This is a genomic window from Lysobacter sp. A286 (genome assembly GCF_054052105.1).
Genome location: NZ_JBSVRJ010000001.1, coordinates 1,825,043 through 2,051,252, shown reverse-complemented (window position 1 = coordinate 2,051,252; position 226,210 = coordinate 1,825,043). Strand labels below are relative to the sequence as shown.

At 64.8% G+C, this 226,210-nt stretch carries 213 protein-coding genes, 3 tRNA genes, 1 pseudogene and 3 riboswitches (2 of these 220 cut by a window edge); of the genes and pseudogenes, 91 read left to right on the top strand and 126 right to left on the bottom strand.

Going from position 1 to position 226,210, the window contains the following annotated elements; all coding sequences use genetic code 11:
- Together ACW7G0_RS09485 and ACW7G0_RS09480 are read left to right on the top strand one after the other, a co-directional pair.
- On the top strand, positions 1–537 hold the 3' portion of the coding sequence (locus tag ACW7G0_RS09485) for a response regulator transcription factor (protein ID WP_456989297.1). It extends 147 nt beyond the left edge of the window; only the last 537 of its 684 coding nucleotides appear in the window; its start codon lies beyond the left edge, outside the window; the stop codon is at positions 535–537.
- Complete coding sequence (locus ACW7G0_RS09480; RefSeq protein ID WP_456989296.1) at positions 524–1,930, top strand: sensor histidine kinase; 1,407 nt, start codon at positions 524–526, stop codon at positions 1,928–1,930. The genes ACW7G0_RS09485 and ACW7G0_RS09480 overlap by 14 nt, the downstream gene beginning before the upstream one ends.
- Before the next feature lie 7 nt (positions 1,931–1,937).
- Here ACW7G0_RS09480 and ACW7G0_RS09475 read toward each other — a convergent pair whose 3' ends face one another.
- The 15 genes from ACW7G0_RS09475 to ACW7G0_RS09405 form a co-directional block, all read right to left on the bottom strand.
- Positions 1,938–2,867 (bottom strand): branched-chain amino acid transaminase, encoded by a 930-nt coding sequence (locus ACW7G0_RS09475; protein WP_456989295.1) that lies wholly within the window; start codon positions 2,865–2,867, stop codon positions 1,938–1,940.
- Between the two features lie 101 nt (positions 2,868–2,968).
- A complete protein-coding gene (locus tag ACW7G0_RS09470; RefSeq protein ID WP_456989294.1) occupies positions 2,969–3,607 on the bottom strand; it encodes a hypothetical protein in 639 nt (212 codons plus the stop codon).
- Positions 3,608–3,651: 44 nt separating this feature from the next.
- Positions 3,652–4,293, bottom strand: coding sequence for a hypothetical protein (locus ACW7G0_RS09465; protein WP_456989293.1), 642 nt, complete (start codon positions 4,291–4,293; stop codon positions 3,652–3,654).
- A 106-nt stretch (positions 4,294–4,399) separates the two neighbouring features.
- A complete protein-coding gene (gene metF / locus ACW7G0_RS09460; RefSeq protein ID WP_456989292.1) occupies positions 4,400–5,224 on the bottom strand; it encodes a methylenetetrahydrofolate reductase [NAD(P)H] in 825 nt (274 codons plus the stop codon).
- A gap of 143 nt (positions 5,225–5,367) precedes the next feature.
- The gene (ahcY, locus tag ACW7G0_RS09455; protein ID WP_456989291.1) at positions 5,368–6,813 is read right to left on the bottom strand and encodes an adenosylhomocysteinase; all 1,446 of its coding nucleotides are present in this window, start codon (positions 6,811–6,813) and stop codon (positions 5,368–5,370) included.
- A gap of 57 nt (positions 6,814–6,870) precedes the next feature.
- A riboswitch (S-adenosyl-L-homocysteine riboswitch) is annotated at positions 6,871–6,975 on the bottom strand.
- 34 nt (positions 6,976–7,009) lie between these two features.
- Positions 7,010–8,629 carry an SDR family NAD(P)-dependent oxidoreductase gene (locus tag ACW7G0_RS09450; RefSeq protein WP_456989290.1) on the bottom strand — a complete coding sequence of 540 codons (1,620 nt, stop codon included), beginning with the start codon at positions 8,627–8,629 and terminating at the stop codon, positions 7,010–7,012.
- A gap of 180 nt (positions 8,630–8,809) precedes the next feature.
- Positions 8,810–10,048, bottom strand: a complete 1,239-nt coding sequence (gene metK, locus ACW7G0_RS09445) for a methionine adenosyltransferase (protein WP_456989289.1) — start codon at positions 10,046–10,048, stop codon at positions 8,810–8,812.
- A gap of 145 nt (positions 10,049–10,193) precedes the next feature.
- Complete coding sequence (gene dusB / locus ACW7G0_RS09440; RefSeq protein ID WP_456989288.1) at positions 10,194–11,192, bottom strand: tRNA dihydrouridine synthase DusB; 999 nt, start codon at positions 11,190–11,192, stop codon at positions 10,194–10,196.
- Positions 11,193–11,287: 95 nt separating this feature from the next.
- The gene (locus tag ACW7G0_RS09435; protein ID WP_456989287.1) at positions 11,288–11,980 is read right to left on the bottom strand and encodes an RNA polymerase sigma factor; all 693 of its coding nucleotides are present in this window, start codon (positions 11,978–11,980) and stop codon (positions 11,288–11,290) included.
- Between the two features lie 121 nt (positions 11,981–12,101).
- Complete coding sequence (locus ACW7G0_RS09430) at positions 12,102–12,518, bottom strand: DUF2231 domain-containing protein (protein ID WP_456989286.1); 417 nt, start codon at positions 12,516–12,518, stop codon at positions 12,102–12,104.
- Between the two features lie 3 nt (positions 12,519–12,521).
- Complete coding sequence (locus ACW7G0_RS09425) at positions 12,522–12,860, bottom strand: hypothetical protein (RefSeq protein ID WP_456989285.1); 339 nt, start codon at positions 12,858–12,860, stop codon at positions 12,522–12,524.
- Between the two features lie 186 nt (positions 12,861–13,046).
- On the bottom strand, positions 13,047–14,006 hold the full coding sequence (locus ACW7G0_RS09420; protein ID WP_456989284.1) for a ribokinase: 960 nt from the start codon (positions 14,004–14,006) through the stop codon (positions 13,047–13,049).
- Between the two features lie 13 nt (positions 14,007–14,019).
- Positions 14,020–15,294, bottom strand: coding sequence for a nucleoside permease (locus ACW7G0_RS09415; RefSeq protein WP_456989283.1), 1,275 nt, complete (start codon positions 15,292–15,294; stop codon positions 14,020–14,022).
- 123 nt (positions 15,295–15,417) lie between these two features.
- On the bottom strand, positions 15,418–16,554 hold the full coding sequence (locus tag ACW7G0_RS09410) for a diguanylate cyclase domain-containing protein (RefSeq protein ID WP_456989282.1): 1,137 nt from the start codon (positions 16,552–16,554) through the stop codon (positions 15,418–15,420).
- A 61-nt stretch (positions 16,555–16,615) separates the two neighbouring features.
- Positions 16,616–17,194, bottom strand: a complete 579-nt coding sequence (locus ACW7G0_RS09405) for a TMEM165/GDT1 family protein (RefSeq protein WP_456989281.1) — start codon at positions 17,192–17,194, stop codon at positions 16,616–16,618.
- A gap of 71 nt (positions 17,195–17,265) precedes the next feature.
- Positions 17,266–17,432: riboswitch (yybP-ykoY riboswitch) on the bottom strand.
- Between the two features lie 129 nt (positions 17,433–17,561).
- On the opposite strand from ACW7G0_RS09405, the gene ACW7G0_RS09400 reads away from it, so the two are divergent.
- The 5 genes from ACW7G0_RS09400 (at position 17,562) to gcvH (ending at position 21,847) form a co-directional block, all read left to right on the top strand.
- Entirely contained in the window at positions 17,562–18,533 is a 972-nt protein-coding gene (locus ACW7G0_RS09400; protein ID WP_456989280.1) for a potassium channel beta subunit family protein, read from the top strand.
- Between the two features lie 116 nt (positions 18,534–18,649).
- A complete protein-coding gene (locus ACW7G0_RS09395; protein ID WP_456989279.1) occupies positions 18,650–19,606 on the top strand; it encodes an SPFH domain-containing protein in 957 nt (318 codons plus the stop codon).
- A gap of 3 nt (positions 19,607–19,609) precedes the next feature.
- On the top strand, positions 19,610–20,047 hold the full coding sequence (locus ACW7G0_RS09390) for an NfeD family protein (RefSeq protein ID WP_456989278.1): 438 nt from the start codon (positions 19,610–19,612) through the stop codon (positions 20,045–20,047).
- Between the two features lie 168 nt (positions 20,048–20,215).
- Complete coding sequence (gene gcvT / locus ACW7G0_RS09385) at positions 20,216–21,352, top strand: glycine cleavage system aminomethyltransferase GcvT (RefSeq protein ID WP_456989277.1); 1,137 nt, start codon at positions 20,216–20,218, stop codon at positions 21,350–21,352.
- A 99-nt stretch (positions 21,353–21,451) separates the two neighbouring features.
- Entirely contained in the window at positions 21,452–21,847 is a 396-nt protein-coding gene (gene gcvH, locus ACW7G0_RS09380) for a glycine cleavage system protein GcvH (RefSeq protein WP_456960863.1), read from the top strand.
- Between the two features lie 86 nt (positions 21,848–21,933).
- Here the strand turns inward: gcvH and ACW7G0_RS09375 are convergent, their stop codons facing one another.
- Positions 21,934–22,236 (bottom strand): hypothetical protein, encoded by a 303-nt coding sequence (locus ACW7G0_RS09375; protein ID WP_456989276.1) that lies wholly within the window; start codon positions 22,234–22,236, stop codon positions 21,934–21,936.
- A 409-nt stretch (positions 22,237–22,645) separates the two neighbouring features.
- On the opposite strand from ACW7G0_RS09375, the gene ACW7G0_RS09370 reads away from it, so the two are divergent.
- Positions 22,646–23,335, top strand: coding sequence for a hypothetical protein (locus ACW7G0_RS09370; RefSeq protein ID WP_456989275.1), 690 nt, complete (start codon positions 22,646–22,648; stop codon positions 23,333–23,335).
- A gap of 102 nt (positions 23,336–23,437) precedes the next feature.
- On the opposite strand, the gene ACW7G0_RS09365 is transcribed toward ACW7G0_RS09370, so the two are convergent.
- Positions 23,438–24,889 carry a serine hydrolase domain-containing protein gene (locus ACW7G0_RS09365; RefSeq protein WP_456989274.1) on the bottom strand — a complete coding sequence of 484 codons (1,452 nt, stop codon included), beginning with the start codon at positions 24,887–24,889 and terminating at the stop codon, positions 23,438–23,440.
- A gap of 70 nt (positions 24,890–24,959) precedes the next feature.
- Between ACW7G0_RS09365 and ACW7G0_RS09360 the strand changes: the two genes are divergently transcribed.
- From ACW7G0_RS09360 to ACW7G0_RS09350, 3 genes are read left to right on the top strand one after another with little or no spacing between them, the layout of a single operon-like run.
- Positions 24,960–25,553, top strand: a complete 594-nt coding sequence (locus ACW7G0_RS09360; RefSeq protein ID WP_456989273.1) for a LemA family protein — start codon at positions 24,960–24,962, stop codon at positions 25,551–25,553.
- 33 nt (positions 25,554–25,586) lie between these two features.
- A complete protein-coding gene (locus tag ACW7G0_RS09355; protein ID WP_456989272.1) occupies positions 25,587–27,497 on the top strand; it encodes a M48 family metallopeptidase in 1,911 nt (636 codons plus the stop codon).
- Positions 27,494–28,843: an NTP/NDP exchange transporter gene (locus ACW7G0_RS09350; RefSeq protein WP_456989271.1), complete on the top strand. Its 1,350-nt coding sequence runs from the start codon at positions 27,494–27,496 to the stop codon at positions 28,841–28,843. The genes ACW7G0_RS09355 and ACW7G0_RS09350 overlap by 4 nt, the downstream gene beginning before the upstream one ends.
- A 36-nt stretch (positions 28,844–28,879) precedes the next feature.
- Here ACW7G0_RS09350 and ACW7G0_RS09345 read toward each other — a convergent pair whose 3' ends face one another.
- Complete coding sequence (locus ACW7G0_RS09345) at positions 28,880–29,266, bottom strand: hypothetical protein (protein WP_456989270.1); 387 nt, start codon at positions 29,264–29,266, stop codon at positions 28,880–28,882.
- Positions 29,267–29,372: 106 nt separating this feature from the next.
- Entirely contained in the window at positions 29,373–31,841 is a 2,469-nt protein-coding gene (locus ACW7G0_RS09340) for an acyl-CoA dehydrogenase (protein WP_456989269.1), read from the bottom strand.
- Between the two features lie 223 nt (positions 31,842–32,064).
- Between ACW7G0_RS09340 and ACW7G0_RS09335 the strand changes: the two genes are divergently transcribed.
- Together ACW7G0_RS09335 and ACW7G0_RS09330 are read left to right on the top strand one after the other, a co-directional pair.
- On the top strand, positions 32,065–32,682 hold the full coding sequence (locus ACW7G0_RS09335) for a TetR/AcrR family transcriptional regulator (protein ID WP_456989268.1): 618 nt from the start codon (positions 32,065–32,067) through the stop codon (positions 32,680–32,682).
- A gap of 27 nt (positions 32,683–32,709) precedes the next feature.
- Positions 32,710–34,617 (top strand): phosphoenolpyruvate carboxykinase (GTP), encoded by a 1,908-nt coding sequence (locus tag ACW7G0_RS09330; protein WP_456989267.1) that lies wholly within the window; start codon positions 32,710–32,712, stop codon positions 34,615–34,617.
- A gap of 51 nt (positions 34,618–34,668) precedes the next feature.
- On the opposite strand, the gene ACW7G0_RS09325 is transcribed toward ACW7G0_RS09330, so the two are convergent.
- The 4 genes from ACW7G0_RS09325 to hslO form a co-directional block, all read right to left on the bottom strand.
- Positions 34,669–35,976, bottom strand: coding sequence for an aspartyl/asparaginyl beta-hydroxylase domain-containing protein (locus tag ACW7G0_RS09325; RefSeq protein ID WP_456989266.1), 1,308 nt, complete (start codon positions 35,974–35,976; stop codon positions 34,669–34,671).
- Between the two features lie 112 nt (positions 35,977–36,088).
- Positions 36,089–38,980, bottom strand: a complete 2,892-nt coding sequence (locus ACW7G0_RS09320; protein ID WP_456989265.1) for a TonB-dependent receptor domain-containing protein — start codon at positions 38,978–38,980, stop codon at positions 36,089–36,091.
- A 340-nt stretch (positions 38,981–39,320) separates the two neighbouring features.
- Positions 39,321–40,136 carry an XOO1806 family protein gene (locus ACW7G0_RS09315; RefSeq protein WP_456962916.1) on the bottom strand — a complete coding sequence of 272 codons (816 nt, stop codon included), beginning with the start codon at positions 40,134–40,136 and terminating at the stop codon, positions 39,321–39,323.
- 142 nt (positions 40,137–40,278) lie between these two features.
- Positions 40,279–41,202 carry an Hsp33 family molecular chaperone HslO gene (gene hslO / locus ACW7G0_RS09310; protein WP_456989503.1) on the bottom strand — a complete coding sequence of 308 codons (924 nt, stop codon included), beginning with the start codon at positions 41,200–41,202 and terminating at the stop codon, positions 40,279–40,281.
- A 120-nt stretch (positions 41,203–41,322) separates the two neighbouring features.
- Here hslO and mtgA point away from each other — a divergent pair, with 120 nt between their 5' ends.
- The 3 genes from mtgA to ACW7G0_RS09295 are packed head-to-tail and all read left to right on the top strand — an operon-like array spanning position 41,323 to position 43,570.
- Positions 41,323–42,093 (top strand): monofunctional biosynthetic peptidoglycan transglycosylase, encoded by a 771-nt coding sequence (gene mtgA / locus ACW7G0_RS09305; RefSeq protein ID WP_456989264.1) that lies wholly within the window; start codon positions 41,323–41,325, stop codon positions 42,091–42,093.
- Positions 42,094–42,138: 45 nt separating this feature from the next.
- Positions 42,139–43,182 carry a glycosyltransferase family 2 protein gene (locus tag ACW7G0_RS09300; RefSeq protein WP_456989263.1) on the top strand — a complete coding sequence of 348 codons (1,044 nt, stop codon included), beginning with the start codon at positions 42,139–42,141 and terminating at the stop codon, positions 43,180–43,182.
- Entirely contained in the window at positions 43,142–43,570 is a 429-nt protein-coding gene (locus ACW7G0_RS09295; protein WP_456989262.1) for a CBS domain-containing protein, read from the top strand. The genes ACW7G0_RS09300 and ACW7G0_RS09295 overlap by 41 nt, the downstream gene beginning before the upstream one ends.
- Before the next feature lie 33 nt (positions 43,571–43,603).
- On the opposite strand, the gene ACW7G0_RS09290 is transcribed toward ACW7G0_RS09295, so the two are convergent.
- Together ACW7G0_RS09290 and ACW7G0_RS09285 are read right to left on the bottom strand one after the other, a co-directional pair.
- Positions 43,604–45,613, bottom strand: coding sequence for an AsmA family protein (locus ACW7G0_RS09290; RefSeq protein ID WP_456989261.1), 2,010 nt, complete (start codon positions 45,611–45,613; stop codon positions 43,604–43,606).
- 86 nt (positions 45,614–45,699) lie between these two features.
- Positions 45,700–47,304, bottom strand: a complete 1,605-nt coding sequence (locus ACW7G0_RS09285; protein ID WP_456960877.1) for a peptide chain release factor 3 — start codon at positions 47,302–47,304, stop codon at positions 45,700–45,702.
- 240 nt (positions 47,305–47,544) lie between these two features.
- Here ACW7G0_RS09285 and ACW7G0_RS09280 point away from each other — a divergent pair, with 240 nt between their 5' ends.
- From ACW7G0_RS09280 to ACW7G0_RS09270, 3 genes are all read left to right on the top strand, one after another.
- Positions 47,545–48,345 carry a hypothetical protein gene (locus tag ACW7G0_RS09280; RefSeq protein ID WP_456989260.1) on the top strand — a complete coding sequence of 267 codons (801 nt, stop codon included), beginning with the start codon at positions 47,545–47,547 and terminating at the stop codon, positions 48,343–48,345.
- Between the two features lie 78 nt (positions 48,346–48,423).
- Entirely contained in the window at positions 48,424–49,167 is a 744-nt protein-coding gene (locus ACW7G0_RS09275; protein WP_456989259.1) for an MHYT domain-containing protein, read from the top strand.
- Positions 49,168–49,333: 166 nt separating this feature from the next.
- The gene (locus ACW7G0_RS09270) at positions 49,334–50,467 is read left to right on the top strand and encodes an HDOD domain-containing protein (protein WP_456989258.1); all 1,134 of its coding nucleotides are present in this window, start codon (positions 49,334–49,336) and stop codon (positions 50,465–50,467) included.
- Between the two features lie 37 nt (positions 50,468–50,504).
- Here the strand turns inward: ACW7G0_RS09270 and ACW7G0_RS09265 are convergent, their stop codons facing one another.
- Both ACW7G0_RS09265 and ACW7G0_RS09260 read right to left on the bottom strand, forming a co-directional pair.
- Entirely contained in the window at positions 50,505–51,416 is a 912-nt protein-coding gene (locus tag ACW7G0_RS09265; protein WP_456989257.1) for a peptidoglycan DD-metalloendopeptidase family protein, read from the bottom strand.
- Positions 51,413–52,504 (bottom strand): 6-bladed beta-propeller, encoded by a 1,092-nt coding sequence (locus tag ACW7G0_RS09260; protein ID WP_456989256.1) that lies wholly within the window; start codon positions 52,502–52,504, stop codon positions 51,413–51,415. The genes ACW7G0_RS09265 and ACW7G0_RS09260 overlap by 4 nt, the downstream gene beginning before the upstream one ends.
- A 150-nt stretch (positions 52,505–52,654) precedes the next feature.
- A riboswitch (SAM riboswitch) is annotated at positions 52,655–52,779 on the top strand.
- Positions 52,780–52,850: 71 nt separating this feature from the next.
- Between ACW7G0_RS09260 and metX the strand changes: the two are divergent.
- The 3 genes and pseudogenes from metX to ACW7G0_RS09245 form a co-directional block, all read left to right on the top strand.
- Positions 52,851–53,891, top strand: a pseudogene (gene metX, locus ACW7G0_RS09255) (homoserine O-succinyltransferase MetX); the annotation flags it as partial.
- Positions 53,892–53,968: 77 nt separating this feature from the next.
- Positions 53,969–55,192, top strand: coding sequence for an O-succinylhomoserine (thiol)-lyase (locus ACW7G0_RS09250; RefSeq protein ID WP_456989255.1), 1,224 nt, complete (start codon positions 53,969–53,971; stop codon positions 55,190–55,192).
- The gene (locus ACW7G0_RS09245; protein WP_456989254.1) at positions 55,189–56,370 is read left to right on the top strand and encodes a homoserine dehydrogenase; all 1,182 of its coding nucleotides are present in this window, start codon (positions 55,189–55,191) and stop codon (positions 56,368–56,370) included. The genes ACW7G0_RS09250 and ACW7G0_RS09245 overlap by 4 nt, the downstream gene beginning before the upstream one ends.
- A 56-nt stretch (positions 56,371–56,426) precedes the next feature.
- Here the strand turns inward: ACW7G0_RS09245 and ACW7G0_RS09240 are convergent, their stop codons facing one another.
- Positions 56,427–57,809, bottom strand: a complete 1,383-nt coding sequence (locus ACW7G0_RS09240) for an L-serine ammonia-lyase (RefSeq protein ID WP_456989253.1) — start codon at positions 57,807–57,809, stop codon at positions 56,427–56,429.
- A gap of 103 nt (positions 57,810–57,912) precedes the next feature.
- Between ACW7G0_RS09240 and ACW7G0_RS09235 the strand changes: the two genes are divergently transcribed.
- Positions 57,913–58,134 carry a glutaredoxin family protein gene (locus tag ACW7G0_RS09235; protein WP_456989502.1) on the top strand — a complete coding sequence of 74 codons (222 nt, stop codon included), beginning with the start codon at positions 57,913–57,915 and terminating at the stop codon, positions 58,132–58,134.
- 7 nt (positions 58,135–58,141) lie between these two features.
- Here ACW7G0_RS09235 and ACW7G0_RS09230 read toward each other — a convergent pair whose 3' ends face one another.
- From ACW7G0_RS09230 to ACW7G0_RS09220, 3 genes are read right to left on the bottom strand one after another with little or no spacing between them, the layout of a single operon-like run.
- The gene (locus tag ACW7G0_RS09230) at positions 58,142–58,762 is read right to left on the bottom strand and encodes a YceI family protein (RefSeq protein WP_456989252.1); all 621 of its coding nucleotides are present in this window, start codon (positions 58,760–58,762) and stop codon (positions 58,142–58,144) included.
- Positions 58,752–59,333, bottom strand: a complete 582-nt coding sequence (locus ACW7G0_RS09225; RefSeq protein WP_456989251.1) for a cytochrome b — start codon at positions 59,331–59,333, stop codon at positions 58,752–58,754. The genes ACW7G0_RS09230 and ACW7G0_RS09225 overlap by 11 nt, the downstream gene beginning before the upstream one ends.
- Positions 59,330–60,094 carry a YceI family protein gene (locus tag ACW7G0_RS09220; RefSeq protein ID WP_456989250.1) on the bottom strand — a complete coding sequence of 255 codons (765 nt, stop codon included), beginning with the start codon at positions 60,092–60,094 and terminating at the stop codon, positions 59,330–59,332. Before ACW7G0_RS09220 ends, ACW7G0_RS09225 begins: the two co-directional genes overlap by 4 nt.
- 169 nt (positions 60,095–60,263) lie before the next feature.
- On the opposite strand from ACW7G0_RS09220, the gene ACW7G0_RS09215 reads away from it, so the two are divergent.
- Positions 60,264–63,794 carry a hybrid sensor histidine kinase/response regulator gene (locus ACW7G0_RS09215; RefSeq protein WP_456989249.1) on the top strand — a complete coding sequence of 1,177 codons (3,531 nt, stop codon included), beginning with the start codon at positions 60,264–60,266 and terminating at the stop codon, positions 63,792–63,794.
- Positions 63,795–63,819: 25 nt separating this feature from the next.
- Here the strand turns inward: ACW7G0_RS09215 and hemE are convergent, their stop codons facing one another.
- From hemE to ACW7G0_RS09195, 4 genes are all read right to left on the bottom strand, one after another.
- Entirely contained in the window at positions 63,820–64,893 is a 1,074-nt protein-coding gene (gene hemE, locus ACW7G0_RS09210; protein ID WP_456989501.1) for a uroporphyrinogen decarboxylase, read from the bottom strand.
- A gap of 71 nt (positions 64,894–64,964) precedes the next feature.
- On the bottom strand, positions 64,965–65,219 hold the full coding sequence (locus ACW7G0_RS09205) for a WGR domain-containing protein (protein ID WP_456989248.1): 255 nt from the start codon (positions 65,217–65,219) through the stop codon (positions 64,965–64,967).
- Between the two features lie 46 nt (positions 65,220–65,265).
- A complete protein-coding gene (aroB, locus tag ACW7G0_RS09200; RefSeq protein ID WP_456989247.1) occupies positions 65,266–66,411 on the bottom strand; it encodes a 3-dehydroquinate synthase in 1,146 nt (381 codons plus the stop codon).
- On the bottom strand, positions 66,408–66,947 hold the full coding sequence (locus ACW7G0_RS09195) for a shikimate kinase (RefSeq protein ID WP_456989246.1): 540 nt from the start codon (positions 66,945–66,947) through the stop codon (positions 66,408–66,410). The genes aroB and ACW7G0_RS09195 overlap by 4 nt, the downstream gene beginning before the upstream one ends.
- Positions 66,948–67,079: 132 nt before the next feature.
- Between ACW7G0_RS09195 and ACW7G0_RS09190 the strand changes: the two genes are divergently transcribed.
- From ACW7G0_RS09190 to ACW7G0_RS09180, 3 genes are all read left to right on the top strand, one after another.
- Positions 67,080–67,283, top strand: coding sequence for a dodecin family protein (locus ACW7G0_RS09190; protein ID WP_456989245.1), 204 nt, complete (start codon positions 67,080–67,082; stop codon positions 67,281–67,283).
- Positions 67,284–67,362: 79 nt separating this feature from the next.
- Positions 67,363–67,989, top strand: a complete 627-nt coding sequence (gene pdxH, locus ACW7G0_RS09185) for a pyridoxamine 5'-phosphate oxidase (RefSeq protein ID WP_456989244.1) — start codon at positions 67,363–67,365, stop codon at positions 67,987–67,989.
- Entirely contained in the window at positions 67,986–68,810 is an 825-nt protein-coding gene (locus ACW7G0_RS09180; protein WP_456989243.1) for a cobalamin-binding protein, read from the top strand. The genes pdxH and ACW7G0_RS09180 overlap by 4 nt, the downstream gene beginning before the upstream one ends.
- A gap of 22 nt (positions 68,811–68,832) precedes the next feature.
- Here ACW7G0_RS09180 and ACW7G0_RS09175 read toward each other — a convergent pair whose 3' ends face one another.
- Positions 68,833–69,348 carry a DUF4426 domain-containing protein gene (locus ACW7G0_RS09175; RefSeq protein WP_456989242.1) on the bottom strand — a complete coding sequence of 172 codons (516 nt, stop codon included), beginning with the start codon at positions 69,346–69,348 and terminating at the stop codon, positions 68,833–68,835.
- A 4-nt stretch (positions 69,349–69,352) separates the two neighbouring features.
- On the bottom strand, positions 69,353–70,204 hold the full coding sequence (gene proC / locus ACW7G0_RS09170; protein WP_456989241.1) for a pyrroline-5-carboxylate reductase: 852 nt from the start codon (positions 70,202–70,204) through the stop codon (positions 69,353–69,355).
- 236 nt (positions 70,205–70,440) lie between these two features.
- Between proC and ACW7G0_RS09165 the strand changes: the two genes are divergently transcribed.
- A complete protein-coding gene (locus ACW7G0_RS09165) occupies positions 70,441–71,478 on the top strand; it encodes a type IV pilus twitching motility protein PilT (RefSeq protein WP_456980177.1) in 1,038 nt (345 codons plus the stop codon).
- A gap of 51 nt (positions 71,479–71,529) precedes the next feature.
- Positions 71,530–72,669, top strand: a complete 1,140-nt coding sequence (locus tag ACW7G0_RS09160) for a PilT/PilU family type 4a pilus ATPase (protein ID WP_456989240.1) — start codon at positions 71,530–71,532, stop codon at positions 72,667–72,669.
- A gap of 105 nt (positions 72,670–72,774) precedes the next feature.
- On the opposite strand, the gene ACW7G0_RS09155 is transcribed toward ACW7G0_RS09160, so the two are convergent.
- The 4 genes from ACW7G0_RS09155 to ACW7G0_RS09140 form a co-directional block, all read right to left on the bottom strand.
- On the bottom strand, positions 72,775–73,596 hold the full coding sequence (locus ACW7G0_RS09155; protein ID WP_456989239.1) for a DUF4377 domain-containing protein: 822 nt from the start codon (positions 73,594–73,596) through the stop codon (positions 72,775–72,777).
- A gap of 72 nt (positions 73,597–73,668) precedes the next feature.
- Positions 73,669–74,268 carry a DNA-3-methyladenine glycosylase I gene (locus tag ACW7G0_RS09150; protein ID WP_456989238.1) on the bottom strand — a complete coding sequence of 200 codons (600 nt, stop codon included), beginning with the start codon at positions 74,266–74,268 and terminating at the stop codon, positions 73,669–73,671.
- Positions 74,269–74,308: 40 nt separating this feature from the next.
- A complete protein-coding gene (locus tag ACW7G0_RS09145; RefSeq protein WP_456960903.1) occupies positions 74,309–74,746 on the bottom strand; it encodes a response regulator in 438 nt (145 codons plus the stop codon).
- Complete coding sequence (locus ACW7G0_RS09140; protein WP_456989237.1) at positions 74,743–76,596, bottom strand: sensor histidine kinase; 1,854 nt, start codon at positions 76,594–76,596, stop codon at positions 74,743–74,745. The genes ACW7G0_RS09145 and ACW7G0_RS09140 overlap by 4 nt, the downstream gene beginning before the upstream one ends.
- Before the next feature lie 175 nt (positions 76,597–76,771).
- On the opposite strand from ACW7G0_RS09140, the gene ACW7G0_RS09135 reads away from it, so the two are divergent.
- Genes ACW7G0_RS09135 through ACW7G0_RS09125 form a run of 3 tightly spaced genes read left to right on the top strand, consistent with a single transcriptional unit; the run spans position 76,772 to position 78,815 of the window.
- Positions 76,772–77,338, top strand: coding sequence for a YqgE/AlgH family protein (locus tag ACW7G0_RS09135; RefSeq protein WP_456989236.1), 567 nt, complete (start codon positions 76,772–76,774; stop codon positions 77,336–77,338).
- Positions 77,335–77,862, top strand: coding sequence for a Holliday junction resolvase RuvX (gene ruvX / locus ACW7G0_RS09130; protein ID WP_456989235.1), 528 nt, complete (start codon positions 77,335–77,337; stop codon positions 77,860–77,862). The genes ACW7G0_RS09135 and ruvX overlap by 4 nt, the downstream gene beginning before the upstream one ends.
- Positions 77,859–78,815 (top strand): aspartate carbamoyltransferase catalytic subunit, encoded by a 957-nt coding sequence (locus ACW7G0_RS09125; protein WP_456989234.1) that lies wholly within the window; start codon positions 77,859–77,861, stop codon positions 78,813–78,815. Before ruvX ends, ACW7G0_RS09125 begins: the two co-directional genes overlap by 4 nt.
- 32 nt (positions 78,816–78,847) lie before the next feature.
- On the opposite strand, the gene ACW7G0_RS09120 is transcribed toward ACW7G0_RS09125, so the two are convergent.
- The 14 genes from ACW7G0_RS09120 to ACW7G0_RS09055 form a co-directional block, all read right to left on the bottom strand.
- Positions 78,848–79,720, bottom strand: a complete 873-nt coding sequence (locus ACW7G0_RS09120; protein ID WP_456989233.1) for a DNA ligase — start codon at positions 79,718–79,720, stop codon at positions 78,848–78,850.
- 240 nt (positions 79,721–79,960) lie between these two features.
- Complete coding sequence (locus ACW7G0_RS09115) at positions 79,961–80,419, bottom strand: hemerythrin domain-containing protein (protein ID WP_456960909.1); 459 nt, start codon at positions 80,417–80,419, stop codon at positions 79,961–79,963.
- A gap of 171 nt (positions 80,420–80,590) precedes the next feature.
- Positions 80,591–80,974, bottom strand: a complete 384-nt coding sequence (crcB, locus tag ACW7G0_RS09110; protein WP_456989232.1) for a fluoride efflux transporter CrcB — start codon at positions 80,972–80,974, stop codon at positions 80,591–80,593.
- Positions 80,975–81,143: 169 nt separating this feature from the next.
- The gene (locus tag ACW7G0_RS09105) at positions 81,144–81,428 is read right to left on the bottom strand and encodes an Mpo1-like protein (protein ID WP_456989500.1); all 285 of its coding nucleotides are present in this window, start codon (positions 81,426–81,428) and stop codon (positions 81,144–81,146) included.
- A 147-nt stretch (positions 81,429–81,575) separates the two neighbouring features.
- Complete coding sequence (locus tag ACW7G0_RS09100; protein ID WP_456989231.1) at positions 81,576–81,968, bottom strand: hypothetical protein; 393 nt, start codon at positions 81,966–81,968, stop codon at positions 81,576–81,578.
- A gap of 132 nt (positions 81,969–82,100) precedes the next feature.
- On the bottom strand, positions 82,101–82,460 hold the full coding sequence (locus ACW7G0_RS09095) for a VOC family protein (RefSeq protein WP_456989230.1): 360 nt from the start codon (positions 82,458–82,460) through the stop codon (positions 82,101–82,103).
- A 132-nt stretch (positions 82,461–82,592) separates the two neighbouring features.
- Positions 82,593–82,991 (bottom strand): GFA family protein, encoded by a 399-nt coding sequence (locus ACW7G0_RS09090; protein WP_456989229.1) that lies wholly within the window; start codon positions 82,989–82,991, stop codon positions 82,593–82,595.
- Positions 82,992–83,019: 28 nt separating this feature from the next.
- Positions 83,020–83,469 carry a nuclear transport factor 2 family protein gene (locus tag ACW7G0_RS09085; protein ID WP_456989228.1) on the bottom strand — a complete coding sequence of 150 codons (450 nt, stop codon included), beginning with the start codon at positions 83,467–83,469 and terminating at the stop codon, positions 83,020–83,022.
- A 37-nt stretch (positions 83,470–83,506) separates the two neighbouring features.
- Positions 83,507–84,007, bottom strand: a complete 501-nt coding sequence (locus ACW7G0_RS09080) for a GNAT family N-acetyltransferase (RefSeq protein ID WP_456989227.1) — start codon at positions 84,005–84,007, stop codon at positions 83,507–83,509.
- A 127-nt stretch (positions 84,008–84,134) separates the two neighbouring features.
- The gene (locus tag ACW7G0_RS09075; RefSeq protein WP_456989226.1) at positions 84,135–84,455 is read right to left on the bottom strand and encodes a hypothetical protein; all 321 of its coding nucleotides are present in this window, start codon (positions 84,453–84,455) and stop codon (positions 84,135–84,137) included.
- Between the two features lie 58 nt (positions 84,456–84,513).
- Positions 84,514–85,047, bottom strand: coding sequence for a GNAT family N-acetyltransferase (locus ACW7G0_RS09070; protein ID WP_456989225.1), 534 nt, complete (start codon positions 85,045–85,047; stop codon positions 84,514–84,516).
- Between the two features lie 49 nt (positions 85,048–85,096).
- Positions 85,097–85,510 carry a DUF6326 family protein gene (locus ACW7G0_RS09065; protein ID WP_456989224.1) on the bottom strand — a complete coding sequence of 138 codons (414 nt, stop codon included), beginning with the start codon at positions 85,508–85,510 and terminating at the stop codon, positions 85,097–85,099.
- A 227-nt stretch (positions 85,511–85,737) separates the two neighbouring features.
- Complete coding sequence (locus ACW7G0_RS09060; protein WP_456989223.1) at positions 85,738–86,490, bottom strand: NAD(P)H-dependent oxidoreductase; 753 nt, start codon at positions 86,488–86,490, stop codon at positions 85,738–85,740.
- Between the two features lie 92 nt (positions 86,491–86,582).
- Positions 86,583–86,909 carry an excalibur calcium-binding domain-containing protein gene (locus ACW7G0_RS09055; RefSeq protein ID WP_456989222.1) on the bottom strand — a complete coding sequence of 109 codons (327 nt, stop codon included), beginning with the start codon at positions 86,907–86,909 and terminating at the stop codon, positions 86,583–86,585.
- A 182-nt stretch (positions 86,910–87,091) separates the two neighbouring features.
- Between ACW7G0_RS09055 and ACW7G0_RS09050 the strand changes: the two genes are divergently transcribed.
- Complete coding sequence (locus ACW7G0_RS09050; protein ID WP_456989499.1) at positions 87,092–88,090, top strand: integron integrase; 999 nt, start codon at positions 87,092–87,094, stop codon at positions 88,088–88,090.
- 69 nt (positions 88,091–88,159) lie between these two features.
- Here ACW7G0_RS09050 and mgtE read toward each other — a convergent pair whose 3' ends face one another.
- Complete coding sequence (gene mgtE, locus ACW7G0_RS09045) at positions 88,160–89,521, bottom strand: magnesium transporter (protein WP_456960945.1); 1,362 nt, start codon at positions 89,519–89,521, stop codon at positions 88,160–88,162.
- Between the two features lie 221 nt (positions 89,522–89,742).
- Here mgtE and ACW7G0_RS09040 point away from each other — a divergent pair, with 221 nt between their 5' ends.
- Positions 89,743–90,102: a hypothetical protein gene (locus ACW7G0_RS09040; protein ID WP_456989221.1), complete on the top strand. Its 360-nt coding sequence runs from the start codon at positions 89,743–89,745 to the stop codon at positions 90,100–90,102.
- On the opposite strand, the gene ptsP is transcribed toward ACW7G0_RS09040, so the two are convergent.
- The 13 genes from ptsP to ACW7G0_RS08975 form a co-directional block, all read right to left on the bottom strand.
- A complete protein-coding gene (gene ptsP / locus ACW7G0_RS09035; protein WP_456989498.1) occupies positions 90,096–91,817 on the bottom strand; it encodes a phosphoenolpyruvate--protein phosphotransferase in 1,722 nt (573 codons plus the stop codon). The two genes, ACW7G0_RS09040 and ptsP, sit on opposite strands and share 7 nt — an antisense overlap.
- Positions 91,818–91,827: 10 nt before the next feature.
- Entirely contained in the window at positions 91,828–92,097 is a 270-nt protein-coding gene (locus tag ACW7G0_RS09030; protein WP_456960947.1) for an HPr family phosphocarrier protein, read from the bottom strand.
- A 75-nt stretch (positions 92,098–92,172) separates the two neighbouring features.
- Positions 92,173–92,565 carry a PTS sugar transporter subunit IIA gene (locus ACW7G0_RS09025; RefSeq protein ID WP_456960948.1) on the bottom strand — a complete coding sequence of 131 codons (393 nt, stop codon included), beginning with the start codon at positions 92,563–92,565 and terminating at the stop codon, positions 92,173–92,175.
- A 3-nt stretch (positions 92,566–92,568) separates the two neighbouring features.
- Positions 92,569–93,504: an RNase adapter RapZ gene (rapZ, locus tag ACW7G0_RS09020; protein WP_456989220.1), complete on the bottom strand. Its 936-nt coding sequence runs from the start codon at positions 93,502–93,504 to the stop codon at positions 92,569–92,571.
- Positions 93,504–94,463 (bottom strand): HPr(Ser) kinase/phosphatase, encoded by a 960-nt coding sequence (gene hprK, locus ACW7G0_RS09015; RefSeq protein WP_456989219.1) that lies wholly within the window; start codon positions 94,461–94,463, stop codon positions 93,504–93,506. The genes rapZ and hprK overlap by 1 nt, the downstream gene beginning before the upstream one ends.
- On the bottom strand, positions 94,463–94,924 hold the full coding sequence (locus ACW7G0_RS09010; RefSeq protein ID WP_456989218.1) for a PTS sugar transporter subunit IIA: 462 nt from the start codon (positions 94,922–94,924) through the stop codon (positions 94,463–94,465). The genes hprK and ACW7G0_RS09010 overlap by 1 nt, the downstream gene beginning before the upstream one ends.
- A gap of 5 nt (positions 94,925–94,929) precedes the next feature.
- Entirely contained in the window at positions 94,930–95,259 is a 330-nt protein-coding gene (hpf, locus tag ACW7G0_RS09005) for a ribosome hibernation-promoting factor, HPF/YfiA family (RefSeq protein ID WP_456960952.1), read from the bottom strand.
- Positions 95,260–95,328: 69 nt separating this feature from the next.
- Positions 95,329–96,753, bottom strand: coding sequence for an RNA polymerase factor sigma-54 (locus ACW7G0_RS09000; protein WP_456989217.1), 1,425 nt, complete (start codon positions 96,751–96,753; stop codon positions 95,329–95,331).
- A gap of 89 nt (positions 96,754–96,842) precedes the next feature.
- A complete protein-coding gene (gene lptB, locus ACW7G0_RS08995; protein ID WP_456960954.1) occupies positions 96,843–97,562 on the bottom strand; it encodes an LPS export ABC transporter ATP-binding protein in 720 nt (239 codons plus the stop codon).
- The gene (lptA, locus tag ACW7G0_RS08990) at positions 97,562–98,149 is read right to left on the bottom strand and encodes a lipopolysaccharide transport periplasmic protein LptA (protein WP_456989216.1); all 588 of its coding nucleotides are present in this window, start codon (positions 98,147–98,149) and stop codon (positions 97,562–97,564) included. The genes lptB and lptA overlap by 1 nt, the downstream gene beginning before the upstream one ends.
- 7 nt (positions 98,150–98,156) lie before the next feature.
- Positions 98,157–98,723, bottom strand: a complete 567-nt coding sequence (gene lptC / locus ACW7G0_RS08985) for an LPS export ABC transporter periplasmic protein LptC (RefSeq protein ID WP_456989215.1) — start codon at positions 98,721–98,723, stop codon at positions 98,157–98,159.
- Positions 98,720–99,337 (bottom strand): KdsC family phosphatase, encoded by a 618-nt coding sequence (locus tag ACW7G0_RS08980; protein WP_456989214.1) that lies wholly within the window; start codon positions 99,335–99,337, stop codon positions 98,720–98,722. The genes lptC and ACW7G0_RS08980 overlap by 4 nt, the downstream gene beginning before the upstream one ends.
- 6 nt (positions 99,338–99,343) lie before the next feature.
- Positions 99,344–100,348: a KpsF/GutQ family sugar-phosphate isomerase gene (locus ACW7G0_RS08975; protein WP_456989213.1), complete on the bottom strand. Its 1,005-nt coding sequence runs from the start codon at positions 100,346–100,348 to the stop codon at positions 99,344–99,346.
- 186 nt (positions 100,349–100,534) lie between these two features.
- On the opposite strand from ACW7G0_RS08975, the gene ACW7G0_RS08970 reads away from it, so the two are divergent.
- Together ACW7G0_RS08970 and murA are read left to right on the top strand one after the other, a co-directional pair.
- Complete coding sequence (locus ACW7G0_RS08970; protein WP_456960959.1) at positions 100,535–100,771, top strand: BolA family protein; 237 nt, start codon at positions 100,535–100,537, stop codon at positions 100,769–100,771.
- 2 nt (positions 100,772–100,773) lie between these two features.
- The gene (murA, locus tag ACW7G0_RS08965) at positions 100,774–102,030 is read left to right on the top strand and encodes a UDP-N-acetylglucosamine 1-carboxyvinyltransferase (protein ID WP_456989212.1); all 1,257 of its coding nucleotides are present in this window, start codon (positions 100,774–100,776) and stop codon (positions 102,028–102,030) included.
- Between the two features lie 85 nt (positions 102,031–102,115).
- Here murA and ACW7G0_RS08960 read toward each other — a convergent pair whose 3' ends face one another.
- The 4 genes from ACW7G0_RS08960 to purM all read right to left on the bottom strand — a co-directional run bounded on the left by ACW7G0_RS08960 (position 102,116) and on the right by purM (position 105,422).
- The gene (locus ACW7G0_RS08960; protein WP_456989497.1) at positions 102,116–102,799 is read right to left on the bottom strand and encodes a DUF3108 domain-containing protein; all 684 of its coding nucleotides are present in this window, start codon (positions 102,797–102,799) and stop codon (positions 102,116–102,118) included.
- A gap of 24 nt (positions 102,800–102,823) precedes the next feature.
- The gene (locus tag ACW7G0_RS08955; RefSeq protein ID WP_456989211.1) at positions 102,824–103,603 is read right to left on the bottom strand and encodes a DUF3108 domain-containing protein; all 780 of its coding nucleotides are present in this window, start codon (positions 103,601–103,603) and stop codon (positions 102,824–102,826) included.
- 56 nt (positions 103,604–103,659) lie between these two features.
- Complete coding sequence (purN, locus tag ACW7G0_RS08950) at positions 103,660–104,316, bottom strand: phosphoribosylglycinamide formyltransferase (RefSeq protein WP_456989496.1); 657 nt, start codon at positions 104,314–104,316, stop codon at positions 103,660–103,662.
- 80 nt (positions 104,317–104,396) lie between these two features.
- Positions 104,397–105,422, bottom strand: coding sequence for a phosphoribosylformylglycinamidine cyclo-ligase (purM, locus tag ACW7G0_RS08945; protein WP_456989495.1), 1,026 nt, complete (start codon positions 105,420–105,422; stop codon positions 104,397–104,399).
- A 177-nt stretch (positions 105,423–105,599) separates the two neighbouring features.
- Between purM and ACW7G0_RS08940 the strand changes: the two genes are divergently transcribed.
- The 3 genes from ACW7G0_RS08940 to hda are packed head-to-tail and all read left to right on the top strand — an operon-like array spanning position 105,600 to position 108,657.
- A complete protein-coding gene (locus tag ACW7G0_RS08940) occupies positions 105,600–106,799 on the top strand; it encodes a DUF2066 domain-containing protein (protein ID WP_456989210.1) in 1,200 nt (399 codons plus the stop codon).
- A complete protein-coding gene (locus ACW7G0_RS08935) occupies positions 106,799–107,956 on the top strand; it encodes an AI-2E family transporter (RefSeq protein WP_456989209.1) in 1,158 nt (385 codons plus the stop codon). Before ACW7G0_RS08940 ends, ACW7G0_RS08935 begins: the two co-directional genes overlap by 1 nt.
- Positions 107,953–108,657 carry a DnaA regulatory inactivator Hda gene (gene hda / locus ACW7G0_RS08930; protein ID WP_456989208.1) on the top strand — a complete coding sequence of 235 codons (705 nt, stop codon included), beginning with the start codon at positions 107,953–107,955 and terminating at the stop codon, positions 108,655–108,657. Before ACW7G0_RS08935 ends, hda begins: the two co-directional genes overlap by 4 nt.
- Here the strand turns inward: hda and murU are convergent.
- From murU to ACW7G0_RS08915, 3 genes are read right to left on the bottom strand one after another with little or no spacing between them, the layout of a single operon-like run.
- Complete coding sequence (murU, locus tag ACW7G0_RS08925; protein ID WP_456989207.1) at positions 108,620–109,351, bottom strand: N-acetylmuramate alpha-1-phosphate uridylyltransferase MurU; 732 nt, start codon at positions 109,349–109,351, stop codon at positions 108,620–108,622. The two genes, hda and murU, sit on opposite strands and share 38 nt — an antisense overlap.
- Entirely contained in the window at positions 109,348–110,412 is a 1,065-nt protein-coding gene (locus ACW7G0_RS08920; RefSeq protein ID WP_456989206.1) for an aminoglycoside phosphotransferase family protein, read from the bottom strand. The genes murU and ACW7G0_RS08920 overlap by 4 nt, the downstream gene beginning before the upstream one ends.
- A gap of 37 nt (positions 110,413–110,449) precedes the next feature.
- A complete protein-coding gene (locus tag ACW7G0_RS08915; RefSeq protein WP_456989205.1) occupies positions 110,450–111,955 on the bottom strand; it encodes a M20 family metallopeptidase in 1,506 nt (501 codons plus the stop codon).
- A 206-nt stretch (positions 111,956–112,161) separates the two neighbouring features.
- Between ACW7G0_RS08915 and ACW7G0_RS08910 the strand changes: the two genes are divergently transcribed.
- Entirely contained in the window at positions 112,162–112,443 is a 282-nt protein-coding gene (locus ACW7G0_RS08910) for a ComEA family DNA-binding protein (protein ID WP_456960969.1), read from the top strand.
- Between the two features lie 191 nt (positions 112,444–112,634).
- Positions 112,635–113,240 (top strand): HutD/Ves family protein, encoded by a 606-nt coding sequence (locus tag ACW7G0_RS08905; protein WP_456989204.1) that lies wholly within the window; start codon positions 112,635–112,637, stop codon positions 113,238–113,240.
- 9 nt (positions 113,241–113,249) lie between these two features.
- Here ACW7G0_RS08905 and ACW7G0_RS08900 read toward each other — a convergent pair whose 3' ends face one another.
- The 15 genes from ACW7G0_RS08900 to ACW7G0_RS08830 form a co-directional block, all read right to left on the bottom strand.
- A complete protein-coding gene (locus ACW7G0_RS08900) occupies positions 113,250–114,920 on the bottom strand; it encodes a sulfite reductase subunit alpha (protein ID WP_456989203.1) in 1,671 nt (556 codons plus the stop codon).
- Positions 114,917–115,921 (bottom strand): FAD:protein FMN transferase, encoded by a 1,005-nt coding sequence (locus ACW7G0_RS08895; protein WP_456989494.1) that lies wholly within the window; start codon positions 115,919–115,921, stop codon positions 114,917–114,919. Before ACW7G0_RS08895 ends, ACW7G0_RS08900 begins: the two co-directional genes overlap by 4 nt.
- A gap of 54 nt (positions 115,922–115,975) precedes the next feature.
- On the bottom strand, positions 115,976–116,776 hold the full coding sequence (locus ACW7G0_RS08890; protein WP_456989202.1) for a DUF4198 domain-containing protein: 801 nt from the start codon (positions 116,774–116,776) through the stop codon (positions 115,976–115,978).
- A gap of 70 nt (positions 116,777–116,846) precedes the next feature.
- On the bottom strand, positions 116,847–117,404 hold the full coding sequence (locus ACW7G0_RS08885) for a DUF2271 domain-containing protein (protein WP_456989201.1): 558 nt from the start codon (positions 117,402–117,404) through the stop codon (positions 116,847–116,849).
- A 17-nt stretch (positions 117,405–117,421) separates the two neighbouring features.
- Positions 117,422–118,060 carry a PepSY-associated TM helix domain-containing protein gene (locus tag ACW7G0_RS08880; RefSeq protein WP_456989199.1) on the bottom strand — a complete coding sequence of 213 codons (639 nt, stop codon included), beginning with the start codon at positions 118,058–118,060 and terminating at the stop codon, positions 117,422–117,424.
- A gap of 58 nt (positions 118,061–118,118) precedes the next feature.
- A complete protein-coding gene (locus ACW7G0_RS08875; RefSeq protein WP_456989197.1) occupies positions 118,119–120,281 on the bottom strand; it encodes a TonB-dependent receptor domain-containing protein in 2,163 nt (720 codons plus the stop codon).
- Between the two features lie 123 nt (positions 120,282–120,404).
- Entirely contained in the window at positions 120,405–121,097 is a 693-nt protein-coding gene (locus tag ACW7G0_RS08870; RefSeq protein ID WP_456989195.1) for a Fe2+-dependent dioxygenase, read from the bottom strand.
- Positions 121,098–121,109: 12 nt separating this feature from the next.
- Entirely contained in the window at positions 121,110–123,437 is a 2,328-nt protein-coding gene (locus tag ACW7G0_RS08865) for a catecholate siderophore receptor Fiu (protein ID WP_456989193.1), read from the bottom strand.
- Between the two features lie 191 nt (positions 123,438–123,628).
- Positions 123,629–123,949, bottom strand: a complete 321-nt coding sequence (locus tag ACW7G0_RS08860; RefSeq protein ID WP_456989191.1) for a non-heme iron oxygenase ferredoxin subunit — start codon at positions 123,947–123,949, stop codon at positions 123,629–123,631.
- A complete protein-coding gene (locus ACW7G0_RS08855; protein ID WP_456989189.1) occupies positions 123,946–124,485 on the bottom strand; it encodes a GNAT family N-acetyltransferase in 540 nt (179 codons plus the stop codon). Before ACW7G0_RS08855 ends, ACW7G0_RS08860 begins: the two co-directional genes overlap by 4 nt.
- 11 nt (positions 124,486–124,496) lie before the next feature.
- On the bottom strand, positions 124,497–125,789 hold the full coding sequence (locus ACW7G0_RS08850; protein ID WP_456989187.1) for a cysteine desulfurase: 1,293 nt from the start codon (positions 125,787–125,789) through the stop codon (positions 124,497–124,499).
- Positions 125,790–125,803: 14 nt separating this feature from the next.
- The gene (sufD, locus tag ACW7G0_RS08845) at positions 125,804–127,099 is read right to left on the bottom strand and encodes a Fe-S cluster assembly protein SufD (RefSeq protein WP_456989185.1); all 1,296 of its coding nucleotides are present in this window, start codon (positions 127,097–127,099) and stop codon (positions 125,804–125,806) included.
- Positions 127,099–127,878 carry a Fe-S cluster assembly ATPase SufC gene (gene sufC / locus ACW7G0_RS08840; RefSeq protein WP_456989183.1) on the bottom strand — a complete coding sequence of 260 codons (780 nt, stop codon included), beginning with the start codon at positions 127,876–127,878 and terminating at the stop codon, positions 127,099–127,101. Before sufC ends, sufD begins: the two co-directional genes overlap by 1 nt.
- Before the next feature lie 34 nt (positions 127,879–127,912).
- A complete protein-coding gene (gene sufB, locus ACW7G0_RS08835; RefSeq protein WP_456989493.1) occupies positions 127,913–129,349 on the bottom strand; it encodes a Fe-S cluster assembly protein SufB in 1,437 nt (478 codons plus the stop codon).
- 89 nt (positions 129,350–129,438) lie between these two features.
- The gene (locus ACW7G0_RS08830; RefSeq protein ID WP_456989181.1) at positions 129,439–129,906 is read right to left on the bottom strand and encodes an SUF system Fe-S cluster assembly regulator; all 468 of its coding nucleotides are present in this window, start codon (positions 129,904–129,906) and stop codon (positions 129,439–129,441) included.
- A gap of 98 nt (positions 129,907–130,004) precedes the next feature.
- Here ACW7G0_RS08830 and ACW7G0_RS08825 point away from each other — a divergent pair, with 98 nt between their 5' ends.
- From ACW7G0_RS08825 to ACW7G0_RS08815, 3 genes are all read left to right on the top strand, one after another.
- Complete coding sequence (locus ACW7G0_RS08825; protein ID WP_456989179.1) at positions 130,005–130,490, top strand: SET domain-containing protein; 486 nt, start codon at positions 130,005–130,007, stop codon at positions 130,488–130,490.
- Between the two features lie 48 nt (positions 130,491–130,538).
- A complete protein-coding gene (locus ACW7G0_RS08820) occupies positions 130,539–131,342 on the top strand; it encodes a 3-hydroxybutyrate dehydrogenase (protein WP_456989177.1) in 804 nt (267 codons plus the stop codon).
- Between the two features lie 283 nt (positions 131,343–131,625).
- Positions 131,626–133,911 carry a DUF5916 domain-containing protein gene (locus ACW7G0_RS08815; RefSeq protein WP_456989175.1) on the top strand — a complete coding sequence of 762 codons (2,286 nt, stop codon included), beginning with the start codon at positions 131,626–131,628 and terminating at the stop codon, positions 133,909–133,911.
- Here ACW7G0_RS08815 and ACW7G0_RS08810 read toward each other — a convergent pair.
- The 4 genes from ACW7G0_RS08810 to fusA form a co-directional block, all read right to left on the bottom strand.
- The gene (locus ACW7G0_RS08810) at positions 133,883–134,398 is read right to left on the bottom strand and encodes a PIN domain-containing protein (RefSeq protein ID WP_456989173.1); all 516 of its coding nucleotides are present in this window, start codon (positions 134,396–134,398) and stop codon (positions 133,883–133,885) included. The two genes, ACW7G0_RS08815 and ACW7G0_RS08810, sit on opposite strands and share 29 nt — an antisense overlap.
- Complete coding sequence (locus ACW7G0_RS08805) at positions 134,395–135,093, bottom strand: hypothetical protein (protein ID WP_456989171.1); 699 nt, start codon at positions 135,091–135,093, stop codon at positions 134,395–134,397. Before ACW7G0_RS08805 ends, ACW7G0_RS08810 begins: the two co-directional genes overlap by 4 nt.
- A 15-nt stretch (positions 135,094–135,108) precedes the next feature.
- A complete protein-coding gene (locus tag ACW7G0_RS08800) occupies positions 135,109–135,702 on the bottom strand; it encodes a DUF1439 domain-containing protein (protein ID WP_456960989.1) in 594 nt (197 codons plus the stop codon).
- Between the two features lie 159 nt (positions 135,703–135,861).
- The gene (gene fusA, locus ACW7G0_RS08795; RefSeq protein ID WP_456989169.1) at positions 135,862–137,928 is read right to left on the bottom strand and encodes an elongation factor G; all 2,067 of its coding nucleotides are present in this window, start codon (positions 137,926–137,928) and stop codon (positions 135,862–135,864) included.
- Positions 137,929–138,166: 238 nt separating this feature from the next.
- On the opposite strand from fusA, the gene ACW7G0_RS08790 reads away from it, so the two are divergent.
- On the top strand, positions 138,167–138,613 hold the full coding sequence (locus ACW7G0_RS08790) for an OsmC family protein (protein ID WP_456989167.1): 447 nt from the start codon (positions 138,167–138,169) through the stop codon (positions 138,611–138,613).
- Between the two features lie 12 nt (positions 138,614–138,625).
- On the opposite strand, the gene ACW7G0_RS08785 is transcribed toward ACW7G0_RS08790, so the two are convergent.
- On the bottom strand, positions 138,626–139,504 hold the full coding sequence (locus ACW7G0_RS08785; RefSeq protein WP_456989165.1) for a PhzF family phenazine biosynthesis protein: 879 nt from the start codon (positions 139,502–139,504) through the stop codon (positions 138,626–138,628).
- Positions 139,505–139,744: 240 nt separating this feature from the next.
- On the opposite strand from ACW7G0_RS08785, the gene ACW7G0_RS08780 reads away from it, so the two are divergent.
- The 3 genes from ACW7G0_RS08780 to murD are packed head-to-tail and all read left to right on the top strand — an operon-like array spanning position 139,745 to position 145,131.
- Complete coding sequence (locus tag ACW7G0_RS08780) at positions 139,745–142,327, top strand: bifunctional aspartate kinase/diaminopimelate decarboxylase (RefSeq protein ID WP_456989163.1); 2,583 nt, start codon at positions 139,745–139,747, stop codon at positions 142,325–142,327.
- A gap of 22 nt (positions 142,328–142,349) precedes the next feature.
- Complete coding sequence (gene murL / locus ACW7G0_RS08775) at positions 142,350–143,726, top strand: UDP-N-acetyl-alpha-D-muramoyl-L-alanyl-L-glutamate epimerase (RefSeq protein WP_456989161.1); 1,377 nt, start codon at positions 142,350–142,352, stop codon at positions 143,724–143,726.
- A complete protein-coding gene (gene murD / locus ACW7G0_RS08770) occupies positions 143,707–145,131 on the top strand; it encodes a UDP-N-acetylmuramoyl-L-alanine--D-glutamate ligase (RefSeq protein WP_456989159.1) in 1,425 nt (474 codons plus the stop codon). The genes murL and murD overlap by 20 nt, the downstream gene beginning before the upstream one ends.
- Positions 145,132–145,149: 18 nt before the next feature.
- Here the strand turns inward: murD and ACW7G0_RS08765 are convergent, their stop codons facing one another.
- Positions 145,150–146,160, bottom strand: coding sequence for a polyprenyl synthetase family protein (locus ACW7G0_RS08765; RefSeq protein WP_456989157.1), 1,011 nt, complete (start codon positions 146,158–146,160; stop codon positions 145,150–145,152).
- A gap of 188 nt (positions 146,161–146,348) precedes the next feature.
- Here ACW7G0_RS08765 and ssb point away from each other — a divergent pair, with 188 nt between their 5' ends.
- From ssb to ACW7G0_RS08730, 7 genes are all read left to right on the top strand, one after another.
- Positions 146,349–146,825, top strand: a complete 477-nt coding sequence (gene ssb, locus ACW7G0_RS08760) for a single-stranded DNA-binding protein (RefSeq protein WP_456989155.1) — start codon at positions 146,349–146,351, stop codon at positions 146,823–146,825.
- A gap of 79 nt (positions 146,826–146,904) precedes the next feature.
- The gene (gene rfbC, locus ACW7G0_RS08755; protein ID WP_456989153.1) at positions 146,905–147,468 is read left to right on the top strand and encodes a dTDP-4-dehydrorhamnose 3,5-epimerase; all 564 of its coding nucleotides are present in this window, start codon (positions 146,905–146,907) and stop codon (positions 147,466–147,468) included.
- 4 nt (positions 147,469–147,472) lie between these two features.
- On the top strand, positions 147,473–148,372 hold the full coding sequence (gene rfbD / locus ACW7G0_RS08750) for a dTDP-4-dehydrorhamnose reductase (RefSeq protein WP_456989151.1): 900 nt from the start codon (positions 147,473–147,475) through the stop codon (positions 148,370–148,372).
- A 274-nt stretch (positions 148,373–148,646) separates the two neighbouring features.
- The gene (locus ACW7G0_RS08745; protein WP_456989492.1) at positions 148,647–150,626 is read left to right on the top strand and encodes an alpha/beta hydrolase family protein; all 1,980 of its coding nucleotides are present in this window, start codon (positions 148,647–148,649) and stop codon (positions 150,624–150,626) included.
- Between the two features lie 146 nt (positions 150,627–150,772).
- Positions 150,773–152,719, top strand: a complete 1,947-nt coding sequence (locus ACW7G0_RS08740) for an OPT family oligopeptide transporter (RefSeq protein WP_456989149.1) — start codon at positions 150,773–150,775, stop codon at positions 152,717–152,719.
- 65 nt (positions 152,720–152,784) lie between these two features.
- Positions 152,785–154,875, top strand: coding sequence for a prolyl oligopeptidase family serine peptidase (locus ACW7G0_RS08735; RefSeq protein WP_456989147.1), 2,091 nt, complete (start codon positions 152,785–152,787; stop codon positions 154,873–154,875).
- Between the two features lie 80 nt (positions 154,876–154,955).
- The gene (locus ACW7G0_RS08730; protein ID WP_456989491.1) at positions 154,956–156,203 is read left to right on the top strand and encodes a DUF819 family protein; all 1,248 of its coding nucleotides are present in this window, start codon (positions 154,956–154,958) and stop codon (positions 156,201–156,203) included.
- 18 nt (positions 156,204–156,221) lie between these two features.
- On the opposite strand, the gene corA is transcribed toward ACW7G0_RS08730, so the two are convergent.
- The 5 genes from corA to ACW7G0_RS08705 form a co-directional block, all read right to left on the bottom strand.
- The gene (gene corA, locus ACW7G0_RS08725) at positions 156,222–157,235 is read right to left on the bottom strand and encodes a magnesium/cobalt transporter CorA (RefSeq protein ID WP_456989145.1); all 1,014 of its coding nucleotides are present in this window, start codon (positions 157,233–157,235) and stop codon (positions 156,222–156,224) included.
- A 42-nt stretch (positions 157,236–157,277) separates the two neighbouring features.
- A complete protein-coding gene (locus tag ACW7G0_RS08720) occupies positions 157,278–158,429 on the bottom strand; it encodes a lipoprotein N-acyltransferase Lnb domain-containing protein (protein WP_456989143.1) in 1,152 nt (383 codons plus the stop codon).
- Positions 158,430–158,469: 40 nt separating this feature from the next.
- Positions 158,470–159,357, bottom strand: coding sequence for an HlyC/CorC family transporter (locus ACW7G0_RS08715; protein ID WP_456989141.1), 888 nt, complete (start codon positions 159,355–159,357; stop codon positions 158,470–158,472).
- Between the two features lie 75 nt (positions 159,358–159,432).
- The gene (gene ybeY / locus ACW7G0_RS08710; RefSeq protein ID WP_456989139.1) at positions 159,433–159,906 is read right to left on the bottom strand and encodes an rRNA maturation RNase YbeY; all 474 of its coding nucleotides are present in this window, start codon (positions 159,904–159,906) and stop codon (positions 159,433–159,435) included.
- Between the two features lie 19 nt (positions 159,907–159,925).
- Positions 159,926–160,936, bottom strand: coding sequence for a PhoH family protein (locus ACW7G0_RS08705; protein ID WP_456989137.1), 1,011 nt, complete (start codon positions 160,934–160,936; stop codon positions 159,926–159,928).
- Between the two features lie 65 nt (positions 160,937–161,001).
- On the opposite strand from ACW7G0_RS08705, the gene ACW7G0_RS08700 reads away from it, so the two are divergent.
- From ACW7G0_RS08700 to ACW7G0_RS08685, 4 genes are all read left to right on the top strand, one after another.
- Entirely contained in the window at positions 161,002–162,693 is a 1,692-nt protein-coding gene (locus ACW7G0_RS08700; RefSeq protein WP_456989135.1) for an amidohydrolase, read from the top strand.
- Between the two features lie 105 nt (positions 162,694–162,798).
- Positions 162,799–163,788 (top strand): HlyD family secretion protein, encoded by a 990-nt coding sequence (locus ACW7G0_RS08695; protein WP_456989133.1) that lies wholly within the window; start codon positions 162,799–162,801, stop codon positions 163,786–163,788.
- A 49-nt stretch (positions 163,789–163,837) separates the two neighbouring features.
- A complete protein-coding gene (locus ACW7G0_RS08690; RefSeq protein ID WP_456989490.1) occupies positions 163,838–164,776 on the top strand; it encodes an ATP-binding cassette domain-containing protein in 939 nt (312 codons plus the stop codon).
- Entirely contained in the window at positions 164,773–165,909 is a 1,137-nt protein-coding gene (locus ACW7G0_RS08685) for an ABC transporter permease (RefSeq protein ID WP_456989131.1), read from the top strand. Before ACW7G0_RS08690 ends, ACW7G0_RS08685 begins: the two co-directional genes overlap by 4 nt.
- Before the next feature lie 20 nt (positions 165,910–165,929).
- On the opposite strand, the gene ACW7G0_RS08680 is transcribed toward ACW7G0_RS08685, so the two are convergent.
- From ACW7G0_RS08680 to miaB, 6 genes are all read right to left on the bottom strand, one after another.
- A complete protein-coding gene (locus ACW7G0_RS08680; RefSeq protein WP_456989129.1) occupies positions 165,930–166,727 on the bottom strand; it encodes a c-type cytochrome in 798 nt (265 codons plus the stop codon).
- Positions 166,724–169,258, bottom strand: coding sequence for an MtrB/PioB family outer membrane beta-barrel protein (locus ACW7G0_RS08675; RefSeq protein WP_456989127.1), 2,535 nt, complete (start codon positions 169,256–169,258; stop codon positions 166,724–166,726). Before ACW7G0_RS08675 ends, ACW7G0_RS08680 begins: the two co-directional genes overlap by 4 nt.
- A gap of 15 nt (positions 169,259–169,273) precedes the next feature.
- A complete protein-coding gene (locus tag ACW7G0_RS08670) occupies positions 169,274–170,335 on the bottom strand; it encodes a DmsE family decaheme c-type cytochrome (RefSeq protein ID WP_456989125.1) in 1,062 nt (353 codons plus the stop codon).
- A gap of 109 nt (positions 170,336–170,444) precedes the next feature.
- A complete protein-coding gene (locus ACW7G0_RS08665) occupies positions 170,445–171,137 on the bottom strand; it encodes a TetR/AcrR family transcriptional regulator (RefSeq protein WP_456989123.1) in 693 nt (230 codons plus the stop codon).
- Positions 171,138–171,210: 73 nt separating this feature from the next.
- Positions 171,211–171,657, bottom strand: coding sequence for an azurin (azu, locus tag ACW7G0_RS08660; protein ID WP_456961012.1), 447 nt, complete (start codon positions 171,655–171,657; stop codon positions 171,211–171,213).
- A gap of 63 nt (positions 171,658–171,720) precedes the next feature.
- Positions 171,721–173,127: a tRNA (N6-isopentenyl adenosine(37)-C2)-methylthiotransferase MiaB gene (gene miaB, locus ACW7G0_RS08655; RefSeq protein ID WP_456989121.1), complete on the bottom strand. Its 1,407-nt coding sequence runs from the start codon at positions 173,125–173,127 to the stop codon at positions 171,721–171,723.
- A gap of 150 nt (positions 173,128–173,277) precedes the next feature.
- Here miaB and ACW7G0_RS08650 point away from each other — a divergent pair, with 150 nt between their 5' ends.
- From ACW7G0_RS08650 to ACW7G0_RS08625, 6 genes are all read left to right on the top strand, one after another.
- Positions 173,278–174,216 (top strand): lytic transglycosylase domain-containing protein, encoded by a 939-nt coding sequence (locus tag ACW7G0_RS08650; RefSeq protein ID WP_456989119.1) that lies wholly within the window; start codon positions 173,278–173,280, stop codon positions 174,214–174,216.
- Positions 174,217–174,352: 136 nt separating this feature from the next.
- Entirely contained in the window at positions 174,353–175,033 is a 681-nt protein-coding gene (gene petA / locus ACW7G0_RS08645; protein WP_456961015.1) for a ubiquinol-cytochrome c reductase iron-sulfur subunit, read from the top strand.
- A gap of 3 nt (positions 175,034–175,036) precedes the next feature.
- Positions 175,037–176,296, top strand: coding sequence for a cytochrome b (locus ACW7G0_RS08640; protein ID WP_456989117.1), 1,260 nt, complete (start codon positions 175,037–175,039; stop codon positions 176,294–176,296).
- Positions 176,289–177,035: a cytochrome c1 gene (locus ACW7G0_RS08635; RefSeq protein WP_456989115.1), complete on the top strand. Its 747-nt coding sequence runs from the start codon at positions 176,289–176,291 to the stop codon at positions 177,033–177,035. The genes ACW7G0_RS08640 and ACW7G0_RS08635 overlap by 8 nt, the downstream gene beginning before the upstream one ends.
- A 137-nt stretch (positions 177,036–177,172) precedes the next feature.
- Complete coding sequence (locus tag ACW7G0_RS08630; RefSeq protein WP_456961018.1) at positions 177,173–177,808, top strand: glutathione S-transferase N-terminal domain-containing protein; 636 nt, start codon at positions 177,173–177,175, stop codon at positions 177,806–177,808.
- A gap of 72 nt (positions 177,809–177,880) precedes the next feature.
- Complete coding sequence (locus ACW7G0_RS08625) at positions 177,881–178,435, top strand: ClpXP protease specificity-enhancing factor (RefSeq protein ID WP_456989113.1); 555 nt, start codon at positions 177,881–177,883, stop codon at positions 178,433–178,435.
- Here the strand turns inward: ACW7G0_RS08625 and ACW7G0_RS08620 are convergent.
- The 3 genes from ACW7G0_RS08620 to ACW7G0_RS08610 are packed head-to-tail and all read right to left on the bottom strand — an operon-like array spanning position 178,428 to position 179,874.
- Positions 178,428–178,739, bottom strand: a complete 312-nt coding sequence (locus tag ACW7G0_RS08620) for a DUF3301 domain-containing protein (RefSeq protein ID WP_456961020.1) — start codon at positions 178,737–178,739, stop codon at positions 178,428–178,430. The genes ACW7G0_RS08625 and ACW7G0_RS08620 overlap by 8 nt on opposite strands.
- Positions 178,740–178,741: 2 nt before the next feature.
- The gene (gene nadC / locus ACW7G0_RS08615) at positions 178,742–179,608 is read right to left on the bottom strand and encodes a carboxylating nicotinate-nucleotide diphosphorylase (RefSeq protein ID WP_456989111.1); all 867 of its coding nucleotides are present in this window, start codon (positions 179,606–179,608) and stop codon (positions 178,742–178,744) included.
- Positions 179,605–179,874: a Trm112 family protein gene (locus ACW7G0_RS08610; RefSeq protein WP_456989109.1), complete on the bottom strand. Its 270-nt coding sequence runs from the start codon at positions 179,872–179,874 to the stop codon at positions 179,605–179,607. The genes nadC and ACW7G0_RS08610 overlap by 4 nt, the downstream gene beginning before the upstream one ends.
- Before the next feature lie 92 nt (positions 179,875–179,966).
- On the opposite strand from ACW7G0_RS08610, the gene purE reads away from it, so the two are divergent.
- The gene (purE, locus tag ACW7G0_RS08605) at positions 179,967–180,470 is read left to right on the top strand and encodes a 5-(carboxyamino)imidazole ribonucleotide mutase (protein ID WP_456961023.1); all 504 of its coding nucleotides are present in this window, start codon (positions 179,967–179,969) and stop codon (positions 180,468–180,470) included.
- Positions 180,467–181,621, top strand: coding sequence for a 5-(carboxyamino)imidazole ribonucleotide synthase (locus ACW7G0_RS08600; protein WP_456989107.1), 1,155 nt, complete (start codon positions 180,467–180,469; stop codon positions 181,619–181,621). The genes purE and ACW7G0_RS08600 overlap by 4 nt, the downstream gene beginning before the upstream one ends.
- 50 nt (positions 181,622–181,671) lie before the next feature.
- Here ACW7G0_RS08600 and sodB read toward each other — a convergent pair whose 3' ends face one another.
- Complete coding sequence (sodB, locus tag ACW7G0_RS08595) at positions 181,672–182,250, bottom strand: superoxide dismutase [Fe] (protein WP_456989105.1); 579 nt, start codon at positions 182,248–182,250, stop codon at positions 181,672–181,674.
- A 120-nt stretch (positions 182,251–182,370) separates the two neighbouring features.
- Between sodB and grxD the strand changes: the two genes are divergently transcribed.
- The 5 genes from grxD to ppnN all read left to right on the top strand — a co-directional run bounded on the left by grxD (position 182,371) and on the right by ppnN (position 188,951).
- Positions 182,371–182,691 (top strand): Grx4 family monothiol glutaredoxin, encoded by a 321-nt coding sequence (gene grxD, locus ACW7G0_RS08590; RefSeq protein WP_456961026.1) that lies wholly within the window; start codon positions 182,371–182,373, stop codon positions 182,689–182,691.
- Positions 182,688–183,452: an SDR family NAD(P)-dependent oxidoreductase gene (locus ACW7G0_RS08585; RefSeq protein WP_456989103.1), complete on the top strand. Its 765-nt coding sequence runs from the start codon at positions 182,688–182,690 to the stop codon at positions 183,450–183,452. Before grxD ends, ACW7G0_RS08585 begins: the two co-directional genes overlap by 4 nt.
- Before the next feature lie 10 nt (positions 183,453–183,462).
- Positions 183,463–184,056 carry a MarC family protein gene (locus ACW7G0_RS08580; protein WP_456961027.1) on the top strand — a complete coding sequence of 198 codons (594 nt, stop codon included), beginning with the start codon at positions 183,463–183,465 and terminating at the stop codon, positions 184,054–184,056.
- 216 nt (positions 184,057–184,272) lie between these two features.
- Positions 184,273–187,470 carry a TonB-dependent receptor gene (locus tag ACW7G0_RS08575; protein ID WP_456989101.1) on the top strand — a complete coding sequence of 1,066 codons (3,198 nt, stop codon included), beginning with the start codon at positions 184,273–184,275 and terminating at the stop codon, positions 187,468–187,470.
- Between the two features lie 98 nt (positions 187,471–187,568).
- Positions 187,569–188,951 carry a nucleotide 5'-monophosphate nucleosidase PpnN gene (ppnN, locus tag ACW7G0_RS08570; protein WP_456989099.1) on the top strand — a complete coding sequence of 461 codons (1,383 nt, stop codon included), beginning with the start codon at positions 187,569–187,571 and terminating at the stop codon, positions 188,949–188,951.
- 111 nt (positions 188,952–189,062) lie between these two features.
- Here the strand turns inward: ppnN and ACW7G0_RS08565 are convergent, their stop codons facing one another.
- The gene (locus tag ACW7G0_RS08565; RefSeq protein ID WP_456989097.1) at positions 189,063–190,085 is read right to left on the bottom strand and encodes a sensor histidine kinase; all 1,023 of its coding nucleotides are present in this window, start codon (positions 190,083–190,085) and stop codon (positions 189,063–189,065) included.
- Between the two features lie 166 nt (positions 190,086–190,251).
- On the opposite strand from ACW7G0_RS08565, the gene ACW7G0_RS08560 reads away from it, so the two are divergent.
- The 6 genes from ACW7G0_RS08560 to ACW7G0_RS08535 are packed head-to-tail and all read left to right on the top strand — an operon-like array spanning position 190,252 to position 196,786.
- Entirely contained in the window at positions 190,252–190,806 is a 555-nt protein-coding gene (locus ACW7G0_RS08560) for a GspH/FimT family pseudopilin (RefSeq protein WP_456989095.1), read from the top strand.
- A 28-nt stretch (positions 190,807–190,834) separates the two neighbouring features.
- A complete protein-coding gene (gene pilV / locus ACW7G0_RS08555) occupies positions 190,835–191,299 on the top strand; it encodes a type IV pilus modification protein PilV (protein ID WP_456989093.1) in 465 nt (154 codons plus the stop codon).
- Between the two features lie 35 nt (positions 191,300–191,334).
- Positions 191,335–192,276: a PilW family protein gene (locus ACW7G0_RS08550; protein WP_456989489.1), complete on the top strand. Its 942-nt coding sequence runs from the start codon at positions 191,335–191,337 to the stop codon at positions 192,274–192,276.
- Positions 192,273–192,827 carry a pilus assembly PilX family protein gene (locus ACW7G0_RS08545; protein WP_456989091.1) on the top strand — a complete coding sequence of 185 codons (555 nt, stop codon included), beginning with the start codon at positions 192,273–192,275 and terminating at the stop codon, positions 192,825–192,827. Before ACW7G0_RS08550 ends, ACW7G0_RS08545 begins: the two co-directional genes overlap by 4 nt.
- 12 nt (positions 192,828–192,839) lie before the next feature.
- Positions 192,840–196,298: a pilus assembly protein gene (locus tag ACW7G0_RS08540; RefSeq protein ID WP_456989089.1), complete on the top strand. Its 3,459-nt coding sequence runs from the start codon at positions 192,840–192,842 to the stop codon at positions 196,296–196,298.
- A 5-nt stretch (positions 196,299–196,303) separates the two neighbouring features.
- On the top strand, positions 196,304–196,786 hold the full coding sequence (locus ACW7G0_RS08535) for a type IV pilin protein (RefSeq protein ID WP_456989488.1): 483 nt from the start codon (positions 196,304–196,306) through the stop codon (positions 196,784–196,786).
- Positions 196,787–196,792: 6 nt separating this feature from the next.
- Here ACW7G0_RS08535 and ACW7G0_RS08530 read toward each other — a convergent pair whose 3' ends face one another.
- The 3 genes from ACW7G0_RS08530 to ACW7G0_RS08520 all read right to left on the bottom strand — a co-directional run bounded on the left by ACW7G0_RS08530 (position 196,793) and on the right by ACW7G0_RS08520 (position 197,938).
- On the bottom strand, positions 196,793–197,035 hold the full coding sequence (locus tag ACW7G0_RS08530; RefSeq protein WP_456989087.1) for a hypothetical protein: 243 nt from the start codon (positions 197,033–197,035) through the stop codon (positions 196,793–196,795).
- A 237-nt stretch (positions 197,036–197,272) separates the two neighbouring features.
- Positions 197,273–197,349 (bottom strand) — tRNA-Asn (locus ACW7G0_RS08525).
- 52 nt (positions 197,350–197,401) lie between these two features.
- Positions 197,402–197,938 (bottom strand): GspH/FimT family pseudopilin, encoded by a 537-nt coding sequence (locus tag ACW7G0_RS08520; protein WP_456989085.1) that lies wholly within the window; start codon positions 197,936–197,938, stop codon positions 197,402–197,404.
- 153 nt (positions 197,939–198,091) lie between these two features.
- Between ACW7G0_RS08520 and uvrB the strand changes: the two genes are divergently transcribed.
- Together uvrB and ACW7G0_RS08510 are read left to right on the top strand one after the other, a co-directional pair.
- Entirely contained in the window at positions 198,092–200,197 is a 2,106-nt protein-coding gene (uvrB, locus tag ACW7G0_RS08515) for an excinuclease ABC subunit UvrB (RefSeq protein ID WP_456989083.1), read from the top strand.
- An 81-nt stretch (positions 200,198–200,278) separates the two neighbouring features.
- Positions 200,279–200,353: transfer RNA gene (locus ACW7G0_RS08510), tRNA-Val, on the top strand.
- 20 nt (positions 200,354–200,373) lie between these two features.
- Here ACW7G0_RS08510 and ACW7G0_RS08505 read toward each other — a convergent pair.
- The 5 genes from ACW7G0_RS08505 to coxB form a co-directional block, all read right to left on the bottom strand.
- On the bottom strand, positions 200,374–201,495 hold the full coding sequence (locus tag ACW7G0_RS08505) for a c-type cytochrome (RefSeq protein WP_456989081.1): 1,122 nt from the start codon (positions 201,493–201,495) through the stop codon (positions 200,374–200,376).
- A 112-nt stretch (positions 201,496–201,607) separates the two neighbouring features.
- Entirely contained in the window at positions 201,608–202,309 is a 702-nt protein-coding gene (locus ACW7G0_RS08500; protein ID WP_456989079.1) for a cytochrome c oxidase assembly protein, read from the bottom strand.
- Positions 202,309–202,737: a hypothetical protein gene (locus ACW7G0_RS08495; protein ID WP_456989077.1), complete on the bottom strand. Its 429-nt coding sequence runs from the start codon at positions 202,735–202,737 to the stop codon at positions 202,309–202,311. The genes ACW7G0_RS08500 and ACW7G0_RS08495 overlap by 1 nt, the downstream gene beginning before the upstream one ends.
- Before the next feature lie 10 nt (positions 202,738–202,747).
- Complete coding sequence (gene ctaD, locus ACW7G0_RS08490; protein WP_456989075.1) at positions 202,748–205,231, bottom strand: cytochrome c oxidase subunit I; 2,484 nt, start codon at positions 205,229–205,231, stop codon at positions 202,748–202,750.
- The gene (coxB, locus tag ACW7G0_RS08485; RefSeq protein ID WP_456989073.1) at positions 205,228–206,121 is read right to left on the bottom strand and encodes a cytochrome c oxidase subunit II; all 894 of its coding nucleotides are present in this window, start codon (positions 206,119–206,121) and stop codon (positions 205,228–205,230) included. The genes ctaD and coxB overlap by 4 nt, the downstream gene beginning before the upstream one ends.
- A gap of 490 nt (positions 206,122–206,611) precedes the next feature.
- Between coxB and thrS the strand changes: the two genes are divergently transcribed.
- From thrS to ACW7G0_RS08440, 9 genes are all read left to right on the top strand, one after another.
- Entirely contained in the window at positions 206,612–208,513 is a 1,902-nt protein-coding gene (gene thrS, locus ACW7G0_RS08480; RefSeq protein WP_456989071.1) for a threonine--tRNA ligase, read from the top strand.
- Positions 208,514–208,593: 80 nt separating this feature from the next.
- Positions 208,594–209,115: a translation initiation factor IF-3 gene (gene infC, locus ACW7G0_RS08475; protein ID WP_456989487.1), complete on the top strand. Its 522-nt coding sequence runs from the start codon at positions 208,594–208,596 to the stop codon at positions 209,113–209,115.
- A gap of 194 nt (positions 209,116–209,309) precedes the next feature.
- Entirely contained in the window at positions 209,310–209,507 is a 198-nt protein-coding gene (rpmI, locus tag ACW7G0_RS08470; protein ID WP_456961046.1) for a 50S ribosomal protein L35, read from the top strand.
- 13 nt (positions 209,508–209,520) lie between these two features.
- Positions 209,521–209,880 (top strand): 50S ribosomal protein L20, encoded by a 360-nt coding sequence (rplT, locus tag ACW7G0_RS08465; RefSeq protein ID WP_456961047.1) that lies wholly within the window; start codon positions 209,521–209,523, stop codon positions 209,878–209,880.
- A 115-nt stretch (positions 209,881–209,995) separates the two neighbouring features.
- On the top strand, positions 209,996–211,033 hold the full coding sequence (gene pheS / locus ACW7G0_RS08460) for a phenylalanine--tRNA ligase subunit alpha (RefSeq protein ID WP_456989069.1): 1,038 nt from the start codon (positions 209,996–209,998) through the stop codon (positions 211,031–211,033).
- A 22-nt stretch (positions 211,034–211,055) separates the two neighbouring features.
- Entirely contained in the window at positions 211,056–213,446 is a 2,391-nt protein-coding gene (pheT, locus tag ACW7G0_RS08455) for a phenylalanine--tRNA ligase subunit beta (RefSeq protein WP_456989067.1), read from the top strand.
- Positions 213,447–213,521: 75 nt separating this feature from the next.
- Complete coding sequence (locus tag ACW7G0_RS08450; protein WP_456961050.1) at positions 213,522–213,824, top strand: integration host factor subunit alpha; 303 nt, start codon at positions 213,522–213,524, stop codon at positions 213,822–213,824.
- On the top strand, positions 213,817–214,173 hold the full coding sequence (locus tag ACW7G0_RS08445) for a MerR family transcriptional regulator (RefSeq protein ID WP_456962930.1): 357 nt from the start codon (positions 213,817–213,819) through the stop codon (positions 214,171–214,173). The genes ACW7G0_RS08450 and ACW7G0_RS08445 overlap by 8 nt, the downstream gene beginning before the upstream one ends.
- A gap of 73 nt (positions 214,174–214,246) precedes the next feature.
- Positions 214,247–214,323, top strand: a tRNA-Pro gene (locus ACW7G0_RS08440).
- 60 nt (positions 214,324–214,383) lie between these two features.
- Here the strand turns inward: ACW7G0_RS08440 and dxs are convergent.
- From dxs to ACW7G0_RS08415, 5 genes are all read right to left on the bottom strand, one after another.
- Positions 214,384–216,309, bottom strand: coding sequence for a 1-deoxy-D-xylulose-5-phosphate synthase (gene dxs, locus ACW7G0_RS08435; RefSeq protein WP_456989065.1), 1,926 nt, complete (start codon positions 216,307–216,309; stop codon positions 214,384–214,386).
- Positions 216,310–216,396: 87 nt separating this feature from the next.
- Entirely contained in the window at positions 216,397–217,515 is a 1,119-nt protein-coding gene (locus ACW7G0_RS08430; protein WP_456989063.1) for a hypothetical protein, read from the bottom strand.
- A gap of 64 nt (positions 217,516–217,579) precedes the next feature.
- Positions 217,580–218,278, bottom strand: coding sequence for an HNH endonuclease (locus ACW7G0_RS08425; protein ID WP_456989061.1), 699 nt, complete (start codon positions 218,276–218,278; stop codon positions 217,580–217,582).
- Positions 218,279–218,353: 75 nt separating this feature from the next.
- Positions 218,354–220,144: an acyl-CoA dehydrogenase C-terminal domain-containing protein gene (locus ACW7G0_RS08420; protein ID WP_456989059.1), complete on the bottom strand. Its 1,791-nt coding sequence runs from the start codon at positions 220,142–220,144 to the stop codon at positions 218,354–218,356.
- 77 nt (positions 220,145–220,221) lie between these two features.
- The gene (locus tag ACW7G0_RS08415) at positions 220,222–220,707 is read right to left on the bottom strand and encodes an NDR1/HIN1-like protein (RefSeq protein WP_456989057.1); all 486 of its coding nucleotides are present in this window, start codon (positions 220,705–220,707) and stop codon (positions 220,222–220,224) included.
- A 361-nt stretch (positions 220,708–221,068) separates the two neighbouring features.
- Here ACW7G0_RS08415 and ACW7G0_RS08410 point away from each other — a divergent pair, with 361 nt between their 5' ends.
- Both ACW7G0_RS08410 and ACW7G0_RS08405 read left to right on the top strand, forming a co-directional pair.
- Complete coding sequence (locus ACW7G0_RS08410; RefSeq protein ID WP_456989486.1) at positions 221,069–222,607, top strand: ShlB/FhaC/HecB family hemolysin secretion/activation protein; 1,539 nt, start codon at positions 221,069–221,071, stop codon at positions 222,605–222,607.
- Between the two features lie 117 nt (positions 222,608–222,724).
- A protein-coding gene (locus ACW7G0_RS08405; protein WP_456989055.1) for a two-partner secretion domain-containing protein crosses the window boundary here: on the top strand, positions 222,725–226,210 show its 5' portion. Its footprint extends 5,136 nt past the window's final position; only the first 3,486 of its 8,622 coding nucleotides appear in the window; the start codon lies at positions 222,725–222,727; the stop codon falls past the right edge of the window.

Sequence of the window (226,210 nt, the reverse complement as noted above, 5' to 3'; positions counted from 1 at the left end):
CTTGATCTCAACTTGCCGGGGATGGATGGGCTGGAGGTCTGCCGGAAGCTGCGCAACGAGGCGCGCAAGCAGACCCCGGTATTGATGTTGACCGCGCGCGACAGTCTGGACAACAAGCTGGCCGGGTTCGACTCGGGCGCGGATGACTACCTGGTCAAGCCGTTTGCACTGCAGGAGGTCGAAGTCCGGCTGAACGCGCTGTCGCGTCGTGGACGCGGGGTGCAGACCCGGGTGCTGACCGCCGCCGACCTGGAGTACAACCTGGACACGCTGGAAGTGCGTCGCCAGGGAAAGCTGCTGCAGCTCAATCCCACCGGCCTGAAAATATTGCAGTCACTCATGGAGTCGTCGCCCGCGGTGGTGACCCGGCAGGAGCTGGAGACCCGGGTATGGGGTGAGGAGCTGCCGGACTCCGACAGCCTGCGAGTGCATATCCACGGGCTGCGCGCGGTGGTCGACAAGCCTTTCGAAACGTCGCTGATCCATACCCGTCATGGCATTGGCTACCGGATTGCCGAACTCGATGCCGCGAGCTGAGTCAGCGTCCGGCTCGCCGGCGCCGATGCGCCGTCGCATGCGTTACCGGCGGCGTCTACGCAGCCGCATCATCCTGTCGTTCGTGCTGCTGGGTTTCAGCCTGACGCTGATGTTTGCCTGGGCGACCAACTGGACCCGCGCCCGGGTGGAAAACCAACTGGTCGAGGAGATGATGAATCGCAACATCTCCGAGGCGGCGCGCCAGTTTGAACTGGACCCGGAGAACCCGGCGTTCGCCGTCGACCAGATCCGCGCCTATGTCTACACACCCGACAAGTTCGGGTCGGTCCGGCGCAACCGACCCGAGTGGTACGGGCTGTCCGACGGCATCACCGGCATGGTCGGGGTCGATGAGACCGGTGAGGAGTTCGCGTACAAGCTGGCGGTGCGGAAAACGCCGCAGGCCTGGTTCTTCCTGGCCTACGACATGACCCAGTCCAAGCGCAGCGAAGAGCAGTTCAATCGCGCCTTGTACGGCTCGGTGTTGCTGTTCACCCTGCTGTCGCTGGTGCTGGGATGGTGGTCGGCGTCGCGGGTGATGAGCCCGGTGCTGGAGCTGGCGAAGCGGCTCAAGATGTCCGGCCGCAGTGCCGAGTCCGAGGAGCTGGCTGCGCATTTTCCCGATGACGAGGTCGGCCAGTTGGCGGAGGCGCTGGATGACTATGCCGGGCGACTGACCGAAGTCGTCCAGCGCGACCGGGAGTTCAACGCCGATGTCAGCCACGAACTGCGCACGCCGCTGGCGGTAATCCGCGGCGCGGCGGAATTGTTGCTGTCACGACCCGATATCGACGACAAGAGCCGCGCGCGCCTGCACCGGATCGAGCGCGCCGAGCAGCAATGTACCGACCTGATCAGCGCGCTGTTGCTGCTGTCCAGGAGCGAGCGTGGGCGTGGCTCGACCGATGTGGCCAAGCTGGCGGCGCAGTCGCTGGATGTGCATCGGACCCAGCTTGCGGGAAAGCCCTTGCAGTTGCGGCTTGAGGATGAGCTCGGTCCGCTGGTGGTCGATGCACCGGAAGCCGCCGTCGCGGTGGCGCTGGGCAACCTGATCGGCAATGCAGTCAAGTACACCACCCGGGGCGAGGTGATCGTACGAATGCTGCCCAACGCAGTCGAGGTGATTGATTCGGGCCCCGGGCTGAGTGCGGAAGATGCCGCCCATGTGTTCCAGCGCGGCTATCGGGGCACCCACGCCGGTTACTCGCAAGGCGGCGGGATCGGCCTGTCGATCGTGCGCCGGCTGTGCGACCTGTATGGCTGGAGCGTGTCGGTACGGCCAGGTGCCGAGATTGGCGTGGTCGCGACATTGAGGTTCGACGAAGGCAACGCGCGGGCGGCGACCAGCGATGTCAGTGTCGATCCCGATACTGGCGAAATCCCGCCGGCCTGAGCCAGGGTTACGATCTGGCCCGTTCTTCCAGTGGCTCCAGCCAGCCATGGGTGTCTGGCGTACGGCCATCAAACAAGCCGAAAAACAGCGACTGGATTTGCCGGGTCAACGCGCCCGGCTTGCCGGTGCCGACCTGGCGGCCGTCAACCGAGCGGATCGGGGTGATCTCCGCCGCGGTGCCGCACATGAACAGCTCGTCGCACAGGTACATGTACTCGCGCGGCATGTCCCGTTCGACCACCTCGATGCCGGCATCGCGGGCCAGGCGGATGATCGAGTTGCGGGTGATGCCGTTGAGTAGCGCGGCACTGACCGGGGTGGTGTGCAGGGCGCCGTCGAACACCAGGAATATGTTCTCGCCGGCGCCCTCCGACAGCAGACCGGTCGATGCCAGCGCGATCCCTTCGCCGAAGCCGAGCCGACGTGCCTCACGTGCGATCAGTTGGCTGGACAGGTAGTTTCCGCCGGCCTTGGCCCCGGTCGGGATGGTGTTGGGGGCGAGTCGCTGCCAGCTCGACACGCAAGCGTCGATGCCGGCCTCCAGCACGCCGGCGCCGAGGTATGGGCCCATTTCCCAGGCCGCCACCGACAGCTCAACGGGGGTGTCGGCAGCCAGGCCGAAGCCGCCGAGGCCGCGGAAAGCGAGGGGACGCAGATAAGCCTTGCCCAGTCCATTGCGACGGATGACCTCGCGGCAGGCCGCGTTGACTTCGGCCACGCTGTAGGGCATCGGCATGTCATAGATCCGGGCCGACGCGTAGAGGCGGGTGTTGTGGTCGGTCAGGCGGAAGATCGCCGGGCCGTCAGGCGTCTCGTAGCTGCGGATACCCTCGAACACCGACGACCCGTAGTGCAGCGCGTGCGACATCACGTGGGTGGTTGCATCTTCCCAGCGCTTGATCGCGCCGTTGTGCCAGATCCATTCGGGGTATTGCATCGTCGGGGTTCCGGGGTTGGTAGCGATCTATTGTGCCTGCTGGCGCCGCGAGGGTCGCGCTGGATGGGTGCGCGGGCGGGCGCATGGATCCGCCCGGCGACTCAATTCCTGATCCACAGGCAGCCGAAGTAGCGGTGCAACCCGAACACCGTTTCCGATGGTGTGACGCCGTTCTCGAGGGTCTGCACGACCCGCAATGCAACCGGCTTGGCGTCCATCACCGTAGAGGGGTAATAGCGTTCGCTGACTACCTCCACAACCTCTGCAGCGCCGGGCTCGCCCACGGTCCGCGTGAACACAGGCAATGGCTCCGGCTCCGGCACCACAGGCACGATGTCGACCAGTGGCCGGCTGACCACCGCGGCAAACCGGGTCATCACTGCGGTGGCGCCGCGGCTGGACATGCCAGCCCAGTGGTAGACGCTGGCAAGCCGGTTCGCGTCGCCACCGTCGATCGCGGTGGTCATCTCGAACATCAGGTCCTGCACGTTGCGCGCGCAGCCACCACGATAGATCCGGCGACTGCCGCCGCGGGCGGGCGAGGGTGCCCGTTCGACCGCGCCGATGTCCGAGCAGCGATGGTCGGTATACGCCACGGTGCCGTCGCTGTGCTGGCAGCGGTTGACCTGGGCGGCCGCGTGGGGTGACCAGGCCAGCGCGCACAACAGTCCGAGCGCGACCAGACCGCCGCGGCGCGACAACCCGGGCGGGAGCAATGTCTGGTCAGGATGGAACGGCATCCCGCCAGCGTACGCGGCGGCGACGCATCGTTGAAGCGGGTCGCTCAGAACTGGACGAAATAGCAGCCGTGGTAACGCCGGACCTTGAAATCCTGTACCTGGCGCGACGCGTCGTCGCCGAACACGAGTTGCATGACCCCGACATCGCTGTGGTTGGCGCCGCCGGAGGCATCGGCCAACTGCATCATCCCGCCACCGATCCGGGCGTCGAAATAGTGGGCCTGCCACAGCGGTTGCTCCGCCAGGTGGCCCAGCCGCTGCATGATCGAACGCGTCTGGCCGGAGTCGAGCCCGACCCAGTGATAACTCTCGGCGATCCGGTTGACGTCGCCCAGCGCCCATGCACCTTGCAGATCCATCGACAGTTGGGTCGAGGAGCGGGCGCAGCCGCTGGCGGCGGAACGGCGCGCAACTGCCGGGGCACGGCGGCCGCCGAACACGGCATGGGCGGCGCCGTCATCGCCGGCATTGTCGGAGGCCAGGCGCGTCAGCAGTTCGCCCGACATCGGCATCGCGGTAGCGCCGAACGTCGCGCAGGCCTTGTCGGTGTAGATCTGGGTGCCGTCGGGCGCCTCGCATCGCTGGATGCCGTCCTGGAGGTTGCCGCCTTGGGCAGGCGCAACGCCGGGCATGGCGAGTGCGCCCAGCACGGTTGCGGCGAGGAGGATCAGCGAGTGCCTGTTCATGGTGACGGGGGACCAGCGGGGGATACCCACAGAATCCGCCCGGCCCCGTCAAAGCCTTGTAACCAAAGGGCTTCAGGACTGAACGCCCTGGCAACCGCCGCTGAACTCAGGCCAACTTGGCGAGCACGTTCATGCTCGGTTTTGCCAGGTTCAGCGTGTAGAAGTGCAGGCCCGGGGCGCCGCCTTCGACCAATTGCTTGCACAAGCCAGCCACCACGTCGGTGGCAAAGCCGCGGACGCTTTCGGCGTCGTCGCCATAGGCCAGCATGCGTTGGGCAATCCAGCGCGGGATCTCGGCGCCGCACATCTCGGAGAAACGCCGGAGCTGGCTGAAGTTCGAGATCGGCATGATCCCGGGCACGATCGGGATGTCGACGCCGGCGGCGCGGACGTCATCGACGAAGCGGAAATAGGCGTCGGCGTTGTAGAAATACTGGGTGATCGCGCCGTCGGCGCCGGCCTCGACCTTGCGCACGAAGTGGCCGATGTCGGCATGGGCATCGCGTGCCTGCGGGTGCACCTCCGGGTAGGCGGCGACCTCGATGTGGAACTGGCCGTCGTGTTCGCGACGGATGAACTCGACCAGGTCGGTGGCGTAGCGGAAGTCGCCGGGGTGGCCCATGCCCGACGGCAGGTCGCCGCGCAGGGCGACGATGCGGTGGCAGCCCATGGCCTTGTAGCGCTGCAGCAACTCGCCCAGCTCGGCGCGGGTGCCGCCGACGCAGGAGATGTGCGGCGCCGAGCTGAGCTCATGTTGGTGCTGCAGCCGTTCCACAGTCTCCGGGGTGTAGCTCAGTGTCGAGCCGCCAGCGCCGAAGGTGCACGACACGTACTCCGGCGAATGCGCTTTGAGCTTGGTGGTGGTGCGGTCGAGTTGCGCGCGCTGCTCGTCGGTCTTGGGCGGGTAGAACTCGAAGCTGATCGGGATCATGGGCTGGCCGGCACGATGGGATTGTTGGAGTATATCGCTTCATCGCGATGAAGATACCGCAGTACTGAAGTCCCGTATAGAAAATCGGCAGGCAAAAAAAACGGGAGCCGAAGCCCCCGTTTTCTGTCGATCAACCGCCGCGATCAGTAGCGGTAATGATCCGGCTTGTACGGGCCTTCGACCGGCACGCCAAGGTACTCGGCTTGTTCGTTGCTCAGCGTGGTCAGCTTCACCCCGATCTTCTCCAGGTGCAGCCGCGCGACTTCTTCGTCAAGCTTCTTGGGCAGCAGGTAGACCTGCTTGCCGTAGCTGTCCTTGTTCGCCCACAGGTCGATCTGTGCCAGGGTCTGGTTGGCAAACGAGTTGGACATCACGAAGCTCGGGTGGCCGGTGGCGCAGCCGAGGTTGACCAGGCGGCCCTCAGCCAGCAGGAAGATCGCGTTTCCGTTGCCGAAGATGTACTTGTCCACCTGCGGCTTGATGTTGACGTGCTGCACGCCCGGCAATGCCTTCAGCGCATCGACCTGGATCTCGTTGTCGAAGTGGCCGATGTTGGAGACGATCGCCTGGTCCTTCATTGCCTGCATGTGTGCGGCGGTGATGATGTCCTTGTTGCCGGTGGTGGTGACATAGATGTCGCCGCGGCCCAGGGTGGACTCGATGGTGTTGACCTCGAAACCTTCCATCGCCGCCTGCAGGGCGCAGATCGGGTCGATCTCGGTGACCACCACGCGCGCGCCGTAGGCTTGCAGCGACGCCGCGCAGCCCTTGCCAACGTCGCCATAGCCGCAGACCACCGCGACCTTGCCGGCCAGCATCACGTCCATCGCGCGCTTCAGGCCATCGGCCAGCGACTCGCGGCAGCCGTACAGGTTGTCGAACTTGGACTTGGTGACCGAGTCGTTGACGTTGATCGCCGGAATCAGCAGCGAGCCGGCTTCGGCCAACTGGTACAGGCGGTGCACGCCGGTGGTGGTCTCTTCGGAGACGCCCTTCCAGTCATTGACCACGGTGTGCCAGTAACCCGGGCGCTCGGTCGCGACGCGCTTGAGCAGGTTCTTGATCACCTGCTCCTCGTGCGAGGAGGCCGGTTCATCGACCCACTTGCTGCCGTTCTCGAGCTCATAGCCCTTGTGGATCAGCAGGGTCACATCGCCGCCGTCATCGACCACCAGCTGCGGGCCGAGGAAGCCGCCCTTGCCGTCGCGGAAGCTCAACGCCTCCAGTGTGCAATCCCAGTATTCCTCCAGCGACTCGCCCTTCCAGGCGAACACCGGGGTGCCGGTCGCGGCGATCGCGGCGGCGGCGTGGTCCTGGGTCGAGAAGATGTTGCACGACGCCCAGCGCACGTCGGCCCCGATGTCCTTCAGGGTCTCGATCAGCACCGCGGTCTGGATCGTCATGTGCAGCGAGCCGGTGACCCGCACGCCCTTGAGCGGCGCCTCGGCGGCGTGCTTCTTGCGGATCGACATCAGGCCGGGCATCTCGTGCTCGGCGATGTCGATTTCCTTGCGGCCCCAGTCGGCCAGGGTGATGTCGGCGATCTTGTAATCGCCTTCGGTCGAGAAGGTCTTGGTGTTGTCGTTCATGGGGTGCTCCGGTTCGGTCCCTGCCGCATCGAACATGCGGACGTCAGGGCGGGTGATGGCAACCGGGCGCCGTTGTTGCGGACGGCACGTCCATGGGACGTGTCATCGGTTCTGCCAAGCCTGGCCGTACTCTGGGTCACGGTCGCAGCGCCCCTTGGCGGACGGGTCGATTATACCGGCTCGATCCCGACAATCGTTACCAGTCGGTCGGCTTGTAGTCCTTCAGGAACTGGCCCCAGACGTGCTCGCCGGTATTGATGCCATTGATGATCGGATCGACGATCCGCGCCGCCCCATCAATGATGTCCAGCGGCGGATGGAAGCGTTCTTCCAGCACCTTGCGCGCGGCCAGCTCGGCCGGATCCTCGTCGGTGACCCAGCCGGTGTCCACGCTGTTCATGTGGATGCCGTCGCCGTGGTAATCGGCGGCCGAGGTGCGCGTCATCATGTTCAACGCCGCCTTGGCCATGTTGGTATGCGGATGGCGGGTGGTCTTGAAGTTGCGATAAAACTGGCCCTCCACCGCGGAAACATTGACGATGTGCTTGTCGCGGGTCGGTTCGCCACCATCCGCGCTGCGCAGCATCAGCGGCTTCAAGCGCGCGTTGATGAGGAACGGTGCGATCGCGTTCACCAGTTGCACCTCCAGCAATTCCACCGACGGCACCTCATGCATCTGCAGCCGCCAGGAATTGCGCCCGCGCAGGTCAACCTGCTGCAGATCCTGGTCCAGCCGGCCTTCGGGGAACAGGTGTTTCTGGCCCAGCAGTTCCTCCGCCAGCAGCGGAACCTGCGACAGCTCGGCCGCGCGCAGCAGCCCGGCGGCCTCGCCAGTCATCGTTGGCAAGTCACTGCGCGCCGCCGCGGCCTGCACCGAGGCGGTCGCCTCGCCGAGCAGATCCTGGCTGCGCAAGCCCTCGTAATTGCCGAGCAGCTGGCGCACCGCTTCCGGCGTGTCGCGCAGCGCCGCGGTCTCGCCGGCCATCATGTGGGCGTAGAACTCCGGCGGGCGACGCACCGTCTGGCAGGCGTTGTTGATGATGAAATCCAGCCGCGGGCGGGTGGCCAGCAGCTCGCTGCAGAACGCTTCCACGCTCGGCGTATGGCGCAGGTCCAGGCCAAACACCTCCAGCCGGTGGCCCCAGTCGCCGAAATCCGGCTCCTGCGCGTAGCGGGCGGCGGAATCGCGGGGGAAGCGTGTGGTGACAATCAGTTCCGCGCCCGCGCGCAGCAGTTTCAGCCCGGCCTGATAGCCGATTTTGACCCGCCCGCCAGTCAGCAGCGCGACCCGGCCGCTGAGGTCGGCCAGCTCCGTGCGCTTGTGGAAATTGAACGTCGCGCAGGTCGGGCACAACTGGTCGTAGAAGTGGTGCACCCGGGTGTATTTCTGCTTGCAGACGTAGCAGTGCAACAGCTCGGGGGATTCGTGGCTGCCGCTTGCTGCGTCGACCTCGCCATGGGCCAGTAACGCCTGCGCGCCGGGACCGTGAGGCGGAAAGTAGTTGAGCGCGGTGAACACCGGCTTGCGCCGTAGCGCGCGGATGCCGGTCTGGTTCAGCACCGCGTCGGCACGGCGGATGTTCTCGGCGTTGCGCTCGCGCTCGCGCGCCTTGAGTTTCTGTCGGCGGGTGCCCGGTTCGGGGTGGTAGACCCGGGCAACGGCCTGGTGCAGCCGCTTGCGCTCGGCATCCGGCACGGCATCGAGCAACGTGCGGTCAGCGGCGACGGCTTCCAGCAGCTCCAGTGCCGCGCGCAGGCGCTCGGGCGAGAGATGGTCGCTGTCGTCTATCGGCGGTGGGGTGGTGTCGGTGTTCAAGGAGCGCAATCCGTGTTCTGGGGCGGGCAGTGCCGCTGGTCGTGCGACCAACGAAGAGGGGCGGCTGTGATCGGTGCGAATGCGGCCGTGAATGTCACGGCGAGCAACGTAAACGGGCCGCGAGAGGCGGCCCGTTTACGACGACATCATTCCGATTGCAGCCGCGCCAGCTGCGCCATTCTACTTCTTCAGCTTAGCCGCCTTGCGTAGCTCTTCGGCCTTGTCGGTCTTCTCCCACGAGAACGCCGTCGCCTTGTGGGTCACGCCGACCGAGTCGGTGTAGCTGACGTCCCTGGGCTTGCGGCCAAAGTGACCGTAAGCCGCGGTCGACTGGTAAACCGGGTGGATCAGGTCGAGCATCTTGACGATGCCGTACGGGCGCAGGTCGAAATGCTTGCGGATCAGCAGTTCGAGCTTGTCATCGCTGATCTTGCCGGTACCGAAGGTGGTGACCGAGATCGAGGTCGGCTCGGCGACGCCGATCGCGTAGGACAACTGCACCTCGCACTTGTCGGCCAGACCGGCAGCGACCAGGTTCTTGGCCACGTAACGCGCGGCGTAGGCGGCCGAACGGTCGACCTTGGACGGGTCCTTGCCGGAGAACGCACCGCCGCCGTGGCGGGCCATGCCGCCGTAGGTGTCAACGATAATTTTGCGCCCGGTCAGGCCGCAATCGCCCACCGGCCCGCCCACCACGAAGATGCCGGTCGGGTTGATGTGGATCTTGTTTTTCGGCAGTGACTCCAGCCACGCCTTGGGCAGCACCGGCTTGAGGATATGCTCGCGAACCGCCTCGACCAGGTCCTTCTGCTTGATGCCCGGATCGTGCTGGGTCGACAGCACCACCGCATCCAGACCGGCGATTTGGCCGGCGTCGTCATAGCGCAGGGTGACCTGGCTCTTGGCGTCCGGACGCAGCCACGGCAGCGGTGAGTTCTTCTTCTTGCGGATCTTCGCCTGCTGCTCGACCAGCCGATGGCTGTAATAGATCGGCGCCGGCATGAACTCGGGAGCCTCGTTGCAGGCATAGCCGAACATCAGCCCCTGGTCGCCCGCGCCTTGCTCTTCCGGCTTCTTCAGCTTCTTCTTGCTGCCATCCACGCCGGCGGCGATATCAAGCGACTGCTTGCCGATCAGATTCAACACGCCGCAGGTGGCGCCGTCAAAACCGACTTCGGAGCTGTTGTAGCCGATATCCAGGATGACCTTGCGGGTCACCTCTTCCAGATCGATCCACGCCGAGGTGGTGATCTCGCCAGCGACGATGGCGACGCCGGTCTTGACCATGGTTTCGCAGGCCACACGGGCGCGCTTGTCCTGGGTCAGGATCGCATCCAGGACGGCGTCGGAGATCTGGTCGGCGATCTTGTCCGGGTGGCCTTCAGAAACGGATTCGGAGGTAAACAGGTAGCTGGACATCAGGGCTATATCCTTACATTCGGATAAAGGGATGGGTGCGAATCATACAGGCAACATCTGGTTGGCGCATTGTGCAGTGACCGGAGTTTGCCTGTGGTTAAGGTGGTGCTCCGGGCGGGTGGCCGGCTCCAGCCGCGGAGCATATTCAGGCGGCGACGGGCAGCTGCGGCGCGACGCCGGCGATCAACGCGTCGAAATAATCGCGGGTCAGCCGGACCTGCAACTGGGCGTTCTCGGCCTGGTTGACCACGGCGCGAAAGGCCGTGTTTTCCGGGTGGTCTTTCGCATACCAACCCAGGTGCTTGCGCGCGATACGCACGCCGGAACGCTCGCCATAGAACCGGTGAAGGTGATCCAGGTGGCCCAGCAGCACGTCACGCACCTCGACCAGGGAAGGCTCGGCCAGCAACTCGCCGGTGGCCAGGTAATGGGCAATGCCGCGGAATATCCAGGGCCGGCCTTGCGCGGCACGCCCCACCATCACCGCATCGCAACCGGTGTACTCCAACACCGCCTCGGCCTTGTGCGGAGAGTCGATATCGCCATTGGCGATGACCGGGATCGACAGCGCCGCCTTGACCTCGGCGATGGTGTCGTACTCGGCCAGGCCTTTGTACTGCTGGTCGCGCGTGCGCCCATGCACCGCCAATGCGGCGATGCCGGCCGATTCGGCGATGCGGGCGATTTCCAGCGCATTGCGTTGGCCCGCCGCCCAGCCAGTGCGGATCTTCAGCGTCACCGGAACATCCACCGCGTTGACCACCGCTTCCAAGATCCGCGCAACCAATGCCGGTTCGCGCATCAGTGCCGACCCGGCCCACGCGTTGCAGACCTTCTTGGCCGGGCAACCCATGTTGATGTCGATGATCTGCGCGCCCTCATCGACGTTGTGGCGCGCCGCGTCGGCCATGATCGCCGGCACGGTACCGGCGATCTGGATGCTGATCGGCGCCGGCTCACCGGCATGGTCCATGCGGTGGCGAGACTTGGTGCTCGCCCAGAACCGCGGGTCGGACGTGGTCATCTCCGACACGCACAGCCCCGCACCCAGGCGTTTGCACAGCACCCGGAACGGCTTGTCGGTGACCCCGGCCATGGGGGCGAGGATCACCTTCGGATCAATGCGGTAGGGGCCGATCTGCATGCCGTGCATTCTAGTCGGGTCCGCGCGGCTTGGCTGGCGCGGCCGATACTGCACAGGCGTCGCTGTCGTGTGCCTGCTCCGCTGCCGGCAATCCTTCAGGCCCGGCCGCGGGCCAGCACGGCGGCGACAATCCGGTCGCAGCGCGCACCATCGAATGCAAAAACGCCATCGAGCGCGTGATCCATTTCCTGTGCCAGGCCTTCCCGCAGCAGGCTCCGGGCCCGAAACAGGCGGGAGCGGACGGTGGCCTCGGGAATTTCCAGCATCTGCGACACTTCCTCCACGCTCATTTCCTCGATGGCGCGCAACATGAAGACGGTGCGAAACGCGTCCGGAAGAAGGTCGATGCGCTTCTCCATCAGTTTTCGCATCTGCCCGCGCATCGCCATCTGCTCCGGCCCACGGTCCGGCTCAGCGGCCAGGAATGCGCGCGCATCGGGTTCGGTATGCACCATGGCGGCCTCCAGTGGAATGACCTGCGCGCGCTTTCGGCGTAACCGTCCGAGCGCTTCGTTGGTCGTGATGCACACCAGCCAGGTCGAGAGTCTGCTCTCGCGGCGAAAGTTGTGAAGGGCCCGCCACGCGCGCAGATACGCCTCCTGGATGACGTCCTCCGCCTCGGCATCGTCTTTGACAATGCTGCGGGCCGTGCGGAACAGCAGTTGGTTGTGGCGCCGCATGATGGCTTCGAAGGCAGCGCCATCGCCGGTTGCTGCACGGGCGACGAGTTCGGCTTCCGGCAGGTCGGCCGGAATGGCGGCTTGAGGGGTTCCGGATGCGGCAGGCATGGCCTTGGGGCTCCTTGGAAGTCGGGTCAGACGCGGGGGACGAGGCGAAGCGTCTCACCAGGCACCTCGTTCAGTCAGGGAAAAGAACTCGCGTCGCAGGGCGAGCCGGCGCCGCCTGTGTTCACGTTCGGTCGGCTCCGACGCCATGGCCATAGACCAGGCGTCCGCCGAACCACCCGCCGATGACGAGAGCCAGGAAGCCGCCTGCATCGAGCAGCAGCGAGACCGTATCCGGTGCGAGTGGCTGTAGCTGATCGAGTCGAAGCACCAACCGGACAGCAAACAGGGAAAAGGCGATGAGCATGGCTGCCATGTGCAGCCAGGCATCGCGCATCGCGGCACCTTCCGGCACACGGGAAAGCTCCAGCATGCCGGCAACCATTGCCGCCAGCGCCATGGTGCAGCCCACCGCGAGCAGGCCGCCGGACCAGCGCCAGGCGGACTCCCCCAACCACAGGCTGGCAAAATCGGCGACGACCGCCAGTGACCAGCAGGCGACCGGGAAATGCACGAGTGCGGGGTGCAGGGGATGGCGCATGCGTCAGAGCACCAGCGAAAGCACGGTCAAGAAGCCCGCCACGGCGAGACCCGCATGGATCACCACCACGGCCTTGGGTGGCAGACGCTTGCGCAAATGAAACGAGGCGAGGAAAAACCCGCCGAGAGCAGCGACCAGCAACAGTACAAAACCAATCAGCACAGCCTGTGGCGCTGAACCCTGCACGATCAGCGCAATCAGGAACACCAGGCCAATCGCTCCAAGCGCTGCGTGCAGTCCAGAAAGCGCCCAGGGGGCGAGCTTGCCGCGCAGCACATGTGTGGCAAGGATGAGACCGCCGACGGCGGCAATGGCAAAGGCAATCAATGCATAGGTGAGCATGGTGAAGTCCTCGTTGACGGGCTGGATCGGCTAGAAGTGGCCGTCGACCGGCGTCCATCGCACTCCTGTCCTGACCATTGGATGCAGGAACTGCCTGTCGCGTTCCCGAAATCGCACCGAGCGGGTTCCGCCGAACTACCCGGGATTCTTCTGGTGCTCGAACACCAGGCCAACAGCCTGATGGTGCTAAGTAGCCGGTCGCAGGCGTGGCATCGCCTGTGCGGCGCCGGTTTGCTCGGTGGCGCGTGCGGCATAGCGGTTGGCAAAGGCGATGTGCCGGGCGAAGGGGTGCGACGGCAGCTGGGCGATCGACGCCACCAGCGCACCGTTGAAGGCATCACCGGCGCCGGTGGTATCGATGGCATGCGCCAAGGCGGCGGCAGACCGATAGAACGCGCGGTCATCGCCACGGCGTTGGTGCTCGGCGTGCGATACGAAGCAGCCGGCCGCACCTAGGGTGATGATCACGCTGCCGTGCGGCAACAGCTTGCGGCAGTGGCCATGCAGGGTTGCATCGTCCAGGGTGCTGAGATCGTCGGCGGCCAGCCGGTCGCCGTGGTGGCGAAGCAACTGCGAACAGAACTCCGATTCGTTGGGCGTGATCAGGTCGCTGAGCGCCAGCAGGGCGGGAGTCAGGTCGGCATCCGCCGGCGCCGGGTTGAGCACCGTCATCACGTCGTTGGCGCGGGCAATCCCGAACCCGGCCGCCACCGCGGCGGCCGGCGACTCCAGTTGCGCCAGCACCACCGTTGAGGCGGCCAGCACGCGGGCCTGCGCGTGCACGAAGTCCGCGCCCAGATCCGCGTTCGCACCGGGACCGAAGACGATGCTGTTGCGGCCATGCCGGTCGACGTAGATGCCGGCGGTCCCGGTGGGTGCATCGCTGTCGGCGGCGTGCAGCTCGATGCCGTCCGCGCCCGCCAACGAGCGGGCGAGCTGGCCGCCCGCGTCGGAACCCAGTGAGCAGACGAATGCGGTCGGTGCTCCTGCGCGCGCGGCCGCGGTTGCCTGGTTGAAGCCCTTGCCGCCCGGGCCGGTGTGGTACGTGCCGGCCAGGGTTTCACCGACTTGCGGCAGGGTCGGCAGCACCCACACGTGGTCGATGTTGAACGAACCGATGATGGTGACCGTGCCGACCCGCGTCATCTGTCGCTCCCGCTCAGGCGCCCAGATCGCCGGCGCGGCGTTGGTCCACGACCGCCGCTGACTCGCGCTTGTGCTTGAACAGCGGCACGAACAGGATCGCGATGGCGAGCGCGTACAACGCGAAGGTCATCCAGATGCCGTGCCAATCCTTGCTCTGGTCCGGGTTGGTGAACCAGTGCTCGATGATGAATCCGCTCAGCAGGCTGCCCAGTACCGCGCCGAAACCATTGGTCATCATCATGAACAAGCCTTGCGCGCTGGCTCGTATCTTCGGGTCGCTCTGGCCCTCGACGAACAGCGAGCCGGAGATGTTGAAGAAATCGAAGGCCATGCCGTAGACGATGCACGACAACACGATCATCCACAGCCCGTCGCCCGGATCGCCATAGGCGAACAGCCCGAAGCGCAGGAACCACGCCAGCATGCTCATGGTCATCACCGCCTTGATCCCGAAGCGCTTCAGGAAGAACGGGATGGTCAGGATGAACAAGGCCTCGGAGATCTGCGAGATCGACATGATGATGGCCGGGTAGCGCACCGTCAGCGTGTCCTTGTAGCGCGCGTCATTGGCGAAGTCGTGCAGGAACGTGTCGCCATAGGCGTTGGTCAGTTGCAGCGCCGCGCCCAGCAGCATCGCGAAGATGAAGAAGATCGCCATGTTGCGATCACGGAACAGCCGGAACGAGGTCAGGCCGAGCGCGTCCACCAGCGAGTGCTTCCCACTCTTGCCAAGCTTGGGCGGGCACGCCGGCAGGGTGAATGCGTACAGCCCAAGCAGCAACGATGCACCCGAGGCGACATAAAACTGACCGGCCGAGGTCTCCAGGTTCAGCAGGCTGACCGTCCATAAAGCGGCGATGAACCCGACCGTTCCCCAGACCCGGATCGGCGGATAGTCGCGCACCACGTCGCGGCCCTCGTTCTTCAGTGCGTTGTACGCCACCGTGATCGCCAGTGCGATCGTCGGCATGTAGAACAGCATGTTGAGCAGCATCACCCAGAACATCGTGGTCGGGTTGTCGACCCGGGGCAGGAAGAACAGCACCACCGCCCCGCCGATGTGCAGCAGGCCGTACAACTTCTCTGCATTGATCCACTTGTCCGCGACGATGCCCATCAACGAGGGCATGAACAGCGAAGCGATGCCCATGGTCGAGAAGATCGCGCCAAACCCGGTGCCCGACCATTCCTTGTTCTGGAACCAATAGGCGCCGATGGTCAACAGCCACGCGCCCCAGACAAAGAACTGCAGGAAGTTCAGCACGATCAGTCGAAGTTTCAGGCTCACCAGGTTTGCTTCCCTTGATCACGGCCCGCATTGAGCCGTCGTTGCACGGCAGCGTAGAGGGAAATGGCGTGGTGGTGAAGCGCCGCGGTTGGCCGCCGGGGACGTGGCGCCGCTGCCGCGCGCTCAGCCTTCACGGGCGATGACCCGGTTGCGACCTTCGCGCTTGGCCACTTTCAGGCGTTGGTCGGCACGACGCAACAGCTTGGACAAGTCGTGTCCGTCCTGCGGGCTGGCGGCGATTCCGGCGCTGAATGTCAGCCACATTGGCTCGAGCTGGCCGCGTTCGGGATTGAACGGATGTTCCGCCAGCACGCGCCGTATTGCCTCTACCCGCTCCCAGGCGGTGCCTACCGGTTGCCGCATCACCAGCACCAACTCCTCCCCACCCAGTCGCACCAGCCAGTCACCCGGTTCCACCGCGTCCTGGATGACACCGACCACGTGGCGCAGCGCCCGGTCACCTGCGTGGTGTCCGGCTTCATCGTTGACCCGCTTGAAGTGGTCGATATCGATCAACGCCAGGCTCAGGCTGTGACCGTCCTGGTTGGCGGCCTGGAGCAACCGCGGCATCCGGTGCAGCAACCAGGTGCGGTTGGGCAGCCGGGTCAGCCCGTCGGTACCGGACATCTCCACGAGCCGTTGGGTCCGGTAAACCACCGTAGCGGTGAGCAGGGTCACGATCACCAGCAGCAGCAATCGCTGGATCTGGGTGCTGGCGGTAATCGCCCCATAATCGCTGGAGAGCAACTGTTCCGGTGAAGTTGCCGCGGAAAAGACCAGCGCGCTCAACAGACCGTATTGCACCAGCGCCAGTACGCCGGCAAACACGGTAGTGCGACCGTCATTTCGCAACGCCGTCAGCAAGATCGCAAGGAAGTAACAGCACCACACGACCATGCTGTTGAGTGCGGCAGGCAAATGCTGGGTGGCCAGCACGACCAGCACCGCCGTGGTGGCCGTGACGTCGAAGGCGGCGGTCGCGAATGGAAGCCAGCGATAGTGGCGCGGCCGGCGTGCCAGTTGTAACCAGAGCAGGGAAATCAGGTTGGCGAAAATTGCCCCGCCCAGTCCGGTCAGGGTCTCGGCGACGGCGCCGCCCGTCAATGCATGCGCCAACGGCAGCAACAGCAGCAATGCGGCGATTACCACCCGTAGCCGGGCCACCAGCAACTCCCCGCTTGCGCCGCTTTCGAGCATGATCTCGTCAGGTCGCGACAGCAGCGTCCTTACCGCCTCGCTGAAACCTTGGTGGCTATCCATCGCGTCCCCTCAATGCCTGCGGCGAGGATAGCGCGAGCGGGTGGCGGATGTCGGTGGGAGACTACCCCAGGCCGCGCGTTGCAACCCAGATACCCAGACCTGCGAATACCGCCGCGGCCACGTAACGTGCTGTCTTGAGCGGCAACCGATCGGCGAACCGGCTGCCCAGCAGGACCACCGGCACGTTCGCCAGCAGCATGCCGACGGTGGTGCCGACCACCACCTCCCACAAGGGTGAATACTTTGCCGCCAGCAACACCGTGGCGACCTGGGTCTTGTCGCCGATCTCGGCAACGAAGAAGGCGATGGTGGTGGCGATGAATGCGCCACGTGCCGGCGTTGGCGAATCGTCCTCGTCGAGCGTGTCGGGCTTGAGCGTCCACAACGCGACGGCGATGAAGCTGGCCGCCACGATCCAGCGCAGCGATTCGGGCCGTAACCACTGTGCGACCAGCACGCCGAACCAGGCCGCAAGCGCGTGGTTGAGGATGGTCGCGACAAAAATGCCGCCGATGATCGGCCATGGCTTGCGGAATCGCGCGGCAAGCAGCAGCGCCAGCAACTGGGTCTTGTCGCCGATCTCTGCCAGGGCCACGGTGCCGGCCGAGAGCAGGGCGGTCGCAAGCGGGAATGCATCCATTTCAAGTTCCGGGGCCGGGCGGCGTGGTGACGAAAGCAGGCCGCGCCGCCCGACCCGGGCCGTCCCGTGAAGGGACCGCCCATGGATTGTCTGCGCAAGCCTGCCTTCGGTCTCGTCCATGCCACATCATCGGATGCGACCCGCATGCACCATGGCCAGCCGGCCAAGTATGTTGATGCATGCTCCCGTGCCGAGGTGCTCGACGCGACGTCGACGCGGGCGGACTACTCCCCGGAGGAAGAAGCCCGCGCAGTCTACCTTGTCGCCGTCTGGTTGTCGTGGCGCGTTGTCGTGGCGGGGCAGGGCCGTCATGGTGGTCGCGGCTGCCGGATTACACTGAGGCCATCGCGTAGAAGGAGTCGTCGTCATGCAATATCGCCGCCTGGGAACTTCCGGCCTGCAACTGTCAGCGCTGTCGTTTGGTGCCTGGGTCACCTTCGGCGGGCAGATCCCCCGTGGCACCGCGCGTGAGCTGATCGCAGCCGCGTGGGATCACGGGATCAACTTCTTCGATAATGCCGAGACCTACGGCAATGGCGTGGCCGAGCAGTTGATGGGCGATGTCATTGCCGACCTGCGGCTGCCGCGCGATGGCTACTGCGTGTCCAGCAAGGTGTACTTCGGTGCCACCGACGCCCCGCGACCGACCCAGCGCGGGTTGTCGCGCAAGCACGTCACCGACGCCTGCCACGATGCGCTCAAGCGCCTGCGCGTCGATTATCTCGATCTGTACTACTGCCACCGTCCGGATCCCGATACCCCGATCGAGGAGACCGTGTGGGCGATGGACGCGCTGATCCGCCAGGGCAAGGTGCTGTACTGGGGCACCTCGGAATGGTCCGCAGCGCAGATCCGCGAGGCCCACAAGGCCGCCCGTAATCATCATCTGCACGCACCCACCATGGAACAGCCGCAGTACAACCTGTTCCATCGCGAACGGGTGGAGCTGGAGTACGCGCCGCTGTATTCCGAATACGGCATGGGCATCACCACCTGGTCGCCGCTGGCGTCGGGCCTGCTGACCGGCAAGTACAACGCCGGTATTCCCGATCAGACCCGGCTGGGCCGGCAGGACAACAGTTGGCTGCGCAAATTGGCGATCGGCGAGCCCGAACAGCACCGGATCGAGCGCGCCCGGAAATTCACTGCCCTGGCGGCCGAGTTCGATGTGGCCCCCGCACCGTTGGCGATCGCCTGGTGCCTGCGCAACCCGCACGTGTCCAGCGTGATTCTCGGTGCCAGCCGGGTGGAGCAGTTGTTGCAGAACCTGCAGGCCATCGAACTGCTGGAGCGGCTGGACGAGACGTGCTGGCACAAGGTACGCGTCGTGGCGGCTTGAGCGGGCGGGATACGGGTCCGTCCCCCGCGAAAGACGCGGCGGCGACATGTGCAGGCTGATCCCGTGCGGCGTCCAGCTGTGCCTATACTCGCCCCTTCAGACAAGGGGAACAGGGAATGACACTGGGATCGATACTCGCCATCGTGCTGCTGGTCGTCGGCATCGTGATGGTATTCAAGGCGGTACGCATGGTGCCGCAAGGCTATGAGTGGACGGTCGAAGCGTTCGGCAAGTACACCCACACGCTATCGCCGGGGCTGCATTTCCTGATCCCCGTCTACCAGGACATCGGCCGCAAGATCAACATGATGGAGCAGGTGCTGGACGTGCCCAGCCAGGACGTCATCACCAAGGACAACGCCGTGGTCAAGGTCGATGGCGTGGTCTATTTCCAGGTGCTCGACGCGGCCAAGGCGGCCTACGAGGTCGCGCAGCTGGAGATCGCCACGCTCAACCTGGTGATGACCAACATCCGTACCTCGATCGGCTCGATGGACCTGGACGAATCGCTGTCGCGTCGCGACGAGATCAACGCCAAGGTGCTGGTCGCCGTCGACCAGGCTACCCATCCGTGGGGGCTGAAGGTCAACCGGATCGAGCTGAAGGACATCGCCCCGCCGCGCGACCTAGTCGAGGCGATGGCCCGGCAGATGAAGGCCGAGCGTGAAAAGCGCGCCAACATCCTGGAAGCCGAGGGCTTCCGTCAGGCCGAGATCCTGAAAGCCGAGGGCCAGAAGCAGGGTGCGATCCTGCATGCCGAAGGCGAGCGCGAAGCCGCCTTCCGCGAGGCGGAGGCGCGCGAGCGGCTGGCCGAGGCGGAGGCCAAGGCGACCGAGATGGTGTCCAACGCAATTTCGCAGGGCAACGTGCAGGCGATCAATTACTTCGTGGCGCAGAAGTACATCGAGGCGTTCAAGGCCTTGGCCGAAGCGCCGAACCAGAAGTTCGTGCTGATGCCGATGGAGTCGGCCGGCGTGATCGGTTCGCTGGCCGGTATTGCCGAGCTGGCCAAGGAATCGCTGGGCCAGCAAGCCGGCAATCGCGCGGTGCCGCCGGTGCGGACTGGAGGCTGAGCCATGCATTGGGACTGGCAGGCAGTGAGCTGGGGAGCGGTCGCACTGGCGTTGTTCGCCATTGAGGCCCTCGCGCCGGGTGCGTTCATGCTCTGGCTGGGGTTTGCGGCGGCGGCGGTGTTCGTGTTGGTGTTGCTGTTCGATATGCCGTTGCTGGCACAGATAACCGCGTTCGTGGTGCTGAGCTTCGTGTCGATCCAGATCTATCGTGTCCGGTTTCGTGGTCGCGGGCGCCAAAGCGACCGGCCGAACCTCAATCGCCGCGCCGACGCCCTGGTCGGCCAGGTGGTGCCATTGCAGCAGGCGATCGTGAAGGGCCGTGGACGGGTGCAGATTGCTGACGCCTATTGGGATGTCAGCGGTCCGGATCTGCCGGTCGGCGTGCCGGTGCGCATCGTCGGCAGCTTGGACATGACCCTGCTGGTCGAATCGGCGGGTTGATCGGAGGCGTCATCGACGGGAACAACCGCAGATTGATCCGCCGGCCCGCGAGCCAGGGGTTCGCCAGTCACAGCTGAAGGATGCGGCGATGCAGTCTCTGCGTCGCCGCCCCGAAAGTGTTCGCGTCTCTGGGATAATGACTGGCTTCCCCTTTCATCAGGATTGGTCATGACCCAGACGACGGCTTTGAAACAAACGGTCCTCAATGGCAGCCATCGTGCGCTTGGCGCCAAGATGGTCGACTTCGGCGGCTGGGACATGCCGATCCACTACGGCTCCCAGATCGACGAGCATCACGCGGTGCGCAAGACGGCGGGCATGTTCGACGTCAGCCACATGACCGTGGTCGACCTGCATGGCGAGCGCACCCGTGAGTTCCTGCGCAAGCTGGTCGCCAACTCGATCGACAAGCTGAAGAAGCCGGGCAAGGCGTTGTACACCTGCATGCTCAACGAGCGCGGCGGTGTCATCGACGACCTGATCATCTATTTCATGGCCGAGGATTTCTTCCGGCTGGTGGTCAACGCTTCCACCCGTGACAAGGACATGGCCTGGATCAACGCGCAGGCGCCGGCGTTTGACGTGCGTGTCACCGAGCGCGAGGACCTGGGCCTGGTGGCCGTGCAGGGCCCACGGGCGCGGGATACGGTGCTGGGGCTGCTGGACGAGGGCGAGCGCGAGCGGGTCGGCAAGCTCGCGAAGTTCTCCGCGACCGATACCCGCACCGCCGACGGCACCCAGGTGTTCCTGGCGCGCACCGGCTACACCGGTGAGGACGGCTTCGAGCTGGTGCTGGAGCAGGGTCGCGCCGTTGCCTTGTGGGACGCTTTACTCGCCGCCGGCGTGAAACCCGCAGGCCTTGGTGCCCGCGATACCTTGCGCCTGGAGGCGGGCATGAACCTGTACGGCCAGGATATGGACGAGGATGTCTCGCCCTACGAAGCCGCACTGGGCTGGACCGTGTCGCTCGACGAGGGCCGTGACTTCATCGGTCGCGACGTGCTCGAGCAGCAACATGCCGATGGCGCGCCCCGGCAGCTGATCGCCCTGGTGATGGACGACCGCGGGGTGTTGCGTCACGGCCAGAAAGTGCTGACCGACCATGGCGACGGTGAAATCACCTCCGGCACCTTTTCACCCACCCTGGGCAAGGCGATCGCGTTTGCCCGGATTCCCGCTGGTGAGGTGTCGCTCGGCAGTGCCGGCAACGTGCGCGTGGACATCCGTGGCAAGGAAGTGCTGGTTCGGGTGGTGAAGTTCCCGTTCGTGCGCGACGGCCAGGCCCAGGATGGGGTGTTGGCGTGAGCCGACCGGCAATCCGTGTCTCGGGACACCCCGCGGCCCCCACCCTTGGTTACACTATTTGCCCCTTCATCCCATCAGCCGTAGCAGCGGAGCATTGTCATGAGTGAGATCCCCGGCGATTTGAAGTTCCAGAAAACCCACGAATGGGCCCGAGCCGAAGACGACGGCCGGGTCACGGTAGGAATATCCGACCACGCCCAGGGACTGCTGGGTGACCTGGTGTATGTCGAGTTGCCGAACATCGGCGACCGCGTCGAGGCCGGCAACCCCTGCGCCGTGGTCGAGTCGGTCAAGGCCGCGTCGGACATCTACGCGCCGGTCACCGGCACCGTGGTCGCGGTCAACGATGCGCTGACCGACAAGCCCGAGACCATCAACGAGGACGCATTCGGCGAAGGCTGGATCTTTGCCCTGGAGGTCGAGAATCGCGACGAGCTGGAAGAGCTGCTCGACCCCGACGCATACGGAGAGTTGATTGAAGACGACGATCACTGATCGGCGCCCTGGCTTACCCGAACCCGCGTCGGCAGCGACGCGGGTTTTTTTGTCGATGGACATCGCTGACAAGCCGACATCGGCGCTCACGCGACGTTGAAACCTTCGCGCATTTCGGCGCACTTGTGCTTGTGCAATGCGGTGGTGCGATGGCTTGGCTTCAGATTTGGATGCCACGATTGTGTGGTGAAAATATCACCACATGGATTTTCTGGCGCGATGCCAGCGACTGCCAACTGCACCAGCGCGCTGCATGGGAGCGTCATTGAAAGCCGTACTGCATATGGCTCCCTGCGTACCCGTACAAATACGTCATGCGTGTCGGCGTTGCGCGTGTCGAGTTGAGCAGGTGTGCCGGATGCCTTCGTTGAAGAGGTCGGCGACGCCATGTTGATAAATCGAGCGCGCTGGATTGTTGACAGCTTGAAAGTCCGTGATTAGGTTTTGCCCAGCAGACACTTACTGCGGAAGAGAGTGAGCAAAGCCAACGCAACAATGTGCGCAACAAGTCGGGCCTCCATCACGTCAATCGAAATGGTGGCCACGGGACTGTCGTCCCTGACGGGAAACACATCACGTCGTTGCAAGAGGTCCATCGCAGTCAGCCCGGTTCGTCAACGGCGGATCGGGTTTTTGTTTTCCCGGTGTTGCAGTCGTCAAGGCCGGGGTTGCGTGGGACTGGTTCGAATCCGTTCCGGAGCGTCTTCTTGCACCGGCGGCTGGTCGTGGGTTGTACCCGCGGCATTACTTGGTACTGGGCTGTATTTACCGATAGACCACTGACGAGGAGTCATCAACATGGCCACCACGAAGAAAGCTGCGAAGAAGAAACCCGCTGCCAAGAAGGCGGCAACCAAGGTTGCCGGCAAGCCGGCGGCGAAGAAGGTTGCCAAGAAGGCAGCGACCAAGAAGCCTGTTGCCAAAAAGGCAGTGAAGAAGGCGGTCGTCAAGAAGTCAGCTGCCAAGAAGGCGGTGAAGAAGTCCGTTGCCAAGAAACCGGCAGCCAAGAAAGCCGTGAAGAAGACCGCCGCCAAGAAGGCCACGGCCAAGAAAGCTGTGAAGAAGGTCGCCGCAAAGAAGGCGACTGCGAAGAAGGCGACTGCAAAGAAGGCCACGGCCAAAAAAGCCGTGAAGAAGACCGCCACGAAGAAGGCGACGGCCAAAAAAGCCGTGAAGAAGACTGCCGCGAAGAAGGCGACGGTCAAGAAGGCTACCGCCAAAAAAGCCGTGAAAAAGGCTGTCGCGAAGAAAGCCGTGAAGAAGGCTACCGCCAAGAAAGCTGTGAAGAAGGCCACGGCGAAGAAGCCCGCCGTCAAGAAAGCAGCCAAAAAGAGTGCAGCAGCCAGCAAGCCGGCAGCGAAGAAGGTCAGCAAGCCGGCGGCCAAGAACGTGGCCGACAATGGCACGGCCAAGAAGCCGGCCCGGCGTGCCGCGCGCAAGCCAGCCGCGCCCAAGCCGATGCCGATTACCCCGGTGCCAATAATCTGAACAGTACCCGATACCGGAATAGCTGATCCGACTCTCTCCCGCAGCCCAGGCGGGGGAGAGTTTTTTTATCTGCAGGCTCTTCGCAAGATCTTCGCAGGCCGGCTATCGTGGCGCGGCGCTTGCGCTGGTGGCCGTGCTTCCCGGAGCCTCACCCTGCTCCTGCCGGTTGGCGTACATGCTGGTCGTGGTCCGGTCCATATCCACATCGACCCAGGCAGTGAGCTCCGACGGGATGGCCACTGCGCGGTCGATCATGGTCGGCAGCAACCCCGACGGAAGCGAGCTTTCTCCGTTCCACAGCACCGCAATGCCCAGGTCGCTCTCGGGTAGCAACGCGACCATGCCCCGATAACCCTGCACCGCTCCGGCGTGGTAGATCAGCCGGTGGCCGGAGTAGTCATAGACGCGCCAGCCCAGCGCATAACCTGCCGAGTCGAGGCGCGCGCGCCGCCAGGCCGAACTGCGCGTCTGGTAGGGAGTATCCACCAGCGACTCGTGCAAGGTGGCCAGTAGTGGTGCCGGCAGTACGTCGGGACGGTGGCCGGTCTGGGCGATCAACCATTGCGCCATGTCGCTGGCGCTGGCATTGATCCCCGCTGCCGGGGCCACTTCGTAATAGGTGGGCTTGGGCATCAGCGAGACCCAGCCGCCGCGACCGCGCACATGTGGTTTGGCCCAGCGCGCGCTGGACTCGATGCCTTCCAGGCCGACGCTGGCATCGTTCATCCCCAACGGCTTGAGCAGGCGGCTTTGGACTTCCTGGCTGTAGAAGTCGCCGGTCGCGGCAAACACGATGTCGCCAATCAGGCTGAAGGCCACGTTCTGATAGGCATAACAGGTGCCCGGCGCGCACTTCATTGGCGCATCGGCCAGCTTGCGGGTCAGGTCGCGGTAGGAAACGTAATTCTCAAGGTCACGGTCATAGGCGTTATGCGGCAGGCCGACGCGATGACTGAGCAGGTCCGCGACGGTGATTTTCTGCGCGGCGCCGGCCTTGCTGAGTTCGAACTGGGGCAGGTAATCGGTCAGCTTGCTGTCCCAGCGCAGGGTGCCATTGCTGACCAGCAGCCCCGCCGTGGCGCCGGCGAAAGCTTTCGACAGGGAGGCCAGGCGGAACACCGTGTGTCCGTCGACCGGCTCGGCATCGCTGACATCGGTAATGCCGTAACCGCGAGCGCTGAGTATCTGTCCGTTATGCACGATCGCCATCGCCAGGCCCGGTACCCGTTGATCGGCGACGATCTGCTGCGCCATGGCCTCGAAGGTCTGGACATCGAACCCAGTGGGTAGTGGGGGACCAACTGGATGGATCACCGGTGGCGGTAGCCCGGCAGTGGCCAATGCAGGTTGCGAGACGGGCGGTACCACGACGGGTACCACCGTGGCAGCAGGCGACTGGCCAGTGTCTGCCACGGCGATGGCCGGACTCGGCGTCGGTACATCGTCCCCGCGCAATGAAGTCTGCGCAGTGGAGGCCAAGGCCAGGGTCAAGAGGAATGCGAGCGCCGCCAAGCGTCCGCTGATGCCGGGTCGCCCGTTTGGATCGTCTTTCATCGGTCGCAGCGCCTGCGTATGCTGGGTTCACCCGATCATAACGCTGTTATCCAGAGGTTTGCGAGCAATCATGTTCAGCTTCCTGATTCTATTGGCTTTAGTTGCCCTATTCATCTTCTGGGGTGTCGGTCTTTACAACGGACTGGTGACGGCGCGGAACCGCTTCAAGAACGCATTTGCGCAGATTGACGTGCAACTGCAACGGCGGTTCGAGCTGATTCCCAACCTGGTGGAAACCGCCAAGGGTTACCTGAAACACGAGCGCGAGACCCTGGAGTCGGTGATGAACGCGCGCGCGGCGGCAATATCGGGCCTGTCGGCGGCCAACAGCCAACCCGGTGATCCCGAAGCAATGGCGCAACTGGGCAACAGCGAGGGCATGCTGCAAGGTGCCCTGGGCCGGCTGCTGGCCGTGGTCGAGGCGTATCCGGATCTGAAAGGCAACCAGACCATGATGCAACTGACCGAGGCACTGACCAGCACGGAGAACAAGGTGGCTTTCGCCAGGCAGGCCTACAACGATGCGGTGACCGCCTACAACACGCGGCGCGAGGTGTTTCCTGCCAGCCTGATCGCCGGCAACTTCGGCTTCAAGCCGGCGGGCCTGCTCGACATTCCGGCCGATCAGGAGCAAATGCGCCAAGCGCCGCAGGTACAGTTCTAGCGCCGCCGCCGGTAGCGCCGCCAGGTCACGCCGATGAACTTTTTTGAACACCAGGCCGCGGCCCGGCGCAGCTCCACGCGCTTGGTGGTGCTGTTCGTGCTGGCGGTATTGGCCATCGTGGTCGCTGTTGACCTGGTGGTGTGGCTGTTCGTCGGTGCCCATCCCGGGGCGCTGCTGTTCTTCACCCTGGGGACGGTGGCGGTGATCGGTCTGGGATCGCTGTACCGGCTGTCCAGTTTGAGCGGCGGTGGCGAGTCGATCGCACTGCAACTGGGCGGGGTGCCGGTGCCCGAGGATCCCGGCGATCTGGATCTGCGACGGTTCCGCAACGTGGTCGAGGAGATCGCCATCGCCTCAGGTGTGCCCATGCCGCAGTTGTATGTGCTCGAGAACGATGCAGGCATCAACGCGTTTGCCGCGGGCTACTCGTCGTCGGACGCCGTGGTCGCGGTCACCCGAGGCACCCTGGACCGGCTCAACCGCGACGAGTTGCAGGGCGTGGTGGCCCACGAGTTCAGCCATATCCTCAATGGCGACATGCGACTGAACCTGCACCTGGTCGGGGTGCTGTTCGGGATATCGATGATCGCCCTGATCGGCCACAAGGTGTTGAGCTTCGGCACGATTGGCTTGCGTGGAGGTGGGCGCGGGCGCGGTGCGGGCGTGGCGGTCGGCATCATGGTCAGCGCGTTTGTGGCGCTGGCGATCGGATGGATAGGCCTGTTCTTCGCGCGCATGATCCGTGCCGGTGTCAGCCGCAGTCGCGAGCGCCTCGCCGATGCCAGCGCGGTCCAGTTCACCCGGCAAACGGCCGGACTGGCGGGCGCACTGAAGAAAATCGGCGGGCTGCCCGATGGCTCGCAATTGGTGTCGGCCGGCGATGCCGAGGAAGTCAGCCACATGCTGTTTGGCGAGGGGTTGGCGTTTGGCGGCTGGTTCGGCTCCCTGCTGGCAACCCACCCGCCGCTGCTGGAGCGCATCCAGGTGCTGGAGCCGGGCTTCCGCGTGGATCAGCTGGATGTGCTTTCTCAACGTTGGCTGCAGCAACCGCCCAGCGGGCTCGAAGAGGATCTGCAGATGGGCCTGCACGGCGCGTCGGCGTTGCCCGCAGCCGGCGAGCAGCAACTGGATGCCGCCACCGTCTCCACCCAGGTCGGACAGCCGGACCGCGATGACCATCGGCGCGCCGATGCGATCGTGACCCAGATGCCTGAACCACTGCGCGCGGTAGCCCGCGACCGTGAACGGGTCATGGCGTTGGTACTGGCCTTGTTGCTGGACCCGCGCCCCGCGATCGCCGACAAGCAGAAGGTCGAAGTCGCCGCGCGCCTGGGCAAGGCGGCTGCCGTCGACATGGCCCAGTTGCAGGGACAACTGGACACGCTGCACCCGATGTTGCGGCTGCCGCTGGCGGCGCTGGCCTTCCCGGTGTTGCGCCGCCGGCCCAGGCCGCAGCTGGAGCTGTTCCTGGATGCCGCCAATGCGATGGTGTTCGCCGACGGGGACGTATCGCTGTTCGAGTACTGCCTGGGCCGGTTGCTGAGCGTGCAATTGCGCGAGTCACTCGACCCCTCCCGTTATGCACGGATCGGGCGTCGCAAGCCGCGCCAGTTGAAGTCCGGGATCGCGACCTTGCTGGCGGTGGTCGCCGATGCCGGCCATGCCGACCCGGCCAGCGCCCGGCGTGCCTACCTGGCCGGTTTGCAACGAATCCTGCCGCGCGACCACGTCGCTTATGCGCCGCCGGCCACCGGAGTGATCGCGCTGGAAGACGGCTGGGTGCCGCTGGATGCGTTGGACCCGTTGGCAAAGCAGCTGCTGGTCGAGGCAATCACGATCGCGATCAGCCATGACGGCCGCGTCAGTGTTGCCGAGTCCGAGTTGCTGCGGACCATTTGTGGCGTGCTGCATTGCCCGCTGCCGCCGCTGCTGGGCCGCGCGTGAACCGTCTCGACGGATTCCGTCGCCTCCATCGCTTCCGCGCTGCGCTGACCGACTCACCGCCGTTGTGGTGGTCGCTGCTGTATTTCTTCAGCCTGCTATGCGGCTACTACGTGTTGCGCCCGGTGCGCGACGCCATGGGCGCATCGGGGGACGCGGCCACGGTGTTTCCGCATTGGATGCTGGATTGGGCGCAAGGGTCGGGGTTTGCGTTGGGCGAATACACCCTGCAGATATTGTTCAGTGGCACCTTCGTGGCGATGGTGGTGTTGCAGCCGGTGTATGGCGCGTTGGTGGCGCGGTTTCCGCGTCGGGTATTCCTGCCAGTCGTGTATCTGGTATTCATCGCTTGCCTGGTGGGTTTTTACTGGCTGTTCCACACCAGCGTGCCCGGCCGCGGCGGGGCATTCTTCATCTGGACAGCGGTGTTCAACCTGTTTGCCGTGACGGTGTTCTGGAGCTTCATGGCCGATGTGTTCGACAACCAGCACGCCAAGCTGGTGTACGGCTATATCGGAGCCGGCGGCACCATCGGTGCGCTGGTCGGGCCGGGGATTACCCGATTGCTGGTGGGGACGATCGGCGTCGCCAACCTGTTGCTGGTGTCAGCCGGATTCCTCGCCGTATGCCTGCTGTGCATTCTCAAGTTGCGGCCGTGGGCGATCCGCCGCGAGCGCCTGCATGGCGAGGCCGATGGTGAGAACGCGATGGGTGGTTCGGTGCTGGCGGGCTTGAAACTGGTGTGGCAGCGGCCATTGCTGCGCGCGCTGGCGATCACCATGTTCTTCGGTGTCGGCGTTGGCACCCTGCTGTACAACGAGCAGGCCGCGATCGTGAAGCAGTTCTATCCGGGCGCGGAGGCGGCGACCCGTTACTACGCTACGATCGATTGGGCGGTGAACGGCTTGACCTTGTTGATCCAGCTGCTGCTCACGCGCTGGCTGTTGCGCCGTTATGGTGTCGCCCCCGCGCTGCTGGGACCGGCGATCGCGATCCTGCTCGGTTACTGCGTGCTGGCGGCATCTCCGTTGCCGGTGATGGTTGCGATCGTGCAGGTGATGACCCGCGCCGGGGAATTCTCGCTGGCCAAACCCGGCCGCGAGACGCTGTATACCCGGGTCGACCGGGAGTCGCGTTACAAGGCCAAGGCGGTGATCGACACCGTGGTCTACCGCGGCGGCGACCTGAGCTTTGTATGGCTGCACAAGGTCGTTGCGGTGTTCGGCTCGGGCGTGGTGTTCGCTACCGGCATCGTGGTTGCGCTGGGCATGACCGCCGGCGCATGGCAGGTTGTGCGCGCGCAACGTGATCTTCCCGATGACGACGCAGCGGAGCCGCGCGAACCGTGACGTCACCTGATCGAGCTGTCTGATCAACGAGCCTGATCAACCAGCCTGGTCAACCAGCGGCAGCGCGAACAACACGGCGCCAAGAACGAACAAGGCGGTCAACACGTGCGCCATCGGCCGGTTGATCCGCAGGAATACGAACTGCTCGATCGTGCGGCCGACCCAGAACAACGACATGCCTGCCAGCAATGCCTGGCCCAGGGCGCTGTCATCGAGTTCATCGGTGAAGCAGAAGCAAAGCACAGCCATGCCAAGAAAGACGTAAATCAGCCGCAGGTTGAGGATCTGCAAGATCGCCCGGTCCACGGTGGTGGCGGCAGCCAGGCTTTCCTGCCACCGGAACAACCGCCAGAACGCCATGTGGAATATGGCAAAACCCAGGCTGTGGATGCCGCAAAGCTGGATCAGGGTGGACGACGTCATTAGGGTGGACCTCGCTTTCTGGAGTGCTCGCGGTCGCTGGATTGCGAGTCCGGAAAAGACGACGGCGGGACCATGCCCGCCGCCGTGTCGCGATGTTTCCGCTGGTCTATGCCAGGGCCGGTTCCTGCAGGTCCTGGCGACGATAACCGGCCGAGCGCAGTTCCTCGGTATCGAAGTCATCCACGCTGATGGTGTCGATGGTCATCTCGCGCAGCGCTTCCAGCTGGCCGCGTTCGTCGGCGGTGATCCAGCCCTCGCGCACGCCTTCATCGAGTTGCTCGGCAAAGGTCAGCGATTCGATGTCGCTGTTTTTCATCGCCTTCAGGAACTTGCGCTCCACCGGCTCGGCCAGGATCGCCGCCTGCAGGTAGCTGTTGATCCGGCCGGCCGGGTTGCTTGCCATAGGGGTCAGGAAAATGCCTTCGGCGAGGCGGTCGCGCGCCGCGTTGGGCGACATCAGCAAGCTTGCGGCACGGTGGCCAAGACGATCACTGGGGGCCTGCGCGCGGCGTCCCAACGGGAACACCAGCACCCACAGCAGCCAGCCGACGGGACGGATCGGGAAGTTGCGCAGCGCGCCGGAGAACGCAATCTCGACCTTGTGTACGGCGTTGTGGAACGCCCACGCCAGCAGTGGCTGGTCGGTCTCCGGGCAGCCCTGGTCCTGGTAACGCTTGAGCAGGGCACTGGCGATGTAGAGCTGGCTGAGTACGTCGCCCAGCCGGCCCGACAGCGACTCCTTGAATTTCAGCTTGCCGCCCAGCATCAGCATCGAGGTGTCGGCGCACAACGCCAAGGCCGCCGAATAGCGGTTGAGCTTGCGGTAGTAGCGACGGGTGTAGACATCACCGGGAGCCTTGCCGATGCTCGCGCCGGTCACGCCGAACCACAACGAGCGAACGGCGTTGGATATCGCGAAACCGATGTGGCCAAACAAGTTTTGGTCGAACTCGCGCACGCGCTCGGGCCCGTCCGGCAGCATCGCTGCCTTCATCTCCTTGAGTACCCAGGGGTGGCACAGGATCGCGCCCTGGCCGAAGATCATCAGCGAGCGGGTCATGATGTTGGCGCCCTCGACCGTGATCGCGATCGGGGCGGCCTGCCACGAGCGACCCAGGTAGTTCTTCGGCCCCAGGATGATGCCCTTGCCGCCGTGGATGTCCATCGCATCCTGGGCTACCTGGCGGCCCAACTCGGTGCAGTGGTACTTGGAGATGGTCGACGGCACGGCCGGGTTTTCACCACGGGTGACCGCTGCCGCGGTGGATTCCGACAGCGCGCTGATTGTGTAGGCATTGCCGGCAATACGCGCCAGCGCCTCCTGCACGCCTTCGAAGCGTCCGATCGACAGGCCGAACTGCTTGCGGATGCGCGCGTACGCGCCGGTCACCACCGCACCCAGCTTGCTGCCGCCGCTGGCGGTGGAGGGCAGGGTGATGGAACGGCCGATCGACAACACCTCGACCAGCATCTGCCAGCCCTTGCCTGCCTGGGCCTCGCCGCCGATCAGCTGGCTCAGCGGGATGAAGACCTCGCGGCCCTGCAATGGGCCGTTCTGGAACGGGCTGTTGAGCGGAAAATGGCGGCGGCCGATATCAATGCCGGCGGTATCGCGCGGCAACAACGCAAGGCTGATGCCGATGTCGCGCACGTCGCCCAGGATGGCGTCGGGGTCATACATCCGGAATGCCATGCCGATCAGGGTCGCGACCGGCGCCAGGGTGATATAGCGCTTATCGAAGGTCAGCTTGACGCCGACCACGTTCGCGCCGTTCCAGTCGCCCATGCAGACAATGCCGAAATCCGGGATCGAGGTCGCGTCCGAGCCGGCCCACGGTCCGGTCAGCGCAAAACACGGTATTTCCCGCCCATCGGCCAGGCGCGGTAGGTAGTGGTCTTTTTGTTCCTCGGTGCCGTAATGCATCAGCAGCTCGGCCGGCCCCAGCGAGTTGGGCACGCCGACGGTCGAGCTGACCACCGAGGAGATTGACGCGAGTTTCTGGATCACCTTGTGGTTGGCCAGGGCACTGAAACCCAGCCCGCCGTATTCCTTCGGCACGATCATGCCGAAGAATTTATTGGTCTTGATGAACTCCCACATCTCCGGCGGCAGGTCGGCGCGCACGTGGGTGATGTCCCAGTCGTTTGTCATTGCGCACAGTTGCTCGCAGGGGCCGTCGAGGAATGCCTGTTCCTCGGCGGAGAGCCGGGGAGCCGGTTGGTCGAGCAATACGCGCCAATCGGGCTTGCCGGAGAACAGCTCACCTTCAAAACCGACCGTGCCCGCCTCCAGTGCGACCCGTTCGGTCTCCGACAGCGGCGGCAGGATCTTGGTGTAGAAGCCAAGTAGCGGGGTGGTGATGAAGGGCAGGCGGATCGGCGGCAGCAGCAACGGCACCGCGATGATGGCCAACACCAGCCCGGCAATGATGGTGGCAATGGCGTTGGCGCCCAGCAACCAGCACGCGACCAGCCCGACGGCGACCAGTGCGACCCAGACCGGCAAGCGCCACCGGTGGTAAGCGGCGATTCCACTTATCAGCAACAGAAGGAGAAACGGGATGGCGATGCTCATGGGACGCTCCAACGGCGGTGCGACGGGATGACCACAGACTAGTCATGAAGACGTGATGGTTGCGATCCGGCGGGCACTATCACGGTCTGCCGGAACTGCATCATCAACATACGCTCAAGTATGGTAAACCCCGGCAACCGCTGTCAACCTCGCGCTTGCCGCGTGATCGAGCCGCTACATACGCTTTACCGGCGGCGCCGTATGGTTGCTACACTCGACCGTCATGACCCAGACCATTACACCGCCCCCGGCCAGCGCGCCGCCCGTCAAGTCCGAGCGCAATGGCCGGCTCAGCGCCGATGATTGGGCGCAGGCCGCATTGGATGTCATCGCCGAGCAGGGCGTGGCCGCGGTCGCCGTCGAGCCGCTTGCACGCAGGCTTGGGGTCACCAAGGGCAGTTTCTACTGGCACTTCCCATCGCGCGACGCCTTGCTGGTGGCCGCGCTGGAACGCTGGGAGACGATGGAGCAGGAAACCGTCTTCGGCCAGCTCGAGGCGGTCGCCGATCCGCGTGAACGCCTGCGTGCGCTGTTCTCGATGGTGGCCCACGAGTACAAGGCGCACATTATCTATTCCGAGTTGCTCAAGGCGCTGGACCACCCGGCGGTACAGCCGGTGATTGGTCGCGTGTCCGAGCGCCGGCTCGAGTACCTGACCGCCTCCTTCCGCCAGGCCGGTCTGGGGCGCAGCGATGCCCAGAACCGCGCGCGGTTGGCCTATGCGGCCTATGTGGGTTTTCTGCAACTGAACCTGCAGTTGCGGCAGACGCGCCTGCAGCACGAGGACTTCGACGCCTACGTCGAGCACATGATGACGACGTTGATTCCCGACAAGCTGTAAAGATCCGCAGCATCCGGACGCCTTCCGATGGGCGTGCGCCCATACCCGATAACCAACCGGCTGGAGGCCAGTGCCGTGAACGCAATCTCCAATGATGCAATCTCCAAAAATGCCAGCTTCAATAGTGCGAGCCCCAATGATGTGCCAGTAGCGAGGGGCAGCACGCTGCAAGCGTTGAATACCTGGGTCGCCGAGGTGGCTGCGCTGACCCGGCCCGACCACATCCAATGGTGCGATGGCAGCGACGCACAAAGCGATGCACTCAACGCATTGATGCAGGCCGACGGCACCCTGATCAAGCTCAACGAGCAGACCCATCCGGGCAGCTGGCTGCATCGCTCCGACCCTGATGACGTCGCCCGGGTCGAGCACCTGACCTTCGTGTGCCCGTCCAATCGTGACGATGCCGGTCCCAATAACCACTGGATGCCGCCGGCCGAAGCCCACGCCAAGATCGATGCGTTGTTTGACGGCTGCATGCAGGGGCGCACGATGTACGTGATCCCGTATTGCATGGGCCCGATCGATTCGCCGCTCTCGCGTTGCGGCGTGGAGATCACCGACAGCCCTTACGTGGTCGCCAACATGCGGATCATGACCCGCATGGGCGCGCCGGCGCTGGCGCGGATCGAACGCGAGGGCGAGCGAGCCGCTCGCGGCGAGCGGACAGACACGTTCGTCAAAGGCCTGCACTCGACCGGGGAGCTCGACCCGAACCGCCGCCTGATCATGCATTTCCCCGAGGAGCTGTCGATCAAGTCGTATGGCTCCGGCTATGGCGGCAACGCACTGCTGGGCAAGAAGTGTCACGCGCTGCGGATCGCCAGCCACCAGGCGAAATCGGAAGGCTGGCTGGCCGAGCACATGCTGATCCTGGGGTTGGAGAACCCGCAGGGCGAGACCCATTACATCGCTGCTGCGTTCCCGTCGGCGTGCGGCAAGACCAACCTGGCGATGCTGATCCCGCCGGAGGGCTACCGCACCGATGGCTGGAAGATCACCACCGTGGGCGACGACATCTGCTGGATGCGCCCGGGCGCCGACGGCCGGCTGTACGCGATCAATCCGGAGGCGGGCTTCTTCGGCGTCGCCCCGGGCACCTCGAAGCAGTCCAACCCCAATGCGCTGGAGTCGATCCAGTCCAACACCATCTTCACCAATGTCGGCGTGACCGCTGACAACCAGCCGTGGTGGGAAGGTTTGGGCGAGGGCGAGCCGGTCACCGACTGGCGCGGCGAGCCGTACGACGCCAGTAAGCGCCCGGCCGCGCACCCCAACTCGCGTTTCACCGTGTCCGCGCGGCAATGCCCGAGCTACTCACCGGAGACCGAGAACCCGGCCGGCGTCCCGATCTCGGCGATTGTCTTTGGCGGCCGTCGCGCCTCGCTGGTGCCGTTGGTGTTCGAGGCCCGCGACTGGGCCCACGGCGTGCTGGTCGGCGCCGCGATGGGCTCGGAGACCACCGCCGCCGCCACCGGCGCGGTGGGGGTGATGCGTCGCGACCCGATGGCGATGAAGCCTTTCTGCGGCTACAACTTCGCCGACTACTTCAACCACTGGCTGTCGTTCGACGCGCCTGGCGCGAAGCTGCCGAAGATCTTCCACGTCAACTGGTTCCGCAAGAGCGACGATGGCAAATTCATGTGGCCCGGCTTCGGCGACAACCTGCGGGTGCTGGAGTGGATGATTGGCCGGGTGAAGGGCACAGCCGGTGCGGTCGAGACCCCGATCGGCTTCCTGCCCACAGACGCCGATATCAACCTTGAAGGCCTCGAGCTTGACGGCGAGGCCCGCGCCAAGCTGTTCGGCTTCGAGCCGGCCGGCTGGCAGGCCGAGTTCGCCAGTATCGGCGAGTACCTCGACGAGTACGGCCCGCGCATGCCGCAGATGCTGAAGGACGAACAGCAGCGTATCGCAGCACGCCTGGCCGGCTGAGTCCTGCGCCGTGACAACCCCGGGCCACCGGGGTTGTCTGAATTCGGCGGTTTACAGTTCTTCGCCCTTCAGGTCGGCAATTGCCGATACCAACTCGGTGACCGCGCTCTGCTCGACCGGGGTCATGTGCGGGTTCCAGACATCGAACAACAGGATCACCCGGGTCCTGTCACTGTGGTTCCACGCCTCGTGCTCGAAGGTGTCGTCGAACGTGATGCAACGGCCCTCTTGCCAGTCGTGGCGCTGGTCGGCGACGCGCAGGGTGCACTCCCCCGGGACCAGCAGCGGCAGATGGGTGACCACGCGGGTGTTGGTCACGCCGGTGTGCGGCAGGATGTGCGAGCCGGCACCCAGCACCGAGAACAGCGACTCGGGTGCATGGCCGCGTATGCGTACCGTCGGCGCTGCATCCAGGGCGGCGGCGGTCTGCGGGCAGCGCCGGCAGTTTTCTTCATTGCGTTTGCCGTGGCGGTGGAAGAACAATCCATCCCACTGCGGCTTTACGTCCGCGCGACCGCCGAGATACTGCGAGCTCATGCCCGGTGGCGGCTCGCCCAGGAACGGAACCAGGTCCGCACCGTCGGCCGCCAACACCGCAAGCAGCTCGTCGCGGATCGCATCGGTGCACGCCTCCATCTGTTCGTACCAGGGGAACAGGTCACGCGACAGGAACGGCGTCTCGGGCAGGCCGGGGAAGTACAGGAAGGTTGGTTTCTGGCTTGGCTGTTCGGGTTTGATCGTGATCTCGCCAAGGTAGCTGGACAGGCATGTGTCGACCCGTGCCATCGCCTTGGCCCCGTGCCGCTCGCGCAGCGGCGTCATCACCGCATGCAGCAGGCGTGGATAAGCGGACCTTACAATTTCGGCGGCGCGCGCGACCACCGGGCGCAGACCGGCCGGGGTAGTCTGGGCGTCGCGCCATTGCCCCTCGCGGTGAGCGGCGCTCAGCGCCCGCAGGTACTCAATGACGGATTGCCGTTGCTCGCCCAGTCGCTCCAACGCAACGCCGAGGTACAACCGCGCCACGAAATAGTCCGGAAGCTCGTCCACGGCCGGTTGCAGCACGTCCCGCGCGCGCTCCGGATCGCCGGAGTGCAACAGTGCCACGCCCAGGTTCTTGCGGGTCGGGACATCGTCCGGCGCCACTGACAGGGCGTGCTCCAGAAGCTCCCTGGCGCGCCCGGGGTGACCTTCGGACAGCGTGTGGATGGCAATGAAATTGAGCGCCTCCACGTCGTCCGGATACGCCTGCAGCAGCGCGGTGTAGGCAGTCCGGGCGCCGGCCAGTTGCCCCGCCTCCGCTGCCAGGCGTGCGTCGACGCGATGGCTTTCGTGGGGTGTCGGGGCGGTGTTGGTCATGGTGGGCCAAGGTGCGCGGGAGTTCATGTCGATTGTACGCGACAAAAAAAGCGGCCCCGTTTCCGGGGCCGCTTCCTTACTACAGCTTGCTACAGCTTGATCGATGTACCGATCAGAACCGCTGCACGTACTCCATGTAGATGTACTGGGAGTCCGGGATGTCGTACTGCGGGTCGAACGAGTTGGCGAACGCGTTGTATGCGGTCGGCGAACGCTTCCCGAAGACGTTGTTCACGCCCAGCTTGACGGTACCGTTCCACGGCAGGTTGTAGCGGGCCTGCACGTCGTGGTACGTGGTCGAACCGATGTGGTTGCGCGGCGCGGCGCCGTCCTCGTCGCGACGGTCCTCGTCCGAGCAGAGACCATAGCCGGGGATCGGGCACGCCTCTTCCAGACCGGAGTAGTAACGGCTGATCCAGGTCACGCCGAAATCACCCATGGTCCAGTCGAGTGAACCGTTGCCACGCAGCCGCCAGTTCGGATCGTCCTGGTAGTACATGCCGACCGCATTCGAGGGCTCGTCTTCGGGGGTGAACTTCGACTCCCACTTGGCAGTGTAGGACGCGTTCAGGCCAAAGGTGAACTGGCCGTAGGCGCCTTCCGCCATCCGATAGTTCACGTCCAGGTCAAAACCTTCAGCTTCGATCACGCTGAGGTTCTGCGGGACCAGCAGCATCTGGTCGATCTGCGAGTCTTCCGCACGGCGCGAGAACAGCGCGCAGTACGCCTGGTTACCCTCGGCGTAGCACTGGTCGAGGATATAGGCCGGCGACGGGGTCGACAGCGCATTCTCGATCTCGATGTTCCACCAGTCCAGCGAGATATCCAGACCGGCAACATAGGACGGGCTGTATACCAGGCCCAGCGTGGTGCTGGTCGAGGTTTCCGGGCCTGCGTCCGGATTGCCACCCAGCGAGAACGGGAAGATCGTCTGGCCGAAATAGCCTTCCCCCTGGTTGGTGCGCTGGACGAAGTCGCTTGGGACACCGGCCGCCGCGCAGTTGGCCGCGATGGTGGCTGTGCTACCGACGTAGTCCGACGAGCAGATGTCACCGAACTGGGTGTAGGTGTCGGACAAGCCGCGGAACAGCGTCTGGATCGGCGGGGCGCGGAAGCCTTCGGCCCAGTTGCCGCGGACCAGCAGGTCCTCAATCGGCTTCCACTTGAAGCCGAACTTGCTGTTGGTGGTGTCGCCGAAGTTGCTGTAATCCGAGTAGCGGGAGGCCAGGCTGACTTCCAGCAACTGGGCACCGGGCATGTCGGCCAGGATCGGGATCAGCAATTCGCCGTAGATCTCGTCGAGGTCGTACTCACCCGCGGTCGGCTGGCGACCGTTGCCCGAGCTGTAGCCGGCGGCCACGAAGGCATCCGGACGATCGAAGCCGCTTTCCTTGCGCGACTCGATGCCGGCCGCGAAGCCCATCATGCCGGCCGGCAGTTCGACGATCTCGCCACTGAGGTTGGCGGTGAAGCTTTCGCTGCGGTTCTGGAAAGCGTCCTGTGCGGTGAACAGGATGTAGTCCATCTGCTCGGCCGGGACGCCGCCCGCCGGCGACAGCGGATTGAACGGCACGCAGCCTTCGATCACGGCACCCGCGGCGCCGCACTTGACGATGCCATCGGTGTCGAGGAACGACGGGCCGACGCCGAGGGCGACGTTGACCATGTTGGCGTCGCCGATCTGCGCATCTTCCTGATCGGACTTGTTGAAGTTGTAGCCGACATCCCAGTCGAAGTAGCGGTCGGCGAACTGGAAGCTGCCCTCGAGCCCGACATAGGTGTGGAAGGTCTTGACGTTCTGCTGGTAGACACGCGCCTGCTCGGTGAGACGGTGGCTCCAGGTCACGTCGCGGCCGTCACCACCGTAGATGGTGTTGTACGGGTTGAAGTAGCTGTCGCCACTGAGCACGGTATCGGCTGCGTTGCCCAGGTCCGGTCCGCCACTGAGCGGGAAGCCGGCCAGTTGCTGCTCCGAGCGACGCTCGTTGTACAGCGCGTCGGCTACAAAGGTGACGTTGTCGGTGACGTCGAAGCGACCCTTCAGGTACAGCGAGGTACGGGTCTGCGGGGTCAACAGGTAGTTGTCAGCCGCGTAGTTGTATGCGTGCTCGGAAACGTTCCACGGCACGATCTGGTCGATGCCGTAGCGCTGCTGGCCGGCGGGGCCGGTGCCGGTCGCGCCGGGCGGGACGATCCCGTATTCGCTCCAGCCATCGTCGCCATCGTCCAGCGGGCCGGCGTTCCAGATCTTGCCGTTGTCGGAGAAACCGCTGTACAGCGCGGAGCCGCGGCCAAACACCGGGTCGGCCGATTGAGCGCGGTCGCTGCCCATGACCGCGCCTTCCTCGACGCGCGACAGGCTGACCACGATGTTGCTGCGGTCGTTGCTGGCGCCCAAGGTGGCTTCGATGGTGTTGCGCTCACCGTCGCCCTCGCTGAACTGGCCGATGTGGGTGCGGAACTCGGCACCTTCGTAGTTGTTACGGGTGATGATGTTGATCACGCCCGCGATCGCGTCGGAACCATAGATCGCCGAGGCGCCGTCCTTCAGGACTTCGACGCGCTCGATGATGGCGGCCGGGATGGTGTTCAGGTCGACTGAACCGCCGAGGCCGGAGACCCAGCGGCGACCATCGACCAGCACCAGGGTGCGCGAGGAACCGAGGTTGCGCAGCGCGATGTTCGAGGAGCCGTCGCCGCCATTGTTGAACGTGCGGTTGAGGGAGGCGCCGGCGGCAGAAATGCGGTTGAGCACTTCGGCGACCGAGGTCACGCCCTGCTTGGCGATGTCTTCGCGGCTGAGCACGAGGACCGGCTGCGAGGTTTCGGCATCGACCGAGCGGATGCGCGAGCCGGTGACTTCAATGCGGTCCAGGGTGGTGGCTTGTTGGCCTTCCTGGTCTGCGTCCTGCGCGAGTGCCACGCCGGAGCCGGCGAGGGTGGTAGCGCCTACGACGAGCGCGAAGGAAATCGCGTCGCGGAGTTTGGTGGTCTTGAGCGTCATGTGTGTCTCTCTCTCCAAGTCAGTCTTGGTAATTCCCATGGGAACCCGGCCGGTGATGTCAAGCGAGACGCCAAATCCGGCAAGGCCAACCGATAGTAGCTGCACACGACCAAAAATTAAAGTGTCGTTAAATTTCACCCTCATTCAGTAGCCAATAGAATAAAAACCTATCAAAAACAATGGCTTACGCAATGAAAGCGGTTTGTTACGCCACCGTGACGCCTGTTCAGGTAGATCCCGAGGCAAAAAAAAATCCGATTAAATCGGATTTTTCATGCTTGGGGCGGATTTTTATCTGATCCGCAGCGCTCTCGCTCACGGCAATCGGGCTTGTTTCTGGCTAAAGGTCTTGCTCGTACCGCACGTAGGGCACGGTGCCCTCGTCTTCGTTTGCGTTGAGTGCAAACGGGTTGGAGCCGCGGGTGATCTTCTCCGCGCCTACCGTCAACCGGCCGCTCCACGGGGTACGCCAGGTCAAGCCGACCCCGAGGCCTTCCCAGCCACCGGCTTGATCGGGGGTATCGACTACCCGACCAATGATGTTGGCGCCAAAGTTGCCGTAGCCGGCGCCCACGGTCACGCTCCGGCTGTCCCAACGATCGGCCAACGCCGGTACGTCGCCGGCAGGAATCAGCCGCGCCCGCGCCCAGGTGCCGCCGATGGACACGGTGGCTTCGCTGCCGATGTTCTGCTGGCCATAAACCGTCAATGTGTTCTGGTCGAGCTGCCTGCGCGGACCGGTGGGGTTGAGCCATGCGGGCAGCGTGTCGCGACCTTTGCCCAGCGACAGCCCGAACCGGGTATCGCCTTTGCGCAGGCTGGCACCGGCAACCGCCTGACCGGCTTGCTTGCCGTCTTCCATCGCGGCGAGCAGGCAATGGTTGGCAAGGTTGCCGATGGTGCCGGCCAAGCCGGAGCTGCGATCGCAGACCAGGCCCAGAGTGTTGCCGGCCTTCAAGCCGAACGCCGCATCCAACGTGGTACTGCCCACGCGCCAGCGCGCATCCGCGGACGAGCTGCCGGTGGGTTCCAGCAACAGCAGCGCTTCGAGCTTCCCGCTGGTGTGGTTCCAGACCGGCAGGACTGTCGCGTCACGCGGTGAGTCGACCTTTGCCGATTGCGCGTGCACGCCCGTCGCCACGCCTAGGGCGAGCAGCAGGGCGAGCGGCAATCGGAGAAGTCGTTTGTCCATGGGCTCACTTTACGACCGGTTGAAGCCGGGGGAGTTCCCCGTCCCCGGAGTCTCGATACTAGGATGTTTATGTTTCTTTAACAATCAACAGGATGTGAAGACGGTCTCATTGCAGACGCGCCGGCGCATGCATTTGGGCCGTTGCGATGGCCAGCAACTCTCGGATCCGCGTTTCACTGAAGCTATAACGCTGGCCACAGAATTCACAACGGATCTCCGCGTTGCCATCCGATGCCGCCGCGGCCGCGAGCGCTTCCTGCTCTCCCAGCGACACCAGCATCGCCTCGACCCGCTCGGTGGAGCACGAGCAGGCGAAAGACAATGGCTTGTCCCCCAGTAGTTGTACGCCATCTTCATGAAACAACCGGGTCAGCAGGTCATGGGCGGGGAGATCGAGCAGTTCTTCCTCGGAGAGGGTGTCGAACAACGCGGTGGTGCGGGTCCAGCCGTCCTGGTCGCCGTCGTCACCGGGCAGTTTTTGCAGCATCAAGCCGGCAGCGCGTTCGCCATCGCTGGCGAGCAACAGCCGGGTCGGCAACTGCTCGGACTGGCGGAAGTAATCTTCGAAAGCGCCTGCCAGCGAATCGGACTGCAGCGCTACCAGGCCTTGATAGCGCATCGGCTCGCGTCCGGTGCTGGATGGATTCTCGATGGTGATTGCCAGCACGGCGCCATCGCCCAGTTCACGCAGGTCGCGCGATACCGTGTTGCGCGCCGGGTCATGAGCGGGATCGGCCAGCTGGACGACGCCGCGCAGGGTTCCGGCGGAGGTGCATTCGACAAACAAGGTCCGCAACGCACCGTTGCTGCGCAGTTGCACCGACAGGCGCCCCTCCACCTTGGCGTGGCCGGTGAACAGTGCCGCTGCGGCAGTCGCCTCGCCAAGCATCTCGACCGCCGCCGGGGCTTGTGCGTTGGCGTCGCTCATCCGGTCGCGGATGTGTTGCCAGGTGGTCTGCAGGTGCACGCGCACACCGCGGACGCCGGCCTGGTTGATCAGGAACCGGGTCAGCCGGTCGCTGTCGGTAATGTGCTTGGGGCTGGTGCGGGTCTGGGTCATGGCGGTTTGTGTGACGGGGCGAGGATGCAAGGATAATGCGCGGCAACCCGGTTCATTTGAGCGCGGGAGGTTGAACCTCGGAGGTGGGGCTTGTCAGGCAAGACGCAAGGTGGGAGCGGGAACCGCCGCAACCGCGTCCCACGCGGCCGACGCTGGGTTCGGTGGCTGTTGGCGTTGCCACTGCTGTGGCTGCTGGTCACGACAGTACAAGTGGCGGTGTTGCGCTTCGTCGATCCACCGTTCACCGCATTCATGGCTGCGCGCCAGTTGAACGCCTGGAGCGAGGGCGACCGCGACTTCCGGGTGGCCTACGACTGGCGTGATCGCAGCCAGGTGTCATCGCACCTGGCCGTGGCGGTGATCGCGTCCGAAGACCAGCGATTCGCCGACCATCACGGCTTCGACCTGAAGGCGATCCGGAAAGCCCGCGCGCGCCATGAGCGTGGCGGCAAATTGCGCGGCGCCAGCACCATCAGCCAGCAGACGGCCAAGAACCTGTTCCTGTGGAGCGGTCGCAGCTGGGTGCGCAAGGGCATGGAAGCCTGGTACACCGCGTTGATGGAATTGATGTGGCCCAAGTCGCGCATCGTCGAGGTCTACGTCAACATCGCCGAGTTCGGGGATGGCGTATACGGCGCGCAGGCGGCGGCGCGGCGCTACTTCGGAAAGGATGCCGCGCAGCTGAGCCCGGCCGAAGCGGCGCGTCTGGCGGCGGTGTTGCCAAGCCCGAAACGCTACAGCGCCGCCAGCCCGGGGCCGTATGTGCAGCGACGCAGCCGACAGATCCAGCAGCAGATGCGGCAGATTGGCGGTGCCGCCTACCTGGAGCGTCTGGATCGACGCGAGCCCGACCAGAAGTAGCGGGCCCGGCGGCGTTGACCGCGCCCGGTCGGATACCATGCCGGAATGAGTACCCAGCACTTGCCCGATGATTGCCTGACCGTTGTCGTTGCGGCCTTCAATGAGGCGGAAAGCCTGTCGCTGCTGCAGCCGCGCATCGCCGCGGCACTGCAGGTGGTGGCCGACGAGTACGGCATCGAAGGCACGGTGCTGTACATCGACGATGGCAGCGTGGACGCGAGCTGGAGCGTGCTGCAGCAACTGGCGGCGGCGGATCCCCGCATCTCTTTATTGCGCCTGTCGCGCAACTTCGGCAAGGAACTGGCTTTGACGGCGGGCCTTGACCGGGTCGAGCGCGGGGCGGCGATGATCCTGGATGCCGATGGCCAGGATCCCCCGGAGCTGATTCCGCGCTTCGTCGGCCTGTGGCGCGAAGGTCATGATGATGTCTTTGGCACCCGGCTGGTTCGCGAGGGCGAGGGCTGGCTCAAGCGCGCGACGGCGCACGTGTTTTACCGGTTGATCGGGCGGCTGTCGAAGACCCCGATCCCGGCCGACACCGGTGACTTCCGCCTGTTGTCGCCCCGCGCGCTCGACGCGCTGCGACAGATTCGCGAGCGCCATCGCTTCATGAAGGGCTTGTTCGGCTGGGTCGGCTTCAATCGCGTTTCGCTGCCGTACCACCGCGAGGCGCGGCTGGCCGGTACGAGCAAGTTCAACCTGTGGCGGTTGTGGAACCTCGCCCTGGAAGGCATCACCAGTTTTTCCACCGCGCCGCTGCGGCTGGCGACCTACCTGGGCCTGCTGACGGCGCTGGTGGCGTTCGGCTATGGCGCGTGGGTGATCGGCAAGGCGCTGCTGTGGAGCGATCCGGTGCAGGGTTGGCCGACGATGATGGCGGTGATCCTGTTCCTGGGTGGGGTGCAGTTGATCGCGCTGGGACTGATCGGTGAGTACCTGGGTCGGCTGTACGAGGAATCGAAGCAGCGCCCGCTGTACCTGGTGGACGCCTGGCAGCCGGCGTCCGGGGTATGCTCGGAGCAGGTTCATCCCGTAGGAGGACAAGGCCATGCGCAACGTACGGCACCTGCTCGAAGCGAAAGCCTCTGAGGTTTATGCGATCGGCCCGGATGCGCCGATGATCGACGCGATCCGGCTGATGGCCGAGAAGCACATCGGTGCGTTGTTGGTGATCCACGATGGCCGGCTGGCCGGAATCGTGTCGGAGCGCGACTACGCGCGCAAGATCGTGTTGCAGGGGCGCTCGTCGGCCACCACACCGGTGCGCGAGGTGATGACCGTCGATGTACTCACGGTGGGTCTTGATGACACCGCCGAACACTGCATGGCGCTGGTCACCAACCAGCGCATACGCCACTTGCCGGTGGTGGTCGAGGGCGAGGTACTGGGGCTGGTATCGATCGGCGACCTGGTGAAGGCAGTGATCGAGGACCAGCAGGTCGAGCTGGACCAGCTGCAGCGATACATCGCCAGCTGAAGCACGACGGCGGTGCGACCAGACGCGTTACCGCTACTTCGCGTACTTACCGCCGCAGCCCGAATCCTCGCCCGGACCCAGTTCCAGCGTCGCCAGCAACGCGGCCGGCGGGGCGATGCTGCCCAGGGCCAGGGCGATTGCGGCGCGTAGGCCGATCGCGCCCATGTCCGGGCGGAAGTCCGGGTTCCTGAATGTCCCATCGAGCAGCAACGGCGCGCGGAAGGCGAACAGGCTGCGGTCCTTCGGACGCGGCTTGATGACCAGGTCCAGATGCTCGGTGGCGAGGTTGATCGTGCCTTCGCCGACCAGGATCGTGTCGGTGGTATCGACCGCGAGCGCGCGCGCCGTCATCACGCCGCCGTCGACCTTGAAGTCGCCAAACGCGCAGCGGATCGGGATCAGCTGGTCTCCGGTCAACTTGAACTTGATGATCTCCGCGATATCGATGCCGGCCATCTCCATCAGCAGGTTGCTGATCTTGCCTTGTCCGATACCGAGCGCGACATCGCCGTCGCTGCTGCCCAGCATCGCGGCGATCGAATTGCCGCTGCCGTCCAGGGTGGCATGGCCGCTGAGCTTGCCGATGGCGTTCTGGACCAGTTCCACCGTGGGCAGCAGCTTGCTGAGGGTCAGGCCGCTGGCGGCCACGTCGGCATTCGTGTGAATGGTTGCCTCGCGCGCGTTCATGCGCACCGTCGAACGGATATCGCCATCGGCGACGCCGAAGTTCAACGGGTCCAGCAGCAGCAACCCGGCGTCGAGTTTCAGGTGCGCGTCCATGTCGTCCAGCGGCAGCGACGGCGAGTTGATGCGCGTGGCTTTCAGGCGCACGTCGGCGTCCATCGCGCGAAGTTTTTGGAGTTGGTAGGGCGTGTCGGGCAGCACGCGCGCGCTGGTTTTTTGCTGCGCCGCCTGGGCGGCGAGTTCGGGGTTGGTGGTCTCGCCCTTGCCGACCTCCGGCGCGCCGCCGATGAAGCCGGCGAGGTCGTCGAAATCCAGTCGCTTCGAGTGCAGGTTCGCGCGCAGGAAAGGCCGCTTGCCACCGGTGGTGAAGGCGGCGTCGCCGCCCAGGTCGCTGTCGCCGACCGTGCCGGCGAATTTGTCGTAGTGCCAGGTCGTGCTCTCGCCCTTGATGTTGCGGTTCAAGCGACCGTCGAGGGTGTAAGGCGGGGTTGGTGGCAGCGCGACGCCGATCAGCGGATACAGGTCTTCCAGGTTTTTCCCGGCAAGCGTCAGTTGCAGGTCGAAATCGCGCAGGCGCAGCGGGTCGCGCAGGGTGCCGCGGGCATGGGCCTTGGTGGCGCCGGCCTGTGCGTGGACGTCGATGTGGTAAGGCGCTTCGGTGTCGCGCAACTCCAGCGGCGATTCGGCGCTGCCCTGCAGGGTGAACTTGTTGTCGTTCCACTGCCCGCCGCCGTCGACCTTGATCGGTGGGGCGTTGCGCGGGTCGCGCGCCTGCGTGCTGGTTACATCGACCTTGATGTCGGTCTTGGCGGCGGCATCCAGGAACGTAAGCTTGCCGTCGTCGATCCATATGCGTCGGAACTGCAGGTCGGTATCGCCGCCGGTGCTGCCGAACTGCCAGTTGCCGCCGCCTTTCGGGTTCGCTTCCAGGTTCAATCTGGGGGTGGCCAGGCGCAGCTCGGGAATGCGGACCTCGCCGCGGAACAGCCGGCGCAGGTCGATGCTGATATCGACCCGGTCGGCGGTCGCCATGGTTGGCTGCCGTGACCAGTCGGCGTTGCCGAAGCTCAGCTGGTCAGCGTGGATCGTCGGCACCCAGCCCAGGTCGACATCCAGGTCGCCGCCGATCTTGAACTCGCGCCCGGTGCGCGCTTCGACCTGACGCTCGACCGGCCCCTTGAACCAGTTCCAGTCCCACAACAGAACCAGCACGATCAATGCCAGTACCAGTATGCCCAGTGCAGTCAGCCAAGGATGGCGGCGCGGCTGTTGCCACCAGCGCCCGGCGTTGCCGGCGCCGGAGGTCTGGCCGCCGGGTTGCTGTGGCGCGTCCGCGGCTGCGGCTGCGGGGGCTGGCATCGGTCGGAACCCTCAGGAGGACATGCTGTCCACCTTCGATACTGGCCGGTAAAGCGGGAGTGAATACGTTGTGGCGCGTTCAGTGGCTAGCTCACACTCACCGCATGCGCCTGCTCGCGGGTGGCAAGGAATTCGACATCCGGTGCGCGCTCCTGTGCCAACTGCAGGTTGACCCGGGTCGGGGCGAGATAGACCAACTGGTCGGCCGCATCCAGGGCAAGGTGGCTGGCATTCTTGTCGCGGAACTGCTCCAGCTTCTTCTCGTTGTCGCAACGGATCCAGCGGGTGGTGGAGACGGCAACCGACTCGAAGATCGCGTCCACGCCGTATTCGGCCTTCAGCCGGTAGGCGACCACCTCGAACTGCAATACGCCGACCGCGCCCAGGATCAGGTCGTTGCTCATCAGCGGCCGGAAAAACTGGGTTGCGCCTTCCTCGCTCAGTTGGGCGAGGCCCTTTTGCAGTTGCTTTAGCTTGAGCGGATCGCGCAGGCGCGCACGCCGGAACAGTTCCGGTGCAAAGTTGGGAATGCCGGTGAAGGTGATCGGCTCGCCTTCGCTGAAACTGTCGCCGATCGACACGGTGCCGTGGTTGTGGATGCCCAGCACATCGCCGGAGTACGCGGTCTCGGCGATCTCGCGGTCGCTGGCCATGAAGGTCAACGCGTTGGCGAGCTTGAGTTCCTTGCCAGTACGCACGTGGAAGGCCTTCATGCCGGCGGTGAACTTGCCCGAGCAGATCCGCATGAAAGCGACACGGTCACGGTGCTGCGGGTCCATGTTGGCCTGGATCTTGAACACGAAGCCAGTCAGCTTGTCTTCGGTCGGATCCACGTCGCGGGTAGTGGTCGCGCGCGGCTGCGGGCTGGGAGCATGCTTGACGAAGAAGTCCAGCAGCAGCTGCACGCCGAAGTTGTTGACCGCCGAGCCAAAGAACACCGGGGTCTGTTCGCCGGCGAGGTATTTGTCCAACTCGAACGGATGGCTGGCGCCTTGGACCAGCTCCAGCTCCCCGCGTGCCTCGGCCAGCGCCGCAGCGCCGATCCGCGCTTCCAGCCCGGGGTCATCGATGGAGGAAAAGATGGTCGAATCCTGGCGGGTGAAGTTGCGCCCCTGCTCGTACAGGTGGACCTCACCGGTCACCAGATGGACCACGCCCTTGAGCCGCTTGCCCATCCCGATTGGCCAGGTGACCGGCGCGCACTGGATGCCCAGCACGCTCTCGACCTCGTCGAGCAGGTCGATCGGGTCCTTGCCATCGCGGTCCAGCTTGTTGATGAAGGTCATGATCGGCGTGTCGCGCAGCCGGCAGACCTCCATCAGCTTGATGGTGCGTTCTTCCACGCCCTTGGCCACGTCGATCACCATCAGTGCCGAGTCGACCGCGGTCAGCACCCGATAGGTGTCCTCGCCGAAGTCCGCATGGCCCGGGGTGTCGAGCAGGTTGACGATGTGTCCGTTGTAGGGGAACTGCATCACCGAGGAGGTCACCGAGATGCCGCGTTCCTGCTCCAGCTTCATCCAGTCGGAGGTGGCATGGCGGGCGGCCTTGCGGCCCTTGACCGAGCCGGCCATCTGGATCGCGCCGCCGAACAGCAACAGCTTCTCGGTCAGCGTGGTCTTGCCGGCATCGGGGTGGGAAATGATGGCGAAGGTGCGGCGGCGCAGCGCCTGCTGGGAGACATCGGACATGGGGACGGCGTGCACGGGCACGCCAGCAGAGCGGGGAAGGACGCAATTATAGGGGGTGGTGGCAAGTCGTCGTCATGCGACGGCGATACCGTGCAGCCAGCGAGTGTTTTCGGCGAGTGCAGGGCAGTGCTTGCGCAATACATGGGCATCGGCTTTACTGAAACGGGAATCGTGGTGGTGTAAAGGAAGTTTCCGAATACGACCACTTATCGGACCGTATCTGCACTCAGGGGAGGGGGCATGATCCAGTTGGAAGTTCAGGTCGTATCCGATCATCGGGAAGGGTTACTGGTTGAGCTTGGCCGGGTAGTACACAGCAACGGCTTTACCGTTCAGCGTCAACGACTGACCAGGGGCAGTGCGGGAGAGGCCTGCCTGACCTTGCTGATACGTGGCCCGGCCGAGCGACAGATGGTGCTGGAGGAGGCCCTCGCCACGCATGCGCGGGTGCGCAGCTTCGAAGCGGCGCTGTACGACGGTTCTCCGGCCAGCGTTGCCTCGTCGATGCTGGGGTCGGCAGCGTCACCTCTGGCTGCATCGGCCGTGTCTGCACCGCCTGCCTCTGCGCCCGCACCGACATCCATGGAGGCGACAGAGACAGATTCGCAGAAGGTGGAGGCGGCGCTGCCGCAAATCGCAAAGGACTACCCTAGAATTTTCCCCTGGCTGCTCAGTCTTGAGCGGTCGCTGGCGCCGGACGCGCGTCACGCCTCGTTGCACCTGGCGGGCCGTCGCACTGGTGCATGGGTATACAAGCGTGATTTTTCCCTTGGTGCGAAATTGCAGCTTCACGACGCAGTCAAGCGCATCGGATTGCCGGCGTTGCGTGCATTGGCCCCGGTCGAGTTGCAGGGCGAACAACTGCGGTTGTCCGATCATCCGCTGGCGAAGCCCGGGGTGGAGTCGGGCGGCTGCCGCTTCTTCTGCGGCTACCTGGAAGGATTGCTGAGCGAATCCGTGCAGGGGGAAAGGGTTTACGTGCGCGAGACTTTTTGCCGCAGCACGGGTGCGGACGCCTGCACGTTCGAAATATCTCACTGACGGTTTCCGCCGTTGCGATCCAGCCGGCGCTTCCGGCGAGTACTCCGTCGTTCCGACACTGACCAAAGGGGGTTGGGCATGCATGCCGCACATCAGGATTACAGTTTTTTTCTAGTCGCACTCTCGTACGTAGTTGCCGTGCTGGGCTCATTCACGGCCTTGCAGTTGGCCATAGCCATTCCCGTGGCGCGCGCAGGACAGCGCTGGAGGGCCGTGCTGGCTGCGGGCACGGCCGTGGGTGTCGGTGCGATCTGGACCATGCATTTTCTCGGCATGCTGGCATGCGACGTCGGCATGGAGGTCGCCTACGACATTCCAATGACGGTCCTGTCGGCGCTTATTGCGCTGGTTGCCTGTTCGCTCGGCTTTGGTTTGGCGGGCAGCGGAGCCTTCAGTTGGCCCAAGCTGGTCAGTGGCGGCGTCTGCATGGGGCTGGGAGTGGCGGGGATGCACTACCTGGGCATGATGGCGATGCTGATGCCGGCCACGATGGAGTACAACACCGGGCTGGTCGCGCTCTCGGTAGCCATTGCCATCGTCGCGTCGATCGCGGCGCTGTGGCTGGCCTTCAACTTGCGCGGCCGCTGGCAGATGGTGGGCAGTGCGCTGGTGATGGGTCTGGCCGTCTGCGGCATGCATTACACCGGCATGGCAGCGGTGGAGTTCATTCCCAACGGCGGCCAGTTGCCCGCCAACTTCGAGCAGGGCCTGCGTGGTGACTACCTCGGCATGAGCATCTTTGTCGTGGCGGTACTGCTGCTGATGATCACCCTGATGGTCAACGTCTTCCGCCAGCAGCGTCGGGCGGCATTGAGCATCTGATGCCGCGAGCCGCGGCGCGCACGGGCACGCCAGCAGAGCGGGGAAGGGCGCAACTATAGGGCTGGCGAATGTGACCGGGTTCCGGACTTGCCTAAAGTCTGGAAGACACTGGCCGCTACACCGGTTGGGCGGGCGTTTCGTTCGCCACGTCTATGGAGAATTATCAGTGTTCATAGTTATTGCCGGTGAGGATGCAGGACAGGCCGATGAGCTGAAGTTGGCGCTCTCCGATTTCGGACTGGATTGGCAGGTCGAGTACGCCGCCGACGCTGCCGCCGTCATTACCCTGGACCGACCCGTCGACGTACTGGTCACTGACCTGGGCCTGCATGGTTCCGAGGTGCTGACCGAGCTGCGTGCCAAGTACCCCGATGCGGTGCGGATCCTGCTGCTGGAGCGCGGGCAGGGCGGCGAGGCCGTACACGCCCTTGATGGCGCACACCGGGTGCTGCACAAGCCACTGGACGGCGGCGAGCTGATCGACGCGGTCGAGGGTTTCATCGATCTGCGGCTGTTGCTGGACAACGAAGAGCTCAAGCGGAGTGTCGGCCAGGTCGAGTCGTTGCCGCCGGCGCCGCGGATGTATATCGAGCTGGTGCAGCTGATGCGCGATCCGGATGTCAGCATGGCGGAGATCGCCTATGTGCTTTCGCAGGACCCGGCGCTTGCGGCGAAGGTGCTTCGGCTGTGCAATTCGGCATTCTTCTCGGCCGGCAGGGAGATTACGGATATCCGTTCCGCGGTGACCCGCCTGGGACTGGGCATGTTGGGGCAACTGGTTCTGGTCAGTGAGGCCCTTGGCGGATCCGGCGAGTCCGACCAGGAAACCAGCGGGGTTGACCGGGAGGCCATGCAGTGGCGCGCGCTGGCAACGTCGCAGTTGGCCAGGAAGCTTCTGGCCGGGCCCAGCGCCGAGTTGGCGGCAACCGCCGGACTGCTTGCCGAGGTTGGCCTGTTGTTGCCCGGGATTGGTGGCGAGGTGGCCCCGGACCTGGAGTCTGAGCCGGATGTCGATATGGACATCCGTATTGCGAGCCCCGGCTACGCCGAGGCGGGTGCGTACCTGCTCGGCCTGTGGGGGTTGCCGATGCCCATCGTGGAGGCCGTGGCGCATCAATCCAGGCCGCGCCGCATGCGCTCGACCGGCTTCTGGGTCACCGGAGCGGTCCATGTGGCTTCCGCGCTGGTACGCAATACCCAGGTGGACGAAGGCTACCTGCACTCGGTTGGCGTGATTGACAAGCTTCCGCAATGGCGGCTGATGGCGGAGCAGATCGGGCAGAACGCCGAAGCCGCCTGAAGCCGCTGGTGTCGACCGATCGTCGCGTTGGAGACCCTCAACGTGGCGGTGGGATATCCACGCCTTGCATGCGAAACGGCAGCGAGACCAGCCGCATGCCCCGGTTCACCTGCACGGCGAAGTGCAGGTGTGGGCCGGTGGTGAAGCCGGTGTTTCCCGACAGGCCGATTTGCTGGCCGGCGGTGACGCGTTGGCCGGCGTGGACCAGCACGCCATCGACCTGCAGGTGGGCGTACAGGCTCATCGCGCCGTCGTCGTGCAGCAGCCGGATGAAATTGGCGCGGTCGGCGTAGGCATTCCGGTCCAGGCTGGTGCGTTCGAATCCCTCTTCCAGTTGCATCACCACGCCGCCACGTGCCGCCAGTACCGGTGTCCCGACCGGTACCGCGAAGTCGACCGCATAGCGATTTTCCGGGTCGTCGTGGCTGAAGGTTCCGCCATACCCCTGGTCGATTTCCGCGGTGTCGCGCGCCACCGGCAGCAGGTAGGTGGTATCGCCAGGCGCCGCGCTCGGGTTGCCCGGCAGGCTGTCCATGCGCAGGTCGAAATCCACCCGCTGGCCAGGATCTGTTGCTCGCAGTACCGACACTACGGTGCTGCCGCCGGTGGGAACCGTCGCTCGCGCCGGTAGTGCGGGATCGCTGGTGGTGTTGCGGTGGTGCCGGTAATGCAGCATCACCTCGATCGGACCGCTCAGCTGGTTGTCGGCCCAGACGTAGTACTCGCTGCCACGTGCCTCGATCCGCAGCCGGGCGATCGCCGTGGGCTCGACGAAGGCCGGAATCCTGCCGCTCTGCATTTGGGGAGGAGTGTCCCGGAGCTGGCGGTCGCCGTAATGGTTGACACCGTTGGCATCGGTCCAGCGGTACAGGGTGCCGGCGAGGGCGAGCGGCACGATGCTCATCAACGCGATCGCCAAGCCCGGTACCAGTCGCCGGGAGCGCTTCATCGGGTGCCCGTGCAATCCGCGGAAAGGCCGAGGGTGCTGGCGATGTCCGCAAGGTCGAATGCGGCTATCGCCCGGTCGTCGTGCACGGCGGCCAGCACGCCATCAGGAAATGCCGGCGTGCTGGCGGGGTGCAAGGCAATGCCGTCGGTACCGGAGGTCACCTGGCCCTGGAAGCTGCCCACCGGACGCAGGCTGTTGCGTTCGAACACGTGGAAGCTCGTCAATGGATCGTGTTGGTCGACCGCAACCCAGTAACCGGCGCCATTGCGGCACGGCCACAAGGCAATGCCCTCGGCGTCGGCCGCAAACGTGCCCGACGGCAGGCTGACGCCGGTGTAGCGGCCGTCGAGGGTGTACTCGCGCAAGGTGGACATGCGGCGACTTTGGTTGCCGGAGTGATGCTCGTCGGCAATCAGCAGGCGGTCGTGGGCGGCGTCGCCGGCAATCGACTCGACCACCTGCAGTGCCCCGGTCCCCTGGGTTTCACCGAACGACCCGAGGTAATTGATCTGCAATTCACCGACTGCATCGGTCTGCGCGCGGAAGCGGCGTACGCGCTGGTCGAGCTCGGGCAGCGGCGGCACGATGTCGTAATGCTCGCCGTACATGAAACTGTCGGTGACGTAGATATCCAGTTCGCCCGGTGCAGTGTCGTTGATCCAAAGGCCGTAGGGACTGCGCAGCACGTCCTCGCCGAAGTCTGCGACGGGCTGCAGCCCGGGCAGGTCGAACACCTGCAGCCGGTGGTTGTCGCGTTCCACGACAAACAGGCGGTCGCCATGCACGGCGACGCCGTTGGGCCGGTTGAATTGTCCAGGGTTCTTGCCCTTGCCGCCGATGGTGCGTAATAAGGCGCCGCTGTCGACATCGAACACCATCAGCTCGTGGGTCGACTTGGCGCTGGCGATCAACCAGGTCTTGCCGTCGTGTGCGCGCCAGGTCGCCAGCGAGTCCAGCTCGGCTTTCGCATACGGCGCGGAGACGTAGCGCTCTGCGACGGTGTGAAGCCCGGTTGCCGGGAGGGAGGCCGTGGCGCATGCGCTGAGCAGGAGCGCGATGCAGGCGATGGCAAGCAGGCGACAGATCATGCGGCGGTATCTTCGTCGGGCGGGTGGCGATGGTGCGGCAGTGTAGTGCTTGTCGGCAGCTCCGAGATTTCCGTGACCGGAGAATTTTATCAATCGCTTGATCCGGATAAAGCGATTGACACTTTGAAAATACGCTGGCAGACTCTTTCGCATCCATCGAGACCGGCAGAGGGACAGGCCCTTTGAAGCCGGGGCAACCTAGCGCAGCGCAAGCGGCGCGAAGGTGCCAATTCCTGCGGTACCCGGTCCTCTGGCCGGTCACCGAAAGATGGTTGTCTGGCTCGCCCTCGGGGTGTGCCGGCCATCCTGCTCGATGGCTCCCGCCACTCCGGAAGCCGCCATGAGCCTGCAACTTGTCCCGTTTGCCACCCCGTCTCTTTCCGACTGCGACGACGATGCCGCCCACGGGAAGACTCCGTCCTTCTTGACCGTCGCACCTGACACCGCGGCGGTTGGTAATGCCCGACGTGGCGAGATCCGAGTCGAGCTTGATTTGCGCCATGCCGGCCGGCGCGCGCTGGTGGTGCGCTATGAGTGGATCGGCGAGCCCGGGTTGCCGGTGGTGCTGGTGGCCGGCGGCATTTCCGCCGACCGCCACGTCGCGGCCAGTGCGGCCTTCGGCGACGCCGGCTGGTGGGACGCGCAGTGCGGGCCAGACCGTGCGCTGGATCCCGGGCATCACGCCATTTTGTCCCTCGACTGGGTTGGCAGCGACGGTGCGCTGGACGCACCGATCGACCCGGCCGACCAGGCCGATGCGGTTGCGGCGCTACTGGATGGCTTGGGCGTGGAGCGGCTGGCCGCCTTCATCGGCTGCTCCTACGGTGCCATGGTCGGCCTGCAGTTCGCCGCCTTGTACCCGGACCGGCTGCACCGGTTGGTGGCGATCAGCGGCTGCCATCGTTCCCACCCCTATGCCAGCGCGTGGCGCGCGTTGCAGCGACGTGCGGTCACGCTGGGTGCACTGCAATGCGACGACACCCACGGGCTGGCCCTGGCGCGCCAGTTGGCGATCCTGAGTTACCGCACGCCGGAGGAGTTCGACGGCCGTTTCGGCGCCGCCAAGGTGGTCAATGGCCAGGTGCGCGTGGCAGCCGAGGACTATCTGGAGCACTGCGGAAACCACTACGCCAGCCGCACCGCCGCGACCGCGTTCGTGCGCTTGTCCGAGTCGATCGACCTGCAGGCGCTGTCACCTGAAACGGTACGGGTGCCGGTGACCGTGGTCGCGGTGGCCGAGGACCGGCTGGTGCCGGTGGCTGACGCCTATGAGCTGGTCGAGCGCCTGCGCGGCGAGACCCGCCTGCAGGTATTGCGGTCGCTGTACGGCCACGATGCCTTCCTCAAGGAACCCGAAGCGATCGACCGCATCCTGCGCGAGGCATTGCTGGATGTCGCCGATGCCCAGGCATCCGTCGAAGCCGATGCGCGGGCATCCGTCGAAGCCGATGCGCGGGCATCGGCATGAGCCTGCATTCGCTGGACCGCAGTCGCGGTCATCGTTCCACCACCGCGGTGCGTGCCGGCATCGACCGTGACCCCGCGTTTGGTGCGGTGACGCCACCGCTGGTGCTGTCGTCCAACTTCAGTTTTGCTGGCTTCAACGACAAGCGCAGCTACGACTACACCCGCAGCGGCAATCCGACCCGCGACCTGCTCGGCGAGGCACTGGCCGAGCTGGAGGGTGGCGCAGGCGGTGTGATCACCGCGACCGGCATGGCCGCGATCACCCTGGTGCTGAACGCATTGCTCAAGCCCGGCGACCGGCTGGTGGTACCGCACGATGCCTATGGCGGCAGCTGGCGCTTGTTCGATGCGCTGGCAACCAAGGGTGCGTTCGAGTTGATCACGGTCGACCTGACCGATCCGCGCGCGCTCAGCGAGGCATTGGCGCAAAGCCCGACATTGGTATGGATCGAAACGCCATCCAACCCGTTACTGCGCATCACCGACCTGCGCTTCGTGATCGAGGCCTCGCATGCGGCTGGCGCGCGGGTGGTGGTCGACAACACCTTCCTGTCACCCGCGTTGCAGCAGCCCATCTCGTTTGGCGCCGACGTGGTGGTGCATTCGACCACCAAGTACATCAACGGCCACAGCGACGTGGTGGGCGGGGCGGTGATCGCCAAAGACGCCGAGGTGCACCAGACGCTGGCGTGGTGGGCCAATTGTCTGGGTATCACCGGTTCGCCGTTCGACAGCTTCCTGACTTTGCGCGGCCTGCGAACGCTGGATGCGCGCCTGCGCGTGCATCAGGAAAACACCCTTGCACTGGTCGAGTTGCTGGATGCGCATCCAGCCGTGCGCATGGTGCATTACCCGGGGCTGGAGAGCCATCCGGGTCATGCCGTCGCCGCGCGCCAGCAAAGCGGATTCGGCGCGATGCTGAGTGTCGAGCTGGAGCACGGCGAACTGGAGGCAGAAGTAGCCGTACGCGCGTTCCTGGATGGGCTGGAGTACTTCACTCTGGCCGAGTCATTGGGCGGCGTGGAAAGCCTGGTTGCGCACGCGGCGACGATGACCCATGCGGCCATGTCGGCCGAAGCGCGGACGAAAGCGGGCATCGGTGACGGGCTGCTGCGGTTGTCGGTCGGCATCGAGCATGTCGATGATCTGGTTGCCGATATCGCTGCCGCGCTGGATCGTGTGGACGCCGTGGCCCGCGGTGTCGCGCGCGTGGCGAAATGAATGCCCTGATCGCCGAGCGTGCCGGCATCGCGCACGCGGCCAGTAGCGCCCTTGCGGCTGGCTATAGCCGCTTGCCGATCGCGCGGGTCGCATTGCTGGGTACCGGCAATGTCGGCCAGGCGGTGTTGGCCCGGATGGCAGACTGGACGGGTACGCGATTTGGCGATGCATTGGCGCTGGCGCACGCTGGCAATTCGCGCATTGCCCTGCAGGGTGAGAGTTTGTGTCCGTCTGATGCGCGGACGTGCTTTGCCAGTGGTTCTGGCGTAAGCAACGTAAGCGCGATGACTGCCGCCGATCGCGGATCGGTGGATCTGGATCGGTTGCCACGGGCGCTGCATGGGAGCGGAAATCGCATCGTCATCGATGCGACGGCCAGCGACGAAGTGGCCGGGCACCATGCGACCTGGCTCGCACAAGGCATCCATGTCGTCACCGCGTGCAAGCTGGGGCAGGGCACGTCGTTGACCCGTTGGCGCGAGATCCGCCACGCGGCCGAGCACGGCGGCGCGCAGTATGGCGACAGCGCGACGGTTGGTGCCGGCCTGCCATTGCTGCGCACGATCCGCGAACTGCAGGCCGGCGGCGACCGTATCCATGCCATTGCCGGGGTGTTGTCGGGATCGTTGGCATGGCTGTTCAACCACTACGACGGGTTGCGCCCGTTCTCGGGTTTCGTCCGCCAGGCACGTGATGCCGGTTACACCGAGCCCGACCCGCGCGAGGATCTGTCGGGAGAAGACGTGCGGCGCAAGATCCTGATCCTTGCCCGCGCGGCCGGGGTTGAGTTGGAGGCCCGCGAAGTCGAGGTTGCATCGCTGGTGCCCGAAGCGCTGGAGGGTGTGGCCCGCGCGGGTGTCGATGCGGCATTGCCGGCGCTGGATGAGCCATTGCGCGACGGTTTTGCGGCGGCCCGCAAGCGCGGCGAGGCCTTGCGCTTCATCGCGCGCCTGGACAGTTTCGGCAAAAGCCGGGGCAAGGCCCGTGTCGGCTTGGAATCCCTGCCGCAAGACCACCCGCTTGTCGCAGGTGCAGGAACCGACAACAAGCTCGCCATCTGGTCGGATCGCTATCGCGAGCAGCCGCTGGTGATCCAGGGCCCCGGAGCAGGTGCCCACGTCACCGCCGCGGGCTTGCTTGATGACGCCCTTCGGATTGCGCGATCAACACCTTGCTGAGCAGTTGCTCTTGCTTTCCGACCCGTAAATGACGGGCCGATGGCGGGAGGCGTGCCTCAACACTCGATGACGTTCACCGCGAGCCCTCCACGCGAGGTCTCCTTGTACTTGTCCTGCATGTCGCGGCCGGTGTCGCGCATGGTCTTGATGACCTTGTCCAGGCTGACCTTGTGCTGGCCGTCGCCGCGCATCGCCAGGCGCGAGGCATTGATCGCCTTCACCGAGCCCATCGCGTTGCGCTCGATGCAGGGAATCTGCACCAGTCCGCCAATCGGGTCGCAGGTCAGGCCGAGGTTGTGCTCCATGCCGATCTCGGCAGCGTTCTCGATCCGGCTCGGGCTGCCGCCCAGCGCCGCGGTCAAACCGGCGGCAGCCATCGAGCAAGCCACGCCGACCTCGCCCTGGCAGCCGACTTCGGCACCGGAGATGCTGGCGTTTTCCTTGTACAGGATGCCCACCGCGGCGGCGGTCAGCAGGAAGGTGCGTACGCCTTCGATGTTGGCGCCGGGAATGAAGCGGTCGTAGTAATGCAGCACTGCCGGGATGATGCCGGCTGCGCCATTGGTCGGCGCGGTGACCACGCGGCCGCCGGCGGCGTTTTCCTCGTTGACCGCCAGTGCGAACAGGTTGACCCAGTCGAGCATGGTCAGCGGATCGTCGTGGTCGGAAGGCGGACGCTCGGTCAGGTCGGCATGCAGTCGCGGTGCGCGGCGACCCACGCGCAGGCCGCCAGGCAGGGTGCCGGGTGAGCGGATGCCGCGCTCGACGCAGGACTGCATCGCCGCCCACAACTCGTCCAGCCCGGCGTCGATCTCGGCCGGAGTGCGCCAGACCTGCTCGTTGGCGTACATCATCTGGGCGATGGTCAGGCCGGTTTCTTCTGCCCGCGCCAGCAGCTCATCGCCGGAGGAAAACGGGTAGGGCACGGCGCTGGTATCGGCGACGATACGATCCTCGGCCGCCTCGTCCTGGTTGACCACGAAACCGCCCCCGACCGAGTAGTAATCGCGTGTGGCGATGACCTCGCCGTCCGCATCAAAGGCGGTGAAGCGCATGCCGTTGGTGTGGAACGGCAACTTCTGCCGCTTGTTCATGATCAGGTCGTGCTTCTCGTCGAAGCCGATCTCGTGACGGCCGGACAGGCGCAGGCGCTTCTCGCTGCGGATGCGTTCCAGCGTGCCGGGAATGATGTCCGGGTCGATCTGGTTCGGCCAATGGCCTTCCAGCCCCATCATCAGTGCCTTGTCGGTGCCGTGGCCACGGCCGGTCATCGCCAGCGAGCCGAACACCTCGGCCCGCACGCGCGCGGTGCGCTCAAGATCGCCGTTGTCGACGATCCAGCGCTCGATGAAGCGGGCGGCCGCTCGCATCGGCCCCACGGTATGGGAGGAGCTCGGCCCGATGCCGATCTTGAACAGGTCGAAACAGCTGACGGACATGGCGTATCCAGTGGAATGGGCGGGGCGCGTGGTACGGCCTATCATAGCCCGCAGCGTCACCCGCCTCTTGCCCTCCACTGCAGTGGTTCATGCCTTGATCCCAGTGCTCACCTTGTTCCAGCGCGACGATTGCCACCTGTGCGATCTGGCGTTGGCGGTGCTGGCCGGCGCGGGTACGCCGGATTTCGAGAGCGTGTTCATCGACGGCGACGAGGCACTGGAAGTTCGCTATGGCGCGCGCGTACCGGTGTTGCGCGACGAGGCGCGATGCCTGGAGCTGGACTGGCCGTTTGATGAGGCTCGGCTGGCGGGGTTCCTGCGCTGAGTTTGGCTCAGGGCGCGGGCTGCAGGTTGACGCGGGTGCTTACGGCGACGGCGTTGGGAATCATCGAAACGTCGGCCCAATCGCCGCCGCCAACACCAAACGCCAGGCGCTGGATGCCCGCCTTGCCCGTCAATACCGGGTTGGCACCATCGGTCCAGGTGAACTCCAGCGTGACCGGGTGCGTAACCTGACGCAGGGTCAGTTCGCCATCGGCGGCATAACGGTTGCCACCCAGGTGACGGAACTGACTGGCGTGGTAACGGGCCTGCGGGAATGCCGCGGCGTTGAAGAACTGGCTGCCCTGCAAGGTCTCGTCGCGCTCGGGGTTGGCGGTGGTCGCGCTGGCCAGTGGAATCACCACGTCCAGCTCGGCGTCTTCCAGTTGCTGTGGGTCGAAGCGCAGCGTAGTGGTGAATTGCTGGAAGTGACCGCTGAAAATCTCGCCCTCGAATCCTGACGCGAAGGTCAGGGTCGAGCCGGGTGCCTGCACGTAGTTGGCGGCCAGCACCGGTGCACTGACCAGCGCCAGCGCGGCGGCGAGCAAGCCGAAGCTGATCACACCGACGCCGAACCTGCGGTTGGCAAGCAGGTGGCCCGGTCGTTGTCGATAGCGGTAATCAAGTGTCATCAGGGGACTCCCGGTCGGTAGTGCGCGGTTTGGGCAGCATGCGTCGCAGGGTCGCATCGCCTTCGAAAAAATGATGATAGAAGGCCGCGCCCGCGTGCACGGCGACCAACGCCACCAATACCCAGAACAGCCATTCGTGGGCGCCGTGAGCCAACTCGCGCAGCGCCGGGTTGGGGCCGGTGAGCTTGGGCACTTCGAACAGGGTGTACCAGTGCAACGGACGCAAGCCACTGGCGGAGTCGTATAACCAGCCCGACAGCGGCATCGCGAAGATCAACGCATACAGCAGGCCGTGGGTGACCGAGGCAATGCGCGATTGCCAGGTTGGCAGGCCCGGGAGCCGGTCCGGGGCTCCCGCGTACACGCGCCAGGCCAGCCGCAGCACGGTCAGGGCGAGTACGGTCAGGCCGGTGGATTTGTGCAGGTCGTAGACCCAGAAATACTTCGGGGATTTGGGCAGGCTGTCCAATGAAAGGCCGATCACCGCCAGGCACAGCAACAAGGCCACGATGACCCAGTGCAGCCATTGGCTGACGGCGCCCCAGCGGTCCACGGGATTCTTGAGGCTCATGGTTGCAACTCGACGTGGGTCCGGGTCGGCTCGCCCAGCTCGGTGACCGGGGGGATGGTGGGCAGTAGGGGCATCGGTGTCTCGGGGACGGTTGCTGTCGGTGGTGGTTGCAACAGTTCGGCGGCTGCCGAGCGGCGCGCGTGGACCGCTTCGGCTTCGATTCGCAAACCTACTTCATCGCCGATCATCGACGGCCATGCGTCGATGCCGAAGTCGCTACGGCTCAGGGTGGCGGTCGCGGAGAAGCCCACGGTGCGCCGGAACGGAGGCATCGGGTGGCGCTTGATGGCATTGAGCACGACGTCCAGGCACAGCGGCCGGGTCACCTCGCGCAACGTCAGCTCACCACAAACCCGGGCGTGTGCGGCGTCATGACCGGTGACCGTGGTTGAGCGGAAATGCGCGCTTGGGTAAGTCCCGGCATCGAGCAGTCCTGAGGCCAGCACCGCCTCGTTCCAGTCGGCGTCGCCAAGCTCCAGCTGCGCCAGCGGTACAGTTACCTGCAGCTGCGCGCTGCTCCAGTCGTCAGGGTCGAACAACAACACCCCCTCGCTGCCCGATACCGTCCCCAATGCCTTGGAAAATCCTGCGTGGGAAACGGCGAACATCACCCGGGTATGCACCGGATCCAGCGACCACGCATCGGCCTCGGTGGCACCAGCTGCCGCGCAGGGCAAGGCGAGCACGGCCAGCAACACGGCCCCGCGGCAGCGAGCGAGCTTCGACGCGGAACAGGGCAACGGCGTGGAGGGAGTCGGCATCCATTGGATTCTAGGCGGTACCGACCGGCTTTGCCGACGATGGCGCCTACGCCGATCCAGTGCAGTAATGCTCGTTGATCCCCGCCCACTTGCCTGCCGGTGTGCAATCAACCACTCTGGGCCGGCCCGAGGGGAAGGCTGGAACGCAATGACCACCAAGGAAGGATCAATGCGCGCAACGATCGCGGTGATGGTGTTGGCGCTATCCGTGCTGCTGGCCAACATGTCAGCGACGGCCTCAGTCCCGGAAACGCCCAACTTGCGTCATGTCGACGTTGCCGACGGACTGCCTTCCAGCAATATCAACAGCCTGGCGCTGGATGCCGATGGCTATCTGTGGCTGGCCACCACCGACGGGTTGGCGCGCTACGACGGGGTCGGAATGCGGGTCTGGCGGCACGTCCCGGGTGAGCTGAAATCGTTGCCGGTGAACTATCTCACGGCGGTCCATGTTGATCCGCAGGGGCGCATCTGGGTCGCGCCGGAAGGCAGTGGACTGAGCGTCCTGGAGCCCGGTCACGCCGGCTTCCATCATTACCGCACAACCACTCACCCACGGATGGGCAGTGATGACATCTGGGCGATTACCAGTCACCACGATGCGCTGTGGTTTGGCGGTTTTGGTGGTGGGCTGCATCGCCTCGCTGCAGACGGCACGATCACCCGCTACCAGCACGACGAGGGCGACCAGCGCAGCTTGCCGTCAGGCATCGTACTGTCGTTGGCAGTGGACGCGATGGACCGGTTGTGGGTGGGCACGACCAAGGGGCTCGCGCGCTGGACGGGAACCGATTTCGAGCGGGTCGCGCTTCCCGGTGCCGATCAGGCGCCAATGATTTTCTCGGTGACGCCAGTTGGCAGCGGCCTGTGGGTTGGTGCCGGTAGCGGCGCGTTCCGGCTTTCCGGCGATGGCAGCTGGAAGCAGCCGGCGTGGTCGGCCATGTTCGAGTATCCCAATGCGGTGTTCAGCGTGCTCGCCGATCCGGGCGGTGAGTTGTGGCTGGGCAGCCATCGGCAGTTGTGGCGGGTTCCCGTCGGCGGCGTGCCGGTGCCGGTGCCGATCGGCGCGAAGGGCCCGGTATCGCCGATCTATCAAATGATCAAGCAGGCCGATGGCGCGATGTGGTTTCCGGTGCCGGGTGTCGGCCTGGGTTACCTGCCGTCGGACTGGCGCCGGATTGCCCAGTTCAACCGCGAGCCCGACGGACTCACCGCAGAACTGTATCCCGGGGTCGCCACGGCACGCGACGGTGGAATCTGGCTGGCCGGTGAGCGTGCCGAGCTGGAGCGGTTGGACCCGCAAGGCCATGTAGTGCCGGTCGACGAAGCGGTACAGACGCAGCTGGAGGGCGCGCGGGCGATGTCGGTACTGGAGGATCCGGCCGGCCGGCTGTGGGTGGGGCAGACCCGCGGGCTGGTGCGCATCGACGCCGACGGTGAGGTGCGTCGCTGGAGCCGTAAAACGACTGATGATGCGACGCTGGGTGGCCCGCTGGACCTGCTCGCGTTCGCACCTGATGGCAGCTTGTGGATGTCGTTTGCCGGTGCCGGGCTGCAGCAACGCGACCCGGCTACCGGCCGGGTTCTGGTGACGGTACTGGCAGGTCCGGAACAGGGGCTCGGGGTGGGGGATACCCAGGCGCTGGACTTCGATACGCAAGGGCAGTTATGGATTGCCGGTGGCCGTGGACTGCAACGCTGGGACCCGGCTACCGGGAAACTTGAACCGGTGGCCGGCATCGATGGCGACACCACGGTGTTTGCGTTCCAGTTTGATGGTGACAACGCACTGTGGTTGCAACGCCTGTCCGGCCTGGAACAGTACCGGCGCGATGGCGACGGCTGGCGCCGTGTTGCCACGGTCGGCCCGGAACATGGCATTCCCGCCGTCGAGGCGGCCGGGTTGCGCCTCGACCCGCGTGGCCGGGTCTGGATGTCGAGTTTGCGCGGCCTGTTCCGCTGGGATCCGGATACCCGCCATACCCGCAGTTTCGGTGTTGCAGATGGCCTGGGCAGCCAGGAATTCGTCGATCGCACCCTGGTGTTGACCGATGCAGGGGTGCTGGCCTCGGCGCTTGCAGACGGTGGTGTGGTCCTAGTCGACACGCTTGCTCCCGATCCGCCGCCCGCCCGGCCAGCGCTGCGCTGGAGCCAGGTGGAGGTACGTCGTGACGGACGCTGGGTGGCGCTGGATGACAGTCAGCCACTGGTGCTGTCACCACACGAGCGGGAGTTGCGGGTGCAGTTGCGGTTGCTGGCCTATGACAACCCGGCCGCAAACCGCTATTACACGCGGCTGGAGGGCTATGACACGGACTGGATCCAGCATGGTTCCCAGGGGGAGCGGGTACTGGCGGGATTGCCGGCGGGCAGTTACCGCTTGCGAGCGCGCGCGGTGGATGCTGCCGGCAATGCCGCCGTGGAGCAGGTACTGGCCTTCCAGGTGCAGCCACCGTGGTGGCGCACGTCGTGGGCGCTGGCCGGGCTTGCCGGCTTGCTGGTGTTGTTGCTGTGGTCGGTCGCGGACCAGTATCGAGCGCGACTGAAGCGACGCCACGACTGGCAACGCGCGGAGCACGAGCGTGAGGTCACGCACCAGGCGTCGCTGGCCAAGACGCGATTCCTGGCCACCTTGGGACACGAGGTGCGTACTCCGATGACCGGCGTGTTGGGGATGAGCGAGTTGTTGCTGGGCACCGCGTTGGATCCGCAGCAACGCAGCTATACCCGGTCCATCCATGGGGCCGGCGAACATCTGCTGCGACTGGTCAACGACGCCCTGGACCTGGCCAGGATCGAGGCGGGGAAACTCCATCTGGGTGACGAGCCGTTTGACCTGCATGTGCTGTTCAACGAGGTCGTTGACATGACCGCACCGCTGGCGCGGGCCGATGGGCTGGAGTTTGTCGACTGCTGTGATGACAGCGCGCCGGTTGGGGTTCGCGGTGACCCGGTGCGGGTGCGGCAGATACTGCTGAACCTGCTGGGTAACGCGATCAAGTTCACCGAATCGGGCACGATCCGGTTTGGCGTTTCCGGCCATGATGGTGGCGTCGAGTTCCACGTCGTCGACACCGGTCCGGGCCTCGACGAGGAGCAGTTGTCGCGGTTGTTCCAGCGCTTTGAACAGGCCGATGGCGCCCGCACTGCCGCCCGGTACGGGGGCAGCGGACTGGGCCTGGCCATTTGCCAGGAGCTGGCGATCGCGATGGGAGGCGTGATCACCGCCCACAGCGTGCTGGGCGAAGGCGCGCGTTTCGACGTGCGATTGCCGCTGCGCGAAACCGGCGTCCCCGTGGCGACCGAAGTGGTCGCGCTGGCGCCTGTGTCAGCCGGTTGCGACCTGATGGTGTTGCTGGTGGAGGATGACCCCACCATCGCGCAGGTCATTACCGGCTTGCTGCGTACCCAGGGCCATCATGTCGTTCACGCCAGCCATGGCCTGGCAGCGTTGGTGGCGACCAGCGTCACCCGCTTCGATGCGGCGTTGCTGGACCTGGACCTGCCTGGCCTGGGCGGGTTGTCGCTGGCACGGCAACTTCGCGCCCAGGGGTTCGACCGGCCGTTGATCGCCATCACCGCGCAAGGCGACGTGGATGCGGAGTCGCAGGCGCTGGCGGCCGGCTTCGATCGCTTTGTGCGCAAGCCGGTTACCGGGATGATCTTGCGTGAATTGTTCCAGACCGAAGGGGCGCGTTGAGCCCGGTTGTCCAGGCCTTCCCTGATCAGCGTGCGCTGAGCTGGTGCACCGCATCCACCATGACCGCCACGTGCTCGGGTTTCATGTCGGGCGACATCCCGTGGCCGAGGTTGAATACGTGGCCTTCGCGGGAGCCGTCGTTGCCATCGCGGTAGCTGTCGAGCGCGCGGCCGACGTGGGCACGGATGGTGTCCGGCTCGGCATACAAGGTCACCGGGTCCAGGTTGCCCTGCAACGCGACCTTGCCACCGGTTCGCCGGGCCGCATCGGCCAGGTCGATGGTCCAGTCCACGCCGATACCTTCGGCGCCGGTGTCGGCCAGTTCGCCGACATAGGCGCCATTGCCCTTGCCGAAGAGGATAAGTGGGGTGCGTTCGGCACCTTCACCACGCGGAAGTTCAGCGGCGATGCGCTGCATGTAGCGCAGCGAGAACTCGCGGTACATCGACGGCGACAGCACGCCGCCCCAGGTGTCGAACAACTGCAGCGCCTGTGCGCCGGCCGCCCGCTGCGCCGAGAGGTAGGCGATCACCGCGTCGGTGGTCACGTCCAGCAACCGGTGCATCGCGGCGGGGTCGTTCATCGCCAACGCCTTCACCCGCGCGAAGTCCTTGCTGCCACTGCCCTCGACCATGTAGCAGGCCAGCGTCCACGGGCTGCCGGAGAAGCCGATCAGCGGCACGGCGTTGTCCAGCTCGCGGCGGATGGTGCTGACCGCGTCCATCACGTAGCGCAGGTCGGTCGCCATATCGGGCACGCCGAGCTTGGAAATGTCGGCGGCGGTGCGCACCGGGCGCTCGAACTTCGGACCTTCGCCATCGACGAAATACAGCCCCAACCCCATGGCATCGGGGATGGTCAGGATGTCGGAGAACAGGATCGCCGCGTCCAGCGGGAACCGCCGCAACGGCTGCAAGGTGACCTCGCAGGCCAGCTCCGGATTCTTCGCCAGCGCCAGGAAGCTGCCAGCGGCGGCCCGGGTGGCGCGATATTCGGGCAGGTAACGCCCGGCCTGACGCATCAGCCAGACCGGCGTGCAATCCACGGGCTCGCGGCGCAGGGCACGCAGGAAACGGTCGTTGCGGGGCGGGGTGGACAAGGCCTGGTCGGACAAGGCGGGACTCCTGTTAAGTGGATGTGGTTCTTCGGCGCACGGGCGTCGCCATCGATCTATCGCGGTGCGTTGGCGCCTTGGCTGAACATCAGCTGGAAGCCGCGCTTGAGCTGTTGGTCGCGCGCCTGTTCCAGGGCGGCAATCGCGCTGTCGTGGTCCAGGAATTGCTCGCGACGCACCTGGCTGCGACCGCCGATCAGGCCAGACTCGCGCACCAGTGTCCAGCCACCCAGCAGGTCGGGCTGGAGCATCAGCTGGACGAAGCGGGGCGCTTCGCAGTGATCGGGAAGTTGTTGCAGTAGCAAGCGCATGGCTGGATTGTACGGGGTTCCCAAGCGGGGCTATCGGAAGCTGGCGTCACCGGCCAGCGGGAGTGCGCGTGGCGTCGGCGAGCACCGCCAGTACCGCAGGGTCGTCCACCCCGGCGACCAGCCGTCCATGGCCGATGCCGTCCCACAGCACGAAGCGGATACCGTCGGCGTTGGCCTTCTTGTCCAGCCGCATGCGCGCCAGCAGTGCGGCGGGATCGAGCCCGGTGGGCAGCCCGGTCGGCAGGCCAAAACGATGCAGCAGGGCGCACAGACGCTCGGCATCGGCCGTCGGCGCCAGCCCCAGCCGGGCCGACAGGCGCGTTGCCAGCACCATGCCGACCGCAACCGCTTCGCCATGGTTGAGGCCGTCGGCGGTCGTGCCGGCATAGCCCTGCTGGGTCTCGATGGCATGGCCAAAGGTATGGCCGAAGTTGAGCAGCGCGCGCTGGCCACGTTCGAACGGGTCGCGCGCGACCACCGCGGCCTTGAGCGCACAGCAGCGGGCGATGGTTTCGGTCAATACCGCATCGTCGCGGGCCAGCAGGGCATCAACATGGCTTTCCAGCCAGGCCAGGAAGCCGGCATCGTCGGGGTCCAGGGACGAGGCGATCGCGCCGTACTTGACCACTTCGGCCAGCCCGGCGCGCAATTCCCGGTCGGGCAGGGTGCGCAATGCCCTGGTGTCGGCGATCACGGCGCGGGGTGAATGGAATGCGCCGACCAGATTCTTGCCCGAGGGCAGGTCGACAGCGGTTTTTCCGCCTACCGAGGAGTCGACCATCGCCAGCAACGTGGTGGGCAACTGGATCACGTCGATGCCCCGCATCCAGCAGGCAGCGGCGAACCCGGCCAGGTCACCGATGACGCCGCCTCCCAGTGCAAGCACGACGGCATCCCGGGTCGCGCCCATGGCCGCCAACGCGTCCAGTGCCTCGGTGAACCGGGCCATGGTCTTTTCGTGTTCGCCGGCGGGAATCACGAACCGCGCGCAGGTCAGGCCCGGCAGCGCCACGCGCAGGCTGTCCTCCACGCCATCGGCATACAGCGGCGCGACGTTGGCATCGCTTGCCAGCAGTGCGTGGCGTCCGCGGATCGCGGCGGCGATGCAGGCACCGTCGGCCAGCAAGCCCGGGCCGATGCTGATGGTGTAGGGCGCGGCCGCGTCTACCTCGACGGTGCGGATGGCACTCATGGAATGGCGGCGCGTCGCCAGTGTTGCTCCAGCTGTTCCACCAGCGCAGTGGTCGCCTGCTCGATCGACAAGCTGCCGGCGTCGAAGCGCAGGTCCGCGACCTGCGCGTACAGCGGTGTGCGCAGCAGGGCGAGCTGGTGCAATGCGACGTCGCGGTCCTCGCGTTGCAGCAATGGGCGGGTCTTGTCGTCGGCCAAGCGAGCCAGTTGCTGGGCGACGCTGACGTGCAAGTGGACCACGAAGCCCCGCTCACGCAACAGTTGGCGATTGCCACTGTCCAGTACCGTGCCGCCGCCGGTGGCCAGCACGATGCCGTCGCCGTTCAATACCTCCGCCAGTGTCGTGCGCTCGCGACTGCGGAAGCCGGGCTCGCCTTCGGATCGGAAGATCGCATCGACACTGGCACCTGCGCGTTGTTCGACTTGCTGGTCGTTGTCGACCAGTGGCAGCCGGAAATGGGTCGCCAAGCGTGCGCCGATGCAGGACTTGCCGGCACCCATCGGGCCGACCAGGATTAAATTTGCAGCAGGATTCATGCGGCGATTGTAGAGGTTGCAAGCGCCCGATGGCGGCGTTGTCGGACCGTTTGCGCGTCTTTAACACGGTCCCGGCTAGGTTCAGTGCGCCGGGTCGCATATCGCGACGCGCAGATTATCCTGGAGATCATCATGGCAGTTGCGAAAATCATTGAGCTCAATGCCTCGTCGAAAAAAGGCCTGGAAGACGCGATCCAGGTCGGCCTGCACAAGGCCGCCACCTCGGTCAAGGGTCTGCAGGGTGCCTGGATCAAGGAGATCAAGGTGGTTACCGATGCAGACGGCAACATCACCGAGTGGCGAGCGGACATGAAGGTGACCTTCATGGTCCAGTAGCGTTGATCCAGTAGCGTCGGCCCGGCCGGCACGCTGCAATGGGGGTGCAGTCACCGCCGCGCCGGCCCACAATAGCCGCATGACCATTGACGCGACCGCGCTGGATCCAGCGCTTCCCGAGCTGCTGCGCGAGGCGCTCGTGACCTTTGACGAGCTGTTTGCGCAAGCAGGCATTGCCGGTGAACCGGACCCGACGGCGATGGCGGTAGCGACCGCCAGCCGCGATGCCTGCCCGTCGCTGCGAACCGTGCTGTTGAAGGCGCACGACGTGCGTGGCTTTGTTTTCTACACCCATCTGGATGGCCGCAAGGGTCGCGAGTTGCAGGACAACCCGCGCGCGGCGTTGATGTTCCATTGGCCGCGGGTACGCGAGGGCGTGCAGATACGGATCGCCGGGCCGGTGGAGATAGTCAGTGACGAGGAGGCGGACGCCTATTTCGCCATGCGTGCCCGTGGCAGCCAGGTCGGGGCCTGGGCATCCAAGCAGTCCGAGACCCTGGACCGCGAACGCTTCCATGAGCGGATAGCCCAGGTCGAGCAGGAGTTCGAGGGCCGCGACATTCCGCGTCCGCCGCGCTGGACCGGGCTGCGTGTGCGACCAATGGCGATCGAGTTCTGGTACGGCGCACAGTTTCGCCTGCACGAGCGGCAGCTGTACGAGTGCGATGCGGCCGGCGAATGGTCGAAGCGGAATCTGTACCCGTGAGCGTGCCGGCGGGGACGGCGACGACGAACGGCCCGAGGCGGATCGTCTGCCTGACCGAGGAGCCCACCGAAACCTTGTACGCACTTGGCGAGCAGGACCGCATCGTCGGCATCAGCGGGTTTACCGTGCGGCCGCCGATCGCGCGCAAGACCAAACCGAAAGTCAGTGCGTTCACCAGCGCGAAGATCGGCGAGATCCTGAAACTCAAGCCGGACTTCGTGGTGGGGTTTTCCGATATCCAGGCGGACATAGCCGCCGAGTTGATCCGCAGCGGGGTCGAGGTGTGGATCAGCAACCATCGCAGTGTCGACGGCATCGTGGACTATGTCCGCCGGCTGGGGGCGCTGGTGGGCGCGTCCGACAAGGCCAACGCTTATGCCGATGAGCTGCAGCGCGGACTGGATCGCATTGCCGAGGTCGCCGCGCGCTTGCCGCGACGGCCGAGGGTGTATTTCGAAGAATGGGATGAGCCACTGATCAGCGGGATCCAGTGGGTAGCCGAACTGGTACGCATCGCCGGCGGCGACGACATCTTCCCGGAGCGCGCCGCCGAGTCGCTGGCCAGGCAGCGCATCCTGGAAGATCCCGACGAGGTGATCCGGCGTGCGCCGGACATCATCCTGGGGTCGTGGTGTGGCAAGAAGTTCCGCCCGGAAAAGGTCGCCGCCCGGGATGGCTGGGATGCCATCCCGGCAGTGCGTGACGGCGAGCTGCACGAGATCAAGTCGGCGATGATCCTGCAGCCCGGCCCGGCCGCGTTGACCGATGGCGTCAACGCGATTGCCGCGATCATCAACGATTGGGCCGCGCGCCACGGCTGAGCTGGCGCGGGGGCAGCAGCCCTCAGTGCGGGGCGAACTGGCGACTGAAGCGCATGGTCGAGCGCGTGCCGTCTTCCAGCTGGATGTCGACCTGGAACCTCAGCGTGTCCGGCAAGGTGACCTGGACGAAACCGACGTAATCGACCAGATCGCCGCTGACCAGCGGGCGCAACTCGATGGTCTCGCGTTGTCCGCGCAGGTCGGTTGTGGTGGCACTGACCTGCGCCGGGACCGACGCCGCCTGTCCGGATTCGCCCTGGCGCAAACCGATCAGCAGCATGACGCGATCGTCGCTGCGTTCGATGCCGTACTTGCTGGCGACCAACTCACCCAGAGTCGAGGTCTGCAGCACCGTGGCGCGCACGGTGGTGTCGCCGATCCGGATCGTGGTGTCCTGGGACTCCGCGGCGGTAGTGGCCGGCGCGATACCGGCGGCGTCGGGCGAGGGTGCCTCGGCCGAGCACCCCGACAACAAAGCAGTGCCCAGCAGTCCGGCCAGGGCCATGCGCAAGATGGTGGGCGTAATGAAGGGAGTCATCGTCTCAATCCTCATTCGCTGCCGACAGCTCGCGCCCGCGCACGGTGGCGGCGGTGATTGCACGGTCGACCAGCTCACGCAAGCCGCCGGTCTCGAAGGCCTGGATCGCGGCGTGGGTGGTCCCCCCGGGTGAGGTGACTTTCTTGCGCAGGCCGTCGGCGGGCTCGTCCAGCTCCGTCAGCATGCGGGCCGCACCGAGCAGGGTCTGGTTGGCCAGCACGCGCGCCGTATCGGCGGACAGGCCCTGCTTCACTCCGGCGGCCTGCATCGCCTCCGAGAGCAGGAAGACATAGGCGGGGCCGCTGCCCGATACGGCGGTGACGGCGTCCATTTGGCGCTCATCGTCGATCCAGACCGTGGTTCCGACCGCATCCAGCAACCGGGTTGCCTGCTCGCGCTGTATGGCATCCACATGGGGGTTCGCAAACAGCCCGGTCATGCCCGCCCCAAGCAGCGCCGGCGTGTTGGGCATCGCACGCACCACCGGGACATCGCCGCCCAGCCAGTCCGACAGCTGGCCGGAGGTGATGCCGGCCGCAACCGAGATGGCCACCGGTCGGGTGGACTGCGCGGTGGCGGCGACCTCGTTGCAGACCGCGCGCATGACCTGTGGCTTGACCGCCAGCAACCAGACCGCCGCGCCCTGGACGGCCTCGCTGGCCGTGGCGAAGGCCGACACGCCAAAATCGGCCTGCAGCGACTGCCGCAGCGCTTCCACGGGCTCGGCGACATGCACGCGGCCGGGCTCGGCACCGCGCGCAATCATGCCGCCAATCAGGCTGCGGGCCATGTTGCCGCCACCGATGAAGGCAACGACCGGGAACTGCGCGGAGTCAGGGTTGGATGCGGAACTCATGTGGGAAACCTTGGTGCGGACAGGCGGCCAGTGTAAGAGGGCCGGCGCCGGCTTGCCTGGCTGGGGGATGACAGTCGCCGATCCTGTGATGAAAGACAGGGTTGACGACGCGGGTCCGGGGCTATACTGCTGGCCAAGGGGCTTTCAAGTGCCAGCCAACAAACGACTGCCGGCGTTCCGGGCGGGGGTCGTTGATATGCGGCGGGACAAACCATCCACGGTGTTGGGGAACATATATGGATATTGCCGAACTATTGGCATTTTCGGTCAAGAACAAGGCATCCGACCTGCATCTGTCCGCAGGCATGCCGCCGATGATCCGGGTTGACGGTGACGTCCGCCGGATCAATATCCCGGCGCTGGACCACAAGTCCGTGCACGCGTTGATCTACGACATCATGTCGGACAAGCAGCGGCGCGACTTCGAGGAGTTCCTCGAGGTCGATTTCTCGTTCGAGATTCCCGGCCTTGCCCGCTTCCGTGTCAATGCGTTCAACCAGAACCGCGGCGCCGGTGCGGTGTTCCGCACGATTCCCTCCGAAGTGCTGACCCTGGAAGACCTGGGTACTCCGCGCATCTTCAAGGAGCTGATCGACCAGCCGCAGGGCCTGATCCTGGTCACCGGCCCGACCGGCTCGGGCAAGTCGACCACGCTGGCGGCGATGATCGACCACATCAACAAGAACGAGTACGCGCACATATTGTCGGTTGAAGACCCGATCGAGTTCGTGCACACCTCGCAGAAATGCCTGATCAACCAGCGCGAAGTCCACCGCGATACCCATGGCTTCAGCGAAGCATTGCGCTCGGCGCTGCGTGAGGATCCCGACTACATCCTGGTGGGCGAGTTGCGCGACCTGGAGACGATCCGCCTGGCGCTGACTGCCGCGGAAACCGGCCATCTGGTATTTGGCACCTTGCATACCAGCTCGGCGGCCAAGACGGTCGACCGCATCATCGACGTGTTTCCCGCCGGCGAGAAGCCGATGGTGCGGTCGATGCTGTCGGAGTCCCTGCGTGCGGTGATCAGCCAGGCGCTGCTGAAGAAGGTCGGCGGCGGGCGTACGGCCGCATGGGAAATCATGGTCGGCACCCCGGCCATCCGCAACCTGATCCGCGAGGACAAGGTCGCGCAGATGTACTCGTCGATCCAGACCGGCCAGAACGCCGGAATGATGACCCTCGACCAGCACCTGCAAGACCTGGTGAAGCGTGGCCTGATCCTGCGTCCGCAAGCCCGCGAGTACGCCAAGGACAAGCGCCTGTTCGACTGATCACGACATCAGCCGGCGGGCATCGGGTCCGGCGGCAAGGGGAATACCGCAATGAGCACCGCCGAAAGCATCGACTTCACCTCGTTCCTCAAGTTGATGGCGCACGAGAAAGCGTCCGACTTGTTTATCACTGCCGGCATGGCGCCGCAGATGAAGGTCAACGGCACCCTGCAGCCGATCACCCAGAATCCGTTGACGCCACAGCAGAGTCGTGACCTGGTGCTCAACGTGATGAACCCGACGCAGCGCGAGGAGTTCGAGAAGACCCACGAGGCCAACTTCGCGATCGGCCTGGCCAACGTCGGGCGCTTCCGGGTGAGCTGCTTCTATCAGCGCAACCAGGTAGGAATGGTGTTGAGGCGGATCGAGACCAAGATCCCGACCATCGAGGAGCTCGGCCTGCCGCCGGTGATCAAGACCCTGGCGATGACCAAGCGCGGCATCATCCTGTTCGTCGGTGCGACCGGTACCGGCAAGTCGACGTCACTGGCGGCGATGATCGGCTATCGCAACCAGAACTCGAGCGGCCACATCATCACCATCGAAGACCCGATCGAATTCGTGCACAAGCACGAGGGCTGCATCATCACCCAGCGCGAGGTCGGCATCGACACCGACAGCTGGGAGAACGCGCTCAAGAACACCCTGCGCCAGGCACCGGACGTGATCATGATCGGTGAGGTGCGCACCCGCGAAGGCATGGACCATGCGATCGCCTTTGCCGAGACCGGCCACCTGGTGCTGTGCACGCTGCACGCCAACAACGCCAACCAGGCGATGGACCGGATGATCAACTTCTTCCCGGAGGATCGTCGCAGCCAGTTGTTGATGGATCTGTCGCTGAACCTCAAGGGTGTCGTGGCGCAGCAGCTGATTCCGACCCCGGACGGCAAGAGCCGACGGGTTGCGATGGAGATATTGCTGGGCACGCCGCTGGTCCAGGACTACATCCGCGACGGTGAAATCCACAAGCTCAAGGAAGTGATGAAGGAGTCCACCCAGTTGGGTATGCGTACCTTCGACCAGGCCTTGTTCGAGCTCTACCAGGCCGGCGAGATCAGCTACGACGATGCGCTGCGCTATGCCGACTCGCAGAACGAGGTGCGGCTGCGCATCAAGCTGGCCCAGAGTGGCGATGCCCGAACCCTGTCAGCGGGCATGGAAGGCGTTGAGATCGCCGAGACGCGTTGAGGCGTGGCATGTTGGTCGGCGTTGAATGCCGGCGACACCAGAACCCTTGATAAAAAAACAGCCGGGCGATCAACCCGGTTGTTTTTATTTTTCATTTTTCATTTATCAGGGCGTGACGCGCTCGGACTCGACCACCATGTCCAGCACGTACGCGATTGACGAGCCGTCGGCGGGTGGGTTGGCGATGGTGAATTGCTTCAACCGCACTACATTGCGGATGCCCGGCTCGTGCGTGTAACCCTCGATATCCTGGTATAGCGGCTCCCATTCCCCGGGCGTACCGACGACCAGGCCGTTCTCGTCATACGTCCGCTTGCGCACCTGCAGGCAGGACTTGTCGGGAATCAGGGGGTGATTGCAAGGTTTGGTCTGCGCGGCGACTTCCAAAAACACCTGCTCGCCTTCGCTGCCGTAGCGCGTTTCGGCCGTGGGCTTGCCGACGAATACCAGGACGTCGCCGCTGGTGGTGGTCAGGTTCAGTTGGGCGGTGTCGCCATCTTGTTGTACGGCAATGGTTGCCGGATCGGCCAGGCGATCACCGACGGCATCGTCAAGTGCGGCCAGTGCGGTGTCGGTGCACGCCATCATGGTTTGCGCCAGCCGGTCTACCTGCAGGTGTTCGCCATCGATGCTGAAGCCGCCGCTCATCGAGTTGCAGGTATTGCTGATCTGGATGCGGCTGTCGGTGAAGTCCAGTTGCACCGGTTGGTCGGGGCGGACGAGCAGGGCGTCGATGCGCTGGCCGTTGGCGTCGGTGGCCTGATCAAGCTGCCAGTGGTAACGCCCAAGCAACGCGGCATCCACGATTTGTCCGACCGCCGCGTCCGCGACTGACGCATTGATGGCCGGCGGCTGGGTGGTGTCGGGTGCGGTTGGCGCGGAACACGCCGCGAGCATCAGTGGAAACAGCAACATCAATGGCTTCATGGACGCTCCTTTGGGGGACATCGCCGGAGGCGACAGAGGCGTCGATACTACTTCACGCCAACGCCTCCAAAATTACCGCGGAGCAACCGCCCAGGGCGCACCGGCTGCAATGGCCCGTGCATGCACCGGACAATCGTCCCGATGTGCGCCTGGCAGGTAGCCCAGGCTCATCAGGAACTCGCCGGTGATCTCGCCGCCGGTGAAACGGAACGTCTGCTTGAACAGCTTGACCCAGGCAGGCTTGTCGCGGCGCACGCCATCGACCATGACGTGTGCGTCCAGCCAGTCCGCGAAGCTGCCGTGGGTGCTGCGCAGTTGCTGGATGACCCGTGCGTTGTGGATCGCTGCGTCCACCTTCAGCCGGTTGCGGATGATCCCGGCATCCGCCAACAGGCGCGCGCGATCCTGCTCGCCATAGGCCGCCACCAGGTCGACATCAAAGTCATGGTAAGCGGCGCGAAAATTATCCCGTTTGGCGAGGATCGTCAGCCAGCTCAATCCGGCCTGGTTGATTTCCAGTACCAGCCGCTCGAACAGCGCCGCCTGGTCACGTTGCACGAAACCGTACTCATTATCGTGGTACGGCCCATGCAAGGGATGGCCGGGAGCGCTGGCGCAGTAGTCCGACGGCGGCTCCTGGTTGGCCTGCACAAGGGAGTCGAGTGAGTTCATGTTCACCGCATTGCGTCAGGTGGGCGCGGGCCCGGAGCGGTTATTCCGATGGCACTTCGTTGAATATTGCCCAGAACTGGCCAAGTGTCTTCACCGCCGTGAAAAACTGATCGATATCCACCGGCTTGACCACGTACGCGTTGACGCCCAAATCCCAACTGCGTGCCAGGTCACTCTCCTCGCTGGAGGAGGTCAGCATCACCACCGGTATACGCCGTAGCGACTCGTCGTCGCGCATCTTTTGCAGCACTTCCAGGCCATCCATCCGCGGCATCTTGATATCGAGCAGAAGCACGGCCGGGTCGCCGTCCTTGCGGTCGGCCCAGCGGCCGCGGCGCAGGAGGTAGTCCAGCGTCTCGACGCCGTCCTCTACATGGACGACGTGGTTGATGAGGTTGGCCTCGCGCAGGGCATCCATCGCCATTTCGGCATCGGCGGGACTGTCTTCTGCCAACAAGATGGTGCGGATCGGATTCATGCGTTGTGGTCTCGGTCAGGGGTGTTGTCAAGGGTGGAAGGAAGCACGAAATGGAAGGTCGCGCCAACGTCTGGTGTGGCGTCGGCCCAGACCCGGCCAGTATGGCGCGTTATCACCCGGCGAACGCTCGCCAGGCCGATGCCGGTACCGGGGAATTCGGAGGCCTTGTGCATGCGCTGGAACACCCCGAACAGCTTCCCTGCATATTGCATATCGAAGCCGGTGCCGTTGTCGCGCACGCTGAAGTGATGACTGCCATCTTGCATGCGTTCGTGGTCGACTTCGATCACGGACGGTTCGCGTCCGGAGCTGTACTTGACCGCGTTGCCCAGCAGGTTGAGCCAGACTTGGCGGAGCATGTTCTCGTCACCGATGAGGATGGGCAGCGGCGCGATACGCCAGGTGATCTGGTGATCGGGCGCGTCGATGGCCGTGTTGGCTTCGAGCATTGCACGGGTTTCGGACACCATGGACTGCATGTCTACCGCCTGCAGTCGCAAAGCACTGCGCCCCAGGCGGGAGTAAACCAGCAGGTCGTCGATCAGCGACGCCATGCGCTTGGCCGAGCTGCCGATGACATCGAGGTAGTGGCGACCCTTGTCGTCGAGTTCATCACCCAGATGCTGGCCGAGTTTGTCGGCAAAGCCGGCCACATGCCGCAACGGGGCGCGCAGGTCATGCGATACCGAATAGCTGAATGCCTCCAGCTCCCGGTTGACTTCCGATACCTGCTCGATCTTGCCTTCCAGCTGACTGTTGAGTTCGCGGATGTGGTTCTCGGTGGCCTTCCGCGCGGTGATGTCACTGACGGTGATCAACACCACCTGATCCTCGCTGCCCGGTAGCGGCATGCGCCGGGCATTGATGAGCATGACCCGGTCGCTGCCATCGCTGGTGCGCTGGCGCTGCTCGTAATCCCACAACTCCCGGTTGCGCTTCAGTACGTCGTTCAGGCGTTGCAGGAATACCGGATCTTGCCAGGCGCCGCCGCCAATCTCCGCCAAAGGGCGACCGTGGAAAACCTCCGCATTCGCCAACTCCGGGTCAGCATCCTCACGGCCCTCGATTTCGGGCTGGCCATACAGCTCGGTGAACGCAGTGTTGTGCATCACTACGCGTTGGCCGGCGTCAATCGCCACGATCGGTTCACGCACCGTCTGCAAAGCCGATTCTGCGCGGGCGTTGGCACCTTGCAACGCCCGCTCGGTGTGCAGATTGCGAACGCTCTGGGCTTGCGACAAGTATGTCAGCAGACCCAGCAGCGCCAGTTGCGCGATCATGGCCACCCAGATCAGGCCAACGCCTTGGCCACGCAGGCGTTGCGCGATGTCGATGTGCTGGTCGAGACGCTCCTGTTCCCGGTCAAGGATCTGCGCGGTAATCGACTGGATCGGATAACGGGTGATGATCTCTTCGACCCTGGCGAATTGCTGATCCCGGCCGGTACTGTGCGTGGTCTCATCGACCAGGCGACGGCGTTGCTCCAGGGTGCTTTTCAACTGGCCCATGGCCAGCTGCTGCTTTGGATCTTCCCGCGTGAGTTGAACCAGCTTGGCGAACTTCTCCGGGATCTGCGCGGTGCTGTCCTGCAGGCGGCTGCGAACCAGCGGCGTGTCGATACCGGCGGCGAGCGCCAGTGTGGCGGCCTCGGTATTGCGCACGTCATACGTCAACGAGTGGATCATCGCCTCCACGTTGCGGATGTGGTTGACCCGGTCAGCGGCTTCGAAGTTTCCGCGCATCACCGAGTACAACAGGGCCATGGGCAGCACGACAATCAGCAGGATGGCAGCCGCCAGCGCCGGCAGTCGCCACCGCTTCCATCGTCCGCTGCGCGCGGTCATCGGCATATTGTTATTGCTCCCCTGTCGGTGTTGTCGTCCCCGTCACCGCCATTGCATGGGCCGGACCCAAGACCCCGGCATCATCGCGTTTGGTTTCGAGCAAATCAACAATGCGTCATCGCGGATCAGTCCCGTGTGAATACCCGTTGGCTTGGCGGATGCGCAGGCTAGAATGCTGGCCATGAGTCCTGTCGCCACCCCACTTGCCAATCAGTTGCTGATCGCCTTGCCGTCCCTGGGCGACAGCCCGTTCTCGCGCAGCGTCGCCCTGATCTGCCAGCACGACGCTGATGGGGCGATGGGCATCGTGGTCAACCGCACCTCCGAATACTGCCTGGGCGACGTGCTGGGGCAGATGGATGTCGACGGTGGCAGCGATGACATGCGCGCCCAGCCCGTGCTGGCCGGCGGGCCGGTCCACCCCGAGCGTGGTTTTGTCCTGCACGATGGCGGTGGCCAATGGGACTCGACGCTGTCAATCAGCCCGTCATTGTTCCTGAGCACCTCCCGCGACATCCTGGAAGCGATGGCGCGCGGGGAGGGTCCGGCCAACGCGTTGGTCGCATTGGGTTGCGCCGGGTGGGGGTCCGGCCAGCTTGAACAGGAGTTGGCCGAAAACGACTGGTTGACCGCTCCCGCCGACACCGAATTGTTGTTTTCCCTGCCATTGGACGTCCGTTGGGAAGCCGCCGCCGGTCGCATCGGGGTGGATTTTGCCCACCTGGCGTCCTACTCCGGGCGCGCATGAGTGCCAGCACGCCCGCGTCGGATCCAGGGACGGCGGAGATCCGCCACGACGGCACCGTGTTTGGTTTCGATGTGGGCTCCCGCCGGATCGGCGTCGCCGTGGGCAACCGCTTCGGTCATCACGCACGTCCGTTGGCGGTTATCGGCGTACATGGACACGGTCCGGACTGGGTCACGCCAGACTGGATCATGCTGGACCGGTTGCGCAGTCAATGGCTCCCCGACGGCATGGTCGTGGGTGACCCGCTGACCCTGGATGGTGGCAGCCAGCCGGCCAGGGTCCGGGCGCACGCTTTTGCGCGTGAGCTGCAGGCGCGGTACCGGCTGCCCGTGGTGCTGGTCGACGAACGCTCCAGCTCGATCGAGGCGGCACAGCGTTTTGCCGATGATCGGGCCCAGGGCCGCAAGCGGCGCAAGGATGCGCAAACGCTGGATGCGGTTGCCGCCGCGGTCATTGTCGAGCGCTGGTTGGCCGCACCCGATGACGCCATATCCATCAGCCAGATTGGCCAAGAGAACACATGACTGTCACCACGCATCATCCAGAGGCCTCCGGTCCGACCAGTCGGCATTTGCTGACCCTGGAGGACATGCCGCGCAAGCAGCTTGTCGCGCTGCTCGACCACGCCCAGCGTTATGCCGATGGCCAGGACAACCGTCATTCGCTTGCCGGTATTGCTATTTGCACATTGTTTTTCGAGGCGTCCACCCGCACCCGGCTGAGCTTCCAGCTCGCGGCTCAAAGGCTGGGTGCCGACGTGCTCAATTTCGATGTGTCCACGTCCTCCACCCGCAAAGGTGAAACGGCCAGTGACACCCTCAGGACCATCGAAGCGATGGGCGTGCGCGGGTTCGTGGTGCGTCATCAGGACAATGGCGCGGTAGCGGCGCTTGCCGCCGACGCGGGCGCGCAGACCTCGCTGGTGAACGCTGGCGATGGCCGCAACGCCCATCCCACCCAGGGTTTGCTCGACATGCTGACGCTGCGGCAAGCCAAGGGTGAGGACTTTGCCGGGCTCAAGGTACTGATCGTCGGTGACGTCAAACACTCGCGCGTGGCCCGTTCCGATCTGGATGCCTTGCGCACCCTGGGGGCCGGTGAGATCCGCGTCTGTGGGCCCGAGGGGTTGTTGCCGGGTGCATCCAGCCTCCCGGGTTGCCGCGTCCTCCACGACCTGGACGCCGCCCTGGATGGCGTCGATGTCGTGATGATGCTGCGCCTGCAGCGCGAACGGATGGCGGATGGCCTGGTCAACTCGCTGGATGATTACCACCGCGATTACGGACTCACTGCCGCGCGTCTGCGCCGGGCCGCACCGGACGCGGTGGTGACGCACCCGGGCCCGATCAATCGTGGCGTCGAGATCACCGACGAGGTGGCCGATGGACCGCAATCACTGGTCCTGCAACAAGTCCGCAACGGTGTCGCCGTGCGGATGGCGGTACTGGAAAGCCTGCTGAAGGCCTCAGCGGCGTAGTTCCGGCCCGCATCGCGGCTACCGGGTGATCATCACTCGGGGTCGGGAGGCGGCAGCAAATGGCGGATGTGCAGGAACCGCGCAAAACGCGGCACACCGTTGGATGTCAATCCGTTGTATCGATAGGTGACATGGCTCCCCACCGGTGGGGGTTCCGCCCGCTCTACATCGGTGAAGCCGCTGCCGATGCGGAACCGGAGTCCGTCGGGTCGCTCAACGATCAACGCGCCGAGCAGGCCCGCATATTTTCCGCGCCCGTCCGTATGGCCGACCACTCGTGCTTCGGCATCCTGGTAGGGCTTGTACTTGAGCAGATCATCACTGCGGCCAAACGCATATTTCGCCAGCCGATGGTGCAGCATCAGCCCCTCGCCGCCGGCCGCGACTACCGCATCGAACCGCTCGTCGAGTTCCCCGGCATTGGCGACCCGGACCTGGGCCATCGGTTGCAGCCAGTCGATATCGGCCTGGGCAAGCACGGAGCGTATCTGTAGCACTCGCGTTCCAAACGGCTCGGTGGATGCGGGCAGGTCGAACACCATGAACCGCACCTGCCGCCAAGCCTCCTCATCCGGCTCGGTGGAGCGCACGACACCGCTGACGTCGGAGAACCGTCCGCGACCCATCCACAATTCGCCATCCATCGCCATCGCCGGCCAATCAGCGGTGAACCAGTCCGGGGGTTCAACCCGGTATCCCCCGCGGGTACGCAGCATCGTGCCATCCCAACGGCCGCGCACCCCATCCAGTTTTTCGCTGATCCAGTACTCGGACACGTCGACCCCGGCCTCGTAGGTCGTCGCGAGCATCAATGCGGGGGGTGTGGGCTCGGCTGCGCGCAACGACGGGCCGGGCAGGAGCAAAAACAGCAAGCAGGACAACAGGTGCAGGGCACGCAGGGGCATGGTCTCATCCTTGAGTTGGTGGCGGAAGATCGGATACTTGAGGCTGGGTCAAATGGGTCCGGAAAGGTACACACTTATAGCACCCGGGCCGGACAGCACCTCGCCGTTGTTACCCAGTGCGGGATGGCTGGCGCCGTTCTCGATCACTGTCCGCGACCGCGAGGGGAGGCCCAGCGCCTGCTCCCGGAGCTCAACGTTCTCGGCATTCGCGTCGTAGAGGGTGACGTAGAAGTCGGACGCTCACGCCGTTTCCAACTGCTTGCGCATCCGCGCGTAATCGCGCCGGTACTGCCCGGCCAGGCGGGTCTTCTGCGCCTCGCTGAGGATCTTCCCGGACATCTGGAAGAACTTCTTCTCCTCCTCGCGCAGGTGATGGTGCACCTCGTGCGACAGCTCGCGGGCCTTCTCGATCCAGGCATCGCCATCGGGCGCCAACGCCTGCACGTCGGCGACCAGCTCGTCGATCTGGTGGTGCTCGTGCAAGGCATGCCGGGCCGAGTCCAGGCCGGCGTCGTCCATCAGCATCGGGGCGTAGAGGTAGCGCTCCTCGGCGGCCTCGTGCGCCTCCAGCTCCACCCGCACGTCCTTGAACAGGCTGATCCGCGCCTGCGTGCCCGGCTTGCTGCGCAACAACTTGCGCAACAACGCGCGCTGGGTTTCGTGGCTTTCACGCAGGGCGTCATAGAGGGTGTTGGACATGGCGGGAGCTCCGGGAGTGGCGGAGAACCGACCATGCCCGAACCAACGTCAAGACCGTGCAACAGGCCCGGATCAACCGGTAAATTGGTCCGACCCGCATTCGAACAGATCACCCGGGTATTCATTGATGTTGCGGTTCTTTCGCAATGCCGTTTCGGAAGCGAGCATGCCTCAGCGCGGGAGCATTGAGATGAGCTTGAGGCCCAGCCAAACCGCAGTGATACCAAGGACTACGCTGGCACCAGCATACAATGCAGCCACCCAGAACTCCCCGCGACGTACAAGAAACACGGCATCCAGGCCGAACGCGGAAAAGGTTGTGAACCCACCGAGCAGGCCGGTGAAGAGAAATAGCCTTGTGCCAGGGCCAAACAAGTCATACCGCTCGGCGAGACCGGCAAGAACGCCTATGACCAGACAGCCAAGAATGTTGACCGCGAACGTGCTGTAAGGAAAGCGCTCCTGCGCTGTCAGGTGCAGCACCAGGCCACCAAGCTTGTATCGTGCGACCGAACCGAGGAACCCTCCGAGACCGACTAGCAACATGCTTTTCATGCTTGGGGACACACCATGGACGCGGCGTAGGTAATGGCGCCGGATGCCGCGCCAATGACAAAACTCTCGGATAGTTGCTGCATATCTTCACCTTGGCACTTAACGCCAGATTCAAGCAAATCCCCGTAGCGGAGCCGACTTGAGCGAATGCTGGCTGCGGGCAGTCGTTCTACAGCTTGATTCGGCCACGCAAAACGTCAAACCACATGTACCAGTCGCCCGCAAAACTGTAGAGCGGATGTGTGAACGTCGCTGGCCTGTTGTGCTCAAAGAAGAAATGCCCAACCCAGGCCCATGCGTAGCCCTGCACGATGGCGACAACTATCAGCCACCAGTTACCGGTATATACAGCGTAGGCAGCAATGAGCAGCGCGAGGGTTGTCCCTGCAAAGTGAAGCCGTCTGCAGGTTCTATTGGTGTGTTGACCAAGATAGAACGGATAAAACTCGTTCATGCTGCGAAATTTTGTAGGTGATGTGGTCACGACAATTATCCCGCAGTCTAACGCTTGAGTTAAGCCAACTTGAGTAGCGGAGCCGACAACGTGGCAAGCTTTTTCTGCCGTGCTGGTGGAGCGAAGCAGGTCGGCTTGAACGAATTGTTAGGCCTCACCTGCGAGCTTCCTTTGCATGTGGTCTATCACTTGGCCATGTTCATGCTGCGGGCTGAAAAGCACCACCTCAGCATCTTTCTCGACTCGCACCGTATGGCCAGGAGGCCAGAAGAACATATCACCAGAACCCACAGACTCATGGTTCCCATCTTTGTACGTAACGATGATCTCGCCTTCTATTAGATAACCCCAATGCGGGGCTTGGCAAAGATCGTCTTTGAGTCCTTGAAGCAATGGAGCGATGTCCGTGCCTTGTCCAAGCGAGAAATACTCTGCTCCAATAGCTCCATAACCACTGGCATCACCGAAATCTGGAATCTGTCGGGCCGTGGCGCCCGGAACAGTGATACGTGCTGGAATATCAGTCTTTGCGATGCGCATGTCACACCTCAACTAGCGGAATTGGATGCCCCAGTCCTCTGCAACGGGTAGATCCAAGCTGTGCGGACATGTGTGCGTTAGGCATCACTTGCCCGCGAGCATCAAAGCGTCACCTGCGGCTTGAACGCATTGTTAGGCCTCAGGCTCCGACCACACGGCAAGCTCGTTGCCGCCGGGCTCTGTGAAATGGAACCTGCGACCACCTGGGAAGGAAAAGATTGGCTTGACCACTTTGCCGCCAGAAGCTTCGACCTGGCCGAGCGTACCTTCAAGGTCTTCGCTGAAGAGGACGATGAGAGCGCTCCCGGCTTCCGTGCGAGCCGCCAGGTCAGATCTAAAGAAGCCGCCGTCTAGCCCTTGATCCGAGAATGCGGTGTAGTCAGGACCGTAATCCTCGAACGTCCAGCCGAACGCCTGCTCAAAGAAGCGCTTCGTCTCCGTGAGGTCTCTCGACGGGTACTCAACGTAGTTGATCTTCTCGTGTCTCGGCATAGCAACCTCCTGAGGCCCAACGCCTGAGTTAAGCCGACCCGCACCGCGAAGAACAGGAGAACGACGCGCTTGCCGATGCGGCAGTGTTCCCGAAGCCGCGAAGCGGGTTCGGCTTGAACGAATTGTTAGGCCTCAACCCCGATCCGCTGGATGGTTGACGCCATCATTGGTTGGAATATTTGGAATTGCAAACGGGTTGACGCCCTCCAGGCAGCCAACGTTGTAGCCGTATTGGTCTGGGTTGGAGCGACGCTGATGATGTGTGTAGATGCCGCAATTGGCGCAGAAATAGTGCTTTGAGGTGTGTGTATTGAATTGGTAGAGCTTCAGATGCTCTGCGCCTTTGACGATGCGGATGCCGTTCAAGGATACCGAAGCGACAACCGCGCCTTTGCGCCGGCAGATGGAACAGTCACAGCGGCGCGGATTGACGATGCCGTCCGGCAGATCGATCTCGAACTCCACTGAGCCACAGTGACAAGTTGCCCGGTGCTTGGGCTGAATCTTGACGCCGCCAACTTCCTTGAGCACTGAGAGTCTCCCCTGTTAGGTTGCGAACTCATTGACCTTTGCCGTCTGGCTGCGGCATTTCGGTGACTTGGTGAGAAATCATTTGCCAGCGGCCGTCCTGGAAGGACCAAACATGGATGAAACGTTCGTGGATCGTCGCGCCTGCCTCAGGAATGACCCAGACTCCGCTGATGCGGCCAGTCTGGCCAAACTGTTTGACCTCAACGTCTTGGGCCGACACGGAAGGAAGCCAGTCTTGGTTACCCTTAAGCCAAGCCACGCGGGTCGGCTTGTCCTGCACCTTTCCCGTAGGGCCGATGAACAAGTGGTCCTCAGCAAGAAGGGATGCAGCTTTGGCCGTATCGCCAAACCGCGACGCCGAAAAGTAGGCGTCGGACGCTGCAGTCAATGAAGGGTACGTCTTGGGCTCAACGGGCGTCGAAGTGCAGGCAGTAAGGATGAAGGCCGTGCATAGCAGCGCCACAAACTGGATGCGCATAGAACTCTCCCTGGCAACGTAACGCCTGAACGAATTGTTAGACCTTGGCTGCGAACGAGTCATGGTATGAAACCGTGCCGGAAGGCACCGAACCGTTGAACGAAATGGCCTGGAAGTACTCTGCCGGTACGTCGGGTAGTGCCAGCGATGGCTCCGCGTTGAAGCCGAAGCGCGAGTAGTAGATGGGCTCACCAAGTACAACGCATCCGGCAGCGCCTAGGGTACGCAGTTCCGTCAGCGCATGCTCCATGAGTTGAGCGCCAATTCCGTGTCCTTGGCGCTCTGGCGCAACGGAGATTGGCCCGAGCCCATACCACCCGGAGGTGCCGCTGGAGATAGCTACGGGCGAGACGGCGACATGTCCAATAACCGCGTCATTGTCCTCTGCAACTAGAGAGACAGTGAGCTGACCGGAGCCGCGCAGCGCCCTGACAATGAACTGTTCGGTATGGCTGGTATGAGCGGCGCTCTGAAACGCCGCGACAGTCACGGCCTCAATAGCTGCGGTATCCGATGGGCTTTCCTTTCGGATTCTCATGATGCTTGGTCCAAGGTCTAACGCTTGAGTTAACCCGACCTGCGTAGTGGAGCCAAAGGCATGGCAAGCTTTTCCTGCCATGCCTTTGGTGTAACGAAGCGGTTTCGGCTTGAGCGAATTGTTAGGCCTACCGTACCTCAACTTCTAAGTACCAGCTTGCGTACGGCGTGTTCTTGACCAAGTGCCGATTGAAGTCCTTGGTTCCGTCGGTCCACCAAACACGACCGCGCTCACCCAGGGAGATCTTGGCTGAATTCACTGTGCTACGAGCCACAGCGAGCCGATCTTGATCTTGGGCTCGACCGGCACCTTTGACTTCCCGGCGCGCATTCATGAGGTCGCCTACGAGCTTAGAACGAACGTCCGGCGCGAGGCTCGGGTTAGCAGCTCGCCACAGACGGCCTCGAACCACGAGGTAGCGACCATCAGGGGTGATGAGTGGTTCCAAGTAGGTCTAACGCCTGAGTTAAGCCGAACCGCGAAGCGGCTTCGGTTTGAATGAATTGTTAGCCCTCAGCCTTGCGCACTGAGAACAGATGCTCTGTACAAATCTCACCCTTGTACTCAGCCTGTCGCGTGTCCATGTGGCGCATGCCTGAGTGCGCCAAGACCGCGAGGCACGCCAAATTACGGACATCCGTGCTTGCCACAACTTCAGCGACGGCGGTGGCCGAGAACAAGAGCTCTATCAACCCGCGTACGCACTCAGCGCCATACCCGTTCCCCTGAACCACGGGGGTGATGCTAAGGCCAAACTCTGCTTGTAAACAGTCAGGAGAAATCCATACACCAATATCACCGATCAATAAATCGCTCTTCAGGTAGGCAATTGCCAACTGTCGCCATGTGTCAGGCGCATGGCTGGTTTGGCTGGCTTGAGACCGCAGGAAGTCTGAAGCCTCCCATAGCGTCATTGGTTCCCAGCCTTGGTACCTGGCGACAACTGGATCACTGCGATACGCGTGAAAGGCATCAAGATCGTCTGGCCGCAGGGTGCGGAGGCGCAAGCGTTCCAGGCTGTGTGGCAATCTCTCAAACATTGGGGGACCGGGTATGAGGGCTAACGCCTGAGTCGGCTTGAACGAATTGTTAGGCGGCATCTGCTTTAGGCCACCGCCATGCGATCCAGATTATGGTGGCGGTGAGTGCCGCCTCCACTACTGCGAAAATTTTGTAAAAATACCACTGAACTACGAACGCTAGAAGAACCATAATCAAGGTGTATATGACACCAAAGACGAGGTTCAAGAGCCTGCTCGCCGTCGGTCGCAGCACGACCGATAGAAATACCATCGTACTTGGGACTATGAGTAGCACCCCCGCGCCAAGAAGCGTCCACTGCGAGACGGGACCGAACGGCCCAGCCCCCTCGAGGATGCTCTGCACCTTACCCGGCACATAGAGGTCGAAGTAGTCACAATAGATGTAGCACAGGACGGTAGCGGCCCAAGCAGCACTGAGTTTTAGTGGGGTTGGCACGTCAAAAGCTTTGAGTCGCATCATGGAAAATCCCTTAAGTTTTAGAGTGCCTGACGGATGCTACTTTCCCTTGCAAATAGAGCAAAGTGACACAAGCCGCTGTGACCAATGGCATGCCGCCTAACGCTTGAGTTAACCCGACCTGCGTAGTGGAGCCAACCACATGGCAAGCTTTATCTGCCATGTGGTGGGTGGGACGAAGTGGGTTCGGGTTGAACGAATTGTTAGGGCACTCTTGCGCCATAGGGAGGCTACCAGACGTTTCTTTGCACGCCGGATCTGGCAACGACCCCAGGCTTCAGTCTTTCATCAGCGCCGTAGTCTTCAGCGGGATGGAAGAACAACCGAGGCGTATCACCGATTGTCTCTAGCCGCCGCTCGTAAGCCGCAAGTTGCTCAGCACGGCCAGCGTCGCCCATTTTGCCGGGCATGTGCGCAACATATGGAGGAAGGACATCAAATCCTGCGTATCGCAGCAATCCATTGTGTATGGGCCAAAGAACTGTAAGTAAGCTCCCATCAATGCCATCAGGAGCGTATGTCTCCGCCGAGGTGCCCGTCGTACTCGCCACCATCGCTAGCTTATTCTTGAATACGCCGGTGTCATACTTACGACCCGTATGGTAAGCAAACCCTCTAGCAAATACGCGATCAAACCAGCCCTTTAGAATTGCTGGCGGACCAAACCACCAGATTGGAAACTGCAAGATTAGAAGGTCGGCTTGTACCAGCTTGTCCTGCTCTGCTTTTATCTCGGGCGCGATAGTTCCTTGTGCCATCGCATGGGTCTGCTCACGTGCAATGCTGAGCCGATCCGGATCGGAGCGATCACCTGTAAAGTCATGAGGGCCTGTTACAGGATTCCAGCCCATCGCGTAGAGGTCAGATACTTGTACGTCATGACCTTGCGACGTCAGCGTGTTTACTGCCAAGTCCTTCATTGAGCCGTTAAACGACGAAGGTTCAGGATGAGCGTAAACAATGAGAACTTTCATGATGGTCATGAGGAATTGGTTGAGTGCCCTAACGCCTGAATTAAGCCGCGCCGCGAAGCGGTGTCGGCTTGAATGAATTGTTAGGCCGCACCGCGAGCAAGCTACTCACAGCCGACCCCATCATTGTCACGGTCCAGATGCGAACCGTACCCCGGATCGCCGCGTCGCACTGGCGCTGCGCCCGCGGCTCGAGCCGCCGCGCAGTTGCGAAATGAGCCTTGCGTGGAACCAGCTGGCGCGGCTCTCGCAGGAGCAAGGTCTTGGCGGGACGCTGCCGGTGCCTGGGCCGAACTGCCCCGATGGCAGTGATAGTCGCCTGTGCTTCTATTGGTGTGGCACCCCTCGCTGTTCAAGCCGCCGCTATGTCCAACGACCACCCCTGGAGCGAGAAGCAGAGCGATAAACACCGATTTTATTGGACTAGGCATGCACCCCCCGTGCGGCCTAACGCTTATTCGAGCCCCTAAAAGGAGCGTAGTCCCGAGTATGCCGCCCGTGGGAGTGTCCGCCAAGGGCAGAAAACCTACAGTACATCAAGTGCTTGGCCGACATCGGCCCGGCTTCGGTTCTGTCAGGCTCCGGTGTGTTATCCGACATGGATGGGGTTTTTATGGATTACGCCAGCAAGGATGCGGGTGTAAGCGGAACGGGCCGACCGCGCCTGCTGGACCAGGTGCGTCGGCGGTTGCGTCTTCGGCATTACAGTCTGCGCACGGAGCAGGCGTATGTGGCGTGGATCCGGCGCTTCATCCTGGCCAATGGGAAACGGCATCCGCGAGAGATGGGCGGGGTCGAGGTGGAGCGATTCCTGAGCGGGTTGGCGACGGAGGGGCGGGTAGCCGCGGGAACGCAGAACCAGGCATTGGCAGCATTGTTGTTCCTGTACCGCGAGGTCCTGGACGTTGAGCTGCCGTGGATGGAGTCGGTGGTTCGGGCAAAGCGGCCGCGGAAAATTCCGGTGGTGCTGTCGCGCGATGAGGTCAATCGGATGCTGGCCGTGCTGGAAGGCACGCCCTGGTTGATGGCGGCGATGCTCTACGGGACCGGCATGCGGCTGATGGAGTGTGTGCGGCTGCGGGTGAAGGATGTGGACTTCGGTCGTGGCGAGATATGTGTGCGCGACGGCAAGGGTGGCAAGGACCGACGCGTGCCGCTGCCGATGAAGCTGCGCACGCCGCTGTTGGAGAGCGTTGAGCGCGTGCGGGTGATTCATGAGGGCGACCAGGCTGACGGCGTGGCCTCGGTCTGGTTGCCCAATGCGCTGGATCGCAAGTATCCCAACGCTGGACGGGAGCTGGGTTGGCAATACGTGTTCGCCGCGACGCGGCTGTCGGTGGATCCGCGCAGTGGGCGGCTGCGCCGCCATCATGTCGATGAGAGCGTATTGCAACGTGCGGTGAAGCGGGCGCGCGATCTGGCGCGCATCCGCAAGCCGGCCACGTGCCATACCCTGCGTCACTCGTTCGCCACCCATCTGCTGGAGGCCGGACACGACATCCGCACGGTGCAGGAGCTGCTCGGCCACAAGGACGTGGCGACCACGCAGATCTATACCCACGTCCTGGGTCGCGGAGCGGGCGGGGTGCTCAGCCCGTTGGATCGCGATTGAATGAGCATGAGAGCGAACGGGAAGCCGGCCTTCCGAGGGGCGCGCCGTCCGTTTGCCACCGCCCGGGCTTCAGTTCAGCAACACCAGGGTCGCCAGCCCCAGGAAACTCAGGAACCCCATCACGTCGGTGATCGTGGTCAGCAGAACCCCACCGGCCAATGCCGGGTCAAAGCCCATCCGCTTCAGGCTCAGTGGGACCAGTACACCGCCGGCGGCGGCGGTCAGCAGGTTGATGGTCAGGGCGACGCCGATCACCAGCGACAACATCGGGTCGCGGAACCACAGCAGTACGATAACTCCCAATCCGATGCCCAGGCACAGGCCGTTGATCAGGGCGACGGCAAGTTCCTTGCGCAGCAGCTCGCCGACGTTGGAGGCGCCGATCTGGCCCAGGGCCAGTCCCCGGATCATCAGCGCAAGTACCTGGGTGCCGGCATTGCCACCCATCCCCGCCACGATCGGCATCAGGATCGCCAGTGCGACGATCTTCTCGATCGAGCCTTCGAAGCGACCAATCACGCCGGCCGCCAAGAACGCCGTGCACAGGTTTACACCGAGCCAGATCAACCGGCGTCGGAACGCGCGCCGGGCCGGGCTGAACATGTCCTCGTCCTCGTCCAGGCCTGCCGCGCTCAAGGCCTGGTGTTCGGCTTGTTCGCGGATGATGTCGACCACGTCATCGACGGTGATGCGGCCCAGCAAGGTGTGGGTGTCATCGACCACCGGTGCGCTCAGCCAGTCGTGATCGGAGAACTGGCGGGCCACCTCGTTCGCCGATTCGTCCACGTCGAATGCCGGCTGCTCGTCGTCGAGCAGGCGGTTGATCGGCGTGGACGGTTCGTGGGTCAGCAATGCGGCCAGGGCGATCCGGCCGCGGTACTGATGGCGCCGACTGACCACGTAGAGGTGGTCGGTGTGTTCGGGCAGCTCGCCGCGCAGGCGCAGGAAGCGCAGCACCACGTCGACGGTGGTGTCGGCGCGCACGGTCACCACGTCGGGGTTCATCAGGCGCCCGGCGGTGCCTTCGGGGTAGGAAAGCACCTGCTCGAGGCGCTCGCGGTTTTCCCGGTCCATCGACTTGAGCACTTCATCGATGACGGTGTCGGGCAGGTCTTCGACCAGGTCGGCAAGGTCATCGATGTCGAGGTCGCCGACCGCGGCGATGATCTCGTCGGGGTCCATGTCCGCCAGCAGGCTTTCGCGCACCTCGTCGCCGACGTGGACCAGGACCTCACCGTCGTCCTCGGGATCCACCAGTCCCCAGACGATGACCCGCTTGCCCAGCGGCAGCGATTCCAGCAGGTTGCCGATCTCGGCCGGGGAAAGGGTATTGACGAGCCGTCGTACCGGGCCCAGGCGCCCGCTGTCGAGGGCGTCGGAGAGCATCCGCAACTGATGCGAGGTCTTGTCGTGGCGGACGGCTTCGGCCATGCGTGCTCCTGGTCAGGAAGCCGCACCCGCGCCGGATGCGACCAGCTTCATGTGGTCATCGAAGGATTATCCCTGCTCCCGGCGTTTGTGCCCAGCGATAAGGGTCGATGCCGGCGACTTCGTGGTATTGATACGCCATTATTTCCGACCCGGTTTTCAACATGTGCTATCCGACACCCAGACTTGTCCGCCACTCGGCGATTGCCCTTGTCACCGGTTTGATGCTTGCCGCTTGCAGCGTACCCGAGGTGCCCTCGCAATTGCCGTTCGCGGAGCCCGGGGTGACGTTCACCGTGACCCCGGCCGGCCCGGGTTGTGCACCGGACGGCACGTATCGCAGCGCGGTCAACTGGGATGTGCCGTTGTCGATGAGCTCGAAGATCGAGATCCAGATTGGCGCGGACGAGCGCAAGGTTTTTGCTCGCAGCGACGAGCCCATGGGGACCGAACAGACCGACGCGTGGACCTCCGACGGCATGGTGTTCATTTTGGTCGATCGTGATACCGACATGCTGCTGGCCGCGGTCGCTGCCGGTCCGGGTCGTTGTGAGGCCGCCGCCGGGACAACCGCTGGTCAATGACCGAGCTGGTTGTCCAGCCAACGCTCAATCTCGCCGCGGTCGCGCGCGCGCATCAATGCCGGTGCGTGGGCGCGCAGCCGGGCCAGGTCGCAGTCGCGGATGGTGCGGCGCACCTCTAGCAGGCTGGTCGGATGCATGCTGAATTGCTCCAGCCCCAGCGCCAGCAGCAGCGGGGCAAAACGGGCATCGCCGGCAACCTCGCCGCATAGCGCAATCGGCACCTGGCGCCGTTTTGCCACCCGGATCACATCGCGCAACACCCGCAGCACGGCCGGGTGCAGCAAGGTGTACAGCTCGCCGAGTGCCTCGTTGTTGCGGTCGGCGGCGAGCAGGTACTGGATCAGGTCATTGGTGCCGATGGACAGGAAGTCCGTCTCGCCAATAAAATCCGCCAGCGAAATCGCCGCCGCCGGGACCTCGATCATCGCGCCCACCGCGACATGGCCGGCCATCTCATGGCCTTCGCCCTGCAGGTCGCGAGCAATACGCTTGATGTGCTGACGCGCCTGGCGCACTTCATCACGGCTGGTAATCATCGGCAGCAGGATCCGCAGCGGCCCGTAGCCCGACGCACGCAGCAGGGCGCGCAACTGGGTCTCCAGCAAGTCGGCGCGCGCCAGCGACAACCGTATCCCACGCAGGCCCAGCGCGGGGTTTGATTCGTCGCGCAGGGCCAGGTCGGTGCGGTCCGCCTTGTCGGCGCCGACGTCGAGGGTTCGGATGGTCACCGGACGCCCGCTCATACCCAGGATCACATCGCGATAGGCCTGGAATTGCTCATGCTCGTCCGGCAGTTCATTGCGCTGCAGGAACAGGAACTCGGTGCGATACAGGCCGATCCCGGTGGCGCCCAATGCGTGCGCCTCCGCAACGTCGGCGCGCGATTCCGCATTGGCGTACAGCTCGATCTCGGTATCGTCGCGGGTCCGGTTGGGCTCGCGACGCAGGCGATTGAGCTCGCGTCGTTCGCGCACGTAGCCGCGTTGCGCGGTGCGGTGGCGGCGCAGGTCCGCCGGTGCCGGTTCCAGGATCACCGTGCCGGTGCCGCCATCGACGATCAGCGCGTCGCCATCGTTGATTCGCTGCAGCACGCTGGCCACGCCCACCACCAGCGGCAGGTGCAGGCTGCGGGCAAGGATGGCGCTATGCGACAACGGGCTGCCACTGGCGGTCACGATCGCGACCACGCCCTGGGCCTGCAGTTGGGCTAGCTCGGCCGGGGCGACGTTGTCGCTGACCAGGATATCGCCGGCGACGCCTTTCATCCCGCTGGCGCGACGGTGCAATGCGGCGTGGACGCGGCCGATCACCTGGTCGATATCGTCCAGCCGGCTGCGGAAGTAATCATCGTCCATGGTGGCGAACACCGCGGCGATGCGATCGCGTTGCAGCCGCAGTGCATAGTCGGCGCTGTAGCGATCGCTGCGTATCAGCTCGTCCAGCCCCTTGAGCAGCTCCGGATCGTCCAGAAGCAGGGCGTGCAGATCCAGGAACTCGCCGACCTCGTGCGCCAGCGCCCCTTGCAACTGGTCGCGCAGCCCGTGCATGTCGTTGCGCACGCGATCGATTGCGCTGTGCAGTCGTTCCAGCTCGGCGTCAACGGCATCGGGCGCGATGCGCTCCTCGATCACGTCCAGCACATGCGGCAGGCGCACGCGGGCACGGCCCAGTGCGTTGCCGCGCGAGGCCGGTTGTCCGCGAAGCTCCTGTCGTATCCGCTTGATCCTACTGGTCCTCGTCAAAGCAACGTTCGAACAACGCGCTGACTGCCTCCGCGACGGCCGATTCATCGTCGCCATCGACCCGCAACCGGACCTGGGTGCCTTGACCGGCAGCCAGCAACATCACCCCCATGATGCTCTTGGCGTTGACCTCGCGACCTTTGGCAATCAGCGTCGCGCTGCACTGGTAACCCGATAGCAGTTGCACCAGTTTGGCGGTGGCGCGGGCATGCAGGCCCAAACGGTTGGAGACGGTCAATTCGCGTTCGATCATGGCAAGCTTCCAGAAGCGGTAGTCACGGGGCTGTAGTCAACAGTGAAGGGCATTGCATCGGTGCCAGCGCCATGATCAGCTGTCATCCAGCCGCACGCCGTTGCGCGCGCCAGCTCCCGCCACGGCCGGCAATTGGTCCAGGTCCAGCTCGGCGTAGTTCATCACCCGCAACAACATCGGCAAGCTCAACGCGGAAACCCGCCGGACCGGGGTGCCCAGCGCGGCCAGCTTGGCGGCCAGGTTGCTGGGCGTGGAGCCGTACAGGTCCGTCAGCACCAGCACGCCGTCGCCGCCATCCACCCGGCGCAACGCGGCGCTGGCGCCGGGCAAGAGCTGGTCGGGGTCGCCGTCAAACGGCACCTCCAGCGCCTCGGCCCGCAGCGGCAACGGGTTCAGCAGTCGTGAGGCGACCGCCAGCACGGCGCTACCGATGCCTTCGTGGGTAATGAGGAGTATGCCGACGGCCATGGCTCAGTCGATCTCGCGATGGTGGACCGCGACCTCGTCCCATCCCTGCTCACGTGCGTGCCGGGCCATGCGTTCGGCCAGGTAAACCGAGCGGTGTCGCCCGCCGGTACAGCCGAACGCCACGGTGATGTAGCTGCGGCTGGTGTCTTCGTGCAGTCGCGGCAACCAGGTATCCAGGAAACCACTGACTTGTTCGACGAACTGGTTGACCAGTGGCTGGGCGGCGAAATAATCGCCAACCGCACCATCGCGTCCCGACAACGGCCGCAGGATCGGGTCCCAGTGCGGGTTGGGCAGGCAACGGGCGTCGAACACGAAATCCGCGTCCTTCGGCACGCCATGGCGGTAGGCGAACGATTCGAACAACAGTGACACCGCGCTGTCGTTGCCCAGCGCGAACTCGGTGATGACGTGGCGCCGCAACTGGTGGACATTCAGGTCGCTGGTATCGAGGTCGACGTCGGCCAGCTGTCGCAGCGGCCGCAGTACCTGGCGCTCCAGCGCAATCGCGTCGGGAAGCGACAGGCCCAGGTGGCTCAGTGGATGGCGTCTGCGGGTATCGGCGTAGCGCTTGAGCAGGATGTCGTCGCGACACTCGAAGAACACCAGTCGCGGGTCCAGGCCGAGCTTTCCGACCTCCGACAGCCAGGTCGGGATGTTGCTCAGGTCGCTGTGGCTGTTGCGCACATCGATACCGACCGCAAGCTTGGCCGTGGTCGAGCCCCCGGTGGCGCTGCGCACGAATGCGGGCAGCAACTCGGCCGGCAGGTTGTCCACGCAGTAGTAGCCCAGGTCCTCGAAGGTCTTCAACGCCACCGACTTGCCGGAACCCGACATGCCGCTGACGATGACCAGCGCGTCGGTGCCCGCGCGGGTGTCCGCGGACCTGGTGCGGGTCGGCTCCGAGGAGGGCGAGGAAGTGGGCAGGTTGTTGGCCATCAGCTGGTGCCACGTTCGAGGAAGTTGTTGTGCCGGGCGATGAACGCCGCTGCCGGGTCCATGCCTTTCATGCGCAAGCTGTGCAGGCGGGTCGCGGCCTCGGCCAATACCGCCAGGTTGCGTCCCGGCATCACCGGCAGCGAGCTCATCGGTACGTCCAGGTCGTGCACCCGGCGGGTCTGGTTATCGCCGGTCAACCGTGCCATCCCATCGAGCTCGCTGGTCTCGCTGGGACGGGTTAGATGGATGATCAGGCGCAGGTATTTATTGGTCTTGACGGCGGTGTCGCCAAACATCTGGCGGATGTTCAGCACCCCCAGGCCGCGGACTTCCAACAGGTCCTGGAGCAACTCGGGACAGGTACCGTCAAGCACGTCCGGCGCGATCTGGGTGAACTCCGGTGCATCGTCGGCGACCAGTCGGTGGCCACGGCTTACCAGCTCCAGCGCCAACTCGCTTTTGCCGGCGCCGGCATCGCCGGTAATCAGCACGCCGATCGAATAGATCTCCATGAATACCCCATGCAGGGTGATTCGTGGCGCCAGGGCACGAGCCAGGTGGTATTGCAGGTGGTTGAGCAACTCGTGCCCACGCGCCGGTGAACCCCACAGTGGAGTCAGCGATTCCTCGGCGGCTTCGATCAGGTCGGTGGGACAGTCCTGGCCCTTGGTGATCACCAGCGCCAGCGGCCGGAACTGGATGATCTTCTCGATCGTCTCCCAGCGGTGGCGCGAGTCCAGCGAATCCAGCCAGGTCAATTCCTCGGTGCCCAGTATCTGCACTTTGTTGGGATAGATCGCGTTCAGGTAACCGGCCAGCGACGGCCGCCGGGCCACGGTTTCCACCGCTTCCAGCATGCGATCGCCGCCCGCCTGGCCGGCAAACCAACGCAGCTTGAGGCGCTCGCGCTGCTGGTCGAACAGCTCGTTGGCACTGATGCGCGCGCACGGTATCGGCATCACGCCACCTGGTGGTGTGCGAGCGGTTGCAACAGGCGGCGGCGCAGTTCATCGACGTTGCTGGCCAGGCGCAGACGGGTGCAAAAGCCGGTAACGGAGAATTGTTCGGCCAGTTCGGCCAACTGTTCCAGATGCTCATGCACGAAGTGCTCGGGCACCACCATTGCCAGCACCAGGTCGACCGGCTGGCCGTCGAGGGCGCCGAAGTCCACCGGCTCGAGCAGGTGCAGGAATGCCCCGCGGGTGTGCCCGACCAAACCGGTCCGGCCGTGTGGAATCGCCACCCCGTGGCCGATCGCGGTGCTGGCCAGGCGCTCGCGTGAGCGCAGGCTGTCGCGGATCGATGGGTAGTCGTCCTGGGTCGCCAGCATCCGCGCGGCGGTGTCGATCACCGTCGCGCGGGTGTGGGATCCAGGGACGATCGCGATGCGGTCGCCGTCGAGCAGTTGGTGCAGGGGCATTGGGACTAGCCGGGTTCGGTGATACGCGCCAGGCTCTCGGCACGGCGGTGCTGGTCGACCTGTTTGTCCTTGTGCTTGATCAGCAGCCGGTCCAGCTTGTCGGTCAGCAGGTCGACGGCGGCGTACATGTCAGCCGCCGCCGCGACGGCATGAAAGGTCCTCCCGGCGCAGGTGATGGTGGCCTCGGCACGTTGGTCGGGCTTGTCCAGGCCCAGCTGAACCCGCACTTCGAACGGCTGCTCAAAGTGGCGCTGCAGGCGCGCGAGCTTGGTTTCCACGTGATCCTGGAGGGCGGCGGTGATGTCGATCTGCTGGCCGTAGACTTCGATACGCATGGGAGGACTCCTCTAACGTCGCGACGGGAGTTCAGCATAGCCCAGCCAGCGGCCGGTTGGCGGTCCAGATCAGGCGATTCGCACCCGGTCCTTGGACGGGTAAATCCCCATGGCTTCGCGGTACTTGGCCACGGTACGGCGGGCGACCGGAATGCCTGCCTGTTTCAGGGCATCGGCCAGTCGCGCATCGGAAAGGGGCTTGCGCGGATTCTCGGCGTCGACCAGCTTGCGGATCATCGACTGGATGGCGGTGCTGGACGCTTCGCCGCCACCGCCGGTATCGATGCCGGAGGCGAAGAAATTGCGCAACGGTATGGTGCCGCGCGGGGTGCGCGCATATTTGCGCGATACAGCGCGCGATACGGTGGATTCATGCATGCCGATCTCGGCGGCCACTTCACGCAAGGTCAATGGCCGCAGCGCGCTGTCACCGAACTCCAGGAATCCGGCCTGCTGGCTGATCAGGCAGCGGGCCACCTTGAGCATGGTTTCACCGCGCGCCTCCAGACTCTTGAGCAGCCAGCGAGCTTCCTGCAGGTGGCCCTTGAGGTAACTGGCGTCGGCGCTGCTGGCTTTGCCGATCATGCCTTCGTAACCGCGGTGGATGCTGACCCGTGGACGCATGCTTTCCGATAGCGCAACGTGCCACAGGCCATGCTGGCGCCAGATCACCACGTCCGGGGAGACGTAGGTGTCATGGGCGATGGCGCCGATGCTGGCTCCGGGACGCGGATCCAGCGTGCGCAGCAGTTGCACCGCAGTCTCGACCTGTTCGACCGCCAGCTTCATCTGCGCGGCGAGCCCGGCGATACCAATGCGCGGCAAGCGCTCCAGCGGACCATCGGTCAGTTGCAGTGCCAATGCCTTGCCCGGGGTGTCCCCGCACAACGGCTCCAGCTGCAGGCGCAGACACTCGCCCAGGTCGCGTGCGCCGACCCCGACCGGGTCGAAGCGCTGGATCTGGCACAACGCGGTGCAGATTTCCCCGTCGTCCACCTGTAGTTCCGGGGCGAGCGCGGCGGCGATGGATTCCAGTGATTCGCGGAAGTAGCCGTCATCGTCGATCGCCTCGATCAATCTCACCGCGATGTGGCGGTCGCGTGGCGACAATGGGCTGAGATGCAGTTGCCACAACAGGTGGTCTTGCAGGCTGTCGGGCTCGGCTACCTGGTCGGACGATTGATCATCATCGTCGGGGTCGCGTGGACCGGAGCGTTGGTACCAGGTCTCGCCATCGCCGCCGCTCCATTCCGCTTCCGTCGGTGCGGGCGTATCGCGGCCGATGGATTCCTGGTCGCCGGCACCGGCCGGCGAGTCCGCCGGGCCGTCCGCAACCATGGTCTCGGCCCAGTCCAGCAGCGGATTGCTCTCGACCGCGGTGACCAGTTCGGCGTCCAGTTCGACTGCCGACAGTTGCAACAGGCGAATCGCCTGCTGCAATTGCGGCGTCATCACCAGATGCTGGCCGAGCGAGATTTGTAGTTGGGGCTTCATGATCAAAAGGCAACGCGACCCGATAGTGGAGACGGCCGCTACACATGCATCATGCCCGGTATGGACTGCACCGGGTACAAGCCTTCCGGCTACAAGCGGAAGGCGTCGCCCAGATAGACGCGACGGACGTCGGGATTGGCCAGCAGCGCGTCCGGAGCCCCCTGCGCGAGCACGCCACCATCGTTGAGGATATACGCCCGGTCACAAATCCCCAAGGTCTCGCGCACGTTGTGGTCGGTGATCAGCACGCCGATGCCGCGGTTCTTGAGGTGGCGCACGATGCGCTGGATCTCGCCGACCGAGATCGGGTCGACGCCGGCGAACGGTTCGTCCAGCAACATCAAACGCGGATTGCCGGCCAGTGCGCGGGCGATCTCCACCCGGCGACGTTCGCCACCCGACAGGCTCGCCCCCAGTTGCTCGGCGACGTGGCTGACCTGCAGCTCGTCCATCAATGCGGCCAGTTCGCGCTCGCGCCCGGCCTTGTCGAGATCATCGCGCAGCTCCAGCACCACGCGCAGGTTGTCGGCGACGGTCAGCTTGCGGAACACCGACGGTTCCTGTGGCAGGTAGCCCACGCCGTATCTGGCGCGCGCATACATCGGCTCGCCGGTGATGTCCTTGCCATCGAGCATGATCTGGCCGGCATCGGCCGGAACCAGCCCGACGATCATGTAGAAACAGGTGGTCTTGCCCGCGCCGTTGGGACCGAGCAGGCCGACCACTTCGCCGGCGTCCAGGGTCAGGCCGAAATCGCGCACGACCTCGCGCGAACGATAGGACTTGCGCAGTCCCTTGGCGACCAGCATCAGCCGCCCTCCACGGGGCTGTCGGCGTCGCTGCCGTCGCTCTCGACCGGTTGGGCTTGCGCCGGCGTTGCGCCGGAGTCCGCAGCGGGTTGCTTGCTGCCGGTGGTCTTGGGCATGATCCGCATCTTCACCCGGCCATTGCCTTCACCGCCGCTGGTGACCTGGCCGCTGGTCATGTTGTACACCACGCGCTCGCCACTCAGCGTGCCGCGTGGCTGCTTGATGTCGACGTTACCGGTGAACACCACGTTGTCGGTGGTGACGTTGTAGTCGATCTTGCTGGCGACGGCGGTCATGCGGGTGCCGTCGTCCATTTGCTGTTCCAAGGTCGCGGGCGAACCGGTCAGCACCACACGTGCGATGTCGCCGTTGCTGGTGTGTATCTCCGCTCGTGTCGCTTCAGCGTGCAGGCTGCCCTGATCGATGGTGACGTTGCCGGACAAGACCGTAGGGATGCTGTCGTCCAGGCTGCCGACCTGCTTGCCGGCGTTGATATCCATCGGCTGGTTGCGGTCGGACTGGCGCGCGAAGGCCGACGAGCCGCAAGCGACCAGCATCGCCAGCAGTAGCCAGGGGGCGGATGACATCGAATGGTTACGGGACATAGCGGGAATTGACCTTGGATTTGAGCGTGTATTGCTTGCTGGCCAGATCCACCTCCAGCCCATTGCCGCGAAGTATAGAGCCCGGCTGATTAATCGTGACCGCGACCGTGGATGTCACCAGGTCCTTCTCGGGGAATACATTCAGCTGCTCGGTGGTGATGGTGACCGGAGCATCGTTGCCGCCCTCGTTGGTGGCCTTGACCGCGCCGTGCAGGCGCAGCTCGTCACCGTCGCCGCTGATCCAGCCGGTTTTTGACCGGACCTGCCAGGCATCGCCATCGCTGTCCGCCTGTGGCGGGATCAGGAACAGGGGCGTGGCAATTTCCATCGCTTCGGTACCTGGGTCGCGGGTCAGCAGGGGCGCGCGCAGCGTGAACGATTCCTGGCCCTGGTCATTCAACGCCACCAGTTCGAAGTCGTTGAGCACGTAGTCGGGGCGGGCACCGGCGGCCTCCGTCAAAGCGGGGGTGTTGTCGCCCCACTTGGTCCACAGCGACCAGCCACTGATCGCAGCGCCAGCAAGCAGCACCATGATGATGGCCACGCGCCAGTTCATGCGTTGTCCCGTGCGGCGATGGTCGGGACCTGGCCGGTGGAACGCGCGTCGGCATGACCCTGGTCGGCATGACCCTCGTCGAGCACGGCCGGGAGCCGGCCTTGGGCGGCCAGCACCAGGTCGCAGAACTCGCGGGCCGCACCCGCACCTGCCGCGAGGGTGGTGCACCAGTGTGCGCGATCGCGTACCCACGGATGGGCGGTGGTCGGCGCAACTGCAAAGCCTACCTGCTGCATCGTCGGCAGGTCGGGCAGGTCATCGCCCATGAACGACACCTGGTCCAGACCGACGCCCAGTCTTGCCGCGATCTCACCCACCCGCGCCAGCTTGTCCTTGACCGCGGTGTGGACCTCGGTGAGCCCGAGCTCGGCACCGCGGCGCTCGACAATCGTGCTCGCGCGCGCGGTGACGAACGCCACTTCGACCCCGGCTTTGCGCAACAGCACCAGGCCGAGGCCGTCGTGCACATGGAACGCCTTGAGCTCGCCGCCTTCGCTGTCAAACAGCAAGCGGCCATCGGTCAGCGTGCCGTCAATGTCGAAACAGGCCAGTCGCACGCGCTTGGCGCGCTCGATAATCGCCGCAGGAGTGTCGTCCAGGTAATTGTCGGACATAGGTCTTTACACCACCCGGGCGCGCAACAGATCGTGAATGTTGAGCGCTCCGACCACGTGGTTGTCCGGATCGACCACCAGCAATCCGCTGATCTTGTGCGCTTCCATCAGTTGCGCCGCCTCCACCGCGAGCGCGCCCGAACCGATCGTGCGGGGTGACCTGGTCATCACCTGGGCAATCGGGGTGCTTCGCAGGTCGACATCGCTGTCGTCCAGGCTGCGTCGCAGGTCGCCGTCGGTATACAGCCCCAACAGCTTGCCGGTGTCATCGACGATCGCGGTCATGCCCAGCCGCTTGCGGCTCATCTCCACCAGCGCCTCGCTGACGCTGGCATCGGCCTTGACGCGGGGGACCTGGTCGCCGTCGTGCATGATGTCGGCGATGTGCAGCAGCAGGCGCCGGCCGAGTGCGCCGGCCGGGTGCGAGCGGGCGAAATCGTCGGCGGTGAAGCCGCGCGCTTCCAGCAAGGCGACGGCAAGGGCATCGCCCATCGCCAACGAGGCTGTGGTGCTGGAAGTGGGCGTCAGGTGCAGCGGGCAGGCTTCGGCCGGGACGCTGACGTCAAGATGGACATCGGACGCGAGCGCCAGCGTGGAGTTGCTGCGACCGGTCATCGAGATCAACCGGTTGCCCTGGCGCTTCAGGCCGGGCAACAGCATCGCCACCTCATCGCTCTCGCCCGAGTAGGACAGCGCCAGGACCACGTCGGCATCGGTAATCATCCCCAGGTCGCCGTGGCCGGCTTCGCCGGGGTGCACGTAGAACGAGGGCGTGCCGGTGGAGGCCAGGGTGGCGGCGATCTTGCGCGCGATATGGCCGGACTTGCCCATGCCGGTGGTGACCACGCGGCCGCGCACGTCCAGCATCAACCGGCAGGCGGCGCTGAACTCGCCATCCAGCCGGGCGGCCACCGCGGCGAGGGCCGTGGCTTCGATGTCGAATACGCGACGACCGCTGCCGGCGAAGTCGGTTCCAGGGGAGTCATGGACGGGGCTGGGAGATGTTGCCATTTCGGAGCAGGGGGCTTTCCGCTAGGCTGGGAGGGTTGATTTTACCCAGTTTGTCCGGCTGCGTACCCCATCCGCTGAACCCGTCCCCACCGTGGAGCGATGGATGCATGCGAGTGGTCCGATCCGGATCGATTCCTGCTTCCATCCGGCGAGTCAATTTCGCCGCTTTCGTCGAGACCCGAAACCTTGAATCCTGACACCATAAAAACCCTGATCGAGCTCGGCTTGCCGGGCGCCAGCGCCGACGTATCCGGCGAGGATGGCGTGCATTTCGAGGCAACCGTGGTCAGCGACGCATTTGCCGGCAAGCTGCCGCTGGCTCGACACCGTCTGGTCTACGCGACCCTGGGTGACCGCATGGGCGGGGAGATTCACGCCCTCGCGCTGAAAACATTGACGCCCGCTGAAGCCGGGCAGGGCTGAGCATGCAACAGATCGTCGTGGAAGGTGGCAATGTCCTGAACGGCGAGGTGCGGATTTCCGGCGCCAAGAACGCCGTGCTGCCGATCCTGTTTGCGACCCTGCTGGCCGATGCGCCGGTGGCGATCAGCAACGTCCCGCACCTGCACGACGTGGTGACCAGCGCCAAGCTGCTGGCCGAGATCGGCGCGGGCATCAGCATTGACGAGCGCTACGGCATCACTGTGGATCCGACCACGGTGCACAGTCAGGTGGCGCCCTACGAGCTGGTCCGCACCATGCGCGCCTCGGTGCTGGTGCTGGGCCCGCTGCTGGCCAGGTACGGCCATGCAGAAGTCTCACTGCCAGGTGGCTGCGCGATCGGCTCGCGTCCGGTCGACTTGCACATCAAGGGTCTGCAAGCACTGGGCGCGAAGATCACGGTGGAAAACGGCTTCATCAACGCGCGCGCCTCACGGCTGAAGGGCGCACGGCACGTGTTCGAGATGATCAGCGTCGGTGCGACCGAGAACGTGATGATGGCGGCGACGCTGGCCGAAGGCACCACGGTGCTGGAGAACGCCGCGATGGAGCCGGAGATCGTCGACCTGGCCGAGTGCCTGCGTGCGATGGGCGCGCGGATCGAGGGCGAGGCAACCGGCCGGATCGTGATCCATGGTGTCGAACGGCTGCACGGCGGCGCGCATTCGGTGGTGCCCGACCGGATCGAGACCGGAACGTTCCTGGTGGCCGCGGCGATGACCGGTGGTCGTATTACCGCGCACCATGCGCGGCCGGACACGATGGAGGCCGTGCTCGACAAACTGGTGGAAGCCGGCGCGTTGATCGACTGTGCCGGAGACCGCATCACCCTGGACATGCAGGGCCGCCGGCCGAAGGCGGTTGATTTGACCACCGCGCCGCATCCGGCGTTCCCCACCGACATGCAGGCGCAATTCATGGCAATGAACTGCATCGCCGATGGGGTCGGGGTAGTGACCGAGACGATCTTCGAGAACCGCTTCATGCACGTCAACGAGCTGATGAGGTTGGGCGCGGACATCCGCGTCGACGGGCACATGGCAGTGGTGCGCGGGGTCGAGCAGCTCAGCGGGGCCCCGGTGATGGCCACCGACCTGCGCGCCTCGGCGTCACTGATCCTTGCCGGGCTGGTCGCCAGCGGCGAGACCACCATCAGCCGTATCTACCACCTCGACCGCGGCTACGAGAACATCGAGGAGAAGCTGTCCGGTCTGGGCGCGAAAATTCGCCGTGTCGGTTGACCGGTGACCGGGTGACGCGTGACGTATCCGGCGCGTTACCAAGTCGGCGCATTAACAATGCGCCGACCGATTGAAGACCCGAAGGTCACTGCACCGACTTCACCCGCAAGTCGATCGTGTCCTTGCCATCCTTGCGCTGCAGTATCCGGGCCGGGATCGGCATGCCTTCCACCAGCCAGACAACGGTCTGCTTGTCGCCATCGGTATTGACCACCTTGGTTGCCTGACGCTCCTTTCCGCCAACCGTGATGGTGTCCTTGCCCGCAACCTTGTAGCTGAGTTGCTTGACCCGGCCGTCGTCCACCAGCCGGTACTTCAGCGGCTCGCCTGCCGCCTGGTCGCGCACCAACGCAAGGTTGATCAACAACGCATCCATGTCGCCGGCCTTGAGCTTGATCGGGCCCGCCCGGTCGGGTTTGACGTCGCCGCTCCAGTTGGCGACACCCTTGCTCCAGTCGTAGGTTGCGCTCTTGTCGGACTTCTTCACCAACACCTTGGATGAATCCTCGCTGCTGATCGGGCGCCAGTGGCCGGCGTGCTCTTCGAACACGGTGACCTGGCTCAGGTTGGCGAGCGCATTGCTGATGTCCAGGCTATAGCGCCAGCGGTTGTCGCCAGCCGGTGCCAGGGTCATCTTGCCGTCGGCCTGCATGCCCATGTAACTGGCCTGGTAATTGGCGGTGAACGGCTCGATCGCCATCGCCGGAGCGCTGGCAATCAGCAGTGCGGCGGCGGCTAAGAGCCCGCGCAGCTTGGCTGAGGTCGGAATCATGGGCAGGTTGGTATACCGCATCTAGTCAACTCCTTTGTATTCGACCAGGCGCAGGTCGTAGGTGTCTTCGCCATTTTCCCGTTGCAGCATGCGGATCGGGGTCGGTACGTTCCGGACCACCCAGATGATGGTCTCGTCGCCGCCATCCTCGAGCCGGCTGACCTTCATCGCCTTGTACGGGAGGTCGCCAACGGTGATGCTTTCGTACTCGTCGGCGACCAGGTAACGATGATCGCGGGTGCGGCCGTCGTCGACGAATCGATACTCCAATTGTTTGCCCGGCGCGGCATCGCGGATTACCGCCAGGTTGATCAACAGGCCGGTCATGTCGCCGGGACGCAGGTCTATAGGGCGGCGGCGGGTGTCCTTGACGTCGCCCTGCCACCGGGCCGTACCAGAAGTCCAATCGTAGATGCCCACGGTTTGCTTGCGCGTGAACAGGCTCTTGTTGACGGTGGCCTGGCTCAGCGGGCGGTAAGTTTCGCCGGCCAGATCGAACACCGTGCTCTGCTCGGCGTTGATCCCGGCCATGCCGATCAGGCCACGGGTGCCCCGCATCACCAGGTCGACCCGCCAGCGCGAGCCTTGTTGTGGCACCAGTTGCATGGTCGCCTCGCCCAGTTGCTTGCCGCCCTTGTAGACCAGGTAGCTGGCGACGAAGGCTTCCAGCGCAGGCTCGGACTCGATCGTGGTGGCGCTCGCCTTGATGGCGGACGGCACCGCAACAGGTGCCTGGGCCGGGGCCTGGAATGACAGTGCAGCCAGCAAGATCAGCAGGGGAACGAGTAGTGGTCGGGGCATGGGCTCGCCGTAATGGGTTGATGTAATGGGTTGACGCGGTGGCTTGACACAGTGGGTCAACCGGTAATGTGGTCGGTAATGTGCAACTGGTTACCTGAATCCAGCTGCAGCGGTGCGTCCAGCGGCAACCCGTCCAGGCACACCCGGCCATCGGTCAGTGCGACCCGTGCACTGGCGAGAAGTTCCAGCGTTGCCAGCAGCAACGGGTGCTCACGGGCCAGGACCCGCTGGGTCAGTTGCTCGACATCGTCACCTGGCCGGACGGGCACCCGGGCCTGGGAGATCACCGGGCCACCATCGAGCTGGGCAGAAACGAAGTGCACGCTCGCACCATGTTGATCGGCGCCCGCGTCCAGTGCCTGCTGGTGGGTGTGCAAGCCCTTGAAGGCGGGCAGCAATGAGGGGTGGATATTGATGATCCGGCCGGGGCGTGCACGGACCACGGGTGCACTGAGCAGGCGCATGTAACCGGCACACACGACCAGGTCGGCGCCAACCTGGTCGATGCGTTCGAACAATGCCTGGTCGTAGCCGGCCCGGTCCGGGAAGTCGCGCGGCCTGAGCGCGACAGTCGGTATGCCGGCCGCTCGCGCGCGCTCCAATGCGGGCGCAAGGGGTCGGTCGGAAAACACCCCGGCCAGGTCTGCGTGAAGGTGCTGCCCGGCGATGGCGTCGATGATCGCCTGCAGGTTGCTGCCGCGCCCGGACACCATCACGGCGATGCGGAAAGGGCCGGGCGTCACGGTGGATGGGACATGCTTGCGGGTCACGGTCTGGGACGTGGATGGGAACGTCAGCTGATCTGCATGCGTTGGCGGCTGCCGGGCTTTACGACCTCGCCGATCCGGCGATGCGCCAGTGACACCCGGTCGAGTTCCGACTCGACGGCGGCAACCGAGTCCTGCGGTACTACCAGCACGAAGCCGATGCCGCAGTTGAAGGTCCGCCACATTTCCGCGTCGGCTACGTTGCCTTCGCGTTGCAGCCAGTCGAATACCGGCGGCAGCACGATCGCGGACGCCTCGATCTGAACGCCCAGTTCCTCCGGGATCACTCGGATGATGTTCTCCGACAGGCCGCCGCCGGTGATGTGTGCCATCGCATGCACCGCGTCGCCGTGCTCGCCGTGCAACAGCGCCAATACCGGCTTGACGTACAGCGCAGTCGGCTCCATCAGCGCGTCGACCAGCTTGACCCCGCCGACCTCGACGTCGGCCGGGCGGCCGGCACGGTCGAAGATCCTCCGGATCAGCGAGTAGCCATTGGAATGCGGGCCCGAGGAGGCAATGCCGATCAGCACATCCCCGGCTTCGACCCGCGCGCCATCACGCAACTGTGACTTCTCGACCGCGCCGACCGTAAAGCCGGCCAGGTCGTACTCGCCTGGGGCATACATATCCGGCATCTCGGCCGTCTCGCCGCCGATCAGTGCACAGCCGGACAACTCGCAGCCCTTGGCGATGCCGCCGACCACGGCCACGGTGGTCTCGATATCGAGCTTGCCGGTGGCGAAGTAGTCCAGGAAGAACAGCGGCTCGGCCCCCTGCACCAGCACGTCGTTGACGCACATCCCGACCAGGTCGATACCGATGGTGTCGTGGCGCCCCAGTTGCTGGGCGAGCTTGAGCTTGGTGCCGACGCCGTCGGTGCCCGAGACCAGCACCGGCTCCCTGTATTTGCCGGACAGATCGAACAGGGCACCAAACCCGCCCAGCCCGCCCATCACCTCGGGCCGGAAGCTGCGCTTGACCAGCGGTTTGATGCGTTCGACCAGTTCATTGCCCGCGTCGATATCGACGCCGGCATCGCGATAGGTCATGGGAGTGTTGGGGGGCGCGGTGGGAACGGTCACGGCAGGCTCGACGGCACGGGAAAGCGGCGATTTTAGCAGCCGCGGCCGCCGGCAACCGGCTTTGATGGACGTGCCGGTCCCCGTACGGCACCATTTCAGCACGATAACCAGTACACGGGAACGACCATGGCGTGCGCAACGGGTGTGGCAAACGACGGATACGGCCGGATACAGCCCCGCAAACGCGGTCGCGTGGCCACCGGCTGGCTGCTGTGGTGGGTCAGCACCGCCGCATTGCTGCTGTGCAGTTTTGGCGCGGCCGCGCAGCGCGTCGAGGGCGACCGGGCGGCGGCGCGTGGGGTCTATTCCGCCGAGGTCGAGGTCAACGGCCAAGGCGAGTCCGAGCGGGATATCGGCTTCTCCCGAGGTCTGGCCCAAGTTCTGGGGAAGCTGTCAGGCGACCGCGACGTGGGCTCCGAGCCCGCCGTCAACCGGGAACTGCGCCAGGCCGACAAGTATGTGCTGGGCTATGACTACCGACAGGACGAAGGCCTGTCATCCAGCGGTGCGCCAAGCTTCAAGACGACCCTGGTGGTGCGCTTCGACGAGGAGAAAGTCGACGCACTGACAGCCGCACTCGGGTTGCCGGTGTGGCCGCAACCGCGACCCAAACCGGTGTTGTGGCTGGCCATTGACGACGGGAGCGGGCCAAGGCTGGTCGACCTGTCGAGGGCGGATGCGGCGCGCTCGGTGCTCGATCGTGCCCAGCAACGTGGTTACCGTCTCGGCTTGCCCAACGGCAGCGCGGCCGAGCAGGCACTGGTGGGCGCGATCTGGCGCGGCGACAGCGGCGTCGTGGCGCGGGGGTCGGCACGCTACAGCCCGCCGATGCAGTTGATCGGCAAGTTGTACCGCGATGGCGGCGCCTGGAAGGCGGATTGGATCTTCGTCGACAAGGGCAAGGTGCTGTCGCGCTGGTCCGAGTCCGACGCGAACGCGCGCCAGCTCATGGCCACTGGAGCCGACGGTGCCGCCGATGCACTGATGAAACGGTATGCCAAACGCAGCCAGACCGGCCCTGCCGGAACCTACCAGGTGGCGTTCACCGGCCTGGACAGCGCCGATGATTACCTGCGCCTGGTCGGTTACCTGCAGCAGCTTCCGGTGGTCAGTGCGATGGCTCCATTACGCGCCAGCGCGCAGCAGATGGAGTTCAACCTGGAGCTGGTATCGGGGCTGGCAGGATTCGAGCTGATGGTCGATGGTGATGGGGTGCTGGCTGGTGCCGACTCGCCAGCGGACCATTCGATCCCGATTGACAGTGGTATAGACGCCATCGATGGTGCGCCGATCGAAGGCCCGGTCCAGACCCCGCGCCGCACCGCGGTATACCGGTTGCTGTGATGGACGATACCAACGCGCTGCAAGACATCGCCCGCTTCCTGCGCCGGCTGCAATGGGCGGCGCTGGGCTTGTTCCTGTGCTGGGTGTTGTGGCTGCTGGCGCCGGTGCTGACGCCGTTCGTACTGGGCGCCTTGCTGGGCTGGCTGGGTGATCCGCTGGTCGACCGCCTGGAGCGCGCCGGCAGGTCGCGCAACGTCGCGGTGGTGCTGGTGTTCAGCGCGATGATCCTGCTGGTAGCGCTGGTGCTGTTGTTGCTGGTGCCGATGATCCAGGATCAGATCCGGACGCTGGTGTTGTCGATTCCGCGCTACCAGCACTGGGTCGTCGCCACGGCCATGCCCTGGCTGGAAGCTAGGACCGGGATGGAGCTTACCGGCTGGTTCGACCTCAACCACGTGATCGAACTGATCCGCAGCAACTGGGAAAGTGCCGGCGGCGTTGCCAGTACCGTGCTGGGCTACATGTCGCGTTCCGGATTCGCCCTGATCGGAATGGCGACCAATATCGTGCTGTTGCCGGTGGTGACGTTCTTCGCGCTACGCGACTGGGACCGGCTGGTGGCGCGGGTTGCCGCGCTGATTCCGCGCGACCAGCTGGAGACAGTGACCAGGTTGGCGACGCAGTCCAGCGACGTGCTGGGCGGGTTCATGCGCGGCCAATTCCTGGTGATGTTGATCCTCGGCGTGATGTACGCGGTTGGCCTTTGGGGGGTTGGGCTGGACCTGGGTATCCTGATCGGCATCATCGGCGGCATACTCACGTTCGTGCCCTATGTCGGGCCGGCTACCGTGCTGGTGCTGGGCTGTGTCGCGGCGCTCGTCCAGTATGGGGACTGGCAGCATGTCGCCGGGGTGTTGGCGGTATTTGGCATCGGCCAGTTGATCGAGAGCTATTGGCTGACACCGAAGTTGGTGGGTGACCGCATCGGACTGCACCCGGTGGTGGTGATATTCGCGGTGCTCGCCGGCGGCCAGCTGTTCGGCTTCCTGGGCATGCTGATTGCGTTGCCATGCGCCGCGGTGGCCAACGTGCTGCTGCGTTATGCCGAGGAGCGCTACACCCATAGCCGGCTGTACGCCGGCGATTCACCGACCATCGTGACCCGCGAGGGCTACCCGCCGGTGCGGCCGTACCCGCTGGAGCCGGAGGACGAGTGAAGCCCGCGCGCCCCGTGCCGCAGTTGCCGCTTGCGCTGCGTTATCCGGCTGACCAGCGGCTCGATACCTTTGTCGGCGCGCCGCCCGGTGCACTGGCGCAATTGCATGCGCTGGCCGAGGGTAAAGCCGGCGATTGGTTGTACCTGGCCGGGCCGGCCGGCGTTGGCAAGACCCATCTGTTGTTGGCCAGCTGCGCGGCCACCGAAGCGGCGGGCGGGCGCGCTGCCTATTTGCCGCTGGCCGCCGCCGTTGGGCGATTGGCCGATGCGCTGGACGCACTGGAAGGCAACGATGTGCTGGCGCTGGATGGGCTGGAAGCGATCGTCGGCCAGTGCGATGATGAGGTGGCGCTGTTCGATGCCCACAACCGTGCCCGCGCGGCCGGTACCCGGATCATCTACGCCGCGCGCGCCAATCCCGATGCCCTGGGGCTGGCGCTGCCAGACCTGCGCTCACGGCTGTCGCAATGCAGCCGGATCGGGCTGCAACCGTTGAGTGAAGAAGGCCGCCGTGAAGTGCTGCGACAACGCGCGCGACGTCGCGGCTGGCTGCTGGAGGACGCAGCGCTGGATTGGCTGCTCAAACGTGTCGACCGCGACCTGGCCGGACTGGCTGTGTTGCTGGATCGCATGGACCGGGCGTCGTTGGCCGCTCAGCGGCGTATCACCGTCCCGTTCCTGCGCGAAACGCTGGGGCTCTGAGCTCGGCATCCAGTTCGGCCAGTCGTTGCGGCGTCCCGACGTCGGTCCAGCGGCCCCGGTGGTGGACGCCGGTGACCATGCCACGTGCCATGGCGGCACGCAGCACGGGCGCGAGCTTGAATCGTGGTGGTTGCTCGCGCGCGCCGGGGGCGTCACCGATCACCGCCTGCCAGTCATCAAACAGCGCCGGCCGGTAGATGCCGATACCAGAAAAGGTCAACCGGTTCTCGCCGTCGCTGTGCAGCAGCTCCCGCTCATCCAGGGCGAAATCGCCGTCCGGGTTGTGCGCGGGGTTGTCGACCAGCACCAGGTGCGCTTGGCCGGTGGGTTCGCGCGGCAAGTCGGCAAGGTCATGATCGGTCCAGATATCACCGTTGATGGCGATGAAGGGTGCTTCATGACCCAGCAGGTCCAGCGCGTTCCACATGCCGCCGCCGGTTTCCAGCGGCACCGGACCTTCAAAACAGTAATGCAGACGCAGGCCCCAGCGATCGCCGTTGCCCAATGCCTGCGGAAACTGGTCGGCCAGCCAACTGGTGTTGATGACCACTTCGCGCACGCCCGACGCGGCAAGCCTCTCCAGGTGCCAGACGATCAGCGGCTTGCCCGCTGCCGCAAGCAGCGGTTTGGGGGTGTGGGCGGTCAGCGGGCGCATGCGCTCGCCGAGGCCGGCGGCGAGGATGAGCGCTTTCACCCGGCGGGGACCCGGAACGGCCGGGATGCCAGCGCGGGGATCACGTGGCGCTGCAGGATCGCCGCCAACGGCGCAAGCTCGGGGTAGCGCGGCAGTACGACTTCCAGATAGTTCACGAACCGCGGCACGTCGGCGAGGTACTTGGGCTTGCCGTCGCGATGCCACAGCCGGGCGAAGATGCCGATGATCTTCAGGTGCCGCTGCACGCCGATCAGGTCGGCATCGCGGCGGAACCGATCCAGTGTCGGAACCGGCAGCCCGGCTTGCAGCGCGCGCGCATGGTAGCGGCCGATCCAGGCATCCACGTGCGCTTCCGGCCAGCTCAGGAAGGCATCCTTGAACAGGCTGATGACGTCGTAGGCAATCGGGCCGCACACGGCGTCCTGGAAATCCAGCACCGCTGGTCCCGTGTCCTGCGCGCCGTCGTTGTCGGTCACTGGCATCAGGTTGCGGGGCATGAAGTCGCGATGCACGAACACCTGCGGCTGGGCGAGCGCGGCATCGGTCAGCTGGCGATAGACGTGTTCGAGCGTCGCCAGTTCGCCATCATCCAGGACGATGCCCAGGTGCTGGCCGAGATACCACTGGTCGAACAGATGCAGTTCGCGCGCCAGCGTCGGTTCATCGAAAGCCGGCAGGTCGGCAGGGCAGGGTAGGGCCTGCAACCGCAAAAGCTGTGCGATGGCCGCATCAAACAGTTGGTCCGCGTTGACGGCTCCGATCACCTGCAGGTAGGTGTTGATGCCCAGATCCTCCAGCATCAGGAAGCCGGCATCGATGTCCTGCGCGAGCACGTGCGGCACCCGCACGCCACCGCGTTCCAGCAGCTCGCGCACGTGCAGCCACGGCCGCACGTCCTCCTTGTCGGGCGGGGAGTCCATCACGATCCAGGTGTCGGAATCGCCACTGCCGACCGTGTTGGTCGCGCGCCAGTAGCTGCGGAAACCGGCATCCATGGACGCGCGATCCAGCACCAGGCCCGGTTGGCCGCTGGCAGCGCGCGCCCAGGCCAGGCGCACGGCCGCGCGCTCGGGACACTCGGCAACAACCGGCACGGTCATGTGCGCCCCGTCGACCGGCAGTGGGTTGCCGGACGACTCAGCAACAGCCGTGCTCACCGCGTTCCAGGGTGGTGGCCGCGGCGGCCACGCCGGTGGTCTCGCCGCGCTCGCCGGCCAGGTGGTGGGCGGCGATCACCTGGGCGACGCTGGCTGTGACGCGTTTGCCCATCGGAATGTGCAGGAACTCGTTGGGGCCGTGTGCGTTGGAGTGGGGACCCAGCACGCCGGTGATCATGAACTGGGCGCCGGGGAATTTCTCGCCCAACATGCCCATGAACGGGATCGAGCCGCCTTCACCCATGTACATCGAGGGCTTGCCGAAAAAGGCCTGGCTGGCATCCTCGATGGCCTGGGTCAGCCACGGTGATTGCGCCGGTGCGTTCCAGCCGGTCGAGGACTTCTCCAGCTCAAGAGAAACCTGCGCGCCATTGGGCGGGTTGTCCAGCAGCACCTGCTTGAGCAGCTCGCCAGCCTGCTTTCCGTCCAGTGTCGGCGGCAGACGCAACGACAGCTTGACCGCGGTGTGTGGACGCAACACGTTGCCGGCGGAATCCAGTGACGGCATGCCATCGATTCCGGTCACTGACAAGGCCGGCCGCCAGGTGCGGTTGAGCACCAGTTCGTCCAGCTCGTCACTCATCGGCGTCATCCCGTCGAGCAGCGGAAATTTGTCGTAGACCGCCGATCCCAGCACTTGGGCACACTTGTGGGCTTGCTCCAGTCGCTCGGCGGGAACCTCCACGTGCAGCCCCTCGACCACGATCCGGCCGGTGCTCTCGTCCTCGAGTCGCGACAGCAACTGCCGCAGCAACCGGAAGCTCGATGGCACCACGCCCGACGCGTCGCCGGAATGCACACCCTCGTCAAGCACCTTGACGGTGAAATTGCCGCCCGCCAGCCCGCGCAGCGACGTGGTGCACCACAGCTGATCGTAGTTACCGCAGCCCGAATCCAGGCAGACCACCAGCGAGGGCTTGCCGATGCGCTCGGCGAGGTGGTCGACGTAGGCCGGCAGGTCGTAACTGCCCGATTCCTCGCACGCCTCGATCACGATCACGCAGCGCGCATGCGGCACGCCTTGCTCATGCAGTGCCATCACCGCGGTCAGCGAGCCGTAGATCGCGTAACCATCGTCGGCGCCGCCACGGCCATAGAGCTTGTCGCCCTTGATCACCGGCTTCCAGGGGCCGAGATCGTCATCCCAGCCGGTCATCTCCGGCTGCTTGTCCAGATGGCCGTACAACAGGATGCAATCCTCATCGCTGCCGCCATTGGCCGCCGGGATCTCGATGAAGATCAATGGCGTGCGACCTTCCAGCCGGACGACCTCCAACTGCATGCCGGGGATCGCCTGTGCCCTGGCCCACGTTTCCATCAACGCCACCGCCTGGTCCATGTAACCGTGTTCGACCCATTTCTCGTCGAACATCGGTGACTTGTTGGGGATGCGGATGTATTCGATCAGCTGGGGGACGATCTCGTCGTCCCATTTGCCGGCGATGAAACGTTCGGCTACGGCGGTGTCGATCTTGCTGGCGGCCATGGGGGCACCCGGATTTCTAGTGAACCGTCATTGTACCGCCGGTGCCACGGATAGGACTTTTCCTACCCGGTGGTGGGGCTTGCACCCTGATTGTGATGGCGGCTTTGGCGATAGCGGTGTTGTTGGACGAGACGGAGACTGTATCCACCGGCGACACAGCTGCCGGCAGGAACGGAAACCCCAATTTTCGCAACAGGAGTCTCGTCATGAAAAGCCTCGCACTCATTGCCAAGTCGTTGGTCCTCTCGCTGCTGTTGGCGGGCACGGCCCTTGCCGCAGAAACCGTCAACGTCAACACCGCCGACGCGGCCACCATTGATCGCGTGCTGCTCAACGTCGGTCCGTCCAAGGCCCAGGCCATCGTCGATTACCGTGAAACCAATGGTGCGTTCCAAAGCGCCGAGCAACTGGCGATGGTCAAGGGCATCGGGCTGAAGACGATCGAGAAGAACCGCGACCGCATCACGGTGGGCAGTTCCAAGAAGTAGGTCGCCGTCGAGTCGACGTGGGCACGGATTGCCCGTGGAGTCAGGGGGAAACCCTGGACAGGGATGTACGCCGCCCGCCGCAGAAGGATCTGCGGCGGGCGGCAGCTTGCCAGCAGCCGTCGTTGGTGTGGCGTCGTTGGCGCGGCCGTGGTGCGTGGATAGACTGGACGCCCGTTTCACGAGCTGCAGTCATGGATTCGCGTGCTATTGGGTCAAGTGTTATCCCGGCAAGCCAGTACCGGCGCGAACGCTGGCGCAACCAGCTCGGCTGGACCCGCGAGATCCTTCGGCACGGGCCGGCAGATGACTGGGACTGGCGGCTGTCGATTGCCGAGATCGAACGTGATGCCGTCTTCTCGCCGTTTCCCGGCGTTGATCGTGAGCTGGTGCTGCTGTCCGGCAATGGCGTGCGGCTGCGCTTCGACGATGGCGAGGCAGTGACCCTGCAGCGCCCGTACGAGGGTCATCGCTTCTCCGGCGAATGTGGCGTCACCGGGGAGCTGCTGGATGGGCCCACCCAGGACTTCAACCTGATGTGGCGCCGCGACCGTGTCGAAGCCGAGTCGTGGCACCGGCCCCTGGTGGGCCCGATGGTTATCTTCGGTGAGCCGGACACGACCTGGATTGTCCATGTGCTCGCGGGCGACGCGCGCTTCGCGGCCGATTCGGGGCTGGCGCCGATGCAGACCGCCGATACCGCCATCCTTGCCGCCTCCGAGGCGCGCGTGCGCTACGTTCTTGAGGGTGCCGGCGAGATTCTGGTGATGCGGATCAGCCCGCGCTCGCCCTCTCAATAGTCGCCCCCCTCAATAAACGTCGCGGCGGTAGCGTCCATCGGCGGTCATCGCTTCCAGCGCAGGGCGGCCGACGATCTGGGCAAGCGCCTCATCCACGGCCGGTGCCATGCCCTGGAGGCTGCCACAAACGTAGATTGCTGCGCCCTGTTCACACCACGAGCGCAGTTCCTCGGCCCGGGCCTGCACCAGGTGTTGCACGTAATGGCGCTGCTCCTGGTCACGCGAGAACGCCAGGTCAAGGCGCTCGATCCGGCCTTCGCGATGCCAGTGCTCGAACTCGTCGCGGTAATGGAAATCGTGCTGGTGCGTGCGTTCGCCAAACAGGACCCAGTTGCGATGGTGGCCTGTCTGGACGCGCTCGCACAGCAACGCCCGCAACCCGGCCAGGCCGGTGCCGTTGCCGATCAGCACCAACGGCCGATCGTCGGCGGGGCGATGGAACGACTCATTGCGGCGGATCCGCAGGTCGATCCGCGTGCCCGGGTCGGCGTGCGCGGTCAGCCAACCGCTACCAATGCCTGACGTGTTATCCGGGTGCCAGACCTGTCGTACCAGCAACCGCAACTTGCCTTCCGCGGGGATGGAGGCGATCGAGTAGGCACGGTGGGGCAGTGGTTGAAGCTGGTCCGCAATCGCCTGGGCCGCATGGCCATTTATCGACTCGGGTGCCAACAGCCGGCTGCGAGCCACCAGTTCGGCCAGCGAGACCGGGCCGGCGCCGTCTTTCACCATGGTGTCGCCGGCGAGCGCGACACGGTTGAGCCAGGCCTGGACCGTGGCGGCGCCGTGGCGTGGACCGACTTCGGCGATGTCGCCGGCTTGCCAGGTCAGCTCGTCAGCCTCGTGCGGCAGCAATGCCAGGTCGAACACGGGGCCGCCCGGACTGCCGGGGTTGAGCAGATGACGTTCCTGCAGTGACCAGGCGCGGTAGCGGGGACGGCTCCAGTCGGGCTGGTCACTGTCACCCCCCAACTGGCCCAGGTGGTACTGCCAATGGCGAAGCGCGCCGGGATCGCAGTCATCGACCTCGATCAGGTCGAACAGCGGCTGCGCGCCGGTATCCCGCAACCAGGCGTCCAGCCGGTGGCCGAAAGCACAGAATTGACCGTAGTCGCTGTCACCCAGCGCAAGCACGCCGTAGCTGAGATGCTCCAGGCGAAGATCGGTCCGGCCCATGGCCCGCTCCACGAAAGCGGCCGCCGGATCGGGGGCATCGCCTTCGCCGGTGGTACTGGCGACAAACAGGGCGCGTCGGGTGTTCTGCAACTGGGCGTCATCCAGTGTTTCCAGCGCGGCGACCGCCGCCTGTTGGCCAGCCTGCTGCAATGACGCTGCGGTTCGTCGCGCCAGTTCTTCGGCTTGGCCGAACTGGCTGGCGTAGGCCACCAGCCAGCCTTGGCTGGCGCTGTCGGGGTCGAGCATTGGTTGGGTGGCGATATCCGTCGCCGTCGCACGCCGACGCGTCTCGCCCAGCAATGCGATGAATCCCAGATAGGCCAGCACCACCGCAGCTGCCATCAACAGCCTTGGCCGGCCCGGATCGATCCATTGCCATGGTTCGACCTGCCAACCCGCCAGCGCGATGGCCAGCACGACCAGCATCAGCGCCAATAGCAGGTTGCCGCGTCGACCCGGAACGGCAGCCGCATTGGTCGGGTGCATGGTGACGATCGTGCTCATTGCGATTGCACGTGGCTCGCGAAGGCAGGCGTCATCCGGCTGGAAAAACCGTCACCTTCGTGCCAGGTCAGCAGTACTGCCAGACCGCGGCGCTGGGCATAGTCCCAGCCCCGCTGCGGGCCCAGCACGGTCAACGCGGTGGCCAGGGCATCGGCCTGCATGCAGCTCTCGTGCAGTACGGTGACCGACGCCAGGCCGTGTGTCACCGGGAACCCGGTGCGTGGATCGATGGTGTGCGAGTAGCGTTGACCCGCGTCGTCGAAGTAGTGGCGGTAGTCGCCCGATGTCGCCATCGAAAGCCCGTCCAGCGCAACTACACGCTGGATGTCGTTATCGATCGTATCGTCGGGTGCCGGGCGTTCCACCGCGATCCGCCAATCGCTGCCGTCATTCTTGCGTCCATGGCCACGGAGCTCACCGCCGACCTCGACCAGGAACGCCTCCACTTTTTGCCCGAGCAGGAACCGCGCGACCTGGTCGACGCCATAGCCCTTGGCAATGCCGGACAGGTCGACATAGACACCGCCGGGCTGGGTGGCGGTGCCATCGGCGTTGATCGATAGTTGTCTCCATCCGACCCGCTTGCGCGCCGCGGCCAGTGCGTTCGACGCGGGCGGGTGCTGGCGATCGTTCCCCTGTTCGCTGTTGCCGGGGCCAAAACCCCACAGGTTGACCAGCGGTCCGACCGTCGGATCGAACGCGCCGCCGGTGTCCGCGGCCAGCTCCAGCGCCGCGTCGACCACTTCGTGCAGTTGCGGCGGCAACACGACGCTGGCGCCAGCGACCGCGTTGTTGAAACGACTGAGGTCGGAGTCGGCTTCCCAGGTGCTCATCTGCGCGACCACCCGATCCAGCTCGGCCTGGATACCGCGCCGAAGTGCCGGCAACTCGCCAGGCTCGGCCTGCAGCGTCACCGTCCAGGTCGTGCCCATCGTCTGCCCGTCGAGTGTCTGCAGTGGCATGGCGATCGCCGCCAGCGGCCACAGCAGCCACCCCAGCATCAGGCTGGCTGCCAGGGCACCGATGCGCATGGGTCCGAGTCCGACGTGCATCGGTTACAGCGGCAACACTTCGAGCGTTGCCACGTAGCTGAGGCGACGTTCGCTGGCTTCCGGCACCGAGGTGTGCTGGTCGGTGCCGGTGGTCTCCAGCCAGTACATGCCGGCTTCCGGCCAGGTCACTTCGAACTTGCCGTCCGCGTCACTGACCAGGTTGATCTGGTTCTGTTGGTCGCGATAGCGGGTGCCACCGGGGACGACCTCGATCTCCAGCCCCGACGCCGGCTTGCCATCGATCAGCAGCTGGAAGGTCGCGGTTTCACCGGCGTAGAGGTCGTTGGGATGGGTGACCGGTAGCAGTTCCAGTCCGTTGCCGGTGGGCTGGAGCACGGTAGTGGTCGGCGAGCCGACCGTGGCGAAGGTCTCCACGCGTCCCAGACGCTGGGAAACCTGCACGTCGGTGGCACCGTCCGGTATTGCCTCCGGACCACCGCGCCAGCGCTTCGCCTCGCCATTGAGTTGGTAGCGCCCCATCAGGCCGTCGTTGACCACGGCCAGCTTGTAGGTGCCAGGCTGGGTGAGTTCCAGGTCGAAAACACTGCGGTACTTGCCGGTCGCCGGGTTCGCTGGCTGCAACTGGCTGCCATCGGGCGCGGTAATCTGTAACCCGTCCAGGCGCAGCGGCACGTGGTTGAAATAAAACAGGTCGTTGGAGACCGCCGCGTCCACGGTCACCCAACTGCCCACGTCCGAGAACACGGTGGCGGAGGGGCGCAACCAGGCCTTGTGGGCGAATGCGCTGGGGGCGAAGCAAAGGCTTAGCGAGACGGCGATGGCGATAGTGCGCAGGTTCATCATGGGAGTCCTTGTTGATTGAGATTGATGTGGTTTGATCGTTGTGCAGTCGGTGACCGGCCCGGAGCGCAGCTCAGGGCTCCAGCGACAGCCGGACCTGGCCCAGCTCGCTGTCGCCTTTGGCCTGCATCTGCTGCGGCGCCTGCACCGGCCACTGGAAAGGAATGCTGACGACCTCGCGCCCGCCGACCTCGCGCGCGGCCTCGACGATCAGCTCGTACTTCCCCGGTGCAAGCCCCTTCAGGGGCGCCCGGGAGTCGTCGAAGCGAAGTTGCTGCTGGCCCGCCGGACGGGTGGCACCGCTGACGCCATCGACCGGCATCGACAGCGACCGGCCGCTGCGACGCCACCACTGGCGCATGTCCTTGAGCCACTTGCTGCCTTCGTCGCCCTTCATGTCATGGTCGTACCAGACGGCAAGATTGGCGGCCACCGTGTGGTCCGGTCGCTCGATCCACACCGCGACGTAGGGCCGGTGGTACTCGGCCACGTTCATCCGTGGAATCTCCACGGTCAGGTTGAGTTCGGCGGCAGGCAACGCGGCCGGAAGCACCAGCACGATGGCCAGTACCAGCGGCCGGAAGCGTCTGGACGCAAACAATCGGGTCACGGAAGGTGAGGGCGGGCGCATTCGGAATACCTGTCTTGTCAGTGCATGAATAGGAGGATCAACAGCGTCGGCACGACCACGCCCAGAGCGACCATCGGCCAGGTCTTGCCGCGCTGGCGCGAGTGCATCTGCAACAGCCATAAACCGGTCAGTGCGAACAGCAGGCAGGCAACGGCGAAGAGGTCGATGAACCAGCGCCAGGCCGTACCGGTATTGCGGCCCTTGTGGAGGTCGTTGAGCCAGGCGATCACCCCGCGTTCGGTGCGTTCGTACTCCAGGTCGCCACTGGCGCGGTCAATCGCCAGCCAGGCATCGCCGCCGGGGCGCGGCAGCGAGATGTAGACCTCACTGTCGGACCACTCCACCGGCCGACCGGCAACGCGCACGTCCAACTCGCCCGCCAACCACTGGATCACGCTGGGTGGCAGCGGCGCGGCGTCATCGAAATCTCCCGCCAGGCTACGCAGGACGCTCGGCGGCAGGGTGTCGACAAGATTGGTGACCGCCGGCGTGGATTCGATCTGGGCGGCGTGGTTCAGGGTGAACCCGGTGACGGAAAATGCCAGCAACGCAAACAAACTGAACGCGGCACTCATCCAGTGCCAACGATGCAGTGTCTTCAGCCACCAGCCACGGGTGGCGGTGTTTCCAGGAGTTTTGGGGGAGGCGGAGGACATTCCGATCAGCTTACTATCAATGAGAATCACTCGCAATTGGAATGTCCGTTCCGATTGCTCAGAAGTCCACGTTGAGCGACAACCACAGGCGACGTCCGGCTTCGCTGGTGCTGCGGCTGTTGGCATAGGCGACGCTGCCGTTGTCGTCATACGGCAGGTAATCAACGAAATCCTTGTCGAACAGGTTGTAGACAGCGGCATTGAGGCTGACGGCGTCGGTGAGCTGGTAGCGCCCGCCGAGGTGGAATTGCGAGTACGGCTTGTAATCGCCAAGTTGTTCCTGAACCGCGCTGTCGGCGCCGCGATAGCGCGAGCTGCGGTACTCGGCGCGCAGGTACATATCCAATGCATCGCCCGCCTGCCAGTTGAGGCTGGCGTTGAGCAGGTGCCTGGGTGTGTTGGTCAGCGGCTCGCCCTTGGCTGCCCCGGTCTTCTGCTCGCTGTCGATATGGGTGTAGTTGAGCAGCAGCTTCAGGCGCTCGGCCAGGGGCAGTTGCATGGCGAACTCGGCGCCACGGGTTACCGCACTGTCGATGTTGACCGTTTGGCCGAGCGTGGCCGAGCTCGGGAAATAGCCCACGTCGACGCAACTTGCGCCATCGAAATAGGCGCTGTCGTACTCGGCCTGGCTCAAGCCATAGGCGCAGTTGGTGACCGGCGTTCCACGCGCGATCTTGTCGTTGAAGTCGTTGTTGAACACGGTCAAGCTGGCGCTGAAACCGTTGGCGGTGGCGTAGTACGCGCCCAGCTCGGTGGTCGCGCTGGTTTCCGGCTGCAGGCTCGGCGTACCGATCAGTGGAATCGTGCCCTGGCCGCCAAAACCCTTGATGCCAGCGGTGAGATCCTCGACGTTTGGCGAGCGGAATCCTTCGCTGTAGCCGCCCTTGATTACCCAGTTGGAGCTCGCGTTCCAGACCAGGTAGGCACGTGGACTGAGATGGCTGCCGAAGGTGCTGTGGTCATCGCGGCGTGCGCCGAGGGTCAGGTTGAGTGTGTCGTTGATCCGCCACTCGTTTTCGGCGAACAAGGCCCATTGATGGAACCCGAACGGCGCCGAGGCGATGCCATCGACCAGCTCGGCATCCAGGTACTGACCGCCGATGATGAGTTTGTTCGGGCCGATGTCGGTGATCAGCTTCGTGTCGAAGACGCGGTTGGTGTTTTCCAGTTTGCGAGGACCGTCTGCATCCGCGGTGCCGGCAGGAAGCAGCCGCCCGATGGTCTCGGTCGTGCTTTGCTGCAGGCTGGTTTCCAGGGTGCCAAAGGCGAGCCGCGCATCCCACGCCAGCGTCGCCTGGTCGCGGTTGAAGCGCAGGGCTTCCGCGTAGCCACGACCGCCCAGTGTGCCCATCTGGCCTTCGCTGTTGTCGTACTTCTGGCGATTGCCGGACAGCTCCAGCCACAGGTCGTGGTTGTCGGATGGTGTCAGCACCAGGCGCGCGCCGACATTGTGGTTGTCGTAGCTGACCGGGTTGGCTCCCATCCACGGTTCGATCTGGTTGCCATTGACATCGCGATAGGTGGTTCGGGCCTGGTCGCGCTTGAAATACCCGCCCTGCAATGACAGGCCCAGCAGGTCGTCTGCCAGGGGGCCGTCGAGATAGAAGTTGGTGCCATGCGAGTCGCCGAACTCCGCGTGCTCCTGCCGGGTGGTCTGTATCCCCACCGAACCGGCCCACTGGGTGCCGACCTTGCGGGTGATGATATTGACCACGCCGCCCATCGCGTCGGAGCCATACAGGGTCGACATCGGGCCACGAATGATCTCGATGCGCTCGATCGCCGACATCGGCGGTATGAAGTTGTTGGCGGTATTGCCGAAATTGTTCGGGCCGACGTTGCCGGAGGTGTTCTGGCGGCGGCCGTTGATCAGCACCAGGGTGTACTCGGCAGGCATGCCCCGCATGCTGATCTGCGGAGCGCCGGTCTTGTCCACGCCCACGCCGACGTCCACGCCTTCCACGTGCACCAACGCATCGGCCAGGCTGTGGATGGGCCTTTGCTCCAGGTCCTCGTGGGTGATTACGGTGATGCTGGCGGGAGCCTCGCGCACCATCTGCTCAAACCCCGAGGCAGTGACTACCACCGCATCCAGGTCGGTCGGGCCGGCGGCGGCACTTGCACCTTCGGCCAACGCGGGCTGGGCCAGGGCAGCGAGCAGTGCGACGGCGAGGGTCGCCCGACGCAGGACACGGGAGTGGGTTGGGGTCACAAGGGTCATAAGGGTCACGGGAGTCATGGAAAAACACGGGCTGCCGGTCGGGCAGGCGCGCAAAAGGCAGCAGACGGGAGCCTGCTGGCAACGGCGAATGGGGTTTGGCGCGGCGCGATGTTGCGTCGTGGCTCAGGTCTCCGCCCAGCGGCGCAGCAGGTTGTGATAGACGCCGGTCAGCTGCAGCAACGCATCGGGGTCGGCACCGGAGCGGGTCAGGGCCTGGATGGACGTGTCCAGCTCGAACAGCAGCCGGCGTTGGCCATCGTCGCGCACCAGGCTTTGGGCCCAGAAGAACGCCGCCAGGCGCGCGCCGCGGGTCACCGGCTGCACCTTGTGCAAGCTGCTGGAGGGATAGATGATCAAATCGCCGGCCGGCAGTTTGACCTCGTGCTCGCCATAAGTGTCGTGGATCACCAGCTCGCCACCGTCGTACTCGTCGGGCTCGCACAGGAACAGCGAGCAGGACACGTCGGTGCGCAGGGTGGCGGCGAGCTGTCCTGGCGGAGCGGCCGGGGTCATCACCGCTCCGTCGACGTGGAAGCCGTATTGCCCACCACCTTCATAACGATTGAAGCGCGGCGGCAAGGTACGCAGCGGCAACACGGCGGCGAAGTACAGCGGACTGGCCGCCAGCGCCGCCGAGACCACCTGGCCCAGTTGCTGGCGCAGCGGCGAGGCATCGGGGAGCTGGAAATTGCGCTTTACCTGCGCGCCTTGCGGACCGACGGTTTCCTTGCCGTCGGTCCACTGCGCGCCATCGAGTGCCTGGCGGAACCGGGCAAGCTGGTCGCGATCAAGGATTCCCGGGACGTGCAACAACATGGCGTGGCTCGCTCAGAAGTGGAAGTTGGCGGTCAACATGACCGAGCGCGGCATACCGGGCGTGTAGCGGTAGCCGCTCTTGTTGATGGCCGCCACGTAACTTTCGTCCAGCAGGTTGTAGAGGTTCAGCCGCAGGTCGAGATGGTCGTTGACCGCGTAGCTGGTGACCGCGTCGACCACCCAGTAGTCCTCGGTATAGGCGGGCGTGCCGACGGCGCCATCGTTGCCACGCTTGAGCTCGCCGGAGTAACGCACGCCGCCGCCGATGGTCAGGCCGATGGGCAACTGGTAGGTCGACCAGGCGGTGAACGCGCGTTTGGGCGTGTAGGCCAGGTCCTGCGATCCGTCAGTGGAGACGGTCGGGCCTTCCAGCACTTCGGCATCCATGGTGGTAAAGCCGGTTGAGACCGACCAGGCGTCGCTGATCTTGCCCACCGCGCTCAACTCCAGTCCACGCACGCGCTTGCGGCCGCTCTGGTAGTACTGCTGGTCGACCGGGTCGCGCACGACTTCGTTGCTGATGCGGGTGTCGTACAACGCGGCCGTCAGCAACAGTCGCTTGTCGAGCAGGTTCCACTTGGTGCCGATCTCGGCGGTCTTTGCTTTCTGCGGGTCCAGGGCCGGATTGTCGGCACTGCTGGCCGATGAGCTCAATTCCAGGTTGCCGCCGCCCGGGGGTTGCTGGGCGATGGCGTAGTTGGCATAGACGCTGGCATGGGACGCCGGCTTGTACAACGCACCCAGCTTCCAGTTGACCAGGGTGTCGGAGGTCTCGGCATCCACGCCGGGCACGATCGATCCGTCGGCAAGGGCCCCGCAGTCCGGCCCGCGGCGCCCGCCGCACGGGACCAGGCTGCTGAAGGCCGTCTTGTAGTGATCCAGCCGGACCCCGCCGTTGAGCTCCCACTGCGGGTTGAAGGTGATGGTGTCGAACGCATACAGCGCGACGGTGTCGGTCCGGCCATCGCCGCGAGCGCCGTTGTGCTCCCACGCCAGCCCGCCGACGTCGGGATCGGGGGCATAGATGTTGGCCGCCGGCCATGCCGTGCCGGCAAGCTCGTCGACGCCGCGGGTGGCCAGGTTCTCGCGGATCAGTTCCAGGCCGGTGTTGAGTTCATGCTGCACGCTGCCGGAGGTGAAACGCGTGGCCAGGCTGGTCTGGTTGGTGATGATCCGGCTGCTCTGGTCCTTGAAGGTCGGCAGCGAGCGGGCGATGGTCCAACTGCCCGGGTCGGTGATATCCGGGGTGACCAGGTTGGCGGTCGAGCCCATGAACGCCGTCAGCATGTAGTCCTGCCGGGTCCGGCCCCAGCGGGTGATGTTAGTCAGCCGGGCCGTATCGGACAGGTCATGCTCGACCTGCAACGTGACCATGTCGGCGGTGACATCGTCGTAGTCCGACAAGGTGCCGTAGAAATTGCGCGGATCCACCGGCGGCGCGGTCGCCAGCTCCGGACGGGTGGGGTCGGGCGAGCTATAGCCGGGCAGGCCAATGGTCGGCACGCCTCCGTCAGGCAGGTTGTTCTGTTGTACGTGGAGCAGGTTCAGGTACACCCGGGTTGCCGAATGCAGCCCGAAGGCCAGCGACGGCGCGATCGCCCAACGCTTGTTCTCGATGGTATCGCGGCCGGGGACGCCGCTGTCCTGCGCCATGACGTTGAGGCGGAACGCATTGGCATCGCCGAAGGTCTGGTTCCAGTCCGCGGTGACCCGCTTCTGATCGGCGCTGCCGTAGGACGCGGTCACTGATGACTTGTTGCGTCCGAACGGTTGCTTGGTCACCAGGTTGATGGCGCCGGTGGGGGCGGTGCGGCCGTTGTCGGTGCCCGCCGGGCCCTTGGCGACCTCGATCTGCTCGATGTTGAACACGTCGCGGGAGATCGACCCAAGGTCGCGCACGCCGTCCACGAAAATACTGCCGGAGGTATCAAAACCGCGCAGGTAGACCGCGTCGCCGGTGGTGGTGTTGCCGTTCTCGCCGGCGTAGAACGTGCCGACGCCGGGGCTGTTGCGCAAGGCCTCGGTAAGCGTCGTCGCGCCCTGCTCGTTGAACAGGTCCTTGCCGATGATATTGATCGTCTGGGTGGTGTCGACCAGTGGCTGGCTGAATTTCGGCGACGACAGATTGCCCGATGAGTAGACCTTGCCGCGCTTGCCGTGGACGTTGATCTCGTCCAGCTCGGTGGTCTGGACCACGTCGGCAGCGGAGCCACCAAGGTTCTGTGCCGAGGCGGTCATCGGTGCTGCCAGCGCCAGGCCGGTGATGAGTGAGGCTGCGGTCAGCGATTGCGAGGATGACGCGAACGGGGACGAATGCTTGCGGCTTTTGATGTGGCTCATTTCCATGCCTTGTATGGGGTCGCGTTGCGCTCGGAGGGCGGCGCATGACTACGCAAGTCAATGACGGTTTCGAGGGCGCCATTTAAACGCAATTGAGAATGATTCGCAATCACCATCTGATGTTGCACCCATGAAAACGCACGCGTGGCATGCATTCGCTAGCTGGATCAGGGTGGTGTTGCCGTGCTTTCTCAGCGGTGGTCACGGGTCCAGACGACGCCGTCATCGACCTTGACCGGAAAATTCACCACCGGCTCGTAGGCGGGCGGACACAGTGCGCGGCCGTCGCGGACGTCGAACTTGGCGCCGTGCAGGACGCATTCCACGGTCGCCTCCTTGCCGTCGAAGCGGCCGGCCGACAGTTCGAAGTCTTCGTGCGAACAGCGGTCCTCGAAGGCGTAGTAGGTGCCATCGAAATTGACCACCATGATCGGCGTGTCCCCATCCCAGGCGACCGTGGACTCCCCCGGCAACAGCTCGGCGGTGGTACACACGCGGGTCCAGCCGGTCATGGCGTCGTCCCGCGAAGGGGTTTTTCCAGCACCTCGAACCGCAAGTCATCCCGCCGCGGGATACCGAAGCGCTCGTCGCCGTAGGGAAACGGCTTGAACACCCCGGTACGGCGATAGCCGCGGCGCTCATAGAATGCGATCAGCTCGACGCGCACGTCGATCACGGTCATCCGCATCATGGGCAACTGCCAGTCGTCGCGCACCACACGTTCGGCCTCGTCCATGACCCGTTTGCCGATGCCGCCGCCTTGCAGGTTCGGCTTGACCGCGAACATGCCGAAGTAGCCCGCGCCGGTGTCTTCGCAGACATGCGCGCAGGAAAGCAACTCGCCGCTGCGCTCGAGCAGCAGGATCCGGCTGCGATCGCGCTGGATATCGTCGACCAGCACCTGTGCATCGATCCGATTGCCGTCGAGCACGTCGGCCTCGGTGGTCCAGCCCTGGCGGCTGCTGTCGCCGCGGTAGGCGGCGGTGACGAAGGCCACCAATGAATCGATGTCGGCGACGGTGGCGTTGCGGAAGATGGTTTCGGGCATGGGCGGCCTGTCTACAGGAGCAGCTTGCGGACCTTCACGAGCGCGGCCACGAACACATCGATCTCCTCAAACGTGTTGTAGAACGCGAATGACGCGCGGCACGTCGCCGGCACGCCGAAGTGCTGCATCAGCGGGTGTGCGCAGTGATGGCCCGAGCGCACCGCCACGCCTTCCAGGTCGAGCAGGGTGGCCAGGTCATGCGCGTGTGCGCCTTCGATCAGGAAGCTGATCACGGCCGCCTTCTCGCGCGCATGGCCGAAGATGCGCAGGCCCTCCACTTTCGACAGCTTGTCGGTCGCGTAGGCCAGCAGTTCCTGCTCACGCGCCTCGATGTTGGTCATGCCGATGGCGGAAAGGTAGTCCACCGCAGCGCCCAGGCCAATGAAGCCGGAGATGTTCGGCGTGCCGGCCTCGAACTTGTGCGGCGCGTCGTTGTACACGGTGCCTTCAAAACGCACCTCCTTGATCATCTCGCCTCCACCGAGGAACGGGGGCATCGACTCGAGATGCTCGCGGCGTGCCCACAGCACGCCGGTGCCGGTCGGTCCGGCCATCTTGTGGCCGGTGATGGCGTAGAAGTCGCAGCCGATGGACGCGATGTCGAGCGCACGATGAGGCGCGGCCTGGGAGCCATCGACGACGGTGACGATGCCACGCTTGCGCGCCTGCTTGCAGATCTCGCGCACCGGATTGACCGTGCCCAGTACGTTGGAGACGTGGGTCAATGCGAGCAGCTTCACCTCGGCAGTGAGCAGGCCATACAACTGGGCGAGGTCGAGATCGCCATGCTCGTCCAGCTCGGCGACCTTCAAGGTCGCTCCGGTGCGCTCGGCGACCAGTTGCCACGGCACGATGTTGGCGTGGTGCTCCATCCGGGTCAGGACGATGGCATCGCCGGGTCGCAAGCGCGGCAATGCCCAGCTCCAGGCGACCAGGTTGAGCGCGAACGTGGTGCCGCTGCACAACACCAGTTCGTTCGCGCGCACGTTTAGGAACTTCGCCAGCTTGTCGCGGGCGCCTTCGTAGGCGTCGGTAGCCTCGGAGCCCAGCGCGTGGACGGCGCGGCTGACGTTGGCATTGTGGTGGCGATAGAAGTCATCCACCGCCTCGATCACCGCCGCGGGCTTCTGCCCGGTGTTGGCCGAGTCCAGGTAAACCAGTGGCTTGCCGTGGACCTGACGGGACAGCAATGGGAAATCGGCACGCACACGGGCCCAGTCGATCGGCGTGACAACCTCGCCGGTGTAGTCACCCGATGCGGGCTCATGGACACGCCGGTCGATGAGTCCTCCTGCCTTGGGCATGCCGATCTCCGCGTTCATGCCATTGCCACCGTTTCCGCCAGCGACTGATCCAGCCGTGCCGACGCCGCCTCGCGCGTGCCGGTGTCTTCGAACACCGACAGGGTTTCACGACAGAATGCGGCGGTCAGCAGCGCACGCGCCTGTTCGACCGGCAGCCCGCGCGAGCGCATGTAGAACATCGCCGTCGGGTCCAGTTGGCCAACCGTTGCGCCATGCGCGGCCTGTACTTCGTCGGCGTTGATCACCAGTACCGGCTGGGTGTCGATTTCCGCGCCTTCGCTGAGCAGCAGGTTCTTGTTGGACAACATCGCATTGGTGCCATCGGCGCCCTGACGGATCTCGATGCCGCCGTGGAATACCACCCGCGCCCGGTCGGCGCCGATGCCGCGCCAGGTCAGTTCGCAACTGGTGTCGCGGCCGGCATGGTCGATCGACAAACGGGTGTCCAGGTGGCGGCGACCGGCACCGAGCAACACGCCGTTGGCATGCAGCCTGGACGCGTTGCCCTGCAGGAGCACGTTGAGCTCGTGGCGCGACAGGCCCGCACCCAACTCAAGGTCCAGTCGCCGGTACTCGGCGCGCTCGGCGAGAACCGCATCGGTGCGGTTGATCAGCGTCGCGCCGGGGGCTTCGGCTTGCACCCGGGCATGGGACAACCGGGCGCCGACGCCGACATGGACATGCATCAAGGTGTTTGCGAAGTGGCGGTGCTCGGCGCCCGCCAACTGGTGTTCCACCACGCCCAACTCGGCGCCGTCGGACAGCTCGATCAAATGGCGCAGATGCCAGGCTTGATCGCCTTCGGCCGCAGCGCCGATGAATACCAGGTGCACCGGTGCGGTCGAGCGGGTATTGGCTTCGGCACGCAGGACCATGCCTTCGGTGGCCAGCGCCGCGTTGACCTTGGCGAACACCTCGTCGCCACGTTCGAACTTGCGCGCCAGGAAGCTGGTCTGGTGGGCGTCGCCGTTGTCCAGCACCTGCGACAGTGGCTGCACGCTCACCCCGGTCGGCAGTTCGGCCAGGTCGGATCCGGCCGCATCAAAGCGACCGTTGACGAATACGATTCGCGGCGCAGGGATGGTGGCCAGCAGTTCGCGATCAAACGAGACGGTGCCCGCAGAGGGTGCGAACACACGACGCTCCAACGCCCGCAAGGGGGTGTACTTCCAGCTCTCGACGCGTGAGTGCGGCAGGCCATCGCGCAGGGCCGCGTCGAGCGCGGCACGGCGATGGTCACCCAGGCCACCGGCATCGCGGGCGGGCAGGGTGTCGAAAGATGAGGCAAGCGAGTCGAGCAGGGCGCTCATCAGGCAACCGCCTCCGGCGCGGCCATGCTAGGTTCAATCCGATCCTTGATCCACTCGTAACCGTGCGCTTCCAGTTCCAGTGCCAGTTCCGGCCCGCCGCTCTCCACGATCCGGCCATCGGCCAGCACATGTACCGCGTCCGGCTTGATGTAGTCCAGAAGGCGCTGGTAGTGGGTGATCACCATGAACATCCGGTCGGGCGAGCGCAGCGCATTGACGCCGGCGGCGACGGTCTTGAGCGCGTCGATGTCCAGGCCCGAGTCGGTCTCGTCCAGGATTGCCAGGGTCGGCTCCAGCAAGGCGAGCTGGAAGACCTCGTTGCGCTTTTTCTCGCCACCCGAGAAGCCCTCGTTGACGCCGCGGTGCAGCAGTTCGTCCTTCAGGTGCAGCACTGCGAGCTTCTCGCGCACCAGCTTCAGGAACTGCATCGAGTCGACCTCGTCCTCGCCGCGCGCCTTGCGCTGCGCATTGAGTGCCGTGCGCAGGAAATAGGTGTTGTTCACCCCCGGGATCTCGACCGGGTACTGGAACGCGAGGAACACCCCGGCGGCGGCGCGCTCCTCCGGCTCCAGCGCCAACAGGTCGCGGCCCTTGAACGTCACCGAGCCTTCGGTGATCTCATAGCCCTCGCGACCGGCGATGACGTTGCCCAGGGTCGACTTGCCCGAGCCGTTGGGGCCCATGATTGCGTGGACCTGGCCGGGCTGCAGTTCCAGGCTGAGGCCTTTGAGGATTTCCTTATCACCGATGCGGACATGGAGGTTTTCTATCTTCAACATGATTGTGTTCTCGTGATGTTTCTTGAAATTCGGCTCAGCCGACCGAGCCTTCGAGGCTCACTTCCAGCAACGCTTTGGCTTCCACCGCGAACTCCATCGGCAGCTCGCGGAAGACCTGCTTGCAGAAGCCGTCGACGATCATCGACACCGCATCTTCCTGGCCAATGCCGCGGCTGCGGCAATAGAACATCTGGTCGTCGCTGATCTTGGAGGTGGTGGCCTCGTGCTCCACGGTCGCGGTCGGGTTGCGCACCTCGATATACGGGAAGGTGTGCGCGCCGCAATGCTTGCCGATCAGCAGCGAGTCGCACTCGGTGTAGTTGCGTGCGCCTTCCGCCGATGAGGCGATCTTGACCAGGCCACGGTAGGTGTTCTGCCCGTGTCCGGCGCTGATGCCCTTGCTGATGATCGTGCTCTTGGTGCGCTTGCCGATGTGGATCATCTTGGTCCCGGTGTCGGCCTGCTGGCGGTGGTGAGTCAGGGCGACGGAGTGGAACTCGCCGGACGAGTCATCGCCGATCAGCACGCACGACGGGTACTTCCAGGTGATCGCCGAACCGGTCTCGACCTGGGTCCAGTGGATCCGGCTGCGCGCGCCGCGGCACTCGCCGCGCTTGGTCACAAAGTTGTAGATGCCGCCGACGCCGTTCTCGTCGCCCGGGTACCAGTTCTGCACGGTGGAATACTTGATGTCGGCTTCTTCCAGCGCGACCAGCTCCACCACCGCCGCATGCAGCTGGTTTTCGTCGCGCATCGGCGCGGTGCAACCTTCCAGGTAGGACACCTTGGCGCGGTCCTCACAGATGATCAGGGTGCGCTCGAACTGCCCTGTGTGGCCGGCATTGATGCGGAAATAGGTGCTCAGCTCCATCGGGCACTTCACCCCGGCCGGGATGAACACGAAGCTGCCGTCGGAGAACACCGCCGAATTCAACGCGGCGAAGTAGTTGTCACCGGTCGGCACCACCGTGCCCAGGTACTTCCTGACCAGTTCCGGGTGGTTCTTGATCGCCTCCGACATCGAGCAGAAGATGACGCCCTTGTCGGTCAGCTCCTTGTGCACGGTGGTGCCGACCGAGACCGAGTCGAACACCACGTCCACCGCCACGCCGGCCAGTTTGGCGCGCTCGTGCAACGGGATGCCAAGCTTGTCGTAGGTGTCGATCAGCTCCTGCGGCACCTCGTCCAGTGACTTGTACTTGGGGCCTTTGGGCGCTGAGTAGTAGCTGAGCGCCTGCAGGTCGATCGGCGCGATGTTCAGCTTGGCCCAGTCAGGCATCGGCATCGTCAGGAAGTGGCGATAGGCCTCCAGGCGCCACTCGGTCATCCACTCGGGCTCTTCCTTGATCGCGGAGAGCTGGCGGATGATGTCCTCGCTCAGACCTGGCGGCAGGCTGTCGGTTTCAATTTCGGTGATGAACCCGGCCTCGTACTTGCGGCCGAGCTGTTCATGGATTTCACGGTTGGGCATGTCCGCCTGCTGCGCGGTCGCCGCGTCTGGAGGCGTGCGTGAAGTCGGGTTTTCAATGGTTTCGGTGGCCATGGGCTGCCTACTGTCGGTCATGCGTTGGAGAGGCGAAGGTCAATGCGCTTCGAGTCGGAAAGATGGGGTGGCGCGGAGGGCGTAAGCGGCGTCAGCATCTGGGCCAGGCTTACCGCACGCAGCGCATCGGCCACGACATCGTTGATGTAGCGCCAGTTGGCGCGCACGTTGCATGAATCCTCGATCTCGCAATTGCCTTCGTGGATGCTGCATTCGGTCATTGCCAACGGGCCTTCCATCGCCTCGACGATTTCGATCAGGGTGATCGCCCCGGCAGGACGGGCCAGCCGGTAACCACCGTTGGCGCCACGAAAGCCTTCCACCAGGCCAGCCTGGGCCAGCGGCTTGAGCAGCTTGCTCACCGTTGGCGTTTCCAGCCCGGCACGGTCGGCGAGCTCGGGCGCGCTCAGCACGACCAATGGATCGGCGGCCAGCACCGTGAGCACGACGGTGGCGTAATCGGTGAGTCGGGTGACACGTAACATGGCTGGACCCTCAATCAGTACCGTTATTGTACGGATTATCGGGGCGGGGGCCAAGTACATTTGTCGGTTCACTCCCATTTCTACCCCCGGAAGCCCGTATGCCGCGAAAGATCATCGCCCGCCACTCCGCCATCCACGGCAACGGTGTGTTTGCCGTCGCGCCCATCGCCAAGGGCGAGCGCATTGTCGAGTACAAGGGGTTGCGTCGTACCCACCAGGAAGTGGATGCCGGTGATACCGGCGACCCGGACTCGGGTCACACCTTCCTGTTCACGCTGAACGACGAGTACGTGATCGATGCCAATTACCGCGGCGGGGTTGCGCGCTGGATCAACCACAGCTGCGAGCCCAATTGCGAGGCGTTGCTGGAAGAACACGACGGTGATGACCGCAGCAAGGACCGGGTGTTCATCGAGGCGATCAACGACATCGCGGCGGGCGAGGAACTGGTCTACAACTACGGCATTACCCTGGCCGAGGCCCACACCGCGCGGATGAAGCGCATCTGGACATGCCGCTGCGGCGCGGGCAGCTGCACCGGCACCATGTTGCAGCCCAAGCGCAAGAACAAGCACAAGGACTGAGCCCATTCGTTAATATCGCGCCATCCCCACCACAGCAGGAGCGTGCGCATGAGTTCGATCCAGGGCAAGGTCGCCATTGTCACCGGCGCGGCCAGCGGCATCGGCAAGGAGATCGCATTCGAGTTGTCGCGTGCCGGCGCGCTGATCGCCATTGCCGACATCAATCTCGACGGCGCCAAGGCGGTTGCCGATGAGATCGAGCAGGCCGGCGGCAAGGCGATCGGCGTCGCGATGGATGTCACCGACGAGGCGGCCGTCAATGCCGGCACCCAACAGGTCGTGGATCAGTTCGGCGCGGTCGATATCCTGGTGTCCAACGCTGGCATCCAGATCGTCAATCCGATCGAGAACTACAGCTTCGCCGACTGGAAGAAGATGCTCGCGATTCACCTTGATGGCGCGTTCCTGACCACCAAGGCGGTATTGCCGCACATGTACCGGGACGATGGCAGCGGCAAGGCGAGCCGCGGCGGCGTGGTCATCTACATGGGCTCGGTGCATTCCCATGAAGCGTCGAAGCTGAAGGCGCCGTATGTCACCGCCAAACATGGCCTGCTGGGCCTGGCGCGGGTGTTGGCCAAGGAAGGCGGCGAGCGCGGCGTGCGCAGCCACGTGGTCTGCCCGGGCTTTGTCCGCACGCCGCTGGTGGACAAGCAGATCCCGGAACAGTCGAAAGAGCTCGGCATCAGCGAGGAGGAGGTGATCCGCGACGTGATGCTGGGACAGACCGTCGATGGCATCTTCACTACGGTCGAAGACGTCGCCAAGACGGTGCGTTTCCTCGCCGAATTCCCCAGCGCCGCATTGACCGGGCAAAGCCTGGTGGTCAGCCACGGCTGGTACATGCAGTAGGCCGAAGTACCGGCGGCCGGCCAACCTATCGGAGATTCAGGCCCGTGCGCCTGATGCGAATCTGCAGCCGCGAAACTCTACCGGCGCGACGCTGCCTCGAACGTCTTGAGCCTGGTGCTGGTCGATGCGTGACCTTCGGGGGATAGGATCCTGTCATATGTACTGATATACATAACTACAGCACTGGCGCTCAGCCAAGGCGCCATACGTACACACGTATTTTCGGGACCACCTGATGCGCCAACCTGTTTCTGTATCCAATGCTGCTTTTTCCGGACCTTGCATGCGTTTGCTCCCGGTGCTGTCCATCCTCGTTGTGCTGGCCCTGCCGCTTCATACGGCGGTAGCGGCGACAACGGGAGCGGAGACAGTCGAGCCTGGTGCCATCGATCTGGATGGCAGGATCGACCCGGTCGAATGGCGGGGTGCCCACCACTTCAATGACTTCGTGCTGACCCAGCCGCTGTCGCTGCAGCCATCGCCGTACCCCACCGAAGCCTGGGTGCTGGCCACGCCGGACGGGTTGGCGATCGCTTTCCGCAGCCTGCAGGCGGCCGACGTGCCGCGCGTGCGCACCCGCACCCGTCGCGACGAGGATGCACAGGTGGACCGGGTCAATGTCGCGATCGACTTCGATGGCGACGGGCGTACCGGCTACAACTTCATGGTCACGCTGGCCGGTGGCATCGGCGATGAGGTGATCACCAACGAAAGCAGCTATAGCAGCGACTGGGACGGCAGTTGGAAGCACGCGGTCAGCGAGGACGAGGCCGGCTGGAGCGTCGAGATGCTGATTCCGTGGTACATCGCGCCGATGCGCAAGGCCGACGGCGGTACCCGCACTGTCGGCCTGTACCTGGACCGGGTGATCGGCTCGACCGGCGAACGCGTCGCCGCGCCGGGCGCGAGCTTCCAGCGCCCGCGGTTTTTGTCCGACTTCCGGAAGGTCGAGTTGCCGGCCTACAGCCAGTCGCTGCTGGCAATCACGCCGTACGCGGTCGGGGTGTACGACAACGTTGGTGGCAGCAGTGACTTCGACGCCGGCGCCGACATCTTCTGGAAGCCCAATGGCCAGACCCAGCTGACCGCGACCATCAATCCCGACTTCGGCCAGGTCGAGAGCGACGACCTGGTGGTCAACTTCGGTGCCGAGGAAACCTTCTTCAGCGACAAACGGCCGTTCTTCACCGAGAACCAGGGCATCTTCAATTTCGGCCTGCTGATCGACAACAGCCAGTTAATCTACACCCGTCGCGTCGGCGGACCCGCCGATGACGGCAGCGGCCCTGGCGATATCGGCGCGGCGGTCAAGCTCAACGGCAGCCTCGGCGGGACCAACTATGGGTTGATGGCGGCCGAGGAGAACGGCGAGTCCGGCCGTTCGTTCCGCGCGCTGCGGCTCAACCACGACTTCGAACGCCAGAACGTCGGCCTGCTGGCAACCCAGGTGCTGCGGCCGTTCCTGGACCGAGAGGCGCGCGTGCTCGGCATCGACCACCGCTGGCAGCCGACCGATGCGATCACCATCACCAGTAACGTGGTCGGCAGCGACATCGAGGAAGCCGGCCAGACGATCCGTGGCAGCGGCGCCACCACCGTGGTCGAGTATGAGATGGGCAACGGGTGGCGCCAGCAATGGCTGGCGATGCACTTCGGCGACGACCTCGAGGTCAACGATTTCGGCTACCTCGGTCGCAACAACCTCAACTACGGGCACTGGCAGGTCAGTCGCCGCCTGACCGGACTGTCGCAGGATTCGGCTTACGCCTCGCACGATTACCGCGGCCGCATCATCGGCATGGACAACGACCATGGCCTGCGGTTGCAGCGGCAACTGCGCCTGATCCGCTCCAGCGAGCGTCGCGATGGCGGCAACGAATACCTGCAGCTCAACGTCAACGCGCCGCACTACGACGACCTGCTGACCCGCGGCAACCATCCGTTGCGTAAACCGGGCAATTTCAGCCTGTCATGGGAGCGCGATCGGCCGCGCAAGGGGCGCTGGTCGTGGGAACTCGATGCCTGGGTAGGCGGTGGCGGCCTGGCAGGCAATGACGAGATCGGCTACAGCCTCGAGTTCGCCCCGACCTACTACTTCAGCGATGCCCTCAGCGCATTCGTCGGCGGTTACGCGGAGTACACGCCGGATTGGCTGGTGTGGCAGCACGACAACCTGGTTGGCCGTTTCGAGGAGCGTTCGCTGCAGTTCAACGCCGGGCTGGACTGGAGCATCGGCCAGCGTCAGGAGCTGCGATTGAAGTTGCAGGCGATCGGGCTGGACGCGCGGCTCACCGAGGCTGTTCGGGTCGGTGCGGATGGCCACGCGGCGGCGGTCGATCCCACGTTGGCGGACAACCAGGTCGACGACTTCAGCCTGCGCAACCTCGGGTTCCAGGTCCGCTACCGCTACATGCTCGCGCCGCTGTCGGACCTGTATGTAGTCTACGGACGCGGCGGCTACATGCTCGACGAGTTCTCGGTCGGGCCGCGGGACCAGTTGCGCGACAGTTTCAGCCTGCGCGACAGCGAGCAGCTGCTGGTCAAGCTGTCGTACCGGTTCGAGTTGTAAGGGCGCGGACCGGTAGCTCCTGCACGGCATTGTCTGGGGCGATCCACTGTTCGGGGGTGGTGATCTCGAACAGGCCTTCGCGCTTGCAACGTCGCGCCAGCGACAGCAGGTGACGGTCGCGGCTGAGCAGCCAGCGGGCACCCGAGTCGCAAGCGAGTTGCAGGAACTTCTGGTCGTCGGGATCGCTGCAGCGGGGCAGGGCGACGTCGGGCCACGAGCCGGGTTCCGCTTCCATCCCGTGCAACGGCCGCACCAGCGCATCGAAGGCCTCGATCATCGCGGTGCAGCGTTCCTCATCCAGCTTCAGCACCGGGTAGCGCAACACCCGCAGCCATTCGGCGCGACATTCGTGGTTGCCGACCGCGATCACGTCACCGGCTTGCAGCGCCGCCCGCAGCGTGGTCACGCGCGGGTCATCGAACAGCAACAGGTCGAGGCAGACATTGGTGTCCAGCACGATGCGTGGTGATGGAGGCGGTCCCGTCACGGCCGGACTTCACGGATGTCGGCCGATGCGATTCGCCATGCACGCTGCTCCTCGGTAGCGCCGTCGACAACGGCCCGGCGCAACGTGTAGGCGCCCACATACTGGTGGATGCTGCCATCGCGATGGGTAGCACGCAGCGCGATCGGGACCTCGATGTAGCGCGAGCCGGCGGCGGGGTCGACCCGACCCGGCGCCATCACTTCGACCGAGATCCGGACGGTATCGTCGAAGCCATCCGCAAACTGCAACGGCGATTGCCCGCTTGCTTTGCCGTGATCGGACCATAACCGATAGGCCTGGTCATGATGGCCGGTGTTGATTGCCTCGTAATACTCACGTACCACCGCGACCGCCTGGTCCGGGCCGGGCTCGTCGGGCCGCGATTCCAGACCCTGTGATATGTCGGGAGACGTTGGCGCCGACAGCGGCAATCCGCCGTCATCATCGGGCCTGCCGTTGCTGCCGATCGGGGTGTCGACGGGGGCCTGGCTCAACGGCGGGGGCGACCCGATCTGTCCCGGTCCCGGCTGTGCGGGCATGCCGGTGACGCTGTCGCCGGCAGGTCCGGGTTCGGGCAAGGCTTCGGTGCTGGCGGTGTCGTGGCTCACCGGTGTCGAGCGTTCACCGCAGCCAGCCAGGCAACTGGTCAAGGCCAGCAAGACACCCAGCCCAATCGTCGTGCGCAAACCGGTCATGCGGTCGTTACTCCGTCATTCGTCGAGCTTGACCACGACCAGGCCGCGCTCGATGTCGGTCGACTCGATACGGCGCGCGCTGATGCGCTCCAGCAGGCTGCTGTCGAGCCGGTAGACCGGCTCCTCGCGGGCGTAATCGGACAGCCAGGCGCTGAGCAGCTCGCGCGAGGTGGTATTCATCACGCCGCCCAGCCCCGGCAGGTCGACCGATTCTATTACCGGGTCCCGCAGGTGAAGGCCCAGGGTGTCCTGGTCGAAGCGAAGGCCACTGCTAAGCGTGAAATGTCCGAGGGTGGTCATGCTGGTGCTGTCCATTGCCGACAAGCGGATGTTGAAACTCAGGCGCAGGCGGGTGTTGTCATGCGGAATCGACAGGCTCGGATTGGTCAGCCGCAGCGACACCAGGCCACCAAGGCGCTCATACTGCTTCGGGAAGTTGCGGTTGAGTGATTGCTGCAACTGGGGCTGGGTAAACGTGACCTGGCTGCCCAGCATCATGCCAAGCGTGTTGAGGGTGGAACAGCCAGCGGACAACAGGCATATCAAGGCGAAGGCCGAGATGGCGATGCAGGTACGGACAACAGACTTGCAGGCAACCGGTTTGCGCATGATCGATCCTTGCAGGTTTCGTTCGCACGTTACGTGGCGACCGTGAATGGCGGGTTAGCGTGACGACGCCTGTGACAGGCGTGTCGATGCTAGCGCGAAGTGGTTCCCGGTAGTCGAGGGGTCGTGTAGTCGCAATGGCCGGCCGTTGCAGGAGCGGTGCTAGTCCTCCTCGTGTCTGGGCCTGTAGGCCTCGATCAACCGGCGTTGCACCGCCCCGGGGACCGGCTCGTAGTGGCTGAAGTCGAGCGAGTAGCGCCCGCGCCCGGCGGTCACCGACTTCAGCTCCGCCGCGTAACCCTCCAGTTCCGACAGCGGCACCTGCGCCTTCACCACGATCTCGTTGCCGCGCAGCAGGTCGGTGCCATTGATGCGTGCACGCTTGCTGGCCAAGCCACTGCTGATGTCGCCCATGTGTTGCTCGGGCGCGTTGACCTCCAGGTCGACGATGGGTTCGAGCACTTGCGGCGATGCCTTGCCGATCGCATCCAGGAACGCCTTCCGGCCAGCGGCGACGAAGGCGACCTCCTTGCTGTCGACGTTGTGGTGCTTGCCATCCAGCACCAGGACCCGCACATCCTGGATTGGATAGCCGGCGATCGCGCCGCTGTGCAGGACCAGTTGCACGCCTTTCTCGATCGCCGGCAGGAACTGGCCCGGGATCGTGCCGCCCTTGACCTGGTCGATAAACTCGAAACCGCCGCCGCGCGGCAGCGGTTCCACCCGGAGCAGCACCTCGCCGAACTGGCCGGCGCCGCCGGTCTGCTTCTTGTGGCGATGGTGGCCCTCGGCCTTGCCGCTGATGGTTTCGCGATAGGCGATGCGCGGCGGGTGCGAATTGACCTCAATGCCGTGCTTGTCGCGCAGCCTGTCCAGGTTGATCCGCAGGTGCAGCTCGGACAGGCCGCGGATGACGGTTTCGTTGGTCTCGGCCTCGTGTTCGACATGGAAACACGGGTCCTCCTCGGCCAACCTGTGCAGCGCGCCGGCGAGTTTCTGTTCCTGGCCCTTGCTGGCCGCGTCGATCGCCAGGCCGAACATCGGCCGCGGAAAGTCCAGTGGCATCAGGCGGATGTGGGCCTGGTCAACGTCGTCATGCAGCACGGCATCGAAATGCGCGTCCTCGACCTTCGCCAGCGCGGCAATGTCGCCGGGTATCGCGCGGTCGATCTCGACGCGCTCCTTGCCTTGCAACGCATACAGGTGGCCGACCTTGAACGGCTTCTTGCCGTCGTCGATGAACAGCTGGCTGTCCCGGCGCACGGTGCCCTGGTGGACCCGGAACACCGCAAGCTTGCCGACAAACGGGTCGTTGATGATCTTGAACACGTGGGCGATTATCGGCGCGTCGGGATCGGGCACGGTCTTGATGCGTTGGTGCGCCGCGCCGGGTTGGACCTTCTCGAACGGAGGCGGATTGGTTTCGGCCGGGCTGGGCAGCCATTTGCCGGTGACGCCCAGCAGTTCCCTGACGCCCACGCCGGTGCGCGCCGAGCAGAACACTACCGGTACCAGGTGTCCCTCGCGCAGGCACTGCTCGAACGCCGCGTGCAACTCGTCAGCAGACAGGCCGCTTTCACCCCGGTCGAGGTAGTGCTCCATCACGGGCTCGTTGATTTCGACCACCTGGTCGAGGATCTTCTGGTGCCAGTCGGCGACCGGGCCGAGGTCGCTGCTTCCATTCGGGCCGCCGGTGTCGGTACCGCCGAGGCAGTCGATCACCGCCGTCGCACCGGCCACAGGCAGGTTCAAGGGCAGGCATTCGGAGCCGAATTGCTGCCGGACCTCATCCAGCACCCGCGCTGGATCGGCGCCGTCGTGGTCGATCTTGTTGATGACGATGACCAGACACAGCCCGCGTGCCTTGGCCCGGGCCATCATCCGCCGCGCACCGTAGTCGACCCCGGTGCTGGCGTCGAGCACGATCGCGACGGTCTCGATCGCGGCCAATGCGGACAGCGTGGGGCCGCGGAAGTCCGGATAGCCGGCGGTGTCGATCAGGTTCAGGTGGATGCCGTCGTGGTCGATGCCGGCCATCGCGATGTCGAGCGAGTGGCCGCGTTGCTTCTCGACCGGATCAAAGTCGGACACGGTATTGCCGTGTTCGACGCTGCCTGCCGTCTGGATGGCGCCGCCGGCGAGCAGCAGGGCTTCAAACAAGGTGGTTTTGCCGGCGGCGGGGTGGCCTGCAAGCGCCACGTTGCGAATATCCTGGGTGCGATGGGACATGAGCGGACTTCTCCCTGCAGTCAAGGGTGGAAGGCCGTCATGGCTGTCCGCGCAGCGCGTCCGAGCGGGCTGCGCTCGGCGGGCGGTCATGGCGGGGGGCCGGCACGGGGGCCGGACTTGCAGCCTCGCGCCGCCACGCGGGCGAGTCAATAGGCGGCGCGGAAGTCCCGTCAGCATGTTGCGCTAACACTCCCGCCGCTAGCCTGTGGTTTCCCCCGACACTCAAAGGAAACCGCACATGGGCATTTCACGCCACGCCACCGCACATTGGGAAGGCGACTTCAAGACCGGCAAGGGTCAGCTCAGCACCCAGAGCGGCCTGATGGACAAGACCCGTTATGGCTTCAACAGCCGCTTCGGCGACGGCGATACCGATGAAAGCCGCGGTACCAACCCCGAAGAACTGATCGCCGCCGCCCACGCGGGCTGCTTCACCATGGCGTTGTCGGCCAAGCTGACCGAAGCCGGCCATCCGCCCGACAGCCTGGACACGCGGGCACAGGTCGACTTGTCGATGGAGGGTGGGCCGTCGCTATCGCAGATCCGGTTGACGGTCGAGGCCCGGGTGCCGGGGATCGACGAGGCCAGTTTCCAGTCGATTGCCGAGGATGCCAAGGAAAACTGCCCGGTATCGAAGGCGTTGAGCGCCGTGCCGATCTCGATGAAAGCGACGCTGAAAGCCTGACCCGTACCGGTCCTACCAGTGAAGGGTGCCGCGCACGATCGGGCATACCCGGCCGCCGGACCAGACCTCGCCGTCCCGGTCCACGTGCAATTGCAGCCGCGCATCGAATCCAACTTCGCGTCCCTGGCTGGCCACGTAGCGACCGTCGCGGCCGGGCAGGTGCTGGTTGTGGGCCAGCCAGGCGGCGATCGTCGCATTGGCGGCGCCGGAAGCGGCGTCCTCGAACGGCGCCCCCGCGCCGACGAAGGCGCGCACCGCCAGATCGTAATCGTGGCCATCATCAGCGCGCGCGAACGCGCAGATGCCCATGCTCCCAGTGGCGGCGGCCAGCTTGGCGATCGCAAGCCAATCGGGGGTGGCGGCACGCAGGTGCGCCTCATCGGCGACTTCGACCAGCCACCAGCGGCGTCCTCCGTCCATCAGCGCCGGGGGTAGGCTGCCCGCTGCCAAGCCGCTCAGGGCGGCCGTCAGCCGAGGGTCGTCGACTGCCGCGACCTCGACCACCTTTGCCCGCGGCGTACGCACCGCGATCGTCTGTTGCCTGCCTTCACCGTGGACGGCGAGCGGCAGCACGCCGCCGATGCCTTCCTGCACGACCCGGCCTTCCTTTGCGGTCACCATGCCAGCGTCCAGTACCGCGAACGCCGTTCCCACGCTGGGATGGCCGGCGAACGGAACTTCGCGCTGCGGGCTGAATATCCGTATCCGGTAATCCGCGCCCGGCACCGTGGGGGCAAATGCGAACGTCGTCTCGGGACGATTTGACCAGCGGGCAATGGCCTGCATTGCCGCATCGTCCAGGCCGTCGGTATCGAGGATCACGGCCAGCGGATTGCCCGCGCCCGGTCGGTCAGCGAACACATCCAACTGCAAGTAGCGGCGCAACGTCATTGCGGTGAGGCATCCTGTGGGTGTTGCCGGCGCAATGGCTGACAGCGCGTCAACCAGGCAACCGGAGGACGCTGGATTCTAAAGGGTTGTGTCGAGACGTTGGGTCAAGCAGCATTCCCATGTGCATCGGATTGTCGCCGGTTGCACACTGTGCTTGCGACGCAGGCATCGGATTAGGATGGGAACCCGTTTTATTCACCCAGGCCGGCGTGCGCTACCGGTTCAGTCGAGGACATATTGGTGGCGCAAGCGCAAAGATGGGCGGTGTTGAAATTTGGCGGTACCTCGGTATCGCAACGTGAGCGGTGGGACACCATCGGCCGTCTGGCCGGCAAACGCATGGCGGACAGTGGCGTGCGCGTGTTGGTGGTGGTCTCGGCGCTGTCGGGCGTGACCAATGAGCTGCAGGCGATCTGCGACGGCGATGATGCCGACGCCCGGGGCCGGGCGCTGATCGAGCGCCATCGCGCGTTCTGCGTCGAATTGGGATTGGACCCCGGCTTGGTGCTGGGCACACGTCTGGACGAACTGCAGGCCTTGCTGCAATCGCCGGGTGCGGCAGCGCGGTCGCTGTCCTGGCAAGCCGAGATGCTGGCCCAGGGCGAACTGCTGTCCTCCACGCTGGGCGCGGCTTACCTGCGCAGCCAGGGCTTGGATATCGGCTGGTGCGACGCGCGCGAGTGGCTGGAAGCGGCCGAACTGCCCAACCAGAGCCCGTGGGCCTGCCGCCTGTCGGTGAACTGCAAACGCGAGGCCGAGCCCGGCTTTGGCCAGCGCTTTGCCGCCCAACCGGCGCCGATGCTGCTGACCCAGGGGTTCATCGCCCGTCATGCCGACGGCGGTACCGCATTGTTTGGCCGCGGCGGCTCGGATACGTCGGCGGCGTGTTTTGGCGTGCTGTTGAACGCCGAGCGGGTCGAGATATGGACCGACGTGCCGGGGATGTTCAGCGCCAATCCGCGCGAAGTGCCGGAGGCCCGCTTGCTGGTGAGGCTGGACTACGCCGAGGCCCAGGAAATCGCGACTACCGGTGCCAAGGTTTTGCACCCGCGTTCGATCGGTCCCTGCCGCCGCGCCGGAGTGCCGATAACGATCCTGGATGCCCAACGCCCCGAACTGCCGGGTACGCGGATCGAAGGCGCCATCACGACCGTGCCCGGAGTGAAGGCGATCAGCCGCCGCGACGGGGTGGTACTGGTGTCGATGGAGAGCATCGGCATGTGGCAACAGGTCGGCTTCCTGTCCGACATCTTCGACCTGTTCAAGCATCACGGCCTGTCGGTCGACCTGATCGGCTCGTCGGAGACCAACGTCACCATTTCCCTGGACCCCAGCGAGAACCTGGTCACCAGCAACGTGATCGAGGCGCTCGCCACCGACCTGGCCCTGGTGTGCCGGGTCAAGGTGATCGTGCCCTGCACGTCGATCACCCTGGTCGGCCGCGGCATGCGTTCGCTGCTGCACCGGTTGTCGGACGTATGGGCGACATTCGGGCGCGAGCGCGTGCACCTGATCAGCCAGTCGTCCAATGACCTCAACCTGACCTTCGTGATCGACGAGGCGGACGCCGATGGCCTGTTGCCGGTGCTGCATGCCGAGTTGATCCGCAGCGGCGCGATGCCAACCCTGGATGCCGAGGTATTTGGTCCCAGCTGGCGCGAGATTGTCCACGGCAAGACCCAGCGACGGACGCCTTGGTGGCTGGGTGCGCGTCAGGACTTGCTGGAACGTGCCCGCGCCGGAACGCCGCGTTATGTGTATGACCTGGATACGGTGCGCAGGCGTGCGCGCGAAGTGGCGTCAGCCACCGCCGTCGACGGCTGTTTCTACGCGATCAAGGCCAACCCGCATCCGGCTGTCTTGCGCGTGCTGGCGACCGAGGGGTTCGGGTTGGAATGTGTGTCGGCGGCGGAACTCGACCACGTGTTCCAGCATGTCCCCGGACTGTCCCCGCAGCGGGTGTTGTTCACCCCCAGTTTTGCGCCGCGCCGGGAGTACGAGGCGGCGTTTGCGCATGGCGTGACCGTCACCCTGGATAATCTGGAAGCGTTGCAGAACTGGCCGGAAGTGTTCCGTGGCCGCACCATCTGGCTGCGGCTGGACCTGGGCCGCGGCGACGGCCACCACGAGAAGGTCCGCACCGGTGGCGTCAACGCCAAGTTCGGCCTGCCATTGCCGAAGTTCGACGACTTCCTCGCTCGTGCCCGCGAGCTGGATATCCGTATCAGCGGCTTGCACGCCCATTTGGGCAGCGGCATCGACGACCCACGGTTCTGGCGCGAGGTGTATGCCGAGCTGGTCGCACTGGCAGACACGGCCGCCAGCGTGGAAAGCATCGATATCGGTGGTGGCCTGCCGGTGGCATACACGCCCGACGCCCATGACTTCGACCTCGCCGCATGGGGGGCTGGCCTGGACGAGATCAAGGCCAGCTACCCGCGCTACCGGCTGGTGGTCGAACCGGGCCGCTATCTGGCCGCCGAGTGTGGCGTCCTGCTGCTGTCGGTGACCCAGGTGGTCGAGAAGGATGGCGTGCACCGGGTTGGCTGCGATGCCGGCATGAATGCACTGATGCGGCCGGCGATGTACGACGCCTGGCATGGCATCCACAACCTCAGTCGCCTGGACGATCCGGTGACGGCAACCTTCGAGGTGGTCGGGCCCATCTGCGAGACCGGCGACGTGCTGGGCCGCGCCCGGCTGCTGCCGGCCGCCACCGCCGAGGACGACGTGGTGCTGGTCGCCGATACTGGCGCCTACGGCATGGCGATGGCCAACACCTACAACCTGCGGGCGCTGCCGGCAGAGGACATCATTGAATGAGACACGGCATGAGTAACAGGCAATGAGTAACTGGAAGTTCCAGCGTGACGCGATCGACGCGTTCCGTTTCGTCCGCTGCAGTTTCGACCCCGCCAATGGAGTGGCGCAGCTGGTCTATGCGTTTGACGGTCCGGACATGGTGGAGACGATCACCGTGCCGGGGGCGCCATTCCTGCTGGACGATACGCGTGCGGCCGCGGTGGAGAAGGCGCTGCAACTGCTGCACCTGATCGCCGGGGTGAGCTATTACAAAGCGGCGGTGCCGGAGCAGATCCGGATCGACTCGTATGCCATTGACAGCGACACGGCGGCCTTGCTGGAGACCATCTATCTCAATGGCCTGGGTGAGTTTGCGTATCGCAATGGCCTGGACCTGCATGGCCGGATCCGCTTCCCGAGCGGGAAGCAACCCGCCCCCGGCCTCGCTCCCGCGGTGGGTCTGGGCGAGCACGCGCTGGTGGCCATTGGCGGCGGCAAGGATTCGCTGGTCAGTATCGAGGCGCTGCGCGCACTCGGGGTCGAGCAGACGGTCAGCTGGATCGGCGGCTCGCAGCTGATCAAGGCCTGCGCGGAGCGCACCGGTTTGCCGACACTGAACGTCGGTCGCGCGTTGGCTTCTCAACTGTTCGATTACAACCGCGAGGGCGCCTGGAACGGCCACATTCCGGTGACGGCGGTGAACTCCGCGATCCTGGTGCTGGCGGCGCTGTTGCAGGGGGCCGGGCAGGTGGTGTTCTCCAACGAGCGTTCGGCCAGCTACGGCTCGTTGATCACCACCGATGACGGCACGGTCACCACCGAGGTCAACCACCAGTGGTCGAAGGGCTGGGCGTTCGAGTCGGCGTTTGGCGGCTACGTCGAGAAGCACGTTGCCGCCGATCTGCACTATTACTCGCTGCTGCGCCCGTTGAGCGAGCTGGCGGTTGCGCGTCAGTTCACCCGCACCGATCACTACGACGCGCATTTTTCCAGTTGCAACCGCAACTTCCATATTCTTGGCGAGCGCCCGACCAACCGCTGGTGCGGGGTCTGCCCGAAGTGCCATTTTGTGTTCCTCGCGCTGGCGCCATTCATGAGTAAGCCACGGCTGGTCGGCATCCTCGGCCGTAACCTGCTGGACGACACCGCCCAGGCGGCCGGTTATGACGCCTTGCTGGAGTACCGCGACCACAAGCCGTTCGAGTGCGTCGGTGAAGGCCGCGAGTCGCGCGCCGCGATGGCCGCGCTGGCCGAGCGTCCTGAGTGGCGCGAGGATGCGCTGGTCAAACGCTTCGTCCGCGAGATCCTGCCGCAGTTGGACGCCGACGAACTGCGGATCGAGCCGTTGCTGGTGCTCGATGACGAGCAGCGGATTCCGCCGCGACTGTGGGAACGATTGCGTGCGCATCTCGCAACTTGACGGCCAGAACGTCGCGTTGTGGGGCTGGGGCCGTGAAGGCCACGCCGCTTACCGCGCGATCCGATCGCGACTGCCGGAACTGCCGCTGACGCTGCTTTGTCAGGATGATGAAGTTGCCGACGCAGCTGCCCTGGGAGATGCCCGGCTGGCGGTGGAAACCGATGCCAGCGCCGGGCGCTTGTCGAGCTTCGACATCGTGGTCAAGTCGCCCGGTATCAGTCCATACCGCAACGAGGCGGTTGCCGCAGCCGGGCAGGGCACCCGATTCATCGGCGGCACCGCACTTTGGTTTGGCGAGGAGGCTGGCCCGGACGGTGTAGTCGGCAATGCCGTCTGCGTGACCGGCACCAAGGGCAAGAGCACCACCACCGCGTTGCTCGCCCATCTATTGCGTGCCGCCGGTTACCGCACCGCGCTGGCCGGCAACATCGGCTTGCCGCTGCTGGAGTTGTTGGACTTGCCGCAGGCGCCGCTTGATCCCCCGCAGCGACCGGATTACTGGGCGATCGAGCTGTCGAGCTACCAGACCGGCGATGTGGCCGACAGCGGTGCACGGCCGCAGATAGCCGTCGTGCTCAACCTGTTTCCCGAGCACCTGGATTGGCACGGATCTCAGGCACGCTATATCGAGGACAAGCTGCGGCTGCTGACGGACGCGCGGCCACCAATCGCGGTGCTCAATGCCAATGACTCCACCCTGGCGGCGCTGTCACTGCCCGACAGCGACGTGCATTGGTTCGGACGCGATGATGGCTGGCACCTACGCGAGGACACGCTGTATCGCGGTGATCAACGGGTCATGGATACCGCCGCGCTGCCGCTTCCCGGCCGTCACAATCGTGGCAACCTGTGCGCGGTGCTGACCGTGCTGGAGGCTCTTGGACTGGATGCGGAGGCGCTGGCCGATCACGCGATCGGGTTCCAGCCGCTGCCGCACCGGTTACAGGTGCTTGGTACGCATGGCGCGGTCAGTTACGTCAACGATTCGATCAGCACCACGCCGCACGCCAGCCTGGCCGCGCTGGAGTGTTTCGGCGGCCGCCGGGTTGCGATCCTGGTCGGCGGCCATGACCGTGGTGTCGACTGGTCCGGCTTTGCCGCGGCGATGGTGGATCATGCACCGGCTGCGGTTGTCACCATGGGCGCCAACGGTCCACGGATCCACGCGCTGCTTGAACCGCTGGCTGCGCGCGGCCGCTTCCAGCTTGCGGCCGCGCCCGATCTGCCTGAAGCGGTCCGGCAGGCCGAGCACGCGCTAGGCGGCGGGGGTGTGGTCCTGCTTTCCCCCGGTGCCCCCAGCTTCGGCGCGTATCGCGACTATGTCGCCCGCGGCCGCCATTTCGCCTCCCTGGCAGGTTTCGATCCAAACGCGATCAGTACGATTCCGGGACTCGGCGTGAGTTGACGAATTCCAACACAACCTTCAATGGTCGCGGTTGACCGCATACGCGATCAGGCCGCGCAGCGCGGACACGTGATCGTTGTCTTCCAGTCCGTCCAACGCCTGCTCGGCGAGTTTGGCGTAGTCGAGTGCACGTGCGCGGCTATGCTCCAGGCCGCCGGTGGCGTGGATCGCCGCCAGCACCTCGGGCAATGAATCGGCATCGCCATGCTCGATGGCCGCTCGCAACCTGGCGGCGGTGTCGGCATCGGAGTGCCTGATTGCATGGATCAGCGGTAGCGTCGCCTTGCCCTCGGCGAGGTCGTCGCCGAGGTTCTTGCCCAGGGTCTGGGCATCGGACGAGTAGTCGAGCACGTCGTCGGCGATCTGGAACGCGTAGCCCAGGTTGAGCCCGCAATCGTGCAGGCGCTGCTGGGTGGCCTCGTCGGCGCCGGCCAGCAGGGCGCCCAGGCGTGTCGCGGCCGCGAACAGTACCGCGGTCTTGCGCTCGATCACGCGCAGGTACGCGGCTTCGTCGGTGTCCGGGTTGCGCACGTGCAACAGCTGCAGGACCTCGCCCTCGGCGATCAGGTTGGTGGTGTCGGCCAGGATTCGCTGCACCGGCATGCTGTCCAGTTCGACCATCAGTTGGAAACTGCGCGAATACAGGAAGTCGCCGACCAGCACGCTGGCCGCATTGCCCCACACCGCATTGGCGGTCCGGCGTCCGCGCCGCAAGTCGGACTCGTCGACCACGTCGTCGTGCAGCAGGGTGGAGGTGTGGATGAACTCGACCACCGCAGCCAGTTGATGAACCTCGGCGCCGATACTCTTGCCCGATGGGGTGAGCGCGCCGGCGGCCAGCAGCAGCAGCATCGGTCGCAGCCGCTTGCCACCGGCGCCGATGATGTACTCGGCGACCTGGTTGATCAGCACCACGTCCGAGGCCAGCCGGCGCCGGATCAGCGCATCGACGGCGGTCATATCCGCGTGGGCGAGGGCCTGGATGGCGGGAAGACCGGGAACAACGGGGTTGCTGGCGGCGGCGTGCATGAGGGAACCGGAAGCGATGGACCAGCAATTATAGATGTTCCGCTGCGACGCTGGCCGCGGCCCGGGTTCACAACCGCACGGGCGCAAACCCTACCGGCTGGTTCGGGCTTTACCGACGGCGAGCCCGGGATGGATCGGTATACTTGACTGCCCGTCGCCGCCCGTGGCGACCCAAAAGGACCGCACCCATGGCACGTGGCATCAACAAGGCGATTCTGGTCGGCAACCTGGGCAACGACCCAGAGACCAAGTACACCCAAGGCGGCATGGCGATCACCAAGATCAGCCTGGCCACCAGCAGCTCGCGCAAGGACAAGGACGGCCAGCAGATCGAGCGCACCGACTGGCACCGGGTGACCTTCTTCGGCAAGCTCGGCGAAATCGCCGGCGAGTACCTGCGCAAGGGCAGCCAGGTCTATATCGAAGGCTCCATCCGTTACGACAAGTACACCGGCCAGGACGGTGTGGAAAAATACTTCACCGAAATCATCGCCGACGAGATGCAGATGCTCGGTGGCCGTGGTGAAGGCGGCGGTGGCGGTGGCGACCGCAGCGAGCGTCCGTCCCGACCGGCGGCAAGTTCGGAAGCGCCCCGCCGCGAGGCTGGTCCGGCCAAGTCGAACGACTTTGGCGCGGACTTCGCCGATGACGACATCCCGTTCTAGGAACCTGCCGGGCCGTCCATGACCGGGCAGGTGCCTGCCCGGTATCGGTCTCGACCATCATCGCCTGAAGGGCTTGCCATTGAAGTTGATCCAGACCGAGCTGCCCGGGTGCGTGGTCATCGAGCCGCGGGTGCTCAATGACGAGCGTGGTTTTTTCTACGAGTCGTTCAACCACGACAGAATGCGCGAGAACGGACTGCAGCCGGTGTTCGTGCAGGGCAACGTTTCATGTTCCACCCGCGGCGTACTGCGTGGCCTGCATTACCAGTGGCCCAATCCGCAAGGCAAGTACCTCTCCGTGCTGGAGGGGGAGGTCTGGGACGTCGCGGTCGACATCCGCCGCGGATCGCCTCATTTCGGTCGTTGGACCGCCGTGGTGCTGAGCGCGCATAACAAGCGCCAGCTCTGGATTCCCGAAGGCTTTGCCCACGGGTTCGTGACCCTCAGCGAGCAGGCGGTGTTCACCTATCTGTGTACCGCGACCTACGACGCCCAGGCCGATCGCAGCTTGCGCTGGGATGATCCGCGCTTGGCGATTGATTGGCCGGTCAGCGCACCGGTGCTGTCGGCAAAGGACATGAAAGCGCCGCTGCTGGACGACATTGCCGACGGTTGCCTGCCAACGTTTGAGCCACCGGAGTGAGCCGTTGAAGATCCTGTTGATGGGCGGTAACGGCCAGGTCGGCCATGAATTGCGCCGCAGCCTGGTGCCACTGGGAGAACTGGTGGTCAGTACCCGCGATGGCCGCTTGTCCGATGGTGGCCGGTGCGAGGCGCTGGACCTGTCCGATCCGGAAGCGATCGACGGGTTGATCCAGCGCAATGCGCCCGATGTCGTGGTCAACGCAACCGCCTACACCGCGGTGGACCGTGCCGAGGATGAGCCGGAACTGGCATTCCGCAGCAACGCCGAGGCTCCCGGACGCATGGCCGCCGCCTGCGAGCAGGTGGGTGCGAGCCTGATCCACTATTCGACCGACTATGTATTCGATGGCAGCGCAGAGCGTCCGTACCGCGAAGACGACCCGACCTCCCCATTGGGCGTCTATGGCGCCAGCAAACTCGCCGGCGAGCAGGCCATTGCCGCCACCGGCGCCCGTCACCTGATCCTGCGCACTGCGTGGGTGTATGGCCTGCATGGCGGCAATTTCCTGCGCACGATGTTGCGCCTGGGCGCCGAGCGCGATGAGTTGCGCGTGGTTGCCGACCAGATTGGCTCACCAACGCCGGCCTGGTTGATTGCCGACGTTACCGCGGCCGTGCTGGAGCAGGGGCTCGTCGAGTCCGGCGTGCGTCATCTGGTCAGTGCCGGTCAAACCAGTTGGCACGGTTTCGCCGAGGCGATTTTTGCCGATGCGGACGCTCGCGGGATGATCGATCGGCCACCACGGGTGCTACCGATCACCACCGCCGAATTCCCGACGCGTGCGGCCCGTCCGTCGTGGTCGGTGCTCGATACCCACCGTCTCCGGGACGAGTACCGGGTCGAACTTCCGGACTGGCGGGAAGCGCTCGCCACCACACTGGGGGCGGCCTCGCGCGAGTAGAGCGGGCGGCGATGGATGCAGTACCCTTGCCTGCAGGGGCGCTAGTCAGGGGTTTCATCAGGGTCAACGGGAATTTTCGCGGACAGCAGGCGGCGGCATGACGTTGCCTGTCCGTTGAGTGTTTCCGTGCCCGCTCCGGCTATCCGCCAATCAACTGCTCCCGGTCTTGATCGCCGTGGGGCGGGCACTGTTGACCGCTGGATAAGCGATAGAAAGGAGATCTACATTGAAAGTCATGGTCAGTACTGTGTTGTTGGCGGTTGCGTTGCTCTCGATGTCCGCCGTAGCTGCCGATGAAGCGACCGCCGTTGCAGCGGGCAAAACCACTGCAACCGTTGATGTCGAGCGCTTTGTCAGGACCGACAGTTTCAACGCGATCAAGATCTCGCCGCGTGGGGATTACTATGCCGCCACCGTGGCGCTGGATGATGGCGAGCGCACGGCGCTGGTGATTACGCGACGCAGCGACCACTCGATCGGCGCGACGTTCGTGTTGGGGGCAAACACGCACGTTGCCGGCTTCGCCTGGGTCAACCCCGAGCGGGTACTGATCAGCATGGCCGAGAAGTTGGGTGCGCTCGACAAGCCCCAGGCCACCGGTGAGTTGTATGCCGTCAATGCCGATGGCAGCCAGGTCGAGTTCCTGGTGGGTCAGCGCGTCCAGGGTGCTGGGCCGGGTACGCGGATCCAGGCGAAAAAAGTTGAACGCGTCGCCGCGGTCCTGGTCGATGATCTGCCCAATGATGATCGGAAAGTGATTATTTCGGTCAGTCCATTCAACAGTGACCCATACACCCGCGCCGAGCTGCTGGACGTCTACAGTGGTCGCCGCGTGCAGGTCGCCAGTGCGCCGGTGCGCAACGCGCGGTTCGTGGCCGACAACCAGGGTGTCGTCCGGTTTGCCGTCGGGATGGACACCGACAACCGGGAGCGGCTGTACTACCGCACCGGTAATGGCGCGGGTTGGCAGTTGCTCAACGACGCGGATGAAACCGGATTGAGACAGTGGCCGATCGGTTTTGACGCCAACGACCAGGTCGCCTATCTGGAAGCCGAGCAAACCAGTGGCCCCAACGTGATCGTCGCGTTCGACATCGCTGGACAGACCCGCAAGCTGGTTCAGCGCGACGACAACGTTGACCCGGCCCGGGTCATCTATCGCAATGGCAGTGCGGTCCCGGTGGGCGTGTTGCTGGACGACGGCAAGCCGCGCACCGCATTTTTCGACGAGGACTTGGACGAGGCAAGGTTGTATCGCAGCCTGGAGGCGGCCTTCGGCAACCAGCCGGTGTTGATCGACTCCCAGACCGCCGACGGCAAGATCGCCTTGGTGGAAACCTGGAGTGACCGCAACCCGGGCGACTTCTATTTGTTCGACAAGGAGGCCAAGAGCGCGGAGCTGTTGTTGAGCCGGGCCGACTGGTTCGATCCAGCGCAGATGGCAGTGACCCGGCCGATCGAACTCGATGCCCGCGATGGCTTGCCACTGCACGGCTACCTGACGCTACCCAACGGTTCGGATGGCAAGTCGGAGCCGATGGTGGTGTTGCCGCATGGTGGTCCTTTTGGCATCCGCGACACATGGGGGTTCGACGAGGAGGTGCAACTGCTCGCCGAAGCTGGCTACGCGGTGTTGCGACTGAACTTCCGCGGCTCCGGCGGTTACGGCAAGAGCTTTATCGATGCCGGCGCGCAACAGTGGGGCAAGGCGATGCAGGACGACCTCACCGATGCGACCCGCTGGGCAATCGATCAGGGTATCGCGGACCCGGGGCGGATCTGCATCTATGGGGCCAGTTACGGTGCCTATGCCGCGTTGATGGGAGTCGCCCGGGAGCCATCGTTGTACCAATGCGCCGTGGGCTACGTCGGCGTTTACGATCTGCCGACGATGCACACCCACGGCGATATCCAGCAGCGCGGCTCAGGTGAGACCTACCTGCGTGAGTGGATCGGTGATCGCAGCCAGCTTGCCGCCGTCTCTCCCAACAATCTGGCTGACCGGATCAAGGTGCCGGTTTTCCTGGCCGCCGGTGGGGAAGACCAGCGTGCGCCAATCGAGCACAGCAAGATGATGGAACGTGCGCTGCGCGCCGCCGGGGTCCCGGTGGAAACCCTCTACTACGACACCGAGGGTCATGGGTTCTATCTCCAGTCGCACCGCCGGGAGTATTACGTCCGGCTATTGGCCTTCCTGTCGCGGAGCCTGGGTGGCGGCACCGCTAATGGGGCCGGTGCCGGGGAGGCCGAATAGCCGGGCTCCGGCGGTGTCTGGTGCCGGCCGTCGGCTGACGATCGGCACGCGTGCTGGCTGCGGGTTCTCGGCTATCCTCGATAGCTCGTATTTTCCAGGGCGGTGTTTTCCGCACCGGTCCGGCCGACGTAGCAATGGAGCGTTCGATGAGTACCACGGCACTACCGCAACTGACCTTCCGCGCCGTCGTACTGGCGATTATCCTGGCGGTGGTGCTGGCTGCGGCCAATGCCTACCTGGGACTGTTTGCCGGCCTGACCATTGCTACCGCGATTCCGGCCGCCGTGGTCTCGATGGGCGTGCTGCGGCTGCTCGGCGGCGGCAGCATCCTGGAAAACAACATCGTCCAGACCGGTGCATCGGCAGGCTCGTCGATCGCGGCCGGCGTGATCTTCACCATTCCGGCGTTGATCATCCTGGGCTACTGGGACGACTTCCGTTATTCGTGGGTATTGGCGATTGCCGGCCTGGGTGGATTGCTGGGCGTGTTGTTCTCGGTGCCGCTGCGACGGTCGATGATCGTCGAGGATCCGTTGCCTTTCCCCGAGGGCAAGGCGGCGGCGGAAGTCCTCAAGGCCGGTGACAGCCCGGGTCCCGGGTTGAAGATACTGGCCTTGTCCGCGGTGGTGGGGTCGGTGGTCAAGCTCGCCGCGAGCAGCGGTCTGAGGGTCATTCCCGACGCCTGGGTGCAGGCGGGCCTGCTGGGCAACGGCAAGGTCCTGGCCTACCTGGGTACCGGCTTGTCGCCGGCATTGCTGGGCGTGGGCTACATCGTGGGGCTGAACGTCGGCATCGTGGTGGTGTCGGGTGCGGTGTTGTCGTGGCATATCGCGATCCCCCTGTATTACGCCTTCTTCGCCAGCGCCGACCCGGTGCTGGCCGCGGAGCTGGCCGGGCAGGGCGCGGCCGAGGCGGCGTTCACGATCTGGAACGCAAAAATCCGCTATCTCGGCGTCGGCGCGATGCTGATTGGCGGGATATGGACCCTGTTCTCGCTGCGCAAGTCGCTGGTATCGGGGATCAAGAGTGGTATCGCGGCCGCGCGCAAGGGTAGTGGCGAGGTGGTGGCAGAGACCGAGCGCGACCTGCCGATGAAGTGGATGCTGGTGGCGCTGGTGGCGTTCGTGATCCCGCTGGGTGCGCTGTACCAGGCGATCGTCGGGCAATGGCTGGTCAGCATCCCGATGACCATCATCATGATCGTTGCTGGCTTCCTGTTCGTCTCGGTGTCGGCTTACCTGGCTGGGCTGGTGGGCTCGTCCAACAACCCGGTTTCAGGCATCACCATCGCCACCATACTTTTTGCCTCACTGGTGCTGGTCTTCCTGCTCGGACGCGACTCGCCGATCGGCGCCGTCGCCGCGATCATGATCGGTGCAGTGGTGTGCTGCGCCGCGGCAGTAGGCGGCGATAACCTGCAGGACCTCAAGGCCGGCTACCTGGTCGGCGCGACGCCGTGGAAGCAGCAGCTGATGCTGGCCATCGGTGCATTTTCCTGCGCGCTGATAATGGCGCCGGTGCTTAACCTGCTCTCGGCCGCCTATGGCATCGGCACGCCGACCGACGCGCATCCCAACCCACTGCCGGCGCCACAGGCGATGCTGATGGCATCGGTGGCCAAGGGCATGTTCGGCGGCAAGCTGCCGTGGTTCATGATTGGGCTGGGCGCGGCGATTGGTGCGCTGGTCATCGCGCTTGACGAATGGCTGAAGAAACGCGGCTCGAAGTTCCGGGTACCGGTACTGGCCGCCGCGATCGGCATCTACCTGCCGCTGGAACTGATGGTGCCGATCTTTCTGGGCGGCCTGTTGGCGCACTTCGTGGAGCGCAGGCACAAGCTGGCCGCCGACGATGAGGATGGTAAGGACCGCATCCACCGGCCCGGCGTGTTGTTCTCGGCCGGGCTGATTACCGGTGAGGCATTGATGGGCATTGCCATCGCGATACCCATCGTGGTGTCGGGACGCGCCGACGTGCTGGCCCTGCCGGCTGCGTTGAATTTCGGCCAATGGGTGGGTCTGGCGGTACTGGCATTGGTAGGTTGGCTGCTTTATCGCGCCGGGGCCAAAGCCGATCCTTCGGTCACCAATTGATACGGTTGCGGCGGTTGCGCTGCCGGGCCTACCATCGGGATCTGAAAAAAAAAGGGGAACTGTCCATGCGTTTGAGCCACGCCGTCCTGCCATTGCTGATCGCTGTCGCGCTGCCCACGATCGCTCAACCGGCCCATGCGGAGACTCGTGGCCTGCAGCCGATCGACCTGGCGACGCTGGACCGCTTTTCCTCACCGGTGGTATCTCCCGATGGCCGGCTGGTGGTGTTTGCCAAGGCCGTGACCGACTACGACGCCAACAAGGCGTCGTCCTCGCTGTGGATCGAGAACCTGGTCACCCGCGACTCGGCGCCGCCGGTGCGGCTTACCCCGGAAGGTTGGAGCGTCAATTCCCCCGCGTTCTCGCCCGATGGCGAGCGCGTGTATTTCCTGAGCAGCCAATCGGGCAGCTCGCAGCTGTATGCGGTCACGACCGAGGGCGGCAAAGCCCGGCAATTGACCGACTTCGCCCTGGATGTCGGCGGCTATCAGTTGTCACCCGATGGGCAACAAGTGGCGTTCAACGTCGAGGCCTTCGTTGATTGCGGCAGCGACCTTGCGTGCAGCAAGCAGCGCCTGGAAGAACGCGAAGCCAGCCCTGAAACCGGGGTGGTCTACGATCACATGTTCGTCCGTCACTGGGATGCCTGGAGCGATGGCCGCCTGAATCGCGTGTTCGTGGCGACACTGCCGGATGACAAGGCATTGACGACCACTGCTACAGCGGTTGCCACCGATGTCATTGGCGACGTCCCGGCGCGACCGTTTGGCGACAGCAGCGACTACACCTGGTCGCCGGACGGCCAGTGGCTGGTGATGAGCGCCCGCAAAAGCGACCGCAGCGAGCCATGGTCGACCAATTTCGATCTGTACCAGGTCAGCGCCGATGGTCGCGGTGCTTCGAAGAACCTGACTGCTGACAACCTTGCCACGGACACCGGTGCGGTATTCAGCGCCGACGGTCGCAGCTTGTTCTACCGGGCCATGACGCGCCCGGGTTTCGAAGCCGACCGTTATCGGCTGATGGAGCTGAACCTGGTTACCAACGCACGCCGGGAGATCGCACCGCAGTGGGATCGTTCCGCCGACAGCATCGCGGTGTCCGCCGATGGAAAGACCCTCTACGTGACCGCGCAGGACACTGGGGAGCATCCATTGTTTGCCGTCCACGTCGATAGTGGTGGTGTCACCCGGATCGCCGGCGATGGCAGCATCGGTTCGGTACAACTGACCGGTGGCACGCTGGCCTTCACCCGGGCCAGCCTGGACAGTGGCGCCCAGGTTTTCGTGGGCGGCATCAACGGCGCGGAGGAACGCGCGCTCACCCCCAGCGCCGGCCAGATGCTGCCCGAGGTGACCTTCGGCGAGTTCGAGCAGTTCACCTTCACTGGCTGGAACAACGACACCGTTCACGGCTATGTGCTCAAGCCCTGGAACTACCAGGAAGGCCAGCAGTACCCGGTCGCCTTTTTGATCCACGGTGGCCCGCAAGGCAGCTTCGGCAATGGCTGGAGCACCCGCTGGAACCCGCAGACCTACGCCGGCCAAGGCTATGCGGTGGTGATGATCGATTTCCACGGCTCGGTCGGCTATGGCCAGGCGTTTACCGATGCCATCAGCCAGCACTGGGGCGATCGCCCGCTGGAGGACCTGCAGAAGGGCTGGAAAGCCGCGCAGGAGAAGTATGCATTCCTCGACGGCGACAACGCCTGCGCCCTGGGCGCCAGTTATGGCGGCTACATGGTCAACTGGATCGCCGGTAACTGGCACACGCCGTCGTCCGGCGCGTGGAAGTGCCTGGTCAATCACGACGGTGTATTCGATACCCGCATGATGGGTTTCGTTACCGAGGAGCTGTGGTTCACCGAGTGGGAAAACGGCGGCAGCCCGTGGGACAAGGACGCCGATTACGAGACCTTCAACCCCAGTCGCCATGTCGCCGACTGGCGCGTGCCGATGCTTGTCGTCCACGGTCAGCAGGACTTCCGGATTCCCGTCAGCCAAGGCCTGGGAGCGTTCACTGCGCTGCAGCGCCAAGGGATCGAGTCGAAGTTCCTGTACTTCCCCGACGAGAACCACTGGGTGCTCAAGCCGCATAACTCGGTGCAGTGGCACGCCACCGTCAACGGCTGGCTCGAGCAGCACCTGGGCCAGTAAACCGTCAATTGACCTGAGCCGGCCCGCACGCTGATGCAGCCGGGCCGTCCTGTCCTTGCTTCCATACCGGAGTCTGCATGATTGCTGCACCCACCACCGCCGTTATCACCGGTGATGCGGCGATCCTCGGATTGCTCGCGATTACCCTTGGCGCCGTGTTCTGGACCGCGTCGCGGCCCACCGGCTTCTGGCAGAAGTTCTATGGCGTCGTGCCGGCGCTGCTGATCTGCTACCTGGTGCCGGCGATCTACAACAGCGTCGGTCTGATCGATGGACCCGCGTCGGGGCTGTACCCGATGGCGCGTGACTACCTGCTGCCCAGTGCGCTGGTGCTGTTCTGCGTGGCGATGGATATCGGCGCGGTCATGCGGTTGGGGCCGAAGGCGCTGATCATGTTCTTCACCGGTACCGTGGGGGTCATGCTGGGCGCGTTCGTGGCGTTCTGGGCAATGGGCTGGATCTATCCGCAAGCCGTGGCCGGCGAAACCTGGCGTGGCCTGACCACCATCGCCGGCAGCTGGATCGGCGGTGGCGCCAACCAGGCCGCGATGAAGGAAGTATTCGAGGTCGATGCGACGCTGTTCGGGCAGTTCGTTGCGATCGACGTGATCGTGGCGTATTTCTGGATGGCGATCCTGCTGTTCCTGGCGCCGCGCGCCGAGAAATTCGACCGTTGGACGGGTGCCGACACCTCCGCGATCGAGGAGCTCAAGGTGCACATCGCGAGCTACCAGAGCGAGCACGCGCGCATCCCCAGCATGGCCGATTTCATGCTGATCCTGGCGGTTGCGCTGGGGGTGACCGGGCTGTCGCATTTCCTCGCCGACCCGTTGATCACCTGGGTGCAGTCCCTGCCGGCGGAGTGGCGGCTGCAGGACTACAGCCTGGATTCGAAATTCTTCTGGATCGTGGTGTTGGCCACCACGTTCGGGGTGTTGCTCAGTTTCACCCGCGCGCGCCGGCTGGAAGGCGCAGGCGCGTCCAACATCGGCTCGGTGATGTTGTACGTGCTGATTGCCACCATCGGCATGCAAATGGACCTGAAGTCATTGGCGGAACGGCCGATGCTGCTGTTGCTGGGCGTGATCTGGATCAGCGTCCACGCGTTGCTGCTACTGGTGGTGGCGAAGTTGATCCGGGCACCGCTGTTCTTCCTGGCGGTCGGTTCGCAAGCCAATATCGGTGGCGCGGCGTCCGCGCCGGTGGTCGCCAGCGCATTCCACCCGTCGCTGGCGCCGGTCGGGGTATTGCTGGCGGTACTGGGTTACGCGTTGGGCACTTACTGCGCGTATATCACCGGGCTCGGGCTGCAGCTGATGGCGGGTTGATTCGTCACAACAAGCCCATCACAACCAGCCTGAGCGCTTGAACCGCCAGTACAGCACTCCCATCGTCACGGCTACCACGCCGATCAGCACGGCATAACCCCAGCGGGCATTGAACTCGGGCATCGAGACGAAGTTCATCCCGTACCAGCCGGTGATCAGGGTTGGCGCGGCCAGCAGCGCGGCCCACGCACCCAGGCGCTTGACCATTTCGCCCTGGCGCACGGTCACCAACGAGAGGTTGACATTGACCGCGGCGGTGAGCATCTCGCGCAGCGTGTCGGTGTGGTCATTGATCCGGACCGCATGGTCCAGGACATCACGGAAGTACAGCTGCATCTCCTCATCGATAAGCTCACCGCGCGGACGCGCCAGATGTCCCAGGATGTCCTGCAATGGTGCTACCGCCAGCCGCAACCGGGTCAGTTCGCGTTTCAGGTCGTACAGTTTCCTGACCGTTTGCTTGTGGAACTCGTCGGCGAAGATGTCTTTTTCCAACGCGTTCAGGGCATTGCCGAACTCGTCGACGATCGGCACCAGGCGGTCGACCACCATGTCGAGCACGGCATACAGCGCAGCCGCCGGACCGTGTTTGAGCATTTCCGGTTCGCGCTCCATCCGTGCCCGCGCGGCCGCATAGCTGCTGGATGCACCGTGGCGCACGCTGACCAGGTAGCGCGCGCCGACAAACAGGTGGGTCTCGCCGAAGCGGATATGCCCGTCGACGGTTTGCGCCGTGTGCAACGCTATGAACAAGGAGCGGTCGTAGGCTTCCAGCTTCGGTCGCTGGTGGGCGTTGGTCGCATCTTCAACGGCCAGGCTGTGCAGGTCGAACTCTTCGCGCAGTTTGTCGAGGATCGCATCATCAGGCTCGTACAAGCCGACCCAGACAAAGCTGCCGTCGTCGACCGCCAACACGTCACTGATGGCATCCAGGCCGATGTCGCGGCGTACCCCGTGGCGGTCGTAGGCGGCGCAGTTGACGACGCTCGCCGGCAGGCTGGGATCACGCGGCTGGCTGGTTGAAGTCTCCATCAGTGCCATCCTGACCCGTTAACAGGGATGCCGGCAAGCACCTCAACGACGCTTCAGTGCCCTCAGCAGGCCCAGGTGGATGGGCAGCAGCAGCAGGATCCAGTGCAGGTTGCGCTGCGGCAGCAACTGCATCCAATGGCTGAACAATGCCAGCACCGCCAGCGCCACCATCGCCGTCAACAGGTAGCCGAACCAGCGTCCGCCCTTGCGGCCGCGAGCGATTCGCCAACCGCCGGGGAGCAGTAGCCACGCCAGCGGACTGGCCAGCAACAGGTTCTGGTTGGCCCAGCCGAACTTGTGCGCGGTGCCGAACCAGATAAACAGCAACAGGGCGCCCACCAGTCCCGACACCGTCCAGAACGGCAGTGCGATCCCGGCCACCAGGCGGGGTCGATGGCGGCCGAGCCAGGCCAGGCCGGCACCGGTCGCGATTCCGGCCAACAGCCACGGCCACCAGGGTCGCGGCAGGTCGCGCGGTGCCGGCGCAAGCCGGTGTGGCAGCAGTTCGACCTCCTCGATGACCAGGGGTTCGTCATGACCATTGCGGGCATCGCGCAAGGCATCGGCGAGTCGCATCGGAATGAATGCCTCGGCCCAGAACGCCAGTGGCCGGTCGGCCGCAGGTCCCAGGCCAACGTCGAAGCCCAGCCACATCCAGAAATCCGGTGATGCCAGACGCGTCGCCTCGCTGCGGAACGTGCTGCCACGCGAGCCGCCCATCTGGCGACGCAGGTCGCCGCCCAGCGCCTGGTCCAGAATGTCGCGCACCCGGGTGGAGCAGTTGTCCAGGAAATAATCGTAGCTGTAGGCCGCATTCTCCGGACGTGCGTTCTGCTCCAGCGCGTCGGCAACCGCTTGTGCGGCCGCCGGGTCGAGGTCCAGCCATTGCAGGCTGACCCCACGCCCGACCTGGCGGTAGTAGGCCAGGTCCTGTTGCAACGGCAGGGCCACCAAGCGGTAGCGCATGTCACCGCGTACGAAGCGGGCGATGAAGTCGTCCTCGGTCGGGTCGAAGAAACCGAAGTTGTATGAAATTTCCGTACCGGCGGCCGGGTCGGCAACCAGCACGGCGTTATGGCCGAAACGCTCGAAGAAAATCTCGCCCGGCTGCATGGTGATCACGCCAATGCGCGGCGTGGCGGCGGCGGCGAATGCGCACGACCACAACAGCGCCAACAGGCACAGACGGATCAAGATGCCATGACTCGTTCCGCGCCGCTCAACCCCATGCCGGTCAAACATCCCCGAGCACGCCTACATGGAAGGCATGCACCCGCCGCGCGTCCGCACTGGACACCCGGAATACGAACCGTCCGAGAATCAGCTCCTCACCGGCTTCCGGCAAGTGACCGATCGCCGCGATCACCAGTCCGCCGATGGTGTCGTACTCGTCATCGTCGAAATCGGCACTGAAATGCTCGTTGAAGTCCTCGATCGGGGCCAGCGCATCGACCACGTACTGGCCATCGGCCTGGGCGGCAATCAGTGCGTCCGGATCCTCGGCGTCATCGTGCTCATCATCGATCTCGCCGACGATCTGCTCCAGCACGTCCTCGATGGTCAGCAGGCCGGCGACGCCGCCGTGCTCATCGATCACGATTGCCATGTGGTTGCGCGACTGGCGGAACTCGCGCAGCAGGATGTTCAGCCGCTTGGACTCGGGTATCAGCACCGCCGGTCGTATCAGCTGGTGGATGGTGGCCGGGCCGTTATCGGTGACCACTCCCAGCAGCAGGTCCTTGGCGAGCAGGATGCCGATGATCTCGTCCTTGTCCTCGCCGTGCACCGGGAAGCGCGAATGGCCGGACTCGACCACCTGCTTCATCAAGTCCATGAAAGACCCGTTCGCCGGCAGCATGATCATCTGCGAGCGCGGGACCATCACATCGCCCACGCTCAAGTCCGAGATCGCGATCGCGCCTTCCATCATGGTCAGGGTGTCGGACTCGATCAGCCCGTCGGTCTGGCAATCGCGCAACAGCTCCACCAGGTCCTCGCGGGAAGTCGGCTCGCCCGACAGCGCCGAGCTGATCCGGTCAAACCAGGAACGGCGTTTGTCGTTCCGCTCCGGCGCATCGTGCGCGGATGGATGAGTGGGGGTACTACTATCGTCCTCGGACATTGATCAGTTTCATGAATACGCCCGGGGGATGGGCGTCGGGGTGAGTTTAGCGCATCAAATGGGGGCTGCTGGGTATCAATCGAGTATCAGGTACGGGTCGGAGATGCCAAGGGTGGCGAGGATCTCGCGCTCCAGTTGCTCCATGCATTCCGCTTCGCGCTCGTCCTCGTGGTCCCAGCCCAACAGGTGCAGGGCGCCGTGGACGGTCAAATGGGCATAGTGCTCGTTGAGCCGCTTGCCCTGTTCGCGTGCCTCCCTGGCGACCACCGGAACGCAGATCAGCAAGTCGCCCAGCAGTGGCAGGGTGACTCCTTCGGGCAAATCCGCCGGGAAGCTCAGCACGTTGGTGGCGTAGTCCTTGCCGCGATAGTGGCGGTTGAACGCCCGACCTTCCTTGTCGTCGACCAGGCGGATCGCCAGGTCGGCCTGGCGGATCCGGCCGTCCAGTGCGGCGGCGACCCAGCGCCGGAAGCTGACCGCGGCCGGGATGCCGGCGCGCGGCAGGCCGTAGCTGACTGACACGTCGAGTACGGTGGGACCGAGGGTCATGGGTTGGGCCTCATGTGGTTCAGCTGGACTGACCGGTCTGGACGTCCTTCGCATCGCGCGCCTCGTAGGCGTTGACGATACGGGCTACCAGCGGGTGACGCACGACGTCGCCGGATTCGAAGAAGGTGAAAGACAGGCCGTTGACCTCGCGCAGCACGTCGAGCGCATCCTGCAAGCCGGATTTCTGGTGCTTGGGCAGATCGTTCTGGGTCAGGTCGCCGGTCACCACGGCGGTGCTGCCGTAGCCGATCCGGGTCAGGAACATCTTCATCTGCTCGATCGTGGTGTTCTGCGCCTCATCGAGGATCACGTAGGCGTCGTTGAGGGTGCGTCCGCGCATGTAGGCCAGTGGCGCGATCTCGATGACGCTGCGCTCCAGCAGCTTGAGCACTTTTTCCACCCCGAGCATCTCGTACAACGCGTCGTACAACGGGCGTAGGTAGGGGTCGACCTTCTGCGACAGGTCGCCGGGCAGGAACCCGAGCTTCTCGCCGGCCTCGACCGCCGGGCGGACCAGCACCAATCGCTGCACCCGCGACTCGTTGAGCGCCTCCACCGCGCTGGCAACGGCCAGGAAGGTCTTGCCGGTACCGGCCGGGCCGATGCCGAAATTGATGTCGTTGGTGGCGATGGCGTGCAGGTACCGGGCCTGGTTGGCGCCGCGACCACGGATGGTTCCGCTTTTGACCCGGATCACGACTTCCTGCGGCTGGATGTCCTGCTCCACCGCATGCGCGACGTCCAGCCCGATCAGGGCAAGATGGATCGCATGCTCGTCCAGGACCGGGCCGTCGGCTTCTTCCCATAGTTCGCGCAGGACCTTTTCGGCCTTGCGCACCATCATCTTGCTGCCCGCCAACCGGAACACGTTGCCGCGGTTGGAGATTTCAACCCCGGTACGCAGCTCGATGATCCGCATATGGGCATCGAACGGGCCGTTGAGGTTGGCCAGGCGCTGGGCATCGGGTGGGTCCAGCGTGAACTCGTGAATCGTGCGTGGGGCCATCGTCAAACTGTCTTCCATTGGCATGTCAGCTTGCACCCGGCGCCAGGTTTTCGCAAAGTGGCGGAACTCACTCATAAAGGGGCATGGCAATGCAGGCGACGCGCAAGATCCGGAATACCCTGCTGAAGACAGCGTTGCTTGCCGCGGTCATGCCGCTGGCCGCCCCGGTGCTGGCCGCCGAAGTCACCGTACTGACGGCGGCACGCATCCATACGATGGACACCGCGCAGCCCCGTGTGGAGGCGTTGGCATTCGACGACACGGGCGCGATTGTGGCGCTTGGCGAACGCGACGCGCTGCTGCGGGACTATCCGGATGCGCACCGCCTGGATGTCGGCAAGGCCACCGTGGTGCCGGGCCTGATCGACGCCCATGGCCACGTGGCGGGGCTGGGGTTCAATGAACTGCAGGCGGACCTGGTCGATGCCGCCAGCAAGGAGGAGGCGCTGCAACGGCTGCGCGATTTTGCCGACGAACTGCCCGATGGCGCCTGGCTGCTGGGACGTGGTTGGGATCAGAACGACTGGCCGGAGAAGCGATTCCCTACCGCCGCCGATCTGGACGCGCTGTTCCCGGATCGCCCGGTGTGGCTGCGGAGGATCGACGGTCATGCGGGCTGGGCGAACAGTGCCGCGATGGCCCTGGTGGAGCGTGACCTGGCCGGCGACTGGCAGCCCGAGGGCGGCAAGATCGAGCGCGATGCGAATGGTCAGCCGAGCGGCGTGTTCGTCGATGGGGCAATGGCGTTGATCGACGCGCAGGAGCCCGAGCCCGATGCCGCCACGCAGGAACATGCCTTGGCGTTGGGGATGCAAGCCGCGGTCGAGCATGGTTTGACCGGCGTGCACGACGCAGGGGTCTCGCTGGCAGGGCTGAAGCATTACCAGCAACTGGCCGACCGCGGCGAGATGCCATTGCGCATCAACGCGATGGCGGCCGGTGACGGCGATGCACTGGCGATGTTGTGCCGTGACGGAGCCTACCGGCACCCTTCGGGTCGCTTGCAGATGCGCTCGGTGAAGTTGTTTGCCGACGGCGCGCTGGGCAGTCGCGGTGCGGCATTGCTGGCCGACTACAGCGACGATCCAGGCAACCAGGGGTTGTTGCTGGTCAAGCCGGATAAATTGGCGGAGGTGGTAAAAAAAGCCAAGCGTTGTGGCATCCAGGTTGCTACCCATGCGATCGGCGACCGTGGCAACCATGTGGTCCTTGAGGCGTATGAACGGGTACTTGGCAAGAACGGCAGTGGCGACCATCGCTGGCGTATCGAGCATGCGCAGATCCTCTCGCCCGAGGACCTGCCACGGCTGGCACGCCTGCAGGTGATCGCATCGATGCAACCCACCCACGCCACCAGCGACATGCCCTGGGCCGAGGATCGCATTGGCCCGCAGCGGCTCCAGGGAGCGTATGCGTGGCGCGAGTTGCGCGACAGCGGAGCGCGGCTTGCCTTGGGCTCGGACTTCCCGGTCGAGTCGGTTGATCCACGGCTGGGGCTGTACTCGGCGACTACGCGCACCGATGCCGAAGGCCTGCCGGTCGGCGGCTGGCAGCCGGAGGAGAAGCTGACGGCCTACGAGGCCCTGCGCGGATTCACCCTGGACGCGGCGTATGCCGGCTTCAACGAGGATGAAGTGGGTAGCCTGGAGGTCGGCAAGCGCGCCGACTTCGTGGTGCTGGCGCAGGACCCGCTGGCGATCGATCCGTCGCAATTGCGTGAACTGACGGTGTTGGGCACGTATGTCGACGGCGAGGTGGTCTACCGCGCGCCCAAGCCCTGATTCCACCGCCAGTCGCTCTTGCAGGGCAGGGCTTTTGTCGCGCCACCGGGATGACGTCCGCCTGCGCGCCATCGCATTGCTCGACCGTGGACTGGAGTTGAAACCATGACCCTCACGTCTGGATCCCGCGCCGCCGTCGTGCTGAGCATGCTGCTGCTGGCTGCTTGTGGTGACGATCCGTCGCAAGCGCTGGGTACGCTGGAGTACCACCGCATCGCTCTGCCGGCGCCGGCTGCCGAGCGGATCGTCGCGATCGAGGTGCGCGAGGGCGAGAAGGTCGAGGCGGGGCAGCCACTACTGCGGCTTGAGGACGAAGGCGCCGAATCGGCCACACGCGCGCTGCGGGCCGACGCGCAGCGCCAGCGCAGTGCCTTGCAGGAACTCGAAGCCGGGCCGCGCGACGAGGCCATTGCCCAGACGCGCGCGCAACTGGCGGCGGTCCAGGCGCAGGCGCGTGAGGCGCAGGCCTACTACGCGCGGCTGCAACCGTTGGGCCGACGGCAGCTGGTCGCCGCAGCCGACGTTGATCGCGCACGTGCCGCCGCTGGGGATGCCAGTGCGCGGGTCCGCGTCGCGCTGGCGGCTGTGGCGGAACTGGAGCACGGTACCCGGCCGGAGCAGGTCGCGCAGGGTGAGGCCGCAGCCCGTGCCGCCGCGGCGCGAGTCGCCGCCCAGGAGGTCACGCTGGACAAGCTGAGCCTGGTTGCACCGCGCGCCGGTCGCATCGACAGCCTGCCGTACGAGGTCGGCGACCAGGCGCCGATCGGCGCACCGTTGGCCATCCTGCTGGTCGGCGATGCGCCTTACGCGCGGGTCTATGTGCCCGAGCCGATTCGCACCGATGTCAGGATCGGCAGCGACGCGCGTGTCTTCGTCGACGGTCGCGAACGGCCGCTGGCCGGGAAGGTCCGGATGATCCGCGGCGAGCCGAGTTTCACTCCCTACTACGCATTGACCGGCGAGGACGCCGCGCGCCTGAGCTACCTCGCCGAGATCGAACTGACGGGCGAGGAAGCGGTGGGACTGCCGGCGGGCCTACCGGTACGAGTCGAATTTTCCGCCGGGCAGGCAGGCCAGGGCGATGGGCGCAAGTAGCCGTCCCTTTGCCGTCGCTCCCGCGCAAGCGGCGACAACCCCGCCGGTAATCCAGGTCCGTGGCCTGACCAAGCGCTTTGGTGACCTGGTGGCGGTTGACCACGTCGACCTGACCGTGCCCAAGGCCTGCGTGTACGGTTTTCTCGGACCCAACGGCTCGGGCAAGTCGACCACCATTCGCATGCTGTGCGGCCTGCTGACCCCGAGCGCGGGCGAGATCGAGGTGCTGGGGATGAAGGTGCCCGGGCAGGCCGAGCAAGTGCGCCGCCGGATCGGCTACATGACCCAGAAGTTCTCGTTGTTCGCCGACCTCAGCGTGCGCGAGAACCTGGAGTTTCTTGCTGCGATACAGGGCGTGCCGAAGGCGAACACCGCAACTCGCGTTCGCGAGTTGATCGAGCAATACCAGTTCGGTGATCGCCAGAACCAACTGGCCGGCACCCTGAGCGGTGGCCAGAAGCAGCGGCTGGCATTGGCCGGTGCGGTGATCCACCAGCCGGAGCTGCTGTTCCTCGACGAACCGACCAGCGCGGTCGATCCCGAGTCGCGTCGTGACTTCTGGGAGAAGCTCTTCGAGCTGGCCGACACCGGTACCACCCTGCTGGTCTCGACCCACTACATGGACGAGGCCGAACGCTGCCACCGGCTGCTGATCCTCGACCAGGGTGCACGGGTCGCCGACGGCACCCCCGAAGAGCTTACCGGCCAGTTGCAGGGACGTACGGTCGAGGTCCGCGCCGCGCGGCCGCGCCAGGCCCACGCGGCGCTGGTCAAGGTGCCGGAGATCCTCAGCGTCGCCCAGATCGGCAACAGCCTGCGGGTGCTGGCCACGCGCGACGGCGACATCGAACAGCGCGTGTGCGACGCGTTGGCCGACGCGAAGCTGGAGGCGGAGGTAGAGGCGGTGCCGCCCAGCCTCGAGGACGTGTTCGTCGCCGCCACCCGCGGCAACGGAAAGCCGGTCGTGTCGCCGGAGCGCGCCGCATGAACTGGCGCCGGCTCTGGGCAATCGTGCTGAAGGAGTTGCGGCAGATGCGCCGCGATCGCATCACCCTGGCGATGATCATCGGCATCCCGGTGATGCAACTGGTGCTGTTCGGCTACGCGATCAACCTCAATCTGCGTGGCCTCGACGCGGCGATTGCCGACCAGGCCGGCACCGCGGGCTCGCGCGCTGTGGTGATGGACATGCTGGCGACCGGGGTGATCGAACCGGTCGCCGAGGCGCGCACGCCGCAACAGCTGATGGATATGCTTCGGCGCGGCGAGATCAGCGTCGGCGTGGTGGTCCCGGCGGATTTCGAGCGGCGGCGGATCGACGGCCGCGAGGCGGTGCAGGTGCTGGTCGACGGCAGCGACACCGTGGTGCAGGCCGCGGCGATGCAACTGGCGCAGATGCCGATTGGCGACCCGCGTCCGGGGCTTGCCCAGCCGCCCGACGCTGCCGGCCGCAGCGCCAGTGGCCCAACCAGTGGCGCCAGCGGCCAGATCAACGTGGTCAGCTTCTATAACCCCGAGCGCCGTTCAGCGGTCAACATCGTGCCCGGCCTGATCGGGGTGATCCTGACCATGACGATGGTGCTGTTCACCGGCGTCGCAATCGTGCGCGAGCGCGAGCGCGGCAACATGGAGCTGCTGATCGCGACCCCGCTGAGCCGCAGTGAGCTGATGGTCGGCAAGGTGTTGCCGTACGCGGTGATCGGACTGGTCCAGACCACCTTGGTGCTGGCACTGGGGATGTGGCTGTTCCGGGTGCCGGTCCAGGGCAGCCTGCTCGACGTTTACCTCGCCTCGGTGCTGCTGATCCTCGCCAACCTCACCCTCGGCCTGCTGATCTCGACCAAGGCGCAGTCGCAGTTCCAGGCGATGCAGATGACGTTCTTCGTGTTCCTGCCATCGATCCTGCTGTCGGGCTTCATGTTCCCGTTCGCCGGCATGCCGACGGTGGTGCAATGGCTGGCCGAGGTGCTTCCACTGACCCATTTCCTGCGCCTGATCCGCGGTGTGATGTTGCGCGGTGCGAGCCTGTGGGAGCTGTGGCCGGACGTGCTCGCGCTGGCCGCGTTTACCGCGGTAATGATGGCCTTGGCGATTTCGCGCTTCCGCAAGCGTCTCGATTGACTCCGGTCGCCGCCGGGTCGCTATTGACCGGTTGCCGGCAGGCTCGACAACCAGGTCGACAGCGCCTGGATCGAGGCTTCATCCAGTTGCTTGGCGACGCCGGTCATGACGAAGTCGGAGGTGGAGTCGCCCATGTCGCCGTCGCGATACTCGCCCAGCTTGGTCTGCAGGTATACGGCCTGCTGTCCGCGCAGGGCCGGGTAGCCGGCATACGGGTGATGACCGCTGCGATTTACCTGGTCAGCCGTCGCCGGGCCGCGGGCATCGGCGCCATGACAGCCCTGGCACGACGGAATACCCTTGGCCGGATCGCCGGACAGATACAACTGCTCACCCAGCTGCAACTGGGCCGGATCGGCTGCAGCGGCCAGTGCTTCCTGTCCGGTCGAAGGCGCCCCATCGGCCGGCATGGCCGCGTAGTACACCGACAGGTTGCGCATGTCCTGATCCGACAGGTCCGCCACCAGTGGGGTCATCGGCGAGGGATTCACGCCGCGCTTGTATTCGACCAGTTGCCAATACATGAAGTCGGCCGATTGGCCGGCAATATTCGGAAAGCTCGGCGCGATCGAGATGCCTTGTGGGCCATGGCAGGCGGCACACAACTCACTCTTTGCCTGGCCCGCAGCGGCATCGCCACTGATGGTGGCGACGCGGCGCAAGTCGAGATAATCCAGCGGCGGGGCTTCCGCCTCTGCAGGCATTTCGGCCGGCGCCGAATCACTCGTTGGCGACTCCTGAGCCTGCGCCACGGCCGAGCCCAGCAGTACCGCCAGCAGGGTGGAGACCAAGGTAGAAGCAGGGGTTGCGAATTTCATAGCTGGACCTCCAGCATCGCGCCGAACATGTTGACGCTGTAATCCATCGGGCCGCCATCGGTGTAGACGCGGTGGTCGTAGACCAGGCTCTGGTCAAAACCCAGGTAGTGCCAGTCGGACAGTCGCGCGCGTTCGTAGGTGTTGAACAGGCGGACCCCGATGCGGTCGTTGATCGGGAACGACAGCGACAGGCTGAGCGAGTTGGAGCGGTAGATCATCGGCGGGAACGCGCCGTTGGCACTGGCGACCAGCTGCGGGTACGCCATCGCGTCGGCCGAGGCAAAATCGTAGCGGGTCATGCCGCGTGTGTAGGTCCAGTTCCACGATGCATCAAAGGTGGCCTTGCCGAAACGCTGCGACCAGTTCGCGCCTGCGTAATGGTTGCGCTGCCGGTCGTTGGTGCTCCAGCGGCCACCGTCCTGATAGGTCGCGCCACCGAGGTTCGGGTCGGGCGTGATCGCCACGTCGTTGGCGTTGGCGAACACCAGGTCCGACTCGTCATAGCCGTACCACGCACCGGCGACCCGGCCCGGGACGGGCTGCCACTCCCATTGCAGGCTGGTGCCGAGGGTATCGAACTGCTGCCGGCCGGCCTGGGCGTCGTAATCGTTCCAGTCACCGCGGATCGAGGCGCTGACGGTCATGTTGTTGGGCAGTGTCGCCGTGGCCATCAGGTCGATCTTGTGCTGCTCGCGTTCGCCCACGTCGTATTTGCGCAGTTCGGCGATCGTATGCGCAGGCGTGCCGCCCGGTGGCGGGACATAGCCGGGCATGTCGTGCGAGAGGGTGAACCGGTAGGGATTGGAGTTGTAGTCGTTGCCCGAGCGGTCGAGGAAGGTGTAATTGGCGCGGAAGTTCAGCCACTCGATCGAACGGTTGGTCCAGTTGAGCTTGAGCTCGTTGTCCTGGACGGTGGCGAACTCGCGATTGGTGCGTTCGGTGCGGGTGAAGGTGTAGCCCGCGCCGAGGGTGTTCTTGGTGTCCATCCGCCAGTTGACGCCGGTGGATGCTTCCCAGGTTTCCTTGTCCAGCGGCAGGTTGCGTACCCGCGTCGGGACCGAGGCATTGGCACCCGGGTCCCACACGCCCATCTCGCCCGGCACCACGCTGCCCATCGCGCCGTTCTCGGCGATGTACCCGTATTGCCCGGTCAGCGGGTTGTAGGCCCAGTAGGTGCCCGAATAGTCCTCGCGGTGGAACTTGGCGGTGGAGCGCCAGCTCAGACCGGCGGCCGGTTGCAGCACCACCCGCAAGTCGAGCCGCTGGGTGTTGATGGCCAGGTCGGCGCGCTGGCGCGACAGCGAGGCGGTGGTGTTCCAGTCCGCGCAGTCATACAGGAAGCCGGGAATCGGGATGCCGACCTGACCCTGGCAGTTGGTCGGCGGCAGCAAACTGTCGTTCTGGCGCGAGGTGCCAAACGCGGCCTTTACCGAAAAATCGCCATTCCACTTGATCCGCCGGCTGAAGGTGCCGGAGACGTGGTGGTAGTCGTTGTCGGGTTCGTAGGAGTACTGGCCCAGCGGAACCTGCGGGGTGGGCACACCGGTAACCGACCAGGTGGTGTACGGAATCTCGTAGTCGAAACCGGTGTACGCGTTGCGGAAGAACGAGCCGGAATAGTCGAACTGCATGCGCCAGTCGTTGCCGACAAAGCGCAGACCGGCATTCACGTTGACGGTGCTGTCGTCGATCGGCCGGGGGATCTCGTAGATGCCGCCGTTGTCCGGAAACGGATAGTTGAAGAAGAACGGCCCGCCAAATGGTCGCGCGCCGTCACGCGATTCGTGGCTGGCGTTGAACGTGGCCGTCCACTGCTTGTTGAGCAGGTACTGGATTCCCAGCCCCTGCTTGTCGCGCACTACCTTCAGGGTCTGCAGGGGTTGCGCTGCCGACACCGCCGAGACCTGGTCGACGGTGCTGCCGTTGACGGTGAGGCCGTCCTTCAGGGTCAGGTGCTGGCTGCCCACGCCATCCCATATCGAGCGGGCGTTGCCGCTGAGGATGTTGGGTTGCGAGCGCACGAACGCCTGCACGCGGTACTTTCCGGCCTGGCCGAATACGGCGCGATAGAACTGGCTGTCCTCGTTGATACGGGTGGCGCGCAAGTCGATGTAGCGGCCCTGGTCGGGACGCACCAGGCGGAAGTCGGCGCTGAGCACGAAGCCGTCGTCCCAGTTCGTGAACCGACGCCATTGGGTGTTGTCCTGGTCGCCCGTGAGATGCAGGTAGCCGACCGACAGCGTTCCGCCTCCCAGCCAGGTGTCGTCCAGCGTGGCAGTCGAGTCCAGGCCGTATGGGGTGGGCGTGCAGCCATACAGATAGCCGGTCGGCGTTCGTTTGGCATCGCCGGCCAGCCAGCTCATGCCATCGGGGTCGCAGCTGCGTGCCGACAGGCCGGCCGGATCCAGCGCGGTGCCAAATTGCAGGTCGACGCCGGTGCCGCTGTCCTGTGCATGGGCAAGGGGGGCGAGGGCAAGCGACAACGACAGGGCTGCCAAGGATAACGGCAGCAGTCGTGGATGTCCGTGCATGGCTCGGCACTCCCTTTACTTGTGAAGTCGTGGTCCGGAGGGGTTGTTGGAACCGTGGATCTGCGAATGGCAACTGATGCAGCCACGGCCCATCAGCCGCTCGTCCGGCGCGGCCCCGATGCCCAGCGACTGGCTGGTCAGCAGGTCATTGGGATGGCGGACGTGCGAGTGGCACTGCTGGCACAGCATCGGAATCGGTGCCACCAGCAGGGCGTGCTGGTTGGAGCCGTGCGGCATGTGGCAGTTCAGGCAGTTGTCGCGTACCGGCGCGTGCTCGAACAGGAAGGGCCCGCGCTTCTCCGCGTGGCACTGGTAGCAGGTCTCGTTGACGGTGTCGGTCTTGAGCAAGGCAGTGTTGAAGCCGCCGTGCGGGTTGTGGCAATCCACGCAGGCCATCTGCCCTTCCGGCAGCGGCATGTGCGAGCGACGGTTGAACTGCTGGCGGATGTCCTTGTGGCAGGTCGCACAGGTCTCGTTGATCGACGGCTTGGCCATCAGCCCTTCCGCGGACAGGCGCGCCATCGGATTGTGGCAATCGCTGCACGACAGGTCATTGCGCTGGTGGACCGAGCCTACCCACTGGTCGCGCGGACCGCCGGAGTGGCAGCCCATGCAGGTCTCGGTCTGGGTGGGGACCGGCGTGCCGCCGTCCTTGGTGAAGGCGATGATCGCGCCCTTGGCCGCGGGGTTCTCCATGTGTTTGGAGCCGGGGCCATGGCAGGCCTCGCAGGTCGGCGTTTCGGGGTTGGCTGCCAGCGCGACCTTCATTCCCAGGGCATGGCTGGTATGGGCGAAGTTCTGTTCTTCGCGGGCATGGCAGGAATTGCAGGTCTGCTCGCCGATCGGCGTGGCGTCGGCCGCCAGCGGGTTTTTCGCCACACGCGCATGCGCGAAACCGGGCGGCACATCGAAGCCGTGGCCGGCGACCGGACCTTCGCTGCCGAAGTGCGTGCTGGGTAGGTTGTATGGGTTGTCCGTCGGAGCGGTGCTTTGCGCGGCCACGGGTGCCTGCCAACCGGCGACGACAAGTACGGCAGCGGCGGCTGTCGCCAGACCCAGACCCAGGAGAATACGCATTGAACCTCACCTTCTTTGCTGGCTGGCGTAATCGGAATTACATGCCGACCATAAAGGTGACATTCAGCCTGAGTCAAGCGGAAACTGGTCCGGGTTTTCTGGCTCGGCCTCAGCGCGGCAGGGCACCCTGCAGGAAAGCATCCACGCCAGCCTCGGCGGCCTGCATGGCTGTCTCCGGGTCAGGTGTCACCAGATGACCGCTGGACATGCGCAACACCAGGTCGCCGACCATCAGCATAGCCAGATGGATCGCGGCCAGTTCGGGCCCTTGGGGCAGCACCAGCCGGCCCGCAGTCTCCTGTTGCAACAGGTACTCGGCCAGGATGTGATTGGTGGCGCCGATGGCGTGTTCGAAGTACCAGTCGCGCAATTCGGGGAAAGCGTGCCCCTCGCCGATGATGGTGCGGTGCAGTACCTGGGACTCCATCGACACCATGGTTTCCACGAAGCGCCGGGCCAGCAGGTGCAGGCCTTCTTCAGGCGGCAGTGCCGACAGGCAGAGGTCGTGGAACACGAGGGTGAATCTTTCCGCCTGTCGCTCGATGATCGCGTGCGCCAGGCCCTCCTTGTCACCGAACACGCGATACAAGGTGGCCAGCGAACCACCGGCACGGCTGACGATCTCGCTCAGGCGTGCATGGCGATAGCCTTTTTCGAGAAAGACCTGGGTCGCCGCTTCCAGGAAACGGTCGACCCGCTCCTCGCCACGCTTGCGCAGTTTGGCTGCCGGACGGGCTTTCAGCTTGGGCAGTGCCGGCGATTTGCGGATGCCCCTGGCATGGGGTTTGGCTGGAATGGTCATGGACGAATGATACGTGGCAACAAAACGGCCGCCTTTGGACAAAGGCGGCCGTCGAGGGAACACGGGGCTGGAATCACGGCACCAGGTTGAGCGTGCCCTTCATCATTGCCGAGTGGCCGGGGAAGCTGCAGAAGAACGAGTTCGGATCGGCACTCAGCTTGGCGGGATCGAAGCTGATCGAGGTGCTCTCGCCACCACCGATCACCTTCGAATGGGCGATCACGCGGGTATCGCCAGCCTTGATGTAATCGGCGTCCAGGCCGGCTTTAATGCCGTCTGCGTCGATCCCCTTCATGTCGGCGGTCTTGGCGATGACGACGTTGTGGCCCATCACGTTCTTGGCCAGCTGACCGGTGTGCTTCAGGTTGATCGTGAACGTCTTGCAGCTCTTGCTGACGTCGATCTCCTTCTTGTTGAACTGCATGGCATCGTTGCCTTCCAGATCCACCGAGCAGGTGGCGGCAAATGCGGCCGGAGCGGCCAGGGACAGGGCAACGGCGATGATGAGTGTGCGCAACATGGGATGTCCTCACGTGGATGAAGGGATGGGCGCCTTGATAGCGTCCGGCTAGTGTAATCGACGTTACATGGATGGCCGGTGAAGGATGGTTGCCCCGCTGTCCCTGCTGGTTACAGCAACGCGCCCGCGCAACGAATTGCTCATCGCATCGGTAATCACGACATCCACGAACTGCCCGACCAGCCGCCGATGACCGGCAAAGTTCACCGAGCGCATGTTTTCGGTCTTGCCGGTCAATTCGTTCGCATCCCGCCGTGAAGGCCCTTCGACCAGTACCCGCTGGATGCTGCCCACCATTGCCTCGCTGATGGTCTTTGCGTTGGCATTGACCAGCGCCTGCAGCCGCGCCAGCCGGGCGCGCTTGTCGGCATCGCTGGTGTGGTCTTCCAGGTCGGCGGCCGGGGTGCCCGGACGGCGTGAATAGATGAACGAGTAGGACTGGTCGAAGCCGACATCCTCGATCAGCTTGATGGTTTTCTCGAAGTCCGCCTCGGTCTCGCCGGGGAAGCCGACGATGAAGTCCGAGGAGATCGAGATGTCCGGTCGTACCGCCCGCAGCTTGCGGATCTTCTGCTTGAACTCCAGCGTGGTGTAGCCGCGCTTCATTGCCGCCAGTACCCGGTCGCTGCCCGCCTGCACGGGCAGGTGCAGGTAGTTGGCCAGTTCCGGCACGTCGCGGTACGCCTCCACCAGCGAGTCGGAGAACTCCAGCGGGTGCGAGGTGGTGAAGCGGATCCGGTCGATGCCGTCGATCCGGGCAATGGTACGGATCAACAGGCCGAGATCAGCGACCAATGGCTCCGCGTTCGAATCGGCTTCCACACCATAAGGGCCGCGGTAGGCGTTCACGTTCTGTCCCAGCAGGTTGACCTCGCGCACGCCTTGCGCGGCCAGTTGGGCGACCTCGACCAGCACATCCTCGAACGGCCGGCTCACCTCCTCGCCACGGGTGTAGGGCACCACGCAGAAACTGCAGTACTTGCTGCAGCCTTCCATGATCGACACGAAGGCGCTGGGCCCATCGGCGCGTGGCGTCGGCAGGCGGTCGAACTTCTCGATCTCGGGGAAGCTGATGTCGACCTGCGGCTGCCCGGTCTGGCGACGCTCGCGGATCAGTTCCGGCAGCCGATGCAGCGTTTGCGGGCCGAACACGAGATCCACATAGGGCGCCCGCTTGATGATTGCCGAGCCTTCCTGACTGGCCACGCAGCCGCCGACACCGATCAGCACCGGCCGGTCGCCGTCCTTGAGGGCCTTCCAGCGGCCCAGTTGGCTGAACACCTTGTCCTGCGCCCGCTCACGGATCGAGCAGGTATTGACCAGGATCACGTCGGCTTCTTCAATGTCGGTGGTCAGTTCCAGTCCGTCGCTGGCCGCCAGGACGTCGGCCATCTTGGCCGAGTCGTATTCATTCATCTGGCAGCCGTGGGTCTGGATGAAAAGCTTGCCGCGGGCAGGGGTATCGGTCATGGCGGGTTCCGGGAGGGGCGGCGGTTAATCCGCGCCGGAGGGTGACTGGAACCGGATAGTCTAGCCGCTGAAGCGGCCGCATCGGGGCGTTGGTCCCGTTTCTGGGGTGAGGTGCTTGGCAACGCAAGCGTGAAAGGAGAGACTCGCGACATGAGGGGGGGTATCGCACTGTTGGGGATCGCCTGCCTGCTGGCTGCCACGCCCGTGGTCGCCGGTACCGTGTATCGCTGCGACAGTGATGACGGGGTCCGCAGTTACGTCAGCAAGCGCATTTCGGGCGCCAAGTGCAGCCCGATAAGCCGCTATACCGGCGGCGCGACCTCCGGGGCTGGCGTTTCGTCGGTCAGTGCCCCGGAAACACCCAGCGCGCCGGCGACGGTCGGCAGCACCACGGCGGTCCATTCCGCCGAAGGCCCGCCAGCCACCATCAGCACGGGCGCATCCACCGGCGCCGAGGGCGGCCTGATGACCAACGCCGCGCCGGTCAGCTCGGTCACGCCGGGGTCGAAAGGCGCCCGGCGAGTCCAGGGGCAGGTGTATTCCTACATCAAGGATGGCGTGCGTCACTACACCAGCGCGCGTCCCCAGGGGGTGGCACGCGCGGGGCCGGTGCGCACGATCAAGTACAGCTTCCTGGAAACCTGTTTCGCGTGTGGCACCGCTTCGGGAGTCAACTTCAGCAATGTCCGGCTCAATACCGATGCCTACCGCGCGGAGATCGCTGCGGCGGCGCGCAAACATGGGGTCGATGAGGCAATCGTCCGCGCGATCATCCATGCCGAGTCCTCGTTCAACCCCAACGCGCTGTCGCGGGTCGGCGCCCAGGGCTTGATGCAGCTGATGCCCGCGACCGCACGCCGTTTCAAAGTGGGCAACGCCTTCGATGCGGGCCAGAACATCCTTGGCGGGGTGGAGTACCTGGCGTGGCTGCTGAAGCGCTTCGATGGCAACCTGACCCTGGCGGCGGCGGGATACAACGCCGGTGAAGGCGCGGTGGACAAGTACAAGGGGGTGCCGCCGTACAGCGAGACCCAGCGCTACGTAAAACGCGTCGGGGTGCTCGCCGACCGGTACCGGGCAGCACAATAGGGCGTGTCAAAACGCCGCGGCGATTGTCGAGCTGTTCATCCTTCCGTTACACTTCCTGCCTTTATGAGCCGCCAACCGCAACCAATCGGGTCGGTTGTGTGGCGGAACTTCGATTACCAGCTTTACGGAGTGCCGGATGGCCAATCCAGGGATCAATGATCCTCATCACGATCCTGCCAGTGGATCCGTCAGTAACCCGGTCAGCAAGCCCGCTGACCTGGGGCGCCGCCGGTTCCTGACGGCGACCACCAGCGTGGTGGGTGCGGTGGGCGCCGGTTTCCTGGCGGTGCCGTTCATCAAGTCGTGGAACCCGAGCGAGCGTGCCAAGCAGGCCGGTGCGCCGATCACTGTCGACATCAGCGCGCTCGAAGTGGGTCAGCGCTTGATGCGCGAGTGGCGTGGCCAGCCGATCTGGGTCGTGCGTCGTTCCGAGGCGATCCTGCAGGCGTTGCCCACCCTGGACGACCACCTGCGCGACCCGATGTCGGAGAATCCGGAACAGCAGCCGGCGTATGTGATTGCCGAGCATCCGGAATTGCGCTCGATCAAGCCGGCGGTCTCGGTTCTGGTCGGCATCTGCACCCACCTGGGCTGCTCGCCGGAGATGAAGGCCGAGATCCGGCCCGAGCCGTTCGACCCGAACTGGAAAGGCGGCTACTTCTGCCCCTGCCACAAGTCGAAATTCGACATGGCCGGACGCGTGTACGAGGGGGTGCCGGCGCCAACCAACCTGGTTGTGCCGCCGCATTACTACAAGGACGACGCCACCATCGTGGTCGGCCTCGATCCCCCGTCTTCCAACCAGGGAGCAGCCTGAGTCATGGCGAACATCTTCACCCGTAGCGCCAATGGCGTGATGGATTGGGTCAACGAGCGCGCGCCGGGCATGATGCCGGTCTACCGCAAGCACATGACCGAGTATTACGCCCCGAAGAACTTCAACGTCTGGTACTACTTCGGCGTGTTGGCGATGGTGGTGCTGGTCAACCAGATCTTCACCGGCATCTTCCTGACCATGCACTACAAGCCCAGCTCGGCGGAGGCGTTCGCTTCGGTCGAGTACATCATGCGTGACGTGGAGTGGGGCTGGCTGATCCGCTACATGCACTCCACCGGCGCATCGCTGTTCTTCGTCGTGGTGTACATACACATGTTCCGCGGGCTGATGTACGGCAGCTACCAGAAGCCGCGCGAGCTGGTGTGGATCCTGGGCATGCTGATCTACCTGGTGCTGATGGCCGAAGCCTTCATGGGCTACGTATTGCCGTGGGGCCAGATGTCGTTCTGGGGCGCGAAGGTGATCATCTCGCTGTTCGGCGCGATCCCGGTGATTGGTTCGGGCCTGACCGAATGGATCATGGGCGACTACCTGCCTTCCGACGCGACGCTGGGCCGGTTTTTCGCGCTGCACGTGATTGCGTTGCCGCTGGTGTTGCTGTTGCTGGTGGTGCTGCACATCGGTGCACTGCACGAGGTGGGTTCCAACAACCCCGACGGCGTCGAGATCAAGAAGGGTCCGAAGGGCAACCGCTGGGACGCGAACAAGCCGGCCGACGGCATCCCGTTCCACCCGTACTACACCGTGCACGACCTGGTCGGGATCGGCGTGTTCCTGATGATTGCCGCGTTCATCATCTTCTTTGCGCCCGCGTTTGGTGGCTGGTTCCTGGAGCATGACAACTTCGTGGAAGCCAACCGCCTGGTCACGCCGGAGCACATCAAGCCGGTCTGGTACTACACCCCGTTCTACGCGATGTTGCGGGTGATCCCCGACAAGCTGGGCGGCGTGATGGTGATGTTTGGTGCGATTGCGATCCTGTTCGCGGTGCCCTGGCTGGATCGCAGCAAGGTCAGGTCGATCCGTTACAAGGGCTGGATCACCAAGGCGATGCTGGCGATGCTGGTGGTCTGCTTCGTCTGGCTGGGCAAGATCGGCTCGGGTCCGGGAACCGACCCGGTCGAGACTCATATCGGCCGCGTGCTGACCTTCCTCTACTTCGCTTTCTTCATCACGATGCCGCTATGGAGCAAGCTCGACAAGACCAAGCCGGTACCGGAACGGGTAACGATGCATGAATAAGTCCATGTTTGGCCGAATTACTGTTTTTGTCGCAGGCATGCTGGTCTCGGCCGCAGCGTTTGCGGCCAGCGGCGGCGGCCTGTTGCAGGCTGGGACCAATCTCAACGACGAAGGCTCTCTGCAGCGCGGTGCCCAGCTGTACATGAACTATTGCTCGGCTTGCCATTCGCTGAAGTACCTGCGGTACTCGCGGTTGGCCTCCGACCTGGGTCTGACCGAAGAGCAGGTGATGTCCAACCTGGTCTTTACCGACGCCAAGTTTGGTGACCATATCGAAGTGGCGATGCCCGAGGCCGGGGCGACCGCATGGTTCGGCAAGATGCCGCCGGACCTGAGCCTGATCTCCCGCTCCCGCGGCAGCGATTGGGTGTATACCTATCTGAAGTCGTTTTACCTGGACGAATCCGCAGCGCTGGGCTGGAACAACAAGTTGTTCCCGGACGTATCGATGCCCAACCCGTTGTGGAAGCTGCAAGGACTGCAGCACGCCGAGTACGGCGATCCCGACCCGGTCACTGGTGACAAGGTGGTCAATGGACTCACCATCACCCAGGCCGGGACACTGGACCCGGCGGCGTTTGATCGGTCGGTACGTGATATCACTGCATTCCTCGAGTACGCGGGTGAACCTGCTGCCCTCAAGCGCCAGAGCCTGGGTGTGTGGGTCATCTTGTTCCTGGCGGTGTTCACGCTGTTCGCCTGGCTCTTGAACAAAGAGTACTGGCGGGACGTGGACTAGTCAGACGCACCTGTCCATGAGCAGCCGGCGATTGGTGGCCGGCTGTGGGGGTGCGTTGCTCGAGGCCGTGACGACTGCCCGCGCTGGGTGGGCAGCGTCTTGTATCCGGCGGATTCCGGATGCTGGAGAGGTCGACAATGGCGGCGAGCCCACGTATGCGTAATGCCCTTACCCTGTTTTCCGCGAACGATTGCGTGTTGTGCCACCGGGTAAGGCTGGTGCTGGCAGCCAAGGGTGTCACGTACGATTTGATTCCGGTCGACCCCCAGGACCCACCGGAAGACCTGATCGATCTCAATCCCTACCATTCCGTGCCGACGCTGGTGGAGCGCGACCTGGTGCTCTACGCGGCAAGCGTGGTCAGCGAGTACCTCGATGAGCGTTATCCGCACCCGCCGTTGATGCCCGTGGACCCGCTGTCACGGGCCCGATTGCGCCTGGCCACCTTGCGCCTGGAAATCGACTGGGTGCCACAGGTGCAAGCGATCCAGTTGGGCACCAAGACCCAGGCCGATGCCGGCCGCAAGCGGCTGAAAGAGCTTCTGGTCGCGTCGGTGCCCTTGTTCAAGGCGTTCAAGTTTTTCCTCAATGCCGAGATGAGCCTGGCCGATTGCGCGATGGCACCGATCATCTGGCGGCTGCCCTCACTGGGCGTGGCGTTGCCGAGGGACGGCAAGTCCATCGAGGATTACGGTAGCCGGATTTTCCGTAACCCGGGCTTTGCACGCAGCCTGACCGAGCAAGAGCGGCGGCTGAACGAGTTGCCGGGCTGATCCGGGAAATCGCTCCGGAAATGGGCATCGATCCGGGTGCCCTGGCCGGGCCGGTTGGCTTAAACTGCCCACATGAGTGAACAAAGCCTCCCGATGACCAGTCATCGCCCCTACTTGCTGCGGGCACTGTACGAATGGATCGCCGACAACGGCATGACGCCGCACTTGCTGGTCGATGCCAAAGCGCCGGGTGTCCGGGTGCCGGCCAGCGCAGTAAGCGACGGCCGGATCGTGCTCAATATCGCCGACCGCGCCGTGTCCGCGCTGGAAATGAGCAACGAATCCATTCGTTTCAGCGCCCGTTTTGGCGGTGTCAGCCAGTCAATTTCGGTGCCGGTGGGTGCGGTGCTGGCGATCTACGCACGTGAGACCGGGCACGGTATGGCCCTGCCCGATGACGTCGGTGTGGAGGCGGGCGCTGCGGATGGTGCCGGTATCGACTCGGCCAGTGCTGCCCGGCCCGGCACCGATGATGGCGCTGCCGAGTCCGCTCGCCCGTCCCTGAGTGCGGTGCCCAGCGACCCGGCCGCAGCATCGCCTGCCAACGGCGATCGTGATGATGGTCCCGACGATGGTTCGGACGGTCCCGGGCCGCGCCGTGGCGGACACCTGAGGGTGGTCAAGTAGGCGGGCTGACCGGTCCGATAAACGACACCAGACGGTTGCCGCGCAATACCAGCCGGCCGACGTGTCGGTCCTCGCCATCGCGGGAATAGTCGAAGCGGAACGTACGTTCCCATCCCAGCCAACCATCATGGCCACGGCACAGTCGTAGACCAATGGCATGCACGCTCTGGTCCAGCCATTGGACCCCCGCTGCATTGCAGGCGTCGCGCCCCACCTCTTCGGCGCGCTCGGCCGCTCCACGTCCTGCGCTCCAGAACGCGAAGCCAGCGCCGGCGACCAGCATGATGATCAGCAGGGTCGGCATGGTCAGCCCGTCGCGGGCGGCGAGCCGAGCTTGAGCGACAGGTCGATCGCCTGCACATGCTTGGTCAGCCCACCGATGGAGATGCAATCGACGCCGTCCTCGGCAATGGCGCGAAGTCCGGGCAGGTCGACACCGCCGGAGACTTCCAACGGCACCCGGCGCGCGTGCGCCGCGTTGATCCGGACCGCCTCGCGCCGGGTGGGAGCATCGAAGTTGTCGATCAGGATGCGGTCGCAGCCGACCTCCAGCGCCTCGCGCAGTTCGGCCAGGGTCTCGACTTCGACGATCAGCGGCAACGACGGTTGTGCTGAGCGCGCCGCATTGACCGCTGCGGTCAGCGATCCGGACGCGCGCACATGGTTCTCCTTCAGCATCACCACGTCAAACAGGCCCATGCGGTGGTTGCTCCCGCCGCCGACACGCACGGCGTACTTCTGCGCCTGGCGCAAACCGGGGATGGTCTTGCGGGTGTCGAGGATCTTTGCCCGGGTGCCGCTTACCGCCGCGACGTAGCTCGCGGTGGTGGTGGCGGTCGCCGACAGGGTCTGCATGAAATTCAGTGACGTGCGCTCGGCGCTGACCAGCGCGCGCGCCCGCCCGCTCAGCAGAGCCAATACGGTGCCGGCGGTCACGTGGTCGCCTTCGTTTACCTTCCAGTCGATCCGGACCTGCGGGTCCAGCGCGCGGTGGCAGGTATCGAACCACGGCCGCCCGCACACCACGGCATCCTGCTTGCACAGCAGGTAGGCGGTGTCGGCGGTATCGGGTAGTAGCGCGGCAGTGACGTCGCCGCTGCCAAGGTCTTCGGCCAACGCACTGGCGACGTCGGCGTCAACCGCACGCTGGGGCGGGTGGAAGTCGGGCGTCATGCCGACGGAAATCCATCGACCTGCGCGGTCATGATCGCCTCGTCGCCCAGCAACACGGGAATGCCGTCGTCGACCCGGTAGACGCGTTTGCGGTCAGCGGTCACCAGGGCCTCACGCAGCGGCTCGACCTGGGGGCCGCCGTCGTCCCGGGATACGGTGGTGCCGGCGATCGCGTCATTCAGTACTTGCAACCCACGTCCCTCGAGCATGGCTAATGGCTGGCGGGTGATCGGGCAGACGAGCAGATCGAGCAACTTGCGGTCCATGGGGTGGGAGTCTCCAGTTCATTCGGGATGTGCACACGCATGGCGCTTGCGTGCATGCCCGGTAGAATACCGTTTTGCCGCAGGGTCCAACCATGACAGACACCGCACCGAGGCCGCTGGTCGGCATCGTGATGGGTTCGCGCTCCGACTGGGAGACGATGCAGCACGCCGTCGCACGACTGGAAGCGCTGGGTGTTGCCCACGAGGTGCGAGTGGTTTCCGCGCACCGCACGCCCGATGCGCTGTTCGACTATGCCGCCAGTGCGGCTGGTCGAGGCCTGCGCGCCATCATCGCCGGTGCCGGCGGCGCGGCGCACCTGCCGGGCATGCTGGCGTCCAAGACCACGGTGCCGGTGCTGGGCGTGCCGGTGCAGAGCAAGGCGCTCAACGGCATGGACTCGCTGCTGTCGATCGTGCAGATGCCCGCCGGTGTCCCGGTGGCCACTTTCGCCATTGGTGATGCGGGCGCGGCCAACGCGGCGCTGTTCGCGGCGGCCATGCTGGCGGTCGAGTATCCGGCGGTCGGCGAGGCATTGGCCCAGTTCCGGGAACGGCAAACCAACGACGTCGCCCGCAACGACGACCCGCGTCGATGAGCACGGTCGGCATTCTCGGTGGTGGCCAGCTGGCCCGGATGATGGCCTTGGCGGGTGCTCCGCTGGGGTTGCGTTTCCTGGTCATGGACACCGCTGCCGATGCCTGCGCCGGCCAGTTCGCGCCGATGGTGGTGGGCGATTACGTGGACCAGGAGGCATTGGGCGAGTTTGCGTCCCGCATCGACGTGGCCACGTTTGATTTCGAGAACGTGCCGGCCGAGTCGGCCAAATGGCTGGTCGATCGGGTCCCGGTATTCCCCAACCCGCGCGCGCTGGGTACCGCCCAGGACCGGCTGGCCGAAAAGACCCTGTTCCGCGAGCTCGGCATCCCGGTGCCCGACTTCGCCGTGGTCGATACCCGCGAACAGCTCGACCAGGCGATCGCCAGCGTCGGGCTGCCGTGCATCCTGAAAACCCGGCGTCTGGGCTATGACGGCAAGGGGCAGTTCCGGATCCGCACCGCAGGCGACGCCGACGACGCCTGGGCGGCACTGGGCGCGCAAGCGGCGAAGGTGGGCCTGATCCTGGAAGGCTTTGTTCACTTCCAGCGTGAGTTGAGCGTTGTCGCCGTGCGCGGACGTGATGGCGAGTTCCGCACCTGGCCGCTGACCGAGAACTGGCACGTCGACGGCGTGTTGTCGGCCAGTCTGGCACCGGCGAGCGTCGACGATGGACTGGCCGAGCGTGCGTTTGCCTATGCACGCAAGCTGGCCGATGCGCTGGACTATGTCGGGGTGCTGGCGCTGGAGCTGTTCTGCCGCGACGGTGAACTGCTGGCGAACGAGCTCGCGCCGCGGGTGCACAACTCCGGGCACTGGACCATTGAGGGTGCGGAGACGAGCCAGTTCGAGAACCACCTGCGTGCAGTGCTCGGCCGACCGCTGGGTTCCACGCGGATGCTCGGTCACGCCTGCATGCTCAACTGGATCGGCGCGATGCCCGAGGCCAACCCGATACTGGCCGAGCCGTCAGGTCATTGGCACGACTACGGCAAGGCTGCGCGGGAAGGGCGCAAGGTCGGCCATGCCACCTTGCGGGCCGACTCCACCGACGAGCTGGTCACCGCATTGGAGAGGGTCGGCGCAGCGCTGGGGCGCGAGGCGCAAGTCTCCCCGGTAATCGCCAGGTTGCAGGGCGATCTGCAAAAATAAAAAAACGGCCGGGTCGCCCCGGCCGCTCATGTCGTGCATCAACCGTCCGCTTACTTCATGTTCGAAGCAACGAACTCCCAGTTGACCAGGTTCCAGAACGACTCCACGTACTTCGGCCGCGCATTGCGGTAGTCGATGTAGTAGGCGTGCTCCCACACGTCGCAGGTCAGCAACGCGGTGTCGCTGCCGGTCAGCGGGGTGTTGGCGTTGGTGGTGCTGACCAGTGCCAGCGAACCATCGGCGCGCTGCACCAGCCAGCCCCAGCCGGAACCGAAAGTCTTGATCGCGGTGTCGCTGAACTGCTGCTTGAACTTGGCGAAATCACCAAATGCCTTATTGATGGCGTCCAGCACCTTGCCGGTAGGCTCGCCGCCGCCGTTGGGTGACAGGCAGTTCCAGTAGAAGGTGTGGTTCCAGACCTGCGCGGCGTTGTTGAACATGCCGCCCTGGGACTTGCGGATGATGTCCTCCAGCGGCATGTCGGCGAATTCGGTGCCCTCGATCATCTTGTTGAGGTTGTCGACGTACGCCTTGTGATGCTTGCCGTAGTGGTAGTCCAGCGTCTCCGCCGAGATGTGCGGCTCAAGCGCGTTCTTGTCGTAGGGCAGGGGAGGCAGTTCGATGGCCATTGGCGGGCTCCTGATGAAGGTAACTCTGGGGAACAGCAAAAGATTACAATCTCCATTCTATCCCCACCCCATGTTGCGTGGCCGTCAATGGTCACGGCAAGCCAACCCAGGAGCGCGCCAATGTCGGTGATCGAGCGGATCCAGGCCCAGGTCGAGAGCCACCCGGTCGTGTTGTTCATGAAGGGCACGGCGGAGTTCCCGATGTGCGGCTTCTCCAGTCGCGCGGTGCAGGCGTTGCACGCCGCCGGCGCTACCCGGCTGCATACCTTCAACGTGCTGGAGGACCCGGAGGTCCGCGCCAACCTGCCGCGTTATTCCAACTGGCCGACCTTCCCGCAGCTGTTTATCCATGGTGAGCTGATCGGCGGCTGCGACATCACTGTCGAGCTGCAGGAGTCGGGGGAGCTGGCGCGGATGATCAGCGAGACCCAGGCCCAGTGAACTCGGGGGCAGGCACTTCTGATCCGGGCACGGCTGCTGCCGCCACGCCGGACTTGCGCGACCGCGTGGTCCTGGTCACCGGTGCCCATGGTGGTTTGGGCAGTGTTGCGGCCAAGGCTTGCGCGCGCGCGGGCGCGACTGTGGTGTTGCTGGGCCGCAAGCTGCCCGGGTTGAACCGGGTCCATGATGCGGTCGTTGCCGACGGCGCCGCTGCATTGCTGTATCCGTTGGACCTTGTAGGCGCATCGCCGGATGATTACGCCGAGATGGCCACGCGCATCGACGCCGAGCTTGGACGCCTCGACGGCGTGTTGCATTGTGCCGCCGACTTTTCCGGATTGACTCCGTTGCTGCATACCGATCCGGCCGCGTTCGCGCGCGAGATCCACGTCAACCTGACTGCACCTTGGTGGCTCAGCCAGGCGTGCCTGCCATTGCTGGAAAAATCCGAAGATGCGGCGCTGGTGTTCGCCATCGACGACCTGGCCCGGGTCGGCAAGGCGTTCTGGGGCGGTTATGGAATCGCCCAGCATGGCCTTGCCAGCCTGGTCGGCATGTTGCACGCGGAACTGGCCAACTCGCCGGTACGCGTCAGCGGGTTGCAACCCGGGCCGATGCGTACGCCGCTGCGGGCCAAGGCCTATGTCGAGGAAACCCTGCACCTGGCCGATGATCCCCAGGCCTATGCGCAATCCTGCGTGACCCTGCTGTCGAGCGCCGGCGCGATCCATCGCGGCCAGGTCTGGGCACCCAAGCCGTGAGCGTCGCCGCATGACCATCGCCTCCGCCGCGCTGCTGCTGTTCCTGATCCTGGATCCGTTGGGCAATATCCCGATCTTCCTGAGCCTGTTGCGCACGCTGCCACCGGAGCGGCAACGCTTCGTGCTGGCGCGCGAGCTGTTGATCGCCCTGGTCGTCCTGATGCTGTTCCTGTGGGGCGGCAAGTACGCGCTGGAAGTGATGCACCTGCGCCAGGACTCGGTCGCGATCGCCGGCGGTATCGTCTTGTTCCTGATCGGCATCCGGATGATCTTCCCGCCGCCGGAGGGGCTGATGGGCGCGTTGCCTGACGGTGAGCCCTTCATCGTGCCGCTGGCGATCCCACTGATCGCCGGCCCGTCCGGCATGGCCGCGGTACTGCTGATGGGCAGCAACGAGCCCGACCGCCTGGGTGAGTGGAGCCTGGCGCTGCTGATCGCCTGGGGCTTGACCGCGGCGATCCTGTTCTCGGCGACCTATCTGTACAAGTGGCTCGGCTCGCGCGTGCTCAGCGCAGTGGAGCGCTTGATGGGCATGTTGCTGGTCGCGATCTCGGTACAGATGTTCCTTGATGGGCTGGTCGGATACCTGGCGGTCGCGTCCTGACCAACGCCTTGCCGGGGCTCCGCAGGGCGGGTATATGATCCAGCGACCGTGGGGGAGACGGTCATAATTCTGTAAAACATCCGCTCTAGTATGTCGCCATGTTAATATGACGTTAACTGGCAACCACCAGTTTTTTTGCGTCAACACCCAAGAAAGCCCTGCCGTCGCCCCACCGATGGTCACGTCCAGTTACCCACCGCCTCGAGGCCCTTCGTCATGAACCACCCCAGCCGCATCCGGTTGTCCAAGCTCACCCTGGGACTGCTCGTAGTCCTTGCTTCTGCTCCCGCATTCGCACAGAGCACTTCCGCCGGTCTTGGTGGTCAGGTGTCTGGTGCCGACGGCCAGCCGGTTGCCGGCGCGGAGGTCACCATCGTGCATGACGAATCGGGCACGGTCAGTCGCGTCACCACCGACGCCAGCGGGCGCTATACCGCGCGAGGCCTGCGCGTGGGTGGGCCGTACACCGTCACCATCAACAAGGCGGGTGCGGGGTCCTCTTCAGAGGACGACGTGTACCTGGCCCTGAACCAGGTGGGCACCGTTAATGTGCAACTCGACAACGATGTCACCACGCTGACGACGGTGCAGGCGGTTGCCACCGGAGTTGGCTCGGAGATATTCAGTGCCACCAAGATGGGCACCGGCACCAACGTTACCCAGGAGCAGATCGATTCGTTGCCGTCAGCCAGTCGCAACATCCAGGACTACATTCGCCTGGATCCGCGCATTGCGCAGACCGACAAGGGTGACGGCGCGATCTCGGCTGGCGGCCAGAACTCGCGTTTCAACGTGATCCGGATCGACGGCGTCAACAGCAGCGATCCGTTCGGCCTGGAAGCCAACAACATGCCGACCATGCGGCAGCCGGTCTCGATGGATGCGATCGAAGAGATCAACATCGACCTGGCCAACTACGACACCACCATCGCCGGCGGCACCGGCGCGATCGTCAACGCGGTCACCAAGTCCGGCACCAACGAGTTCCACGGTTCCGCCTACTTCGCCATGCGTGACGGTGACTGGGTCCGCGAAGACCTGGCGGGCGAGGAGTTCCAGGGCTTCGACAAGGAAGAGACCTACGGCTTCACCCTGGGTGGCCCGCTGATCAAGGACAAGTTGTTCTTCTTCGCCAACTACGAGCAGTTCACCCGTACCGCCCCGGGCGTCAGCCTGGTGGGTACCCCGTACGGCCGTGGCGAGATCACCGATGCCGACATCGCCCGCGTGCAGGCTGCAGCCCAGGGCTACGGCTTTGACGCCGGTGGCATGACCCCGCCGGCCAGCGCCGAGACCGATATCGAGGAATACGCGCTCAAGCTGGACTGGAACATCAACGACGATCACCGCGCCGCGCTGCGTTACAGCAAGCTCGAGCAGTCGGTGCCGCAGATCCCGGGTTTTGACAGCGGCGGCATCTCGCTGCGCAGCCATTGGTATGACCAGAACAAGGTCTTCGAGAGCGTGGTCGGTGAGCTCTTCAGCAACTGGAGCGACAACTTCACCACCGAGTTCAAGGTCTCGCGTCGCGACTACTCGTCGATCGCGTCCAACTACGCCAACTTGCCCGGCATCATCATCGATGACGGTGAAAACACCATCAACCTGGGTACCGAGCGCAACCGCCACGCCAACGTGGTCGACACCGAGCAGACCACCCTGTTCGGCGCGGGTACCTGGTATGTGGGCGACCATGCCATCAAGTTCGGTTTCGACTATGAGGACAACGACGTCCTCAATTACTACGGCCGCGACATCAACGGCGTCTACACCTTCGACAGCATCGAGGACTTCGAGAACAACAATCCCTCGCGCTACCAGGTGCGCGCCCCGCGTCCGGGTGGCAGCTACGCGGACATCCCGGCGGCGTACAACTTCAAGAACACCGGTGTGTTCATCCAGGACGACTGGGCGGTCAATTACAACCTGAGCCTGATGTTCGGCGTGCGCTTGGACATGCCGGAGTTCGGCAACAGCCCGATCTACAACCCGAGGATCCAGGAGATCTACGGCTACGACAACTCCGTCACCCTGGACAAGAAGCTGGTGCAGCCGCGCTTCGGCTTCAACTACACCTTCGATACCGATCGTCCGACCCAGTTGCGTGGCGGCGTCGGCCTGTTCCAAGGTGGCAACCCCAACGTCTGGCTGGCCGGCCCGTTCCAGAACACCGGCCTGAACTTCGACTCCTATGATTTCCGTGGCGACGCCACCCCGGGGTTCGACGCGAGCCTTCCGCCGACAGTCGCCGGTGGCGATGTTGGCACCCCGCTGATCACCGCCGACATCATGGCGCCGGGCCTGGCCCTGCCGTCGATCTGGAAGGCGAACCTGGCGATCGACCACGAACTGCCGTGGTACGGCCTGGTCGGCTCGGCCGAGTTGCTGGTGACCAAGAACAAGGACGCGCTGTGGTTTGACCGCATCGACGTGGGCGGCGCCACCTACCAGGGCCAGGACGGCCGGATGATCTACTGGAACGCGGCGGGCCTGGACCCGGCCAATGCCGGCCGGTTCGGTATCGATGCGGGACTCAATGGCGCCGGTGACCGCGCCAACAAGGACCCGGGTGTCAATCAGGCCATCGTGATCCGCAACACCAACAAGGGCTCGGCGCGTCAGCTGACGCTCTCGCTGTCCAAGCCGATGGTCGAGAACTGGGGCTGGAGCGTGGGCTATACCCACACCGACGCCACCGAGTTCAGCCCGGCCACCAGCTCGCAGAACTCCTCGAACTGGAACAACTCACTGGTGTTCAACACCAACGAGCCGGTTGGCTACAACTCGCGTTACGCGATCCGCGACCGCTTCACCGGTGCGGTCACCTGGCAGAAGGACCTGTTCGGCGACAACACCACCAGCGTCGGCATGTTCTATGAAGGCCGTGCGGGTCGTCCGTACAGCTACATCTTCTACAACGACGTCAACGGCGACAGTGCAGAGACCAACGACCTGTTCTACGTGCCGTCGGGTCCGGGTGACGTGATGTGGACCGGTGGCGCCGAGATGGAGCAGGAGTTCTTCGACTGGATGGCGAGCAGCGCCCCCGAGCTGCAGCGTTACCGTGGCCAGGTGGCTCCGGCCAACGAGTTCCGGGCCAGCTGGGTCAACACCTTCGACGTCCGCATCAGCCAGGAGATTCCGGCGTTCTTCAAGGGCCACAAGGCCGAGATCGCGCTGGACATCATGAATTTCGGCAACCTGCTCAACAAGGATTGGGGCGTGGTCGAGGACTACGGCTTCTTTGCGACCCGCCGTGTAGCCAATTACGCCGGTATCGATCCGGACACCGGCAAGTACATCTACAACTTCAGCGGTTCCACCGACAACGAGAACATCCAGGACGGTGCAGGCCGCTCCAACCCGGGTATCTCGCGCTGGTCGGCGATGCTGAGCTTCAAGTACAAGTTCTGATCACACTCGGAATGCAGTAATCCAACGGCCGGGGCAACCCGGCCGTTTTTGTGTGCGCTAAAGTCGTCCACCAGAAGAACCATAATCAAGGGAACCCAATGACCGCCCCCACCAACGCGACCCTGCCGACTGTTAATGCCCGCATCCATCCACGCGGTGGCCTGGACCTGCTGTCGCGTGCGGAAGTCGCGCGCCTTGCCGATGCCTCGGCCGGCGGCATGCATGACCTGTTGCGCCGTTGTGCACTGGCCGTGCTCACCAGCGGCAGTGCCTCGGACGACCCGCGCGCCGCGCAGGAGCTGTACCCGGACTTCGATATCCAGGTCCACCAGCAGGACCGCGGCGTGCGCATCGACCTGCAACATGCCCCGGCGATGGCCTTCGTCGACGGCCAGATCATCCGCGGCGTCGCCGAACTGCTGGCCGCCGTGGTGCGCGACCTGGCGTATCACGCGATCGACCTCGGTGTGGATGCCGGCCGTGACCTGGACAGCAGCAACGGCATCACCGATGCGGTATTCGGCCTGTTGCGCAACGCGCACGTGTTGCTGCCCGCCGACCCCAATCTGGTGGTGTGCTGGGGCGGCCACTCGATCAGTCGCGAGGAGTACCTCTACACCAAGGAGGTCGGCTACCACCTGGGCCTGCGCGGCCTGGACATCTGCACCGGCTGCGGCCCCGGCGCGATGAAGGGGCCGATGAAAGGCGCCACCATCGCCCACGCCAAGCAACGCAAGCGCCGGATGCGCTACATCGGCGTGACCGAGCCCGGCATCATCGCCGCCGAATCGCCCAACCCGATCGTCAACCACCTGGTGATCATGCCGGACATCGAGAAGCGGCTGGAGGCCTTCATTCGCATCGGCCACGGCATCATCGTGTTCCCCGGTGGCGTCGGCACCGCCGAGGAGATCCTGTACCTGTTGGGCATCCTGCTGCGCGAGGAGAACGCCGACGTACCGTTCCCGCTGGTATTCAGCGGCCCGACCGCCTCGGCGCCATACTTCGAGCAGATCGACAAGTTTATCCGCCTGACCCTGGGCGATGCGGCGACCAAGCGCTACGAGATCATCACCGGCAACCCGGTCGCGACAGCCCGGCGCATGGCCAACGGCGTGCACAAGGTGCGAGACCACCGCCTGGAGAAGCGCGACTCGTTTTTCTTCAACTGGTCGGTCAACGTGCCGTTGGAATTCCAGCGCCCGTTTGTCCCCACCCACGAAGCAATGGCCGCACTGGACCTGCACCATGGCCGCAAGCCGCATGAACTGGCCGCCGACCTGCGCCGCGCGTTCTCCGGCATCGTCGCCGGCAACGTCAAGGAAGACGGCATGCGCCGGATCGAAGAACACGGCCCGTTCGAGATCAACGGCGACCCCGAGATCATGGCGTCCCTGGACGGCCTGCTGCGCGCCTTCGTCGAGCAGCGCCGGATGAAGATCGCCGGCGATTACAAACCGTGTTACCGGGTCGTGGCCTGAGCTGCCTGCCGCCCAGGCAGGCCTGGGCAAGTCGGCTTTTGATCGTCATCCCCCCTTTTGCTCGTCATCTCCCTTTTGACCGTCATCCCCGCGAAGGCGGGGATCCATGGCTCACCCCTCGACCGGCAACCGCACCGTGGCGACAAACCGTCGGGCCTCGACCTGCGTCTGCACGCTGCCGCGGCCGCCGGTCAACGCCTCGATCCGAACCTGTGACGCATTCAACCCGACCTGGTGACCGGCAAACGACAGCCCGCCCGCCGGTGGCAGAGGGTTGCTGATCCGCACCACCACCGTGTCGGGCATGGTGCTCACGTTGACGTCGATGTCCCCGCTGGCCATCCGCTCCACGCCGTGCCGGATCGCGTTCTCCACCAGCGGCTGGATCGACAGCGCCGGTACGGTCACCGCCGGCAAATCGCGCGGCAAGTGCCAGCCAATCGTCAGGCGATCACCAAAGCGCAGCGCCTCGATCTCCAGATAGCGCCGCGCCAGCGATAGCTCGTCTTCCAGCGAAATCTGCCGCGGCCCCGCCAGCGCCGCGCGGAACAGGTCGGCCAGATCCAGCAGCAACCGCTCCGCCTCCTCCGGCCGCTCGTGCACCAGCGCCGCACCGGTGTTGAGCGTGTTGAACAGGAAGTGCGGCCGGATGCGCGCCTGTAGCGCCTGTAGCTCGGATTGCTTGGCGCGGACGGCGTGCAACCGGCCGCGCCAGTGGTTCTGGAAGGCGGCCAGGCCGAGCAGGCCAACGGCGAGCACGATGCCGGTGAGGCGCAGTACCAAAGCCATCCAGCCGCCATCTGCCATTGGCCAGACTTCGCGAGCTACCACCCAAACGGCGCCGGCGACGAGCCACGTGTTGACCAGCAGCAAGGCCACCGCTACGTAGGCGAGCCGCTGTGGCCGCACGCCACCCAGGACGCCGCGGAGCAGATACAGCGCCCCGAGCGTAAGCAGGGCAACCCACTGGATCACCAGCGACGTCAGCCCGAAATGGATCCAGCGTTCACCGTCGATTCCCGGGGCCAGCGCCAGCACGACGGCCAGGCACTCGCCCGCCAGCAACACCCAGATGATGGCCGGTGCCTGCCAGAGGGAATCCAATGGGCGTGGAGCGTCGTAGGGCTGGTGCATGGCTCGGCAAAAAAGCGGTCAGAGCGTCGCATCATGCCCGCAATTGCCCGGTATCACGACGTTGCCTGCCGTTCATTCGTGGCCAGCGGCCGTCCATCGGCTGTCGCTGGTAGTGGCTGAAGGCCCCAACTAGGGTAGGGCATTGAGCTATCCCGGGGAGGGGATGATGCAACCGGCACGCAGTCCTGCGTCACCAATCAAGCACTTGCCGATGGCGTCCAGGGCGCTCGGCTTCACCTTGGTGGAGTTGATGGTCACCATCGCCGTGGCCGCGATCTTGATGGCCATTGCGACCCCGAGTTTCACCTCGCTTATCAATAGCAATCGCCTGACCAGTTCGGCCAACGAGATGGTGGCGGTGATCCAGATTGCCCGGATGGAGGCGGTCCGACTCAATACCACCGTTGGTGTCTGCGGCGGCTGTAACGGTGCCGGCTCGCTGGTCGCCTACCTCGATGCTGATAGCAACGAGGCTTTCGATGCGGGCGAAACGATCGTTCGCGAAGCTACTGTTAACCCGGCAGTGCAGCTCACCGCTGGCGACGCTTTTGTCTTTCGTCCTGACGGGTTCGGACGCGAAGGGGCCAGTGACGTGCTGGCGAATACCTCGTATCAGTTCTGTATTCCCACCACCCGGCCCGCGGAGAACATCCGCCGGGTCAATATCGCTTCCGGCAGCCGGGTCTCGACCGACTCGAGTGACGGCGGCGGCGCCTGCTGACTTAATCGCATAACCGTGGATGACGCACATGTCCCGCAAACCTAACTACCGTTCAAAATCGCGCATGGTCGGCGTTGGCTTGATAGAGGTGCTGATCGCCGTGCTGATCATGGCGATCGGTATGCTCGGCATCGCTGCACTACAGGCTACCGCGCTGCGCAACAGCCAGAGTTCGCTGGAGCGAAGCCAGGCGGTGATTTTCAGCTACGCGATCCTGGACGCCATGCGTGCCAACCTCGAAGCCGTGGGTGTCGGTGCCTACGATCAGGCGATGACCTGTGACGCTCCTGCGGCGGGGGGCACGCTTGCCTCGAATGACCTGCACGACTGGGTGACCGCGCTGGACGCTAGCCTCGGACAAAGTGCCTGCGGACAGGTTGCATGCAATCCGGTGAACGATTCCCAGCACTGCGTCGTGACCGTCCGCTGGAACGACAGCCGGGGTAACGAGGGAGAGGCGGAGCATGAGGTCGTGACGGAGAGCGTGATATGAAACCCACAAGGCGCATCGCTGCTCGCCCGCGCTTGATGCGCGGCCTGAGCCTGATCGAACTGATGATCTCCATGCTGATCGGGCTGATGGTGGTCGGCAGCGCCATCGGCGTGTTTTTGTCGAATCAGCGGACCTACCGTACGACGGAGGCGTTGGCGCGCGTGCAGGAGAACGCACGTGTGGGCTTTGAGCTGATGGCACGTGAGGTTCGCGAAGCCGGCGGCAACCCATGCGCGCGCAACCTGCCGGTCGCCAACATCCTGGAGAACTCCGACGACGTATGGTGGAGCACGTGGGCTAACGGCGTCTTTGGCCATGACAATGGCTCGTACGTCGACTCGGTGGGCACAACCGACGCCATCGATCTGATGTCGGCCGCCTCCAACGGCGTCACGATCACTGAGACCCCATCGACCACGTCCGCCAACTTCAAGGTCAACACCAATGACCATGGCTTCGAGGTCGGCGACATCCTCATGGTCTGCGACTACAGCCAAGCCTCAATTTTCCAGGCCACCAACGTCAACCTCTCCAATGTGACGGTCGTCCACAACGCTGGTGGCTCCGTCGCGCCCGGAAACTGCACCAAGGGGCTTGGTTTGCCGGTCACCTGCACCGCTAACGGCTCGCCGAAGATCTACGACAAGAATTCCAAGATCGTCGAGTTCAAGGCCTCGCGCTGGTTCATTGCCGAAAACGGCCGGGGTAGCCGCTCGCTGTATCGAATATCGATGCGGACGGGTGCCGAGCAGCCGAAGGAAGAAGTGGCCGAAGGCATCCAGGACATGCAGGTCGAGTACTTGACACGCGACGCCGTCAGCTACGTCGATGCACCTGCAGTGGGTGTCAAATGGGAGGACGTGGTGGCCGTACGCATCACCCTCACGCTGCTCAGCAACAACAACGTCGGAACAGGCAATCAGGCACTGGAGCGGAAGATCCAGCACGTGGTCACCTTGCGGAATCGAATCTCATGAGCATCAAGGCCCCTCCGGCGATCTCGCACCAGCGTGGCGCCGCACTGATCGTCGTCCTGATCCTGCTGTTGATGATGACGCTGCTGGGTCTGGCCAGCTTGCGCGGCACGATCCTGGAAGAGCGCATGAGCGCCAACATGTACGACCGCAGCCTGGCGTTCCAGGCCGCCGAAGCGGCGCTGCGCCAGGCCGAGGCCGACTTGCTCAAGCCGGGCATCCGCGCCACTGTCCCGACGGCTGCCAACACCTGCAACGGGGCCGGACTGTGCTCGACCCCCGATCCGGAGAACGACCTGACCAACGGCGCCTATGTGGAGCGTGTCGACCGCCTCGCCTTCGCAGGCTGGATCGACGGCACCAAGGTCAGCGACCTGGGCGGGACGCCTGAGTATTTCGTCGAATACATGGGTGAAGCGCCGAGCTGGGCGCTGTGCGACCGACAGGTTCCGCGTGAGCCCACCTGCATGCGTCCCCGCTACCGGATCAGCGCACGCAGTCAGCAAGACGACCGCGCCAAGGTCGTTCTCCAATCCAACTTTGCCGGTTCGTAACCGGAGGTCGCGATGAAAACCTTCACCCCCCCCACCCGGCGTTGGGCGTCTAGCGCGCTGGCGACATTCCTGGTAACCCTGCTGGCGTTGCCGGTCCAAGCCGCCATCGAGATTCCGACCGCTCCGCCGATGTCGGGTAACGGTGTGCCGCCGAACATCTTGTTCATCCTGGATGATTCGGGGTCGATGGAGTATCGATCCATGCCGTTCCACACGAACAGTCTGGACAACAGCCCGAAACATCGCTCGTCGACCAACAACACCATTTATTACAATCCAGCCCAAGTTTACCAAGGCTGGACCAAGGCTGACGGCAGCCGCTACCCAGACACACCCCCCACGGACGTTTACACCCATCCAAGCCTATTAGAGGCCGCATCTTCAAATAATCTCAACCTGGGTCGTGACCTGACCACCGACGCCGATCTCACTGACTCTGAGCAGACCTTCTATGTGTTGGAGACCGATGCGACTAATCTCGTCTCCTATTACAGCTACACCAAGTACGTCCTCCATTCTGGCGGAACCGCTGCGAAGTCCTGCGAGTGGGACGGAAATGACTGGGATGATTGCGACGTCATCGGCACATTCCCGTGGGGTCGTGGCATCGCCCAGGAGTGGCAGAACTTTGCGAACTGGTATTCCTACGGCCGCACCCGCATGAAGGTGGCCAAGGCCGGTGCGTCCCAAGCGTTCGCGGGCGTTGAGGGCGACGATTTCCGCGTCGGTTTTGCCACGATCTGGAATGGCGCTAAAGCAGGAAACACTCAGCTCCCCATCCCGGTGGGCACCGACAATGGCCTGTTTCGCGATACCGCCACCACTAAGAACCGCAGCACATGGTTTTCGGCACTGCTCTCCGCAAAAGGATCGGGCAACACGCCTTTGTTGCCGGCGCTGGATCGTGCCGGCAAGTATTTCAAGGACGCAACTGACACCGGTCCCTATGGCGGCAACCTGAGCTCCCCCGATAACAAACAATTCGAATGCCGCCAGAACTTCTCCATCCTGACAACAGACGGCTACTGGAACGAAAAAGATTCCACTCCCACCGGTATCGGCAATGCGGACAACAGCGATGGCCCTTTGCACACCGCCCCGGACCCCGATCCGAATGACGATATTCCATCCAAGTCGGGCCAGTACGAGGCCAAGAAACCGTACCTAGGCGACGCCTCGATAACATTGGCTGACATTGCGGCGTACTACTGGATGAACGACCTGCGTACGGACATGGACAACATCGTGCCCGTCTCCGCGGCGAACCCGGCGTTCTGGCAGCACATGGTGACCTTCGGCATCTCCATTGGTTTGAGTGGAACCGTCGACCAGACCTCGGTCGCTGAGGTCATCGCCAACGGTGGTGTCACCATCAATGGTGCCGCGCAGAGCGACTGGCCGGATCCGACCGATACGGAAAACGCTGAGCGCATCGACGACCTGCTGCATGCCGCAGTGAATGGCCGTGGTGAATTTGTTGCCGCTACCAGCGCGGAGGCGTTTGCCCAGGCGCTCACTGATGCGCTGGGTTCCATCAGCGACCGCGTCGGCTCGGCATCCAACGTCTCGGCCAACAGCACTTCGCTGAGCCTGAACACCCGTCTTTACGCCGGCAGCTATGTTGGTGGCGCGTGGTCGGGTGAGCTGAAGGCGCTCAAGGTCGAGAACATGTCTGCGGTCAACGAGCCGCCCATCTGGGCGGCGTCTGAGAAGATGCCGACAACCGTCACCAGTCGCGACATTTTTGTTTACGACGGCACCGCGAAGGAGTTCAAATACTCGGTGCTCTCTACAACACTGAGGGCGCAACTGAGGACGCCCCTGGTCAGCGTCGGCACGGACGATGGCGACAATTTCGCTGACGCAGCAGCATTGGCGGCGGCGCGGGTGGAATATATTCGCGGCAGCAAAGAATTTGAACTCACCAACCAGGGGCCGTTTCGGAATCGCAGGCGCTCGGGTAATCACGCGCCGCTGGGCGACATCATCCATTCCTCGCCCTTCTACCTGCAAAACGAAGTTACCGGCGGTACCAACTCCGTGTTCGTGGGCGCGAACGACGGCATGTTGCACGCTTTCGACGCCGACACGGGCGAGGAACTGTTCGGGTATATCCCGGCGGGAACCGACTGGGAGAATCTTGTCAGCTACAGCAGCACCAGTTATCCCCATGCCTATTTCGTGGACGGTCCGGTGACGGTGGCGCCACGCGCGATGGCCAGTGGACGCAATATCCTGGTGGGCGCATTGGGTCGCGGGGGCAAGGGCCTGTACGCACTGGACGTGACCGACCCGAGCAGCTTTTCCAGCACCGACGTCAAGTGGGACAACTCCACTCAGGGAGATGCCGACCCGGACATGGGACACGTGCTGTCTCGCATATTTGTCGCCAACGTCAACAACGGGCGGCCGGCTGTGATCTTCGGCAACGGGGTGAACAGCACCAACGGCCATGCCGTGCTCTACGTAGTCGACCTTGTGACCGGCGTCGAACTGGCGAAGATCGATACCGGCGTGGGCGGTGACAACGCGCTGTCGGCGCCGACAGGCTGGGATTCCGATGGCAACGGCACCGTGGACATCGTCTACGCCGGCGACCTGAAGGGCAATGTCTGGCAGTTTGATCTGTCGTCCGGTACGGCGAGCGACTGGGACGTGTCTTTCAGCGAGAGCGGAGACCCCGCGCCGATGTTTGTCGCCACCGACAGCGCCGGCAACCGGCAAGCCATCACCGGCGCGGTCTCGGTGACGTCCGACCCGACCACCTACACGGCGTGGATCGTGTTTGGTACGGGCCGTCTCTACAACAACGACGATCTGTGGAACGCCGACGGCACCGCGAACCTGGCGGTCAACAGCATCTATGGCATCCGGGTTCCGAATGCCGGGCCGCTGGGAACGCGTGCGGACATCGACGGTGATGCCGACGGTCTGCAGGTCCGCCACATCGAGCTGGCGGGTATCTCGCAGACGGATAGTCAGGCCATCCGTGGCTTCGAATTGGCCAGCGCACTCGACGATGGCAAGCAGGGCTGGGTGCTGGACCTGTTGACACCGCCGATACCCGGAACTGCTGAAGGCGAGCGCGTCGTAGGTGATGCACAGGTGATCAACGGTGTGTTCGTGTTTTCGAGCATCCTCCCCAGCAGCGATCCCTGCCTGCCGGGCGGCCGCGGATTCCTGAATGCGATCAACGCCTTTACCGGTGCCAGTGTTCCAGCGTATTTCTTCGACCTGGATGGTGACGGCGCTCATACCGGTGCAGACGACATTGGTGGCGGCGGTGGCGACGACGACCCGGAGCAGCGTCCGGTCGGCTCGGTGGATACCGGGGTTGGCGTGCCAACCAATCCGACCATGATGGACAAGGTCGTGTGTGTGAATGGTTCGAGCGGCACCACGGAATGCAAGGCCATCAACAACCCGGCAACGTCCGGCCGCATTTCCTGGCGCGAGCTGATTGGGGGTTGAAAGTGATGACGAAAAATGAATTTGACAGTCGGGACCGTGAGACCTTGGCTTCCACATATCGGAAGCAGCGCGGCTTCACATTGATCGAGTTGATGATTGTGGTGGCGGTTATCGCCATTCTCACCGCGATCGCGTACCCGAGTTACCAAAATTACGTCATAAAGACGCGACGAGCTGCGGCGGCAGCATGCTCACTGGAAGCGGCGCAATTCATGGAGCGGTTCTATACGACCAATCTCAGTTATGCCAAAGACACGGCGGGAAGCGACGTGTCTTTGCCGGTCGGGCAATGCGCGAACGACATTGCTGATCACTACACGGTTCGGCTCTCCACTACTGTGCCTGTTACTGCAACGAGCTACAGAATCGAGGCGGAACCGAAAGGGGCTCAGGCCACGAAGGACGCCAAATGCGCTACGTTGTCGATTGATCAGACAGGCAGGAAGATGGTCAGCAACACGGCGACGCCAGCCAGCGCGTGCTGGTAGCGGTCATCAGGCTTCAATAAAAAAGGCCTTGATGAGGGCGGAGGGCTCGCCGGGCCGGGCGGATGCGAGTTCCCGCCAGAGATCCTGTTCCGAGCGCGGCAGCTTGCGGGCATAGATATAGGGCGGGACGCCGGAGACATGGCCCACGCCGAGCGCATCGGCGGCGGCGAACAATCCCAGACATGGTCGGTGGCGCGAGACCGCCTTGTGCAATTGAGTCTGGCCTGCGCCAGGATTCAGGAAGCACATGCGCATTTCCGGGGGAGTGCAGCGCGGCGGACTGCCAGCGGCGGAACAGCTCCGTGCGCCGCACCAGTTGCAGGGGCGCCGGCTTGGGCACCAGAACGATCCATAAACGGGTCGGGAGAGCATCCGATGATCTGTTTATGAGTCAGGTGCGTAACTGGTGGCGTTGCCAAGCCGTCAGCCTCCCCTAATTCTGGCCAAACAAAAAGGGCCGCGATTGCTCGCGGCCCTCAAGATGTCTGGCGCCCGAAGCTGGACTCGAACCAGCGACCCCCTGATTAACAGTCAAGTGCTCTAACCAGCTGAGCTATTCGGGCGGGGATGGGCATTGTAAGCGTTGCAGCATGGGGGTCAAGCTTTCCGCGACGATCAGGGCATGTATGGGCATGCCGGTGCCTCGTCGTAGCGCTCGCTCCGAGGCCTCCCGGCATTGTTGACCACCACCTTGCCAAGCAGCAGGGCGTTCTTTTCACCGCATAGCCGGATACTGATGTTGCTGCCGTAAGCCCAGCCGCTTGGCGTGAAGCGCACCTGGGTCCGTCCCTGGGTGCTCCGCAAGGCTAGGCCGTTGCCAATCCCGTCGATCCGCTTAAGCACAGCCCCCACCGATGCCGGCTGGTCGCCATGTCCCGGATCTGCGAAAAGGATCCAGCCGTCATCCCACACCACGTCGTCCCGACAGGTTTGGCCATCGCTGCTGGGGCAGATGCTGACCGCCTGGCCATGCTTGACGGCGCTCAATCGCGCGGTGGCCAGCGAGGTGGTCAACAGGTGAAAGGCGCTGGCGGTGCGCGCCCGCTGTTGCAAGCCGGCAAACGTGGGTACCCCCAAGGTCAGGGTGACCACCAGTACCGCCAGCGTCACCATCAACTCAATCAGTGTGAATCCCTTCGCCATGGACTTCATCGGCCGACTCCATTCGGACAAGCTGCAGGGTCGCGCGCGCCGGACTGAACGGTTATCGGCCACCTGCCCGCGCCGGGGTAGGGAAGTGCCGCACCTGCCCCCATCAAGGTGGAGTCCTACACTGGGGGTTTGGCGGCTAGACGCTTCGACACGATGAACGACGAAACCCACATGGCGACACCTGCGACGCAATCCGGCCGGAAAGCGCCGCGGCCCGGCGACCGGTTCCCGGGTTCGCGCCAGCGCGAAGGCACCTTCGAGCTGGTCTCGCCGTACTCCCCGGCGGGCGACCAGCCGCAGGCGATCACGAAGCTGGTCGAGGGCTTCGAGGCCGGCCTGGCACACCAGACGTTGCTGGGCGTGACCGGCTCGGGCAAGACCTACACCATCGCCAACGTGATCCAGCAGGTGCAGAGACCGACCCTGGTGATGGCGCCCAACAAGACGCTGGCGGCGCAGTTGTACGGGGAGTTCAAGTCGTTCTTCCCCAACAACGCGGTCGAGTACTTCGTCAGCTACTACGACTACTACCAGCCCGAGGCCTATGTGGCGTCGTCGGACACCTTCATCGAGAAGGACAGCTCGGTGAACGAGCACATCGAGCAGATGCGGCTGTCGGCGACCAAGGCGCTGCTGGAGCGGCGCGACGCGATCATCGTGTGCACGGTGTCGGCGATCTACGGGCTGGGCGACCCGAACGAATATTTCCGGATGGTGCTGCACATGGTGCGGGGCGAGCGCATCGATCAGCGCGAGCTGATCCGCCGCCTGACCGAAATGCAGTACGTGCGCAACGACACCGAGCTGCGGCGCGGCACCTACCGGGTGCGCGGCGAGGTGATCGACGTGCACCCGGCGGAGTCGGAAATGGAGGCGGTGCGGATCGAGCTGTTCGATGGCGAGATCGAGGCGGTCACCGCGTTCGACCCGCTGACCGGCGAGACCCTGCGCAAGTTGCCGCGCTACACGATCTACCCGAAGTCGCACTACGTGACCACGCGCCGCAGCGTGCTGGACGCGGTCAAGGCGATCAAGGAGGAGCTGAAGGTCCGGCTGGAGCACCTGTATGCGCAGAACAAGCTGGTCGAGGCGCAGCGGCTCGCACAGCGCACCCAGTTCGATCTGGAGATGCTGGCCGAGGTCGGTTTCTGCAACGGCGTGGAGAACTACTCCCGCCACCTGACCGGCCACATGCCCGGCGAGCCGCCACCGTGCCTGTTCGACTACCTGCCGCCGGATGCGCTGCTGGTGCTGGACGAGTCGCACGTGACCGTCCCGCAGATCGGCGCGATGTACAAGGGCGACCGCTCGCGCAAGGAGACGCTGGTCGAGTTCGGGTTCCGGCTGCCGTCGGCGTTGGACAACCGGCCGCTGAAGTTCGAGGAGTGGGAAGGGCGCTCGCCGCGGTCGATCTTCGTCTCCGCGACCCCACGTGATTACGAGCTGCAGAAATCGGAAGGGCAGGTGGTTGAGTTGGTCGTGCGACCGACCGGGTTGATCGACCCACAGGTCGAGATCCGTCCGGTCGCGACCCAGGTCGACGACGTCATGGGCGAGATCACCAAGCGCGTCGCGATGGGCGACCGGGTGCTGATCACCACCCTGACCAAACGGATGTCCGAGAACCTCACCGAGTACCTCGCCGAGCACGGCGTGCGGGTGCGCTACCTGCACTCGGACATCGATACGGTGGAGCGGGTGGAGATCATCCGTGATCTGCGGCTGGGCAAGTTCGACGTGCTGGTCGGCATCAACCTGCTGCGCGAGGGCCTGGACATGCCGGAGGTGTCGCTGGTGGCGATCCTGGATGCGGACAAGGAGGGCTTCCTGCGCTCGGCCGGCTCATTGATCCAGACCATCGGCCGCGCCGCCCGCAACGTCCGCGGCAAGGCGATCCTGTACGCGGACAAGATGACCAAATCGATGCAGAAGGCAATCGATGAGACCGACCGCCGCCGGGCCAAGCAGGTCGAGTACAACACCGAGCACGGGATCACCCCGACCTCGATCAACCGGGCGGTGATGGACATCATGGAAGGAGCCCGGGTGGATCCGGACGCGCTCAAGGGCCGCAACAAGGCGCGCCAGGTGGCCGAGGAGATGGCGGAATATGCGGCGCTCAGCCCCGGCCAGTTGGCGGCAAGCATCAAGAAGCTGGAGCAACAGATGTACCAGCACGCCCGCGACCTGGAGTTCGAGCAGGCCGGGATAGTGCGTGATCGGCTGCGGCTGCTGAAGGAGCAAGGGTTTGGGGCGTGAGATCCTCAGACCCTATTGCCGTTGCCTCCGCGGCGGGATAAACTGCGCGCCCTCTCGCTGACTTCACGCAAGTTGGCGAACGGGCGGTTAGCTCAGTGGTAGAGCATTACCTTGACATGGTAGGGGTCGGGGGTTCGAAACCCTCACCGCCCACCACATTAGTGGTTTAAGAACGGTCAGCGCCTCAGGCTCTGGCCGTTTTTTATGCCCGCCGGACGGGCTGGCAGAGACGAGTAGTAGAGCGCCAAGTCACGGATATCGCCTTCGTCCAGGGCGTCAGCCACCATATCCATGATCGGTGCGTAGTCGGTGCCGCCGCGATCGCCATCCTTGAACAGGGTCAGTTGCAGCTCCAGATAGTCGGCGTACTGGCCGGCCAGTTGCGGGTACATCGGGTTGCGTGGAGTGGGGTCAGGGCCGTGGCAAGCGACACACGCCGGAATTCGGCGTGCGGCGACACCCTCCCGGGCCAACCTGGCGCCACGGGCGATGGCGGCAACATCCTGGCCGTGATCGGCCGGCGCCGTGGTGTCCGCGCTGCCAAGCGTGGCGTAGTACCTGGCCAGCGTCTGCATTTCGCGCGCGCCCAGCCCGGCAGCAACCGGCTGCATCACTCCACTGTGGCGCTCGCCGCGCGCATACGCGTGCAGGCTGGACAGCAGGTAAGTCTCGCTCTGCCCGGCCAGCCGTGGGAACGCGCCGTTGCCGCGACCCATGCCATCCAGGCCATGGCAGCGCGCGCAATTGGCCAGGGCCGGTGACGGCGGGGCAAGCAATGTCGTCAGGCGCGAGCCCGCGCGGCTACCGGCAAGCCCGGCGGCCTGCTCGCCATCGGCCAGTTGCCGAAACTGTGCGGCGCTGAGCGCCGGCAAGCGTTGCAGGAAAGCGACCATCGCCCAGACCTCGTCGTCGCGCTGCTGGGCCACCCACGCAGGCATCGCGGTGTACTTGATGCCGTGCTTGACTATCCAGAACAACTCGTCAGGCGCGAGCTCGGCAACCACCGGTGGCAGATACGGCGGCTCCGGCACCATCTGCTTGACGATCAGCGCCCGTGGCTGTCCCGGCGCGCCATGGCAGGGCAGGCATCCGCTGGCGTAGTGGCCGGCACCTTTCAGCACCATCGCCGGATCGTCCAGCGCTGGCATCGCAATGCCAATGGTATGGGTGGCGACCGAGCGCCTCATGGTGAACTGCAGGAACACGCGGGTGATCGGCCAGTGTCCGGCGCTGGCGGCGATCGGCATCAGCCCGGCGGTTACGAACAGCAGCCCACCCAGGCCGATTGCCGCTACCACGGCCAGCACTCGGCATAGTGCGAGTTTCCAGGAGCCCGCGGCCAGGCATTGCCAAGCCCGGCGCGGCCATCGCCACGGCGCCCACCATTGGCCCAACATCTCGCGCCGCCGGTTAGCCATCGAGCACCGCCTCCTGCCGGTCGCGCAGCAGTCCGAGCAACAACACCAGCGCGCCGGCCATGTATGCCACGCCGCCGAACAGCAGCATCAATACCCCGCCCAGGTGCTGGTCCTGAAGTGCGGTCAGGCCGAACGCGACCTCGGCACCATGTGGATACAACGCACGCGCCGCCAGTGCCAGCAACACTCCGAGCAGGGTCATGTGCATCGAGGTCATCAGCAGCCCGCCGATCCCGGCCGCGGCTCGTTGGCGGCGCTGGTCGGGGCGACCGCCGAACGCGGCCAGCCACACCAGCAGGCCGACGACAAGGAAGCTGCCTTGCTCGACCGCCAGCAACGCCGTGGAGTGGCGCGCGGCATGGTGCAGCGCTGGAGCGTGCCAACCCCACACCACGATGAACTCGATGGCCGATGCGACCACCGGCGACAGCACGGCGGCCAGCCATGACAGCCCCATGGTCGTTGGCACTTTCGACGGCAACCGCCGCACCGGATCCAGGCGCCCCCCGGCCAGACCCGACGCGAGCAATGGTGCGGCAACCGCGACTACCGACATGTGCATCGTCATGTGCGCAGCAAACGAATGCCGCGACAACTCCGGTAGGGGTCCAATCCAGGTCGCGCCCAGCACCACCAGTCCGCACGCAAACAGCCAGCCTTGGAAGGGGGTTCCCTTGGGTTGCACGGCGCGCATCAGCGACACGTCCCGATCACGCTCATCGCGATCGCCATGTAGGCCACCGCGACGAAGCTCAGCCCGCACAGCAGCAACGTGGTGAAACCGAGGAAGCGATGGCGGTCACCGCTACTGGCGGCGTCGTGCGGCAGCTCCGCCTCGCCCCACTGGTGCTGGCGCCAGCTGCGCCAGCCGAACCCCGCGATCACGACCAATGCCACTACCGTGTATGCCGCCAGCGCGACCCGCGCGGCACCCAGGGGCGCCGCTACATCCGCCGCCTTGGCGCACCAGACCGCCGCGGTGACATACGACAACAGGAAATGCGTCGCCCAGGCCGCCGGCCCGGCGGTCAGCAGCCACAGGCTGGCGCGACTTTCCGGCAACGCCGCGTCGTCGGAGGCCGGGCCGGGCGTGGCTGCATCGGGCTGTTTGCGTTCGGTCATCGTCGCGGCCTCATGTCAGCAGCGGGAAACCGGCGATCGTCGCGACCGTCACCAGCACGGTGATCGCGACGAAATGCCAGTACAACGCGACATTGCAGATATCGATGTCGTGTTCGGCGGTCATGCGCCCAGCCGCGCGGCGGGCAATGCAGTACAGCTGCATGATCATCCCGATGGCGATGTGGGCCGCGGTCCAGCCCACCAGCAACCACACCGTGGCCGGGTACGCATGCCGGGTTGGATCCATCCCGCTCAACCACGGCCCGGCGAACAGTGCCGCGGCCCCCGCGAGTGCCAGCGTCGCTGCCGCGCCGGTTGCCAGGTAGAAACCGACCCGCCGATCGCGCCGATTCAAGCCGCGAGCGAGCATCGTGCCCGCCCAGGCGAGGAGGACCAGGCCCAACGCGATCGACGGCCACAGCATGCCGGGGCCGGCGGCTGGGTCGGCCGGAAAGTCGTCGTGGACGGTCCAGAAGAAGTAATAGCCAAATACCAGGCTGGCGAAGGCAGTCATGTCGCCGATCATGGTGATGAACATCGCCCACCAGCCCACCGAGGCCTGGCCGGAGGCGTACAACGGCAGGCTCAAGCCGAGGCCGACCTCCTTGGCCGGCTTTTCTGGAATCAACGCGGTACCGGTCCACAGCCAGGTCAGGATGGCCACCAGCGCGAACGCCGCGCTTATCCCCGCGGCGACATACCAGCCGAACACCGGGAAGATGAACGTGCCGCCAGTAAACAGCGCCGCCCACAGCGTCACGAAGGTCGCTCCCGGCACCCGCAGGCACTGCTCGGGAACGGCGTCGATCGTCGAGGTGACCAGGGTCTCGCGCTTGCCCTCGGGCGCATCGGCCAGGTAGAAATGGCCGGCGTCGACCTCGCGCATCAGGCCGGGCTGGTCCCACAGCGGATAGCGGGTGTTGATGATCGGGATCGAACGCACGCCCCATGGTTTGGAGGGCATCTCGCCCAACCACTCCAGGGTGCCGGCGCGCCAGGGATCGCGCGCGGAATGATCGCGTTTGAAGGCCGTCCACAACGCGTCGAACAGCAGTAGTGCGAACCCGGCAGCCAGCACGAACGCACCGAGCGTCGACACCAGGTTGAGCAAGTCGAAGCCTTGCCCGCCACGATAGGTAAAGATCCGGCGCGGCATGCCGGCCAGCCCAGCGACATGCATTGGCAGGAACGCCACGTTGAAGCCCACGAACATCAACCAGAACACGAAGCGCCCGAGCCGCTCCGACAGTTGCTTGCCGACAATCAATGGATAGAAGTAATAGGTACCTGCGACGACCGGGAATACCATGCCGCCGATCAGCACGTAATGCAGGTGGGCGACGATGAAATAGGTGTCGTGGGCCTGGAAATTGAACGGTGCCAACGCGATCATGACCCCGGTCAAACCGCCCAGCACGAAGATGGTGATCGCGCCGAGCACGAACAGCATCGGCACCGACCGCACCAGCCGGCCGGCCAGTACCGTCGCCAGCAGCGCGAAGATCTGGATGCCGGTCGGTAGCGCGACGGCCTGGGATGCGGCGGAAAAAAACGCCAGCGAAATATTCGGCAGCCCGGTGGTGAACATATGGTGCACCCACAGCCCGAAGCTCAGGAAGCCCGTCCCGACCGCGGCCAGCACGATCCAGCTGTAGCCGACCACCGGATGCCGCGCGAACGTCGGCACGATCATCGCCACCAGCGCGATCGCCGGCAGGAAGATGATGTAGACCTCCGGGTGGCCGAAGATCCAGAATAGGTGCTGCCACAACAGCGGATCGCCGCCGCGCGCCGGGTCGAAGAACGGCCAGTCGGCCATCCGCTGCAACTCGAACATCAAATCGCCGGCGATCAGCGGCGGGAACGCGAACAGGATCATCGCCCCGACCACCAGGATGTACCAGGCATACAAGGGCATCAGGTTGATCCGCATGCCCGGCGGCCGGGTCTTGAGCACGCCGACGATCAGCTCGACCGCGGCGGCGATGGATGCGATCTCGATGAAGCTCAACCCGAGCAGCCAGATGTCGGCGCCGAGCCCGTCCTGGTACTGGGTGGTCAGCGGCGGATACATGAACCAGCCACCCTGCGGCGCGGCGTCGAAGAAGATCGAGCCGCAGACGAACACGCCGCCGATCAGGAAGCACCAGAACCCGTACGCCGACAGACGTGGAAACGGCAACTCGCGCGCGCCGAGCATCGACGGCATGATCAGAATCGAGAACGCCTCGAAGATCGGTACCGCGAACAGGAACATCATCACCGAGCCGTGCAGTGAAAACAGCTGGTTGTAGGTGGTGGCGCTGACGAAATCGTTGTCCGGCACGGCCAGCTGGACGCGCATCAACAGCGCCAGGACGCCGGCGAACAGGAAGAAGAAAACCGCGGTGGCGGTGTACCAGCGGCCGATGTCGGTGTTGTTCACCGCCGACCAGTAGCGCCAGCCAACGGGTGTCTTCCAGGCCGCTGCCAGCCGCTGGGCCTGGGTGCTCATTGCAGTCCATCCAGATAGACCGCGATTGAATCGAGCTGTGAGTCCGGCAACATGCCGAACGCCGGCATCAGCGCTTCGGGCTTGACCGCATGGGTGGTCCCGATCCAGCGTCGAAAAGCGTCGGTGTCATTGGACAGGGTGCCGGCTGCCAGGCTCAGGCGACCGCCGACGTGGGTGAGGTCGGGGCCGACCACGCCATCCGCCGGGGTTCCACGGATGGCGTGGCAGGCGCCGCAGCCATTGCCCAGGAAGGCTTGCCGACCCTGCCGGGCCAATGCCGTTTGCGGCGGCGATGCCGGTGCCGCTTGCCGCTGGAGCCAGGCATCAAACGCGTCGCGCTCCATCACCACCACCAGCAACTGCATGAACGTATGCGAGGTACCGCAATACTCCGCGCAGGCACCACGAAACACGCCGGTCCTGGTCGGCTCCAGCAATAAAGTGTTGGTTCGCCCCGGGATCATGTCGACCTTGCCGGCCAACGATGGAATCCAGAACGAGTGGATTACGTCCGGGCTGGTCAAGGTGAACTCCACCCGCTCGCCGACCGGCAACCTGATCTCGTTGGCCAGGGTGATTGGCTCCTCCTCGCCCCCCGCCGCAGGCAGATAGCGCACCCGCCACCACCATTGCTCCCCGGACACGGCGACCCGCAATCCGTCGTGCGCAATCGGCTCGCGCAGCTGTGGCATCAACACCAGGCCATATACCAGCAACATGCCCAACACCAGGGTCGGTGTGATCACGCCACCGACGAGGATCAGCCAGCGCGTCGTGCGTCGATCATGCGGCCGTGGACCCCGGAAGGTGGCATACAGCGCGATGCCGATCACGGCGACCCAGACCACTGCGGCACCCACCGCCATGATCCAGAAGAGCCTGGCGATCATTTCGGCTTCGATCCCTGCCGGATTCAACGTCGAATGAGCGTCGCTGCAACCGGTTGATCCCAGGGTTGCGACGCACATGGCAATGATGGTTTGGCTGGCGGAGGTATTTCGCACGGTGCGCTGCAGTCTCACCGCGTCTCCTCGTAGGGTCGCTCCGGATCGGCTTGGGTAGTGGTACGCGCACACGCGTGAATGCCGGGTCATGCAGTACCCATCAGCCGGCGGATGCCGACCGTCACATGCCAATCCGGCGCCGCCGTTGACTTGCGCGGGGTTGTCCCCAACTATTGCGGTATGGATCGGCATTCGGTCGATCCCATTCCGAGGTGGCCCGCGCCAACGCGCCGGCCGAGCGTGTGACATGAGCACTACCAGCGCACATTGTTGATTCCGCCCGAAGCTTCCGCACCGCGCAGGCGCCTTCGGGGCGTCTTTTTTATTTGCGCCGAGCTTTTCGGCCGTCCTTCTTGCAAGAGCCCCACAGATACCCATGATTGCAGTCACGCTTCCTGACGGCTCGCGCCGTGAATTCGACAATCCGGTTTCCGTCGCCGATGTCGCCGCCTCCATTGGCCCCGGCCTGGCCAAGGCCGCGTTGGCTGGCAAGGTCGACGGCCAACTGGTCGACACCAGCTTCCAGATCGACCGCGACGCGTCGCTGGAGATCGTCACCGACAAGCATCCCGACGCGTTGGACGTGCTGCGTCACTCCACCGCCCACCTGCTGGCCCAGGCCGTGCAGCGCCTGTTTCCGGGCGCGCAGGTCACCATCGGCCCGGTGATCGACAACGGCTTCTATTACGACTTCGCCTATGAGCGCCCGTTTACCCCCGAGGACCTGCCGGCGATCGAGGCGGAGATGCTCAAGATCGTGAAGGAGGCGCAGCCGGTCAGTCGCAGCGTCAAGTCGCGCGACGAGGCGGTCGCCTTCTTCAAGGGCATCGGCGAGCACTACAAGGCCGAGATCATCGAGTCGATCCCGGCTGACGAGGCTCTCTCGCTCTACAGCCAGGGCGAGTTCACCGACCTGTGTCGTGGCCCGCATGTGCCCAGCACCGACAAGCTGCGCGCATTCAAGCTGATGAAGGTCGCCGGTGCCTACTGGCGCGGCGACCACCACAACCAGATGCTCAGCCGCATCTACGGGACCAGTTGGCTCAACGACAAGGACCTGAAGGCCTGGCTGCACCAGTTGGAAGAGGCCGAGAAGCGCGACCACCGCAAGATCGCCAAACAGCAGGACCTGTTCCACCTGCAGGAAGAGGCGCCCGGCCTGGTCTTCTGGCACCCCAAGGGCTGGTCGATCTGGCAGGTGGTGGAGCAGTACATGCGCGGCGTCTATCGCCAAAGCGGTTATGCCGAAGTGCGTTGTCCGCAGATCCTGGACGTGGAGCTGTGGAAGAAGTCCGGCCACTGGGACAACTACCAGGAGAACATGTTCTTCACCGAGTCGGAGAAGCGGACCTACGCGCTGAAACCGATGAATTGCCCCGGCCATGTGCAGGTGTTCAATCACGGCCTGCACAGTTATCGTGACCTGCCGATCCGCTACGGCGAGTTTGGCGCCTGCCACCGCAACGAGCCGTCGGGCGCGCTGCACGGGATCCTGCGCGTGCGTGGCTTCACCCAGGACGACGGCCACGTGTTCTGCACCGAGGCACAGATCGAGTCCGAGGTCACCGCCTTCCACGCCCAGGCGATGGCGGTCTATGCGGACTTCGGCTTCAGCGACGTGCAGGTCAAGTTGGCGCTGCGTCCCGAGCCGCGGATGGGTGACGATGCGACCTGGGACAAGGCCGAGGAGGCCCTGCGTTCGGCCCTGCGCGCGGCCGGTGTGGAGTGGGAGGAGCTGCCCGGCGAGGGTGCCTTCTACGGCCCCAAGATCGAGTACCACCTGCGCGACGCGATCGGCCGAACCTGGCAACTGGGCACCATGCAGGTCGATTTCATGATGCCGGCCCGACTGGGCGCCGAGTACATCGACGAAGCCAGCCAGCGCCGCCACCCGGTCATGCTGCATCGCGCGATCGTCGGGTCGATGGAGCGCTTCATCGGCATCCTGATCGAGCACCATGAGGGGCGTTTCCCGGCCTGGTTGGCGCCGGTGCAGGCGATGGTGATGAACATCACCGATGCCCAGGCCGATTACGCCGCTGAAGCGCTCAAAGCCCTTGCGGATCAAGGGTTCCGGGTGGCCAGCGATTTGCGCAACGAAAAGATCGGCTATAAGATCCGCGAGCACACGCTGCAGCGCGTGCCATACCTGCTGGTGGTCGGTGACCGCGAGAAGGAAAATGGCCAGGTCGCGGTGCGCGCACGCGGGGGGGAGGATCTGGGGTCGATGACCGTCGCCGAATTCGCCCAGCGTTTACGCAGTGAAGACATTCGCTAAGGCAACGTAGTTCATAATGGTCCATTCGCACGTGCGCAGCTGCACGCGCGGCTGGCTCGACCCATACCGGAGATTGCAACATCAGTACCCCCGACAAGCGGAACCGCAAGAATCAGGAGATCCGCGTACCCAAGGTGCGTGTGATTGGCAGCGATGGCGAGATGGTCGGCGTGCTTTCGCGCGACGAAGCGCTCGAGCTTGCGCAGGAAGAGGGCCTCGACCTGGTCGAGATCCAGCCTCACGGCGATCCGCCGGTCTGCCGCATCATGGATTTCGGCAAGTTCATCTTCGACCTTCAGAAGAAGGCCAACGCCGCCAAGAAGAAGCAGAAACAGGTCGAGATCAAGGAAATCAAGTTCCGCCCGGTCACCGATGAAGGCGACTACCAGATCAAGCTGCGCAACATGCGCCGGTTCCTGGAAGAGGGCGACAAGATCAAGGTCAACATCCGCTTCCGTGGCCGCGAAATGCGCCATCAGGAGCTGGGCCGCCAGATGGCGAGCCGGATCGAGCTGGACCTTGGCGACGACGTTGTCGTTGAATCGCGTCCGCGCCTGGAAGGCCGGCAGATGGTGATGATGATCGCGCCCAAGAAGAAGTAGCATCACGCATTGCAACCATGAAACCCAGCCGGCATAATGGTCGGCCGGGTGAACCGGTGTTGTTTGCAGTTGTTGTCAGGACCTGTTGTTGATTCGCTTGCGGATCAATGGCTTACAAGCCGGCACGGGCAGGACGGAAAGTGTGGCCATGCCACCGCCCAGGTCAGTTACAGAAACCCGAAAGGACATTCGCAATGCCCAAGATGAAGACTCACCGTGGAGCGGCCAAGCGTTTTCGCAAGATCGCTTCCGGCAAGTTCAAGTGCGGCCACGCCAACCGTAGCCACATCCTCACCAAAAAGACGACCAAGCGGAAGCGCAACCTGAGGCAGGCGAACCACGTTCGCGCCGAAGATGCCGGCCGTATTGCCCGCATGCTGCCGTACGCCTGAGGAGGACTGAGAAATGGCACGAGTCAAACGTGGTGTACAGGCGCGTAGGCGTCACAAGAAAATCCTGAAGCAGGCCAAGGGCTACTACCACGCCCGCCGCAAGGTCTATCGCGTCGCCTACCAGGCGGTCACGAAGGCCCTGCAGTACGCCTACATCGGCCGCAAGCAGAAGAAGCGCAATTTCCGCTCGCTGTGGATCGCCCGCATCAACGCGGCATCCCGCGCCAATGGCATTAGCTACAGCCGCTTCATGAATGGCCTGCTGAAGGCCGGCATTACCCTTGACCGCAAGGTGCTGGCGGATATCGCCGTGCACGACGCGGCAGGTTTTGCCGCGCTGACCGAGAAAGCCAAGGGCGCACTCGCAGCGTAAGGTGTCGCGTCGCTCGCGTGCGGGAGTTGATCCCGCGACGCAGTGAGCCGACAACGCAATACACGCATGGGGAAGGGCGCAAGTCCTTCCCCATGTTTGGTTCTGGGGATTGCAGATGAGCGGCATCGAACAATTGACCGAACAGGCACTGGCCGATATTGCCGCCGCCGATTCGCCCGAGCTGATCGAGGCATTGCGGGTGGCCCTGCTCGGCAAGTCCGGCAGCATCACCGCCCAGCTCAAGCAACTGGGCAACCTGCCGGGCGACCAGCGCAAGGCGGCCGGCGAGAAGATCAACAAGGCGCGCGATGTGCTGTCCACCGCGCTGGCGGCGCGCAAGGCGACGCTGGCCGCCGCAGTGCTGGATGCACGCCTGGTGGCGGAAACACTGGACGTTACCCTGCCCGGTATCGATGCCGCCTGCGGTGGGCTGCACCCGGTCAGCCGCACCCTGGAGCGCATGACCGACATCTTCGGTCGCCTCGGTTTCGAGTTGTCCGACGGTCCGGAGATCGAGGACGACTGGCATAACTTCGAGGCCCTGAACTTCCCGCCGCACCATCCGGCGCGGGCCATGCACGACACCTTTTACATGTCCGGGGACGATGCCGCTGAGGCCGGCGGCAACAGGCACTTGCTGCGCACCCATACCTCGGGCGTGCAGGTGCGCTACATGATGGACCTGCTTGCCAAAGGCGGCACGCCACCGTTGCGGATGATCGCCGCCGGCAAGGTCTACCGCAGCGACAGTGACCAGACCCATACCCCGATGTTCCATCAGGTCGAAGGGCTGTTGATCGACGAGGCCGCCAGTTTTGCCGACCTCAAAGGCACCTTGGCCGAGTTCGTGCGTGCGTTTTTCGAGCGTGATTTCGAGATGCGTTTCCGGCCCAGCTATTTTCCATTCACCGAGCCGTCCGCCGAGGTCGACATCGCCTGGCAGCAGCCCGACGGCAGCACCCGCTGGCTGGAAGTGCTCGGTTGCGGAATGGTTCACCCGAACGTGCTGCGCAATGTCGGTATCGACCCGGAGAAGTACACCGGATTCGCGTTCGGGATGGGCGTGGAGCGTCTTGCCATGCTGCGATACGGGGTTGACGACCTGCGCAGTTTCTTCGACAACGACGTGCGCTTCTTGAAGCAGTTCGCGTGACCATCCCGCGTAGTGGAAAGCGATGAAATTCTCCGAAAACTGGCTGCGCCAGCACGTACCGACCGAAGCCAGCCACGATGAGCTGGTCGCAACCCTGACCGCGATCGGCCTGGAGGTCGAAGAGGTCACCGAGCTGGGGCAATCGCTCGATGGCGTGGTGGTCGCGCAAATAGTCAGTGCCGACAAGCACCCGGAGGCGGACCGCCTGCAGGTCTGCCAGGTCGACGTCGGCGATGGCGAGATCGTGCAGATCGTCTGTGGCGCGCCCAACGCGCGCGCGGGCCTCAAGGCGCCACTGGCCAAGGTAGGTGCCGTGTTGCCGGGCGGGATGAAGATCGAGCCGGCCAAGCTGCGTGGCGTGGAGTCGTTTGGCATGTTGTGCTCGGCCAAGGAGCTGGGTACCGATGGCGATGCGTCCGGTCTGCTGGAACTGCCGGCCGATGCCGTGACAGGCTTGCCGATGACCGGGTTGCTCGGCCTGCCCGACGCCAGTATCGAGATCAAGCTGACCCCGAACCGGGCGGATTGCTTCAGTGTGCGCGGGATCGCGTTTGACGTTGCCGCGGCGCTGGACGGGCAGGTTGCCTCATTCGATATCGAGCCGGTGCCCGCGACCGCTGAGGCGAAGCTTGCTATCCAGCTCAGTGCGGGCGCCGCTGCGCCACGCTACTGCGGCCGGGTGATCGAAGGCATCGATGGCACGGTCCCGACCCCGCTATGGATTGCCGAGCGCTTGCGCCGCAGTGGCGTGCGCCCGGTATCGTTGCTGGTCGACGTGACCCAGTACGTGATGCTGGAGCTGGGCCAGCCAATGCATGCCTTCGACCGTGACCTGCTGGCCGGGCCGATCGGTGTGCGCTGGGCGCGCACCGGGGAAAGCTTGAAGTTGCTGGATGGCAGGACGGTCCAGCTCGATGAGCAGTTCCTGGCCATTACCGACGCCGACAAGCCGGTTGCCCTTGCCGGGGTGATGGGCGGTTTCGACAGCCGGGTCACCGACGCCAGCCGCAACGTATTCCTCGAGTCCGCCCATTTCGCCCCCAGCGCGATCATCGGCCGCAGTCGCAAACTCGGCCTGCACACCGACGCCGCGCACCGTTACGAGCGTGGTGTGGATCCGGAACTGCCGCGTGCGGCAATCGAATATGCAACCCGGTTGATCCTTGATGCTGCCGGTGGCATGCCCGGTCCGGTGGTGGAAGAAGCGTTGCCGGAACACCTGCCGCAACCAGGGCCGATCCGTTTGCGTCGCGCCCGGCTTGCCCGCGTGTTGGGGCTGGACGTGCCCGATGCCAAGGTCGAGCAGATCCTGAAAGCGTTGGGCCTGGTCGTCGAGGTAAGCGACGAGGGCTGGCAGGTCACCGCACCGGGTCGACGGTTTGACATCGCGATCGAGGAAGACCTGATCGAGGAAGTGGCACGGATCCACGGCTACGACTCGATCCCCACGACCCTGCCGTCCGGCGCCTCGCGGCTGGCAGCGCCCAGCGAGGCGAGGGTGGACGAGGGCAGCATCCGTCGGCAACTGGTTGGGCGCGATTACCTGGAGGCCATCAACTACGCCTTCGTCGACGCCGGGCTGTTGCAGTCCTGGGGTTTGGGCGATGGCGCGGTGTCGCTGGCCAATCCGCTCAGCGCCGAGCTCGCGGTGATGCGCACCTCGTTGCTGCCAGGACTGGTCGCCGCGCTGGGCCGGAATGTCGCACGCCAGCAATCCCGTGTGCGCCTGTTCGAGCTCGGCAACGTATTCGCCGCGGTCAACGGGCAAGCGCCGCATCAGCACCTGCGAGTGGCGGGCGCGGCCTGCGGGAATGTCTCCATCGAGCAATGGGCCGTGGCCGAGCGCGAGGTGGGCTTTCACGACTTGAAGGGTGACCTGGAGAGTCTGGCCGCCTTGTCGGGCGCCCGCTTGGAGTACCGGGCGTCGCAGCCGGGCTGGGCGCACCCGGGCCGCTGCGCTGACGTCTTTCGCGTTGACGACAAAGGCAGCGCGATCGCACTGGGGTGGATCGGCCAGCTGCATCCGCGCCTGCAACAGGCGATGGAAATCGATTGCGATGTGGTGGCGTTCGAGCTCGACCTGGCGCCGCTGACCGCGCGCCCGCTGCCACGTTCAGCGGCCTTGTCCAGGTACCCGTCGGTGCGCCGTGACCTGGCGTTCGTGGTGCCCGATGCCGTGTCCTGGGCGATGGTTTCCGCCAGCGTTCGTGGCGCTGCGGGCCGGGTACTGCGTGAGCTGGTGTTGTTTGATCAGTACCAGGGCAAGGGTGTTGAATCAGGGTGCAAGAGTCTCGCTATGGGCTTGATTTTGCAGGAAGAATCCCGCACGCTGACTGAGCCCGACGTGGATGCGGTGGTAACCGCGGTCACTGCGGCGTTGCAGTCGGAACACGGCGCCACGCTACGCAGTTGATGGTCGCGGCAACATTTGGCCGCGATGTGCAGAAGGGCAATCGTGCGGCGACAGGCTAGCGGAAGGAAATGGATCATGGCGTTGACCAAGGCTGAAATGGCCGAACGACTGTTTGACGAGGTCGGTCTCAACAAGCGCGAGGCCAAGGAGTTCGTCGATGCGTTCTTCGACTCCCTGCGCGAAGCCTTGCAGTCCGGGCGGCAGGTCAAGTTGTCGGGATTTGGCAACTTCGACTTGCGACGCAAGAGCCAGCGGCCGGGGCGCAACCCGAAGACCGGTGAGGAGATCCCGATCTCGGCCCGGACCGTGGTCACATTCCGGCCAGGCCAGAAGCTGAAGGAACGTGTCGAGTCGTACGCAGGAGCCGCACGTGCTTGATCCGGGCAGCAACCGCGAGCTTCCACCGATTCCGGCCAAACGCTACTTCACCATCGGTGAAGTCAGCGAGTTGTGCGACGTGAAGCCCCATGTTCTCCGATATTGGGAAACCGAGTTCCCGTCGCTCAAGCCGGTCAAGCGGCGCGGCAACCGTCGTTACTACCAGCGCCATGAAGTGCTGATGGTTCGCCAGATCCGTGGCTTGTTGTACGAGCAGGGCTACACCATCGGCGGGGCGCGGTTACGGCTGGAGGGCGACGACGCCAAGGACGAGTCGGCGCTGAGTTCGCAGATCGTCCGCCAGGTGCGGATGGAGTTGGAAGAAGTGCTGCAGTTGCTGCGGCGATAAGCCACGCTGGTGGTTCGGATTCCACGGTAATCGGCTATACTCACCGCCCGCCCCACGGCGGACCGCAAGATTTCGGGGCGTAGCGCAGCCTGGTAGCGCACTTGTCTGGGGGACAAGTGGTCGTCGGTTCAAATCCGGCCGCCCCGACCAATTCGTTTGATTCCAGCGACGCCCGGCATTGCCGGGCGTTTGCTTTTCAGGTGATGCTGGTCAGGCGGTCCTGGCCGCCCCGCCCGACGAGGTGACAGCCAATGCCGGCCAGCGCGCCAGTACGGCCACGCGGATGCCGTCCGCATCCAGCCCGGCTTCGCTCAGCAACTCCTCGCGGCTGGCGTGGTGCTGGAAAGCGTCCGGCAAGCCCAGATGCAGGATCGGCAGGGTGATGCGTTCGGCCGCCAGCAGCTCGGCCACGCCGCTACCGGCACCACCGGCAATGACGTTGTCTTCCAGGGTGACAAAGCCCTCGTGGGTCTTCGCCAGCTCCAGCAGCAATTGGCGATCCAATGGTTTGACGAAGCGCATGTTGACCACGCTCAGTCCCAATTCGTTGCCCACCTGTTCGGCAACCTGGACCAGTGCGCCGAAGGCCAGTAGTGCGATGCTGGAACCCTTGCGGCGCAATTGCGCCTTGCCGATCGGCAGGGTGTCGAGGCCTGCCTGGACCTCCACGCCCGGGCCGACGCCGCGCGGATAGCGCACTGACGCCGGGCCGTTGAAGCGGAAGCCGGTGGAAAGCATCTGCCGGCACTCGTTCTCGTCCGCCGGCGCCATCACCACCATGTTGGGCACGCAGCGCAGGTAGCTCAGATCCAGGTTGCCCGCATGGGTAGCGCCATCGGGGCCGACCACGCCGCCGCGATCAATCGCAAACAGCACGTCCAGCTCCTGCAGCGCCACATCGTGTACCAATTGGTCATAGCCGCGCTGGAGGAACGTCGAATAGATCGCAACCACCGGCTTGGCGCCTTCGCAGGCCATGCCGGCCGCCAGGGTGACCGCGTGCTGCTCGGCGATGGCGACATCGAAGTAGCGTTGCGGGTATTGCTTGCTGAAGCGCACCAGGCCAGAGCCTTCGCGCATCGCTGGCGTGATGCCCAGCAATGCCTTGTCGGCGGCGGCCATGTCGCAGATCCAGTCGCCAAACACGTCGGTATAGGTCGGCTTCTTCGCGCCGGCCTTGCTGACCATGCCCAGGTCCGGATCAAATGGACTGACCGCGTGATAGCCGATCTGGTCGCCCTCGGCGGGCTCGTAGCCCTTGCCCTTGGTGGTGATGATGTGCAGCAGCTGCGGGCCCTTCATGCCTTGCAGGGTTTTCAGCGTGGCTACCAGTGCTTCCATGTCGTGGCCATCGATCGGGCCGGTGTAGTGGAAGCCGACTTCCTCGAAAAACGTGGACGGCACGAACATGCCTTTCCAGTGTTCTTCCCAGCGGCGGACGAAGCGCGCCGGTGGCCGATTCTTGTCGCCGAGCAGCTTCTTGCCGCCTTCGCGCAGGGCGTTGAGGGTGCGGCTGCCGGTGAGGCGTCCGAGCATCCGAGTCACGCCGCCGACGTTCTCGGAGATCGACATCTGGTTGTCGTTGAGGATCACCAGCACATTGGGCTCGACGCCGCCGGGGTCGTTGCCCATGCCGCCGGCGTGGGTCAGCGCCTCGAATGCCATGCCGGCCGTCATCGCGCCGTCACCGATCACCGCAACCACCTTGCGCTCGTCGCCGACGTGCTGCAACGCGATTGCCATGCCGATTGCGGCGGAAATGCTGGTCGAGCTGTGGCCGACGCCGAACGTGTCGTATTCGGACTCGTCGCGCTTGGGGAACGGCGCCACGCCGTCCTTGTGCTTGACGGTGTGGATCTGGTCGCGGCGACCGGTGAGGATCTTGTGCGGGTAGGTCTGGTGGCCAACGTCCCAGACCAGGCGGTCGGTGGGCGTGTCGTATAGCCAATGCAATGCGACCGTCAATTCGATCACGCCCAGGCCCGCGCCGAAATGACCGCCCGATTGAGCGACCTGTTCGATCAGGTACGCACGCAGCTCTCCGGCGATGGCAGACAGTTCCTCGGCGGGGAACTGGCGCAGGTCGGCGGGGGTCTGGATACGTGACAGACGCGGGTAGCGTTGCGAATCAATCATCAATACGGAGTCGGACGGTAGTACGCCATTGTCCCGCTCGCGTTGGAACGGAGCAAGGAGGGACCTGACTGGCAGCGGTAGTCGCCCTCAGCGTCCGCGCAGGCGTCCGAACAGGCCGCCGGACTTTTGCGGCTCCGGTGCCGGCTCGGGCAAGCGCTCGATATCGGCGAAACCGGTGGCAAGGCTGGCGTTGACGAAGTCGGTCACCTCCGCGATAGAAACCCCGCTTGCCTCGGCGATGTCAGGCAACGTCGTCGGGCCTTTCATCATGGTGGTCGCAATCCGGAAATGCTTGGGGTATTCGCGCTCGGTTTGCGGCCATTTCAACAGTTGATAACGCGCTTTGGGGTCGAATCCCGGCGTCAGGCGACCTTGGCTCGACAGCAGTCCTGCGTACCAGACCAGTCGGGTCAACGGCTGCGCTGCGCCAATCCTGGCGATCTCGCTGTCCCAATCAGGGACGGAGACGAAATCGTCGGCATCGGCCTGGCTGGTTACATGAGCGGCCAATGGCTTCAGGCTGCTGGGGCCAAAGTATTGGTTGCGGGCGGTATCGACCAGCAACGCCAGACCGCCACGCTCGAATTTGACCCGGCTGGCAAGACGCCCGGAAGCAAGCCACTCGGCCAATGTAGACGGTTCCGAATCGGCCGGAGCGTCCGGCTCGGTCTTTGGTTCGTCGTCGGGCATCGCCGGTGCGACATCGGCGGCCACAGCCAGGCCGGGCGGCTCGACGGGATCGAGCGTCTCCGGCGCCATCGGCGATGGGCCGGCGGCAGGTACCTCGTCAATCGATGGCGTTTTGGCTGTCTTGTCTACTGACGGTGCAGCCGGTGACAAATCTGTCGCGGACGACTTTTCCGTAGTCGTGCTTGTAGGTGCGACGGCTGCAGCGGCGGTCGGCTGTGGCGCGATCTGTGAGAGCAGGGAAAACAGCGAGCCCGCATCAAACGGCTGGGCCAGCAGCAGATCGGCCTGGGTGCGAGGTGCCGACGTCAGTCCGATCACGGTCTTGCCCGATGCATGCAGGCGCAGCCAGCTCATTGGCCCGTACATGCTGTCCATATCGACGACGACGTACTCGGCGCTGGAGGCCGGCATCAATTGCCATGCGGAGCCCAAGCGCCCATTGGCATCTGTGAAGGCGGCCTTTAACGAAGTTTCGGTCGCCGGATCCATGCCGGTCAGGCCAAGGGTAAGGGCCATTATCGAATCCATTTTTTCAATCCGCCAGTGTTGCGGAACCGTTTGCAGGCGTCAAACGTTGTGCTCAGGCAAACGAGCGGACATGTTTCCTGGGCAGCTGGCTTTTCAGGAACGCCATCTGGTCGGCCAGGATGTTGCGGTTGGACAGGATCAGATGTTCGATCCAACTGGGCCGGTAGGGTATGGCGAGCAATGGCATGCGCGCTTGCTGCGGGGTGCGGTTTCCCTTGCGCGAGTTGCAGTGGAAACAGGCGGAGACCACGTTCTCCCAGATATCGCGGCCGCCGCGGGATACCGGCATGACATGGTCACGCGTCAGTTGCGGGCGGTGGAACTCGTCGCCGCAGTACAGGCACAGGTGAGCGTCACGGGCGAACAGGGCCGGGTTGGTCAGGGATGGAGTGGGGTTGATCGCGCGGGAGCGGGCATGCCCGCGTGCCGCCACGATCGGGTGCAGCTCCAGCAGGCTGTGCTGGCCACTGAGCCGGTTGAAGCCACCGTGGACTTCCAGGCACGGGTCACCAAGCGTCCATGCCACGGCATCGCGGGCATACAGACACGCCGCCTGTTGCCAGTTTATCCAGTTGAGTGCCTGACCGTAGGCATCCAGCGACAGCAGCCGTACCGCGTTGAGATGCTCCAGTGCGTGGCGCGAATCCAGCGTGGACGAGCCGAACGGAGGATCACCCGGGTCCGGCCGGTTGCGGTATCCGGCGGGAATTCCAGAGCGGACCAGCGATAACGGTGCTGTGTCGATCTCCATTGGAAATCGAGCATATACCTGATTTGTGGCGATTTGGATCGGGCCTGCGCGCGCTTGCGACGAGTTGCGCCGTCCTCAGGCGTCGAACTGTCCTGCGTCCAGTGCCATCAGCGAACTGCTGCCACTGTCGATCGCCGCCGCGTGGGCCAGCGTACGCGGCAGGATCCGCGCGAAATAGAACCGGGCAGTCTCGCGTTTTCCGGCCTTGAATCCCTCCGGCTGCGTTGATCCTTCGCTGGCGGCAACACTGCGTGCCCACCAGTAGGCGAGGGCGACATAGCCCGAGTACATCAGGTAGTCATAGGCGGCCACGCCGATCTCGTCCGGGTCGGTGGCCGCACGCTTGCCGATCTGCATCGTCAGCCGTTGCCACTCGTCGGTCCGGGCGCGCAGCGGTGCTATGAACTCGGCGACCGCGGCGTTGCCCGCGTTGTCGCTGCAGAACTGCTCGATCATGCCCAGCATTACCTTCAACCCGGCACCTTGCAGCTGCAGGATCTTTCGGCCGACCAGATCCAGCGCCTGGATCCCGGTGGTGCCTTCATACAGCGTGGTGATCCGCGCGTCGCGGGCCAGTTGCTCCACGCCGTTCTCGGCGATATAGCCGTGGCCGCCGTAGCACTGCACCGCGTGATAGGTACATTCCACGCCCCATTCGGTCAGGCAGGCCTTCACGATCGGAGTCATGAAACCCACCAGCGCATCGGCCTGCTCGCGCTCGGTCGGGTCGGTGGCGTTCTGGGCGACATCGATCTGCAGCCCGGCGTGATAGCTCATGGCCCGGCCACCTTCCACCAGTGCCTTGCAGGTCAACAGCATGCGACGTACATCGGGGTGCACGATGATCGGGTCGGCAGGTTTGTCGGGAAACTTCGGGCCCGACAGCGAGCGCATCTGCAACCGCTCGCGCGAGTATGCCAACGCGTTCTGGAGCGCGCGGTCCGACAGGCCCAGTCCCTGCAATCCCACCGCCAGGCGCGCGGCATTCATCATGGTGAACATCCCGACCATGCCCTTGTGCGGCTGGCCGACCAGATAGCCCTGCGCGCCATCGAAATTCATCACGCACGTCGCCGAGCCGTGGATGCCCATCTTGTGCTCGATGCTGCCGCAACGCACCGCGTTGGCGTCTCCTGTGCTGCCATCGCGCGCAATGCGGATCTTGGGTACCACGAACAGCGAGATGCCCTTGCTGCCGGCGGGCGCCTCCGGCAGTCGCGCCAGCACCAGGTGGATGATGTTTTCGGTCAGGTCGTGATCGCCGGCGGTGATGAAGATCTTGGTCCCGGTGATCGAGTAGCTGCCATCGTCGTTCGGCTCGGCACGGGTCTTCAGCAGGCCAAGGTCGGTGCCGCAATGCGGCTCGGTCAGGCACATGGTCCCTGTCCAGCGGCCCTCGACCAGGGGCTTCAGGAATACCTCGCGCTGCCAGTCCTCGCCGTGGTGCAACAGTGCCTCGGTCGCGCCATGGGATAACAGAGGGAAGTTGCCCCAGGCCAGGTTGGCGGCATCGATCATTTCCTTCTGCGCGAAGCCAGCCAGGTGCGGCAGGCCCTGGCCGCCGAACTCCACCGATGACACCAGCCCGGTCCAGCCACCATCCACGTATTGCTCGTATGCCTGCTTGAAGCCGGTCGGCGTGGTGACGGCACCGGTCGCCTTGTCGAACTGGCAGCCTTCGCGGTCGCCGACTTCGTTGAGCGGTGCGAGCACGTTCTCGGCAAACTTCGCGCTCTCCTCCAGGACCGCATCGAGCAGGTCGCGACTGACATCGGTGAAGCCCAGCCGCTGGAACTCGGCCTCGCTGTCGAGCACATCGAACAGGACGAACCGCATGTCGCGAAGGGGAACGTTGTACTGGCTCATCGAGGACCTCGGTCAGGCGAAGACTTGGATAAAAAACCCGGAGTGGGAAAAGTTGCGAAAGTCTGGCTGCTCGCTGCTCAGCGCAGCACGCCAGGTAGCCCCGGTGCCGGACTCAACGTGCTGTTGCGCTCGATCTTGTATTCACGCTGGCGCTCGTCGTCGGGCGTCGCGGTGATCGTTCCTTCAAGCGCGTAATCCAGACCCTGGTTGCGGGCCAGTGCATCGGCGACTTCAAGTTTTGCGGCCACCGAAGGCGCGAGTGTCACGGTGATCACGTCGGCAGATTCCGGGCCGATGGTCACCGCCGGCTGTGCCGCCAGCGCGCCGGCTTCCTGGTCGCCCACCTCAAGCGCGAGGCGCAATGAGTCGAACCGCATCGGGATGCTGCTGAAGTTCTCGATCCGCAATTCGGCCGACCAGCTGCCATCGGCCAGAACGGTCAACTGCTGGATGCGTGCGGAGGGTTCCGACACGCGACGTACCGGGCCACTGGCGCAAGCCGCCAATAGGGCGGCGCACAGAGCCAAACCGATCCACCTCATCCAGTGCTTGTCTGTCGTCATGCCGGTTGCTCCGTGAGTGCGACAGCCGAGGATACTACGGCGCATGGTGCCCGCCGAGTCGCGCAGCCGCGCGTTCGCTCCGACACCTTGTTCAGGAACATTGTAGTATCGCGACAGGGGAGGGAGACGGGTAGGGGAAAATATGAGCGACAGGCAATTCCGACGCCGGAATCGGCGTCTGTTTGGGGAGAAGAGCGGCCGAACTTCGCTGTGGCGCTATCCTGCGTCGGTTTTGGCGATCGCGCTCTACCTCCCTGGCGCCGTGGCACAAGCGCAGCAATCGACTCCGTCGTCGCCGGACGCCGTGACGGAGCAGCATCTACCCTCCGTACGCGATCGTGCCGATACGGCCGACCTCGCTATGCGGGTGCAGGGGTTCGTCGTGGAAGGTGTCGGTACGCATCCGGAGATCGGCATCACGCCGGCAGCCATGCAGGCAATTGCCGATGACCGGTTTGCCGAGCTCGCGGGCGGCCAGGGCGAGGCCGAACTAGACTTCGATCAGTTGCAGGACGTGGCCGCGGCGATCACTGCGGCTTATCGCGAAGCCGGATTCATCGTCAGCAAGGCCTATCTTCCCGCGCAGTCCGCGGGCCCGGACGGGAGGGTGCGCATCGAGGTGCTCGAGGGCCGGCTGGGCAACGTGATCGTGCAAGGCACCGAACGCTACCGCCCCGGCGTGATCACCGCGCCGGTCGATCCCCTGCGCGGCCGCACCCTGCACAAGAGCGAACTGGATACCGCGCTGCTGTACGCGCGCGACCTTCCGGGCGTGTCCATTTCATCGGTCCTGCAGCCCGGAACGAACATGGGCGAAACCGACTTGGTCATGGTGGCGCGGGAGGCCGATCGTCCCTACCGGTTCTCCGTGGGCTTGAGTAACCATGGCACCGAACTCACCGGCCGTTATCGCGCGCAGGTGGGCGTGGCCTGGGACTCGCCGCTCGGCCTGGGTGATGCGTTCTCCGCCAGCTACGTCCATGCCCTGGATCCCCAGCAGAGCAACCAGGGCGCGCTGTCCTACTCCATCCCGGTCGCTGCCGTCCCGGGACTGGGCGCCAGCCTGAGTTACGCGCGCAGCGAGATGGAAGTCCGGAGCGGGCCGTTCGCCGCTCTTGGCATCAGCGGCCCCACCGAGATCGCACAGCTGGGTGCGGAGTGGAAGTTCGTCAACCGCGAAGACCTGCAGATGCAGGCAGCGCTGCGGCTGGTACGTGAGCGGTCGACCCTGGAGGCGTTGGGCTTCCAATTGTCGGACCACCGGTTCGATGTGGGCGAGGTCGCATATTTCCTGCGGCACGTGGATCGACGCTCCCGCGGCGTCAGCCTGCTGCAGGCGAGTGTCCGCCATGGACTCAATGACCGCTCAGGCAGTCCGGACCTGATCACTCCGCAGCGCGACAGCGACTTCTGGTCACTGCGGCTTTCCTTTGTGCGCATGCAGTACCTGACCCATTCGCAGCGGCTGTATCTGAAGGTCAATGGCCAGTACAGCAATGACGTGCTCGTGCCGATGGAACAGTTCGCGCTCGGCGGCCCCGACAGCGTGCGTGCGTATCCGATTTCCGACGCGCTGGGCGATCGCGGCTACCAAGTCGCGGTCGAGTACCACGTCGATGCGCCGGGCTTCGGCGACAAGGCGTCACCGTTCGGCGGGCGGCCGTGGCGCGAAGTGCTGCAGTTCGAACTGTTCGCCGACCACGGGCGGGTGTCGTCGGCGGCCGGCAGCGTGGGCAGTCCTGGCAGGACCTTCGACGGCGTGGGCGCCGGCCTGCGCTTCCAGCTGCCCAGCGTCCACGATCTCGAGTTCCGGCTCGCCGCGGCGGTGCCGACCGGCAGCGAGGACGCGAGCGATGGCGATGATTTCCGGGCCTGGGCCCGGTTCAGCATGACCTTCTGAGGGGTGACCGAGATGAACGCATCAAGCAAGCACGGGCCCGTTGCAAGCGCCTCTCAGCTGAAGGCAGACACGCGGGTCGCAGGCAGGATGGGCCGGTTGCGGCGATCCGTGCTCTCGGTGGGCATTGTATCCGCGCTGTCATCGCTGTTCGTTCCGGCGCTGGGCCAGGCGCAGGTGGCCCCGTCGCAGCTCCCGACAGGCGCGAATGTCACCGGCGGCAGCGTGGGCATCGACGTCCTGGGCGGGCAGATGATCATTGATCAGCTCACCGGGCGCGCGGTGATCAATTGGGACACGTTCAACATTGGCGAAGACGCCACCGTCATCTTCAACCAGGACGGGGGCGTCGCACTCAACCAGATCCGCGACGTCAATCCCAGCCAGATCTTCGGCAGCCTGCAGTCCGATGGCACCATCTTCCTGATCAACAGCAACGGCATCGTGTTCGGCGAGACCGCCCGGGTCAATGTGGGCAGCCTGATGGCGTCCACCCTGGGCATGGACGAAGGCGCGTTCATGGCAACCGGAGGCGGCGGCTACCTGGACGATGCGTTCGATCTCGACGCCATGGGCGGCTTCGGCACCATCCACAACCTGGGCACGCTGCGCGCGAACGACGGCTCCATCGTTCTGGTCGGCGGCCGGGTCGCCAACGGCCAGGATGCGCTGATCCAGGCCGACCTCGGCACGATCACGCTGGCCAGTGGCGACCGCGCCGTGATCGCCCTGGACCCGCAGGGACGACTGTCACTCGATGTCACCGGCGTGATCACCGGTCTCGGCGCGCCGGCCGGTGGTGCCCTGGTCGACAACCAGGGGCAACTGGTCGCCAGTTCGGGCCACATCTATCTGACCGCCGGAGCGGCGGGCGGCCTGCTCACGACCCTCGTCAACAACAGCGGCGTGATCACCGCGTCCGGCCTGGGCACCGATCCCGATGGCAACGTGTCGCTGATGGCGCAGGGGGGCGACATCATCGACAGCGGCGCCATCGACGTTGGCGATGGAACGATCTCGCTGGCGACGAGCGTCGGCGGCTCGGTGATCCAGAGCGGCAACGACGGCTATACAGCCGGCGAGCTGCAGCTGTCGATCGGTGGCCGCGCCCTGTTTGGCGCAAGCAACAACGCCATCGCCTCCGTGGCCGGCACCGTCGCCAGCAACCTGTTGCTGGCGAACGGGGTCGACCTGTCCCAGCACGACGCGCTCGCAGTGGGCGGGTGGGCGACGTTCGACAACCAGGGCCGGGACATCACGCTGGCCAATGCCGGCAACGACTTCGCCGGCACTGTGGATCTCACGGGCGGCGCAGTGGCGATCACCGATGCCAGTGCGCTGCGCCTTGGCACGCTGGACACCGGCAATCTGACGGTCACCAGCCGTGGCACGCTGGACCTTGGTCGGGGCAGCATCAACGGTACGCTGGTCGCGAACAGCAACGGCGGGTCGATCTTGCAGGCCGGCGCGCTGCTGGTGACCGGAAACGGCAGCATCGACGCCGGAACCGGTTCGATCACGCTTGGCAATGCAGGCAACGATTTCGCCGGCACCGTGAACCTGCGCGGCGCTGCAGTGTCGATCCGGGACGTCAACGCGCTCAGCCTGGGCGCGCTGGATGTCGGCAGCTTGACGGCCGCCAGCGCCGGCGCGCTGAGCCTGGGTACGGGCAATATTGCCGGCAACTTGGCGGCGGACAGCAATGGCGGTGCGATCACCCAGATCGGCGCGCTGTCGGTGGGCGGCAGCAACCACATCGATGCCGGCGACGGTGACATTGCCCTGGCCAATGCAGGCAACGACTTCGTCGGTGCGGTGGACGTGACCGGCGGCGCCATCTCTCTGCGCGACATGAACGACCTGGCGGTGGCGTCGCTGGCAAGCGGTGCCAACCAGGGGGTGACGCTGGTGGCCGGGGGCGGGCTGAACCTGGGCGGGGCTGGGATCGACACAGGCACTGCCGACCTGGCGCTGCAGTCGGGCACGCTGTTAGCCACGACGGCCCCCCTGCGAGGCGCGAACATGACCTTGCAGGGCGGTGACGGCATCGCCCTGGGCGGCGACGTGATGGCCACCGGCAACCTGTCGCTGACGAGCCAGGACGCGGCGATCATGCAGACGGCTGGCACGGTGTCGGTAGGCGGCAGCACGGACGTAGACGCGGGCACGGGCAACGTGACCCTCGCAAGCGGGGGCAATGATTTCACCGGTGCCGTGGACATCACCGGCAGTGCCGTGACGATCACGGATGCCAGCGCGCTGACGCTGGGCACGGTCACCGCCGATCAGCTGGCGGCAACGAGCACGGGCCACCTGGGCCTGGGCACGACCGGCGTATCGGGCGCGCTGGTGGCGACCAGCAATGGTGGCGCGATCGAACAAAGCGGTGCGCTTCACGTTGCCGGCACGACCGAACTGGACGCGGGCACGGGCAACGTGACGCTGGCGAACGCCGGCAACGACTTCGTCGGCGCGGTGGACGTGACCGGCGGCGCGATCTCGCTGCGCGACATGAATGACCTGGCCGTGGCGTCGCTGGCCAACGGCGCCAACCAGGCGGTGACGCTGGTCGCCGGCGGTGCGTTGAATCTGGCCGGCGCCGCGATCGACACGGGCACTGCCGACCTGGCGCTGCAGTCGGGCACGCTGTTGGCCACGACGGCCGCCCTTGGTGGCGCGAACGTGACCCTGCAGGGCCACGGCGGTATCGCGCTGGGCGCTGACGTGACGGCGAGCGGTGACCTGTCGCTGACGAGCCAGGACGCGGCGATCGTGCAGACCGGCGGCGCGCTGTCGGTGGGCGGCGGCACGGACGTTGACGCGGGCACTGGCAACGTGACGCTGGCCGGCGCGAACAACGACTTCACCGGCGCCGTGGACATCATCGGTGGCAGCGTGGCAATCACGGATACGAACGCGCTGACGCTGGGCACGGTCACCGCTGGGCAGTTGACGGCGACGAGCACGGGCCGGCTGGACCTGGGAACGACAGATGTGTCGGGCGCATTGGTGGTGCACAGCAACGGCGGTGACATCAGCCAGGACGGTGCGCTGCTGGTGGCTGGCACGACCGCGCTGGACGCGGGCACGGGCGACGTGACGCTGGCGAACGCCGGCAACGACTTCGTCGGCGCGGTGGACGTGACCGGCGGCGCGATCTCGCTGCGCGACACGAATGACCTGGCCGTGGCGTCGCTGGTCAACGGTGCCAACCAGGCGGTGACACTGGTCGCCGGCGGTGCGTTGAACCTGGCCGGCGCCGCGATCGACACGGGCACTTCCGACCTGGCGCTGCAGTCGGGAGCCATGTTGACGACGGTGGCGTCGCTGGACGGTGCGAACGTGACGCTGCAGGGTGACGGCGGTATCGCGCTGGGCGGCGACGTGACGGCGACCGGTAACCTGTCGCTGACGAGTCAGGACGCGGCGATTATGCAAACCGCAGGCGTGCTGTCGGTAGGCGGCAGCACGGACGCGGATGCCGGCACGGGCAACGTTACCTTGGCGAACGCGGGCAACGACTTCGTCGGCGCGGTGGACGTGACCGGCGGCACCGTGGCAATCACGGACGCCAACGCCCTGACGCTGGGCACGGTGACGGCCGGA

Excerpts from the sequence above, each read along its gene's own strand:
- ACW7G0_RS09480 (WP_456989296.1), top strand. The coding sequence starts at position 524 with ATGCCGCGAGCTGAGTCAGCGTCCGGCTCGCCGGCGCCGATGCGCCGT.
- ACW7G0_RS09475 (WP_456989295.1), bottom strand. The coding sequence starts at position 2,867 with ATGCAATACCCCGAATGGATCTGGCACAACGGCGCGATCAAGCGCTGG.
- ACW7G0_RS09470 (WP_456989294.1), bottom strand. The coding sequence starts at position 3,607 with ATGCCGTTCCATCCTGACCAGACATTGCTCCCGCCCGGGTTGTCGCGC.
- ACW7G0_RS09465 (WP_456989293.1), bottom strand. The coding sequence starts at position 4,293 with ATGAACAGGCACTCGCTGATCCTCCTCGCCGCAACCGTGCTGGGCGCA.
- metF (WP_456989292.1), bottom strand. The coding sequence starts at position 5,224 with ATGATCCCGATCAGCTTCGAGTTCTACCCGCCCAAGACCGACGAGCAG.
- ahcY (WP_456989291.1), bottom strand. The coding sequence starts at position 6,813 with ATGAACGACAACACCAAGACCTTCTCGACCGAAGGCGATTACAAGATC.
- metK (WP_456989289.1), bottom strand. The coding sequence starts at position 10,048 with ATGTCCAGCTACCTGTTTACCTCCGAATCCGTTTCTGAAGGCCACCCG.
- dusB (WP_456989288.1), bottom strand. The coding sequence starts at position 11,192 with ATGCAGATCGGCCCCTACCGCATTGATCCGAAGGTGATCCTCGCCCCC.
- ACW7G0_RS09435 (WP_456989287.1), bottom strand. The coding sequence starts at position 11,980 with ATGCCTGCCGCATCCGGAACCCCTCAAGCCGCCATTCCGGCCGACCTG.
- ACW7G0_RS09430 (WP_456989286.1), bottom strand. The coding sequence starts at position 12,518 with ATGCGCCATCCCCTGCACCCCGCACTCGTGCATTTCCCGGTCGCCTGC.
- ACW7G0_RS09425 (WP_456989285.1), bottom strand. The coding sequence starts at position 12,860 with ATGCTCACCTATGCATTGATTGCCTTTGCCATTGCCGCCGTCGGCGGT.
- ACW7G0_RS09420 (WP_456989284.1), bottom strand. The coding sequence starts at position 14,006 with ATGACGCGGGTCGGCACGGTCACCATCATCGGTTCGTTCAACATCGAC.
- ACW7G0_RS09410 (WP_456989282.1), bottom strand. The coding sequence starts at position 16,554 with ATGGATAGCCACCAAGGTTTCAGCGAGGCGGTAAGGACGCTGCTGTCG.
- ACW7G0_RS09405 (WP_456989281.1), bottom strand. The coding sequence starts at position 17,194 with ATGGATGCATTCCCGCTTGCGACCGCCCTGCTCTCGGCCGGCACCGTG.
- ACW7G0_RS09400 (WP_456989280.1), top strand. The coding sequence starts at position 17,562 with ATGCAATATCGCCGCCTGGGAACTTCCGGCCTGCAACTGTCAGCGCTG.
- ACW7G0_RS09395 (WP_456989279.1), top strand. The coding sequence starts at position 18,650 with ATGACACTGGGATCGATACTCGCCATCGTGCTGCTGGTCGTCGGCATC.
- ACW7G0_RS09390 (WP_456989278.1), top strand. The coding sequence starts at position 19,610 with ATGCATTGGGACTGGCAGGCAGTGAGCTGGGGAGCGGTCGCACTGGCG.
- gcvT (WP_456989277.1), top strand. The coding sequence starts at position 20,216 with ATGACCCAGACGACGGCTTTGAAACAAACGGTCCTCAATGGCAGCCAT.
- gcvH (WP_456960863.1), top strand. The coding sequence starts at position 21,452 with ATGAGTGAGATCCCCGGCGATTTGAAGTTCCAGAAAACCCACGAATGG.
- ACW7G0_RS09375 (WP_456989276.1), bottom strand. The coding sequence starts at position 22,236 with ATGGCGTCGCCGACCTCTTCAACGAAGGCATCCGGCACACCTGCTCAA.
- ACW7G0_RS09370 (WP_456989275.1), top strand. The coding sequence starts at position 22,646 with ATGGCCACCACGAAGAAAGCTGCGAAGAAGAAACCCGCTGCCAAGAAG.
- ACW7G0_RS09365 (WP_456989274.1), bottom strand. The coding sequence starts at position 24,889 with ATGAAAGACGATCCAAACGGGCGACCCGGCATCAGCGGACGCTTGGCG.
- ACW7G0_RS09360 (WP_456989273.1), top strand. The coding sequence starts at position 24,960 with ATGTTCAGCTTCCTGATTCTATTGGCTTTAGTTGCCCTATTCATCTTC.
- ACW7G0_RS09355 (WP_456989272.1), top strand. The coding sequence starts at position 25,587 with ATGAACTTTTTTGAACACCAGGCCGCGGCCCGGCGCAGCTCCACGCGC.
- ACW7G0_RS09345 (WP_456989270.1), bottom strand. The coding sequence starts at position 29,266 with ATGACGTCGTCCACCCTGATCCAGCTTTGCGGCATCCACAGCCTGGGT.
- ACW7G0_RS09340 (WP_456989269.1), bottom strand. The coding sequence starts at position 31,841 with ATGAGCATCGCCATCCCGTTTCTCCTTCTGTTGCTGATAAGTGGAATC.
- ACW7G0_RS09335 (WP_456989268.1), top strand. The coding sequence starts at position 32,065 with ATGACCCAGACCATTACACCGCCCCCGGCCAGCGCGCCGCCCGTCAAG.
- ACW7G0_RS09330 (WP_456989267.1), top strand. The coding sequence starts at position 32,710 with ATGGGCGTGCGCCCATACCCGATAACCAACCGGCTGGAGGCCAGTGCC.
- ACW7G0_RS09325 (WP_456989266.1), bottom strand. The coding sequence starts at position 35,976 with ATGACCAACACCGCCCCGACACCCCACGAAAGCCATCGCGTCGACGCA.
- ACW7G0_RS09320 (WP_456989265.1), bottom strand. The coding sequence starts at position 38,980 with ATGACGCTCAAGACCACCAAACTCCGCGACGCGATTTCCTTCGCGCTC.
- ACW7G0_RS09300 (WP_456989263.1), top strand. The coding sequence starts at position 42,139 with ATGAGTACCCAGCACTTGCCCGATGATTGCCTGACCGTTGTCGTTGCG.
- ACW7G0_RS09295 (WP_456989262.1), top strand. The coding sequence starts at position 43,142 with ATGCGCAACGTACGGCACCTGCTCGAAGCGAAAGCCTCTGAGGTTTAT.
- ACW7G0_RS09290 (WP_456989261.1), bottom strand. The coding sequence starts at position 45,613 with ATGCCAGCCCCCGCAGCCGCAGCCGCGGACGCGCCACAGCAACCCGGC.
- ACW7G0_RS09285 (WP_456960877.1), bottom strand. The coding sequence starts at position 47,304 with ATGTCCGATGTCTCCCAGCAGGCGCTGCGCCGCCGCACCTTCGCCATC.
- ACW7G0_RS09280 (WP_456989260.1), top strand. The coding sequence starts at position 47,545 with ATGATCCAGTTGGAAGTTCAGGTCGTATCCGATCATCGGGAAGGGTTA.
- ACW7G0_RS09275 (WP_456989259.1), top strand. The coding sequence starts at position 48,424 with ATGCATGCCGCACATCAGGATTACAGTTTTTTTCTAGTCGCACTCTCG.
- ACW7G0_RS09265 (WP_456989257.1), bottom strand. The coding sequence starts at position 51,416 with ATGAAGCGCTCCCGGCGACTGGTACCGGGCTTGGCGATCGCGTTGATG.
- ACW7G0_RS09260 (WP_456989256.1), bottom strand. The coding sequence starts at position 52,504 with ATGATCTGTCGCCTGCTTGCCATCGCCTGCATCGCGCTCCTGCTCAGC.
- ACW7G0_RS09250 (WP_456989255.1), top strand. The coding sequence starts at position 53,969 with ATGAGCCTGCATTCGCTGGACCGCAGTCGCGGTCATCGTTCCACCACC.
- ACW7G0_RS09245 (WP_456989254.1), top strand. The coding sequence starts at position 55,189 with ATGAATGCCCTGATCGCCGAGCGTGCCGGCATCGCGCACGCGGCCAGT.
- ACW7G0_RS09240 (WP_456989253.1), bottom strand. The coding sequence starts at position 57,809 with ATGTCCGTCAGCTGTTTCGACCTGTTCAAGATCGGCATCGGGCCGAGC.
- ACW7G0_RS09230 (WP_456989252.1), bottom strand. The coding sequence starts at position 58,762 with ATGACACTTGATTACCGCTATCGACAACGACCGGGCCACCTGCTTGCC.
- ACW7G0_RS09225 (WP_456989251.1), bottom strand. The coding sequence starts at position 59,333 with ATGAGCCTCAAGAATCCCGTGGACCGCTGGGGCGCCGTCAGCCAATGG.
- ACW7G0_RS09220 (WP_456989250.1), bottom strand. The coding sequence starts at position 60,094 with ATGCCGACTCCCTCCACGCCGTTGCCCTGTTCCGCGTCGAAGCTCGCT.
- ACW7G0_RS09215 (WP_456989249.1), top strand. The coding sequence starts at position 60,264 with ATGCGCGCAACGATCGCGGTGATGGTGTTGGCGCTATCCGTGCTGCTG.
- ACW7G0_RS09205 (WP_456989248.1), bottom strand. The coding sequence starts at position 65,219 with ATGCGCTTGCTACTGCAACAACTTCCCGATCACTGCGAAGCGCCCCGC.
- aroB (WP_456989247.1), bottom strand. The coding sequence starts at position 66,411 with ATGAGTGCCATCCGCACCGTCGAGGTAGACGCGGCCGCGCCCTACACC.
- ACW7G0_RS09195 (WP_456989246.1), bottom strand. The coding sequence starts at position 66,947 with ATGAATCCTGCTGCAAATTTAATCCTGGTCGGCCCGATGGGTGCCGGC.
- ACW7G0_RS09190 (WP_456989245.1), top strand. The coding sequence starts at position 67,080 with ATGGCAGTTGCGAAAATCATTGAGCTCAATGCCTCGTCGAAAAAAGGC.
- pdxH (WP_456989244.1), top strand. The coding sequence starts at position 67,363 with ATGACCATTGACGCGACCGCGCTGGATCCAGCGCTTCCCGAGCTGCTG.
- ACW7G0_RS09175 (WP_456989242.1), bottom strand. The coding sequence starts at position 69,348 with ATGACTCCCTTCATTACGCCCACCATCTTGCGCATGGCCCTGGCCGGA.
- proC (WP_456989241.1), bottom strand. The coding sequence starts at position 70,204 with ATGAGTTCCGCATCCAACCCTGACTCCGCGCAGTTCCCGGTCGTTGCC.
- ACW7G0_RS09165 (WP_456980177.1), top strand. The coding sequence starts at position 70,441 with ATGGATATTGCCGAACTATTGGCATTTTCGGTCAAGAACAAGGCATCC.
- ACW7G0_RS09160 (WP_456989240.1), top strand. The coding sequence starts at position 71,530 with ATGAGCACCGCCGAAAGCATCGACTTCACCTCGTTCCTCAAGTTGATG.
- ACW7G0_RS09155 (WP_456989239.1), bottom strand. The coding sequence starts at position 73,596 with ATGAAGCCATTGATGTTGCTGTTTCCACTGATGCTCGCGGCGTGTTCC.
- ACW7G0_RS09150 (WP_456989238.1), bottom strand. The coding sequence starts at position 74,268 with ATGAACTCACTCGACTCCCTTGTGCAGGCCAACCAGGAGCCGCCGTCG.
- ACW7G0_RS09145 (WP_456960903.1), bottom strand. The coding sequence starts at position 74,746 with ATGAATCCGATCCGCACCATCTTGTTGGCAGAAGACAGTCCCGCCGAT.
- ACW7G0_RS09140 (WP_456989237.1), bottom strand. The coding sequence starts at position 76,596 with ATGCCGATGACCGCGCGCAGCGGACGATGGAAGCGGTGGCGACTGCCG.
- ACW7G0_RS09135 (WP_456989236.1), top strand. The coding sequence starts at position 76,772 with ATGAGTCCTGTCGCCACCCCACTTGCCAATCAGTTGCTGATCGCCTTG.
- ruvX (WP_456989235.1), top strand. The coding sequence starts at position 77,335 with ATGAGTGCCAGCACGCCCGCGTCGGATCCAGGGACGGCGGAGATCCGC.
- ACW7G0_RS09125 (WP_456989234.1), top strand. The coding sequence starts at position 77,859 with ATGACTGTCACCACGCATCATCCAGAGGCCTCCGGTCCGACCAGTCGG.
- ACW7G0_RS09120 (WP_456989233.1), bottom strand. The coding sequence starts at position 79,720 with ATGCCCCTGCGTGCCCTGCACCTGTTGTCCTGCTTGCTGTTTTTGCTC.
- ACW7G0_RS09115 (WP_456960909.1), bottom strand. The coding sequence starts at position 80,419 with ATGTCCAACACCCTCTATGACGCCCTGCGTGAAAGCCACGAAACCCAG.
- crcB (WP_456989232.1), bottom strand. The coding sequence starts at position 80,974 with ATGAAAAGCATGTTGCTAGTCGGTCTCGGAGGGTTCCTCGGTTCGGTC.
- ACW7G0_RS09105 (WP_456989500.1), bottom strand. The coding sequence starts at position 81,428 with ATGAACGAGTTTTATCCGTTCTATCTTGGTCAACACACCAATAGAACC.
- ACW7G0_RS09100 (WP_456989231.1), bottom strand. The coding sequence starts at position 81,968 with ATGCGCATCGCAAAGACTGATATTCCAGCACGTATCACTGTTCCGGGC.
- ACW7G0_RS09095 (WP_456989230.1), bottom strand. The coding sequence starts at position 82,460 with ATGCCGAGACACGAGAAGATCAACTACGTTGAGTACCCGTCGAGAGAC.
- ACW7G0_RS09085 (WP_456989228.1), bottom strand. The coding sequence starts at position 83,469 with ATGCGCATCCAGTTTGTGGCGCTGCTATGCACGGCCTTCATCCTTACT.
- ACW7G0_RS09080 (WP_456989227.1), bottom strand. The coding sequence starts at position 84,007 with ATGAGAATCCGAAAGGAAAGCCCATCGGATACCGCAGCTATTGAGGCC.
- ACW7G0_RS09070 (WP_456989225.1), bottom strand. The coding sequence starts at position 85,047 with ATGTTTGAGAGATTGCCACACAGCCTGGAACGCTTGCGCCTCCGCACC.
- ACW7G0_RS09065 (WP_456989224.1), bottom strand. The coding sequence starts at position 85,510 with ATGATGCGACTCAAAGCTTTTGACGTGCCAACCCCACTAAAACTCAGT.
- ACW7G0_RS09060 (WP_456989223.1), bottom strand. The coding sequence starts at position 86,490 with ATGACCATCATGAAAGTTCTCATTGTTTACGCTCATCCTGAACCTTCG.
- ACW7G0_RS09055 (WP_456989222.1), bottom strand. The coding sequence starts at position 86,909 with ATGCCTAGTCCAATAAAATCGGTGTTTATCGCTCTGCTTCTCGCTCCA.
- ACW7G0_RS09050 (WP_456989499.1), top strand. The coding sequence starts at position 87,092 with ATGGATTACGCCAGCAAGGATGCGGGTGTAAGCGGAACGGGCCGACCG.
- mgtE (WP_456960945.1), bottom strand. The coding sequence starts at position 89,521 with ATGGCCGAAGCCGTCCGCCACGACAAGACCTCGCATCAGTTGCGGATG.
- ACW7G0_RS09040 (WP_456989221.1), top strand. The coding sequence starts at position 89,743 with ATGCTTGCCGCTTGCAGCGTACCCGAGGTGCCCTCGCAATTGCCGTTC.
- ACW7G0_RS09030 (WP_456960947.1), bottom strand. The coding sequence starts at position 92,097 with ATGATCGAACGCGAATTGACCGTCTCCAACCGTTTGGGCCTGCATGCC.
- ACW7G0_RS09025 (WP_456960948.1), bottom strand. The coding sequence starts at position 92,565 with ATGGCCGTCGGCATACTCCTCATTACCCACGAAGGCATCGGTAGCGCC.
- rapZ (WP_456989220.1), bottom strand. The coding sequence starts at position 93,504 with ATGGCCAACAACCTGCCCACTTCCTCGCCCTCCTCGGAGCCGACCCGC.
- hprK (WP_456989219.1), bottom strand. The coding sequence starts at position 94,463 with ATGCCGATACCGTGCGCGCGCATCAGTGCCAACGAGCTGTTCGACCAG.
- ACW7G0_RS09010 (WP_456989218.1), bottom strand. The coding sequence starts at position 94,924 with ATGCCCCTGCACCAACTGCTCGACGGCGACCGCATCGCGATCGTCCCT.
- hpf (WP_456960952.1), bottom strand. The coding sequence starts at position 95,259 with ATGCGTATCGAAGTCTACGGCCAGCAGATCGACATCACCGCCGCCCTC.
- ACW7G0_RS09000 (WP_456989217.1), bottom strand. The coding sequence starts at position 96,753 with ATGAAGCCCCAACTACAAATCTCGCTCGGCCAGCATCTGGTGATGACG.
- lptB (WP_456960954.1), bottom strand. The coding sequence starts at position 97,562 with ATGCTGGTCGCCAAGGGACTGCGCAAGTCCTATCGTTCGCGCGAGGTC.
- lptA (WP_456989216.1), bottom strand. The coding sequence starts at position 98,149 with ATGTCATCCGCCCCCTGGCTACTGCTGGCGATGCTGGTCGCTTGCGGC.
- lptC (WP_456989215.1), bottom strand. The coding sequence starts at position 98,723 with ATGAACTGGCGCGTGGCCATCATCATGGTGCTGCTTGCTGGCGCTGCG.
- ACW7G0_RS08980 (WP_456989214.1), bottom strand. The coding sequence starts at position 99,337 with ATGTCCGACAATTACCTGGACGACACTCCTGCGGCGATTATCGAGCGC.
- ACW7G0_RS08975 (WP_456989213.1), bottom strand. The coding sequence starts at position 100,348 with ATGGCAACATCTCCCAGCCCCGTCCATGACTCCCCTGGAACCGACTTC.
- murA (WP_456989212.1), top strand. The coding sequence starts at position 100,774 with ATGCAACAGATCGTCGTGGAAGGTGGCAATGTCCTGAACGGCGAGGTG.
- ACW7G0_RS08955 (WP_456989211.1), bottom strand. The coding sequence starts at position 103,603 with ATGCCCCGACCACTACTCGTTCCCCTGCTGATCTTGCTGGCTGCACTG.
- purN (WP_456989496.1), bottom strand. The coding sequence starts at position 104,316 with ATGGTGTCCGGGCGCGGCAGCAACCTGCAGGCGATCATCGACGCCATC.
- purM (WP_456989495.1), bottom strand. The coding sequence starts at position 105,422 with ATGACCTATCGCGATGCCGGCGTCGATATCGACGCGGGCAATGAACTG.
- ACW7G0_RS08935 (WP_456989209.1), top strand. The coding sequence starts at position 106,799 with ATGGACGATACCAACGCGCTGCAAGACATCGCCCGCTTCCTGCGCCGG.
- ACW7G0_RS08920 (WP_456989206.1), bottom strand. The coding sequence starts at position 110,412 with ATGACCGTGCCGGTTGTTGCCGAGTGTCCCGAGCGCGCGGCCGTGCGC.
- ACW7G0_RS08915 (WP_456989205.1), bottom strand. The coding sequence starts at position 111,955 with ATGGCCGCCAGCAAGATCGACACCGCCGTAGCCGAACGTTTCATCGCC.
- ACW7G0_RS08910 (WP_456960969.1), top strand. The coding sequence starts at position 112,162 with ATGAAAAGCCTCGCACTCATTGCCAAGTCGTTGGTCCTCTCGCTGCTG.
- ACW7G0_RS08905 (WP_456989204.1), top strand. The coding sequence starts at position 112,635 with ATGGATTCGCGTGCTATTGGGTCAAGTGTTATCCCGGCAAGCCAGTAC.
- ACW7G0_RS08900 (WP_456989203.1), bottom strand. The coding sequence starts at position 114,920 with ATGAGCACGATCGTCACCATGCACCCGACCAATGCGGCTGCCGTTCCG.
- ACW7G0_RS08895 (WP_456989494.1), bottom strand. The coding sequence starts at position 115,921 with ATGCTGGGGTGGCTGCTGTGGCCGCTGGCGGCGATCGCCATGCCACTG.
- ACW7G0_RS08890 (WP_456989202.1), bottom strand. The coding sequence starts at position 116,776 with ATGATGAACCTGCGCACTATCGCCATCGCCGTCTCGCTAAGCCTTTGC.
- ACW7G0_RS08885 (WP_456989201.1), bottom strand. The coding sequence starts at position 117,404 with ATGCGCCCGCCCTCACCTTCCGTGACCCGATTGTTTGCGTCCAGACGC.
- ACW7G0_RS08880 (WP_456989199.1), bottom strand. The coding sequence starts at position 118,060 with ATGTCCTCCGCCTCCCCCAAAACTCCTGGAAACACCGCCACCCGTGGC.
- ACW7G0_RS08875 (WP_456989197.1), bottom strand. The coding sequence starts at position 120,281 with ATGACCCTTGTGACCCCAACCCACTCCCGTGTCCTGCGTCGGGCGACC.
- ACW7G0_RS08870 (WP_456989195.1), bottom strand. The coding sequence starts at position 121,097 with ATGTTGTTGCACGTCCCGGGAATCCTTGATCGCGACCAGCTTGCCCGG.
- ACW7G0_RS08865 (WP_456989193.1), bottom strand. The coding sequence starts at position 123,437 with ATGAGCCACATCAAAAGCCGCAAGCATTCGTCCCCGTTCGCGTCATCC.
- ACW7G0_RS08860 (WP_456989191.1), bottom strand. The coding sequence starts at position 123,949 with ATGACCGGCTGGACCCGCGTGTGTACCACCGCCGAGCTGTTGCCGGGG.
- ACW7G0_RS08855 (WP_456989189.1), bottom strand. The coding sequence starts at position 124,485 with ATGCCCGAAACCATCTTCCGCAACGCCACCGTCGCCGACATCGATTCA.
- ACW7G0_RS08850 (WP_456989187.1), bottom strand. The coding sequence starts at position 125,789 with ATGCCCAAGGCAGGAGGACTCATCGACCGGCGTGTCCATGAGCCCGCA.
- sufD (WP_456989185.1), bottom strand. The coding sequence starts at position 127,099 with ATGAGCGCCCTGCTCGACTCGCTTGCCTCATCTTTCGACACCCTGCCC.
- sufC (WP_456989183.1), bottom strand. The coding sequence starts at position 127,878 with ATGTTGAAGATAGAAAACCTCCATGTCCGCATCGGTGATAAGGAAATC.
- sufB (WP_456989493.1), bottom strand. The coding sequence starts at position 129,349 with ATGCCCAACCGTGAAATCCATGAACAGCTCGGCCGCAAGTACGAGGCC.
- ACW7G0_RS08830 (WP_456989181.1), bottom strand. The coding sequence starts at position 129,906 with ATGTTACGTGTCACCCGACTCACCGATTACGCCACCGTCGTGCTCACG.
- ACW7G0_RS08825 (WP_456989179.1), top strand. The coding sequence starts at position 130,005 with ATGCCGCGAAAGATCATCGCCCGCCACTCCGCCATCCACGGCAACGGT.
- ACW7G0_RS08820 (WP_456989177.1), top strand. The coding sequence starts at position 130,539 with ATGAGTTCGATCCAGGGCAAGGTCGCCATTGTCACCGGCGCGGCCAGC.
- ACW7G0_RS08815 (WP_456989175.1), top strand. The coding sequence starts at position 131,626 with ATGCGTTTGCTCCCGGTGCTGTCCATCCTCGTTGTGCTGGCCCTGCCG.
- ACW7G0_RS08805 (WP_456989171.1), bottom strand. The coding sequence starts at position 135,093 with ATGACCGGTTTGCGCACGACGATTGGGCTGGGTGTCTTGCTGGCCTTG.
- ACW7G0_RS08800 (WP_456960989.1), bottom strand. The coding sequence starts at position 135,702 with ATGCGCAAACCGGTTGCCTGCAAGTCTGTTGTCCGTACCTGCATCGCC.
- fusA (WP_456989169.1), bottom strand. The coding sequence starts at position 137,928 with ATGTCCCATCGCACCCAGGATATTCGCAACGTGGCGCTTGCAGGCCAC.
- ACW7G0_RS08790 (WP_456989167.1), top strand. The coding sequence starts at position 138,167 with ATGGGCATTTCACGCCACGCCACCGCACATTGGGAAGGCGACTTCAAG.
- ACW7G0_RS08785 (WP_456989165.1), bottom strand. The coding sequence starts at position 139,504 with ATGACGTTGCGCCGCTACTTGCAGTTGGATGTGTTCGCTGACCGACCG.
- murL (WP_456989161.1), top strand. The coding sequence starts at position 142,350 with ATGAGTAACTGGAAGTTCCAGCGTGACGCGATCGACGCGTTCCGTTTC.
- ACW7G0_RS08765 (WP_456989157.1), bottom strand. The coding sequence starts at position 146,160 with ATGCACGCCGCCGCCAGCAACCCCGTTGTTCCCGGTCTTCCCGCCATC.
- ssb (WP_456989155.1), top strand. The coding sequence starts at position 146,349 with ATGGCACGTGGCATCAACAAGGCGATTCTGGTCGGCAACCTGGGCAAC.
- ACW7G0_RS08745 (WP_456989492.1), top strand. The coding sequence starts at position 148,647 with ATGTCCGCCGTAGCTGCCGATGAAGCGACCGCCGTTGCAGCGGGCAAA.
- ACW7G0_RS08740 (WP_456989149.1), top strand. The coding sequence starts at position 150,773 with ATGAGTACCACGGCACTACCGCAACTGACCTTCCGCGCCGTCGTACTG.
- ACW7G0_RS08735 (WP_456989147.1), top strand. The coding sequence starts at position 152,785 with ATGCGTTTGAGCCACGCCGTCCTGCCATTGCTGATCGCTGTCGCGCTG.
- corA (WP_456989145.1), bottom strand. The coding sequence starts at position 157,235 with ATGGAGACTTCAACCAGCCAGCCGCGTGATCCCAGCCTGCCGGCGAGC.
- ACW7G0_RS08715 (WP_456989141.1), bottom strand. The coding sequence starts at position 159,357 with ATGTCCGAGGACGATAGTAGTACCCCCACTCATCCATCCGCGCACGAT.
- ybeY (WP_456989139.1), bottom strand. The coding sequence starts at position 159,906 with ATGACCCTCGGTCCCACCGTACTCGACGTGTCAGTCAGCTACGGCCTG.
- ACW7G0_RS08705 (WP_456989137.1), bottom strand. The coding sequence starts at position 160,936 with ATGCCAATGGAAGACAGTTTGACGATGGCCCCACGCACGATTCACGAG.
- ACW7G0_RS08700 (WP_456989135.1), top strand. The coding sequence starts at position 161,002 with ATGCAGGCGACGCGCAAGATCCGGAATACCCTGCTGAAGACAGCGTTG.
- ACW7G0_RS08695 (WP_456989133.1), top strand. The coding sequence starts at position 162,799 with ATGACCCTCACGTCTGGATCCCGCGCCGCCGTCGTGCTGAGCATGCTG.
- ACW7G0_RS08685 (WP_456989131.1), top strand. The coding sequence starts at position 164,773 with ATGAACTGGCGCCGGCTCTGGGCAATCGTGCTGAAGGAGTTGCGGCAG.
- ACW7G0_RS08680 (WP_456989129.1), bottom strand. The coding sequence starts at position 166,727 with ATGAAATTCGCAACCCCTGCTTCTACCTTGGTCTCCACCCTGCTGGCG.
- ACW7G0_RS08675 (WP_456989127.1), bottom strand. The coding sequence starts at position 169,258 with ATGCACGGACATCCACGACTGCTGCCGTTATCCTTGGCAGCCCTGTCG.
- ACW7G0_RS08670 (WP_456989125.1), bottom strand. The coding sequence starts at position 170,335 with ATGCGTATTCTCCTGGGTCTGGGTCTGGCGACAGCCGCCGCTGCCGTA.
- ACW7G0_RS08665 (WP_456989123.1), bottom strand. The coding sequence starts at position 171,137 with ATGACCATTCCAGCCAAACCCCATGCCAGGGGCATCCGCAAATCGCCG.
- azu (WP_456961012.1), bottom strand. The coding sequence starts at position 171,657 with ATGTTGCGCACACTCATCATCGCCGTTGCCCTGTCCCTGGCCGCTCCG.
- miaB (WP_456989121.1), bottom strand. The coding sequence starts at position 173,127 with ATGACCGATACCCCTGCCCGCGGCAAGCTTTTCATCCAGACCCACGGC.
- ACW7G0_RS08650 (WP_456989119.1), top strand. The coding sequence starts at position 173,278 with ATGAGGGGGGGTATCGCACTGTTGGGGATCGCCTGCCTGCTGGCTGCC.
- petA (WP_456961015.1), top strand. The coding sequence starts at position 174,353 with ATGGCCAATCCAGGGATCAATGATCCTCATCACGATCCTGCCAGTGGA.
- ACW7G0_RS08640 (WP_456989117.1), top strand. The coding sequence starts at position 175,037 with ATGGCGAACATCTTCACCCGTAGCGCCAATGGCGTGATGGATTGGGTC.
- ACW7G0_RS08635 (WP_456989115.1), top strand. The coding sequence starts at position 176,289 with ATGAATAAGTCCATGTTTGGCCGAATTACTGTTTTTGTCGCAGGCATG.
- ACW7G0_RS08630 (WP_456961018.1), top strand. The coding sequence starts at position 177,173 with ATGGCGGCGAGCCCACGTATGCGTAATGCCCTTACCCTGTTTTCCGCG.
- ACW7G0_RS08625 (WP_456989113.1), top strand. The coding sequence starts at position 177,881 with ATGAGTGAACAAAGCCTCCCGATGACCAGTCATCGCCCCTACTTGCTG.
- ACW7G0_RS08620 (WP_456961020.1), bottom strand. The coding sequence starts at position 178,739 with ATGCCGACCCTGCTGATCATCATGCTGGTCGCCGGCGCTGGCTTCGCG.
- nadC (WP_456989111.1), bottom strand. The coding sequence starts at position 179,608 with ATGACGCCCGACTTCCACCCGCCCCAGCGTGCGGTTGACGCCGACGTC.
- ACW7G0_RS08610 (WP_456989109.1), bottom strand. The coding sequence starts at position 179,874 with ATGGACCGCAAGTTGCTCGATCTGCTCGTCTGCCCGATCACCCGCCAG.
- purE (WP_456961023.1), top strand. The coding sequence starts at position 179,967 with ATGACAGACACCGCACCGAGGCCGCTGGTCGGCATCGTGATGGGTTCG.
- ACW7G0_RS08600 (WP_456989107.1), top strand. The coding sequence starts at position 180,467 with ATGAGCACGGTCGGCATTCTCGGTGGTGGCCAGCTGGCCCGGATGATG.
- sodB (WP_456989105.1), bottom strand. The coding sequence starts at position 182,250 with ATGGCCATCGAACTGCCTCCCCTGCCCTACGACAAGAACGCGCTTGAG.
- grxD (WP_456961026.1), top strand. The coding sequence starts at position 182,371 with ATGTCGGTGATCGAGCGGATCCAGGCCCAGGTCGAGAGCCACCCGGTC.
- ACW7G0_RS08580 (WP_456961027.1), top strand. The coding sequence starts at position 183,463 with ATGACCATCGCCTCCGCCGCGCTGCTGCTGTTCCTGATCCTGGATCCG.
- ACW7G0_RS08575 (WP_456989101.1), top strand. The coding sequence starts at position 184,273 with ATGAACCACCCCAGCCGCATCCGGTTGTCCAAGCTCACCCTGGGACTG.
- ppnN (WP_456989099.1), top strand. The coding sequence starts at position 187,569 with ATGACCGCCCCCACCAACGCGACCCTGCCGACTGTTAATGCCCGCATC.
- ACW7G0_RS08565 (WP_456989097.1), bottom strand. The coding sequence starts at position 190,085 with ATGCACCAGCCCTACGACGCTCCACGCCCATTGGATTCCCTCTGGCAG.
- ACW7G0_RS08560 (WP_456989095.1), top strand. The coding sequence starts at position 190,252 with ATGCAACCGGCACGCAGTCCTGCGTCACCAATCAAGCACTTGCCGATG.
- pilV (WP_456989093.1), top strand. The coding sequence starts at position 190,835 with ATGTCCCGCAAACCTAACTACCGTTCAAAATCGCGCATGGTCGGCGTT.
- ACW7G0_RS08550 (WP_456989489.1), top strand. The coding sequence starts at position 191,335 with ATGCGCGGCCTGAGCCTGATCGAACTGATGATCTCCATGCTGATCGGG.
- ACW7G0_RS08545 (WP_456989091.1), top strand. The coding sequence starts at position 192,273 with ATGAGCATCAAGGCCCCTCCGGCGATCTCGCACCAGCGTGGCGCCGCA.
- ACW7G0_RS08540 (WP_456989089.1), top strand. The coding sequence starts at position 192,840 with ATGAAAACCTTCACCCCCCCCACCCGGCGTTGGGCGTCTAGCGCGCTG.
- ACW7G0_RS08535 (WP_456989488.1), top strand. The coding sequence starts at position 196,304 with ATGACGAAAAATGAATTTGACAGTCGGGACCGTGAGACCTTGGCTTCC.
- ACW7G0_RS08530 (WP_456989087.1), bottom strand. The coding sequence starts at position 197,035 with ATGTGCTTCCTGAATCCTGGCGCAGGCCAGACTCAATTGCACAAGGCG.
- ACW7G0_RS08520 (WP_456989085.1), bottom strand. The coding sequence starts at position 197,938 with ATGAAGTCCATGGCGAAGGGATTCACACTGATTGAGTTGATGGTGACG.
- uvrB (WP_456989083.1), top strand. The coding sequence starts at position 198,092 with ATGAACGACGAAACCCACATGGCGACACCTGCGACGCAATCCGGCCGG.
- ACW7G0_RS08500 (WP_456989079.1), bottom strand. The coding sequence starts at position 202,309 with ATGCGCGCCGTGCAACCCAAGGGAACCCCCTTCCAAGGCTGGCTGTTT.
- ACW7G0_RS08495 (WP_456989077.1), bottom strand. The coding sequence starts at position 202,737 with ATGACCGAACGCAAACAGCCCGATGCAGCCACGCCCGGCCCGGCCTCC.
- ctaD (WP_456989075.1), bottom strand. The coding sequence starts at position 205,231 with ATGAGCACCCAGGCCCAGCGGCTGGCAGCGGCCTGGAAGACACCCGTT.
- coxB (WP_456989073.1), bottom strand. The coding sequence starts at position 206,121 with ATGATCGCCAGGCTCTTCTGGATCATGGCGGTGGGTGCCGCAGTGGTC.
- thrS (WP_456989071.1), top strand. The coding sequence starts at position 206,612 with ATGATTGCAGTCACGCTTCCTGACGGCTCGCGCCGTGAATTCGACAAT.
- rpmI (WP_456961046.1), top strand. The coding sequence starts at position 209,310 with ATGCCCAAGATGAAGACTCACCGTGGAGCGGCCAAGCGTTTTCGCAAG.
- rplT (WP_456961047.1), top strand. The coding sequence starts at position 209,521 with ATGGCACGAGTCAAACGTGGTGTACAGGCGCGTAGGCGTCACAAGAAA.
- pheS (WP_456989069.1), top strand. The coding sequence starts at position 209,996 with ATGAGCGGCATCGAACAATTGACCGAACAGGCACTGGCCGATATTGCC.
- pheT (WP_456989067.1), top strand. The coding sequence starts at position 211,056 with ATGAAATTCTCCGAAAACTGGCTGCGCCAGCACGTACCGACCGAAGCC.
- ACW7G0_RS08450 (WP_456961050.1), top strand. The coding sequence starts at position 213,522 with ATGGCGTTGACCAAGGCTGAAATGGCCGAACGACTGTTTGACGAGGTC.
- dxs (WP_456989065.1), bottom strand. The coding sequence starts at position 216,309 with ATGATTGATTCGCAACGCTACCCGCGTCTGTCACGTATCCAGACCCCC.
- ACW7G0_RS08430 (WP_456989063.1), bottom strand. The coding sequence starts at position 217,515 with ATGGCCCTTACCCTTGGCCTGACCGGCATGGATCCGGCGACCGAAACT.
- ACW7G0_RS08425 (WP_456989061.1), bottom strand. The coding sequence starts at position 218,278 with ATGGAGATCGACACAGCACCGTTATCGCTGGTCCGCTCTGGAATTCCC.
- ACW7G0_RS08420 (WP_456989059.1), bottom strand. The coding sequence starts at position 220,144 with ATGAGCCAGTACAACGTTCCCCTTCGCGACATGCGGTTCGTCCTGTTC.
- ACW7G0_RS08415 (WP_456989057.1), bottom strand. The coding sequence starts at position 220,707 with ATGACGACAGACAAGCACTGGATGAGGTGGATCGGTTTGGCTCTGTGC.
- ACW7G0_RS08410 (WP_456989486.1), top strand. The coding sequence starts at position 221,069 with ATGCGGGTGCAGGGGTTCGTCGTGGAAGGTGTCGGTACGCATCCGGAG.